We start from the raw sequence: 230,686 nt of genomic DNA, 5'->3' as shown, positions 1-230,686 counted from the left end.
GTGAAATTTCATTTTCTAGCAGGAATGATTCATGGTGCAATCCATATGACTGCAATCACAGAGAAAGCCAAAGCTATATACGATAAGATTGATTTATAGGTGATTTTGATCATCGTGAAAAAAGGAAATCGCATGATTTCCTTTTTTGCTATTTCAAAAGTATCTGAATGTTTATAAAAACAGAACTGATATACGCATTAAAAAGACTAACCTAATTCAGCCAATATTTTATCTAGTGTAGCATTCTGCTGCTGCCATTTTGGCTGTTTATCTTTGTCGACAATTAAAGCGCGAACACCTTCAAGAATATCGCCATGTTCAAACCAGATATCCTGTAAATTTCGTTCCAGCTGCATACATTGTTGTAATGACAATCCCCGTCCCAAGTATTGCAGTCTTAAACTGGTTTTTTTCGCCACCCAAGAACGTTGTTGCAAAGTGCTTAAGACTTTGCTTGCCCATGCTTGATGCTGTTGATCTTTTTCATTTTCAAGACTTTTTTCAATATCTTGCAAATTTTCAAAGCCAAAATGCTTACGAATGTTCTCGACCGATGCACTGAGTTCACTTTCTACAGGGCGGGTAATAAATTTAGAAATTATCTGTTCAATATTGTCTTTGCTTAAATTGCTTGATTGGCTCAGCGCATCAAGTAAGTCATTAAATTGTTGGCTAGGAACATGATAATCAATCAAATCTAAATATAAGGCATCACTGCTACTGATTTGGTCACCTGTGGTTGCCAGATAGACCCCAATATCATCTAAACGTGACAAGAAGTGCGTTGCTGCAACATCAGGAAAGAAACCAATCGCTGTTTCAGGCATGGCAAAACGTGATTTTTCACTGCTAACAATAATATGACAGGCTTGTGCCAGACCAAAACCGCCACCTAATACATAACCATCTAACAATACCACAACAGGTTTTTTAGATGCGCGAATGCTATTCAACATGTCATATTCAGCGATAAAATAGCTTTTATGGCCGTCTGTACCATTTTGATAACAATCATAAAGATAACGAATATCACCACCAGCACAAAATGCTTTTGGGCTATTGGATTTGATCAATATTGCTTGAATGCCAGCATCATTTTGCCAAGTTTCAACTTGTATACGGATACCATTGATCATATCCAAAGTCAGTGCATTCAGGCTGGACACTCGATCTAAGGTAATCACACCCAGAGCTGCGTTCTGTTCGATAATTAAATGATTTTCAGTATTCATCCGATCTTCATCCTGTTATTGATTTTTAAAGTTGGCTTGGCGTTTATCAACAAAGGCTTGCATGCCTTCTTTTTGATCCAAAGTAGCAAAAATTGAATGAAAGGTTCGTCGTTCAAAACGTAAACCTTCCGCCAAACTCACTTCAAAGGCACGATTAATTGATTCTTTGATCATCATTGTCGCCACCAATGATTTTTCAGCAATTTTTTCAGCAGCACTTAAAGTCTGGGTTAAAAGCTCTTCGGGGCTAAACACACGGGCAACTAAACCACTCAGTTCTGCCTCAATTGCCCCCATTTGTCGAGCGGTTAAACACATTTCCATCGCTTTGGCTTTACCTATGGCAAGGGTTAAACGCTGCGTACCCCCAATGCCTGGAATCACGCCTAAAGTGACTTCAGGTAAGCCAAATTTGGCATTATCCGCACAGTAAATAAAATCACACATCAGTGCCAACTCACAACCACCACCCAAGGCATAACCACTGACAGCTGCGATTAAGGGTTTACGGCGTTGCGCAATTCGATCGGCAAGATTAAAAAAATCATCAAAATAAATATTGGGAAAGTTCAATCCCGCCATTTCTTTAATATCAGCACCTGCTGCAAAGGCTTTTTCTGAACCAGTCAGCACCATACAACCAATATCCTGATCTTTTTCTAAATCATCTAAAGCTAAATTTACTTCTTGGATTAATTTTGAATTTAATGCGTTTAAAGCCTTTGGGCGATTGAGTGTAATTAAGCCTACGCCTTTGTGTTTTTCCAGTAAAATGGTTTCAAATTGCATATTCATTTCCTTATCTGTTTTATCTTATCATCTGATACACAGCGATTAACTCTATTTATAAACTTCGCGCAATCACCAAACGCTGGATGTCACTGGTGCCTTCATAGATTTGACAAATACGTGCATCACGATAAATCCGTTCAATTGGAAAATCTTTTAAATAACCATAGCCGCCGAAGACCTGTAAAGCTGCTGAACAGACTCGCTCTGCCATCTCTGAGGAAAATAATTTTGCCATAGAGGCTTCATTGAGACAGGGCTTGCCTGCTTCTTTTAGGCGTGCAGCATGATGGACCAATTGACGAGCTGCTTCGATTTCTGTTGCCATACTGGCCAAACGAAAAGCGATTGCCTGATGTTCAAAAATCGGTTTTCCAAAAGTAATCCGTTCTTTGGCATATTTGCTGGCTTCTTCTAAGGCAGCACGTGCCAAACCCACCGCTTGCGCAGCAATACCAATACGACCGCCTTCCAGATTAGACAGTGCTATTTTAAGCCCTTCACCTTCTTGACCTAACATTAAGCTTTTGTGTACACGCACATCAGTCAATGCAATTTGACAGGTATCTGAAGCATGCAATCCCAGTTTTTCTTCAGTCCGAATCACTTCATAGCCCGCAGTTTCCCGTGGCACAATAAAGGCACTGATACCTTTTTTACCAGCACTTGGATCGGTCACTGCAAATACAATAATTACACCAGCATTATTTCCTGAAGTAATAAATTGTTTTGCACCGTTAATAATCCAATCCTCACCATCTTTGACAGCTCGGGTTTTCAGTGCTGCTGCATCAGAACCAGTATGCGGTTCGGTCAATGCGAAAGCACCGATCATTTCACCTTGTGCCAAAGGCATTAAATATTTTTGTTTTTGTTCTTCATTACCAAATTTAGCAATCGGAACACAACCGACTGAATTATGCACACTCATAATGGTAGAGGTTGCGCCATCGGCCACCGCAATTTCTTCAAGTGCAAGGACATAGGCTAAGTTTCCAGTATCTGAACCACCCCATTGCTCTGAAATCAGCATCCCCATAAATCCCAATTGCCCCATTTGTGACAAGGTCTCTTTGGGGAAAATGCTGTGTTTATCCCATTCTGCTGCATTTGGTTTAATTTGTTCTTGGGCGAAACTTTTCGCCATGTCCTGAATCAATAAATGTTCTTCAGTAAATTGCATTTCATATTCCTTAGCATCATTTAACATCCTACATTCGGCAAGTTTAGTTTGTGTAGGATGATCCTTACTGGCTTTATACACTTAATTGTTGTTTAGCAATTTCTTGATTTCGTAATAAAAAGCGTTGAATCTTGCCACTTGGGGTCTTGGGTAGTTCAGTAACAAATTCAACTTGTCTTGGATAAGCATGGGCAGACAGACGTTTTTTGACAAATTGCCCAAGTTGTTCAGCCAATTCCTCAGATGGTGTTTTATTTTCTGCCAAAATCACAAAAGCTTTAACGATTTCTGTTCGCTCTGGATCGGGGACTCCAACAACAGCAGCTTCAATCACTGCCTCATGTTCAAGTAATGCACTTTCTACATCAAAAGGTCCAATACGATATCCAGAGGTGGTAATCACATCATCACTACGTCCAACAAAGCTCATACTCCCATCTGCATGTAATTCAGCAGTATCACCAGTCAAATAATAATTTTTGATAAATGGTGATTTACGACTTTCTTTATAACCACCAAACCACATCATCGGTGATTGACTGATATCTACCGCTAAAATTCCAGCGGTATCGGCAGGCAACTCTTTCCCTTGATCATCCACCACAGCAACACGATAACCTGGGCTGGCAAAACCAGCAGCGCCTGCACGGACGTCGTGGCTTAAACCGTGATGATTGCACACCACCATGCCCACCTCTGTCTGTCCATAATGATCAAAAATAGGCGCATCAAGCACTTGTTTAAACCAACGAAAAACTTCAGGATTTAAAGGTTCACCAGCACTACTCACAACCCGGAATTTACCTTTTAGTTGTGCCATTTGAGTGGGATCCGCGGCCATCATCATCCGATATGCTGTAGGTGCACCTGCCAAATTATTAATTTTATAATCATCAATAATTTGACACAAACTGTCTATGCTAAAACCACCTTCATAAAACAAAGTGGCATGGCCTAACAATAATGGTCCTGTGATACCGTAATATAAACCGTACGCCCAACCTGGATCAGCAATATTCCAAAATGCATCATCTGCGCGTAAGCCGATCGCATCTTTCATATAGTTGCCAAAAGCAATTAAGGCTTTGAGTGGAACTTCTAAAGGTTTTGCAGGCCCCGTGGTGCCCGAGGTAAACATCAGTAAAAATGGATCTTGAATGCTTTGCATGACCAGATCACATTGCTCAGCATGTTGATTGAGTTCTTTCCAAAAATCTAAATCGTCTTGTTGTACAGCATGACCCTGTTGATCAGCGACAGTCATAATTTGTGGACACTGTGCAACTTCATCCAGTTTGCTACGATTGCCGATATCGGTCACAACCAATTTGCTTTTTGCCAGTTGAACTCGATGTTCAATCGCCTTTGGGCCAAATGCAGTAAATAGCGGTTGATAAACTGCACCAATTCGCCAAGCAGCAAGAATCACCACCAATAATTCGGGAGTTCTTGGTAATAAACCCGAAATACGATCACCAGCTTGAATACCCTGTGACTTTAAAAAATTGGCAAACTGACTCGACCATTTTTTCAGTTGAGCAAAGGTATATTGCTCTTTACGGCCATCTTTACCTTGCCAATATAGGGCAACTTTTTCGCGATCTGCTTCCGCATGTCGGTCACAGCATTCATAACAGGCATTCAGTTGATCGACTGAACCTGAGAGCATTTCTTTAACCGCACCATCTAAATTAAATGTTTTAGCAACATCCTGATAATTCAACATATTATATACTCCGGCCTGGATTTATTGTTATTCATGACACGAGTGAATCTATTGGTTTTTCACCACCCATTGGTGGTGAAATTGACTATGCTTCGATTGATGATTAAGTTTCTTTAGGCAAATATTGCTGAATGATGCTGGAAAAATCGAGTTGAGCATTACCTTGCATACACAGTTGTTGATAAAGCTGCTGTACCAAACCACCTAAAAGCAAAGGTTGTTTGACTTGGCCTGCGGCTTCAACAGCCAAACCCAAATCTTTAAGCATCAGTTGAGAGGCAAAGCCATCACTATAACCACGTCCAGCAGGTGCATTTGCAGAAATACCCGGCCATGGGTTACACACTTCCGAGCTCCAGCAACGACCACTTGAACTATTGATTACGCCTGCTAATGCTTGTGCATCGATACCGAGTTTTGCCCCTAGCGCCATGCCTTCAGCCACTGCGGCCATTGAAATGCCTAAAATGAGATTATTGCAAATTTTAGCAATTTGTCCTGCACCCACTTCACCACAGTGCACGATGTTCTTACCCATTGGTGCAAGCACAGATTTGACTTGTTCAAAGGCTTTATCATCAGTTCCTACCATAAAGGTTAGCGTACCTGCTTGGGCCCCGATCGTGCCACCTGAAACAGGTGCATCACAAATTTGAATTCCTTGCTTTGCACCAATTGCAGCAATGTCTTTAATGGTTTGTGGATCAATGGTACTGCTGTCGATACATAAGCTGCCTTGTTTAAGCACAGCAAGTACCCCATTTTCACCCAAATACACCTCTTTAACATGCTTTGCGGCTGGCAGCATGGTGATTACGACATCTGCATTTTCTGCTGCTTTCTGTGGACTATTACAGGCAATTCCGCCTGCTTCGGTGAAATGTGCGATTGCAACATCACTTAAATCAAAGCCATAAACCGTCAAGCCTGCTTTGAGTAAATTATGGGCCATTTTACCGCCCATATTGCCTAAACCAATAAATGCAATATTCATCCTTGAACTCCTATATTAACGCAAGCTGATGGTGGTATTCACTTCACCTTTTTCTTGTGTGTCTTCGAACCAACGACTGGTAATGGTTTTGGTTTGAGTATAGAACTGTACTGCTTGTTTACCATAAGGCCCTAAGTCCCCTAATTTTGAACCTCTTGACCCTGTAAAGCTAAAGAATGGAACCGGCACAGGAATTGGAATATTGATACCAACTTGGCCGATATCAATAGTGCTTTGGAAAGTACGCGCTGTTGCACCACTTTGAGTAAATAAGCCCACACCATTTCCGAACGGATTGGCATTGACCAATTCAATGGCTTGTTCAAGCGTATCAACATGAATAATGGCTAATACAGGGCCAAAAATTTCTTCAGTATAGATACGCATATCGGTGCTGACTTGATTGAATATGGTTGCACCAACAAAATTGCCATTTTCGTAGCCTTGGACTCGTACGCCTCGACCATCAAGTAAGAGTTGTGCACCTTGTGCAATGCCGCTATTAATCAAATCTATAACGCGAGCTTTGGCACGGGGTGAGATCACGGGACCAATATCTGTTTGCGGTTCATGCCCAGCATTGACTTTCAGTGTTTTGGCTTTTTCAACCAATTCATCCACCCAGTTTTTAGTTTCACCGACCATGACAGCAACAGACAATGCCATACAACGTTGTCCGGCCGCACCAAATGCAGCACCAACTAAAGCATTTAAGGTTTGTTCTTTATTGGCATCTGGCATGACCACGACATGGTTTTTTGCACCCATCATCGATTGCACACGCTTACCATGCTGACCCGCTAAGTTATAGACATGCGTTCCTACTGCTGTCGAACCTACAAATGAAATGGCTTTAATGTCTGGATGCGTACATAGGCGATCTACCACTTGTTTGCCACCATGTACCACATTAAGTACACCAGCAGGTACACCTGCTTGTAATGCCAATTCAACCAGCATCATGGTCGATAGTGGATCTTGTTCAGACGGTTTAAGTACAAAGGTATTGCCGCAAACAATCGCCATTGGAAACATCCACAATGGGATCATGGCAGGAAAATTAAACGGGGTAATTCCAGCACATACACCCAATGGTTGTTGCAAGGTATAAGTATCTACACCACGAGCTACACCTTCAGTATATTCACCCATTTGCAAGGTGCCAATCGAGCAAGCATGTTCAACCACCTCTAAACCACGTTGGATATCACCTTCTGCATCAGCCAAGGTTTTACCTTGTTCTGCGGTCAAAACACGGGCGATATCTTTCATATTGTCACGAATCAAATCTTGCAGTTTCAGAATGATACGCATACGGGCTTGAATTGGTGTAAAACGCCAAGTTTTAAATGCTTCTTGTGCAGCAGCAATTGCAGCATCAACTTCGTCTAGAGTTGCCATTGGGACACGACCAAGCACCTCTTGGGTCGCTGGATTTAGAATGTCTTGCCATTCAGTAGTATTTGATTCGGTAAATTTTCCATTAATTAACAATTTAGCCGTCGTCGAATGAATATTTGACATTGTGTTCATAACCTCTCCATAGGCAATATTTTTTGTTGTTACATTTTTAGAAAATAGCCAAAAGCAGTATTTTCATCAGTGCTGTTTCAAATCAAACTAACAAAGAAAATATAGATGACCAATAGAAATTAACGCACAATGAATGTGCAAATATGCACAAGGATGTCATACACAATGAAAGTCGATTGGGATCACCTACAGTTTTTTTTAGTTTTAGCGCGTGCCAAGACGTTAACCAATGCAGCTCGTATTATTGGGGTCGAACACAGTACCGTGTCTAGACGGATACAGGCGCTAGAATTAGCTTTAGGAACGCCGTTGTTTAGACGCGAAGCCACAGGCTATGAACTGACTATGGATGGCTTGGCACTGGTGCCCCGTGTTGAGCAAATGGAACAAGCATTCTTGCAAATTGAAAAGCCCAACTTACCGTTACAAGGACATGTGCGAATTGGCACACCTGAGGGTTTTGGAACAGCATTTTTAGCCCAGCTATTGGCAGAACTGTCTAAACAATACCCTTTACTGACGATTGATCTTATCCCCGTTCCAAAAATGATTAAACTGTCGCATCGTGAAGCTGATATTGTGATTTCCATTGATCGTCCTAAGTCAGGACCTTATATCATTACCCGTTTAACCGATTATTGTCTTAAAATTTATGGCAGTAAAAGCTATTTAGAAAGTACCCAAGCGATTAAAAAACTTGAAGATTTAAAAAACCATCAGTTTGTAAACTATATTGACGATTTAATTTATAGCCCTGAACTGTATTGTTTAGAACGTCTGCCCTTACAGCTCAATGCGAATTTTAGAAGTAGCAGTATTTTGGCCCAACAAGTTGCTGTGAGTGCAGGTGCTGGATTGGCAATTTTGCCGAAGTTTTTGGCAGAAAATAAGCCAGAACTTAAACAGGTGTTACAAGACGAAGTTCGTTTTATTCATACCTTCTGGATGCTAACTTTAGTCGATTTACAGCATGAACCGCGTATTAAATTGGTTTGGGATTTTTTAAGAACACAAGCTGATAAATATCAAAATTTATTGATGGATTAGTCATTCACTTATTCATAAGAGATATTAGGGATAGCCCATTTCATCATCAGTATAAACTTAATCCTTTGATTGAGTGATTTTTTAAATATTGTATTATTTTTAAAAATAAAAAACCCAAGATGAATCTTGGGTATTTCACTTATGTTCTAAAGTAAAATGCGTTTAACTTGCTAAGCCAACAGCTTTAGCACGTGCCTTATGTAACTTCTTATAGCTGTCAATAAGTCTTAAATGACGATCAAGTCCTTCAAGCTGCATACTGGTTTCAGTCAAACCATAAAAACGCATACTGCCGTCTAGAGAACCAATAACTGCATCCATTCGTTCATCACCAAACATACGACGGAAATTCGCTTCATAGTCATCTAAATCCATGTCGTCATCTAGTTCAACTTCAAGCATTACATTCATACACTGGTAGAACAAGCCGCGTTCTACAGTATTGGTATTGTATTGCAGGAATTGTTCAACTAAATCTTTGGCTTCTTCAAACTGTTGTAAAGCAAGATAAATCAACAGTTTTAACTCAAGAATGGTCAGTTGTCCCCACACAGTATTATCATCAAATTCAATCCCAATTAAAGTTACGATATCGGTGTAATCATCCACTTCAACTTCTTCTAGACGTTCAACTAAGGCTTCAAGTTGCTCATCATCCAAACGATGAAGATTTAAAATATCTTCACGGAATAACAATGCTTTGTTGGTATTGTCCCAAATTAAATCTTCAACCAAATAAATTTCAGAATAATCAGGCACAATGATACGGCAAGCTGTCGCGCCTAAGTGCTCATAGACTGCCATATAGACTTCTTTGCCCATTTCCTCAAGAATGTTTAGCATGGTCTTTACTTCTTCAGCATTGGCATTTTCACCTGCACTGCTAAAATCCCACTCAACAAAGTCATGGTCTGATTTTGCACTAAAGAAACGCCAAGATACCACACCACTTGAATCGATAAAATGTTCAACAAAATTATTCGGTTCAGTCACCGCATTACTGCTAAAGGTTGGTTTAGGTAAATCATTTAAACCTTCAAAACTACGACCTTGTAATAACTCGGTTAAGCTACGCTCTAAAGCAACTTCAAGCTTAGGATGTGCACCAAACGATGCAAAAACGCCGCCTGTACGTGGGTTCATCAGTGTGACACACATCACTGGAAATTCACCGCCTAACGATGCATCTTTAACCAAGACTGGAAAGCCTTGTTCTTCTAGGCCTTTAATGCCCTCAACAATACGCGGGTATTTTGCTAAAACGTCTTTTGGCACATCTGGAAGTGTAATTTCTCCCTCTAAAATTTCACGTTTAACCGCACGTTCAAAAATTTCAGATAAACACTGTACTTGAGCTTCGGCTAAGGTATTTCCTGCACTCATACCATTGCTTAGATATAAGTTTTCAATCAAATTTGATGGGAAATATACAACTTCTTGATCTGATTGGCGTACAAACGGTAATGAACAAATCCCACGCTCAGTATTACCTGAGTTGGTGTCATATAAATGCGTACCTAACAATTCATTGTCTGGGTTATATACCTCTAATGTATATTCATCCAATATTTCTTTAGGTAGCGCTCCATTTGGTCCTGGTTTAAACCATTTTTCATCTGGATAATGTACAAACTCAGCATTGGCAATGTCTTGACCCCAAAACTGGTCGTTATAGAAGAAATTACAATTTAAACGCTCAATGAACTCGCCTAATGCCGAAGCCAAAGCACTTTCTTTGGTTGAACCTTTACCATTGGTGAAACACATTGGAGATTGCGCATCACGAATATGTAATGACCATACATTTGGAACAATATTTCGCCATGAGGCAATTTCAATTTTCATTCCCAAACCTGCCAGAATCTCTGACATATTGGCAATAGTTTGCTCTAAAGGTAGATCTTTACCTTCAATATAAGTTGAGCTTTCTTGTGCTAAGTTTGGCATGAGCAATGCTTGTGCATCTGCATCAATACTTTCAACTTCTTCAATAACAAATTCAGGACCTGTTTGGATGACTTTTTTAACGGTGCAACGGTCGATCGAACGCAAAATACCTTGACGATCTTTATCCGAAATATCCGCAGGTAGTTCAACCTGAATTTTAAAAATTTGTTTATAGCGGTTTTCAGGATCGACAATATTGTTTTGAGATAAACGAATATTATCTGTCGGGATATCACGAGCTGCACAATATACTTTGACAAAGTAAGCAGCACACAAAGCAGATGATGCAAGAAAATAATCGAAAGGACCTGGCGCAGAGCCATCACCTTTATAGCGAATGGGTTGATCAGCAATTACTGTAAAGTCATCGAACTTGGCTTCTTGTCGAAGATTGTCGAGGTAATTGACTTTGATTTCCATGTGGGCACCTAAATATTCTTATGTGTTGGCATGGACACATAAAATTTAAATATTGAAAAATAAGCCGAATCACGGAGAAGAAATTGACTTAAAAATGAACCAACCGCAACTGAGGTCAGTAATAATGGACGCTATTATAGAATTATTTTACAGAATTGATAACTTTAGAATGGAAAGATTGAAAATACTTTAAACAAAAAGCCATTTCTAGAAATGGCTTTGTTGATTAAAAATTTTTACAGCCGCTCTTAAAGCACCGGAATGATCGAAGGAAGCATGTCATGAATGGTCTTACCATTACAGGTATCGCCAATCGCAGACATTTTCCATGCGCCATTGTGGCGATAAACTTTAGCGATAATCAAGGCAGTATAATTGCCTTTTGCTGAAAGGTTATATTTTGCAATTTCAGTATTGGTATTTGAGTCAACTAAACGACAAAAAGCATTTTCAACTTTTTCAAAAGTTTGACCGCGGAAACTACTAATTGTAAAAACCAGTGCTTTGACTTGCGGTGGAATTTTGGTTAGATCAACATGGATCACTTCATCATCGCCATCACCGGCACCTGTACGATTATCCCCTGAATGCCAAATACTGCCATCCTTACTTTTTAATTGACCGAACCATACTGCATCAAGCGGTTGGTTGTTTTCATCAAAAATAATGACTGAAGCATCAAGATCGATTGAATCACCACCACCGCCACCAAAAAGACCACCTAAAAATCCGCCACTCTTCGCCACATCCCAGCCTGCACCAAGATAAATTTTGGTCAAAGATGAACCATCACCTTTTTCTAAAGAGATTTTTTGACCTTTTACTAAACTAATACTCATGTGTTTCCCTCATAGATTTAATTGTTTCTATTTAAATTTAAAGCTGAAGATAACCAGGTGAGGTAGCTCTTGCGATTTCGGGAACAAATAATGACTTTGCCATTGCCCCTAAACTTAAGCACCATACCTTCACCACTGGTAAAACTGTTTAAAAGATTTCCAACAATTCCGCGGTTTTGTGAACTTGGCATACCAATGTTGTAACTTAAAGACGAATCCCATGCCACAACATGGCCATTATCAATGGTGGTTTCTCCGTTCTGGGTACTGACATCGACTTCCATCAAGGTACCACAGCCTGAAATACACAGTTGTCCTTGTCCAGATGATTCCATCACCACAAAACCACCTGTATCACCAAAGAATCCACCACCTAAATTTGCTTGAATCTTGGCTTTGACATTGACATGTTCTGTTGCTGCAACAAAAGCCCCATCAGATAAAGTGTATTGCTGAGGTCCTATGTTAAGAATTTGCATATCACCATCTATGTTTGGAGAAAGCAAACACTGTCCATGACCAAATAATGCTTTGATTTCTTGCTGAAACAGTGATTCACCTGTGGTAAATCTACGCATAAATGATTGAAATAATCCGCCGCGTAAATTTCCTGCCAATTCTAAATTTTGCTCAATCATGACCATTGCATCAGATTCACAAAATATTTTTTCTCCCTGTACCAAATCGACCAATAGAAATGGTTCTGGACTGCCTACAAGTTCAAATTTAGCCATCGATTGCCCTCACTTTATCGAATAATGTTTTTATTTTTCGCTTCTTTTAACCACAGTGGAAATTCCTGAAGCAGTGCATCATACAGTTGTGCTTCAGGCATACTTTGAATATTGCTCATTTCAAAAAAATTGCAATTATCTACTACTCGCCCATCCATCGTATCGAGTTGTTCCAACACACCATAGTTACGGCCGCCGATACCCACGAACTGCCAAAAAATAGGAAAACTGGATGCATTTTTAAGAATATTTTTAATCTTTTTACTTTCACTGACCCCGCCATCTGAAACAAATACCACGTATACCGGTAAATGAGATGGATTTTCTTGGGTAAAATATTGGATCACGGCTTCAAGTACAGCGGGTTCATTATTGTAACGTGCACCAGCTTTCCACTTTGGATGACCGCCTTGATCTGTATTGACAAAATTTTCTAAGTTGTTCAAGGTTACATCGCTTAATCGCAATGATTTTTCTGCAAATGCCCAGCACTCAAAACTGCCATCATCATCAAAATTGACTGCCAAGGGCATAATTCGGTCAAGTACTTTTTGCACATCACCTTTTATATACTGTTGGTGCATTGAACCTGAATAATCTAGCACTAAAGCGACACGAGCTTTTACATCGAGTAAATTGTTTTTTTCTAAACTTATTAAAGACTTTTTAGTAATATCTACCAAATGTGGAGCTGCATTTTGGATTTTATCCAGTACCACTTTCTTTTTCAGATCGATTGTTGATGGTGTATTGCTTGTCGATGGGTTTACTGTTGATGGAGCAGCTGCTGTACTTTCTTCAACTTCTCCCCCAAAGTGCTCAACCAAAGCCTTTAAGCCACCATTAAAACCTTGACCAATTGCAGCGATACGCCAAGCATCACTTTTAAAGTAAATCTCAGTCAGCATCACAGCTTTTTCTTGGCTAAAATTAGAACCATTTAAAAGATAACTCGCAAGCACCTGCCCTTGTTGATTACATAACTCGACCAGAATCGATTGTATATTGTGGATTTGAGACTGCTCATTGGATAAAGTGGCACAGATCACAAAACGTGATGTTCGCGCTGTATCTATCTTGTTTAAATCAAAGGCAAAACTATGCATGTTGCCTTGAAGCTGATATTGAACTTCGCCTTTCGGAGTCTGTGGCTGATTATAGAAAGTCATATAATCATCATGGAAAAGTTTATCGTTTGGCGCAATACCAAAACTAGAAATATCGATTTCAAAAGGTGCTTGAACCTGTACACGTAGTTTAAACTGTGTCTCTGTCTGCAACAATTGGTGAAGTGCCAGTTTTTGTCCAGTGATGAATTGCATTGTTGTTCTCTATTTAGTACTTGAAAATAATTTTTACTGTGTTCATAAATGAACCGATTTAAACCGAATCACTTTCAAGTACTAAAAGATAAATCTTTTAGTACAGATTTTAAAAATTAAACTGCAACACCATAACTTGCAGCCAAAGCACCTAAGCCGCCGTTAAAGCCTTGGCCGACTGCTTTAAATTTCCACTCACCGCTATGACGGTATAACTCACCAAAAATCATGGCAACTTCTGTACTACCGTCTTCAGATAAGTCAAAACGTGCAAGTTCTTCTGCATTGTTATCCTGATTGATTACACGGATATAAGCTTTGTCCACCATACCGAAGTTTTGACCATTTTGTTGGCCTTCATGAATGGTTACAGCAAAAACAATTTTTGCGACATCAGCAGGTACTTTAGCTAGATCAACTGAAATTGTTTCGTCATCACCATCACCGTCACCTGTACGGTTATCACCGTTATGATTAACAGAACCACAAGGAGAGGTTTTTTGGTTAAAGAAGATGAAGTCGCCATCTAAACGAACTTTGCCATTTTCACCAGTCAGAAAAGCAACCGCATCCAAGTCAAATGCTTTACCATCTGTCACACGAGGATTCCAGCCTAAACCTAAGTCTACTTTATTCATTGTAGGCGCTGTTTTAGACAGGTTGATGTTACCGCCTTTTGATAAATTAATAGCCATTTTTAATTTCCTTTTTCAGTTGTTTCAAGAGATTGTTTTTTACTATATGAAATTGATGAGATTACTGCCCAAACAATAAATGCGACACCAATCAAGCCTGTTACGACTTCAGGTATATGTAAGCCTGTTCCACTTGCAAGCATGATGAATGCAAGTGCACCAATCGCATAATGCGCGCCATGTTCTAAGTAAACATAAGCATCAAGCGTACCTTTTTCTACAAGGTAAACCGTCATAGAACGCACGAAGATTGCACCGATTGCCAAGCCCAGCATAATAATTACCACATCACTGGTAATTGCAAAAGCACCGATTACACCATCGAAACTAAAAGACGCATCAAGTACTTCAAGATACAAGAAGCCACCGATACCGCCTTTGATGATTGTACCTGTGACTGGTGCACCATTATTTGAAGTTGTTTGTTCAGTTGCTTCTTGTTCATCATCATGTGAACCGCCTTCAAGCAAGTGTCCGATCACCTGAACACCGACATAAACCACAATTCCCCAGATCCCTGCCATAGTTACAACAAGACGAGAAGTTTCAGGTACAAAATTAGCCATAACCAATAATGCACATAATGAAATAAACACTGAAATCGCTTGAATATTGCCTAGATCAGCGAGTTTTGACTCCAACCAATGGAACCAATGCTCATCTTTTTCATCATCAAATAAAAAGTTAAGAAAAACTAAGAGCAAGAACATACCACCGAACGCTGCAATTTCAGCATGGTGTGCCATGAGCTTTTCAGAGTAGGTTTTTGGATCGTTCAGCGCAAGTTTTGCAACCTCTATCATGCCCATGTCTGCAGTGACGCCAACAATGAGTAATGGAAAGATTAAACGCATACCAAATACAGCGATAACAATACCGACTGTTAAAAATAAGGTTCGCCAGAAATGATTCCAGTGTTTAAGTACCGAAGCATTTACTACAGCATTATCAAACGATAAAGAAACTTCCATCACTGCAAGAATTGCAGTAATTGCCAATGCCTTGAACATGGTCATTAGGCCGGCTTGGGGACCATGTGTAAAACCCCAATACGCAGAAATTGCTAGACAAATGATGGTAAAAAGAATCGAAAAGCGAAAATGTTTCATCCATTGAACTCTTATATTAGATGCTTATTCCGAACTGTTGACACATTGCGCTTAAACCGCCAGCATAACCTTGTCCTACAGCTCTAAATTTCCACTCACCATTGTGGCGATATAATTCACCAAAAATCATGGCTGTTTCTGTTGAATAATCTTCATTCAAATCGAAACGAACAATTTCAGTATTGCTTTGATCATTTACCACGCGAATAAACGCATTTTGAACTTGACCAAAATTTTGACCGCGACTTTCACCTTCATGAATGGTGACTGTAATTGCAATTTTTTGAACATCTGCAGGTACTTGTGCGAGATTAATGCGAACTGCTTCATCATCACCATCACCCGCACCTGTACGGTTATCACCTGTATGTTCAACAGAACCTTCAGGTGAACGTGTTTGGTTATAGAAAATGAAATCGTGTTCACCACGAACTTTACCATTTTCGCTCAATAAAAATGCCGAAGCATCTAAGTCAAAATCTGTTCCGTCGGTTGCACGCGCATCCCAACCTAAGCCAACCAAAACTTGGTTTAAACTTGGGTCAGTTTTGCTTAAAGATAAGTTGCCACCTTTGTTTAATGAAATTGCCATTTATATTTCCTCTACTTTATTGCAGTGTGCATTCATTGTTTAAATACATGCAGTCAATTAATTTTTAGAACCATGTGTCCATCGGAACCCAAAACCATAATGTTCATCTAAATATTTTTGATCTTTAAAATAACGAACTTCTCGGTTGGCTTGTATAGTGCCATTGTTATTCTTTAATTCTACAATAGAACATGTTGTCAATTGATTACCATCCGTCAAATGAACTTCAATTTCAGGTTGGTCTGGGATCTTAATGGTGACCACACCATCTGTTGCAGCCCATTGCGCAGCACCCTGATAAATATAAGCATAAATCACAATGCGTTCAATTTGATCCCATTGATTACCATTGATATGTAGATTTTCACCTTGTACAGATGAACCTGTACGATCATCGCCATCAAGCTGAATAAATGGTTTGACCTCAAAACGGCCAAAACGATTACCCAGCGGTTGTACTAAATCAATTTCACCATTTTTAAGTTGCACCATCGCGCCAAGGTCTAGATCTATTGCACTTGAACCCGATAGTTTCTGAAAAAATGATTGGGATTTGGGCTGGCTTTTATTCCAGTTTAAATTGACTGAAATTTTTCCAAAACCATTGCCTTTCTTGGTTAAATTGATGGTTGAATTGTTTTTATCCAGTCGAATTTTAGAAAGATTAATATTTGAATTTGAATTTGTAGGTGTAGGTGTAGGTGTAGGTGTAGGTGTAGGTGTAGGTGTAGGTGTAGGTGTAGGTGTAGGTGTAGGTGTAGTATTTTTCACTTCATCGGCAATCACAACACCAAAGTTTTCAGCCAATGGCTTTAACCCACCATTAAATCCTTGACCAACAAAGCGGAATTTCCATTGGCTGTTATGTAAATAAATCTCTGCAAGGATTAAGGCTTTTTCAGTTCTATTCCGAGTATCCAAATGTGCAGTCGCAATACGCTGTTGCGCTGCATAAAGCTCAATATCAATCGGAACAATATTTCCAATGGTGTTTGGTTCATTGATCGTGACACAAATAGCGATTTTTTGAATTTGTGCATCTAAAAGTGCAGTATTGATTTTTAATTTGGTGAGATTTGGGTTCTTAGATGATGATTCTAGCAAAACCACACTTTGATTGGGGGTTTGACGTTGTCCATAAAAAATCATGTCCTGATCACCACGCACTTTAAGCGTGCCTTGGGCCAGTAAATATGCTGTAACATCTAATTCAATGTCAGATGAAAAACCTGTTTTTATACAAATTTCAATATCCTGAGCAGGTATTTGAATATTTCCACCAGCAACCAGCTGCATAAATCCTCCACTTTATAGGTATATTATCGCTTTTTGATAAAATGAATTTAAAATCATGCGTTATTCAAATGAAGTTTTTAAATTAACTTTCTTTATAAAAAACAAATAAAAATAGATATGCTATGTTTTACCATAAAAATTCCTAATCTCAAGTGTTTCAGTGTTTTTTTTCTTTATGTTTCATTACTTTTACAAAATATTAAAATTAAATATTGTATCACTATGGGGAATTGTTATATTTTCCAGCGCATCAGATAGTCGCTTTAAAAACTTCGTTATTCTTTATAAAAATTTGAGATTAAATTACCCGTGCTACAGCAATATAAAATTTGGATCGCCGAGTGTTATTCCTGTCAAAATGATATGATTCAATTACTGAAAAGTTCGAGTATATCAAAACAACTGACTATATTTTGTTCTCACAGCCGTAACCGTCCCGAACTTGCCTTAAGTGCTGATGTTTATCTTCAGCAACCTGCTATTTCAAAGAGCGCTGAATGGTTATTAGAACAATGTATTGAACATAATATTCAACTGCTTTTCTGTGGAAAACACAGCCAACATATTGAGCCGTTTAGAGCTCAATTTGAACAACATGCTATTCAGTTGATTACTGGTACACTCAGCTCAGAACAGCATGAGTTGATGAACAATAAATACCAATTTACCTTACATTGTGAAGCGCAAAATTTATCTGTCATTCCAGCGTTATTAGCCAATTCCACAGAAACGCTGAAAAAATCCATTGGAACATTACAGCTACAACATAGTGAGATCTGCGCTAAGCCTGTTTATGGGGTTTATGGTGCCGGCTTTGTCCGCTTACAGAATCATGTATCGTACTTTAAAAACTTTAGCTCACCGACCAAATGTAATACTCAGCAATTTATAGAGGCATATAGTCAGCAGGAAGAGCCTGTTGAATATCTGATTATGCCTTATTTGGCTGGGCAAGAATGTTCAGTTGATATTGCTTGTAGTCAAGGAAAGATCATTGCTCAAGTAACCAGAATTAAACATGTTTATTTTCAAGAGTGTTTTTTGCAACATCCTTGTCATCAAATTTGTATAGATTTAGTCGATTATTTTCAATGTGATGGACTAATTAATATCCAATTTAAACAAGATGAAAGCTTGCAATGGCATATTCTTGAGATCAATCCACGCCCTGCTGGTGGTTTTGCTTATACACAACATACGGGAGTCAATTTGATTGCTGAACTGATTGCTGAAAAATTAAATTTGAATTTAGTTCGAGCACCACACCAATCGCCTGTAAAAGCTTTACCGATTGCCCATAGTATAAAATTGGATTTGTAAGATAGATGAAGCATATAGATTTAAGTCGTGGGCGAATCAGTGTTCAAGTTAACCAACAACATAGCCATTGGGCTTTAGATGATTTATTAGATTTTGCAGAAAGAATTAATCCTAAAAGAGCATTTTTATTTGTTTCCAAAGTATTGGGGAAACATATCCCTGTCGCACCCTCTGTCATGCAGCGCAGTTATAGCGATTTAGCCAGTTTAGTACCTACAGACTTGGCTGGGCCAATCTGTGTCATTGGTATGGCCGAAACAGCAGTCGGTTTGGGTGCTGGGGTTTATCGTGAATTAAAAAAACAACATGGCAAAAATGCGATTTTCTTAACGACAACACGACACCCTGTATCGACTTTACCCACGCTGGGGCTTTTTCTAGAAGAACATAGCCATGCTCAGGATCAGTTTATTCTAAGTAGTCATGATTTAGCCAAACATCAGCAAGTGATTGATTCAAAGACTTTGATTTTAGTTGATGATGAAATTTCAACAGGAAAAACCTTTAAAAATCTGATCAACAGCTTAACCAATTCCGGCTTGCAGCAAGTTGAACGCGTGATCTTGGTCACGTTGGTGAACTGGGCTGAGCACAGTCTTGCAACGGATGAGCTTGATATCCCTGTGGAAGTGGTTTCATTATTGCAAGGGAATTGGCAGTGGCAAGCGAATCAGCACAATATTCAGATTAATATGCCCAATGTCAGCTCCACTGAGCAACAGGCACAGAAAATTATTGCACCAAATAATTGGGGACGTGAGCCAGGTTATTTAGAATGTACGCCATGGGAACATATTCACATTAATCATCCAGACGAAAAAATACTTGTACTGGGTTCAGGTGAGTTTAGTTGGATCCCTTTTCTTATTGCAGAACAGTTGGAACAACAAGGTGCTGAAACTTACTTTAGTTCAACAACACGTTCACCGATCATGCAAGGACATGCGATAAAAAGTATTTGCCAGTTTCATGATAATTATGGGTTAAATATCCAAAACTTTGCTTATAACGTAAAACATCAAGAATTTGATCGGGTGCTTTTGGTGATTGAAACACACCAAGATAGCGTAGACCCAAGCTTGTTTGAACAAATTAAAAATTTGGAAGTGATCAGTTATGAACCCTAAACCTTTAGTCTTTGTCGACTTGGATGACACTTTATTTCAAACTTATCGAAAACAGCAACCGACTCCACAACATCAAATGGTGACTACAGATGTTTCAGGACAACCGCTTTCATATATGAGTCCAAAACAGCAGTCTTTTTTGAATTGGTTGCTTGAATCTGCTGAGGTTGTGCCTGTAACTGCTCGCTCAGTTGAAGGCTTTAAACGTGTACAAATCCCTTTTAAATATGGTGCGATTTGTTCCCATGGTGGCACGATTCTGGATCAAAATTTAGCTGTGGATACTGACTGGTTTGATCTTCAAAAACAACATGAAATTCAACTCAATGGCATACTGACTGACTTGCCAGAAGCTTTGCATGACTATGCCAAAGATTTGGGTGCAGTAAGAACTTGGACTTTAGTTGAAAATGAACTGAGTATTTATTCTGTTGCAAAGCAAAAACAAGCTGGTGCTTTATTTTTAGATCAGCTTGTTGAGAAATTACCTCAACCGCTACTGGAACAGTGCTATATCCATATCAATGGCAATAATCTGGCGATTATTCCACATCATGTCAGCAAACAAAGCGCGGTTGAGTTTTATATTCAGAAACATGATCCGCAACGAGAACGTATTATTTTAGGTTGGGGCGATAGTCTATCAGATGCTGGATTCCTCAGCTGTTGCGACTGGTTTGGAATGCCGAAAAGCAGTCAGTTGGATAAGTTTCTCAATACGCATTTAAGCCATGATTTTGACACTAAAGGATATTTAGGTCATGTCTAATTCATTGATCACCCCACTCAATCCAATATTGAACGAACTTGGCTTTCACGGTTCATATCGTCCCGAAGATGTCACTTTTTTGATGAAGATTGATGATATTCAACCCACTGCAGTTGAAGAAAAAGAATATCTGATCCAGTCAGGAAAAATGCACTATTCACAAATGATCAGTGCTGAACATCCGCCAACGGATGAACAGATGCAACATTATCAGCATGCCTTTGAACAAGGTGCACGGCGTCTTGCCGAAGAAGTTCAAAAAATTGGCAACAGTTTGATGCAACGTTTTCCCAAACAAGAGATTGTTTTGGTGAGCTTGGTTCGCGCTGGTGTTCCTTTAGGTGTCTTACTCAAGCATTACCTTGAAAAGCATCAGTCTTGTTATCACTATGGTATTAGTATCATTCGTGATCGAGGTGTTGACTTTGCTGCACTGCAAGCAATTATTGAACAACATGGTGCTGAGAATATCGTTTTTGTAGATGGCTGGACAGGTAAAGGCGCGATATGCAAAGAACTCACAAAAAATCTACAAGACATTCCTGAGCTCTTTGATGAAAATTGGCAGATCCCGCGTTTAGTTACCCTATCTGATTTGGGTGGTTATTCTTGGTTAAGTGCCAGCACAGATGATTGGTTGATTCCATTTGGAATATTGGGTTCTGTGATCTCTGGATTGACTTCTCGGACGATTCTAAAAGAAACGATTGAACAGCAAGATGCCCGTAAAAATTGCTATCAGACACAAAAATGGCACAGTTGTTTAATCTATGATCAGCTAAAACCTTATGACCTTTCTGTCAATTTTGTTGAGCAAATACGACTGTTGATTGAACAAAATCCAACTGATAAACAGGTGAGCTGGAACAATCAAATTCGTTTAGCACAACAGCAGCAATGTGCAGAAACGATTGAATGGATTGCAGCACAATATGCGATTCAAAATATTAACCATATAAAACCCAGTATTGCTGAAGCAACCCGTGCAGTTTTAAGACGCGTACCTGAACGAATCTTATTGAAAGATGAATCTAACCCTCATGTACAATTATTATTGCACTTTGCACGTGAGCGAAATATTCCAGTCGATATTCTGGGAACAAAATTAGGTCCTTATCACGCAGCAACATTGATAAAAAAAGTAGAGAAGAAAAAATGAAGCCACTTTTACACGCCATTGAACTTGGCGCGACCATGTATATTCCTGCAACACATGAACAATTGTGGGAAGTTACCCAAGGAATTAAATTTCCTCAGATTAAATCAATTGCGGTATGTCTTGAAGATGCTGTACTTGAATCAGATGTTCAAACGGCGATGGTGAATTTAAAACTTTTATTGCAAAGACGACTGGATGAACCCAGTTTAAAAGCCCCTGCCATCTTTATCCGTCCAAGAAATATGGAAATGGCGAAGCACATTGTCGACTGGGATCTAAATCAAACATTTAATGGTATGATTTTGCCTAAGTTTAATGTATTTAATCTAAAAAATTGGATGAATGTATTACCTGCCAATTTGCAATATATGCCGACACTTGAAACCAAAGAAATCTTTGATGTTGCGCACAATATTGAACTTTACCAAGCTCTTAAATATGACTTTCATAAAACATTATGTTTAAGAATTGGTGGCAATGACCTCTTATCCTGTTTAAATCTGCGTAGACCCAAAAATACTACGATTTATCAAACACCTGTGGGTATTCTGATTTCACAATTGGCGGGATTATTTATTCCCAATGGCTTTCAGCTGAGTTCACCCGTGTGTGAACATTTTGAAAATACACAGCTATTGATGCAAGAGCTGGAACAAGACATGAATAACGGCATTTATACCAAAACAGCAATTCATCCTGCTCAAATTGGTCATATTCATCATGCGTTACAAGTTCAGCCTGAAGATTTCCATGAAGCTCAATTAATCTTAGCACACGATGCTAAGAGTGTATTTAAAAGTCATGGTTCAATGATCGAACCTGCCACCCATAAAAATTGGGCTGAAATGATTTTACTCAGATATAAAACTTTTGGTTTGGTCAAATCCTCTTGTTCAACACACGACAAAATATTGGTGGTATAGGCCTTGTTTAGAGGTTGAAGCATCGCATTATGCTTCAACCATTTGTACCACAGCTAAACGACCGCCATCTTGTTTAGAAAATAAAATTTGAACACCATCTTTTAACTCAATTTTACCACCAATCGGGATCTGCGTTTTATTGGCAACATCGGTAAGATCAGGCATATCTTCATTGACCAACCACCACACATCATTATGTAAAACAAAATACCCTTTTCGCTTGGTCTGTTCTGCGGTTAAGCGTTCATTCGGTGCAATCATATTATTGGTATGCCATGCGTAAATAGATTGGCCTGTCCACACCATTAAACGATGATTATCGGGTCTAAAATTACCTTGCTGCCGTGCTGAGTATAAATTGAGAATAGGTAATTTACCTTTAAACGGCGTATGGCAAAATGGACACTCAGGTTGAGTGGAGTTATCAAAGACATACCACTTTTGACCACAACGGTGATTATGACAAGGCTGAATCAAATCCACTGTTTTAACCAAAGCTGTTTCCCAATCATTGGCTGAGGGACGCTTGGCAGGATCATGTAACCCCTCGACAAAGCTTTTCATAAATAACTCAGACAAATACGGTCCAGTCACTGTAAATGGTACTTTTGCAGGATCACCCCACGGCTGCTGACTGACTTTAAGTTGAGTCGGTTTTACCTGATTACTATGATCTGTTGGGTGTTCAATAAACAGCGCTTTTTCACCCATTCCCAGCGTTTCATCCTTTTGCGGATCATTCATATCATGAATTTTTCCACCACGTAACGGATGTCGATAGAGCAAATACATATAAATCAATACCGCCAAAGCATGTTTATCTGTCGCAATACTGGGTAAATAACGATCAGGATTGTCTTTGGATAAATGACTAGTGCGTACCACTTCTGGCGCAATAAAATCAGGAGTACCGACAACGTCCGGTGGGTATTTTCCAGGTACTACCAAACCATCAACGTCGATAACGCTGGCACTCCCAGAAACAGGATCGACCAAAATATTTTTATAAGATAAATCTGAATGGGCCAAACCCGCAGCATGCATACGGCGTACTGCGCGGGAAATCAGAATTCCTATTTTAAGGTAATTTAGCCAAGTACCTTTTTCTTTGTCGTCGAGAAATCTGTTTTGGTTGTTTGCACTTGCAAACCATTTCCCTTCTTTTTCTTTGCCTTTGATTTGCAGAAAATCATTATTTTTTGAACCATATTCAAAGAAAAATTGTTTTCTATAGGTTGGGGCGGTAATCCCAAGCAAATTATTATATTCAACTAAACCATCGGGCCAACAGAAAATATTCTTCCAATAATCCCCACCAATCCCATTAAAAATACTTTGCCATTTATTGCCTACAATTTCTTTTAAACGATCTTTTTGCTGCTCAAAGGTGGCTTTAGATTCATAAAACTTATTCTTTTCTTTACTGAAAAAGCACACCACATAACTACGATCAGGTGAAAAATATACATCTTTCATTGCACCTGAACCGATAATTTCATCTACAAATTCTATTTCACGTCCATCAACGGTGGTACATTTAATAATTTTTGCTGACATACTTGCCACCTTACACTATATTCTTCAAATACTTAGATATTATTTATACACATATTGTTGAATGCTTATTCCATAATACAGCCATGGTACGATCATCATGATGCCCAGCTGTAAAGAAATGCATCCATTCCAACAATGCAGTATCAGCTGCCTCATTCTGTAGCAACGGATCCAGTTCACGGTATAAATTTTGCCATTTATCAAAATTGGATAAGCCAGAATCTGTTTCAAATTTTGGATCTGAAATACCATCTGTCATCAACATAATCGCATGGGTATCTTTAAAGCAGCCTATTTTTAAACGGTTTGGAAATTCTGTTGCAATACTCAGATCTAGAAACTTGGTCTGTCCTGCATATTCACCACTATCTGGAACATTCATCAGACGTACATTGTCCTCGCTATATACTGCGATTGCACCGTCTCCCACTGAGAATGCACTGATAAAGGTTTTGTCAGCTAATTTACATACGACCGCAACCAGCAATGTGGTTGAAAAATCTTTAGTATTTGCCCCAATCTGCTCTGCTTGTAATTTGATTTGGTTAATAATTGACTTATAAATTTCATAATACACATGATGAAACTGCTCATTTAACTTTTTGGCAACTGCAACAGTTTCATCATCCTGACTGCCCACTTGCCACTTTTCTAAATCAGCAATCAGGCTTTTAACCGTGTGTGGGGTCAAATAGTTTTTAAACTCATTTTCAACAATCTCTACCGCAATTCGAGAGCCTTCTCTGGAGTATTGCGCACTGCCTGCACCATCTGCCACAGTCAAGACCGACCAAGGTGTATTGTCGATTAAAGTAATGGAAAAATCGTCATCTCTAAATAAGCCTGCGTGTTCATGTGAACGGCCACGACGACTTGCAGCGATAATTTTATAGTCCACCGTATCAATCAAAGCTTGATCCAAATGTGGCTTGCTAAATTTTTGCCCAGACTCAGGTTCAATGACTTTCCATAAACTGCGTGGGTCTGCAATGACATTCAACCGACACTGGGCGGAGCGTGTTTCTCCATCAGCAACAAACTGAAAAGAAAATTCGATTGAATCTGCGTGTTGTGGTTCACCATGAATACGTTGTGTGGTTTCATCGAAATAAAAGCTGCTATCTGGAAATTTAAAGCTTTCAGATTTGAATGTTAATTGATTGACATCATGTTGAGAAATCACTGAAATTTGAGATTGATAGTGTTGTCCAACTCGGGCATTTTCAACCTGAAATTTAATGTCTTCATATTTACTTCGTCTAAACACAGATTCGATCTCTAATCTATTCTTCTCAGTTTCAGAAGATATTATTTCAGGGGTTGAGTTTATATTTTCAGAATCAATTGTCGGCTTGTTTTCTAAATTGGGTTCAATTGTAGGGGCTGATGCTTGCTCGACTTGATCTGCAACAACTTGCTGTTCAACTTGTAGGATCGGTGCCAGTTGCAATGTTGTGTGAAGATCTAAAGTGACATTTTGCGTTTCGGAAATTGCTCCAACTGAGTTGGTGTTTTCAGATGATATATGGAGTTGATCCACATTGACTAAAGCATCATCACAATTTTGTTGAATATTTTCATCAAGCTTGACTTGGTCATCAACTCTAGCGTGTTGATTGGTTTCTGTTTGCAGATTAAGACCAACTTGCTCTTGAACATTCTTTTGTACAGTGGCTTGAGTTGTATTCGAGCTTATAGTTTCATGCTGAGACTGTGCAACAGATGCGTTATCCAATAAATCAGCTTCATGAATATTGCTCAAACGCGGTGCAGCTATCTTCACTTTTTCCAATTCATTGATGAGTTTTGAAAGTTGTTTGAGATTTTGCGGATCACTTAATAGAAATTGTGAAAATGTCTCACTGAAATCAGCGGGATTTTGTTCCAAAATCTGCTTTAATTTGCATACATCACTGTCCATTTTACCCTCTACCCATTTTCTATTCTATTTGCTTGGTCACTTGGTCACTCACCAATCACGATGCATTTAAGCGTTAAGCGATATAGATTTTTAATATTGTTCAATGCAGCAATGCTTTAATAATGTATCAACACATCAACCGAATAAAGCCTAACCTTGCCCACGGGTTAAATCAAAATCTCCATCACCAGACGAGAAACTGATTTGTCGACGACACCACGGGCAAACCACAGATTCCCGATAGCCGTCATAACACATCAAATTACCGCATCCACATACCGCAAAAGCGGTCTCAGAAAAACAATGTGGACATTCAGGGAAACCATCGAGTTCAGCCGTATTAATCTGCTTATTTGATGCATTATGATCTGACCAAGTAAAATACTCCTCAGATATCGCACTACAGGTATCTAACTTAAAATTATAGATATTGATATTTAAATCAGCTGGACCTTTATATTGTAAGTTACGTATATATTTGATGATATAAGGTTTATTCATCTTTTGGCAGCGACCCACAAATATCGCACAATGATCATCGGCTTTATTTTTTTGCAGGGATAATGCATCTTTTGCCAAGCGCATATAACGCTCATCAATCGGCAACAGGTCATCTTTTTGTTGATGGCTACCAATACTGATACTTTGTGAGACCACAGAGGCTGTGATCCACTTACACAAACCTTTGACATATTCTTGATTGATCTGATCAATTGAAATGGTATTTTCAGTGATCTTACTTAGCACAGAAAAATCAACATCTGCACCTAGACCGATGGCGACGACTGTTGCTTTATGCGCATATTTGGCATTCCAGCGTTGAATTGCCTGATCATATTCATCGGTTGGGCGTCCATCGGTAAATATATAGACCATTGGCTTCCAGTCGCCTTTGACTTCACTGGTGGTTTTCATCACATAACGATCAATTTCCTGACCCAAATGATCTAAAGCTTTACCCAAATGTGTCCCACCACCCAAGGGCAAATTAAAATGATTAAAGGCAAATAACTCAGTTAAAGGCACCAATGTTCTGACAATCCCTGCATATGCAATCACTGAAACATATACAGTTTCAAGTGCATAAGGATCTTTTCTTAAACTGCTTAAAATAAATTCCACACCCTCTTGAACTGATTCAAGCGGTTGCCCGACCATTGATTCAGAACAATCAAGAACAAAAAATACCGGTAAACGGCGCATAACTTCACCTACATTATTTTTATCATATTATTCAAATACCTAAATCAAAAAGATAAGCGCTGATCTGTTTGATTTAGCATTTTTATCGTCACGTAATATTCAGTTATAAAACCAGCTGAATTTCGGCGGGTGGTGGTGGTAAAGAAATTGAATCGGATACTCCTGCACTACTGCTACCAGCAACCACACTTGCAGAAACCCACTTAAAGAAGCTGGCAAAACTATTTGAGTCCATGGTGTCTAACACAACCACTTGATCCGTTAGTTGTAGCAAAGATTCAGTTTTCGCTTTTGGCCCTGCAGCACAAGCGACAATCGTGGCAAAGTTAAGCTGTTTAATTGTAGGAACGATTTGCTGATAAGCATAGACATCTGAGGGTGAACCATCTGTCATCAAGAACAATAACGGGCGCCAATCGCCTTTAACATCATTGCTACTTTTCTGTACATTCTGTTGTACTTCCTGTGCCAGTAATTCCAATGCTGCACCCATAAATGTTGCTCCCACATTGGGTACATCTAGATCTGGAATTTGAACTTGATCCAAAGGGGTAAGCGGTAAATAAACTTTTGCTTTAATATCAAAAGTGATCACACTTAAATACACGCTTTCAAGCGCATAAGGATCTTGCCTTAATGCACTGAGCATCGACTGCAAGCCAACATTCACCGAGTGAATTGGCTCACCACGCATAGAGCCAGATGTATCTAATAAAATATATACAGGTAAACGGCGCATTATATTCTCATTTTTTAACTATATTTTTTTAACCATTCCACGAAATTATCCGCGGGTGATGCATTACCGACCGCATTAAATTTCCAACCACTATTTTCTCTGACCAGTTCAGCAAATAATAATGAACGTTGTTGATCATATTGACCGATACCCGATAAATCAAAACGCACCATTTCTTTGCCAGTACCATCGACAGCACGAATAAAGGCATTTTTAACCTGACCAAAATGCTGATTATTTTTTGCACCATTATAAATTTGCACAATAAAAACAATCTTTTGATATTCAGCTGCCAAGCTATTTAATTTGACAATAATTTGTTCATCATCGCCGTCACCTGCACCCGTACGGTTATCTCCAGTCAGCCAGATTTGCCCTGAACGATGTTTTAAATTATTAAAAAAGATAACATCACTATTTTCGAGTGTGGCTTGACCTGCGGCATTCCAACCCAGATCTTTTACTTTTCCACTGGCATCACATAAAAATGCCACCACATCTAGATCGTGTTCTTCACTCTTAGCGCCTGAAAATAATCCGCCTAAAAAGCCTTTCTTTTGCTCAGTGATATCCCAACCGAGTCCAATCGTCACTCGTTCTAAATCATGTTTAGATTTTTCAAGGCTGAGTCCTTGACCTTTCGCTAATGTAATTGCCATGCTATTTTCCTTTATTTTTATAGAACCACATTCACTTCAGGTGGTGGTGGTGGAAGATCATTTAAGCCTGTGACTTCTTTTTGACCAGCATCTACTTTTTGGCTACCTGTAGAAATACTTGCAGAAACCCATTTAAAGAAGGCTTTAATGGTATTTGAATCTGCGGTTGCAAGTTCTACCACAACTTCTGTAATTTGTTTGAGAATACTGCTATCTGCATTATGTCCCGCTGCACAAGCAATAATCATCCCAGTCTTGGCTTGTTTTAGTTTTACAAAACCTTTGGTCCAATCATCCGTTGGTGCACCATCTGTCATAATAAAAACTAAGGGTTTCCAGTCACCACGGGTATCAGGTGTGGTTTTTTGCACTTCCTGATCAATTTTATCTGCCAGTAATCCAAGTGCTTCGCCCAACTGTGTAGTCCCCGTTGCCTGTAATTGAGGGGGTTGAAACATCGCAATTTCAGTTAAGGGAATCAGTTGTTTGGCTTGAGTATCAAAAGTAATAATAGATAAATAGGCTGTTTCAAGCGCATAAGGATCTTGTCTGAGTGAGGAAACCAGTATTTCAACACCATTTTTAACGGCTTCAATCGGTTCACCATGCATCGAACCTGAGGTATCTAATAATAAATATACGGGTAATCTTCTCATTTGTTTATCTCTGTTTAATGTCTCGTTAATTTTTAATCTTTATGCATATGTTTATATAAAAAATTGAACTAAAAACAAAGCTTTTTTATCATTTTTAATACCTAATTTTTTATCCAAATATCAAATTTTGCTTAAATCCGCTGTTTTTTAATTGAACTTATCCTGACATATTATTTGTTTTATGCTGGGTGATATTTTAAAAATAATCGCAGAATTCTAAGCTATAATTGTTTCATTACTTACCTTAATCTGAATCCTCAGATTTTAAAGCCCAATATGTCAAAAAATCTCGCAACCCTGATTGGTTTAAGTGCCATTTTACAATGGTCTTCCATTGTCGGTTTATTGAAAAAAATTAGTTTTAGTTTGGGCGCTGAGTTGGCTGTGCTGCTGATGTATACGCTGAGCACGTGTATTTTATTAATATTTTTTAAAATCCCAAATTTAAAATTAATTTCAAAAAAATATCTGATTTTTTCTACCTTATTGTTTGTTATTTATGAATTATGTTTTTCTTATGCCATTGCACTGGCACAAACCGCCCAACAAGCCATAGAAGTCAGTCTGGTCAATTACCTCTGGCCGGGCTTAACTGTTGCGATGCTGATCCTCTTTAAAGAAATTAAATTTAATGTCTTTGTTATTGTCGGTTTAGCCATCAGCTTAAGTGGGATTATTTTGATTCAAACCGGGCAAGGTGCTTTAACTTGGTCTAATATTTTATCCAATATTCTTGAAAATCCAATCAGTTATATTTTGGCATTTGTTGGGGCAACGCTGTGGTCCTTATATTGTGTCATTACCAAAAAATATAGTGATGGGCATAATCCAATTTCATTTTTCTTTGTAGCGATCAGTATTGTATTGTGGAGTAAATACCTGTGGTCAAATGGATTGAGTTTAAATGCAATTCCAGAAGTTGAACTTACAACAATAGGATTATTAGGCATTGTTTCAGTGGTGATGGCCTTGGGCTATGCCGCTTGGAATATTGGCATTATCAAAGGCAATATTACGATTTTGGTGACTTTATCTTATTTTAGTCCAGTTATCTCAACTTTGATTTCAATGTTTATCTTACAAACCAATCTACCAACAGAGTTTTGGTATGGCGTGATCTTGGTGACTTCAGGCTCTTTAGTGTGTTGGATTTCGACAAATTGGCATCAATTAAAAGACAAACTATTCAGTGCTTTAAATTAAATGCTTGCTGATCAGCAAGCATTTTAAATAAATACCATCTAAGCAATCATTCAACAGCTTAAGTTGCATTTGATCCATATTGAATGATCAACTCAGTGAATGGCCCCACTACTTTAGATTCTGTTTAGGGGCCATAAATCGCTTAACTTGTTTGCCTAGAGTTATCTGTAAGTTTAACCAGACAAATAACCTTCACGTTTAAGATCCGCCGTGGTACTCAGAATCGCTTTACGTAAAGTTGTCACGATAAAGTCTACATGTTGTTTATTTAAAATTAAGGGTGGCGACATGATATTCATATGGCCAACTGGACGAATGATTAACCCATCTTTCTGGCAATAATCTGCAATTCGAGAACCTACATTGACTGAACTTGGGAAAAGTTCCTTGGTTTTCTTATTGGCTAAGTTTTCAATACACATCATAAATTTCTTACCACGAACCTCCCCGACAATGTCTAAGTCAACCAATGTGTGTAATTGATCTTCAAAATATTGACCTACATCATTGACATGTTGCAGTAAATTTTCACGCTCGATAATTTCAATATTTTTTAGTGCCGCTGCACAAGAAACAGGATGACCTGAATAGGTAAATCCATGGGTAAATAACGCACCATCCGCCTGAGGCTTACCAATCACTTTTGCGATATCATCAGATATAATCGTTGCACCTAAGGGTAAGTAACCTGAAGATAAGCCTTTGGCACAAGTAATAATATCTGGAACGATATCAAACTCTGATTCTGAAGCAAAAAAGTGCCCTAAGCGCCCAAACGCAGTCACAACTTCATCAGACACATATAAAACCCCATATTTATGACATACTTCAAGGGCTTTTTTATGATATCCCGGCGGAGGTACGATAACACCGCCAGCACCCATGATCGGTTCTGCAAAAAACGCAGCGACATTTTCTGGACCCAATTCCAAAATTTTATTTTCTAACTCTTGTACCTTTTCATTGCAGAACGCTTCTAAGCTTTGACCTTCCGCTCTACGGTATGGATTTGGGCATGAAATCTGGTGGACCAATTCACGATCAATATCAAAACCGATATGATCAAACTCAACCCCTGTTAATGACATACTGATATAGGTACTGCCATGATAACCATCTTTGCGCGAGATTAATTTTTTCTTGCTTGGTTGACCAAGTTGATTGAAATAAAAGTGAATGAGTCGTACCGCAGTATCATTGGCAACTGAACCTCCGCAACCAAACAGTACATGATTCAAATTTCCAGGCGCTAATTCAGCCAGTTTTGCAGATAATTTTGCAGCGGGGATCGAAGTATGGTGACCAAATGCAGAATAATAAGGAATTTGCATAATTTGTTCTGAAATAGCATCAGCAATTTCTTGCCGCCCATAACCGACATTGACGCACCATAAACCACCAATACCATCCAAATATTTATTGCCTTCAGCATCAAAAACATAACACCCTTCACCGTGTGCAAGAATCATGGCGCCTTCATCTTTAAAGGTTGCAAAGTCAGTCCATGGATGAATATGGTGATCTTTATCTTTTTTCCAAACTTCTGTAATTTCTGTTGTTGATAACTGCTTCATAAGATAACTCCTTGTTAAAATTCTGCTTTTATTTGGTCAAACTTTCGATGGATTCTGGTTGAAAGAGTTGTCTTTTCATCACCAATTTGATCCAAAGAATACTGATGATTGTGGTAAAACCAATCACGATTCCGACCCAGGTAAATATTTTGACTCTCAAATCTGGGGTAGGTACAGCATAGAAAATCGTAAGTACCATCCCGATAATGCCAATGATTTGCAGGAATGGATAAAATGGTGCTTTATAAGGTCTTGCCATCAGTGGGTAGCGTTTACGCAATACAATCACGTTGATATGTGCAATCACATAAGCGATCAACCAAGAGATACATGCTGCTGTTAACAGAACTTTAATCACATCGGTTTCACTCTGTGAAAACAACATCGGTATCATGATGATGACGGCAACAAATACAACGCCCACCCAAGGCACATTATTTTTCTGATTGACTCGGGCAAAAATTGATAACACTTGTTTATTGCTCGCCATGCCCTGCAACATACGTGGTAAGGCAGCTAAAGTCGCATTTAAGGTACTTAAGGTGGCAAATAGAGCACCAATCGCAATAAAGAGTAAGCCTGTGGGGCCAAATACCGCCGTTGCATATTCAATATGTGGAGTCAAAGAATTAACCAAGTGCTCTTGGGGTAAGAAATACAGTGCACCAACGCCATATAAAGAAATGGTGATAAAAATCGTAGTTAAACCGATATACATCGATCTTGGGATATTTTTACTTGGATTTTTGGATTCTTCGATCATCGGAACAACAAACTCGACGCCAACAAATCCCCAAAAAGCCAACGCAACCAGAGCCACAGTATTTGTATCAAAAGTAATTGTATAATCAACTACTTGAGTATGCGGATAAACCCAACCGCTGATCGCAAATATACCGAGTAAAAGTAATAAAACCACCATGACAAAAGCCACGGTATTTTGAACTTTGGAGAAGATATCAATTTTCAGCAGATTTAAACCCACTGAAATAAATAAAATCAAAAAGCCAATGCCAAAATAGGGAACATCCAGCTTAAATATTTTTTTGATCACATCATCGATTAAAATCAGTTCTGCTGAAACAGCAAACATTGCCACCAAAATATAACCGCAAAATACCGAAAGCATCGCGGGTAAATGCCCTGTTGCGACTAGACTATAATCACTGATACTGCCACTTTTAGGGATTAATAATGCCAACTCTGCAAAAGAGGTCGCATAGCTCAGCGCTAAAAAGAATCCGATAATCAGCGGAATAAAGAAACTTATTCCGCTTAAGCCAAATCCTTGCAAAATAATCACCATCACACCTTGCGATAGCACTAAACCAACTGCGATGGCGATTAGGTTAAACAAAGTTAACTGTTTCTCACTCGCTTTTTTTACTTGATGGACTAAACGACTTCCTTGCTTATTTTTTGTCATGTGCTCCTCCCTCCTAGAGTGGGCATTAAACCTTGAAACTTAAGACTTATTTCATGCCGTTTTTTCTTCTTTATTGATTAGATTTCTTTGCCTTTTATCTTGATACTTTAGATATTGACGTTGAATATCAATGTGGCCTGCCACGCGTTTTGCATCATGCCAAACGCCCCAAATAAAGCTTGAACCGCGACCAGACAGATAAGGAAGTCCAATAAAATAAATCCCCGGTTCTGTTGAAACACCAAGCTTATGGTTAGGACGACCATTTGCATCAAAAGCATTGACTTCCAACCAGCTATGATCAAACCCAAAGCCAGATGCCCAAATGATTGAAGTGATCCCTGCTTGGGCTAAATTAAGCTCTAAGATAGGTTGTCGAATACATTCAGCATCATCTAAAACAATCCGAGCTTCTGGTTCCTCAGGTAAATCTATACCGGTACGCTGAACATAGGCATCCGCAGCATCTAAAAACTCAAAATACGCTTTATCACCGTCGGCCAATGACTGTTGCAAATCATTTTGAAAACGAACCCGCTCAGCTTCAAATTGCATTGTCATCCCCAGTAAAGTGATGCCTTGTTGTGCTAGACGTCTAAAATCAATGGAATGCCCACCATGAGCACCACTTACAGCCAAACCTTTCAACGGTCCTGTATCTGTTTTTATGCTATCCCATCCGCCCAACACTCCGAGCCACCAAACATTATCGCGTTGACGATAAACACGTGGTGGACGTTCATGTGCCCCGACAGACAAATAGACTTTTTTACCAGCACGATTTAACTCATCTGCGATTTGAATTCCAGAAGAACCAGCACCCACCACTAAAACAGCACCTTCGGGGATTTGTTGTGGATTTTTATATTGGTCTGAATGGATTTGGTATAAATCCGTTTGCTGAGGTGCAATCGAAGGAATAATGGCTTTTTGGAAAGGTCCTGTTGCTACAACAACACGTTGTGCTGTTAAAGTGCCTTTTGAGGTTTCAACAATAAAACCCGCAGCTTGCGCATTTGCTTGGACCTTTTTAACTTCAACATTACTATAAATCGGTGCATTAAAGCGCTTGGCATATTTTTCAAAGTATTCAGCAACTTGGTCATGATGTACAAAACTATCTGGATCAAGATCAAATTCCATATTGGGAAAGCGATCGTGCCAACAAGGTCCATTCGCCACCAAAGAATCCCAACGGCGTGTACGCCAAGCTTCTGCAATACGGTTTTTTTCTAATACCACATGTGGAATTTTGAGTTCTGTAAGGTGCTCACTCATCGCAACTCCAGCTTGGCCAGCACCAACCACAACGGTATCTATTTCTAATTTATTTAAACTCATCTTTTTTTCCTTATCAGATCGAGTAACTTGCTTCCAACAACAACTCTTTTGTTGAATAGACATTTACCAACTACTGCCAATCACACTTGTTTGGCTGTATATGTTTGCTGCAGATTTCATGTTCAAAAAATGAAATATCAAAGCTGCACAAAACATGATTTAAGAAAAATATAGGGAGCCGAGCAGCAAAGCGAAAATAGAATATCCAAAACAAATGCATCAAAAAACCTGAACCCATATACTAAATATATGAAATTAATAGAAAATATATACCAGGCTATAATTCTTTTTATTACTACGGAAAAAGTAAATTACTAGAAAGGAAAACACAAATTGTGAGTGCTCACGAAGTAAGCATACTAGAGAAACATGATAATTAACTGAGGATTGAGCTGTGAAACATACCCGCATTCGAACATTTAATACCAAGAAAACTTATCCAGAGCAGAATTTAGATAATGACCTATGCCAAGCTGTGGTTGCACGTGGACGAACTGTTTTTCTTCGCGGTCAAATTGGACAAAATCTGGATACATCGGAAAGTGTGGCGATAGGTGATGTCAAAGGTCAGACCGAACAGGCGATGTATAACATTGACATGTTACTCAAAGAAGCTGGGGGAGAATTGGCTGATATTTGTAAAATTACCATATATATCGTTGATCCACGCTTCCGTGAAGATGTCTATGGTGTTGTCGGTAAATGGCTTAAAGGGGTTTACCCTGTCTCAACGGGTATCGTTGTCTCCGCTTTAGCACGTCCAGAATGGCTTGTCGAAGTTGATGCAATTGCCGTTATTCCAGACTAAAAATCATCAAGATGTGAGGGAAATATGACATTTTCAATTATTGCGAGATGTAGTGAAACAGGACAATTCGGTGCAGCGATTAGTTCATCCTCTCCAGCCGTTGCATCAAGATGTATACGTGCCAAAGCTGGGATTGGTGTTGCAGCAAGCCAGAATATAACTGATCCTCAATTGGCCAGCATTTTACTTGAAATGACCAAATATAATATATCGCCTAAAAATGCGATTACAGAATTAACTAAAAATACCGATTTTATTGAATACCGCCAATTAACTTTACTTGACGCGGTGAATGAGCCTTTTGCCTTTAGTGGAGAAAATAGCTTAGGAATTTATACACAACATATAGGGAAACATGCCGTATGTGCAGGTAATTTACTTGCAAATGAGAATGTTACTCATGTTATGCTCAAACACTTCGAACAAAGTAAAGGCGCTTTAGCTGAGCGTTTACTTTATGCATTAGACGCTGGAAAACAGGCTGGTGGAGAAGCAGGAGCAGTACATTCTGCTGGTCTTTTGGTTGTTGACAAATTGGAATGGCCGATTGTTGACTTACGCGTGGACTGGTCAGATCAACCCATTTCCGACCTTATCGCACTATGGCAGATATATGAACCGCAAATTGATGATTATGTTTTAAGAGCTTTAAACCCGATCAATGCTCGCAGCTATGGTGTTCCAGGAAATGAATAAATTTTTCGAGGGTATACAATGGAGGTGTATCCAAAGTGTTAAATCGAATTTCTTTAAGACAAATGGAATACTTTGTTGCAACAGCTGAATGTGGCAGCATCATTATTGCTTCGGAGAAGATACATGTATCCTCTCCGTCTATTTCTGCCGCAATCGCACATATTGAATCAGAATTACAAACCCAATTATTTATTCGCCAACATGCCAAAGGCTTAATCCTCAACACTGTTGGTAAAAGTGTGATGTTGGAATGTAAGAAGATCTTAAATCAAGCTTCAAGTTTATATTCCCTTGCGGCAGAATTTTCTGGTTCCATACGTGGGCCATTAAAAGTAGGCTGCTTCCTTGCTTTTACCCCGATGATCTATGCCGATATCATCAATGGATTTTCCAACTTATATAAGCAAGTTTCTTTAGACCTTTACGAAGATGATCAACAAGCACTTCTAAATGCACTTATACGTAATGATATTGATCTAGCTTTAACTTACGATCTCAATATTGATGAAAATATTATTCATTTTGAAGCTTTAACGAAATTGCCGCCTCATGTATTGGTCAGTGAGGAGCACCCTTTAGCAATATTGCCTGTTGTAAGCTTAGAAGAACTTTCACAGTACCCGATGATTCTTTTAGACATGCCCTTTAGCAATGAATATTTCTTATCATTATTTAGAGCTCAAAATCTTACGCCCAATGTTGTGCGTTCTTCAAAAAATATCGATGTCGTTCGTTCAATGGTTGCCAATAATATTGGCTACACGATTTTGAATGTTCGCCCGAAAAACACCTATAGCCTTGATGGTAAACGTCTGGTCCGTATTCGTATTGCGCATGAACATCGCCCGATGTATATCGGCATTGCGACACCGAAAAATGTACCCAAAAATATTGTTGTAGAAGCGTTCATTAGTCGTTGTAAAAGCTTTATCTCCGATCATTTTATTTCGGGTATGAGTTCGCCGCATTTCTACGATCCCTATATAAAAGCCCAAACACAAAAGGATTCCTCAGATGTCTAATCTGTCGAGTATTCAACTACTTAAAAAACTTGTTGCATTTGATACAACGTCCTACAAAAGTAATTTAGAACTAATCATGTTCGTTAAGAATTTACTTGAACCTGCGGGAATCAGTATCACTTTAAATTTTAATCCAGAGCAGACCAAAGCCAACTTATTGGCAAGTATTGGTCCTAAAGACCAAGCTGGAATATTGCTGTCTGGGCATACCGATGTGGTTCCAGTTGAAGGACAAGCGTGGAGTAGCGAACCTTTCCAAGCCCTAATCAAAGACGATAAAATTTTTGGTCGTGGTACTGCTGATATGAAAGGTTTTATCGCCTGCGCGATACATGCCATGTTAAAAGCAGCACAAATGCCTGAATTGGCTAAGCCTCTACACCTTTGCCTTTCCTATGATGAAGAAATTGGCTGTATTGGTGTACGCGGAATCCTTGGCCTACTCTCTGAATTAATTCTTCAACCAGAGCTTTGTGTGATTGGTGAACCTACCAATATGAATATTGCCACAGGCCATAAAGGCAAAGCAGTATTTAAAGCAATTTGTCGTGGACAAGAAGGTCACTCCGCTTTAGCCCCGTTATATGTCAATGCGATTTATTGTGCTCAAAATGTTGTTGAGGCCATTACCACGACACAAAAACAGATTGCAGAAGGTCCAATTGTCGATATGGACTACGATGTGCCTTATACCACTGTACATGTCGGGAAAATACAAGGCGGTAAAGCTTTAAATATCGTTCCCAATGAATGTGTTCTAGATTATGAGATTCGTAATGTTGCAGAACAGAATACGGAGTCAATTCAAGCGAAAATTTTTGAATATATCGAGCAAAGCCCTTATGCAAAATTTGTCAGTTTTCAAGAAATCAACCAATACCCTGGACTGAATACTTCAACCACTATTCAAGCAGTCAAATTTTTACAAAACCTCCTTGATCCAGCAACCGAACTACAGAAGATTTCATTTGGTACAGAAGGAGGATTATTTCATCAACAATTAAATTCTGCGGTATTGGTTTGTGGTCCTGGTTCTATTCAAGTTGCGCACAAACCTGATGAATATATTGAAATCTCGCAGATGCAACAATGTGATGCATTTTTTGAACGTTTGCTCAATCATATTAAGCGTTAAGACGTGACTGTGGATTTAAAAAGTTAGTTAAAAAAAATAAGTAACGCTTTTAATTTGTTTTTTCTAAACCCAAGGCTTGTATAAAACAAATTCACAAAATTGGCGAAAAATAATACGGTTAAACCTACTCTATCGCTAAAATTTTAAGGAAGATGAATGAAACTAAAACAGGATTGGCTAGAACAACGCGCGCAGATAACACTGCCAAGTTGTGCCTTTATCGCCGGACAATTTATAAATACCACGCAGACCTATAAAGTATCAAATCCAGCCACCGCTGAGTTTTTAGTCGATATGTCAGCATGTGATGCCAATGACGTTGATCAAGCTGTTCAACATGCGAGAAGGACCTTTAACAATGGTGTCTGGTCTCGGTTAGCACCGCGTGAACGTAAGCAAATACTCAAAAAACTTGCTGAACTTATTCGTGAAAATGCTGAAGAGCTTGCCTTACTCGAAACCCTCAATGTAGGTAAACCGATTCAGGATTCACTGCATATTGATATTCCAGGTGCAGCATCTTGTTTTGAATGGTATGCAGAAAGTATTGATAAAATTTATGATGAAATTGCCCCCACAAGTGTAGATCATCTGGCCTTAGTCAGTCGTGAACCTGTAGGTGTTGTCGCAGCAGTGGTCCCGTGGAACTTTCCGCTTGATTTGGCAAGTTGGAAACTTGCACCTGCCTTAGCAACTGGAAATTGTGTTGTATTAAAACCTGCAGAGCAATCGCCCTTTACTGCATTAAAACTTGCTGAATTCGCAAAACAAGCTGGGATTCCAGATGGTGTATTGCAAGTGGTTACTGGCTTAGGACATATCACAGGTCAAGCACTTGGACGCCATCCAGATGTCGATTGTTTAGTCTTTACTGGATCGACCGAAACTGCAAAAAAGTTTTTGGCTTATTCTGCTGAATCGAATATGAAACCCGTTTGGCCAGAAACAGGTGGGAAAAGTGCCAATATAATTTTTGCTGATGCTGATTTAGATAAAGCTGTCGATAAAGCGATTTTTGGTGCTTTTTATAATCAAGGTGAAGTGTGTTCGGCAAATTCACGGATTTTATTAGAAAAAAGCATTTCACAACAATTTATAGATAAATTTATAGCCAAAGCCAAAACACTTAAGATTGGAGATCCTCTAGATCCCAATACCACGATGGGCTGTTTAATTGATCATCAACATGCGGATAATGTCAGAGCTGCTATTGATCAAGCCAAGGCTCAAGGTGCGCAGTCTCATATTATTCCGTTAAATTTAGATGCTGCTTTAGATCCAGCAACCTATGTAGCACCAACCATTCTAATCGGTGTCAATCCTGATTTTAAAATCTTCCATGACGAAGTTTTTGGTCCTGTAGTTTCAATCACAACTTTTGAAACCCAAGATGAAGCGATTGAACTTGCTAATGACTCAATTTATGGATTAGCTGCCTCAATTTGGACCAAAGATATTCAGAAAGCAATTCTTCTGTCTAAACAGCTTTTAGTCGGCACAGTCTCTATTAATACAGTAGATGCTTTAGATGTCAGTACACCATTTGGAGGATATAAACAGTCTGGTTATGGGCGTGATTTATCTTTACATGCAATTGATAAATTTACACAGTTAAAAACCACATGGATTCAACTGTAATTGTACAAAATGGTTTAGATTGGCTGAGTTAAAATTGTAAACCCGAAAGAGCACTCAATCAGTCAAAAAGAAAGGTTGAAAGTGCTCCTGATGATATAAGGAAAATTTACACAATATAGCGTTTGCTTAACCCCCATTCTGCCAATATTCGACGGTAAGTTGTAGATGAACGATCTGCTTCAAAATGTGCTTCCATTGTAATATCTAATGGAAGCTCTTCTGGTTTTTGACTCTCTACCATGTCCTGATCCTCTGCAAAAATTTGTGCATTAAAATCGTAAACTGCCTGCAAATCGCCTGTGGTATCAAAATTACGGGTGAGTGGTACAAATAATCGAGTTTTGTTATGTGATACAGGACAACAGGCATTTAAAATTTTCAATATACCCTCGCGTGGAAATTCAACCTTTAACACCGCTGAAAATGGTGGGTAAACATCAAAAATTCGTTTCCATAAAAAACCCTCTGGTGCCAGATGCTGTAAGCCATGCGGGTAGTTGCTCACATTACTGACATATTCAGTATGTAAACCATAGTCTGTACGCTCGGTGGTGTATTTGGGTACGACAGGATTTTCAGCATCAGCAAAAGACTGCTGATGTACCCAAGCAAAATGTGCGACATCAATAAAGCCTTCCAATTGCCGCCCGCTTGAACCCGCAATGTCAACAAATGGTGGCAGTATGGGCTGATGCTCAGGATCATCCCAAGTGTCCAATATTGGAAAGTTTGCATGGCTTGCATCACGACTAAATAAACTTGTCCAAACCAAACCATATTTTAAAACTACAGGAAATTTGGTGAGACTAAAGCGCTCTGAGATATTTGTCAGGTCTGGCTGCGCTGGAATTTTTGTACATTGACCTGCTGTGTTGTAATGCAATCCATGGTAGGGACAAACAATCTCTTCACCTTGCACCCAACCTTTGCTGAGTGGTACACCACGGTGCGGGCAAATATCACGCACCAACTGAATCGCACCACTTGCCGTTTGATAAAGCGCCATTTTCACATCGAGGAGTTGTACTTGTTGTGGGTCTGTTGTGACATCTTGCACACGTGCGACAGGATACCAATGCTGAGCAAGTATTTCCCAGTCTTTAGGTTCAAAACCACTACATTGTGGCTGACTAAACAAGTTCAGAACTGGAATTGCATTCATACAAAACTCACAGAATATATATTTAATGTCATGATCTTATGCTGTGATTTCAGCATAACGGTCAGCTAAAATCATGGCTGAGTTTTACATTACGAATTTTGTCTAATTCTGTCTATTAGAATGTTTTACTTATCTCATTCTAAAAAATAGAACACCTATCTGAAAATTATTTTTAGAAAAAACTCATCATTGGCATAAAAATCGCTTAGTGATCTGTGATTTTAGTGAGTTTCAAATTTCCTTGATTTTCATTGCTTAGGAATAAGTCCGTGAAATATAAATAATGGACAGCCCATATGCCTGTGAATACAACATTTTCACGATTTTCTGATTATTTTATTGCGGTTGCCAAGACAGGCAGCTTAAGAAAAGCAGCAGATCAACTTTATATTTCAGTATCAGCGGTACATCGTCAAATCGCACTTGCTGAGGAAGAGTTTGGCATTGATCTGTTTGAACGTTTACCCAGTGGTTTAAAACTGACACTTGCTGGAGAGTTACTCTATGCGGATTTGATTAAGTGGCAAAAAGAATTTCAATTAACCCGTAATCGGTTTGATGAAATCCAAGGGCTTTCTCGGGGAACAATTGACTGCGGATTGATTTCCGCACTTAGTGATGGCTTTGTTTTAGATTCAATTCAATATATGTATGACAACTACCCTTGGATTAATTTTAATTTTCATATCCAAGATAGTGAAACTGTGTCAAATATGATTATGGACGCTGAAATTGACTTTGGAATTTTATTAAACCCGAAAGGCCATCATCAATTAGAGGTTTTATCTTTTGTCGAAATCCCAATCGGTTTTGTTTTACCTAAAGATCATCCTTTAACAAAAAAGGAGAAAGTTTATTTGTCAGATAGTGTCAACGATAAACACTTAATTCCTGGTGCACCGTTAATTATTCATGATTATGTGCAGACCTTGTATAAGCACCATAAATTTAGCCCACAGCAGCACTTAGATTGTAATGACATTCGAATGATTATGTCATTAATTCAAAAGAATTTAGGCATTGGTTTATTGTCATTTATTGATGCATATCCATATTTAGAACGTGACGAACTTGTTTTTAAGCCGATTCGAGAAAAGGGTTTATATCCATTAACACTGGCTTTATGTGTTGCGCCAAAACGACAACTTTCACGTGTATCGCAAATTATGATTAAGCATCTTATTGAACAAATCGAAGCATTTAAGCTCAAGCTGATCCCTTATCAATAATCAGCTTTAGCTATGTTGTATGAACAATAACCCTTAAGCAACAAAGCAATGACGTGTGGCTGAGTGATGACTAGCAATAACTCCCTAAACATATATATGAATCAAAAACGTTAGATTTCCAATGCTGAATTTAGATTCAGTAATTTAAATTCAGCATCGACCTAGCAACATTTAATCTAAAGGATTACCAATAATATTACTGATAATGCCACGCATAATATGTGGGCCTTGTTCTTGACGTAAGTCTTGATACCACGCTTCGGTCACAGCTTCATCTTTCATATGGGTCACATCACAACGCTTACGTGCACGTAATACTAACTCATTGGCACGCTCATTACGTTTATTTTGATAACGTTTTAACGCATCCTCTAAGCCTAATGTATTGATTTGCAAAGCGCGTGCTAAGTAAATTGCATCTTCCATGGCTTGGCAACCGCCCTGACCAATATCAGGTGTGGTACTGTGAGCCGCATCCCCCATAATCACCACTCGCCCTTTATAAAACTGGGTAAAAGGTTCAATATCATGAATTTCTACTCGATTGGTTTTTTGCTCATCAATCGCTTCAATTAAGTTTTGAACGGGCTGGCACCAGTTCTTAAAATATTGTTTAAAGAGTGTTTTATATTGGGCCTTACTGTTTTCTAAACCTACAGGTAATGGCACATCAAAGAAGAAGTAAAAACGTTGGTCTGCCACTGGCATAAGCGAAACACGTTTTCCCTCTCCAACAAAGGTTGTCCATTGATCGGCTTGGGCAAACTTATCTGAAATTTCGACTAAGCCATTCCAATTGACATAACCTGCATAACGACGTTCAACCTGTTCACCCAGTACATATTGGCGGGTCAGTGAATGTGTTCCATCAGCACCAATTAACAATGCTGTGGTGACTTCACTGCCATCTGCAAACTGAACTTTTATGTGTTGATCTACTTGTTCTAGTGCAACCATTTTTTTCCCAAGATGAATATCGTCACGGCCAAATTCATCCATCAACATGTTTTGTAAATCTGCGCGGGAAACTGGATAAGGCCGTTGCCCGACCTCTTCAATCAAAGGCATTAAACTAAACTGGGTCATGTGCTCACCAGTTAGGCCATCGATATAGGCTAAATGATCCATTTGACCACCAAGTTTGGAAACTTGATCCGTTAAGCCTAAATAATTTAAACACTTAACACCATTTGACCATAAAGAAATAGCAGCACCTACAGCTAGAATTTGTTCAGTTTGTTCATAGATGGTGACCGAATGTCCGAATTTTTTTAGTGCAATACCTGCGGTTAATCCCCCCATACCTGCACCGATAATAGTAATCTCCATCTATTTCTCCTCTGTCTGTTTCTTTAACACTTATGACTAAAATGCTAAAAACGTGCCATTTATATAAAAATCACAACATTCCTTAAGCAAAGTTGGCATAGGCTATGCATGATGAGGACGGTAAGATATTGTTTTTATGAGTGCTTATTGAACTTTAAGTGCTGATATCAATCAATAAACTGATATGAATCGTAATATGAATGGTAAATAAATATGGCAACTTTACTTGCACCAAGTTTTGAGCTTCCTGCACATTTGCAACAATACAGCAATTTGGCAGATCCCCGAATTGGTACAAAAGTACTTGAATGTTCAGATGATTTTTTTGCAGAAGCACAACGAATGTTGCAATTTAATCCACCCATTTTTGTAGAAGATAAATTTGATGATCACGGCAAATGGATGGATGGATGGGAAACCCGCCGTAAACGCCATGCAGGCTATGACTGGGCAATTGTTAAATTAGGTGTTGCTGGAAAAATTACAGCATTTGATATTGATACCACTTTTTTTACGGGGAATTACCCTGCTTCTGCTTCAATTGAAGCCTGTTATGCACCAAATGGGGACTTAAGCAATGCACTATGGCAGCCCATTCTAGATAATTCTGTTCTTGGCCCCAGCCAACATCATATTTTTGACATTAAAAACTCAGCAGTCTTTACCCATGTACGCTTAAATATTTTTCCTGATGGTGGTATTGCACGTTTTCGCGTCTATGGTGAAGTGCAAATACAGATCCAAGATCGCCAACGTACATTAAATTTACTGGCACTTGAAAATGGTGGACGCGTGATTGCCTATAGTGATGCACACTTTGGCCATCCTCGTAATTTGATCAATCCGAATCGTGGGATCAATATGGGTGATGGTTGGGAAACCAAACGCCGCCGTGCACCTGGATTTGACTGGTGTATTTTGGCCCTAGGTCAAAGTGGTGTAATTGAAAAAATTGAAATTGATACCGCACATTTCAAAGGCAATTTCCCCGCTCAAGTATCGATTCAGGCGATATATATTGAAAATGCGACTGATCCACAATTGATTCCACAAAGTATGTTTTGGCCATTTCTACTCAATGCTCAGGATATGCAAATGGATCATATTCATGATTATGTAGCAGACATTTTAAACCATGAAAAAATTTCACATATTCGTGTCAATATGATTCCAGACGGTGGCATTAGCCGTATCCGATTATGGGGTAAAATTGCAGAGTGATTTTATGAAATATATCCAAATTCAGCCATTAACTGCTGAAGCTTTTGCAGCATTTGGTGAGGTCATTGCCTGTGCTGGCAATGACTTTTTCCATATCAATGGCACGCATACGGAACGCTATCATGCTTTATCTTTGGCTCAAGCGGCTAATGCTGAAGTCGGGTTGAGTATTTTTCGTAATATTCAAAAAACCCAAGTGCCTTGCGAAATTCAAATGCTTGAACGCCATCCAATCGGTTCACAGGCATTTATCCCGATGCAAGGTCAATCCTTCTTGGTTGTTGTTGCAGCGGCTTTAGATCAAGATCAACCTGATCTTGATCATATTTATGCCTTTATAAGCAATGGCCAACAGGCTGTAAACTATCGTGCAGGCACTTGGCATCATCCGTTATTAACGCTTGAAGCACCCAGCGACTTTGCTGTAATCGATCGGATTGGTGAGGGTCACAATTGTGATGTTTTTCAATTTAATGAAAATATTGTCCTGACCTTATAATCACCATTTCATAACAGCAAATAAAAAATGCATGGATCAAAACATTCACACTAAAAGTGCTGAGAAGTACTGAGATAAGATTTTACCCTATGTTGTTAAAAAACCAGTGCAGCATTATTCAGTGTTGCGCTGGTTTGGAAAAATGATCTTAAGCTTATCTCAATCCTATTCATGCATTTAAAAATATGATCAGATAAAGCTCATTTAAAAATGATATTTAATTAAGGCACTGACATTATTTTCATCTTTACCAGAAATTCCATATTTATTATTCCAAACGGAATATTCAACACCTAAATACAATTTCGTATCTGGTGAAATATGTTTACCCGCATTCCATTTCCATTGGGTGGTCCAGTTTAACTCACTGGCATGATCATCTTCAGCGGTTGACCAATCAAGAAAACCATCAACAAGAAAATCTTCTGATGCAATTTTAAAAGGCACACCAAAAACAAAAGTCAGCTGATAATCATCATTTGTGTTCTTGTAATTGTCTGCTTTATAAAAGTTTAATTGTGCATATTGGAAATATGGAATCGCCAAATCTACCCCGATCCCATACAGATAATTGTTAAACCCTTCACCGCCTTCCCATGTTGTGGCAATGAGAACGTCTTTGATTGGCCCTGCTTCCAACTTATGCCCTGAAATCGCGCCTAAGCTCAATCGTGGTGAAACTTCAAAATAGGTCTCATTGCCTGAAACATCATTATTGGTACGATCCGCAAATGCAAAGAAGTCCCCATATTTTAATTTGGCTGCATATTCAAAAGTAATGGTCGATTGATCATCTTCCCGAGCAATTAATTCATAATTTTTTCCATATAATCCAGTAATGCTAAAGTCTTGCCAAATAGGCGCAGCATGGGTGCTAAAAGCGGTGCAAACGAAAGTTGAAAGCGCAGCAAATTGTGTTAATTTCATTGTATAAATTCCCCATCAGAAATAGCGGTAAACACCTGCGTGAATAAGCAAAAACAAAGCCAATTTTTTACACTTGGTCAAAATTTCATAAAAAAAGCCCAAATCAATGGGCTTTAAAATCATGATGATAAAATCTAATTCTATAAAAGCTAGCTACCACGATATGTGGAATAAGCAAAAGGGCTGATTAATAAAGGAATATGATAATGTTGTGCAATATCAAGAACTGAAAAATGAATCACAACTTTTGGGAAAAACGTTGCTAAGGCTAAACGGTCAAAATATTCAGCAGTATAAAAAACCAAACTATAATCCCCTGTTTTAATTCCACTTAAATTAAAATCTGCAACCCGTCCATCTTCATTGGTCCTTGATTCTGCAACAATATTGTCTTGGCTATCCAATAATTTTATCAGAACATTTACGGCAGGCTTGCCAAGATGCGTGTCTAAGATATGGGTACTGATCATGTTATTTCCTTTCTAAACATTATTTTAATGTAATCAATCATTTAAGCTTTCATTTTCACTCAGTTCATGATTGAGTCTTAACATTGCAATTTCACCAAGTTGTTGTTTAACAATACGCTGTTCTGTTTCAGGATCATTTAATAAACGATATTTCAGTGCTTGTAGAATTTCAGTCTGATCTAAGCCCATAGCACGAATTAAAAAAATATGACCAAATTTCTTTTCATAAGCAATATTGCCTTGCAATAAAGCATGTTGTGTTTCAGTGCTCTGTTTTATTGCTGATTGCTCTTGATGAGAAAATGCTTGCTCTTTTTCACTCAGCACTGCCTGAGCCTTTTTTTCACCGATCCGTGGGTGTGTCGCTAATGCATTTGCAATTTCTAACCATGTCCAAGTTGAGGCTTGTGCTTTTGCAAAATCCATCAACGCTTGAGTGTTGACAAATGGACGTTGTGACAAAATTTCATCTGACCAACGTTGAATGTGCACACAATGCTTAAGCAAGGTTGTAAGCTCTTCTGATGATGCTTGATTAAATTCTTCTATTTTCACGAATAATACCTATGCTTGAGTTCGCTAAAATTTTCAAACACTTTTATATAAACTTTGCTGCGCGCTTTACTGCATTCAATTAAAAATAAAGTGCTTACCTTAAAAGCCACATCCTCATAGCGACAATTATGCGGCTGGATGGTGTTTAAACCAATGTTCAGCGATATCACCGCGACGACAGATCCAGACTTTTTCATGTGCCTGTATATAATCTAAAAAACGCTGTAATGCTTTAAAACGACCGGGACGTCCCAGAATACGACAATGCATTCCAATCGATAGCATTTTCGGCTCATTTTCACCTTCTGCATAAAGCACATCAAAGGCATCTTTTAAATATTGGTAAAATTGCTCGCCACTGTTAAAACCAGCAGGCGCGCAGAACTTCATATCATTACTTTCTAAAGTATATGGAATGATCAGGTGCGGGCGGCTTTGGCCTTGTAAATTGGTTAAGCTTGTCCAAAATGGCAAATCATCACCATAGTAATCGCAGTCATATTTGATCTGTGGAAATTCAGCCAATAATTTACGAGTATTTGGGCTATCTCGCCCTGTATACCAACCCATTGGTTTAGTGCCAAATAAGGTTTCTTGAATACTGATTGCTTGATCAATATGCTGACGTTCCGTTTCAATATCTATATTTTGGTAATTTAGCCAACGCTGTCCATGTGAAACCACATCGTAATGAGCTTGTTGAATGGCTTCCACAATATATGGATTACGTGCCAGCGCCATACCCACTCCAAATATGGTCATGGGTAAGTTACGCTTTTTAAACTCATGATGAATACGCCAGAATCCTGCACGAGCGCCATATTCATACATCGAATCCATCGACATATGCTTGTCAGGAAAACTTGCTGCTCCCACGATATCAGATAAAAACTGCTCAGAACCGGCATCACCATGTTCGATATGGTTTTCAGCACCTTCTTCATAGTTAAGAACAAACTGTACCGCTATTTGGGCTTGATTTGGCCATGCTACTTTGGGTACTTCACCGTGATAGCCAATGAGATCTCGTGAATAGGGAGTATTTTGGATTTGGTCTATTAAGTCTTGCCCACGTAAATAAGTTTTATTCACTCAAACCGCCTTTAAACTTTTCAATCACCATTTTTTAGTGTGAATGATCAAGCAGTTTTTATGCCAATCTCACTCATGCTTTAGTCAACGGGTTGGAAAGTTAACTGCACCTGATGACTTTTTCCCTTGAAAATATAGTGGTGTTTTCCAATTTGAAAACTTTGATTAGGTTGAAGAGCACTTTCCTGCTGAGTACGTACAATCATCGTATTATTTTCATCCGATTCTTTTAACAAGAATTGATAAATTTTATCCGTCATCTCTGCATCTAATAATTTATGCTGGATTCTATTTTGTAGATATTGATCTAAACGTTTTGTATAAAGTTCTATAAGTTTTTTATCACCAGAACTAAAAATGCGATCAAAATTATTTAAAGAAGTCACCTCTTTATTTACTGAGCTTAATCCTGTGGTTTTAATTGCACTCACTTCAAATTGATCAGTACGTTCAAAAACCAGATTCAGACTTTCGAGATTGTCTGAAAAATTTGCATCTTGTTGTGAATATTGTTCATAGATATCACGAAAAAGTTTTTGATATTCATAGGATATAGACGCGTAATCATACAGGTTAAAGTATTGCACCTTACTTACATCAGCTAAGTATTCAGCACATTTTTTCCCACATTGTTGTTTTTGTTGTTGACTGATTGCATTGGTCACTAAGTACTGTGTATAAAATTGATGCGCATCATCTAGATATTGAATCTTATGCGTCCATTTATATTTCACCAAACTTGCATCACCTGCTGCAAGGTAAGTTTCATATCTCAGGATTTTTCTCTCTTTTGGTAAATCTTTCTCCCATAAGTCACGATATTGATTTAAAATTTTAACGCCCGATATGGTGAAATCAGAAGCCGCTAAAGCACAATTTTTATCGTCTAAATAACCCAAAAAATCTGAAACAAAAATAACATCCATCGAATACACATCTATTTTTTCAGAATTTGAACGATTTAAAAATTTATGCAACATGTTAAGAGGCATATAGCTTTCAAGCCCCTTACATTGTGTTTCAAGAGGTTGCGCAAATTGAGTTAAATCTGACTTTAAAGCCACAATATCTGCATATGTAGATACAGGTATAAACATAAAAACCGTCAATAGAGCAATTTTTCTTATTATAAAATTCATGCTGTTAATCTCATTTTATTTAAAAATAAAAAACTCTGTATTGTCTAATTGATGATTTAACAATGCATAACGAAAATCACGCATTAATTGTGATGATAATTCTCGCTTTTGCTCAACCAGCATTTTCAATAACTGTAAAAACTGACCATGACTAAATACCAGTAAATGATCATGTTGATAGTGTACTTTTAATGAATCCAAGTGTGAAATAAAGTCCGTAACGCGTTGATAAAAATTGGCAAAAGATTCAGCACCTTCACTTGTCACTAGATTCACATCTGCTTGGTTCCAATAATCATCAACCCAAGGTTTTCGTTCTTGTAAAGTGGTATTTTTGCATCGCATATCGGATAAGTAAGAAAACTCCTGAATATCCAAAACTTGAGGTGTAATCTGATCTCGTAATAAAATTGGTTCAGCTGTTAGACGTGTACGGAGGAATGGAGAGATAAAAATCTGCTTTGCTGGTGGTAGAACATCAACAAGTTTTTGCGCCTGTTCATGTCCATATTCGGTTAAGGGAATACTTGCATGTGACTCAGTTTTACCGTTTACATTACCTAAACTTTGCGCATGACGAATTAAATAAATACTCATAAAATTCTCTTACCTCACCTTTATTTTGAAAATAATCAATAATTTTTAGTCAATCAATTTACAACTCATATTTCAATCATCATTTTTGAAGATTAATCATCCAGAATTTTGGTTAGAAAAATTTATCGGCTCCATAATTAGTTTTAACTTATTGTCTGAAACTATAAAACTATAAATGTGCTGACCTAATTGATAACTTGTTACACTTTTGCTTTTAGTCTCATGTGTACCTAGATATTCAACCTTTGTGTACAAGTATCTGCTTTCTTTGCTTAAAATCTCATATATATTTTCTATCATGCGATCATCAAGAAGATTGTTTTCAATACGATATTTTATATAAGCATCTAGTTTTGCATAGAAAATATTTTTAATGTTTCGGTCATCAATTTTAAAAATGAATTTAAAGTTTTCAATTGATGCAACTTCGAAGGGGAAAGAATTTAAACCTGTTTTTTTTATATATTTGATTTCAAAATCATTAGTTAAATCAAATATTTCTTGAAGTTGTGTGATCTGCTGTTCTGTTTTTTTAAAATTTTTATAATGATGTTGAAATAGATCATGATATGCCATTAAAATACCCACATAATGAAGAGGAAGATAAAATCCATGATCTTCTTTTAGATATACATAATCTTTACATAACTCTCCACATCGGCTTTTCTCATTTTTTGAAATAATATTTCTATTTAAATAAATATTAAAATTTTCTTGAGCTTGTTGTAATTTTTGGTTATCCATCGTCCAAGAATACTCAATTAAATTAGCATAACCTGCTTGCCTATAAACTTCATTATCCAACATTCTCTCTATATCATATTTATATTTAAAATATTTTTCTTTAATTGAAATACCATTAGCTGAAAATTTACTTGCTGCCAAAGCACAATTTTTATCTTTTATAAAAAGTAAAAAATCTGAATTAAATATAAACATAAGATCATATACATGAATATCACTTCCTTTTGAGTCATTTAAGAAGTTATTCAAATTTTTTATTGGTCTATAATCATCTTCATTTTTACATGCTATTAATAAATCTTGGCTTATTAAATTTAATTCAGACCGCACATCAGCATACGCAAATTTATTCATCCCTATAAAAGCAATAAAAATTGCTATTTTTAATACTCTAATCATCAAATTGGCCCTTATATTTTTCTCTTTTTTGATATTTTAAAAATCATCTTCATTTTCAAAAGGCTTCTTTCATCAGCTCTTTTTTAAATCATAAATTAACATAAAAGCCCCCTCATCCTAGCCTTCTCCCCCAAGGGAGAAGGAACCTTCTATAGCTATATGATTCACTTCAGATGAGCATTTTTTAATTTAGCAAAGAGCTTTAAAATTATGAGTTAAATAAGAGTTTCTCTACTGCTCTTCGGTTTACTAAACCTTGTACTGTTTTGCCACCTGCTTTGATCCAAACATCAAATTGATGACTGGCAGCTTGATAATCAGAGGCATTCAATAATTTTAATAAAGTTGAGTTTTTAAAAGCACCGATACCAATGTTATAGCTCAATGAAACCAACGCATCAAACTGATTTTGATTTAACGGCACATTTACAGCAGCACTTACTGCTTGTTCAAAACGCCTAAGGTCATATTGCATATAGTTTTTTGCTTGTTCAATGGTACAAGTATCACCATACTGAACAGCTTTTCCATGCGGGTAAATCGTCGTTCCATAACCGATGGTACACACACCAACACCATCATCATAGGCTTTAAGCTCTAATCCCTCAAAACCACAAATCAAATTCACACCTTGAGGACTTACATGAGTAATTTGATCTTGTGCAAAGCCAATCTCAGCATCTGTATCCACGGCCACTGCAATGTCTGAACCAGAATAAGCTTGATGATGTTTATTCAATGGTTTTGAAAATAACTTGGAAAAAAATTTAGACCAAAATTGCGTCATCAATAAAACTCAAAAAAAAAAGAAAAAGGTTATATCGCTGTACCTATACCACCCAATATTAAACATAGCTTTTTGAATAAATAAAGTTGTCTTTGGTTGCATTGGGTATAGATCTATTGATTTTAAATAGAAAAACTCCGCTCTTATCATAAGAAAGGAGTTTTATCTTCTTGTTGCTGTTGATATACATAGAATTAAAACAAGAAATAACGCTGTGCCATTGGTAATACTTCAGCAGCTTCACAAGTTAGATGTACACCATCTGCACGAACTTCATAGGTTTCAGGATGCACATCCATCACAGGACAATAGTTATTATGTTTCATGTCTTGCTTAGTGATGTTTCTGGTATTTTTACAAGGTGAAATTAACTTCTTTAATTGTAATTTTTCAGCAACACCAAGTTCAATTGCGGCCTGTGACAAGAAAGTAATACAGGTATTATGTACGCCTCTTGGATATGCCCCAAACATTGGACGGTAATGTACCGGCTGAGGTGTTGGAATTGAGGCATTAATATCCCCCATTGGCGCTGCCGCAATCATACCACCTTTAATGATCATCGATGGTTTTACTCCAAAAAACGCAGGTTTCCACAACACCAAATCAGCAAGTTTCCCTTCTTCTATAGAACCAATTTCATGGCTTAAACCATGAGTAATGGCGGGATTTATTGTATATTTTGCAATATAACGCTTCACCCGATTATTATCATGGTACTGATTATCACCTTCTAATGGCCCACGTTGCACTTTCATTTTATGCGCTGTTTGCCAAGTACGTAAAATCACCTCACCCACACGCCCCATTGCTTGAGAGTCAGAAGACATCATTGAAATTGCGCCGAGATCTTGCAAAATATCTTCTGCTGCAATCGTTTCGCGACGAATACGACTCTCAGCAAATGCGACATCTTCAGCTATCGCTGGATCTAAATGGTGGCAGACCATGAGCATGTCTAAGTGTTCATCAATGGTATTGATGGTATATGGACGGGTTGGATTGGTTGAAGATGGTAAAACATTTGCCTGACCAATGGCTTTTAAAATATCAGGTGCATGACCACCACCCGCACCCTCAGTATGATAAGTGTGAATAGTACGATTTTTAAATGCCCCCAGTGTTTCTTCAAGGAAACCACTTTCATTTAAAGTATCAGTATGAATCGCAACTTGTACATCATATTCATCTGCCACAGTTAGACAATTATCAATTGCAGCAGGGGTAGAACCCCAATCTTCATGCAATTTCAGCCCCACCACACCCGCTTTAATCTGCTCCGCAATCGGTTCAGGTTGACTCAAATTACCTTTGCCCAATAAGCCAATATTCATAGGTAAATCATCAATGGCTTGCAGCATGGTTGAAATATGCCATGGCCCCGGTGTTACTGTTGTTGCCGATGTTCCTGCAGCAGGACCAGTACCACCACCAATCATGGTCGTTGTCCCCGACATTAACGCTGTTTCAACTTGTTGGGGGCAAATCCAGTGAATATGGGTATCTATTCCACCTGCTGTAAGTATTTGCCCTTCACCTGCAATCACCTCAGTTGCCGCACCCAGTGGAATGGTAATATCGGGTTGAATATCTGGATTGCCGGCTTTACCTATTTTCCAAATTCGCCCATTTTTTAATCCCACATCGGCTTTAATAATTCCCCACCAATCGACAATCAATGCGTTGGTAATCACCGTATCTGCAACATCTGCTGCAAGTAATTGAGATTGTCCCATCCCATCGCGAATAACTTTGCCACCACCAAATTTAACTTCTTCACCATAGGTCGTGAGGTCTTGTTCAACTTCTATAAAAAGTTCGGTATCTGCTAAACGTACTCGATCCCCAACGGTAGGACCAAACATTTCAGCATAAGCTCGACGTGACATTTTCATTTTGATTATCCTTTTAGTCCAACTTACCCATCACACGCCCTGCGAAACCATAGACTTCACGTTTTCCGACCAGTGCAACGATTTCTACATCACGTCGCTGCCCCGGTTCAAACCGAACCGCTGTACCAGCCGCAATATTTAAACGAAAACCTTTGGCACGTTCACGATCAAATTGCAAAGCATCGTTGGCTTCATAAAAATGAAAATGTGAACCCACTTGAATCGGTCGATCACCTATATTTGACACTGAAATTTTCAGTACGTCACGACCGACATTCATTTCAATATCACAATCAGGTGTAATAATTTCACCAGGGATCATATGCTTATCCTAATTTTGAAGAAGTGTTCTATACAATCGGTTGATGGACTGTGACGAGCTTCGAGCCATCTGGAAAAGTAGCCTCTACTTGCACTTCGGCAATCATCTCAGGCACACCCTCCATCACATCATCACGACTGAGTAAGGTAGTGCCAAAATGCATCAACTCACTGACAGTCATTCCATCTCGCGCACCTTCAAGCAGTGCTGCGGAAATAAATGCAATAGATTCAGGATAATTGAGTTTTAATCCACGTGCTTTGCGACGTTCTGCAACCAAACCCGCTGTAAAAATCAGCAGTTTGTCTTTTTCAGTAGGATTGAGTTCCATATGTATTTCCTAAAGTTCTCACATTTTTTTATGCAAAATATGTGCTCAGTTTTAAATTAAACACGCAGATTTTATTTCTAAAAGGTGATCTTTAAATGAATCAAGTTCGCCAAATGCGTGGAAATGCTTCATCCAAATCAAACCAATATCGCCTTAATCTGGCGCGAATTGCTGCAAAAGCATCATGACAATGTCGAACATCATCGCCTAAAAAACGTGCACTGATGACATCCCCCAATAAGGTTAACCTTACAGGCATATCCATTCGCATCATCAACTCACGAATTAAATCGATATGTGCCTCAAAATAAATGTTTGCTCGAAATTTTTCGGGAGGAACTGCCCATAAACTCCCCATAACGGCATGATTATTCATGCCTAGACAAGAACTTAGCCAACGATCATTGCCTTTAAAACTCAGTGTGTCTGCCACCAGTAACTGCTGATTTCGCCATAATTTAAAATGACTGTGATAAGCACCAGATTGAAATTTTTCATCTCGAGCTTGACGACCAATTACCAACATATCCCAACCTATAAAGCTTGCTGTCTGATCAAGCTGAATCAAGGTTTCTGAGTGAGCATTGGCACCATCAAATAACATGGTTTCTTGAGGAAGCCATTCAAATACAGCATTGTGTTTAACTGAGATATGGATATGTTGATAAGCTTGTTTGCCATTGGTTCGATACCATTTACCAGCACCTGGGGTTGTGACTAAGGCATGGGCAGCATCATCTACACTGATCTCAAATGTTAAATGATCGCCACCTGCAATACCCGCAGGCGGATGGACAATAATCGCATGACAAATTCCAGTTTTTTCTGGCCACAGCATCTTTTGCACACGTACAGGTCCAAAATGTCTACGATGCGCCAATATCGTTCGCTCAGTTTGAGCCTGAAAACCCAATTCGAGTTTGGCATACCAAAGGCGCTGATCAGGAAGATATTCCACTAAACTTATCATGGCCGCCTTTATAAATTGATATTCGCAATTAAGCGCTTAAACATTAAGCCAAACCAATAACCGCAACGATTGCAGCCAAAGTACCAATAATTTTCTTGCCATATGGAACGTACTTTTTGATAAAAGCACCAATGCCTAATCCACCCGCATAGATCAATGTCATTGCTGTCACCATACCTAAAATCAGTAAGCTGGCATGACCTGATTGGCCTAATTCAGCGCCATGTGCAACACCGTGAAAACTTGCCAATAGAACTGCTGTAATAGGTAAAACTTGATTTGATTTTGTCCAAAGTGCTATAGCCAATAAAACCAATGACGCAATAATGCCGTACTCAGCAACTGCTGCTGGAATAAATCCTTGGCTACCGATCATAAAGCCAATCACCATCGCTACAGCTAATCCAATCAAGCCGAAAAGCTTCCAGCGTTGATTTGCCGTCCACATCAATACACCAAATGCGATTGCCATCATCAAATGATCTAAACCTGTAAATGGATGAATAAAGCCTGCCCAAAAACCGGTATGGTGATCATGTCCAGGGTGAGCTAAAGCCAATACAGGTAAATATGCAGCACATGCCATCAGACTGTGTTTTAAAAAACGCATTCAAATTCTCCTTTGATTATTTTTCAATTCAAATAATTACAATTATTTTTAATATCGCGAATAAGCTTTAATCTCTACGCTAGCTAAGCTTTAAATAAACCTTGTTTTTCAATAAACTCAATAATTTGCTTTAAACCATCTTGAGTTTTCATATTTGAAAATAGAAAAGGTTTGTCACCACGCATGCGTTTTGCATCTTGATCCATTACATCGAGATTTGCACCGACCATTGGGGCTAAATCTGTTTTGTTTATAATCAATAAATCCGACTTGGTAATGCCGGGACCACCTTTACGTGGGATCTTTTCACCACCCGCAACATCAATCACATAAAGGGTTAAATCAGATAATTCGGGACTAAAGGTAGCGGCTAGATTATCTCCACCACTTTCGATAATAATCAGCTCTAAACCATCAAATTTTTCACAAAGATCATCAATTGCAGCCAAGTTAATTGAAGCATCTTCACGAATTGCAGTATGTGGACAACCACCTGTCTCAACACCAACAATACGTTCTGGTGACATCGCTTCATGACGAGTTAAAAAATTAGAATCTTCTTTGGTATAGATATCGTTGGTCACAACCGCCATATTATATTTGTTGCGTAAAGCAAGGCATAAATTCAAGGTTAATGCTGTTTTACCTGAACCAACAGGACCACCTATTCCAACACGTAAAGGGCTACGTTCTGTCATCATTTTTTCCTTTTCTATGCTTCATTCTCAATAAAAAATAGCGAATGAAACGTGTCATTTATGATCTGAATAATCGTGAATATAAAGTTTCATGCGACATACTTAACATCGCATAATTGGGCAAAGCACTACTTAACTCATCATCTTCTAAGGCCAAGGCACGCACTACGGCTTGAGGAATTAAGCCATGTAAGTGCCACAAAATTCTTTGACCGCTCATTTGCCCTAAAGGGACAGTTTTAACCGCACCTAGCACTTGGTTCTCTAAAACAGTAAAGCTATATGCCGTCAGTACATCCACCAGATTAAGTTTTAATGTCCCACATAAATGTGCGTAAACTGGTACAAAACCAAACTGCTTTTTAATCTCAGGTTGCTGTTTTAAAACATCACGAATCCAAGCATTCATAGAAAATGCCAACTGCTGAGATTCAGCCCGTAATTCTTTCGACTCACGGCTCGCTTTATAAAAGTTAGCCCAATTTAAAAATTCAGCTTCGTCTAAATAATGTTGCATCAGACGTTTTAAAACGGGGAGTTCAAACCTAACCAGCAACATTTCCAGCACTTCTTCAAAATAAGCAATACTGCTTGCTTCATCATGAATCAAACCCTGATCAATCGCACTTTCTACCCCTTGCGAATAGCAATATGCACCGATGGGTAAGGCTGTCGATGACAGGGTCAATAGACTTAATAGTTGAGATGCGTTAGTGATGGACATGATGTAAAGCCTTAATCGGGCTTAAACGATGATCATGCTGATGTTGTGCATATGCCCCACTTTCAGGTTCAAATGGATGTTCAACTTCATCTACTGTCAGCCCTAAACCTTGAATCATTTCTGCAAGGACATGATCAGGTTCAAAATAAAGTGCTGTTGGAGTAAGCATTAATGGGACATGGCGATTTCCCAGATGATATGCAGCTTTAAGTAAGTCAAAACTATGCAGTGCCGAAACTTGCATTAATTTTTCAGCTTTGGCATCTACACGTAACACTTCACCTTGTTCAGTTGCAATATAAGAACCACTACGCAAAATGCCTGTACGTGGTAAATCCGCACCAATATCGCGCCCATTATTTAAAGTTGCACGAAAACGGCTCTTTTGCCGAGTATCAAAAGTCAATTCAATACTTTCAGCCTCAATGTTTGACTCTATATGGTCTAGACGTTGCGTATAAATTTTCATACTGATCCACTTATCTATGGCACTTGATTTAAAATGTTCCAAATTGATGCCAAAATTTTATTCATAAATATCGGTTTGCATTAAATTAAAGCATTTATCATGCCAGTTTTTAGAATCGTAAGAATTCAAAATGCATCATATTTAGAACGCTAGCCTAAAACCTGAGATCAAATTTACATGAGCGAGATTTCAATAAAAAATCAGGACAATTAAACGTTACAAAATAAAACCATAATAAAATTATGTGTATTTCACAAAAGCTTGAAATAACACACTTTTGATCAACTAAAATTCTCATCGACAATTTGCGACTAACAGCGCAATGTGTTATCAATGAATAAATAATCAGACAAAAAAGGGAGAAACTTATAATGGCTTATCAACACATACTGCTTGCTGTAGATGACTCTCCTATTTCTTATGCTGCACTTGAACATGCAGAGAAAATTGCACTTGCTTTTAACTGTAAAATTACTGTGATGAGTGTGATCGCAGTTGATCCTTTTAAAGGCGTCGATTTTTATAAAATAGCGCCTGCTGTAACTCAATATTTATTTGAAGCTGAAAAAAATGCTTTAGCACGTTTAAAAGATATTCAAGAAACTTTAGTTCACCATGGTGTAACGACAGTAGATACCAAAGTGGTGCGTGAAGTTCCTCCTGCTACTGGAATTTTAGATGTTGCAGATGAACTCAATGTGGACCTTATTGTGATGGGTTCCCATGGACGTACTGGTCTGAAGAAATTCTTCTTAGGGAGTGTTGCACAAGAAGTGTTGTCTATTTCTCCACTGCCTGTGTTGATTATTAAATCTACCCAAGAAGAAGCTTAATTTTTATTTGAAATGTTAATTAAAAAGGTGTGATTATGACTTATCAAAATATTCTTGTCCCAGTTGACGGTTCTGACATTTCTTTTTCTGCATTAAAACATGCTGCTGCGATTGCAAAAGCCTTTGGAAGTAAAGTCACTGCGATCAGTGTCGTTGCTGAAGACCCTTTTGCTGCTGCTGATTTTTACTATTCGCCAGATATGTTAAAAGATTACATTCAAGAAGCAATTAAAAATGCGGAAGAAGGTTTGAGCAAAGCCAAACAATTGGCTGAACAGCAAGGTGTTCAAATTGATACACAAGTCGTGAGAGACTCGGTTGCAGCTGAAACCATCATTAAAACTGCTGAATCATTACATACAGATTTAATTATCATGGGATCACATGGGCGTAAAGGCTTCCAAAAGTTTTTCTTAGGCAGCTTTGCGCAAGATGTACTGGGTCAAACCAAACTCCCTGTATTGATTGTCAAACAGTGATTGATTAAATTACCAAATAAATAAAACCCAGTTTAGCTGGGTTTTATTTATGCAATGTCCATATCAGAGATAACTTGGGAAACTATTAAACTGCGATAACTTTGACTAAAATGGTTTGAGATTCTTCAAAATCATCAAAAATTTGCTTACGGCTAAGTTCTTTGGACTTTACTTTAAAATTATGATTTTGATAGTGAATGATCTCAGGTATTTGATCAAAATAATTTCCTTCGGCTTCAATACTTTCTTCAAATAAGGCTGTGCCAAGCTGATATTCTCTACTTTTTAAGACAACATACTTAACAGTCGTTTTCATCATTCGCACTCCATTTTCATATGCACTTTATTTTTATTTATATCACTTTTTGACGCATTTGAAATATAAAAATTCATCATATTGCATAGTAATTCTACAATTGGCCTAAAAAAGGAAAACCCACCTGTTGAGAAGTGGGTTGACTGCATATTTACAGACTTTACGCTGATTATTCTTTTAACTTTCTGTGGTTGTTATTTGATGCTTATTCTTGGTTTTTGTTGTTTGTGCCGTCATTATGGCAAATAAATATGACAAGCTTATTTCAACTCAGCGTTCTTTTGATTAATTTTGTCTCTGATAAACCATGTAGAGCTAACATCATGATTTATATTTAAAAATATTAAAAAAAATAATTAAATTCACGACTCGATATGCTTATTTTTTATTTGGTTTTCTTGCAAATTTTCTCAATTCACTTATAGTTAAATTATTGAATATAAATAATTAATTTAGAGTCATACTAATGCTTTTAAAACAATGTTGTGATCTGCTTGAAAGAAAGAATTTAACAGTCGCATTTATTGAAAGTGCAAGTTCTGGTTATTTATCCAGCCAATTTTCGATCTATAAAAATAGTGGTGCAGATATTTTATTAGGTGGCTTAGTCAGTTACGACCCTTCTATTAAAATTTCAATTTTACAGATAGATCCATCCCTCATCGAAAAATATAGCGCTGAATCAGTTGAAGTCACTAAAGCGATGGCAATTCAAGGGAAAAAGCTCTTTAGCGCTGCAGATATCGTTGTCAGTTGTACCGGCTTACTTAAACCTGGTGGTAGTGCTAGTATTGAAAAACCAGAAGGTACATTTTTTATCTCAATCCATTATCAAAACACATTGTCGAATTTTAAATATTTTATTGAAGGTGAGCCGTTGACTCGTTTAAATCAATTAACTGAAAATGTAGCAAAGGAAATATTAAAAATCTTAAATTTTGTTTAAGATTTATGCTATGCCTTAACTGAAATACAAATTACTGAAATATTTAATTCACTTTTTAACTAAAAAGCGGTAAATTTTACATAGATTATCAACATATCAATAACACAAATGAACTTATTAGGAAGCGGTATGAAACTTCAATTTGCGATAATTTCTTCTTTAGCATGTTTAACTTTGGCGGGTTGTGCTGGCTCTTATCCAGAAAGAGTTGTTACAAAAGGCCCTTTAATCTGTGAAGCAAATGAAGTTTGCCCTGAACTTTCTATGCGTTGGAAAGATGAAGTCCGTGATGGCTTTAAAATCACAGCAGAAATTAACAATCCAACAAAATATGATATTACCCAATTTGTCTTCTTAGTGGATGGTCAGCCATATACATATTCAACCATTAACACGACACAATACGCGGGTACAGTTTCATCAAACTCGATTAATGTTCCTGTCAGCTTTCTTAACTCATTCCGTAATGGTAAAGAAATCTCACTTAAATTGGTAACCAACCAGGGTGATGTTGAACGTTCAATCTTAAAGGCAGATGGTCAACAGTCTTCTGCGTACCTGACTTTCTTAAAGGGTTATACAGGTCAAATTGTTACTCAATAAGACTGAGCAACATAGATATAAAAAAACCAGACAAAATGTCTGGTTTTTTTAACTCAAAATCTTTAACTTAAAATAATGAATCCAAGATCATTCAGCTAAATTTGTTGAGCAACAACTATTAAGTAAAAAACAAATCATTTGAAATTTACTCTAATAATTAAAGGTATTTCAAAACCCCAATACCCTCTCTTATCTCAAATATATTTGCTATTTAGGTTCAATTGGGGCAAATGGTGCAACCACATCAGCATTTTGTGCACGGTGACGCATAAAGTGATCCATCAATACGATGGCAAGCATGGCTTCAGCAATAGGTGTAGCACGCACACCTACACATGGATCATGACGACCTTTTGTGAGTACATCTGTATCTTCACGATCTAGATTAATGGATTTCCCTGGTGTGGTAATACTTGCGGTTGGTTTTAACGCAATCGCTACACGTATGGTTTGGCCTGAAGAAATACCACCGAGAATACCACCAGCATGATTGGCTAAAAACCCATCTGTGCTAAGTTCATCGCGCGTTTCATGACCAAATTGTTCTGCAACTGCAAAACCATCACCAATTTCAACACCTTTCACCGCATTGATTGACATCATGGCATGGGCAATATCAGCATCTAAACGATCAAATACTGGTTCACCCCAACCTACAGGTACTTTTTCGGCAAGGATCTCAAGCTTTGCACCACAACTGGTCCCCTGTTCACGTAATGATGTCACCAGCGCTTCAAAACGTGGAACTGCATTGACATCACCACAGAAAAACGGATTATTCGGGACTTCATTCCAATCTAAAGCTTGTGCTTTTTCTGTACCAATTTGCGTCACATGCCCACGAATCACAATCGCAAATTTCTCAAAAAGAAATTTCTTTGCAATCGCACCCGCTGCCACACGCATCGCCGTTTCACGTGCACTTGAACGACCACCACCACGATAATCACGGAAACCATACTTTTGCGTATAGGTGTAATCTGCATGACCTGGACGGAAAGTTTGCGCAATATTGCCATAATCTTTAGATTTTTGATCTGTATTACGGATCAATAAACCAATTGAAGTTCCTGTCGTTTTACCTTCAAAAACTCCAGAAATGATCTCAACCTCATCTGGCTCTTTACGCTGAGTGGCAAACTTAGACGTTCCCGGTTTACGACGATCTAAATCAATTTGTAAATCTTCAGCAGATAATTCAAGACCCGGTGGCACACCATCAACAATTGCCATCAAGCCTACGCCGTGAGATTCACCACAAGTCGTTACACGGAAGAGTTGTCCAATACTGTTGCCTGCCATGCTTACGACTCCTTAAGCTTGAATAGATTGAATAAATAAATCACGGAATGTACGACATTGTTCAGCAGTCAAAGCAAAAATACCTGTACCGCCTTTTTGGAACTGTAACCAGTAAAAATCAATCGTATTAAAATTCTGTTTCATTGCCCATTCTGAGTTACCTACTTCAATCACGATTAAACCGTCTTCAGTTAAATAATCAGCAGCTTGAGCCAACATTTTTCGAACTAAATCCAAACCATCTTGACCCGCAGCTAAAGCAAGTTCAGGTTCATGATGGAATTCATCTGGAAGATCAGCCATATCTTCAGCATCCACATACGGTGGATTTGAAACGATCAAATCATATTGATTTTCAGCTGGAATTTTGGCAAACAAATCAGACTCAAGCAAAGCCACCTGATATTGCTTATTGTGATGCTCCGCATTAATAGAAGCCACTTCTAATGCTTCTTTAGAAATATCAGTCGCATCTACTTCTGAATCAGGGAATGCATATGCCAACGCGATCGCAATACAACCGGAACCTGTACACATATCTAAGATACGCTGTGGTGTTTTTGGATTTGGGTTTTCAGGTAAATTATTCACGCCTGCACGCGTTTGCCCATTTTCATCTAAACAATAAGGTGCAAAACGGTTTTCGATCAATTCAGCAATCGGTGAACGAGGAATTAACACACGCTCATCGACATAGAATGGCTTACCAAAGAAATAAGAGAGGTTAAGTAAATAAGAGGTTGGAATTCTTTCATTTACACGACGTTCGAGTAAATTTAAAAACTCAGCTTTTTCACTTGGCAATAATTTTGAATCTAAAATTTCAGCATCCGCCTTCCATTCCAAAGAAAGCGTTTGTAAAACCAAGGCAGAACTTTCTGCGAAATAATCTTCTGTACCTTGACCCAAATGTGCATCGTATTGACGTAAAGCTGTAACCCCAAAACGAATAAAATCACGAATTGTTGATAGGTTTTCAGCAGCTTCCTGTAAATGTTCAGGGCTAATAGTCGGTCGATCCACTTAAGGTTTCTCCAAGGTCATATTTTTAAACGCCTTATGATACCTTGTTTTGCATGACATTTATAATGCTTTACGACAATTTACTTAGCAATTATTTTATAGCGCAATAAAGCATTATAAACGATAGCTTTGTTTCTCTAACATATTGGCTCTATTGACTGTTTGTTTGAGGGCACAATTGTAATACTTCATTTTATAATCATCAGAAACTGATTTATTCGACTCACCACACTGCTGATCTCGAAGTTTAAACCATTGTTTCTGATATTTCTTTTGAGCTTTCTGTTGCTTGTCTGTATACAGATCCAACGTCTGTTTAAATAATGATTTCAAACGATCATCTTGCTTACTCAACTCAGTTTTCATGCAGCTGGCAAGTGTTGCCGAGCTTGAACCTGCCGAATTCATACAGCTTAAATAATCTGAGCTATAACCGATCGCCTGCGTGTGCATCGGCAATAATACAACTAAACTGATACCCCAATACTTTAAATACATTCAATTCCCCTATCCCAAAATCATTATTTTAATCCAAAGAACTCAGGCACTGATTAGCAACAATCCCCTATGCAAAAGAGTGTAAAAGATTTGAAACTAAATACAATCATTGCAGATAAATTATTGTTAAAACTTGATTTAAAGCAATCACCACTGTGAAAAATCTCGCCGGCTATTGACTGATTGATGTGACTACACCATTTTTTAATGAAATTAAGCCTAGTTCTGGATAATACCAAAGCTCGTCTTTACCTCTATTTGAGCTAAACGAACGTTTCTTTTCAGGAGCTCCCCAACGGGTCGTTTTAATCACTTGATCTCCAGACATTCCGACTTTCGGCTCACGTGTGGATTTCCATTGTTCATATTTTTGACTAATCAGTTAACGATTTTTGAGAGTAATTGATATTATTTTTAGCCACTGTACCAGCACAAGGTTTACCTTGATATACGGTATTTCCTTTATATACACAGGTATAAACTTCAGCTAAAGTCGTAGGGATATAAAATAAAAGCCAAAGTCCTAAAATTTGTTTCACAATGCACCTAATTTTTTAGATTTATTTTCAAGCCTATTATTGTATATTTTTAAAACAAATCAATGTGCTTGGTTGTAAAATATAAACTTATTTGTGGCAAAATTGCTGAGATTGAGCGCTTAACTTGAAATTGGGTCATTTCACCTTTATATATACAACAAGTTTTTAAATATTTATGAATTTAGTCAATTTATGAGCTACAAACATAATAACCTCATGGCAATGCGTCAGTCATGGTGGGATGATGAATCCACTCCAAATGTTAAAATTGAAAAGCAATTTTTTCAACAAACACTCACTGAACAAGGTGTTTACGAAGCGCCTTCTCTAGACGATGTAAAATATTTTTTCTTTAGCTTGCCCAGCATTATCATTGTTAGGGGCTATGCGCTTGGCTTTACCAATCAAAGTGTTAAAGATCTGATCATCAATTACATTGCTTCAAATAAGCAAGGTTTAATACTCCGGAAAGAGCTTAAAATCCAATTTAGAATGTAAATTTTAATATTGCTTAGGCTATTTTGATGGAATTAATTTAATTCCCCCATTCAGCGAATTGAACTGTTTAAATACAGTCATTCCATGTAATATTCCTTACAATTAGTCATCTTTTTATCTTTTCGAATCTCTTATAAAGGATTTTATCTTCATGTCAGATCAGAACGAAAAGCTCAAACAGTTAAAAACCTCATCAATGGATCGTCGCTTATCAATTGCAAAAGCGTCATTATTGGCAGGTACACGCTGGGCAGCTTCAAGTGCGAGTTCAATCTTTTCAAGTGAAGAAGAAAAAGAAAAAAAACGTAAACAAGCTATGAAAGAACAAGCCAATTACCTTGTTCAAGAAATTGGCAAGCTAAAAGGCTCAATTGTTAAAATCGGTCAAATGATGGCGCTTTATGGCGAGCATTTTTTACCTGAAGAAATTACTCAAGCATTAAACACCCTCAATAATCAAACAGTTGCCCTTGCATGGCCTGCGATTAAAGAGCAACTGGTCAGCCAATTGGGTTCAAAACTCAACGATCTCACCATTGATCATGAGCCGATTGGTACGGCTTCGCTGGCTCAGGTTCACCGCGCAACACGTAAGTCAGATGGATTAGAGCTAGTTCTTAAAATCCAATATCCAGGTGTAGCCGATGCCATAGACTCAGATATGAGCCTATTTCGAAATATGCTTAAATTGACACGTATGGTGCCACAAACCCGTGAGTTCGATCAGTGGTTTGATGAAGTACGTGAAATGATGCATCGTGAAGTTGATTATAAAGTTGAAGCGGCAACAACCCGTCGTTTTGGCCAGCGACTTAAAGAAGATCCACGTTATGGCGTACCACAAATTATTGATGACTATTGTACCAATCAAGTCCTGTGTATGACCTTTGAACGTGGTGTACCCATCAACAGCCCTGTCATGCTGTCTTTACCACAAGAGCGACGTAATCTTTTAGGTGAAGCATCACTTGAAATCGCAGTTCGTGAATTGTTTGAATGGGGCGAAATGCAAACCGACCCTAACTTTGGCAATTACCTTGTTCGTTTGGGCAATGGTGAAGAAATAAAAGATAAAATTATTTTGTTAGATTTTGGCGCTATACGCCAGTTTGATGACCAATTACTTCGCGTTGCTTGTAATTTAATCAAAGCGGGTTATAACCACGATGCTGAAGCAATGGTTAATGCGATGTCGGGCTATGAGTTCTTTGATGCAATGCCTTTAAGCATTAAACCCGATATGGCAAAAGTATTTTTATTGGCAACAGAAGCATTTAGTACACCTTTAAATAATCCAGATTTACCTGCTGGGGTGATGGATCAACATAACCGCTATGACTGGAAAAAAAGCCAGCTACATAGCCGTGTGATGCAACGTGCTTCAAAATCAATGGCTTCACGTTATTTCAGTATTCCACCAAAAGAATTTATGTTTATCAGTCGTAAATTTATTGGTGCTTATACATTTATGACGGTGATTGAAGCAAAGACCAATGTCCGTAAAATGATTGTACCTTTTGTTTAATCTTTTTAGTTTTCATAAAGGCTAAACGAGATTGTAAAAGTTTTAAAAATGTCACTTTTACCAATACCCAACAAATGTTGGGTTTTTTTATTTTTAAATAAACAATAAAAATCAAAATATTAATAACAAATATCTCATTCACTCTACCACTCATCTAAGGTCAATCACTTTGTCAGCTTTGACATAGTTTTTTATTTTTATGCATGTCAGGATTGTTGTATACCGACACTAAAATACAGGGACTTCGGCATGACCAATATGGTAAATAAAGCTCAAGGTTTGGGTTTAAATCTAATTACAAAAATTGCAGGTAGTGATTTACTTGATCAGTTTAAATTGCGCAAATTTATCGAAAGATCACTTTATCAAGGTTCTAAAGCCGGTTTTAAAACCTTAAGTGCAACACAAAAAGCATTTAAATCAGATTCAAATGTAACCAAACAACGTCTACCCAATCAGCAAAAGTCCCTATTTGATCTGAGTTTGACTGAAGAACAGCAAATGACAGTGGATGCTATGGATCAATTTGCTTCCGAAGTACTTTATCAGTTGGCCCATCAAGCGGATCACGACGAAAAGTTTCCAGCTGAACTTTGGCAACACAGTACCGATTTAGGACTAAATTACTATGCACTGCCTGAAGCTTTAGGCGGTGTTGCATCTGAAAAAAATATTGTGAGTAATATTTTAATTGCTGAACGCTTGGCTAAAGGTGATTTCTCACTTGCTGCAGGTTTGCTCTCTACTTTTAGTGTCATCAATGCAATCACGCAATGGGGTTCTGAAAAAGTTCAATCTGTTTATTTAGCAAATTTTGCCAATGATACTGATATTCAAGCCACTTTTGCGGTGCAAGAAGCAACCCCTGCATTTAATCCCTTACGCTTAAAAACCAAAGCGACTGCCAACAATGGACAATTCAGCATTACTGGAGAAAAAACCTTAGTGCTATTGGGTGCAACAGCAGATTTATTCCTTGTTAGTGCAGACTTTAAGGGTCAAGCGGACGTTTTCGTTGTAAAGCGAGATCCAAGTATTACAGTGAAAAAATCACCGGCAATGGGTTTAAAAGCAACTGAAACGGTAACTTTGAAATTTGACAATACCCCTGCCCAACGTCTAGGTGACGACGATTTTAATTACCCTGCATTTTTAGATTTAGGCAATCTAATGTGGTGTGCAATGGCTGTTGGTAGCTGTGAAGCGGTTAAAGATTACAGTATCAAATATGCCAATGAACGTACTGCATTTGGTGAACCTATCTCACACCGTCAAAGTGTGGCATTTATGATCGCAGATATGGCGATTGAAATTGATGCAATGCGTATGCTGATTTTAAATGCTGCCAGTCTTGCAGAAGCAGGACAACCCTTCCATAGAGAAGCGTATTTAGCCCGTCTACTTTGTGCAGAAAAATCTATGAAAATTGGTACAGATGGTGTGCAAATTTTAGGTGGACATGGTTTTACTAAGGAACATCCGGCTGAGCGTTGGTATCGCGACTTACGTGCAACTGCCGTTCTACATTCTGGCTTACACGCTTAACTTAGAAGATAAAGGATAAAAATCATGAATTTACAAAATCCAAAAAAATTCCAAATGCTTTTAGATCAAGCACACGAAACTGCATTGAATGTTTTACGCCCAATTTCTCGTAAATACGACAAAGCAGAACATGCCTATCCTAAAGAACTCGATATGCTGGCTTCTTTACTGGATGGTATGAACGACGGTGGTGATGGGCTCAATGCAGGCGCTGCAATTAATAAACGTGGCGATATCGACAGTAATAATAAAAATGGCACCAATATGTCGACTGCCTTGGGTGTAATCGAAATGTGTTATGGCGATACAGGCCTATTGCTGACCATGCCCCGTCAAGGGCTGGGCAATTCTGCGATTGCGGCAGTCGCCAATGATGAACAGCTTGAGCGTTTTAAGGGGACATGGGCTGCAATGGCCATCACTGAACCTGGTTGTGGTTCTGACTCTGCTGCGATTCGCACAACCGCAACCAAAGATGGTGATGATTACATTCTGAACGGTGAAAAAATATTTGTCACCTCTGGGGAACGTGCTGACTCAGTCGTGGTTTGGGCAACTTTAGATAAGAAATTGGGCCGTGCTGCAATTAAATCTTTTGTTGTACCTAAAGGTACACCCGGCATGAAAGTTGAACGCCTTGAACATAAACTTGGTATTAAGGCATCCGATACAGCGGCAATTAGTTTTATTGACTGTCGTGTCCCTGGAGCAAACTTACTCGGCAATGCAGAAATTGATGTAGCCAAAGGTTTTGCAGGCGTGATGGAAACCTTTGATAATACCCGTCCACTTGTTGCAGCCATGGCAGTGGGCTGTGCCAAAGCGTCTTTAGAACGGATTAAAGACATCTTTAAAGATGAACTAGATCCCGATTATGCAACTCCATATTTGCAAACATCTAATTTGGCTGCACAAATCTATCGGATGGAGGCAGAATGGGAAGCTGCACGCTTACTCACCATAAAAGCCACATGGATGGCAGATAACAAAAAACCAAACTCTCGTGAGGCCTCTATCGCCAAAGCTAAAGCTGGACGTATTTGTAATGAAATCACTTTAAAATGTGTAGAGCTGGCTGCCAGTGTGGGTTATAACGAAGATGAATTGTTAGAAAAATGGGCGCGTGATTCAAAAATTCTAGATATTTTTGAGGGAACGCAACAGATTCAACAGCTGATTATTGCCCGTCGAGAATTGGGTAAATCTTCAAGTGAATTAAAATAGTGTTGCAGCAAAACCTGTAAATTTACTTATTTATCACTATTCAATTGCTAAAGTTTTGATCAGTTGAATTTTTAGCTGATCACAAAAGGTAGAATTTTTGTTATAAAAATTCTACCTTTTTTATTTTCATTTACTTATGTACCAAATTAGAACGATACAAATACAAGATAATCCGTCGATCGCACAAGTCATTCGTGAAGTATCTAAAGAATTTGGCTTAGCACCTGAATCAGGCTTTGCTGTAGCCGACCCGATCCTGGATGATTTATATCAGGTATATGCTCAACCCAATGCTCAATATTGGGTCATTGAGGATGCAAATGGTCACGTTGTTGGTGGCGGAGGTCTTTCACCATTACAAGGTGATGCAACTGTTTTAGAGATTCAAAAGATGTATTTTTTGCCTGAACTTCGTGGTTTAGGATTTGCTAAGAAAATTTTGGAAAAGTGTTTTGAATTTGCACAACAACAAGGCTTTCAGTCTTGTTATTTAGAAACCACTCAAGATCTCTGGCAAGCCATTAAACTCTATGAGAAGTTAGGTTTTGAGCATTTATCACAACCTAAAGGTAATACCGGTCATAGTCATGTTTGTGAAGTTTGGATGCTTAAAACATTGCTTTAACGCGTCATAAGCTTGCTCAATTCACTTTGGTCGTATTTTCATTACTTTCAGGACATTACACAATGTTATTATGGTCTAAATCACTCGAAATTTTGAGTGATATTTCAATACGACTTAAAAAAATGGATGATTGGTAAAACAGTCATTGAAATTGCTTAATGGTGATTTACAATGAAAAAGTTTAGATAATTTAATTTTTATGCGTAAAACATCATCATTTATGAGTATTGTGTGAAATTAAGGGAATGTATAAACAATGTTGTATTTGGAAGATTTAAATATTGGTGATCATTTTAAAAGTCGTGAGTACGAAATGACTTTGGATGAGGTTTTAGAGTTTGCACATAAGTATGATCCGCAAGTTTTCCATACTGATGCTGAAAAAGCCAAAGATCACCCGATTTTTAAAGGACTTGCTGCAAGTGGATGGCATACGTCTGCAGTCACCATGCGTCTTTGGACAGAATGCTTCCCTGTTGCTTATGGCTTAATTGGTTCAGAATCAAGTTTAAGATGGCCAAAACCCACGCGTGTGGGAGATAAAATACATGTTGATGTCGAAATTGTATCTATCCAGCCCTCTAAAACCAAAAATGATCGTGCAATTGTGACCTATGTAACACAAGCAAAAAATCAAGATGATGATGTATTGCTGATTTCAACCACTAAAATTGTGGTATTTAAACGCAATTTTGATGCACATTAATCCTAAATTTGTCTTACAATATTTAAGGGTTTTTCCATATCATGACAATATGATTAAACAAGTAAAAACAATGTTCAGAGCAATGGAAAGCACATGAAAACAGTCTCAGCTCGCCAAGATCAGGGAATTCCTGGTGTTTATGGACTATTATTATTAGATATTGTTTCTCGTTGGGGATATAGCGCAGAAACACTGTTCGCACCCTTTAATTTTACCAGCGAACAGTTAGCAGATCCTGAGTGTCGGATTCCGACACCACTTGCCAATGAATTGATTAAACACGCATTAAAACTTACAGGTGAAAGCACCTTAGGCTTTCATCTTGGTACACAAATGCGTATTTCAATCCATGGCTTTATTGGTTATGCCATCATGACAGCACACGATATTACCGATGCGCTTGTCTTAGCCAACCGCTTTATCCAGTTGCGTATGCCCTTTCTACAATTGTATTTTTCTACTTTTGGTGAAAAAGCCACACTTCAATTGCAATGTGATATCGAAATCGAACCTTTGCGCACAGAAATTGTGATGGGGCTAACCTTTGGTATTATGACCATGGCAAAAGCTTTGACTGGTATTGATTATTTGCATGGCGATATCGACTTTGATTTTCCCAAGCCTGATGGTTTTGACAAATACATCGAGAAACTGGCAAAGCAATACAATATGCGTTTTGAACAGCCACATCTCATTGCAAGTTTTGACAAATCCTACTTGGGCTTAAAAATGGTCAATGCTGACCCGATTGCCAGTCAAATTGCAATTAATCAATGTGAAGCAGAACTTTCAGCTTTGGGTGAAAGACGCCGCTTGGCGATGCGTGTACGTGATATCTTGACTCATTCGGAACAGCATTATTTAAGTATTGAAAATGTTGCAGATCGTCTGCATATGTCAGACCGTACATTAAAGCGTCAGTTGGCTGCCGAAGGTACTTCTTTCTCTACACTGGTAGATGAAGTACGTTATCGCCATGCTACATCGTTACTTTCCCGTACTGACTATACACTGGAACAAATTGCAGATGAACTCGGTTATAGTGATGTTGCAAACTTTAGTCGTGCATTTAAACGCTGGAGTGGCCGTAGCCCAAGCAGTTGGCGCAAAGACCCATACTTATAATGTGATTTATCACGATTATTTGTTTCGATGAATAAGTTTATCAGTATCTCTGCTTTCTGTTTTGTTTAAAAAACCTGTATAACTCGTGCCAAAAATAAATTGATTAATGGAGTCATTATGAATCATCCTTCAGATTTGAAATATGCAGCTACACATGAATGGGTAAAAATTGAAGGTGATCTTGTGATTACTGGTATTTCAGACCATGCTCAAGATGCTTTAGGCGACTTAGTCTACGTTGAAGCGCCTGAAGTAGGTAGCCATGTGGTTGCTGGCGCTCAGGCTGGTGTAGTTGAATCCGTTAAAACAGCATCTGACATTCATGCGCCTGTTTCTGGTGAAGTTGTAGAAGTGAATACTGCCCTTGAAGATGACCCAGATTTTGTTAATGACGACCCGTATGGCAAAGGCTGGATTTATAAAATTAAACCAAACAATATTGTAGATGTTGAAAAGTTACTCAGCAATAGTGAATATGAAGCTGGGCTTTAAGTTTTAAAAGCTTCATTAAAAAGACCAGAATGTTCTGGTCTTTTTGTTTTCCAAATTTTAATTACTTAATTTGTTATTTCCTTAAGTCTAATCTAGTTAGTACTGGATACTCTCTAAAACAACCATTTGCCCAGCCACTAATCATCGTCTGTGCATGGAAAGCTGAAAGTAGTGCTGCATACATTTCTTTAAACATGTAATGATTCTTTTGTAAGACTACTGCATTTGATACGGCACAGCCTTCCCCAGTTGCAACTGGGCTCTTTAATTCAATAACAAGTACATTCCAATAATCATGGATTGTGATTGCACTAATTTTTGTGTTATAGAAACCACTATTTGCAAATACAGAACTGCAAAATAGTAGATTAAAGCAGAATGCTATGATTATTTTTTTCATTCTTTTACCGTCCAAATAAAAATATTAATTTAGAACCTAACTATTTTTTAATAAAACCAATATTTCAAAATCCACTACATACATATTAATAAAAAATTAATTATTTTAATAGTTTATCCAATGGATATTGATTGGTAATATCAATTTCATCTAATTCGACTCTTATTTTATCAAAATCAAAATATACATTGAGATAACTATCTTTAAAACCCGATATCTCAATCAACTTACTTGCACTGGAATAATAAAATTTTATCTTAGATTTAGAAGGTATATCGTAAATCAATATCCATGGCTCAATTACCAAGACAATATTACCCTTGGAATTGTTTGTGTAAGAAAAAACATTATATTCCATAATAATCACCCTAAGCCTATTCTTAAAAATTATATTAACTACGTGTTCAATATTCACTTTTTAAAAGTACTAGAACTTTGTTTAATTGTTGAGTAATTTGACTTTCATCATATATTCACCACCTCCAGGTCTATATGATGCTAAAAATAAAATTGTTTCAGTAATTAATTCATCTTTAATAATTAAATTTTCCAAAAGAACTTCAATCTCTTGAGTGTTCTTAAGTGAGATATCATCTTTGTTAACAAACTTTTCAATTTTATCAATTAATTGATTGTAATCCATATTACTTAACCCACGAATTAACAAATACAGGAATCCAATTTCTAGCCACTTTTATTTGATCTTCTTAAATTATTTTTTTAATATTGACTCAATAAACGGTAAAAGCACTAAAAAAAATAAAATAAAAACAGAAGAATAATTAATTTTTTTTACCACCCCCCTGTCTTCAACGTAAGAAAAATAATCACACACAACCACCCATAATATTTTTAAAAAAATAGAAAAAAATATGCTAGTCCAAATTAAAATTCCAGTTACCCAATCATTCTCAACCCTTATAATATATTGACTATATACATAGATAGATACAGGGAATAATAATATTAAAAAAATAATTATTGATATTAGCATATTCAATATACTGAAAATTCGATTCATTTATCTTAAACCTTGCTTGTAAAGATATTCTGCTAATTGTAGCCCCCGTTGATGACCCTATTTGATTATTAGGTTCATAACAAAAGCAGTATGCATTATTTCATTTATGGTAGTACTGTCCTCAATGAGGGATAAACCATTATTCTTGTATTGAATAGATCTTAATTATTCGTAATCAAAATTTTTTCAATACATGGCAACAATTTATTAATTAATTTACAATATGCTTTTATATTCGCATATACCCTAATTTTAGCTTCTTCATAGGATGCATTTTTATATTCAACGCTATATTTCCTGAATAGCGACTCTGATAAAAGTGCTGATAACTCAGGTGGGTATAAAGAATGACTTTCATTTTCAATTGAAAAAATCAAACCAAAATAAAAAATCCCATAACTTCCTAGCAATTTATTAACATCTAATATATCATTTGGTTCTATGAGTATTTTAAAATAGTAATCCCCAACTTTCTTAAATGCATAAATATCATTATCTTTAATTTCTATCTCAAATTCTAAAAGTTCATTTTTAAATATTCTGTATAAGTAATTTCTCCACCCTAAAGTATTAAAAATACCATCATAAGCCATAGCTATATTTTTGTACTTTTTACCTTTAATTTTATTTATATCATAATCAGTTATAATTAAATTAAAATTACAATCCTTTACAAAATCTAAATATTCATATTCAATACTCAACAACCAGTTTTTATGCCTCAAAGAAAACTCTCTATCGCTCTGTATTTCTAAATTATTAATTTCATTTTTATCCAGCCCTAATTGACCAAATACCCCTTTAGATGATTTATTAAAAAAATCTTCATAAAACCAAAAATTATAACTTTCTTTCATTAACTTTTTGTAAAACTTCTCCTTATAATTTTTAAATAATAAGTAAAAATTTAAATAACTAAAATTAAACTCATCTTCTATACTAATAGAGTCTATAAATTCAGAAAAACACTGTAATAATTCCTTATGATAACTAATAAAATTTTCTTGAATTTTCTCTTTTAAATTATTCATATATTATCCTATTAATAAGTGTAAATTAAATAATTAATCAATTTCAAAGGAACCTTATTCCACCTACATAGTTTAGAATAAAATATAAAGTTACTTTATCTCTATATTCCTTATTAAATAATTAAAATTTAAATTATGGATGTATTTTACTCCTTCTTATATATTCTTGATCTATCTTATCAATTTTTATTTCAGTAGGTATGTAATTATAAAACTCTTCAATTTTCCAGTTACATGTTTCCAATCTTTCTCTCAAATCAATTGGTAATTCACTAATTCTCAAACTAAGCAACACCATTTTCTTCTCAGATAATATTCTTATTTTTGACAATGCACATGGTGGTTCACCAATAAAATAAACTTTTCCATCATTGAAAATTGATAATATATCTTTTACATTTTTATACTCCATGCTACTATATAAAAAATTATTATTATTTTTCATTAACCCACATCCACTTAATATAATAGATAAAAATATTAATATGAGATACATACCAAACACCATTTACTTTATCTTCTTCAAGATTAAATTTATAATTGGTAAAAAAAATAAAAACAAAGAAACAAAAAAACATAATAATTAATAAATTCAACATACCTCTTCGAAATAAATATTTCATTTCTAAAAAATATTATTTTTATAATAAATGAAAATAAATAAACAAGACAAGTTAAAATTAAGAAAATCCAAATAATCACTCCTAAAAACCAATCATTTTCAAGTTTTAAAATAAACTGACTTTTAATATAGCAATATAAAGGATATTTTATTAAGATAAAGCTAGTGTAGATTTAAAAAAATCTACACTAGCAAATACTATCTTCTTCTTCATCTAAATTTTTCCTATTAAAGTACTCTGTTAGATAACCTTAGAACTAAAAAATAAATCTGAAATTTTCAGTTAAGAAAAAGATCATATTATCTTAAGCCTTGTCTATAAAGATATCCTGCTAATTGCAGTCTCTTTTGATGAGCTTTCTTGATTATTAGGCTCATAATAAAATTAACTACTTAAATAAAACCATAATTCACAAACCAATTTTCTGATTTTTTTATTAGTTCATCCGATTTAAAATCTTGAAATTTATATTTTTTTAGTACCTGTGATAACTCTACTAAAAGCGTTTTACAAATTTGAGTGATTCTTTGTTCGAATGCCATATTATTAAATAGATCATAATCCAACATAATATCCATGTACAAGACTTTTTCTTTTTTTGATAATCGTAATCGTTTTTTAAAAACAATTTCAGGTTTACGACACATTAATATAATTACTATTCCATTTAAATCACTACCATAACTCTCAGATGTAATATATTTATTAAATCCATTTGAAGTAATTTGTTGCTTTGCTATTAAAATTCCTGATTCAGAGTCAGTATCAGATAGTAATTGAAATTTAAACATGCTTTTTATACCCGACCATTACTTTAACTTATAACTTTAGATAAATTATTCTTTATAGTGGTTCAACCAAGCTATCATTAATATAATATATCCACTTTATATTACCTCTAGGTAACCAAATAACAACAGTTTTTTGTCCATTAAATCAGAATGAATTGTAGTAATTTCCTCCAAAGACTCGCGTACAACTTTAATTATATCTTAAGGTTTTAATAAAAACTCATGGGCAAGAGGCTCAACAATTACAGTAATTTAAAATGTAGATTCATTCATAAAATCAATATTAATTGTCTTCATTACCATTTATCCAAAATTCATTGTATGAATCTCATTATGAGTAAGATATCATTACTTATCCTTAAATATCATATTCTAACCACTCAGCCATATCATCAATAACGTGCTTAAGCCATTCCCAAAATGAATTAAATGATTTCAATATAGTATATCCATCATTTGTCCATCCTTGTATGAGATCTACACCTAATACCTCTCCTTCTAAATTATAGACAAAGCATGCTAATTCATCATTATCTTGCCTTTTTGCGAAAGCTATTCTGTTAAAACAATCAGTAGTGCCCCACTTATCGTTTAAATTAAATTGATGTTCTTTTGGCAAATACAACCATGGCTGTAATGCACCAAATGTTTCATACGAAATCAAATTTCTCTCTAACAACCAATAATAACCTTTTGGAAAATTAATCTTCATCATTTTTCCCTCTTTAAATTACCTTATCCAATAACTTATCTGTAATTGGTAAAAAAAAAGAATATATAAACAACAAAACTATAATAATTAACAAATTTTATGTATTTTTTCAAAATAAATAACTTACCCCTTAAAAATACTACTTTAATTAAATAAGAGAGCAGATCAATAAGCCCAGTCAAAATAAAAAATCCAAATCACCAACCCTAAAACCCAGTCATTTTCAAGTTTTAAAAAAATTGACTATCAATATAACAATATAAAGTGTATGTAATGAATAGAATAGCAAGTATGGAGCTAAAAAATCTATACTTGTGTATACTCTACCTTTCATGTAGAGATCTCTTATGGTAGCGCCCTCTTAGATAATTTTTGGATTAAAATCTATCATAAATCATAGGCTAAAAATCCTTTTCCATTTTTAAATAAAAATATTAATAATTTTCCAGTTGAAAAAAATTCTATACTTATTAAATAAATATGATCCAATAAATTATTTCACATAAAATTAATTATAGTATTTATCTATCTTAATTAGGTATATATTCTTCCCAAATATTATACAACTCAATTAAACACTGCTCATCTTTCTCGCCAATTAAGTTCATAGTTTGTACTATTAGCATATAGATGGGATTGAAAGTAACTTTACCAAAACCTTTTATAACTGGCTGCCCATAATCAATACTTTTTTTATTAGTAGTAAATAGCCCCCAACTTAATTTGGAGTGATTTTTAACATAAACTTCTCCAAAATACATTCCTATATCAAATGCAATAGAATAAGTTTTATCTGTAGGAATAAAACTATTAACATCTACAGGATATCGACTAATATCCTGTAATTGTTTATATTCATTAATAGTTCTTTCTCTAACCTCAATTTCTTGACTAAACCATTTTCCTAGTAAAGATAAAGAAGAAGGTTCATAATTTGCTCGCCAATTTTCGAAACCATAGGATAGATTAACTAGACTTTCTAATTTCTGTACCCTTATTGGTATATTTTCTAAAAACCAATCATAATAGTTTTTTAATTCTACTTTAGTCATATCTTTAAAATTTAAAGAAAATGGTGGATTAACAAAATCATATATCATTTATAGTGCTCCACAATCTTAATTCCAGCTTTATTTAGTGCTTCTCGTAAAGGCTGTGACGGCCCTCTAGTATAACCTGATGGGCTTTCAAAAAAATTCCACCTAACTTCTGTCACCTGCTTCGATTTTAGTAAATAAGCATCTTTATTAATCTGCTTTTGGATACTACTTGTTAATGTTGTATACCCAACTTTCGATTCATTAGCAATCGTACCAACTAACTGATCAACATACCTCCCGCCTGTTGGTGTCTTGTAATAAATTTGAGAAGTTCCCCCAAGCATCTTCAAATAATTTTCACCAATCACACCTGTTGATCCGATTTTTGAATAACTATTTGTCCATCCAAATATCCGTCCTGCATCATCTGTAAAACTTAAGGTAGGCAATCGTGTTAATAATTTAAAACTTGATCCTAGAATCACTAACTCAACTCCCCCACTTAGTGTCGCAACATCATTTGGCATATTCCAGGCTAACCGATCAGTAAATTCGCCACCTGATGCAGAATAAAAACTTTTGCCATTTTCAACCCATTTCCCATTTATTACCTCAGCCCACGTCCCACTTAAATCACTAAAAGTATAAGTATCATTCATTCCATATTGATAACGATTGGTCTGTCCATGACCTTTCATAATAAAAGTCACAGGATCAGGCTGATAAAATCTTCCTAATACTGGGTTATAGTGACGTTGCTTTAAATAAACCAAATCATCAGCATCTTGAACCCCACCAACAAAAGCATTGGGATTCTTTAAATTGCTTGGTTTCTTATATTGCAGTTGTTGACCAAAAGGCGCGTATTGATAAGACTGACTGACCACGCCCTGTTCATTGATCACTTTTAAGGTTGAACCATCAAAGTTCTGGACATGATATTGAATCCGATCCTTAGCCAGCGTGAGCTGACTAAGAACGAGGAAGAGACTTAATACAATCAATTGAGCTGTTATCAACCAGATCTTATTTGGCTGCATATTGTTATTTTTCATTAGGTCTTTCATTTTTGTTTTCATGATTTATCCCCTTAGTCATCTTCCAAGATCATATCTAAGATTGCAGGCAACCATGCTGCCATATCTTCATCAGGATCAGGCTCACTTGGTTGAATCAGCGGGTCTAAAACACCTTTCGCACCCAATAATTTGTATTCATAACCATCTTTATGACCATCACCATCTGAGTCAGGATTATTTGGATCAGAACCGATAAAGCGTTCGATATAATCAGGTAAACCATCATCATCACTGTCCACATAACTCTCTAACAAGCTATTGATACCAAACTCGGCTCCTTCAAAATCATTCATCAAATCAAAGCCTTTACTGTTGGCATCTGGATAACGTTCTAAAGTTGCAACTAATTTCCCAGTAACATAAACATAGGCTTTGCTATAACCTGATTGATGGTTAATGTCATAAACCAGATTACCTGCTGAATCATAAATATAGTCAGTAATACCATCATCACGAACTGCACGAACACGCAAACCATCTGTATTGTAGATATAACTTTCATTACCATTTTTACTGATACGGTAATAAGCATCATAATCTAAGGCACGGATACCATCATTAGTGACATTCCCCATCGCATCATAGCTAAAGTTATATGCTGAACCACTAACATTAGCTAAGCGTGATGTGCCATTCACATAGTTATAAGTGTAGGAAGCAGGCGCAACGATTTGACTCTTAGAAGTAATATTGACTGAACTAATATCATCATTGTTATATAAATACTGATAACGTGCCTGATCAAGTTCAACCTGTTTCATCAAGCCTGTACCAAAACGGTCAATTGTGGCGTTATAGGTCGCACCACAATGATCACTCATTCTATTGATACGATTTAATGCATCATAACCATATCCAATATTCAGTACACATTTATTCAAACTGTTAGAACTTACGCCTGTAGGCAAGCCATTGTTTGAGTACGAATATGTCCAAGCTACATCAGCATTTGCTTGTACAGATGTAAGTTGACTCAATATATTGTAGTTAAGCCCTTGAATCACACTAGGTATTGAATAAACTTCACCCAAAGCATTTTGATCTAACAAATTCACAGATTTGCCATTTGGATAAATAATCGAAACCACTTGGTTTAGATTGTTATAACCAAATGTGGTGGTATAACCATAATTAGCATTATTGGAATTAATATTTTGTGTCAGTGTTACAACACGACCAAAACCATCACGACCATAGCCTTGCGAAGTATTGGCATTATTGGTTGAATTTAAACGCCCTGCTAAGCTATACCCATAATTGGTGGTTATACCACGCCAAGCACGAGAACGAATCAAATCATTAATTGGATAATATTCAATTGTTTCAACTGAACCATCTTGATGGCTAATGGTCTTAATTCGTCCAGTCGCATCATAACCATAACTCTTTTGACCATTAATACTATTGTCTTTTTCAGTCGCCAATGTGCCATTACTGTTATAACTATAGCTTTGTGTTGAAGCGCCTGAAGTTGCAATTGTTGGTTTTAACAGACCTAAATTATATTCAGTTGAGGTTGTGAATGCCGAACCATCACCGCCTTTACGACTGACCAGTGTTTTTAGATTTGCACTAAAATCACCAACAGCCAAATAATCAGTTTCAGTGACACCATAAGCATCTGTTGTTAATGCAATAGCACCGTTACGCCCACCACATGATTGATAGCAGTAGTTTACGGATACGCCATTATCAATTACAGTTTTTGGTCGGTCAAAGACATCATAACTTGTAGAAATCCCCTCACTTGTACCACCAGCAGATGGATTTGAACTAAAGATTACATTTCCAAAAGCATCATATTTACTTGAATTTACAACCGTCTTATTTGATGTATTTGCAGCAGAATAAATCAGTAAACCATCACCATTATATTTTTCAGTTTTGTTATAACTTGCACCATTTTGCATGGTTCTTACAATGTTTAAACCATTGTAATCAATAATTGTATAGCTTAAACCAATAACTGGTGTTTCGATTTTTAAACGACCTGCATCGTCATATTGGTTTTGTGAACGAACACCATCTGCATCAGTATGGAAAATAATATTACCAAAGTCATCGATCACATTGGTTTCTAGGCCACCATTGGCTAAACGAATATTGGCGGGTACACCTTTTTTATAGGCAGAGTATTGAGTAATTTGTTGACCATTACCCACATCAACTTCCATTGGTAAACCAGTATGTTTATCTCCAGCAACATAATCGGAGAAACAACTTGCAAATTTTGACCAAGCAAAATCAGCTAGGTTACCTAAGCATGAACTAAATGAAACAGTTTCATATTTAAAGTTGGTGATACGTCCTTCTTTACTTTCTGTTTTGATCGCACCTTGAACATCATATTCAATAGATTGTGTTGTATACCCAGCTGATGTCTTTTGACGAGGTAAACCTGTAATCCAAGGCAAATTACCATCATTGACTGAAGCATTTGCAGGGTCAGCATTAAAATAAGCAATACTAACACTTGGTAATGAAGTTGAACTTGTACCTTTTAGACCTGTAGATTCAATCGTTTGAGCATTACCATATTGGTCAAAATCTCGATAAGTTGTACCATAAGCACCGTAATGATTAACTGTTTTTTTAGACATTCGAACCAGTAAAACATCTTCATTATCAGCATAGTTGCCATTGGTTGTTTTTGGTTTTTGACCAATAAGATTTAATGTCACCCATTCATAAACTTCTGTACGAGCATCAATCGTTACCTTTTTAAGTAATCCATGTAAGAAGCTTTCTGCAATCCCACCTTCGTAAGCATTCATCACATAAGCATATGCCTTTGTCAGACCTGTAGTTACATCCTTGGTTGTTACTGTTGTAGTTTGTTCTTTAGCATCTTTATCACGGCTATATGCGTAGCTAATTTGCAATGGATTGACATCAGCACCTGAATAACCCGAAGTGCTAACTTTATAGGATTTAGTTTCAGTAAATCCTGGGCGAGATTCATTAATTAGAGAATATGTCCAACTTACTGATTTTGTATTGACTAAACCATTTGAAGAACTCTTATAATATTTAATACCAGTTAAATCACTGTAGAACCAGAGAAAATCTTGCGTAGTCATACTCGTCGATGCTGGTGTAGCATTACCAACAATTCGATAAGGACCACCATAACTATAATTTATAGCATCTCCTGTAATATAACCCGCTGTTTGTAAATAGATAAATGCAGAATTGTTGTCATGAAAATCGCCTATAGTGCCGCCTGTTGGTATTGTGTCGGTCAATTTATAATTTGAAAGATTTTTTTGGCTTGTGTAGTTATAAGAAGTCCATTCCTTATAACCTCCATTGATATACCTAAGAATTTTCTTAAGGGTTATATCTCCTGAAATATTATCAAATTGGCTTTCATCAGTATTCTCAGACCCATTTCTGCTTTTTACATAATTAAGCACAAGCTCAGGAGCATTTTCATTAACAATTTTTCCATCAAGCAGATGCTGTACTGACTTTAGAAAAAACTTATTTGTATAATTAAAATTATTGTAAATCAAAGTATTGGTTTTTTTATTAAAATAATTAAGCTGATAAGCTTCATTAAATTGATTTTCTATTTTTGAAGCGTAGATTGACACACGCCCTGGAATATATTGACTTCCAAAGAATGAAGTGAATCCAGTTTGGTTTTCTCGGTTATCGCTTGGAAAATGATAAGTAGTACCATTGTTTGATCTTACAACAAAATCTTTTCCAGAATTTGTACAGCTAATATACCAATTATCTTGAGAAATATATTTTGCAGATTGAGGGTATCCAGCAACACCTGTTTTAATAGGATAGAAAGTTATATTTTTTTGACCTGGTAAATATAAACTTATTGGCCTTTTTCTTGAATCTACATCACTAGTCGTATTAAAAGTTGAAGTTGATGTATAAAATTCATTTACTTTAGTTTTCCTTGCCTTATATATATTATTATAGTAGACATAAGCAAGAATATTATTAGTTACCATATTACCAACTAATCCATCACTATAGGGTCCTCCACGGCTATTCGTTAATTTTAGATTATCAATTGTCTTATCTTCTAAATAACGATCAAAATTCGACCCTTTTAATTCCACATAAGAAACTATATTTGGGAACCAAGGCTCTCTGTATTCAATATGCTCAATATAAGCAATTGGTGTAAAAACACTATTATTATATAAGTTAAAAACAGCTTGTTTATGGTTCATTCTTTGAATAAAAGCTTGATCTTCACTCATCGAAAAATTAATATTCTTTTGAAACTCTGAAATTACTTTATTTAACAGTGCATCTTTCGCTGCTTGTGCTTTATTTTTATCATTAATCACATTAGTTGGGGTATTAGATAAGCTTAAAATTACTGATGTTAAACTAATAATTGAATTTAATATTTTAATAGATGCATCAATACTTACTTGGTTAATATAACTTTTTTCTAGAACATTTTTAAAACTTGTATCTAATAAAGCCGCACTGTAACTTGGCCTTCCTGAACTATTATTAGTTGCATCACCATTTGCTTCACATATACCAGCGCCACTATCACCTTGGAGTTTAGTTGAAGGTCCCGTCATCATCACCAATCTTGGTGACTCTAGCTCCCAGTTCCCCATAGAGCGAAAACCATTATTTACCTTTCCATAAGAACGAGACAAGGTGAAATTCAGTCCTCTCTCGCCTTTTAAAGTGACTTCAGGTACATCATAAACAAGGTTACCACTCATTAAATCGACATAACCATTGGGTGTTTTTTCTTGTCCTGTATCGCCTACACTTTGATCTGATGGAAAAGATGTCATTGCAACAGACCAGTCTATAGGACCTGCATAAAGCATTGAACTCAATAGACTTAAAACAAAACTTAGTATTATTTTCATTAGTAGTATCCTTATTTTTATCATCTAAATATTTTTAATTAATTTTTTCTTATAGACACTATACTTATATCTTCTCCGTCACCCCAGCGATTACATGTATTAGCTCCTTCTATAAAAACTAATTTATTACTTGCTTGAGCCATCATCAACATTGCCAACTATCTTTTTCCTGCTGGACTATTTTCATTTTTTATAACGAAATAAACATTAGTAGCGCAATTTGGTCTATTAGCAGTTCGTTCTCCTTCTAGAATTACCCAAATTAATCCATCTTCATCTCTTACATGAAGCCTTGAAACTTTTCCAAGATGATCACTTGCGAAAGCACTTCCAATAGGAATCAATTGAAATATCAAAAAAACATAGAACAATACTTTTTTCATTTTTAACCTGTTTACTTTTTTTCATAAGTCATATATAAAAAATACATATTTTTAAGAAAAAATACAAGTTCAACACAAAATATTCACAATTCATCATAAGAGTGGAGAAAAATGTTAAGAAAAATCACAATTGTTCTTATTTTAATGACAGCAAATACTTCTTTATTTGCGGATGAGAATGTATCTAACAGAAAAATTATTGATATTGGATGCCACACATGGGATGACACTTGTTTTGTATCCTTATCAGGTGCTCCATTTGGAGCTAATGAAAATTGTACTTATAAACCTATTAATGAATTTCGATTTTCAAGCTCAACTACAAATGGAAAAAGAACGTATGCATCTTTACTTTCTGCTTTTCTTGCAAAAAAAACTGTTGATATTTATATAAGTGGTTGTGGCCCAGGTGGATGGCCAACTCTTGCATATTTTCATATCCGTTGAAAAATAGAGGCTGATAATGAAAAAAATTATTGTTTTAATAGTTAGTTTATTTTTCTGCAATATCTCTTTTGCTCAGGTAGATTGTGGCCCTTATAAAGTAATGCAAATTCAAACACAAGATACAGATTTATTAGCACTACTTAAATCTCAAAACGGTCGAGAATCTTGGAAACAGATTGGCTCATGGTCAAAACCATCAACGAAGCCATACTTAGGTATCTTAATGCAAGCTTATGCAATGAAAAAGAATATAACTTTGCGTTATATACAGGACAATTATAATTGTGAAGAAACTGATTATGTAACCGTACCATGGATGCTAAGAATTTCTTAGTTTAAAAGGAACACTCAACATGATTAAAAAAGTTATATTCGTATCTACTTTGATTTTACCAATGACTTCAATTTCATTTGCTGGCGAGACTGTCTCCAACAGAAAAATAACGGATATAGGATGTCATTTAACTGATGGTACATGTTATGTAACATTATCTGGTGAGCCATTCGGTGCATACGAAAATTGCCCCAGCAAAATAACAAATGTATTCAGATTTAATAGCACTACAGTTCACGGACGTAGAGCTTATGCTAGCTTTTATGGTGCATTCTTAGCAAAAAAAAATGTAGAAGTTTATATAGATGGTTGCTATGAAACTGGTAGTCCAACAATTACCTACTACCATGTAAAATAAATTTTAATGAGGGCTAGGTGATGAGAAAATTTTTATTATTATCAATATTATTGAGCCAATCAGTTTTTGCTGCCGATATTATGTGTACAGGAAAAGTAAGTGGTGTATCAATAAATCCACGTTCTGGTGCTCTTTTTGCCAATACTGTAGGAAGCTTGAACAGCCCTTTATTATGTAGTACATCAGCAACTTGGAATGAAATCTCTCCAGCGAATTGCAGTAAATTATTCGCTGTATTACTTACTGCTCAAATTACAAAGAAATCTGTAACTTTATATTTTTCTGGAGTTCAGAGTTGTTCAGATTTTAGACCATGGATTTTAGCTCAAGGGTTTTATCATTATATTTTAAATGATTAATTGACTATCGATAGATTCTAAAATTTAACAATAATTTTTAAATCAAGGAAATACAGCAATGAAGATAATATTATTACTGGCAATTCTACTTACCCAGCAAGTTTTTGCAGCTGAAACATATGTGTCTGGAAGAGTTTCTGATATTACAAGTACCACTGATGGATTGTTAGTCCGTTTAGAAACTAGAGAGGTTCCAAGAATTTGCGAAAATAGAAATCCTTGGGGTTACTTAATCATCCCACAAGCCAGAAAAACAATTCTAGCAGCATTCTTAATGAATTGGGCTAGAAAAAAACCTCAAGTAACTCTATATGCCGATGAAAATCAAGGAAGTGCGTCTTTTTGCACCATTAAACAAATTGACCATCAAAGTTAAAAATTAATTTCCATATTAAAGTTATTTTATTAACTGATGTTACGCAACAACTCTAAAGTCATACTTGTACCTCGAATAAAGTGGCTACGCGAAAACGTCATCCGCAATTGTCTGAGGTAGGACTACTGCTAATTTATAAAGTATCTGCGATACTTAGAATATTTTGACAGAAGTGGTCGAGTTCTGCGGATGACAATGGTTTTGCCTACTTTTGCCGAAACAAAAGTAGGTCGAACCGAAGGTTATTCTCTAAATTTAAACTTTTGATGAAAGACTCCGCCGCGTAAGTCTATATTTTCACCATAGATAAATTTAATTCATACCAAATGCGTAACATCAGTTATTAAGTTCTTTTTTGCTTAATCAACTTAATATAAATTTCGATACAAACTAAATTTGAAGCTTTTTCAATAAGTAAGTTTACTCGGTTTTTTTTTACTAGTCAAAAAAAGACTGTTCAATTACTGCTTATATAGCTACTAGATTAACATATTGCTAATCTAGTACAGCCTTTATAAAAATAAATTACACACTGTATTTACGCCGAAAACGCTAAAGTCTTTTCAGAAAGCTGCTCCGCAACATCCAACAACAATTGCTCAGTCTTATTCCAACCCAAACAACCATCAGTAACAGATTGACCATAAGTCATATCACAAGAGATTTTTTGATTACCATCTACCAAATGACTTTCTAGCATTACACCACGTACATGGGTCACATGTCTTTCTTCAATAATTTGCTGCAAAACCAACGGTTGCTTTAAAGGATCTTTACTGCTGTTACCGTGACTACAATCAATCAGCAATGCGGGTAATTTCCCTTGATGCTGCTGGCGGATCTGCTGAATCGATTCTGCATCATAGTTTGTGCCCTTATTTGAACCACGTAAAATGATGTGTGCTAAAGGATTACCATGACTATGTACAATACAAGGTAATCCCTTTTGACCCATAGCAAGAAATTGATGAGGATGACTTGCAGATTGAATTGCATCTAAAGCGATTTGAATCGAGCCATCTGTACCATTTTTAAAACCAATACTAAAAGGCATATGGCTTGAAATCTCACGATGAATTTGTGATTCGCTGGTACGTGCACCAATTGCCCCCCAAGCCAATAAATCATCAAAATATGCGGTTGCCATAGGGCTTAGAATTTCGCTGGCGATTGGCAAGCCTTTTTCAATAATTTGTAAATACAATTGGCGTGATTTTTCTAAACCCAATTGCATATTGGCAGACCCATCTAAATTTGGATCGTATAAAAATCCTTTCCAGCCTACTGTTGTACGTGGCTTTTCAATATATGCACGCATCACTAGAAAGATCTGATCTGACAATTTTTCTTGTAATTGTATTAAGCGATCTGCGTATTCCAATGCGGATTTTTCATCATGAATAGAACATGGGCCAGTAATCACCAGCAGACGATCATCTGTACCATCGAGAATATTTTCAATTGTTTGGCGTTGCTCGGCGATCTGTAAAGCGAGCGTATGTTTTAATGCAAATTTTTCTTTTAACTCATAAGGCAAACTGAGTTGAGTTTCTATGGTTTGATTTTGTTGTAAAGCAATATTTAGTGCATTCATGATGTATTCCTTAGGACTCTACAAAGTCCGAACTTTTATTTGAGCGTATGGGATCTATTCAAATGGGCGATCAGGTTTTTCACTTGACCAAAGTAAGTCCAATAAAAGTTGCTAAAGTATACGTAGTTAAATTTCATCATGACATTCTCCAAAATCTTCACACTTAATTGATTCAAAATATTTTTAACATTCAGATATAAAAAAACCTGATCGGTGTTGCCGATCAGGTATTAACTTTGATGGGCAACCAATTCATTGCCCGAACGACTTCAGGCAATTATCTAAAGAATTGCCAGAAATAATAAGAAGTAGCGATTACAGGTTGCTTTTTCATCTTTATGTCGTTCATAAAAATCTATATTGAATTTACAATACCTGTAGTCTGTAGACTTTTCAAGCCCTTTTTTAAAGTTTTTCTATATTTTATGTATGGAATACAAATGATTGAGTTAAGGCACAATTTAACCCAATCATTGTGGTTAATCCCAAGCCCCTTACTGCAACATTTCTTGCACTTGTTCTGCACAAATTGCTTGGCTAAATAAGAAACCTTGGCCAAATTTACAGCCCACGGCTCTTAAATTTTCCAGCTGCTGAATCGTTTCAATCCCTTCTGCAATAATATCTAAAGAGAGAATTGGGCCTAATTTTGCAATACCTTCCACGATCGCTTTAATTGACTTTTCTTCATGCATACGATTTACAAAGTTGTAGTCAATTTTTAAACTATCTACAGGGTAATCACGAATATGCGTCATCGATGAATGCCCTGTTCCAAAATCATCTAAGGCAATTCGGACACCTTCTTGTTTAAGTTTTTTCAATGCACGGATAACATATTCATAGCCACGATCAGCCAAAACATGTTCAGTAATCTCGACTTCAACAAGATGATGTGGAATAGCATACTGGGTCAAGCGCTTTAATAAAATTTCCGCATAATTATCCCGCATAAACTCTACAGGTGAAGCGTTGATTGAAATCGGTACAACGTTAAAACCTTGCTTGATCCAATGAGAAATATCTGTAAATATTTTATCGTGCATGGTTTCGCTGATTTTGGTCGCTAACTCAAAATCATTAAATGCTTCAGCAACTGTTGCGGGTAAATAAACATTGCCCTCTACATCACGCCATCTGAGTAATGCTTCAAAACCAATAATTGAGCAATCATCCAGTTTCACTTTAGGTTGGTAAAATGGTTCAACTTGATTGTTACGGATAATTTGACGTGCTGTATTTAATTGTTTGGCTTTACTTTGGGCAATTTCAAACATGTCTACACCAAACATACGAATACCGCCACGACCCCGTTCTTTAAGGTCATTTAAAGCAGCATCTGCACATTTCAACAATCCTGAACCATCTTTGGCATCATGCGGATAAATTGAACCACCGATACTCATGCCACCATTCAACAATTTACCGCTATAAGTAATAGGCGCATCAAGTTGTTGTAATAATTTTTTGGAAACAGCCTCGATCTGTTCATGACTTTCAACATGGTCAATCACCACTGCAAACTCATCACCACCAAGTCTTGAGATATAGGCATTCTCATCTAAACAATGCGCGAGACGTTTAGACAAGACCTTAAGCAAATGATCACCAGCAGAATGACCTAATGTGTCATTGATATGCTTAAAATGATCTAAGTCAATCAGTAATAATCCAATTTTGCTTCGGTTCTCTCTGGCTTTAGAGATTGATGCCTTTAATCTTCTTTTAAATGCACGACGATTCATCAAACTCGTCATTTCATCAAATTCACAGATCACTCTGAGTTTTTCTTCTGCAATACGTTGTTTGGTTATATCTCGTGAAACACATAAAATACTGGTGGTTTGACCATTTTCATTAACAACAGGGGTTAAGATATTGTCCCAATACATGGTTAGATTACCAAAGATACTTTTACCTGCAAATCTAGCATTTTTCCCTTTTGCCGCTTCTTTAATGGCTTTTTTACCCTGCTCACGAACTTCTGGTGGCAATAGTCCGAGCCATTCCATACCAAAAGTTTTTACTTTTTCTTGTCCAAGCAGTGCAATACAGCCAGATTTATTCATATGTGACACATAACCATCTGGTGTAATAATTTTGATACAGTCGACACTTACATCAAGCATGTCTGTATTGGCTTTTAACGACTCGCTGGTTTCGCGTAATAACGTTGCACGATCATGGATATTGGTACAGGTTATGGTCCAATCATAAAACTGTTGTTTATAAACCGTACTTTGAGCAATCAGTAAAAACCATTGATAGTCGCCGTTCACATGGCGAATACGACATTCTTTTTCAAAACGTTGACCGGTTTTTTGCGCGGTTATCCAAATATTATAGATATGTTCTGCATCATCAGGATGTAAGCATTTAATCCAATCGGAATCGCAAATATTATGTGTATCTACACCAATAAATTCTTTTAATGGGGTATTACAATAGCCAATCCCCAATTTTGTCACCCAAATAAGGTGCGGTATCAGATCTAAAACTTCTTTGACTTCATTCAAAATTTGTGCAGATCGAGGAGTTATAGACTTTGGAAATGAACCCACCTGATTCAAACTCGAATGCAAAGGTAAATAAATGCCTGCCATAAAATAATCCTATCTATCAACGCAAAAATTAAGATAAACCAATGTTCAAACTTATATGTATTTTAAATAACCACAGATTCTTGTATAACCCAAGTGTCGAGTCGTTATTTTTTTAAAAAAACCATGTGATATAAGTCACACTTTAACCAATAAGTTTAAATTGTATACAATAACGTTTATAAAATCTATTCTTTTAAGTTTTCAGGTATGTTTCAAATTTATGACAAACCTATGTTTGTTTAAATTATCCTTAAATATCAACTTGATAAATAAATTTTATCTTTTGTAATATCAGCAACCCTGCTCCCTCTTTTGGTTTTTTCTAGAGAAACTTAATTCCATGTTTCGATTCTAAACTTATTAACAACAACCTTAACAATAATTGTAAAAAAATCAACTAATGAATGGTTTTTAATCATCTTAAATATGTATTATTCTAAAAAACTAAATAAACATCCATTATTAATAAATCGAATGTTGTTGAATAAAAATTGAAATCATTATCATTTAATAAGTAAATTTTACTCCAAGCAATTTAATTAAAATAATTTAAAGGTAATTTTAAATAACGAACACCATTCATTTCAGGCTCAGGAAATTTACCAGCGTTCATATTAATTTGAATAGCTGGAAGGATCAGTTTCGGCATAGACAATGTAGCATCACGTTGTTCCCGCATAGCAATAAAGGCTTGTTTAGTCACTCCTATATGGATGTGGATGTTTTCTTCACGTTGGGTCTTGATGTCTGTTTGACAATGAAAATCTTGGCGTGATTCTGACAAGTAATCATGGCATAAATACAACCGAGTATGCTCGGGTAAGTTAAAAATTTTCATTACAGAATCATAAAGTTGTGCCGCACTGCCCTTTGGAAAATCACAACGCGCTGTGCCATAATCAGGCATAAATAAAGTATCACCTACAAAGGCTGCATCACCAATCACATAGGTCAAACAAGCTGGAGTATGACCAGGTGTAGGGAGATTATATGCCTCTAACTCGCCAATTTTAAAAATTTCATGATCCTTAAATAAATAATCAAATGAATGCTGTGCTTTTAAAGCCTCATAATCAAGATGATAAATTTGACTAAAAATATCTTGAACAGTCACAATTTTTTCACTCATGGCGATTTGACCGCCTAAATGTGCTTTTAAATATTGCGAAGCTGTTAAATGATCTGCATGTACATGTGTTTCAAGAATCCACTGCACTGTAAAATGATGCTTTTGAATATACTCAATAATATGGTCTACATGTGTTGTCGATGTTGTTGCAGATGCCGCATCATAATCCAATACACTGTCAATAATGGCACAGTATTGAGTTGCAGGATCAACCACCACATAACTAAAGGTATTACTGGCTTCATCAAAAAAATCTTGTACAAATGGATTCATAAAAAATTATGCTCCTGTCACTTTGCGATGAATCAATACGCCAAATAGCATGGCAACAATAAAATATAGGGCTTGATAATGACCTAAACCAATCAATGTAAATGCTGGTGCTGGACAAATTCCAGCAATTCCCCAACCTATACCAAAAATGAAAGCGCCTGCAACTAACTTTGTATCGAGTTGGGTATTTTTTGGTAATTCGATCACTTCATTAAACACAGTCACGGGTTTGCGTATCGCTTTTTGAAAAGGAATAAATGCGACTAAAATTGCGCCGATCATCACAAAAGCCAGACTTGGATCCCACTGCCCGAATATATCTAAGAAACCGATGACTTTTGCTGGATTCGACATACCCGAAAGCATTAATCCTACAGAAAATAGCCCGCCAAAGATAAATGCAAAGATATTTTTCATGATTATGCTCCAATCATATGGCGCATCACATAAACAGTGATAAATCCAGCCAGCATAAAGGTACAGGTTGCGACAATTGAGCGTTTAGACAAACGACTTATCCCACAAATTCCATGACCACTGGTACAGCCTGATCCTAATCGTGTACCAAGGCCAACCAATAGACCTGCGATGACAAGTAAAATTGGGCTTGTCGTTAGCATCACGATTTCAGGATTAAAAATCTGTCCATAGATAAATGGTGTGCTGAATAAGCCCAATAAAAACCACAAAGCAGGTGTTTTAAAAATTCTGTGTGGATTGAGGACTTGTGCAATTAGACCACTTACCCCAGCAACACGACCATTTACAAATAAGTAGCCAACTACAGCCAGCCCAAGTAGAACTCCACCCAAAAAGGCGAGTATAAAATCATGCATTGCTTTAAACCCATACAATATATGTTTTTATAATATATAATTATTTAAATTAATCAACCTCATCTTCAGATAATGATATATAGAAATATGCAAATCAAAGGCATAACTGCAAATATAATACCTATATGCTTTGCTAGAGAATTGCACAGCTTATTTTTTAGTTTTGATTTAAATCACTGAATGGCTTTAATCATATTTATTAATAATAATCAAAAACTTATAATTTATTTTGATTTTTAATGCTTTGCCAATAGACTTCTTTCATCAGTCCTTTTTAAAACGATAAATCAAGATAAAATCCCCTTCATGCTAGCCTTACTCCAAAGTAAGAAGGAACTTTCAATATTAATATATTTCACTCAACATGATCTTTTTTGCTTTATAAAACAGATCTAATCATCAGATTAATTAAATTCATTCAATACTTTGTCTACAAACCATTTAGGGAAATACTCTACAACAGGATTTAGTTTTAGCACTTCAGCCTTTTCGATCTCTGCAATAAAAGCTGCTTTTTCACCGTGACTTGAATTATCAAAAATATATGCACGATCTGAAGCTTCAATTGCCAGCATCAATAAATCTAAACTGCGATAATAGCGCTCACAGATTTTCTGCACAGGTACAGCATGACCACCTGTAGCGACCCGATATTGCACACGTCCAATATTAATTTTTGGGTCAACAGTTGCCACATAGTACAGATACGTTTTAAAGCCTTGTTTCTGTGCTTCACGTAGAAACTCAACTTTGCTGATATGCGACATAACAGTTTCAAAAGTGAAACTTATTTTTAACCTTAAAAATTCCATCCGAATAAAATCGATAATGCGTGCGCAAAGATAGGAGTCGATTTCATCCTGGTCAAATACAATGAGTCCATCAACAATTTGTGGTTTTAACGATAATAGCGGAACAACTTGCTCATTCTTTTTACGCTTTTTTTGTTTTAAAAATTTGAGTAGCGCTACGTTTGATAAATCATGATGATAATCATCTAAGCACAAACTTTGAGTCGCAGATAATTGTTTCTCAAGCTCATCTGCATTTAAATATGCCCCAATCTGATGGGGTGCTAAATAGTCTTTAATTGTGCTTTTACCTGATCCATTTGGACCAGCAAACATTCTTATTCTCGGCTGTCGCATATAAAGTTATGCCATCACCTCTTGTTTCTTTTTACGTTTTAACACACTGTGTTTAAGCTTGGGAACCACATAGGCAGAAGATAAATCTTCAACAACTTTGATCACACCATTGTGTTGTTGTACCAGCTGTTGATCTTTTACATAAGTGATTGTAGCGTTTGACTGACTTGCATGATTAAATGCCGCACTAAACGCATTTATAGCAAGCACTGGAATTGTTGCTTCCTCACGTAATGTCGTCTTCATTGCTGTAAATGTCGTCATGTCAAATATCCTCAGCTTGATTTTTAGCTGTAGTTACATCTTAACATATCACTTATTTTTGTCTATTTATTCAACTGTAAGCAGAGGAAATCTAGTTCTGTAGAAAGTTAAAACAGAATGTGAAGATATATTCACAAAATTGATTTAGAAATTCATCAAAAAACATATGCTAAAAGCCATACGACAAGCCCTGACACAGTTATACTGTGCTAAATAATGGATGGAAGCTACCGATGTCTAGTGATCTTGAAATTGATGTAATGCGTGAATCAGCTGCATCAGTCGTGACTATTTTAAAATCTTTAGCCAATACAGATCGCTTACTAATTTTATGCCATCTTGCTCAAGAAGAGTTAAATGTTTCGCAAATAGAAGAAAAAACTCAGATTAATCAACCGACGCTTTCTCAACAATTGATGATGTTACGTAAAAGTGATGTTGTTTCAACACGTCGTGATGGGAAGCAAATTTATTATTCTATTAAAGATCAAAAACTGACGGTGGTATTAACAACCTTATATGATTTGTATTGCCCGCAGGTTTAATACACATCTTAGCATCTAGATAAATTTAAAATAAAAACAAACAATTCATTATATAAGTTAGCTGTCGCTATTTTTCTTAGCATTTTTTCTGCATAATATATATGAAAATATGCTAATGAAGTTCCAATGGCTGCTCCTAAAGTTCAACTCAGTAAAATACTCCCTGCATGGCAATGGCTGCAAGACTATAATGTCCCTAAATTTAGGGCTGATCTACTTGCTGCTTTAATCGTCATTGCAATGCTTGTACCACAAGGTATGGCTTATGCCATGGTTGCTGGGTTACCTCCAGTGACAGGCTTATATGCCAGTATTTTACCCATGATCATCTATGCCATTGTTGGTGGTAGTCCAACGCTTTCTATTGGTCCTGTTGCACTGATTTCCATGATGACCTTTGCTACACTTGAGCCTCTCTATGAGGTGGGTTCACCTGTATATATTCAAGCAGCATGTTTATTGGCACTTCTCGTCGGCATACTTTCAAGTTTACTGGGAATTTTTAGATTTGGATTTTTAATCCGTTTAATCAGCCATCCTGTGATTAAGAGTTTTATCATCGCATCCGCAGTATTGATTGCACTCAGCCAAGTTAAATTTATGCTCGATGTACCCTTAAAATCTGGCAATATTATCGAGTTTATTCAAAGCCTATGGCTATACATTAGCTTTACCAGTATTGAGACTTTGATTTTTGGTGTCTGTGCCATTCTGTTTTTGATTTACATCCCGGTTTTTTTTAAATCTAAGTTATGCCAATCTTTTGCACATTCTCTTCAATTCTGGGTGAAAGCACTGCCCTTGGTTCTTGTGTTTATTTCGATTGGGTTAATACATTTCCTGCATATAGACCAATTTGGTATCAAAACCGTAGGTGAGATTCCTTCGGGATTTCCACCAATTGCCATGCCTTACTGGCGTTGGGATTTGGTGATCCAGCTTTTACCCGGTGCAGCCATGATTACCATGGTGAGTTTTGTCGAATCTATTTCTATTGCACAGACCACAGCGTTTCAGCAACGTAGTGAGCTCAATAGTAATCAAGAGCTGATTGCACTGGGTTTAGCCAACTTTAGCGCAGGTGTCACGTCAGCATTTCCTGTGACTGGCAGTTTATCACGTACAGTGGTTAATGCAGATGCAGGCGCAAAAACGCCTATGGCTGGTGTTTTATCTTCAATTTTTATCGTGATTGTGAGTTTATATTTTACTGGTTTATTTAAAGAGCTTCCTTTGGCGATTCTCGCTGTCACCATTATGGTCTCAATTTGGAAATTGGTTGATTTTAAACCCTTCATTGAAACATGGCGTTATTCCAAAGCCGATGGGATTGCCATGTGGGTCACATTCTTTGGGGTGTTGTGTATCGATATTTCAACAGGTTTGATTATTGGTATTGTTTCTACATTTTTATTGCTGTTATGGCGTATTAGCCGCCCCCATATTGCCGTCATTGGCTTAGTTGAAGGCACGCAACATTTCCGCAATATTTCAAGACATGATGTTTTGACCAGTACCAATATTGTGTCTATTCGTATAGATGAAAATCTAAGTTTTTTAAATGCCAATACTTTAAAAGAATTTATCATTTTAGAAGTCAGCAAACATCCAGAGCTACATCATGTGGTGATCAATTGCTCAAGTATTAGTAATATAGATGCAAGTGCTTTAGAAACTTTGGAAGAAATCAACAGTGATTTAAATAAATTAAAAATTCAAATGCATCTCACGGAAGTCAAAGGTCCAGTCATGGATCGTTTAAAACAGTCCAATTTAATTCGGCAGCTCAGTGGAAATATTTATTTAACGCATTACCAAGCAATGCATCAATTGGATGCTCAAACTTTTAGTTAAATAATCGTTTAAATTATCAACATTTTTTATTATGATTGCTGAAAAAGCTATATATTTTTTAATATCTTAATTTTTATGGCGAAATTGTATTATTTAAGTTTTCGCTTTTAGGTATAGAATACGCGGCTTGTTCATCGATTTTAGACCAGTTTAGGCATAAAGGTTCAACATGTTTGCTGTCCTAGCACGTTTAAGTTTAGTTACTCGTATTCTTATTGCCATTATTCTTGGTTTTATAGTTGCGTATCTATTCCCCAATTCAGCCCAATATTTCATTATTTTAGGCGAGCTTTTTATTAAAGCATTAAAATCCATTGCACCAATTCTTGTATTTGTCTTGGTTCTCTCATCTATTGCTAACTTTAAAGTTGGTGAAGGCGCGAGCAACTTAAAACCAATTCTTGGATTATATGCAATTGGAATGTTACTGGCTGCTATTAGTGCAATTACGATAAGCACAATGTTTCCAAGTACTTTGGTTTTTGCACATGCAAGCGAAGTGACTTTACAGCCACCAGGTAGCGTAGCAGAAGTATTAAAAAATCTACTCCTTAGTTTTATTACCAATCCAATAACAGCCTTACATGAAGCGAATTTCATTGGCATTTTAGCTTGGGCTGTAGGCTTAGGTGCAGCACTTCGTCACGGTTCAGAAACCACTCAACAAGTGATTACAGATGTTGCGGATGCAATTAATGCCATCATTCGTGTAGTGATTGCATTTGCTCCTGTAGGGATTTTTGGCTTAGTTGTTGCTACATTTGCACAAGCAGGTTTAGAAACCTTAAAAAACTACGCGCACTTAATTGCTGTACTTATTGGTACCATGCTTTTTGTAGCCCTCGTCATCAATCCATTGATTGTTGGTTTTGTGATGCGTAAAAACCCATATCCTTTGGTTTTAAAATGCTTAAGAGAAAGTGGAATCACTGCATTCTTTACCCGTAGTTCTGCGGCAAATATTCCAGTAAACCTTGACTTGGCAAAACGCTTAGGGGTAAATGACACCACTGCTAACGTTGCAATCCCATTAGGTGCAACAATTAATATGGCAGGTGCAGCGGTAACAATTACCGTGCTCACCCTTGCTGCTGTGCATACACTTGGTATTCAAGTTGATATCGTCACTATGGTGATCTTATCTGTGGTTTCTGTGGTAACAGCTTGTGGTGCGTCTGGTGTTGCTGGTGGTTCTTTGTTGTTAATTCCTGTGGCTTGTGGTTTATTTGGTATTCCTTCAGAAATCTCAATGCAAGTGATTGCAATTGGTATGGTGATTAGTGTGCTTCAAGACTCAACAGAAACAGCATTGAATTCCTCGACTGATGTCTTATTTACAGCAGCAGTTGATCTTTCTAAAAAGTAATATACAAGGTATATGAATAAAAAGAAGGAATTATGCCTCTACAGTATTTGCCCGTTTGGATTCAACTAGGTGCATTTATGCTTGCAGTCAATGCAGGCATAATTAATGTGCTTGGTTTGATTACCGTCCTTCATCAATCCATCTCTCATATGACGGGCAATGCCAGTTTATTTGCGCAAGCATTAATTCATCAACAATATGATCATGTACTTTACCTTTTCTTGGTCATGCTCAGCTATGTGATTGGATCAAGTTATAGTGGCTTTATTTTAGGCAATAGCAATTTTAAACTTGGTCGTAGATATGGTGTTCCACTCAGCCTTGTCAGTGTGTTTATTTTGCTTTGCTGGTTATTTATTCCTTATTATCCAAAATATGCTTTACTCTGGGCAAGTACCGCAATGGGAATGCAAAATGCCATGGTCAGCCACTATAAAGGCACAATTATCCGCACTACACATCTTTCAGGGGTTTTAACCGATCTTGGTTTGGCTTTAGGCTATCTTTTTCGGGGACTCGGTATTGAAAAGCGCCGTGTCACATTGCATTTTTTGATTCTTTGCGGATTTATTCTGGGTGGGCTGATTGCCAGTATCGTGTATCCTTATTTACAATTAAATTCATTCCTTATCCCTGCTGGATTAAGTTTAATACTCAGCTTAACGTATTGGTTTATTTATTTTCGGCATGGTTCGAAACACATTTAATGGTTGGTTATTGTTATGGTCAAAAACGCATTGCAAGCACAGTTACTCAAAGCTGGCTTAGTGGATAATAAAAAAGCAAAGAAATTGTCAAAGCAGGCACAGCATGAGCAACGTACAGGTCAGAGTAATGAAGCTGAGCTTAAAGCTAAAATTGAACAAGACAAACAAGAGAAAATCAGTAAAGACCAAGCGCTGAATCAAGAGAAACAACGCATTTTAGATGAAAAAGCCTTAAAAGCTTCAATTATACAAATGATTGGTCAACATAAAATCAAAGATACAGATGGCGATGCGGTCTATCAGTTTATTGATGGTTCGGTTAAGAAAATCTATATCAATCAGCAAGTTTATAATGCCCTAGTTTCAGGCAGTTTGGTGATCGCACATGACAATAATGATGCCTATGCAATTTTGCCTAAAGCTTTGGGTGAACGTATCAATGAAAAAATGACTGGATTTATTATTGTCAATAATTCTGAGAAGAATGAACAAGTGACAGATGAAGAAGATCCTTATGCTGCTTATGTTATTCCAGATGACTTGATGTGGTAATCCCCTGTTCTATTTTTCAGTTTATATTTTTAGAAATTTCATCAGCCTAATGCTTCAATCATTAGGCTTTTTTTTGATTTAAATAAAATAAATTCAGCATTAAATTTTTTTTATCCATGCCCTTTTCCTCAAAATTTCTACATAATTGTGCGCTAATCTTACGCGAAATTACATAAATGGAACGATGCAACATGCACCGTACAAAACTTTACTGGGGTACATTGAGTACTTTAAGCCTTGCTATATTCGCCATCACCTCTGCAAGCCTTGCAAATGATGAAACGACAGCTACAAATAAAACTACTGAAGCGACTCAACTTAAAGAAAATGAATCACCAAAACAATTAAAAACCTTAGTTTTTGCAGCGGAACAAACGCCTGCTAAAGATCCTGATATCAGTGCTGTCGCTAAAACCATTGTGACACGTGAAGAAATGCTGCAATTCGGCGATCAATCGGTCAATGATGCTTTAAGACGTGCAGCAGGTTTTCAAATGCCAACACCTGGACAAGGACCACGTGGATCAAGCGGTTCTGGCAGCATGCGTTTTCGTGGTGGTGGCGCACCAGTATTTTTGATTAATGGCGAAGCCGTACAAGGTGGACCACGTGGTGGAATGTCTATTGTTGACTCAATTACGCCTGAAATGATTGAACGAATTGAAATCACCAAACAGCCTAGTGTAGCTCAAGCCTCAGTTGCCTCATCCGCAGTGATCAATATCATTTTAAAAGAACCCTTAGACGATGCTCGAATCAGTGGCAATGTTAAATTAGGATATGGCATCACCCAATCGGATCAAAAAGAAGAACAGCGTAAAAATATCAGTGTACAAGCAGATGGGCGTGATGGTGCATGGATTTACAGTGTTTCAGCCAATCAAATGTGGAATGACAGCAAATCAAGCACAGAAATCGAAAATATAAATGGTACACGCCAACAAATACGCACTACCAATCGTACAAATACCATGTTTGCACCACGTGTTGAATATCAAATTGATGATCAACAAAAACTGGTTTCAGAAATTTTTTATCGTAAGAATGAAAGTGATGGCTCTAGCAGTAATCAAGTTCAAAATGATCAGAATGACAGTATTCGTTTAAACACCCGATATGAGCGTAAAGATAAAGGTGACTCAGACAAAGTCCGCTTGTCTATCGAAAAACAAAATGAAACTGAATCCACTCGTTCCAATCAATATAGTTCTTATATTGATGAAACTGTGAATGAATACGGCTTAGCGTATGATGGGGTACGCAAGTTTGATGAAAGCAAACAAGTAAAATTTGGACTTGATGCGCGTGCCAATGAATTAGCAAGCAATATTGCTGATACATTAGATGAGCAACGTTATGCACTTTATTTAGAAAGCAGTTGGAAGTTTACAAAACACCAAACCCTTACCTTGGGTGCACGTCAGGAATGGTTAGAGCGTTCAGGTTTGGTTGAATATAGTGATCAAAACCTAAGCCCTGTACTTGCACATCGTTTTGACTTTAGCGATCAATGGTCTTTGCAAACCAATATTAGTCGCGCCTTTAAAAGTCCAAATAGTAACAATCTCATGCCAACTGTTTCCGTTTCAACAGATGCTGATGCAGGCTCTATCAATAACCCAGACCGTGGCGGTAATCCCAATCTTCTACCTGAAAAGATCACCGCACTGGAAACGACTTTGGGCTATAACACTACTGCAGGTGGCGTAAATATTACGGCTTTTCATCGAGATATTGATGACTATATCGAAAAAGTGATTCGTCAAGAAGGCACACGCTTTGTTGAACGTCCGTATAACCAAGATCAAGCAACAACCTATGGTGTCGAAGTTTCTGGTCGCTATGCCTTAAAACAAACTGATAATGGTCATTCATTTATGCTGAATGGACAATTATCGACAGTACGCGCCAAAATCGAAGACTCAGACCACAATACACGTTTAGCCAGCGATGTTGCCCCTTATACAGCAAGTACAGGCGTTTCATACAATTACCAGCCTTGGCAATTGGCAAGCAGTATTAATCTAAGCTACACGCCAGAATTTACCCGCGCTTTAGACAATCTTCCCTATGATCGTACAAGCAACAAACGTGTAAATGTTGATATTAGTGCGACAAAACGCTTCCCTAAAGGCTGGGCAACGACACTGACTGCTCGTAATATTTTGAGTACAGATTATAAAGAGCGCTTAAATAATCAAAGTGATGGTGCTTTATATGAAGCTCGGGTCAATGATGCTATTCCAAGTTTCTTGTTCAGTGTAGAGAAAAAATTCTAATCTTGATTAGTATAGATGTATATAAATCTAAATCTTATCAATTATTTACTGATAAATAATGAGTAGATAAACGTAAATAAGTGATCAATTTAAAAACCGAAATTTAAAAACTTCGGTTTTTTCTTAATCTGATTAAATATAAAAACCACAAATGATAAAACAGAGTAAACAGACGGTTTCTGCGATTTCTATACTGGCACCAATGGTGTCACCCGTAATGCCATCGATTCGTTGAATAAACTTATAGCGTAGATAAATCAAGGTCAAAATAAAAATCGTCGCGGTCACTAAACCAACCCAGACAAAATAACCCGCACCCAATAAACTGATACCAAAAATGATCATTGCCCAAGTTTTAGGGATATATTGAGCAATCGACCAGCCTAAACCCTTTTCACGAACATATTCAGTGGTCAGAAATAAAAATAATGGTGTTAAACGCCCTAAAATAGGAAATAAAATCAAAGCAGTATAGTGTTGTTCTTGTAATAACACATACAGTGCAGACCATTTAATCAAACAGATAACAATTAAACTCAGCACACCAAACGGTCCACATGCTGGGTCTTTCATAATTCTTAAGGTATTTTCTTTATCACCAAAGCCACCGACCCAAGCATCCGCAGTATCCGCTAAACCATCTAAATGTAAGCCACCCGTGAGCAAAATCCAGATGACCAGAATAATGGTACTGAGTAAAACTACAGGCAAAACATGTAGAAAACTGGCAACGGCAAACAGAACCAAACCAATCAAAAGCCCAATCACTGGATAAAATAGCAGTGACTGACCATTTTGTTTTGGCGAAGGCATATTTTTTAAATAAACAGGGAAAATCGTTAAAAATTGCAATGCAATAAAAAATGGGGTCATTTATTGCTCTCCAATAACTCTAACTGCATGGTTTCGCTGTCCAACATAAAGCGATTTAATTGCCCAAGCTCAGCAGACATTTTTAAAATATCATCAAGAGATTGTTGTAGCGCCATACATTTTAAAAGTTTGATCACACCGCCATGCGTCACAATCAAAGCTGTTTGGCTTTGTGTAACCAGCATCTGCTCTTTGATCGCTTGTAATGCTTGCTTAATTCGATACTGAAAATCTAAATATCTTTCAGCATTTGGTGGAGTATAACGTGTCGGAGATTGCCAAAAATTTTCCAATAACTCAGGCGTTTTTGCATAAATCTGCTGTGTTGAAATACCTTCCCAATCACCGAAATGAATTTCTTGTAATCGATGATCTTGCATCAGTGGTATTTGAACTTGTTCAGAAAGTCTCTGTGCAAATGAGAAACAGCGCTTTAAAGGCGAGCTAAACATAAAATCCCATTGTGTTTGCACAGAGGATTGATCATAGGAAATGGTCTGGTGCATTTGTTGCCAGCCCAATTCTGTCAATTCATCATCAGTCGAACCACGCAAAGTATGATTCAGCGTAGTTTCCCCGTGACGTAATAGATCAATCCTCAGTTTCATGCATATGCTCTTTTTGAATTATGAATAAATTTAAACTTTCTCGCCAATCACCGCAGCTTCTGCAAAGGTGGCCATATTGTTATGTAAACTACATGCCAGCTTAATCACACCTAAAGCAGCACCCGCACCACTACCTTCCCCCAAACGTAAATTAAGCTTTAATATTGCTTCAGCATTCAATTCTTGTAATAGGCGTTGGTGCCCATATTCAGCAGACTGATGACCGAACAACATCCATTGTCGAACTTCTGGATTGAGTCGTACCGCGACTAATGCCGCTACTGAACTAATAAAACCATCGACAATTACAGCTATCCCGAGTTGAGCACAGCGAATATAAGCTCCTGTCATTGCAGCAATTTCTAAGCCACCTACAGCACACAAAGCTTTAAATGCATCATTTTCAACATAATTTTTATGTAATTCAAGTGAATGCTGAATGATATTTTTTTTATGAATCAACTGATCAGCACGAATCCCCGTGCCTACACCTGTCAGTTGCTCAGCGGGTTCATTTAATAAGAAACATGCAATCGCAGAAGCTGAACAGGTATTGCCAATCCCCATTTCTCCAGCAATGTAAATTGAAGCACCCTGTGCAATGGCTTTTTCTACACTTTCGTGACCTAGTGCCATGGCTTGCTGACATTGTTGCTCAGTCATTGCCACTTGTTGAGCAAAATTGGCAGTCCCTTGAGCGATACTATGACGTTCAACGCCTTGATATTGGTAAGCCTCACCCACTGTGCCACAATCAATGACTTGTAAAGTTGCGGCATATTCTTTAGCAATTACACTGATACACGCGCCACCCGTTGCAAAGTTTTGTAGCATTTGACGCGTTACTGCTTGCGGATATGCTGAAATATTTTCAGCCATTACCCCATGATCACCTGCAAAAATTGCAATCCAAGGTTTATCTACATTGGGTTTTGAGTTACTTTGCAAAGCAGCCAATTGCACGGCGACATTTTCCAAAACAGACAGTGAGCCTGTTGGCTTGGTCAATTGTAATTGACGTTCTTCAGCCTGTTGTTTTGTTTCTGCGTTTGGCACTTTACATGCTTCTAACCACCAATTCATTGTTGCTCTCCATCTCGTATTTTAAAAATTCATTGTTAATCGTTAAAATGCTCAAGTTTATATGATAAAAATCACAATATTTATCCTTTTAATAACATCGGAAAACCTGCGACGCAAAACACTACTTTATCAGCTATTTGACCTAATAGTTGATGTAAACGTCCTGATTCATCAACAAATTTTCGGGTTATTTCACCCATTGGTATAACACCTAGTCCTGTTTCATTGCTGACTAAAACAATTTTAGACTTTAATGTAGGTAGAATTTTTAGCAATTTTTCACATTCGATTCGCTGAAGATTTGAGTCATCATGCATCAATAAATTACTCATCCATAGGGTTAGACAATCCACCAAAATCACTTGTTCTTGTTGATCTATTTGTTTTAAACAATCTACTAGGTAAATTGGTTCTTCAATCAGCCGCCATTCATTAGGTCGTTGTGACTGATGGTGTGAAATACGTTGTCGCATTTCATCATCCCACGCTTGGGCAGTAGCAATATAAATAACCTCTAGATTTGAGTCTTTTGCGATCTGTTCAGCTAATTTACTTTTGCCTGAGCGCGCGCCACCTAGGATTAATTGCAACATAAATTTGACTCCCAAGATCCATCTGTTTTTTTCGGATTGAGTATAAGCTGATGTAACGCGGCTAAAGGCCCCTGTAAGACTTGTGCCTGATATATACCAAAATTAAGCTGCTCAATACTAATTTCAAAACTTTTTTGATCAATCTTTTCAATAGCTTTAAATATTTGTTGGGCTTTAAATTCTGCTGAATACAAACCCAAGGTGATATGCGGGCAATAATCTAAAGCAGCAATTTCTTGGCTTGGATAGGATAATAATTGTCGAATATTGCTTAGGCTATTTTCATGATCTTGAATTTCTATAAATAAAGCACTGCTAAAACTATTTATTTTTCCAGTTGTTAATTTAAAACTGTTTAACTGGTTTTGGGTTAAAGTTTTAAGCTGCTGTTGAAATTTACTTTGGATAAAATCATCATCAAATTGAATTTTATCTTCTGTTAGAAAGCCACAAATATACAATGTGATATGAAATTGCCGTGTATTGGGGTGCAATAAATAGTTTGAGAATTTTTCTGTTAAATCGCTTAAATATGCCAATAATTCAGGATGATGAATTTCGATATACCATAAGGCGTAGTGTTTTCTCCCTTTGTGCCACTCGGGATAATCATGTGTCTCAGTTGGAGTTGTTAAACTTTGAGAACCTAAAAACACATCAAATTCACATTAATTTTAATGCTTCTATTAAAGCATGTAATCATCATGTTTAAATCTTGAATTGACTGAGTGTTGTTCAATTGAAAATGAATTTTATTCAGTCAGATTTTATGATTGCCTGATAAAAATCCAACATAGATTCAAAGTAGTAATCTGCTCTCGCCAGCATGGTCTGATTTGGCGCTTTAATATCCTCAATCAAAATCGTTACTCCCCCGGCCAAATGTGCTGAAGTAATTCCATTTTCAGAATCTTCAATCATCAAACAGTGTTGCGGATTTAGATTTAATAAGGTGCAGGCTTTATTAAAAATTTCTGGGTGTGGTTTGCCTTGTATCACCTCATCACCACAGACCAACAAGGTAAAATAATGATCAATTTCTGCAAGTTTTAAATATTTTTCAGCAATTTTTCGGGTGCTAGATGTGGCTACAGCCAATAGGATATTTTGAGATTGCGAATAAGCTAATATTTCTAAAATTCCAGCTTTTACTGGTACGCCTTGCGACAAAATCATCTCAAGTTCAATTTGTTCAGCACGCTGCCGAATTTGTTGGTAAGGGATATCTTGACCATAGAATTTTTGTGCTAAGTGTTCTGAGTTTAACGCATTGAGCCCTAAACATTGCATCAAATAATCTAAACTGAATTCAACACCGATGACTTCCAAAGACGCTTGTTTTAACACATCAAACCTAAGCCGTTCAGTGTCCAGCATCGTACCGTCCATATCAAAAATAGCAGCTTGAATCGTATGTTGCTGGAATTTCACAGTGTTCCTTTTATTAGCCGATTAAAAGGGAGAAACCAGTTCACCCTCAAATTTTATAGCAATCTATTGAATACTATAACATTGTTTCAACTTTAAATAATCATAATAATAGCTATTTGCTTTATAGCGGGCATAATCACAATCTTTTTTAAAAGCAATCTCTTTTTCGTTATAGAGCATTTTTAACAAAGTTTGCCCTTGCGAATTTTGATAAATATCCCACTGTAAGTTTGCTGCCATCGGTGAGATATCTTCGCCACGCCATGCACTATTTGAATAATTAAACGTCTGCGTCAATGGCACAGATTGCATCATCCCCTTTAGCTCTAAGCTGGTTGCTAAAGGGATAATGATTTCAGCATGAGCAAACCTTAATACAGCAGCATTCTTTTGTGTGTTGCTCATAACATCATCAACTTGTTTAAATAAATCCTGCTTGAGTGACTTGGCAATATCTGTTGTCACAGCTTTGCCTGTATCAAAGCTTGGACCCTTACTATAGAAATCATTGGCATCGTTATATTGCGCATAGAACTTAGCCGCTTCGGTTGGCATATATTTTTTAAAGTTTGTCGCACCAAGCTCGTCTTGCATTCCGCCAGTAATTGAATACAACTCGTACAGATAAGCAGCAGCATCTACTGCGCTGGCAATGGTATTTTTCCCCTTTCCTTTTTCAATAATCTGTTCACCTTTAGGACTTGTTACAGTGAATGATCCTGAATTACTAAAGCTATAGCCTGTTTGACCAATTTTTTGAATAAACGCTGTTTTAAAAATTGGGCTTAATACTTCTGTTGCGATTTTTTTCGCATTAGAATCTTCACTCAACGTTTTTATTTTTTGTTTTAAGTCTGGATCATTCTCTTCAAAGTCTTGATATTTTAAGCTAGCCGCATAGACTGTTTTATCTAAATCCGTTTTAACATTGGTCAAATCGTCTTGCGCATTTAAACTATGAAAATACAGATGAAAGCGATTTACCCCACCATCGACAATACTTGGTACGGCGTTACTATTTAAACTTTGATAGCTTGCTGGTGTAATTGCAGTCTTTAAACTTGGTTGCTGTTTCAACAATTCATTGGTAAAAAATTTAGCACTGTCCACCGCTCGATCCACACCCGAGCTAACGATCTGTACAGATTTACCTTGTTGACTGGCTTGATTAAACAATTGTGGTAAACGTTGTAATAAGCGATCTGCAATACCCTGATGCTCTTTAATACCTACAGAAGTTTCGTTGCCATAGCCATATTGGCGTATACCTTCCACCCCATAACCCAATAAAATATTGGCTTTCATCATGGCTTCTAAATCAGCACCCAATTGTTCACCCAATGGTGTTAAAGCATTTTCCTGTTTTGCTTTTAACCACATATTGTATAAAGCTAAATCATATTTAATACTTGATAAACCTCGCGAACCATGTCGCGCGACTAACTCTGTAAAAACTGGGCGATAACCTGTAGGCATTGCTTCATAGCTGCTTAATTTCTGTTGCGGTTGATACGGTTGTTTGGTCTGTAAATATAGCGATGCATCAGCTTTAGGTGGCGCTACAACAGCTGAATTATCATCATGATCATTATTGCAGGCTGTTAAAAATAGTCCTGAAGCAAAACAAATGATTAGCGAATGTTTAATTTTAAATGGTTTCATCATTGAAATGTCATATTTGGTTTAATGCAGGCAAACTAATCAAAGAACATGACACTGGTATGACCATCCTCTATTGATTCCATTTAAAAACAACAAAATAAAAAGACAGCATTAAGAAAATACTAACCAGTAAATAATATGGGAAGATAATGTTAAGTTGGTACAGCCCTGTGCTCATTAATGGCGCAACAATCAAACTGAGCGCTTGTGCCATGGTACATAAAGCAGCAATTTTAGTTTGCAAATTTATCGAAACTGATTGTGATGCACCTGTTGTAAATGCAGGCATTAAACATGCCACAGCGATACCATAAAAAACATAAGCCAACTGAAAAATCACGATCTGCTGCGTATAGATTGACAAGATCAGCCCAACCAGCATTGTGCTTAATCCAACCATTAAAAGCTGTGTTAAAGACCATTTTAGCCATTTAGAAATCGCAATTTGCATCAAAACCGATACAATCCCCACAATCAACAAGCATTGGGAAAAATAGAGGGCGCTTTGCTGAATGTTAAATTGAAATTTATCTTGAATATAAAAACCTGCAGTTAAATTCAGGGTAATAATCGCGATATACAAACTAAATCCAAGGATCAACCAAATCATTGATTTTTTTAGATCATCCTCACTCAGACATACCAATTTCGAATGATTAGAATCTTGCTGTGAAATCTCTTTTTGTAAAAGTGCGTCTTGAACATGCTCTTCTACAGCTAACTGATGGATTAAATCCCTATGATTTGGATCATGACTTGTTGTTTGTTGCTGCTGAGCATTTTCCACTTTGTGTTGATATAAACCTACAATCAGCATACTCATGACAGCCAAAAGCAATACGGCGAGCCACAAAGGAATCAATATTCCCCAAATAATAAGTAATGTGGTTAAAAATGGCCCTAAAATTAATCCTCCACTGTTTAAGGCACCAAAGGTTGCCATCTTCTGACTACGTATCGTTTCATCTAAATATCGCGTCATCACATAACTTTGTAATGCGATTTGCGGCATTGCCATAAAAAAGCCAATACTGCTTCGTGTAAGCAATAATAAAGCGAAAAGTAGCCCAATTGGCATGCTATACATTAGCCCATAACTTATTACCCCTGAAAATAGTCCCCAAGTTATGCTCATTCCAATAAAACCGATACTCAATAAATAATAATGATTTTGAAATTTGGTTTTTTTAGAAATCCACATTGCAGTCAGACTCATTAGCAATGCGCTGGCAGAGACCATCAAACCAGCTTGAAGCTCTGAGATTTTTAATAGACGAATAAGAGGTGCAAGTAAAGGTAAAATCATGGATAAGCTGATCCCATTGAGCAGCGTTGCCATCATCCAAATATAATTATTTTTATCCATTTTAATCTCTTAGAATATCAGTCTTGGCCTGATCACGAAAATTTATTGAATCTTATTAAGCGCTACTCCTTATATCTCATCTAGATATTGCTAAATAAAAAAGCCTCTTTCATCATGTAAAAGAGACTTATCATTGATTAATACTTCAGTGTATAAGTTAAACCATAGGTACGACCTTGCGCAGCCAAACTTGAAATAGCACCATAGGTTGGCGCAACTGCTTGGCTAAATACTGATTTATAATCTGTATTCCATACATTATAAACGCCAAAGCCTAATCTGCCTGGGCCTGCTTTTGCACTGGTGATCACATCCATAATCGCAAACCCCTTAATCTCTGCGGGTTTTCGGCTACTGCGGTCTTTTAATGGATTGACATAGTCTTTAGCGGCTTTATCTGTACCTCCAATCGCTAAAGTCTGTACGCGTAAATTGATATCATCTGCAAATTGCCATTCTGAAAATAGTGTGCCTTTCAGTGGGGCAACCCGTACAGCATCTAACTCTTGCCAATCACCTAAAATATTTTTAAATTGACCTCGTGTATAAGCAATGGTTACTCCCATATTCCACATATCTGAAATTGTATATTTTACATTGGCTTCCAAACCATAAATACGTTCATCGGTATCAATCACTTCAATATTAAAATTTGGGGCAGCGTTAAACCTTACAGATTTATCAGAATCATTATAAAAAGCAGTCAGCCCTAGATTGAGTCCATTTTGCTCTTGTAAACGCCAGCCGAATTCATAATTATTCACTTTAACTGGATCAATATTATTACTGGTCACAACAAAACTTGCTGGAACATCACGCAACATCCGTTGCACATCTGGAATACTAAAACCTTGAGAAAAATTAGCAAAAATTTGTTGCGTATCGCTTAAGTGATAAACCCCACCCAAATTAAATAAAGTCGCATTATGTTTAACTTCTCCACCTTTTAAACTTTTCGCCGTATAGCTAGGATCGAAGTCAGCGACAATACTTTCAGGGTACGGGGTAGAATCACTGACATCACTATTAATTCGTTCGTGACGCACGCCTGCCTGTATATTTATACGATCCGTAACTGCATAATTCGCTTGAACAAATGCACCAAGTTTTGCCACTTGAACATCTGGTCCCATTGCATAGATTTTTGTCGCTTTATGATTTAAACCATTACTTGCAATAAAGCTATTGGTATCATACATTTGCCCTTCTTGACCATTTTTCTCATTTTCAAAATCTAAACCGTAACTTAGCCCTAAAGCCCGATCTGCAATTTTAAAATCTTTCTGTAAGGCTAAACGTGATCCCCAAATATTAATATCGGTATTGGACTGCATTACAACAGGAATGCGTCCGTCAGGTAATTCCGGATGTAGTAAATTTACTGCGGTTGGAAACCATCTTGCCTGCTCTTTACGGTAATAAGCTTCCAAGGTTAAACTTTGCCCCAATACATCATTATGGTTATATTGAGCATGTGTTGACCAGCGTTTTGTTCTAGGTTGGTCTTCAAGTTGTAAGCCTTTCAATGCTTTTAAACTGGGTGTAGCCCCTCTAAATAAAACAGCTAAACCCTGACCATAATCAGGTCCATAATCACTGTCTTGTTCATCATTATAATATTGTGCGCCAACAGTTAAGTGCTGTTGATCTGAAATGTCCCAAGTGAGTTGTCCATTGACATCAAGGGTTTGGGTATCTTGACGATCTGTTTGCGCAACTTCAGGTCCAATACGATCGCCACGACTGTCTTGAATTTCACCACGTTTGGCATAACCAACACCCAAATTACCTTTGATGCGATCTTGGTTAAACGAAACATTTTGTGAAGCTTCATAAGCCAACGCATCGCCTTTAAAATTATTACCTGAAGTCAGCCCCAGTTTAGTTTCAAAACTTAAAGCTTCGTCACCGCCTTTTTTAGTAATGATATTGATAATACCGCCAGTTGCACCTGAGCCATAAATACTCGTTGCCCCAGACACAACTTCTATTCTGTCAATCATTGAAGGTAGAATGCTATTGAGCTGACGCGATCCATCCCGTGAACCTGTTTGTGGTATCCCATCAATCATATATTGCACCACACGGCCACGCATGCTCATACCATAGTTAGAGGTTGTACCGGTATTTGGCGTGAGTGAAGGAACCAATAGCCCTAAAATATCTGCTATGTTTTTACCCGCATTGGCTTGTTTTTCAATTTCGCTACGCTCAATGCGATAGACGGTCCCTGCGATGTCTGAAATACTTTTTGCAGAACGTGTTGCCGTGACCACGATAGGCGCTAGGCTTTTTACCTCTGCCCCAGTATTTTCAACTTTTTGAGTCGTAGGCTCTTGTGCATAGATCTGTGTCGCAATAGCCAAACTTAAACACGTCAGTTGTATTTGAATTGATGTTCTTTTCATGATTTATCCCTTACAACATCTCTGATCTTAGAGTTTTTTGTGATTTGGAAATAATGAGTTGTGAGAGAATCAAACTCACTACAGATGCAATAGCTAAAACAATATAAAAATTTCCATAACCTAATAATTTGGCCAGAAAACCTGAGCCAGCCCCACCAATAAAATAGATCAGCAATTCAAAACACACCAAAATTGTAAAGTCGGTCCCTGCTTGCGCTTTTGAGCTACTCTGCATGAAATATGCATATAAAGAAGTCATTGCGATATAACGAATTGCAAGGAATGCAATAACAAAAACCCCCAGCAAAAGCTGCCACTGATTTAGCCATCCGAACAGAATAGCGATTCCTAAGAGTCCATATATCAGTGTTCTCACCCAGCCAGCCCATAGCAGTAATTGGGTCGCCTTTCGCTTTTTGAGCAGCAATGCAGCAGAAACGGCTGCAAGCAATCCAACACCAGCCCCTACCACAGACATCAACACACCAATTTGTGAAAGTGACCATTTTTGATCAATCAGCATTGGATTGAGCATTGCCATTGCGGGGGCTTCTACAAAGCGATAACAAACAATTAAAAGTAATGCCCAACGAATTTCAGGTCGTTTAAATGCTCGAATTAAACTCGGAGGTTGTTTAATCATGTGTTCTGTGGTTTTTTCTTGTATTTGAAAAACTGCAAACATCGTCAAAGCGGTTAAGCTTGCTAAACAGATAAGTGCTGTTTGCCATCCATAATATTGATATAGCCAAAGTGTTGCAGCACCACCGAGCATACTGCCAAGTGCAACGCCAATGCTTTGCGCCATACTGCCAAAGCGGTAATCTTGTTGTGAAAACGCTTCAACAGTATATCCATCAATGGCAATATCTTGGGTAGCTGCAAAACTGGATATCCATAAACCAATAACGACAAAGACCAGCAGCCCATAAGAAAACTGAGTCAAAGCAAGTGCAATAATCCCTAAAACCAAAGCAATTTGAGTGAACAGTAGCCACGTTTTACGTTTACCTAATCTTTTAATATAAAAACGGTCAATAAGCGGTGCCCAAAAGAATTTGAATGCCCATGGAATATAAAGCAGTGACAATAGCCCAATCCAGCGTAGATCTACCCCTTGGTGCCTTAAAATCGCAGGCAATGCCACATTATAAAAATACAAAGGCAAGGCATGGGCCAAATATAAAACAACCACAACACCTAAGCTAAGTACGGAAATCTGTTGAGTGACAGATTGTTTGGTTAAATTACTTATGCGTTGCATAATAGCCACCTCTGTACAGCCCATTGCAATGCATCAGCGCGATCTAATGTCACATAATAAGGAACTTGCCATGCAACATGTAGCGCAGGTGTATTGAGTCGTTCTTGATCGGCTTGATCTAACGCGATCCGTACTAAACCTACACAGTACTTAAAAAAATTGGCTTTATTTTCTTTATACCAATTGGCTTGAATTTGACGGTATTCTTGTGGAAATGTCGTACCTGCTACACTTCTCACCACCAAAACAAAATTTTGTTGCTGACATAGAAATGTTTCAACTTCAGCCAACCAGAACTGAAACTCAACGATTGAGACATCTTTGGAAAAGATCATCTCTTTGATCTGAATATGTATAGATTGATAACTCATAGGACAAATTCAACTTACTGGGTTTTGTATTTGTTTTTTTGTGCTAAATATTGCTGAGATTGGATTAAATATTCACCAAATTTTTGGTAAAAAGTATCTCTAAAACAATAATATAACACCGCATTTTTCTCAGGCATTGTAAGCGTGCCCTGAGCTTCATAGCACATTTCATCGACAACCGCGGCATATGGTTTAACTGTTGAATCAGGTTCGCCTACGATTTTCAAAGAGGCTGCATGTTCAAAAATATAAAAAATGACTAAACGCGCGACTGCCCGAAGATAACCTTTTCCAAGTACCGATTTTTCACCAAATAGAAAATGCCAACCTAAATCTAGTTCATGAGCAGAATAATAACGACTTAACCGATCTCGCTTACCTTCATAGATTTCTGTATACCCCACATCGTTTCCATCCATACCCACAATGAATAAACGATGATGATCATCAGCCAACTGTTTTTCAAAATAGACCTTAAGTTCGAGTTCAGATTTATTCAGTTGCCATTGTGGAATCACATGCGGTTCATGCATCCATTTATGTAATAAAGCCATATCATCAGGGTATTCCACTTGACGTAAATAAAACTGATTGCCATTCTCATAATATTCATAAAAATCTGGTAATTGCTGTGATAAAGTTTTCATCACTTTCACCTTTATTGTATTTGTTAGATTATTGAGCTTTTGACTCGTGTTAAATCTAGGTGCTACGCAGATAGATACACACTCTGCTCGGGCACGGTTTATCATGCAGGAGCAGGTGAAAATTGTGCTGTCCAATTTTTTAAAGTCTCTGGGCTTACAGGGTTTGCAATCAAATCTAGAACTACAGGTACTGGGCGTTCTGCTTCATCGTTATAACTGGTGGTAAATAGACGAACACGATTTAAGCAAACCTTATTGTATTGATTTCTAAATATCGCAAACTTTTCAATTCTTGCTGAAAACTCTGGATGTTGCTGATGAAACTCAGCAATCACATTCGATACGGTTTGCCAAAATTCAATCTCATGATATTGTGGAAAGTCCTGTAGAAATACATTACAGATATAGCGGTAATGCACCATAAATAAGCCAGTAAAAATAAAATGACTGAGGTCATGTGCTGAATGCCTCAATAAAATTTTAGCTTCATCAGGAAGATCCGCCAGCTCAGGAAAATCTTCATCGACAAGATTCATATCATCGATAAAGTCTTTGAGCACCATGGCCTTAGGCACCCCATTTTCATGAATTAACATGGTATTTTCACCATGTGGTGAAAATGCAAGTCCGTATTTATAAAGGCAAATCAGGAGCGGCTGAATACTGACGGTGATGAATTGTTTGAGCCAATCTAATGGTGCTAATGCTGAAGCTTGAATAAGCACAGTTAAAATGGAAAGCCCCTGAATATCACGATGTAATAAGGCAGCTTGTGATAAAACCTGCTGATGATATTCAACAAATGGATCTACGCTCTCACGCCATAAACAGCCAAATAACTCTTTGAATTGATAAGGTGCACCTTCAATGTGATCATAACAAGGTTGCTGAATGGTCAAAGTTGCAATCTCGCCTAAAAACACCACACCCGTTTTTTGTAAATCCACATCTTGTTTTAAAATATTTTTTAACCACGCTGTAACAGCAGGTGCAGCTAAATTTCTCTGAGTAGGCAATCCACGATAAACAGCGGTATTTAAAATACTCACTGGTAGTTTAATGTAATGACGTTGTGCATCTGATGTGTTACATAAAGTGCGAATTGACTGCATTGGTACATAATTATCCTGTCCAATTTTAAGTTCGACAATTTTTTGATCTACAATTTCATTGGCATAAGTTGGCACAATCCATTGGTGCCATTGCCAAGCATGTACAGGAACTAAATAATAATCCTCTGAATTTAAAGCAAGGTTTTGCATTTTTTCGCGAAATTCTAGCAATTCCTGCTCGCCAAACTCATGGCAATATAATTGCCCTGCATACCATTCAGTGGTAGAACGAAACTCTGCCAAATCTCGATGCACAGCCAGCCATAACACTTTGACTCTAGGTAAAATCTCAGGCGCTGAGTTCAAATAATCATCATAACCAAAACCCATTCGGCCCTTACTCATAATTAACCAAGGATGACCGCGCAACATCGCTTCGATTTGATAATGCGGTGCAGTCAATGCTGCTGCACTTGTTAGTCGATTTTCATCCAGTACATGAGCTTCGGCCAACCATGTATTGTTCATCTCTTTAATCAAATAGGCTTTGGTAAAGGGTTTAACCCCAACCTGATTGGAAAAAGCGGCAATAAATTGATGTAAATTCCAAGCGGGCATTCTGGTATCCAAATTTAAATCACGTACTGAACCTTCTTGAATCTGCCAATGACCCAATAAGTATTGTTGTGCATTAAACTGATAAATTCGGTCATCCAATGTCAATTGAAATACATCATTATCCAAGCTTTCAGCCTGAATAATTTCTTCATATAAAAACTCAGCGATTGCCATTTCAATCAAGCGTTGGCCTGCACTTCGCCATTGGTTCTGATTAATTTGTAACTGTGCAAAACTCATAAGCTGTTCTCAGTATTCGAATATTGTTGATGGTTTTGTTGATGCTGAGAATGTTGTGTATTGAGGCTTTGGGCTTTAAAATTCACATTTTTAACCAAATCTTCAACATGCTGAGCATGCACATGATGTTGTGTTGTGATGTTTTTCTGGATCACTTGGACTTGCGGATTTTGCAAAGGATCAAAATGTTGGAAACATTGTGGGGCTGTTGCTAAGTCATACAGTGCATAACCTATGAGTTGATTTGCAATTGTTGCCGCACGATAAGCGCCTAAACCCAAATCAGGGGTGACAACACCATGACTATACATATCCATGTTCTGAACAAAAATTTCACCAATGCCAGCATATTCGACAGCATAATTTGCTGAAATATTCCAATGTCCTTGTGGATTGGTTTTAATCCAGGGCTTCAGTTGCTTTAGAAATTTAAATTCAGGACAGCGATAGCCTGTAGCACAGATCACATAATCACTGTCTAGACTGAACTGATTTAATGTCACCCGATCTTGAAAAATCAGTCTAATTTTCCCCTGTTCCGTTAAAACAGCATCAATTAGGTTGGACTGACTGTGTAAATGCGTCGCTAAATCATTTCCAGCAAGATGTCGATGGTAAAGTTTCTTATATATTTCACGAATGGTTTGCGCACTGATTCCTTTATATAAAAGTGACTGTTTACTCAGTTGTAAATCTTTATTGAGGTCATCAAAGCAATGAAAATGTTGACTATAGTCTGGACTAAAATGTTCTAAAGCTAATGGTGTATATTCCATAGGGAAGAAACCATTGGCTCGAGTCAGCCAATTGAGATTGAATTTTGGTTGAGACACCTGATCAAATTGATATTGACGATCGAATAAATCTAAAAAGATTTCTGCCGCAGATTGCCCTGATCCCAGTACCACAACATTGCCTTGTAAATTTTTTGGCTGATGTTCTAAATAATGTGCTGAATGTTTACATCGCTCAGGATAGCTTTGAATCAATGTCTGCATGCATTGTGGGATATAAGGCACATTTCTCGCACCCAATACAATGTTTCGACAGCTATAGCGTTGATGAATTCCTCCCTGTATAACTAAAACTTCAAAGCCATAGTATTTGGGTACAATTTCTGTGACCACAGATAAATATTGAATATGTTCAATTTGTTCTGCAACCCATTGACAATAATGATTATATTCCTTACGAGGGATATGTGGCTGTTCTAAAAAATAGAACTTATAGAGTCGCTGTTGCGCTTTTAAATAATTTAGAAAACTAAATGGGCTGGTCGGATCTACCATAGAGACCAAATCAGCCATAAAAGGCACTTGCAACATACTATTTGGAAGCTGCATTCCTGCATGCCAATCAAACTGGGCTTGTTTTTCAAAAAACAAATATTTTAGCTTTGATTTTTGTTGTAACAAACTTGCTAAACTTAAGTTAAACGGTCCTAAACCCACAGCAATAAAATCAAGCATAAATTGCATCCTTCCGTTTTAGACATAAAGGATTTGGCAACTGAATATAAATTGATTGCTGTTCTACTGGCGCAATCAGTTCATCCAGCTCATATAAACGCGTGAGTAAATTCCCTTTATATGGCAAAGTTGGTTGATACAATAAGCCTTGTAATAAACTGCTGTCAGAATACTGTACATATAATTCCATCAATTTATCTTGTAATAGATCAATGAGTTGCTGTTCAGAAACACTACCTGTTGCACCAATTGCGTTGATCATGCCAAATAAAGTATTACCAAAAAAATAATAACTGAACCGTTCATCAACCAAAGATTTGTGACCAACAGCCTGCGCTTTCCCATCAAGCTCAGGGAATTCTTTTAATATTTCATTGGCATATTCTTCGATATAGAAAAAACCCTGATTGTCCCTGAGCCATAAATTCTTAGGATACGCATTTTCCAACTCTACCAATACATTCTGCTGATGTGACTCAAATGCCATCCCATAGTGATGATACAAATACATCAAGGGAACTAAGCTGATCTCTAAAAATCGCTCAAACCAATTTAAAGCAATTTTTTCAATACTTAGTTGCGGTTCTGCCTGTGCAATTTGTTCAAATAAATGATCAAAGCGATTTAAATTTTTTGCTGGATGATCTTGGCATAAGGAGGCAATACATGACACTTGCTGATGTCGATCAAATGGCTGATCTCTAAAAATGCAAATGGTTTCATTGACAATTGTTCCATCGATGATTAACGCAGTCCATGCGGGGTCATTTATTGCTTTCAATGTAGGACAAGATTTTAAAATCGACTGACCTATTCGCCCCTGCCAAAGTTGACGCGTGATTTCTCCACGATGACATTCTTTGGCTAAATTGACTCGGATGGAATTGGTAATCATCACGGATAGTGACGGTTTCACCATCCAAGGTGCTGAATAGCTGACCAATGTTCTGACGGATGTTGTTGCGGAAAAATGCCAAGCCTTTTCACCAAAATCAATCAGTTTTTTCTTAGCTTTTAATTCTTTATACCAGTCTTTAGTCTGTAAATAACGTGCTTGCCATGGATGCAATGTCAATAATTTATAGCTTGAATGTGTATGAATTAAATCTAATTCTGCTTCGCTCAAATACCATTGCATATGCTTTATGAGTTGGCTAGTAATTGGCTGATCTGATGTCGCACTTTCTGCCAGATATTCTGGTGCAACTAACCAGTAATACAGTTGTGTTTGACCCTTATGTTCTGGTGAGAACTTTAACCAATCTTCATGAACGAAACCTGTGCGGCTCTTAGGCGCTGGATGCATACTATGCCCAAGAATCAGTGCTTGCTCTGTCTGAATGAAATCTTGTTTGGCTTGAATTAATTGGTCAAAATCATATTGACGCTGCTTTAAAAACTCAGCTAAAGCATCTCGACTTTGTATCCATTTTTCAACCAATGATGCTGAATCTAAGGATTCAACAGCGTTTCGTACCAGTTCTTCCAGAAGTAAGCACACAATTGCAATTGGACTAAACCTTTGCACTTGTCCTTTATTAAAAATCTGTGGCAGTTTTTCTATTCGATGCCGCCCTACAAGACTCGTATATGCAAGTGGTACAAATAATTGGGATTGGATGGATTCCAGTGGAATCATTAACAACGTCAAGCCTTGGCTAAACGCAAGTTGAGTAGAGTTTTGCTGATACTTTTCTAGTAAAATTCTACCCCCAGTTTCTTGTGAGTATGCATTGATTAGGTGCTGCATCGCCAATCGGCTGGCAAGCTCTTTCATCTGACCATATCCTCTGTACAAGACTTTTTACTGCACTAAAAAGATCTAGAAATTTGATTTATGTTTTTCTTGGATCGTGTAGCTCTGCTTAACACAAAATAATGATAATCATTCTCATTTGTTAATGCAATTTTATACACTGCTTCTTTGTATAGATTTAACACTATGATTCTGTGAATATTTATGATGAATTGGTCTTTTTCTTATCGTTTATCTGTTAAAATTTTCAATTGTAATAAATGATAATATTCTCATTTAGAATTGAGAAATTTCATCGAAATTTCCATTTTAAGGGATTATTTAACAAATTTCATTGATCTATAAATTAACTAGTAGATTTTAATCTATAGCTTATTTATTGATTTATTGTGATATTTTTATGGGAAAATAAAAAATAGATTTAACAGCATACGGGAATTGTATCCTTTTTTTAAAATCATAACTCCTCTTTACCAGTTTTGCTGTTTTTTAGTATTTCTTCAGTGTAGTAACGTTTATTCAGAATGTAGTTTTGCTTGGGTAATCTCGTGAATACTTCACTTGAAAGCTTCATTATTCTTAATTTTATTGGGATTTGTACTTACGTGGTGTCGAAGTTAATCGATTAGAGCTTGAACAAAAGTCAAATGCGTACCCTTTTTATACTGCAACAATTATCATTAAAAATAGTATTAATGTAATAAACTCAAGAAAAACAATATAAAATATTGATTTTTTAAAATAAAAATCAAATAATTTTATCTGAGAAGCATAAGGTGTATTATCTTAATTTTAGATACAAAACTGAGCTATAGATTTTTATGTTGGAACATAGCGATATTAATTTACCGATTATTATTATTGGCGCTGGGATAGCAGGAATCGCATGCGCTAAAAAATTACAAGAAAATGGTAAAAAAGTTACCATACTCGAAGCGAGGTCTCGCATAGGTGGGCGCATAGATTCATTGCAATCTGATGCTAATGTTTTTGATTTAGGTGCATCATGGATTCATGGCGTTGAAGGTAATCCTATCTGGGAAATTACCCAAGAGAATCATATAGCAACAACTGTATTTAACTATGACAAATCGCAATATTTTCATGAAAATGGCTTGTTATTTTCTGACAAAGAAGTCCATGAATTTGAATCTTATGTAGAAGAAATAGAAAAGCAACTTTCTCAAACACAAACGCTATCGGCCCTCAACGCGACTGAAGAAATAATTTCTTCTTTACATTATTCAGGTAATACATTTTCAGAAGATTATCTTAAAAAATTATTATTTAACTTTTTCAACCGAATAGCAAATGATCCATTTGCGACCAATCTTGAGCTACTTTTATCGAATTATAAAAATTACGAAGGTTATTTTGAAGGCGATGAAGTTATTTTTCCCAATGGTTATGCTCAAGTTATAGACGTGCTTTCAAAAAAAATAGACATTCAATTCAATATAGATGTAAAAAAAATCATCTGTGAAAATGATTATGTAAAAATCATTGATTCCAATGATAATTTTTACATAGGTTCCCGCGTAGTGGTTACTGTCCCACTCGGAATCTTAAAGAAAAACCATATAGCATTTTATCCAGCATTACCTCATCACTATGCGCAATCTATTCAAGATATTGGATTTGGATCCTTCAATAAAGTATTTTTCGAATTAGAACAACCACTCTCTTTTAGATCAAAAATGCCGATAGACAAGATAAGTGATTTCTATTGGAATGAGCTTGGCTGTTTTAATATCCTAGACTTATCTGGAATTTATAAAAAACCAATTTATTTAATGCTGTTTGGAGGAAAGCAATCTGAGTTTATCGATAATTCAGCGGATCATGAAATATCAAACTTTATTTTTAGTAGCTTGCAAAAACAATTCAACAATATTCCCCATACACCTAAAAAACTCATCGTGACACGTTGGGGCTCCGACCCTTATAGTTATGGTTCTTTTAGTTTTCCCTCACTAAAGCACTCTGAAGATATTGTTAAAGTACTGCATCAACCAATTCAAGAAAGAATCTTCTTCTCTGGCGAACATTGTAGCTTGAAATATGCGGGTACTGTTCATGGCGCATATTTAAATGGCGATGAAACAGCTCAAAAAATATTAGCTGAAATACCACTTATTTAAGCCTAATCTCAGCCATGAAAAAACCTCCCTAGGGAGGTTTTTATAATGTTGTCTAGTGTTAGGCGCATTGATAATAGACTTCTTTCATAAGTCCTTTTTAAAACCATTAATCAACATAAAAGTACCCTCATCCTAGCCTTCTCCCAAAGGGAGAAGGAACTTTCAATACCAATATGATTCACTCCACATGATCATTTTTTGATTTATGAAAGATCTTTAATGTTATTGGCTATTTTTTGCTCAAAACACTTATAAATTAAAGCGCCAATCACAGCACCAACAATTGGTGCAACCCAGAAAAGCCATAATTGACTCAGTGCAGCTGTTTCAGCAAAGAAAGCCACTGCTGTACTACGTGCAGGATTGACCGAAGTATTGGTGACAGGAATACTGATTAAATGGATCAAAGTTAATGCCAAACCAATAGCAATAGGCGCAAAACCTGCTGGTGCACGTTTATCTGTAGAACCGAGAATTACAATTAAGAAAATAGCAGTTAAGACAATCTCAATTAATAATGCAGAAACCAAAGAATATTTTCCAGGCGATAAATCACCAAAACCATTTGTTGCAAATCCGCCCGTACCAGTGAACCCTACTTGACCTTGTACAATCAAATACAATATAAATGCCGCGAAAATACCACCTACGACTTGAGCGATAATGTATGGTGCTAAGTCTTTTGCATTAAAACGACCACCAACCCATAAACCTATACTTACTGCGGGATTGAAATGTCCACCTGAAATATGACCTAATGCGTAAGCACCAGTCAGTACAGTGAGACCAAACGCGAGTGCAACACCGACAAAACCGATACCCAATTCTGGAAAAGCTGCAGCAAGTACTGCACTACCACACCCTCCAAAGACCAGCCAAAATGTTCCAATAAATTCTGCAAAATATTTATTCATATTCATTACTTTTCTGTTCAATAAATCCAACCGGAATTTAGCAAAACAAGTCACACTTTAAAACAAAAATATGAATTATTTTACAAAAAACATAAGTAATTGATGAAATGACTAAATTTATAATTTTTATAGAACAAACCCTTCGATTGAAGGGCTTGTTAGACAAATTAAAATTCCAATTCAGAGGGGGAAGAAGGAATGATTTAATAAATCTATTCCTAATTATTAACATGTATATGGATTTATACAATCTTATTTAATAGAACACAGCATTCTAAAAATTTGAAGATAAATCAAAAAGCCCATCTGCGGGTGAACTCTTTAGCCGATTTATGGCAAAGAACTACTTATGATTAAAAAGCTGATCTGTTATCTTTTGATCAACTTTACTTCGATGTCCATTGTCAAAATATCGATCTACATGGCATCGTTTTGTATTTGTATCGCAGAATACTCCATTTGAGAAAGTAAATGCAGAACGATCAAAATCACCTTGTGAGAAAACTTTATTCGCTTTTTGGGTTCCTAAATATTGAGCCGTAAGTGATTTTGATACACCTTTCTTATTTACACAAATATATTGATCACAAATCACACCTTTTTAAGGTGAAACTAAACTTGTGCTGGTTTTAGCAATCGTTGGAAAACTGATGATTAAACAAGCGTAGCTGATGATATTCAATAATCCTTTAGAAATTTTCACTTTTAAACCTGCAAAACAATACAAAAAAATAAAGGAAAATTATAAGATTAATTAGATTTAAGATATACAAAAATTATGTTTAAACCTATATAAGAAAACACGTTAGGCTTCTTTTATAAGACATTTTTAAAATGATAAATCAACATAAAAGCCCCTCATCCTCGCCTTCTTTCAAAGTGAGAAGGCGATTTCAATAGCAATATGAATCACTCATTATAAACATTCATTCAGTTTAGAAATAATCTAGAGATATTATGATTAACAGCAGAATTATCGATAAAATCAAATAAGTATTGATATTATTAAAGCTCTTAAGATAATTTAACATTCGTCATTTCCCATAAGAATTTAATAAAATACTATATGGTTGACGGATTGATAAAAGACTAGGAAAAGAAAAGCAGACAAAAAAATACCATCGATAATAAAATTGGTTAAAAATGTTGCACGATGAAATTTAAATAAACTTGTAAAGCTAATAAATTAACAATTTTATATTCAAAAAAACTTAAATCACAAGTTAAGCTAATAAACAGCTTTAGCTATTTTAAATAAGTTCATTTTAAAAACCAAAATTTAGATTTATTGGCTATATAAAACTTTAAATCAGTAGTTCCACTAACTTTTTTCACTTATTTATTTAAAAATTAGCAACTTAAAAATACAGCTAAGTTTTTTTAGATATTGCTTGAAGTTAATTCAATTCATCAAGTTTTAAAAAATAATTCCTTTTGTCAGGCATATCGTTTTTTAAATGCTTTAAAAATATTTTAGCAGTTTCCTCAGATACATCCTCTCTTAGGCAACGTTCAACAAAAGATATATCTACAAATTCATCTGCTAATCCAGCACGACCAAGATCTAAAAAGTAAATTTCACCAGATTTATCTATAAAAATATTACTATCCGTGATATCGCCATGAGAAAAAACCAATCTTTCTTCAACACGAGTCTCATTTAACTCATTCCAAAGACTTATGTAAGTTTTATGGTCTCCCCATAATTCAGCCTCAAAATCATCTTGATCTATCTCGTCAAGGAGTTGGTTATCAATAAAAAATTTTGACTCTTTTAACCGATGATCAATGCTTGAAATAAATGGGCAATCAATAATAGCAACTGCATTTAACTGATTGAGTGTCTCCTTATAGATAGCAAGCAATTCTTGCTCTGTTAAAAAAAGCGCTGAAATTGGTTTTGCATTGATCGCTTTAGTGATCATGAATTCAAACTGCTCATCCTGAAAAGTCATGATGAGTTCAGGCACCTTTAATTTATCAGAGAGCCAACTCAACATTTTCGCTTCACGAGAGACACTGTATGTGGTCTCTGTATATAAAGTGCTAGATCGCTTAAGAAAAAAAGTTTCATTATTTCGATTAAAAGAATAAACATCCGATGGCGACTGACCAATTTTATTTGGCTCTAAAACGCTGTTTCCAATAAATTGTTGAATAATATTAGGCAATTCCATCAAGTTTTCCTTTTATTCAGCATTAAAAACCTCGCAAATGCGAGGCCTAGTAAATAGATGATCTTAATTAGGTTCACTGTAGCAAAAATATGGCTTATTCCCTATAGAGGGTCAATGCTTCAAACTTTTGTCATTACCTCTCAATTGCATAAATAGCGCTAGGCTTAAGGAAAATGGGTTGCTGTATTTCTCTGTCTCAAATCTCAAGAATAAGCTAGAGCAGAATATTAGACAGCAGCAAGACCTCAGGATGCAGACAAATCGCGGAGTAGTTGCTCCAAATCCTGTTCGCCTACTTTTGTTTGAGCACCTGCCTGCAAGCCGCCACGAATGAGTTTTTCAGCAGCCGGACGCGCAAACAGACCAGCCCATGCCTTGTGCTCTCGAAGGAAGTCTTCACTTAAATCCGCTGGTGGGATTGCTTTCTTTGCAGCGGCGATGACCCCTTCAGGTAAAGCTGCAATATTTGTGGCGATGCGATGAACAAAAGCGTCTAACTCATTTGCCGGAAGCGCACGATTTACCCAACCATATCGTTCGGCTAGCAAAGCTTCAATAAGGTCAGCACCAAGAATTACCTCTAATGCACGCCCCCGTGTCATACGCTGTGAAAGATATTGAGTACCACCACCGCCAGGAATAATCCCCATCAATGCCTCACATTGGGCGAGACCAGCGCGCCCAATAGCAGCAAATGCCATGTCCACTGCTGCCACAAATTCAGCACCGCCACCACGCGCCAAGCCTTCGAGCTTAACAATTGTCACTTGCGGCTGTGCCTGAATCATCTCTCCCAAAGCCTGAAATGGATTCAATCCATTAGGTACATCTTTTGCGAACTGGTCAAAAGCGTTTGGCTCATCAATTAAGGTCATGTCTACATGAGCGATGAAAAACTCAGGATCGGCGCTTTGGAACACGATTACACGTGTTTGTGGGTCATCACGTACCTGAGTGAGAAAAGCTCGAATATCACTCATCAATGCAACATCCAATACATTAACTGGTGGATTGTTAATGCTGACAGTCGCCACACCTCGATCATGCTCAATGTGAAGTGTGGAATAAGTTGGAATGGTCATCATATACCCTTGATTTTAGCTGTGTGCAATCATGGTATCTTATGTATACTTAGTGTCAATTACGCACCTTAAGCATCCTAAGTATCTTGGAGCATACCTATGAACCCTGATCACGATCCAATCTACCGTGCCGACTGCCCAAGCCGTGCCATTCTCGATCAAATCGCAGATAAATGGTCAATGCTGGTTTTGATGGTGTTACATGAACCACGCCGCTTCAACGCCATCAAACGGCGTCTTGATGGTATTACCCAACGTGTATTGACACAGACACTTCGCAAGTTAGAACGCAATGGTATGCTGACACGCACCGTTATAGATGGGAAAACGCTAGGGGTGGAATATGCCTTGACGCCACTTGGTCAATCACTCAAATTGCCTTTTAACGCGCTCTACGACTGGACCGTCGAGAATATGGATACCATTCAGGTGTGCCAATCTCACTATGACCAATCTGATGATATTATTCGCACAGCTACCACCCAGCAATCAGGCATAACACTGAAATAACGTGTGTAGTCGCTAGCTAAAAATATGAGAACTTGGCTTGCTCGTCCAAAATCTGATGAATATGGAAAAGATTATTTAGGTTTTAAAACTACCACCTGTTTTGCTTACTTAATTTTGTTCCACTTTCATCTATACAATAAAAACCACCGCAAAGGTGGTTCATATCTTGAATTAATGACTGTAATCTTTGTCTTTAATTTTCAGTTCTATTGCCTTAGTGGAGTCAATATTTTTGTGACTAATATAGTGAATAACAGTTTTTTTTAAATTTAACGCTAAAAACACATCTCATTCATCAACAATATCAACAAAATTTGCACCCAACACCTTGGCTAAATTTTGAGGTTTCACCCCAATGTCTAAACCACGTTTACCACCACTAACATACATCATTGCTAATGCTGTTGCGCTAGCATCAATCACCGTTTTTAAACGCTTTTTTTGACCTACAGGACTGATTCCACCGACTAAATATCCAGTTAAACGCTCTGCATCTTTAGGATCAGCCATATGTAGTTTTTTACAAGCAAAGGCACTCGCCACTTTCTTTAAATTTAATTGATGATTTACAGGAAGTATCGCAACAAAATAGTTTTTATCATCTGTCACCATCAACGTTTTAAACACTTCTTCAACATTTAAGCCTAATTTTTCAGCAGCCTCTAAGCCAAAACTTTTTGCATTTACATCATGTTCATATTCATGAATTGAAAATTCAATTTTATTTGATTTTAAAACTTTGCAAGCAGGTGTCATAGAATAAACAAGATCAAAATTAAGAAGACTTTTGAATTATATGACTATTTATATAAATTTTAAAATAACAATACAAATTTAAATGGTGAAAATTAATACTTGTAAAATCATGGATAACTTGATTAAAATCCTGTCATATACCTTATATTACTAGAACAATGCCATCAATCTATCAATTAAAACCAGCATTTCAAAACTTACTGCGCCCTTTTGTTCAAAAGCTTTTTAATATCGGAATCACGGCAAATCAAGTCACCTTGTTAGCGATGTTTATATCGCTCGGTTTAAGTTTTTTTCTATACCAGTATTATCTGAATCATGCTGTAAATGGGTGGTTATTGCTCTTTCCCTTGTGGATGTTGCTACGAATGGCTTTTAACGCCATCGATGGAATGCTTGCTCGTGAATTTAAACAACAATCCAACTTAGGTGCATTTTACAATGAATTGTGTGATGTTATTTCGGACACAACCCTCTATCTATGCTTGATTGCTTTTGGCTTTATCAGTGCAAAATTACTGTTATTGATTGCTTTCCTTGCAATTCTAAGTGAATACACTGGTGTAATGGCGCCACTGATTGGGCAAGAACGTCGTTATGATGGCCCAATGGGAAAAAGTGACCGTGCATTTTGGTTTAGTTTAATCACAGTCATGATTGTCACCGTGCCATTATTCACTACAAATTTACAACTTCTCGGCTTAATCTGTAATGGCATACTCATTTTAATTGGTCTGCTGCTTAGTTTAACCATCTATAACCGAATTAAAAATAGCTTAAAAACAGCTTTATAAAACAGTTTCATATTTAGGGTAAATTCGTATGTATAACAACAGTCATCACACCTTTAAGAGTCATGATGGAACAGAATTGTTTTATCAACATTGGGCAACCAACTCACCAAGAGAAACAAAAAAAGCCATTCTTCTATTTCATCGCGGACATGAACATTCAGGACGTATGGCGCATTTGGTCAAGGAACTCAATTTAAGTGATTTTGATTTCTTTGCATGGGATGCCCGCGGTCACGGCGATTCCCCTGGTGAACGTGGTGATGCACCTAGCTTCTCTGCATGTGTAAAAGATATTCAATATTTTGTCCAACATATTGAAGAAAACTATGGTATCGACGCCAAGAATATTGCTGTGGTTGCACAAAGTGTAGGTGCGGTATTAGCCGCAACATGGGTACATGATTATGCGCCTAAAATTCGCGCCTTGTGTCTCGCTTCCCCTGCTTTTGATATTAAGCTTTATGTGCCATTTGCCGAGCCTAGTTTAAGAGTTATGGAAAAAATTCGCGGTAATTTTTTCATCCAAAGTTATGTTAAAGCCAAAATGCTGACCCATGATGAAGAACGTGCCCAAAGCTATGATACCGATCCTAAAATTGCTAAAGCCATTTCGGTGAGAATGTTGCTTGGGCTCTATGATGCTTCTAAGCGAATTGTTGCCGATTCACAAAACATCTTTTTACCAACTCAAGTGTTATGCTCAGGTTCAGATTTTGTGGTTTTTCAAAAACCGCAACGTGAGTTTTACCAAAAGCTTCCGCATCCTAAAAAAGAATTACATATTTTAGATGGCTTCTTTCACGATACTTTAGGTGAAAAAGATCGCCATATAGCAACAGAGAAAATACGCCGATTTATCCAGCAATGTTTTGCGGTTGAATATCAAGCTCCAGACGTTTTAAATGCGGACAAAATTGGTCCAAGTTGCGCTATAGCAGAAGATCTCAGTTCGCCATTACCCGCTAAATCAATTAAAAATGCATTTTGGGAAATCACCAAAAAGAATCTAAAAATTGGTAGCCATTTATCTAAAGGCTTAAAAATTGGTGAAGACACAGGCTATGACTCTGGAAGTACTTTAGATTTTGTCTATCGTAACCAATCTGAAAGTAGCAATCCTATTGGCAAAATCATTGACCGCCAGTATTTAAATGCGATTGGTTGGCGTGGAATCCGTGTTCGTAAACAAAACATTGAACATTTGGTTCAGAAATATGCAGATATTCTGATTAAAAAACGCAAACCATTGAAAATCATGGATATTGCATCTGGTCATGGACGTTATATTTTAGATGCTGTGGTTCAATTACCAAAACGACCAGATTCAATCTTATTGCGTGATTATAGCGATATCAATGTACAAGCTGGTCAGCAAATGATTGCAGCACGTGGACTGAATGACATTGCTGAATTTGTTCAAGCAGATGCATTTGATACACAGTCTTTGGCCTCTGTTAAACCAAAACCATCACTTGCTGTAGTTTCTGGTTTATATGAGTTATTTGCAGACAATGATTTGCTACGTCAATCACTTGAAGGCTTAAGTAAAGCAATCCTTAAAGATGGTTATTTGATTTATACCGGTCAAATTTGGCACCCACAGCAAGAATTTATTGCGCGTGCACTAACCTCACATCGTGAAGGTGATGCATGGGTAATGCGTTTACGCTCACAAGCGGAAATGGATGCACTTGTTGAAGCTGCTGGCTTTAAAAAGGTCGACCAATGTATTGATGAGTTTGGAATATTTACCGTCTCAGTCGCACAGAAACTTTGACACCATGTAATCAAGTTAGGATCAATCAAATGTGCAAGGATGCACACTTAACTTAGAAATGGATTAAAGAATATGTACACACTTGAAGATATGCGTAGATTTCCACTTTGGCCTAAAAACCAATTCCGTCTGAATTATGATGTAGATTTTGATGGTGATAATTATGAATGGCGTGAGTGTGTAACACATATTTTAAATGTATTAGAAAAAATTTATCCTATTAAGGTCATTTCAGAACCGCCTTTCGAACCATATGAAGATTTTATTGAACTTACATATTTAATTGGCGATGAAAAAATAACTATAGGAAATGATTTTGCATTTTCTACAATTTGGATTCAAGCAGATAGCGTAGAATTAGCTTTGGAAATTAAAAATATCCTTTCTCAAGAGGTTCCTCTACCTAAAGAAAGACTTTTAAAACCAAATCATTCGATAACTGAAATGAATACTCTATCTGATTCTGAATCACATATTACGGATAGAGAGATTGTTTCTGATTATTCTAAAAATCTCCAACCTTATCAACCTAATAAAATTTTTATGAGCAATAATCTAATCAAAGAAACAGGGACTTGGAAATGGGGCATACTTTGTTTAGTTTTTCTTGCGCCTTTCTTTTTCCTCACTTATGGCTTTGCAAATCAATATGCATCAGGTCTGAGTGATGTTCCAAGTATTGTCTTTGCTTGGGAAAAGCATATTCCACTTTGGGCTTGGACAATTGTACCGTATTGGTCAATTGACCTGTTTTACGGCCTCTCCTTATTACTTTGTTGGAACAAATTTGAGCTTAAACAACAAGCGCTTAGGCTATTTTTAGCGCAAGTCATTTCGATTAGTTGCTTCTTACTGTTTCCTTTAAAGTTTAGTTTTGAACGTCCACCTTTAGATGGTTTTTTCGGTCTATGGTTTGATATCCTCATGGGCTTTGATAAGCCCTTTAATCAAGCGCCCTCATTACATATTGTTTTGCTGATTATCCTTTGGGATTTCTATCGTCGCCATGTATTTGGGGCATGGAAACATGTGGTCGATTTTTGGTGTGTGCTGATTGGAATCTCTGTACTCACGACATGGCAGCATCATTTTATTGACCTTCCCACTGGAATACTGGTTGGCGCTTTATGCTTATGGTTATTTCCAATTTCAGTAAAATCCCCATTTAGAAAAGATGGACTGCAACTGTTAACAGCAAAGCATTTAAAGCTTGGTAGTTATTACCTTTGTGGCTCAGTGATTTTCTTTATCTTAGCATACGAGTTTAGACCTTGGGGATTGTGGCTAATTTACCCCGCTGTGAGTCTATTTATCGTTGCACATAGCTATAGTTTTGTACGTCCACATTTTTTTCAAAAACAAGAAAATGGTAAAATGACGGTTGCTGCGCAAATACTGCTTGCGCCTTATTTAATCTTTGCTTGGCTTAATAGTCGTATTTGGACCAAAAAGCATCCCGAAGATTCTTTTATCATTCAACATGAACTTAAAAAAATCTATATTGGAAGAATTCCAGTACAACAAGATCACCACCAATACAATGCAATATTTGATTGTGTTGCTGAGTTACCCCTAAATCATGCAACGGCATATCAGCAATATCTCAGTCTAGATTTGATTCCATTACAAGCCAATCAGCTTGAGTTTGCCGTAGCACGATTAAATGATTTGATGTCGAAGCTTGAACACAGCTCTACCCAAAATATTCTGATTTTTTGTGCCTTAGGTTATTCAAGAAGTAGCGCTGTACTCACTGCTTGGCTGATTCAACAAAACCAAGATGCCAATATTGATGAAATGGTAAGCATTATTCGTAAAGCTCGCCCTTGGGTGGTATTAAAACAAGCCCAACTGGAAGAATTAGAAATTTACCATCTAAAACTGAAAGGTTTAGCGCCATGAAAATGAATTTTTATGTGGTTGCGCAACTGTTATCAGCAACCACAGCTATATTGCTTTCAGGTTATTTGGCTTTTGCGTTATCTATTTTTGCCATCCTGTTCAAAGGCTGGCAATCCATTGAGTTTTGGACGTTCATTGTCATTACATTGTTATTATCTGGGTTTCATCACTATCTCTCATTTCGAGTTAAGTTTGATACTCAACTCATTAAAATGATTGCACGAGAATCACAAACTGAATCTATTGAAAACTTAACCCTGCAATTTGATCAAACCCTAGTGAGTATGAAATTGATGTCCGCATCTAAAGCAGAACGTGATTGGTCACAGCGTTTTGCAGGATGCTTTAAACTTTTAAAACTTCAAATTGCTTTATTATTGATACAATATCTGGTTTTAATAATTTTGATTTCTAGAGTTATTTAAAGCTATTTTAACCTCAACTGATACAGTTTTAGCTGCTATATTCAATTGGTATCGTATGATGGTTTGAATCGTCTTAAATCAAGGAAATTCTCAGCTTCTCAGCAGTGAAGATCTTGAAATGCTATAAAATTCTTCTATGATTCAAAAAAAAGAAATGATAAATTTATAAAAGGAGACCAAGCTTTTTACTTTTTATTCAAAACTAAGGTTGGTTATATTTTTATTTTAGTCACTTAAAAAGTAGAATTTTGTACTTTAATCACCCTATTATACAGCTTGCCCCACAATAAAATGCTTCAATATCAATCGGCTTAGAGAATGAATCAACTACCTGAACAACGTTCCGAACAAGATAAAGAGTCATACAATAAACCGTCTTTAGAGCAAAAGACTCAACACTTAGATTCATCTAATGGAAATTTAGCATCACACTCTATTGCTCGCTTTATCGCATTTTTGACACGCCGTGGCGCACGACTCTTAACTGGTGCTCGTAGCTTGTGGGTTGGTTGTCAGCCTGAGATGAAACAACGTATTTACTATGCCAATCACAATAGTCATATCGACTTTATCTTATTGTGGTCCTCACTTCCCAAACTGATGCGTCGTAAAACTAAACCTGTTGCTGCTTCAGATTATTGGCTGAAAGATGGCTTTAGACAATTTTTAATTAAAGACACCTTTAATGGTGTTACCATTCAACGTAATCGCGAAGATAATGCAGACCCTTTACAACCTGTGAAAGACGCTCTTGCTCAGGGTTATTCCATTATTTTTTTTCCTGAAGGTACTCGAAATCTTGATGATGATCTTGAGCTATTGCCTTTTAAAAGTGGCCTCTATAACTTACATAAACAATTTCCTGAGATTGAGATTGTCCCTGTTTGGATTTCAAATCTAAGACGTGTCATGCCAAAAGGTTCTTTTGTTCCTTTGCCTTTACTGTCTACCGTATGCTTTGGCTTTCCTTTAGAACAACATTTAGAAATGGATAAAGCCACATTTATAGATTATGCACAGAAGCAGCTATTACAATTAAAAGAGGTTGAGAATCAATGATTTTAGATAATCTAAATAAAACCTATCTTTTATTTGGTATTTTTGCGGGAATTTTAGTTTTTGCATCTAGCGTGGGCTTTATTCTCAAGCAAAAAGCTGGGCAAAAACCCTCATCAGTGATTGATAATTTAAACGCACGAATCAATGCTTGGTGGGTGATGTTGATCGTCATTGGCGCAGCAATCCTATTGGGTCAAACTGCATTTATTATCTTATTTGGGATTATTTCCCTGTTTGCTCTACGAGAATTTACCAGTCTATTGCCGACACGGCGTGGTGATTATTTCCCTTTACTTATCGCCTTTTATTTTGTTATTCCCTATCAATATTATTTGATCTATATCGACTGGTACGGCTTATATTCAATTTTTATTCCACTTTATGTATTTTTACTGATTCCAATAGCCAGTCTAAAACAAGAAGATACCAAACACTTCCTTGAACGTAGTTCTAAAATTCAATGGGGACTCATGGTCTGTGTTTTCTGTATTTCCCATGTTCCTGCATTACTCAATTTAAAACTAAATGGTTTTAAAGGTGAACCGATTTGGTTAGCAATCTGGCTGATTATGGTTGTTCAAGCATCCGATGTTTTGCAATATGTCTGTGGTAAGCTTTTTGGAAAGCACAAGGTTGCACCGGTCTTGTCACCATCAAAAACAGTTGAAGGCTTAGTGGGTGGTATTGTTTTAGCCACAGCTTTAGGTGTTGCTATGGCATGGCTTACTCCATTTAGCTATCTACAAGCTGCATTGATAGGACTGGTTGTGTGTATCTTTGGCTTTTTCGGTGGTTTGGTAATGTCTGCCATCAAACGTGACCGTGGTGTCAAAGATTGGGGACAGTTGATTCATGGTCATGGTGGAATGTTAGATCGGATTGATTCTATCTGCTTTTCTGCACCCATCTTCTTTCATATTTTAAGATATTGGTGGAGTTAGTGAATAAACATGATTGTGAGAGATATAGATGAATTACAAAATAATATTTACAATGCTCTGTGTAGGTTTTGGTCTGCAAGGGTGCAGTTTATTTAATCAGTCTGAATGTAATAATCAACAAGTGACTGATCGTGTAAAAAAACTCTACTCAAGTCAGGTAAATATCAATTTTGGATCAAAATTAAATCAACTTACTCAACAATTTAATCCAAATGCAAACACAACAACAAAAACCATACCTTCTATAGAAGGAATCACTTTAACTAAAATAAAGCGATTAAATCTGGAAAAATTACAGGCTGATAAAGACAATCAGGATTCACAAAATCTAATCGATTTGATTACTGATCGCTTTGAAGGTGCGCAATATATTTGCCAAGGTGTAATTCAACAAGAGATTAGCACCAATGTACTTGCTGATATGACCAAAGAACTTTCAGGTGAAAACTCAAATGTGATTGAAGGAAATAAATTAAATATTCCAGTAATTTATGCTCTGTACCAGCACAATGGAAATCAACAATTTGAAGTCCAATATACTGCTCAGAATCCATTGCATTTAATGTTGGCAATAATGTTACAGAAAAAACAAGCAAAAATGACGAAATAACGCCTAAATAGCAAGCAACCAGAAGCTTAAGATACAAATCACGAATAAATCTACCAATTTTCATAGATTGACAGGTTTAAATCAGCTACTTAACATCAGGGCAATCTTGGATACATAGCATTGGTTTTATTTTGAATTTTCAGTATCAGTTAAAAATAATTTTTACAGTGGGCTTAACACTTGCGATCACAGCATGTTCGTCTTTGGGTGGTGGCTCTGTGCAAAAACGTGCTGCTAAACTTTCGACTGGAATCCAAAAAGCCTATTCTGTCTCTCCCGATGTTGCCAATCGTGTATCCCCAATGATTGTACAAAGTGCGGATCAGTATGATGTAGATCCTTTACTGATTGCAGCGACCATACGTCAAGAATCAAGCTATCGGAGTTATGTCACCTCTCCATCTGGTGCTGTTGGGCTTACCCAGATCATGCCGCGTTATTGGCAACAAGCCTGCCCTGGTGATTTGTTTGATGAATATACCAATGTGCGCTGTGGCACCATGATCTTGGCTAAATACAATCAAAGTGCAGGAAGCTGGAAAAAAGCTTTAGCCTACTACAATGTTGGACCCACAAATTACCAATCAAACCGTAAAATGAAACGTCAAGGTAAACGATACGCGAAACAAGTCAAACAACATGAAAAACAGTTAAAGTCTTCTTTATAGAGATTTAAGAATAGAAACTGAATATCAATAAAATAAACCCACTCTTGCAGATACTTGAGCGGGTTTATTTTTTAGTCTATGACAATAATACACAGCATAGATATAGACGATTTAATTTAAACTTAATCTGCTGAAATATCTTCAAACAAAACGGAAGACAAATAACGTTCACCCGCATCTGGAAGAATCACCACAATGGTTTTACCTGCATTTTCAGGACGAGCAGCTAATTGTGCTGCAGCAGCTAAAGCCGCACCACTAGAAATACCGACAAAAATACCTTCTTGAGTGGCACTTTGACGGGCAAAATCAATCGCTTCTTGGTTGTCGATAGCAATAACTTCATCAACTAAATCTAAATCCAAGTTTTTCGGAATAAAGTTTGCACCAATCCCTTGGATCTTATGTGGCCCAGGCGTTAAAGTTTCACCACGTTTGGTTTGTCCAATAATTGGTGAATCTGCGGGTTCTACAGCAACGGAGTAAATCGCTTGCTGCTTGACCTTTTCAAAATAACTTGAAATACCTGAAATGGTACCGCCAGTTCCGACACCAGCAACAAGGATATCGACTTTACCACCAGTGGCTGCCCAAATTTCCGGACCAGTTGTTGTCTCATGTATTTTAGGATTGGCTGGGTTTTCAAATTGTTGCGGTAAATAATATGTTTCAGGTTGTTCAGTTGCTAAACGTACTGCCTCATCAACTGCGCCTTTCATACCTTTTGCGGGCTCAGTTAAAATTAAATTTGCACCCAACGCTTTTAATACTTTACGGCGCTCTATACTCATACTTGCTGGCATAGTTAAAGTGATGGCATAACCTTTTGCCGCTGCTACAAATGCCAATGCAATACCAGTATTCCCGCTGGTTGGTTCTACAATATGCATGCCTTTTTTCAAAAGCCCCTTCGCCTCTGCATCTGCAATAAGTGCAGCACCAATTCGATCTTTAACAGAAAAAGCAGGATTACGACTTTCAATTTTTGCTAAGACCGTTGCGCCACCTGTAATAAGACGATTGATACGAATAAGTGGTGTATTCCCAATTGCCTCAGCATTATTAGAATAAACAGCAATACCTAAGTTTTCAGTTGCTGGAAAATTTGGATCTGTAGACATGACCTTTCCTTGAATTTAAATGAATTTATATTAATCTATCATAATGCTTTTCTATGAAACTTTGATATTGAGTAACTGAATTTAATTATACCAATATCGAAATAGTTTATTGATAAAAATCATAAGTTTAGTTTTTAGGCAAAGTGTTTGACCGATTTGTCGTCAAATCAAACTATATATTTGTATATTATTTCAAGCATAATAACGATATGACTCATATTTAGAGAATATTATGGCAAGCAATGCTTATCAAAAATTTTATCGTCAATTTACAAAAAAAATCTTAGATAAAATCGTCAGCCCACAAGTTTTAGGCGATACAAAAACTCTTGAAAATACAGTTAATGATCCAAACACAGCTAATTTTCCGATTTGCTATGTCATTCAAGATGACTCAACTTCAAATAAAGTCTTGATCGACAATGAAACAGAAAAAAGAAAACTCAGCCCTGCTTTTGCGCCACTTAATCTAGGGGCAGATTATCAGGAAGATGATCGTTTTATCACTTTAGAACCAACCAAAAGCAATGCTTCTGCATACTACCCAGATAAAATTATTCGCTTAGTCGAATATTTATTGAAACATCCTGAGCAAGATGTGCTTTTAGTACCAACAACGATTTTATGGGGACGTGCACCAGAGAATGAAGATAGCTGGTATAAAGCATTGATGACCGATGCTTGGGCTAAACCAACGGGCATTAAACAAGCACTCAACATTACCCTGTATGGCCGTAATAATTATATTGAATTCCATCAAGCAGTTTCTTTACGCCAGTTAATTAACTCAGCCATTGAACTCACACCCAATTTTTCACCAGCACACTATGTGGTGACTGAGCTCAATAAACAATTTAATGGCTATAAAGAAGCAATTCTTGGTCCTGATATTTCAGATCGTCGCAATGTGATTAACAAACTCATGCTGAGTGATGCGGTCAAAGAAGCCATTCTCAATGAAAGCATTCATAAAAAAATCAGCATCAATGAAGCCGAAGCACTCGCGCATAAATACCTCGATGAAATCGTTTCTGATTTTTCTTATTCGACCTTACGCTTTGCTGAAATTGCTTTAACTAAATTGTGGACCCAGCTCTATGACGGTATCGAAGTACATAATTTCGATACGGTTCGTGAACTTGCCAAAGATTATGAAATTGTCTATACCCCTTGTCATCGTAGCCACATTGACTATTTGTTATTGTCTTATGTGATTTATAACCGTGGCTTGATGGTTCCCCATATTGCAGCAGGCATTAATTTAAATATGCCTGTGGTTGGGCAACTGATGCGTGGTGCAGGTGCATACTTTATTCGACGTAGCTTTAATGGTAATGCGCTTTATACCGCTGTCTTTAAAGAATATATCTACAGTATGCTCAATCGAAATACACCGATGGAATACTTTATTGAAGGTGGTCGTTCTCGTACTGGACTTTTATTGCCGCCTAAAAAAGGGATGCTCGCAATGACCATCCAAAGTTATTTGCGTGGGAATAGTAAACCGATTGCCTTTATTCCGACTTACTTTGGATATGAAAAACTGATCGAAGGCAGTTCATACATAAAAGAGCTGGGTGGGCAGAAAAAACAAGCTGAATCACTATTTGGACTACTTAAATCTATTCAAAAAATTGAAAAAGTCTTTGGTGTTGTCCATGTCAATTTAGGTGAACCGGTTTTCCTTGAAGAGATCTTAAAAAAGAACAATGCTCCACAACGTGTTGCTTTGCATGAAGAGATACCTGAGTCTGTTAAAGCCACGGTCAATGATGTTGCATTTGATATTTTGGAAAATATCAATAAAGCCGTGGTGATTAATCCTATTAGTTTGATTTCTCTGGTCTTGTTAAATGCACCAACGCATGCTTTGGCAGAGCGTGAAGTATTGGTACGTTTAGAACAATTCCGTAATCTACTCAAACAGCATCGTTATGATGAGCGTATGCAAATCACTGAGCTTTCCAACACAGAAATCATTCAATATGCCATGAAGCTTAAACAAGTTGAATTGATTGAGCATGATAATGAACGTTGGGTGAAAGTCAGTGATATACAGGTGGGCCTGCTTAAGTATTTCAGTAATAACATTCTGCACACGTTTATACTGCCAGCACTCATTGCTAAAGTATTGCGCGTTGAAACAGAGCAGCAGCTGTTTGAGATTTCAAAATCTGATTTATATACCCAAGTCATCGAACAATACCCACTTATTCAAAAAGCCTTCTTTTTAAAATGGGATGAATCTGAGATTGAGAGTGAAATCACACAAATTGTTGATTATTTTGTTGCTGAGAAATTAATCACACTTGAAGCAGATCAAAGCATTAAGATTTCAAATGCAGATCCTAAAATTCGTTTACTTTCAGCCTTTGCTCATTTGTATGATGTCAATGTTGTGAAAGAACCTGAAAAAGAAAGCAAAGAGAAATAATCTTTTAAGCTTTGACGGTGATCCGCAATAAAAAAGTTCCTTCAACCATTTGGATAAGGAACTTTTTTTATAAGCGTATATAGCTCATAGAAATATGACTAATTGATTTACTTTAAAGCAAAAAATGATTTTTAGTTATTACTTAGACGTTTTTCTTAGTCCGTTTTAAATGCAATAAAACCATGATAATTCAATACTTGAGCAAAGTTTTCCACACGCTTAAAACCTGCTTGCAAATACAAAGCGCTCATTTCATCAACAGAAATTAAAGCAAAATCTTGTTCAATACGATCTGCCATAAGTTGCGCCTGTTTTTCTGTTAATCCTGTTGCTAAACTCAGATTTTTTAAAGCTTGTAATTGTTTGGCATTCGAAATTTCCATCAATTCATAACTTAAACATAGACCAGTACTGCTTAGGTGATTTGCAATATCTTTTAAAAATTGTGCTTTTGCATCAACTGGAACAAAATGTGAAACCAAGATAGCCAAAACCACATCAAAATTCTCATCGACTTGTTTAAGAACAGATGTATCACCTTGCACAAACTGAATTCGAGAACAAAGCCCTAAATCTGCTATATGTTGTTTGGCTTTATCAATCATATTTGCTGCAGGATCGATTGCTGTAAAATTCCAATGAGGAAATTGCTCAGCCAAATATTGCAGTTCATAACCTGTACCACATCCCACAACTAAAATCTTCGCTTGAGTCGATACATAGCTCTTTAATACAGCATGGACTTGTAAATGTATCAGTTCATAACCGGGAATTAATTTACGAATATGTACATCATATCCTTCAACTACAACTGGATTATTAAAGTCCTTTGCCATTTCTTTAAGCCTTGCAATGATGATTAATATTATTCCTGAGGATGTTTGACTTTCACTGCTTGTAAACAAAAATCAGCGATTTGTTTTACAAAATACTCTTTATAACTTTTATCAAAACGCTTGGTCTTGGCGATACTTAAAGGTTCAATCACAACAAAAGTCATTGCACCCACGATGCACAATGCGGTGGTGTTTAGATCCTCAAAAATAAACTCGCCTGAATGACGTCCTTCGATCAAAATTTTTATAATACTTTCTTTAATCAATTGCTTACTTTGAAAACGTTCTAACTCAAATTGAGGATCGACAGGTTCAAATAATAAAGAATAAGACAGTCGAGGGCTGTTCATTGCCCTTTTTACAAAGGTTGTAACGGCGCGATCTAGTTTTTCTAGCGCGCTGAGTTGGGTATGTGCAATATCATTGAGAATATTGACTTCGATATGAATCGCCGCATTTAAAACTTCAATCAGTACCTGATTTTTATTTTCAAAATAACGGTAGACCAGACCACTTGATACGCCTGCCCGATCCGCAATCGCTTGAATTTGTGCATCTTTAAATCCTCCTTGTGCAACCAGTTCTCGTGCAGACAATAAAATCATCTCGCGGTTCTGTTGCATTTTCTCTTCCATGACAGAGGATCTTTTATAGTTCATAGCGATACGTAAATTCCATTCCAAATAAACTGGCAGCGAATAGTTTACCCTGTTGGTACTACAAGGTAATTCAGATTAAATACTAATAAATTTTGCAGCAATAAGCTATCTACCCAGATCGCTTCATTCAATATTTAATAAATCATTGATCAACTTAGTTATCTTGTTGAGGTTATTTTGTACTATTGCTGATCTATCAATTCCTGATCAATCAAAGCAGTCATTTTAAATTAATTCGGTTGGAAAATAATCTTTTTTAAATCAGCGATTGATCCTTCAATATTCATCAATGATCTAAGGCAACTTCTTAAGACAATGCACATATGAATTGTCCGATAATCCCCCCTTAAATTGGTCATTACACCCCTTTATTAAATCCAGTAAAAATGATTCACTAAAATCATAAAGCTTTCAGATAAAACTTAAATAAACTAATAGCTTAACTTCTATTATTCACTATAGTTTTGTCTGAATTTTATATGCGAAATAAAAAAAACATTCAAGGAAAGAAAAGCATGAAAACTCAATCACTCATTCTCAGTATCCTCAGCATTTTACCCACTGCTTATACTCATGCAGCCGCGATGGATCAATCTGGTCAATCGATACTGGCGTTTCTTGAAGACAAGAATTATTTCGAAGCCGGTATTGCCACAGTTGACCCGAAAGTATCAGGTAAAGTTCGAAATCGACCTGATTTAATCAATGCAGGCAGCAATGATTTGAGTACAGGTGATATGGCACAATCATATCAATACTATAATGCAGCATTAAAACTGCAAATTGCGCCAAAAGTTTCCTTTGGGCTCATCTATGATCAACCTTATGGTGCTGCAATCGAATATCCTTTACGTAGCAATAATACCTTCTCTGATACTGAAATCAGTATGAAAGGTACCCTTGCGGATGTTGATACTCAAAATATTGCGATGCTATTTGGTTTTCAGCCAGATGCTCATTTTAACCTCTACGGCGGTGGCGTATACCAGACAGTCAAAGGCAAAGTGTCTTTACGTGGTAATTCGATGAGTGTGTTTAATGGCTATGATGCTAACTTTAAACAAGATAGTGCTGTTGGATGGCTTGCTGGTGCTGCTTTTCAGATTCCTGAAATTGCTTTAAAGGCAGCCGTGACTTATCGTTCTAAAATTAAGCACAAAATAGATGCTCAAGAAACCATTTTTGGACAACCTTTAGCATTCACTCCTGATAAAGATACAGAAATCAACACGCCACAATCGGTAAATTTAGATTTTCAAACAGGTGTTTATAAAGATACGCTGGCATATTTAAATGCGCGTTGGGTAAATTGGAAAGATTTTAAAATCCGTCCAACACAGTTTGGCGCACTCACTGAACTGGCAACAGCTGAGTTAAGCCAAGGCCTATATGCTGGTGGATTTAATCTGGATGACTATCAGAAAGACCAATACAGCATCACTGTTGGTTTAGGACATCAATTTACACAAAAATGGGCTGCGTCGGCTGATGTTTCATGGGATTCTGGTACTGGAAATCCTGCTTCTGTATTGAATCCTACCAAAGGCGGTTGGGGCTTAGGGTTGGGTGTTCAATACAACCCTGCTGACAATTACTTTATCGCAGGAGGCATCAAATATATTTGGATTGGTGATGCCACAGCACAAGATGGTACCTATTACATTCCGGTACCTGGTGCTTCAGAAATTGCCCAACAAGGCGATTATCGAGACAACAATGCCATAGGCTATGGTTTAAAAATAGGTTACCGTTTCTAATGCTCAATGCATGATCTTGTTAAAATTATTTTTTAGCGTAGACTTCATTCTAGTGTATATACTTGAGAATGAAGTCTTTTTCTTTTTATTCAAAGACAAATTCATTTTTTCGTCATTTGTATACGCTATAAATTTTAATGATCAATATGAATAAACCTCAGTAAAAAACCAACTTAAATTAAAGGATCAGAATATGAAATTATTACGTTTAATTCCAATTCTCGCTTTAGGCACTATCTTAACCGCATGTGGTGGTATGCCAAAGGAATGTGAAGAATCTTGGAAGCATATGGAAGACTTGGCAAAACAAAGTGGCATTCCTGAAGATTCACTAAAAGAACAGAAGAAAGCCTTTGAAGAAGAAATTAAAAAGTTATCTAAAGATGATGCTATTCAAGCCTGTAAAGCGCAGTCTTCAATCATTGGTATGGTTAAGTAATTTATCCTTGATCTACAAAAAATGGATGCTTCTATTTGCAGGCATCCATTTTGATTTAACCTATAAATCATAAGCAAAACTTTAATTTTTACATTTTAATCGTCACAATTTTTTGCTTCACTATAAATAAACATTGGGCCTAAATCATAAGTCTGATCATTCCTTTTCACTTGTGGAATGAATGCACTTGAAATTGAACCATCTAAATATAAAGCTTGATCTGTTTTAAGCTGCGTCTTAAAAATATCAGCAAAATTATAAAAATTAATTTTTCCACGACTTATCACAAAATACAGTTGATTATTTTTAATTCCCACCCCATTGCGAACTTTTAATGAATCTGAGTTTTTAACGAAAATTGGATTGATCTCACCATTGATCAATAACATTGGACCAGATTGTGTAGCATAGCGAGCTTTAAAATTAGATTTAAGATATTGCTCTGTGGTTTTAATCACAGCTTGCTTATTGTTCCAAGCAACCACACCATTGGGTTGTATAAAAAAATTACCGAATTTGTTTTTTTGTTGGTTTAATTCTATCTGTTGTTTACCTTGTTCAATGTACAAGCCTACTGGTGCAAAATTAGGGTGATACATTCCTGCATTCATGGCAAAACTGATCTGGCATTTTTTACGCTCTTTTTGCACAGCTGCGAACTTTTTATAGATTTGCCCTTGTTGGTTTTTTAAAAATAGTTGTAGCTGATCTAGATCATCGATACGAACAGCATCTGCGATCACCTTCTTGTTTTTGATTATTTTGATATAGTCAGTATTGGCATTGACTTGAAAGGAAAGTGCACTCAATCCCATCATGCTTATCAGCGCATATACCCCAGTTTTCAAATTCATAACATCCCCATTCAAAGTGTTATATTTTATCGTGTGATCTATTGAATAATGAAGGCTAATTAGCACTTTTAATGCATTTTTTTACTTAATTATCACTTTAAGGGCTATCAAATTCATTTTGCATGGTTATAATCAAACTATCCTTTCAATTAAATACATGTGTACACTTTATTTGAACTGAGTGGAATATGCAGACAAAACAAATAGCTAAATACCCTTTAGGTGCGCATTTAATCGTCAAACATTTTGGCTATAGCCATCATGGAATCTATGCTGGAAAAGGTCGTGTTATACATTATTCTGGGCTGGCACATTTTGTAAAAAAACGCCCAATCGAAATCACTTCACTTGAAAAATTTTCACATGGTAAAGTGATCCGTGTCCGTTACTATGATCAACCTAAGTTTTCTGGTCGTCATGTAGTTCGACGTATGCGTACACGCATGAACGAAAACAGCTATCATTTGATTATCAATAATTGTGAACATCTGTGTAGTTGGGCAATTACAGGGGTTGAAAGTAGCCCTCAAGTGGTAAAAATGATGAACCGTTTAACCACGATTGGCTATATCAGTTCAATCATGACCTATATGAATGGCTTATTTTTAACAGTTGCAACCACCTGTTTTGCTTTGGTTTTATATATAAAAATGAAACTCAGGGCTCAGTCAAAATTAAAACTTCCAACCTATTTATCACTTAAAGAACAACAGCCTAAAAAGTAAAATACTCAACTAGGTTGTTCACATGACGTTAAGCAAAGCCCTGATTTTAAATCACCATTAAAATGGTGGAAATTTGTCTTCAACCAATTTGAGTTCTAATCCGTGTTCCAAATAAGCTTTTAAACCATCCAGCACTGTGGTGAATCCCCCAGTTGCATCTATAATAAATTGAATCAGTTCAGAGCCTTGCAACGAAATATCGTAATTTCTAATTTTTAAATAGGTGTGCTCGGGGCTGATTTCTTCAAATATAAAATCTACCGATGTTTTGGGTTCACCCCAAGTAATTTGAATCAATTTATTTTCAATAATGTTAAATACCATAACCTTTGAGCTGACTTGATACTTATCCCAACTCCATTGCACAATTTTGCCTTCTTTTAGGGGTCCTGTAGAACGACTAAACCAGAATTTTGAAGTAATTTCAGGGTCAATAAATGCATTAAAAACCGCAGAGACGGGTTTACGAATTAACATTTGAGTTTCAATGGTTGGATTCATTCTTATTACTCTTCTAAGCTTATATAGAACTATATGGATAACAAAGTGATACTGATAACATAAGTGCTATGTAATCAGTATCATGTTTTTGTTAACAAATTTAACGAATTAGTTTTGAATAAGTGATGATTCAACAATGCTCTGATAGCGCTCTGAAAATTGACCATTCCAATACGGGTAATATGGATATGCTGGATGAACCGCACTGACTTGATTTAAACGCTGTAATTGTGAATCCGTAAGCACTAGATCTTTTGCGATTAGATTATCTTGCAGTTGTTGTCGATTTCGAGCACCAATCAGTACAGTAGACACTGTAGCTCGTGTTAACAGCCATTTTAAAGCAATTTGTGGGACTGAATATCCCGTGTCTAATGCAATCTGTTTTAATGCGTCTATCACTTGATAGAGATATTCTTCGTTTACAGGTGGCGCAAATTGTGCTGTTTCATGTAAGCGACTATTTTCAGGCAAAGGATGATCACGATCAAACTTACCTGTCAAACGTCCCCATCCCAAAGGACTCCACACAACAGCACCTATATGCTGATCATGATTTAAAGGCATCAGTTCCCATTCATAATCCCGACCTATCAATGAATAATACACCTGATGTGCCACTATTTTTTCATAACCATAACGATCTGCAATCGACTGCGCCTTCATCAATTGCCAGCCTGAAAAATTAGATGCCCCGATATAACGAACTTTTCCACTTCGGACCAATTCATCTAAAGTTTTCATAAGCTGATCTAGCGAAGTAAAGCTATCAAACTGATGTAACTGTAAAACATCGATATAGTCTGTATTTAAGCGTTTTAACGATTGTTCTACTGCATGAATTAAATAATGACGACTCAATCCGACCTGATTCACTTGCTGATTGGTACGAAGCGCAACTTTAGTTGAAATAATCGCATTGTGCCGATAAGGCGCTAATGCAATTCCAAGCATTTTTTCAGATTCACCGCCTGAATACACATCGGCAGTATCAAAGAAATTAATTCCTGCATCTATACATGTGGTAATCATTTGATTGGCTTCTTTCTGCCCTGCTTGTCCCCATGCAGAAAATAGAGGACCTTTTCCTCCAAAGGTTCCAGCACCGAATCCCAACTCAGATACTTTTAAACCAGAATTGCCTAAAAAATTATATTTCATGATCATTCACCTTGATTGAATAATGTGTTTCATCACAAAATAACAACTTGGTATTATTTTAAAAATCAGGATAATGAGGAATTACTTTTTCGATTTTATGGAAAATGAATACACAAGACTTCCAATTCTTCTTACGTGTCGCAGATTTAGGTTCAATCAGCCAAGCGGCAAAAGAAGCCAATATTGCAGTTTCAGTGGCAAGTCAACGAGTGCAAAGGCTTGAAAATCAGCTCAGTCTTAAACTCTTTTATCGTACGACACGGAAACTAAGTCTGACCGAAGAAGCCAAAATATTGATTGAGCAAGGACGACCACTTCTCGATAATTTCCAGACATTAACCGAAAATTTAAAGCTTCAAGATCAAAAACTTTCAGGAAGCATCAATATCACAGCTTCCGCAACCTTTGGTACACAGATACTGGTTCAGGTTATTGCTGAGTTTTTAAAACAACACCCTGAATTATTAATCAATTTAGATTTAAATGACCAAAATGTAGATCTTATTACCAAAGGTATGGATCTTGCGATTCGCATTGGCAAACTACAAGATTCTTCTTTCATCGCAAAACCATTATCTATCAATAAACGCTTACTTTGTGCTGCACCTGAATATCTCGCTAAATTTGGTATCCCCAAACGTTTAGAAGATTTACAACAACATCGTTGTATCGTGCAGCGTCATCAACAAGGCATCAGCAATACATGGAACTTTCTGGATCACAGTAACCAAAATAGAAGATTAGATATCCAGGTAAATGGCTATTTTATTACCAACTCAGGCGAAGGGATTCGTCAGGCATCTTTGGCAGGGCTCGGCATATCCAATCACTCGCTTTGGCATGTCAAAAACGATTTAGATTCAGGAGAACTGGTTCATGTGCTTCCTGATTTAAGGGTAGAACCCACTGCTATTTATGCTGTTATTCCAGATAAAAAATTAATCTCTGATAAAGTAAAAGTTTTTATTGAGTATTTACAGGATTACTTTAAAGAATTCTAATGATGATTTGGCTAACGTTATCTGTTATTCCAGATGACAAACATAATCTACAACTTCGCTGGATTGCAGACTAAAACGGCTATTTGCAGGAACAGTAAAAGACTCTCCAGAACTGTAAACTTCCATTTCTTCTTGATCTGCTATCCGAACCAAGCATTTTCCAGAGACAATCTCAATGCGCTCAGTCACATGAGTTTCAAAAGTTAAAGGTTTCTCTGTGGGTAAAATTACCCCCAATGTTTTCTTCGAACCATCTTTGCATTCGATAAGATAACTGATTGATCGCCCTTTATAATGAATATTAGGTTTAATATGGACCGTAACAAAATCAAATTGGGAAGACATATATTTGTCCTGATTATTATTTGTGCATTTACTATATCGCTTTTCTATAGCATTCCTCAATCAATTTTCAATAGCATAAAAAAAACCTAGCCGAAGCTAGGTCTTAAATCATGATTTTATTCAGGATTGAATAAAATTATTTACCCGGTTTAAAGCTATCTTTCAAATCTAAGACACGGTTAAACACAGGTTTATCTGCTGTATGATCATATTGATCCGCAACAAAATAACCCTCACGCTCAAACTGGAACCGATCTTCTGATTGCGCTTGAGCCAAAGCAGGCTCGATCACCGCTTGAAGTACCGTTAAAGATTCTGGATTTAAATTTGCCAAGAAATCATCATCTGCATCTGGTGCAGCTTCGGTGAATAAACGATCGTAAACACGAACCTCAGCAGGAATCCCTTTCGACGCAGAAACCCAATGAACAACACCTTTCACTTTACGACCTTCTGGGTTTTTACCTAAAGTTTCAGGATCAATTGAACATTTCAACTCGATCACTTCGCCATTGGCATCTTTAATCACTTCATCACACTTGATCACATAAGCATGACGTAAACGTACTTCACCCTCAGGAACTAAACGTTTAAAACCTTTTGGTGGAACTTCTTCAAAGTCTTTACGATCAATAAAGATTTCAGAGGTTAAAGGAATAATACGATCGCCCATATCTACATTTGGATGACGTGCATGGCTTAAATCCAAATCTGCTGGCAAGTTGGTCAAAGTCACTTTTAATGGATTTAAAACAGCCATACCACGTGCTGCTGTATTTTCAAGAGATTGACGAATACAGAACTCAAGCATAGCCACATCAACGATACCATCTGTTTTAGACACGCCTACACGCTTACAGAACTCACGTAACCCTTCAGGGGTAAAACCACGACGACGCATGCCCACCACAGTTGGCATCCGTGGATCATCCCAGCCATGAACATAGTTACCTTCTACCAATTTACGTAATTTACGTTTAGAGGTAATCGTATAATCTATATTTAAACGGCTAGATTCATACTGACGTGGAACTGATTGTGAATGTACTTTCTCAACCACCCAATCATAAAATGGGCGATGGTCTTGAAACTCTAAGGTACATAATGAATGGGTAATCCCTTCAATCGCATCTGACAATGGATGAGCATAGTCATACATTGGGTACATTTTCCATTTATCACCAGTTTGGTGATGTTCTGAATGAAGTACACGATATAGAATTGGATCACGCATATGTACATTTGGTGAGGTCATATCAATTTTGGCACGTAATACTGCTTCACCCTCAGCCAATTCACCATTGTTCATTTTTTCAAAACGAGCAAGATTTTCTTCAATAGATGCATCACGATAAGGTGAGTTTTTACCTGGCTCGACAAAATTACCACGGTTAATTCTAATTTCTTCTGGGCTTTGTAGATCTACATAAGCATCGCCCTGTTTGATCAACTGAACTGCCCAAGTATGTAATTGGTCAAAATAGCTTGATGCATAGCGAGGTTCGCCATTCCACTCAAAACCTAACCATTTTACGTCATTGGCAATACCATCAACATATTCTTGTTCTTCAGCATCTGGGTTGGTGTCATCAAAACGCAAGTTACACAAACCATCGTATTCTTGAGCGATGCCAAAATTTAAGCAAATAGCCTTTACATGACCAATATGGAGATAACCATTTGGCTCAGGTGGAAAACGTGTAACAACTTTTTGTGTACGGCCCGCTGCCAAATCCTCTGTAATGACTTGGCGTACAAAATCTAAGCCCGCTTGTTGTTCTTGCTGCGCATTATCGACAGGGCTTGGACTATTTGTCGGGTTTTTTGGCAGTTCTGAAACAACATCATTTGGCTTCATAGTTGATAAATCACTTCTAAAAGTTAAAATTGAATATAGAAAATGTGATTTTATCCTTTTTTAACAAAAGAATTTCACATTTTTACTTGCTATGTAGTTTACAGTTTGCTTATGCTTCTCTCAACCAAAAACCCATGACATTTTTAGTCATGATTAGGAGATTATAGAATGAGTTTTCCTCAAGTCGAATTAAACACCAACAAAGGACGCATTGTTCTTGAACTTAACTCTGAAAAAGCACCAAAAACTGTTGCTAACTTTTTAGAATATGTTCGTGATGGTTTTTATGATGGCGTAATCTTCCATCGTGTTATTGACGGTTTCATGATCCAAGGCGGTGGCATGGATGAAAACTTCAAAGAAAAAACCACACGTGATTCAATTGAAAATGAAGCGGACAATGGTTTAAGCAATGACGAAGGTACGATTGCGATGGCACGTACTCAAGCACCTCACTCTGCTTCTGCACAATTCTTTATCAACGTAAAAAACAACTCTTTCCTTAACCATACAGGTAAAACTGCTCAAGGTTGGGGTTATGCAGTATTTGGTAAAGTGACTGAAGGCTTAGACATCGTTGAAGCAATCAAAGGTGTTCGCACGGGTAACCGTGGTTATCATGCTGATGTTCCTTTAGAAAACATTGTGATTGAATCTGCAAAAATTATCTCTGAATAATTTATAAATCCTCCCGAAGCTGACTTTTAAATAAAGGAATACTGTTCCCTTTACAAAGCAAGCTTGGGAGGAGTTATTAAATAGGAAAAATAAGTGACCTATCTGTTTATCGCTGATTTACATTTGTCACCAGAACACCCTCGACTGGTTCGAGGGTTTTTTGATTTATTAGAACACTATAAATATCAAAATACGCAACTGTTTATTCTCGGTGACTGGTTTAATGCTTGGATTGGGGATGATTATACTGCGCCTTGGTTAGATGAAATTATTGAGCATCTAAAACAATTTTCCTTGCAAGCTGGTAATCAAATTTATTTTCAAGTGGGTAACCGTGATTTTGCCTTAGGGCAAACATTTTTAAATCAGTTTAATGGAAAATTACTTCCTGAATTTTATACATTTAACATTGGTAATAAAAAATTTCGTCTTGAACATGGCGATGCTTTATGTACCGATGATATTTCTTATCAACGATTTAAAAAAATTATTCGCAATCCGATTGTATTGGGACTTTTAAAAAGCACCCCACTTGGTTTTAGACAAAAACTTGCCAATGGTTTTCGTAAAAAAAGCCGTGAATCTCAACAAAATAAATCCTATGAAATTATGGATGTTAACCAGCAAGCTGTTGAAAAAGCAGTTAATAATGTCGATCTGTTGGTTCATGGTCACACCCATCGCCCTGAAATTCATGATGTAAATGGTAAAGCTAGAATTGTTTTAGGGGATTGGCGTGAAAAAACATCTGAAGCAATGATTTTAGAAGTGGATGAAATAGGAAAATGGCAATTTATAAAATGGCGAATCCGTTAAAATCTATATAACCTTGCATATTATTTTTCAATAAAACACTTTATTTTTTCAGTATTAATAATATTTTCAATAAAATTTTGAATATTTTTTAAATTTACTTTGTCAATCACAACTAAATTTTCTTCAAAAAAATAATTATATTCACTTAAATCATCTTTAATCGTTTGCTCTAGACGAACAGGATCATAAAAAGTAAAAAAATAACTTTTTTCTGAAATATCGATCATCACTATTAACCAACCTTTCTTTTCATATTCCCATTCGTAATCATGAAAATCTTGCGGTAAATGAATATAATATGCCGTCATGTTTCCCTCTCCAATTTTTAATTATCATCTTGTTATACAATCACTTTTATCGATTTAATATTTATTTCAAACTAGCATTTCAATTTTTTTAACTTTCTCAATTTTGCATATTTATTGCACAAAATTTTATAATTCATGACAATTCTATTCGCTATAAACTCACATAATAAGAATATAATAAATTTTATTTTCAAATATTTCTATTAGGTTTAAAGATGGACTTATTAACCGTTTCAAAAACACGTTACACCACAAAAGCTTATGATTCTTCTAAAAAGATTCCTCAAGCACAATTTGCACGTTTACTTGAAATCCTGCGTTTAACCCCATCGTCAATCAATATCCAGCCTTGGCATTTTTTTATTGCTGACAATGATGCAGCTAAACAACGTATTGCTAAAGCCTTAGTCGGAAAATATAGCTATAACGCACCAAAGGTTTTAGATTCATCACATATGATTTTATTCTGTACCAAAGCAGATATTACAGAACAGCACCTGAGTAATTTACTTCAGCAGGATGATCTCAGTGGCCGCTTTAAAGATGACAAGGCTAAGCAAGGTCAAAAAGACAGTCGTACAGGCTATGTCTCTTATTATCGCAATGAAAAAGGTGATATTCAGCGCTGGGCGGAAAATCAAACCTTTATCGCACTGGGTCAAATGCTATTAGCTGCAGGTATTGAAGGTATCGATGCAACGCCAATCGGTGGTTTTGACGAAGATATTCTGACTGAAGAATTAGGCTTAATTGAAAAGAATTTGGTCCCGTCTGTGATTATGACACTCGGTTATCGTAGTGATACTGACTTTAATGCAAAATTGCCCAAGTCTCGTTTAACCCAAGAAGAAGTCTTTACTCGTCTATAACGTTTAAAGTGCTTGCTTCCACTCAATAAGTGCTGTGGGGCACATCACGTCCCTCAGCATTGAATCATAAGCATATTTTGTTAAGAGAAATCACTTTCACAGGCATCCATAAATTCATTGATTAATGCACTTGGATTGGCTCTTTTGGTCCACGAAATGGGTTCTTCATAATATTCAAGCTCATGAATAATGACTGGAAGATTTTTCCCAAATGTATCTTGAAGAATATTTTCAGAAAATAATTGCTGAACCATTTTGATTATTTGTGTAATAAACAATTGAGCAAACTGCTCGCCTTTTTCTAAAAGTTCATTAAATAGTGCATCATCTTCTTGTTCAGCATATTCCATCTGTTTTTGAGAATAATAAAATGGTGTTTGCTCAAACCATTGTGCCAAAAGCTGATCATTCTCTCCACCAATATCCCAAGACGGTTCTTGTAACCAATAGGCATAATTCCATTTCGCTTCAGCTTGACTCGAAGCTTCAGAAATTTGCGACTCAAACTGTTCAATGGTATTAAAGTTCAGCTCAACTTTGGGAAAACAAGGTTCATCATCATCACAATAATAGTACAAGGCCAAGGCGTACACATCGTGATAATTTTGTCCAATATATTGAATCGATTCAACTAACTTTACATAGCTCGTTTCATGCCAGTGCTTTTGAGTTGTTGATTCTATATTCATAACACACCTAATTATTTTTACCAGCACTCTGATGAATATGGACATTCACCAGAGTGCAAATACCAAAGTATTGCCTATATGATTAAATCGGATGCGAGCTTGCAATTTCCTGGCTAATCATCACAGCTGTTGCAGCAGACAACGTCCAGCCTAAATGTCCATGCCCTGTATTATAAAATACCCGTTCACGTTTTCCACGTTTTACCACAGGCATCATATTCGGCATCATCGGACGTAAACCCGCCCACGGGATACAATGCTCGGTTGAAATATCGAAATTCTTATTAACCCAATCTGTTAAAGGTTGGATACGATCTGAGCGGATATCTCGATTATAGCCATTAAATTCAGCGGTTCCTGCAATACGTAAACGATTAGCACCTAATCGTGACGTGACGATTTTCGCACTTTCATCGAGCAAGCTGACCCAAGGTGCGCCATTGATACTTTTTTCATCATCCAATTGTACGGTGATTGAATAGCCTTTTACAGGATAAACATTCACACGATCGCCCAATTGATTGGCCAATTGATAACTGCCAACACCGCCACAAATCACCACGGCATCTGCACTGAGTTGTTCGATTGCTACTGAGCTGCCTTCCATGTTTTCAACACTTGAGTGGTATTTAATATTCACCCCGTTGGCTGTGTGCTCTACATCAACAACTTCCATACCAAATAAATATTTTACCCCATATTTTTCAGTGGCTTTGGCAAGTCCAGTAGTAAATTTATGGATATCACCAGTTGCATCACCTGGGCAATAAAAACCACCATAGTATTCACCCATTAAACTCGGTTCGATGGATTTAATTTCTTCATTGGTCACTGCATGGCGTTCTAGACCACCTTTACATAGCAATTCATTTACACTAGTTGCAACTTTATAATCATATTCCGAATGATAGAAATGCAAGATACCTCGTTTTTCTAAGTCAAAATCAATGCCTTCTTGTTCAGCAATATTAAATAGCCTTTGACGTGCTAAAAGTGCCATTTTCACTGTATTTTGAGTATTTTCTTCATAGTGTTTGATGTTGCCAAGAAATTCAACCAGCCATGCATACTTGTGCAAATCAAAAGACGGATTGAGCAATAATGGTGCATTTTTTTTTGCCATCCATTTGATGCCTTTTAACACGGTGGATTTTTGATTCCACACTTCAGCATTACACGCAGACAATTGTCCACCATTGGCAAATGATGTTTCCATAGCAGGAAATAAATGTTTATCAATAACAGTAACTTGATAACCTAATTGAGCAAGTTCATAGGCAGAGGTAACACCTGTAATACCAGAACCGATAATGACGACATGACACATACGCACACTCCGTTGAAATGCAATATTTTTTTATTACATTGTCAATGTATGCCCCATCTGTCATGTGTACCTGAGAGCTTCGATAAAAACCTAAACTATTTAGGCCTTACCATCCCCTTCGGTGAGTCATTTCTTTTTTGTTTTCAATAGAATGACTTCTCTCCAGAGGTTTTACAATGATTACAGTCCTTTTGCCTGAGAGTTTCCGGGGTCGTTGCTCCTTCGGCGAGTCCGCAAGAGACTTCTCTCCTGCAATCATCTTTCCTTGTATTAGCAATTAATATGCCATGAATTTGTTCGAATACAAGTAAAATTGTTTAATTATTCTCTAATTTTTAAATCAAGTTCTTCAAATAGGTTTGGAAATAACTTGATCACCGATTCTCGCGTTGTTGTTGCTTGATTCAAATCAGCGCCATACTTTATCAATAATTGAAAAAGCTGTCGGACATCTTCCAAAGTTGCAACTGACAATTGATGCTGATCAAACCGTCTATTTTCAACATCTAAACAAGCTCTATGCAGCACTGTATTACCTTTACTGTCTTGAGAATTTACATCAGCACCTTTTTCAATCATTATTTCTAATAACATAAGTACAGCATCAAAATTTTCTTTCTTCCCACGAATTTCCATTTGACTTTTTTTAATTTTATCCCACGGATCAATTGGATACTCAAAGCGAGCCAATGCCACAATTGCCATCACAGCATCATGTAATACAGGCATATTCCAAGTATTAACTTCCGATTGATCCATATAATTAACATCTGCGCCATGTTCAATAAAAAATCTCACAGCCCATATGTTGAAGGTTTTAAATGCAACTTGTAATGGAGATAAACCATCATCTTTCTTCGGAGGTGCTTTAGCAACACAATTGACCAATTCAGGCTTTTTCTCAATCAGTCGTTGAATATTTTCAATTTCCCTATTTCTAATGGCTGTAAACAACGCTTTCATTGTTATTTTCCTATTTAATCATGCTTTAAAATAAGATTAATGGTTTTTATATGTTCCAAATCATCAGGATATAACTCAACATTGCGCATACTATGATTTTGTCGATTAGATATCCCGATTTGTTCATCCTGATAAAATTCTTGATTCATCCTTAACCCATTCACGATACAATTTGCAATGTAATCTTGTTGTCCTTGAAATGACGGAATGTTATTTAATCTTTTTGATATTTGAATTCTAACGTCTAAAGTCTGTTGAGGTTCAACACCCAGCATTGCTAACAATAGTAAGAAATGCTGATCATTCAATTGAAAACTCAAAAGCTCTTCTAGCGTAAAAAACCATGCTTCAAAGTGCCCACCCAGATTGCCTATATATAGATCATTGAGATAATAATTGATCTGCTCTTGAGCAAACTGGATATCTACCCGAATATCTGCACTAATTGAAAATTGATAATTTCGAATGCTATTATTTTCACTGGGTAGAAATGATTGATACCACGTGGCTAATTCTTTGTTATATGGGTCTAAGCCAACAGCTTCCTGAATCGCCTCATCTAAATTCAGCTCTTTTTCTTCATCAAAACCACGAAATAAAAGCAGAAACCAATGCCAAAAATGCACATTGGAAAATGAAATTTCCTGTTCTGCGACTTGGTGATTTTGATTCATATCGCCTTAACAATCATCTTAGTGATTCACTGAGTCATATCGGAACACATTCAAATCATCATATTCAATTTGTGGTGTGGTTCCAGAAATAATATCGGATAATAATTTTGCTGAACCACAAGACATAGTCCAGCCCAAAGTTCCATGCCCCGTATTGGTATATAGATTTTGATACCTTGTTTTACCAACAATCGGTGTGCCATCTGGCGTGGCTGGTCTTAAACCCGTCCAGAAATGTGCATCTGATATGTCACTTGCATTTGGAAATAGTTGTTGTAAAACCATAAGCAAAGTGTCTTCACGGCTAGATTTTAAAGAGCGATCAAAACCATTAATTTCAGCCATACCCCCTACACGAATTCGATCATCAAAACGGGTTAAGGCAATTTTATAAGACTCATCTAGGATTGTAGAAACAGGTGATAGTGCCGGATCAACAATTTTGGTGGTGATCGAATAGCCTTTTAATGGGTATACAGGAGCATCTATCTCCAATTGTTTGAGCATTTCATGACTATAACTGCCCAATGCCATGACATAAGCATCTCCCTTGATTTTGCTACCATCTTTCAAGTGAATCGCGGTAATCCGTTCAGGATCTTTTTCTATTGATTCGATTACCGTATTAAATAAAAAATTGACCCCTTGTTTGGCTGCAAGTTCTGCCAACTCTGTTGTGAATTTTTGGCAATCGCCTGTCTGGTCATTGGGTAAACGCAAACCACCAACAAAATCGACTGTTGCGTGGGCTAAAGCAGGTTCAGCCTTGATGACCCCAGCTTTATCCAGCAACTCAAAGGGTACACCTTCATGTTTTAAAACTTCGGTATCTTTGCCTGCCACATCCAATTGATGTTGTTTACGAAAAAGTTGTAATGTGCCTAGTTGACGTTCATCAAAATGAATCTTGGTCTCTGCACGTAACTCATCCAAACAGTCACGGCTATATTCAGAAATTCGTACCATTCGCTCTTTATTGATCTGATAACGATTGATATTACATTCAGCTAACATGCGCACCATCCACTGATACTGATGCATATCGCCTGTTAGCTTAATCGCCAATGGTGAATGTGGTTGAAACATCCATTTAAACGCTTTTAGTGGAATACCTGGTGCAGCCCAAGGTGATGCATAACCCGGAGAAATCTGCCCTGCATTGGCAAAACTGGTTTCTAAAGCCACATTGGGTTGTCGATCAATCACAGTGACTTCATGACCTGCTTGTTTTAGATAGTAGGCGGATGTTGTACCAATAACACCTGCCCCCATGATGATGATATGCATACTGAACCGAACCTTATACGAATTAATCGTCTTATAATAAAAATGATGTAGTTAGAGAAATAATTTATATGACTATTTTAATTTAGCACTTAGAACAGATTTAGCAATACCGATTTGATGTTGAAATGTCAGCTTTAACTCAACTTTAAATAGATAATTCATTCACAATATCACATGATTTTTAAACCATCAGAAAGCTATATAATCGATTTAATTTTAAGAAAAATAGTTTGTGTTTATGTTTGATACTATCCTTCTCTTAAAAGAGAGAAGGAATAGCTTTAGTTTGAGAAATTATAAATTGTGAAGATTTTATTTATGCGTATGGATAGACATAACAATACCAAAACTCGCCAATAACGCAATCACGGCTGATCCACCATAACTCATCAACGGTAATGGATCACCAGTCACAGGTAAAATCCCACTAACCATACCAGAGTTTACAAATACATAGAAAAACAAGGATAAACCAATCGTACCTGCCAATAAACGACCATAGTTATGGAAGCTGCTTAAGCTAATCATCATACATCTTAAAATCATTGCAGTGTAAAGTGCAAATAAGAAGAACACCCCAATAAAACCAAATTCTTCTGCATAGGTCGACATAATAAAATCAGTATGATGTTCAGGTAAATAGCCCAACTGAGACTGTGTTCCTTCTAAGAATCCACGCCCTGTCATTCCGCCTGAACCAATCGCAATTTTAGATTGGATAATGTTCCATCCTGCCCCAAGTGCATCTGACTCAGGATCAAATAAGGTCATAATCCTTTTCTTTTGATAAGCATGTAATACAAAAGTCCAAATTAAAGGGAAAGCCAATGCCAATGCCGCTAAAGTCCCAAGAATTAAAGTCCACGACATACCACTTAAAAACAGAGCAAACACACCACCAATCACGATACCAATCGCCAAGTCTGGCTGTAATAATGCCAGTACGAAAGGCACCATCATGATGATCAATGCAATCACAATGTGTTTAAATTTAGGCGGCAACGGGTTACGTGCAAAATACCATGCCATCATCAATGGCATGGCAAACTTCATAAATTCACTGGGTTGCATACTGCCAATCCCTGGAATGGTCAGCCAGCGCTTTGCGCCTAATCGAACATCACCGACCAATAAAACCAGAATCAACAACAAAATTGCGAACAAATAAAACCAAGGACTAATCGCTTGATATACTTTCGGTGGAATTTGTGCACAAATAAAAAGCAAAACAAAACCAACACCGAAACTCACGGCTTGTCGAATGACCATAGACATATCTTCAGAAGATGCGCTATAGACCATCAATAAACCCAAAATCGCATTGATAATTAAAAAGCCCAATAACCAAGGATCAAGGTGTAGTTTGTCCCACCTTGAAACTTTTTGATTAATACTTAAACCATCTCTGACTGATTGACGTAAAAACTTATACTGTGGCGATGGTGTCATGAATACAAATCTTAAACCTAGTTTAATCTGGTCAAATTATAGAGATAAATAGCGGTTGAGAAAATCAATCAATGCATAATTATTTTTTATTTTCATTGTTTTTACTTCTGTGATTGCAAAATTAACTTGGCTAACTCCAAATCGTCTGGATAGGTAATTTTTATATTGTCAGAACGCCCCATCACCACTTTGACAGGTTCATTGATATATTCCAATGCACTCGCCTCATCTGTAATGACAATATTATTCGCTAAAGCTGCTTCGATTGCAGTTTTAAGCTTTGAAAAGGTAGAAATTTGTGGTGTCTGTGCTTGCCACAATTGATCACGACTGACTGTTTTATTGATATCCTGCTGATTTTCAACGCACTTCAAAGTATCTCTTACAGGAATTGCAAGAATTGCACTGCTGTTCAGGTTTATTGCGGTATCGACTAAGTTTTCAAGACATTGCTGTGTCACACAAGGACGCGCAGCATCATGTACAAAAACCAAATCATCGGCTTGCGCAAATTGTTCTAAATAACGCAACGCATTTAAAACCGAATCAACACGTTCTGCACCACCCAAACAAAAATGGCTCAAATGTTTATTTTTTAATGGCAATGTTTGCGCATAATGGTCTTGCTCACCAACAGCGAGTACATAACCCGCAAGCGGTAAATCGTTTAGACGCGCTATGGTATGCGCTAACACTGTTTGATTTTGGATGACTTGGTATTGTTTAAGTTCGGTTTTTGAAAAACGACGACCTGAGCCAGCCGCAGGAACAATTGCCCAAATTTTACGGTTGTTCTGGCGCAGGTTCGTTGTCATCTTCATTGGTTCTTAAATCTACACTTGGATCGGTATAAATAGGTTTGTAATGGGTACTAATGGTACTCATCTGTACAAAAGTTTCATGTGGCTTAACTAGACCGAGGTCTAAACGTGCATGTTCTTCTATGGCTTCAGCACCATTTTTTAGATCATACACTTCGGCAGCAAGAATTCGGTTGCGTTCTTTTAACTCAGCATTGACTTCAGCTTGCTGTTCAATTTGCTCTAGTAAAGCTTGATGAGGGAAATGACCACCCTCACCGAACCAAAAGCGATATTGTAATACCACAACGATTAAAATCGCGAGTACTGCAATCACTTTACTTGAAGTTGTTTTAAAGACTTCTAACATGGATTTGCGTCTTGAGTAACAGCATTAAATTAAGATGCTAATATACATCAAATATTTTGTATGAAGAACACTAAACTATGCGAAAACTGCAAAACTAGAACAAAATAACTTTTCTTTCTTTATAAAAAATAAGTGGGTGATCAATAATCTACTTTGTAATTAAAAAACTAAAAATTATCTTTATGCTAAAAACTCACATATCGCGATATTATTTATTATAAATTTTCTTTTTCAATAAACTAAGTTAATTAAATTCTTACCTTAAATTTTATTATCAATCAATTACATAATATTAAATTTCTCTTAAAACATACTATTCATGATTATTTTTTAGCGTATAAAAAAGCCATTCCCTATATCAAATAAAAGAATGGCTTTTTTTAATTTAAATCAATAAAAGATATTAATTTAAACCTTTAAACTCAGCTTTACCGCGATAAGCAGCATGAGTCAATTCTTCAATACGAAGCAATTGGTTATATTTTGCAACACGGTCAGAACGGCAAAGCGAACCAGTCTTGATTTGACCTGCTGCTGTACCCACTGCAAGATCCGCAATTGTAGAATCTTCAGTTTCACCTGAACGGTGTGAAATCACAGTGCTATAACCATTCGCTTTAGCAAGATAGATTGCATCTAAAGTTTCAGACAAAGTACCGATTTGGTTGTATTTGATTAAGATAGAGTTACCTACTTTCTCATCAATACCACGTTGTAAAATCTTAGGGTTTGTAACGAACAAATCGTCACCGACCAATTGGATTTTATCACCAAGGATAGAAGTCAAGTAGCTCCAACCTTCCCAGTCAGACTCATCCAAACCATCTTCAATTGAGATAATTGGATATTGTTTAGCAAGACCAGCAAGATAGTCAGCAAATTGGTTGCTTGTGAATGCTTTGTTACCTTCACCTGCAAGAATATATTGACCATTTTTGTAGAATTCTGAAGATGCACAATCAAGCGCAAGCATAATATCAGAACCTGCTTTATAACCAGTTGTTTCAATTGCAGAAAGAATAACAGTAATTGCTTCTTCATTTGAACGTAAGTTAGGTGCAAAACCACCTTCATCACCAACTGCAGTATTTAAACCTTGTTTTTTCAATACAGATTTTAAAGCATGGAAAATTTCAGCACCAGCACGTAAAGATTCAGCAAAAGATGTGAAACCTACAGGCTCAATCATGAATTCTTGAATATCAACAGTGTTATCCGCATGTGCGCCACCGTTCAAGATGTTCATCATTGGAACAGGCATAGACAAAGTTGTTTGACCACGAAGATCTGCAATGTATTGGAACAATTCAGTTTTCTTCTCAACAGCAGCCGCACGTGCAGCCGCTAAAGATACAGCCAATGTTGCGTTTGCACCTAATTTTTCTTTGTTTTCAGTGCCATCAAGCGCAATCATTTTGTCATCAAGCGCTTTTTGTTCAAATACGTTTTGACCTTTTAATAAGTCTTTGATTTGACCATTTACGTTTTGAACTGCAGTGCGAACACCTTTACCCAAGTAACGTGATTGATCACCGTCACGAAGTTCTAAAGCTTCACGAGAACCAGTTGAAGCACCAGATGGTGCACATGCACGGCCAACAACGCCAGAGTCTAGGATTACGTCTGCTTCGATGGTTGGGTTACCACGAGAGTCCAAAATTTCACGTGCACGAATGTCAACGATTTGGCTCATGAATAATTCCTCAGTTGATTAAAAATAAGATGCTTTCTAAGCGCATCAATGTGTATCTAACTTTTTGAAACCTTTAACTAAGGTATCCAATTCTTTTAACTGCGCTAAAAACGGCTCAAGCTGTGACATACGTAATGCACAAGGACCATCACATTTTGCATTTTCAGGGTCTGGATGACTTTCTAAAAATAAACCTGCAAGCCCTGTTGCCATACCCGCACGTGCTAAGGTCGTGATTTGCGCACGACGACCGCCTGCTGAATCAGCACGACCGCCCGGTGTTTGCAATGCATGTGTAACATCAAAAAATACCGGCACATTCATTTCTTTCATGATATCGAAACCCAGCATGTCAACAACTAAGTTGTTATAGCCAAATGACGTACCACGTTCACACAAAATGAGCTTGTTATTACCCGCTTCTAAACATTTGTTTAGAATATGGCTCATTTCACGAGGAGAAAGGAATTGTGCTTTTTTGATGTTGATAATGGCTTGAGTTTTCGCCATTGCTTCAACCAAATCAGTCTGACGACTGAGAAATGCAGGAAGCTGGATAATGTCAGCAACTTCAGCGACAGCTGCAGCTTGGTGAGGTTCATGAACATCGGTAATAATCGGAACATTAAAATGCTTTTTAATGTCGCCTAACCATTCGATGCCTTTTTCCAAACCAGGGCCACGGAACGAATGTAAGCTTGAACGATTGGCTTTATCGAAACTGGCTTTAAAGACATACGGTATCTCTAAACGAGTACAGATATCGACATACGTTTCTGCAATTTCAAAAGCCAAGTCTTTCGACTCAAGTACGTTCATGCCGCCGAATAATACAAATGGCAAGTGATTTGCCATTTGTATATCGCCTAAACGTACAATTTCTTGTGGTTTTAATTGTGACATTTAAACTTCCTAGTTTAAGTTCTTACATACTTACTTGCTGTTTTGGTGCTGCTTTTTAGCGGCATCGATAAAACTCGCAAATAATGGATGTCCATCACGTGGTGAACTTGTAAATTCCGGGTGGAATTGTACAGCAATAAACCAAGGATGTTCAGGAATTTCTACAGTTTCAACAAGATGTTGCGCTGTAGAATAACCCGAAATTTTCATACCTGCCTGTTCAATTGCAGGAATAAAACGATCATTCATTTCATAACGGTGACGATGACGTTCAGTAATTTCAGCTTTGCCGTAAACTTCACGTGTTTTAGTGCCTTCAACCAATTCTGATTTTTGTGCACCTAAACGCATTGTGCCACCAAGGTTTGACTCAGTACTACGATGCTGGATTTCACCACGTTCATCTAACCATTCAGTAATTAAACCAATCAATGGGAATTTTGTTGAACGATTAAACTCTGTAGAAGTCGCTTCTGGCATAGCAGCAACATGACGAGCAAATTCAATCACGGCCAATTGCATACCTAAACAAATACCCAAGAAAGGTACTTTGTTTTCACGGGCATATTGAATTGCCTGCATTTTGCCTTCAGTACCACGCTCACCAAAACCGCCAGGAACCAAGATTGCATCGATACCTTTTAATACTTCTGCAGGATTTTGGCTTTCAAGCTCTTCAGCATTGATATAGTCAATTTGAACTTTGACCCGATTTTGAATACCCGCATGTAAAAGTGCTTCATTGACAGACTTATATGCATCTGGCAATTCAACATATTTACCCACCATCGCTACACGAACTGTGTACTCTGGATTCAATAATGCTTCAACCACATGATCCCAATCCGAAAGATCGGCTTCAGGTAAGCTGTCATAACCAAAACGTTCACAGATTAAATCATCAACGTTTTGTTCATAGAATGTACGTGGGATTTGATAAATTGAACGTGCATCTTTACACACCACAACGGCACGCGCTTCAACGTTTGTAAAGAGTGCAATTTTACGGGTGGTATCTGCGTCAACATCATGTTCAGTACGACAAATCAGAATGTCTGGTTGAATACCAATCGACAATAATTCTTTAACAGAATGTTGAGTTGGTTTGGTTTTAAGTTCAGCAGCAGACTTGATATAAGGTAATAAAGTCAAATGCATCAACATGGTACGTTTATGACCAAGCTCAACCATCAACTGACGTACAGATTCCATGAATGGGAGAGATTCAATGTCACCTACTGTGCCACCGATTTCCACAATGGCAACGTCATAACCTTCGCCTGCGCGAAGAACACGTTCTTTAATATTATCCGTAATATGTGGAATAACTTGTACTGTACCGCCGAGATAATCACCACGACGTTCTTTATTTAAAACGTCTTGATAAACACGACCTGATGTAAAGTTATTTAATTTGGTCATTTTGGCACGACGTAAGAAACGCTCGTAATAACCCAAATCTAAGTCAGTTTCAGCACCATCTTCTGTGACAAATACTTCACCGTGCTGGAATGGGCTCATAGTCCCAGGATCGACATTAATGTATGGATCCATTTTGACCATGGTTACTTTTAAACCACGGGCTTCTAAAAGTGCAGCAACTGAAGCAGCTGAAATACCTTTACCTAGTGATGATACAACACCACCAGTTACGAATATAAAATGGGTCATTAAGTTTCTCGTACAATGGAGCCTAAATTGGCCTACAATGTTGTGCGATTTTACTTTACCTTGTACCAAGAAAGCAAAGTCAATTCACATCAATTCATAGAACAATAAACAATTGGCTATTCTATCAGCATTTCCAATAAAAAATTAGCACTTGATAAGGTGATTTTTAAATATCATTTTGCTGTTATACTAAGTAACATCTCTTTAATACGTTTTGTTTTGAGTCATTATGAATAAGAAATTTTTAATTTGTGGTGCAATTGCGACAGCGCTTTTGGTATCTGCTTGTGTAAAAAAAGAAGAGCCTAAAGAAGCTGAGCCAGAGAAAGTTGAAACTGCTCAACCTGCGACTTCTGAACCGACACAGTTTGAAAGCTTACCAAGTGTTGAGCAGAATAATGCACAACAAGTCGAAATTCCGGCACATGTAGAAGTTGAACGCACAGAAACAGCAAATACAACCACTGAAATTCGCCGTGAACCAACGCATGAAGCCCATGCAACTATGCCAAGTGCGCAAGCGGAAAATAAACCTGCTGCGACTGAGGCGAAGCCTGCAAAAGCAGAGTCAGTAAAAACTGAAACTGCACAAACCAAAACACCAGCACCAAAAGCAAGCTCTGGTTCAGCACAATCTGAAGATGATGCTGTTGCCGCTGCTATCGCTGCTGCTACACCAGCTTTGAAAAACTAAGATTTTGCATCGCTAAAAAAAGGGAAATTAAAATTTCCCTTTTTTTATAACTCCGTATAAGTATTCAGTTGCATATGCCATATGAAACTTAATTTCTTATGACAAGTCATGAATGAGTTTGATTGTACCTGTAGCTTTTAAAAACTAAGCCGCATGCTGCTTTGGCTGAACCATATTATGAACAGCAAGTACATCTGCTAAAATTTCATCTGAAAGTAATCCCTCAGCTTTGATCAAAGCCAAAACACTCTGCCCAGATTCATTTGCCATCTTTGCAATTCGTGTGGTGGTTTCATAACCTAAATATGGGTTTAGCACGGTAATGATACCAATTGAGTTGTCCACTAAATGCTGACAATGCGCTGCATTGGCACGGATATTTTGAATGCATTTTTCATTCAGCATTTGCATCGCTTTGCCTAATAACTCAATAGATTCAAATAGTTTAAGCGCAATTAATGGTTCAAACGCATTTAATTGTAGTTGACCACCTTCTGCAGCCAAAGTAATTGCTAAATCATTTGCAATAATTTGATAGCACGCCAAATTCATCGCTTCAGGAATTACTGGATTTACTTTTCCTGGCATGATTGAACTACCGGGCTGACGTGGTTCCAATTGTATCTCACCTATACCAGTACGCGGTCCACTCGATAACAAACGTAAATCATTAGAGATTTTAGACAACTTGGTTGCAGTACGTTTGAGTAAACTTGATAAAAGTACAAAGTCACCCATATCTGTAGTCGCTTCAATCAAATCAGGCGAGCTTGAAATGTTTTTACCCGTGATTTCTGATAAAGCTTGAATCGCATTTAAGCGATACTCAACCTCGGTATTAATCCCCGTACCGATTGCTGTCCCACCTAAATTAATCACACTGAGTGAATCGGGCATAATATGATTTAACTTTTGCAAATCATTTTGTAAGGTATGTGCAAAAGCACTAAATTCTTGCCCTAAAGTCATCGGTACCGCATCTTGTAACTGAGTACGTCCCATTTTCAAGATATCAGAGAACTCTTCAGCTTTGCGACTGAGGCTTTCAATTAGTTTTTGAAACGGTACGTTGAGATGATCCAATGCAAATAATAGACCTATTTTTATTGCACTTGGGTATACATCATTGGTCGATTGAGACATATTTACATCATTATTAGGATGTAGATATTGATATTCGCCTTTTGCATGACCAAGAAACTCTAATCCAATGTTTGCAATAACTTCATTTGCATTCATATTTGTAGAAGTTCCTGCCCCACCCTGAATCATATCAATAGGGAATTGATTATGGTATGAACCATTTATTAATTGCTGACATGAATGCTGAATCGCTTTATATTTATTTTCTTCAATTTTATTTAATTTAAAATTAGCCTCTACACAAGCAGACTTCACCATAGCAAGTGCTTGAATAAAAATAGGAAAATGACTTAATTTATGCGCACTTAGGTTAAAGTTCTCAACCGCTCTTAATGTTTGTACACCGTAATAGCAATGAAATGGGACTTCTTTCATTCCCAATAAATCTTTCTCAGTTCTCGTTTTAATTTCAATGTTCATTTGCAATGTAACTCTACGAAGATAATCAATTCATCTTAGGTGAAACAATCTAAACTTGACCAATGTAAAAAAATATATCTGTATGCATTTTTTGCATATCACTTGTTATACTTTGCTTGAGTTAAATATTTATTGGTGATTGAACATGACGCTTGAAATTCGGTGGATAGAGGATCTTCTTGCATTAGACCAAGAAAAATCCATTTCTAAAGCTGCAGCTATACGTCATGTCACTCAATCGGCTTTTACACGTAGAATACAAAATATTGAAGAGTCGTTAGGGTTTCAAATTTTAAAGCGTTATAGTAAAAACATTGATTTTACAGATGCTGGTCAAGTCTTGCTTTCAACAGCAAAAAACATTCAGAACCAAATGGATACAACAATAAAGTATTTAGAGAAAAATATTAAGGATAATGAACTCTCAATTAAATTTGCAGTATCACACTCACTCATCACGCAGTTTTTTCCCAAATTTATTCAAAAACTATACTCAGACTATAATGATCTAAAGTTAGAAATTATTGCTGCAAATCTGCAACAAGGCATACATTTATTAAAAGAAGGTTCTTGTGATTTTCTCATTTGTTATTGTGATCAACTCACTTTACAACAATTGGATCTCACACTTTTTACTTATCATAAAATTGTAAATATGCAAATTGTGCCAGTTACAGCAAGCAAAAATGGATTACCTAAATACCAACTTAATCAAACCTTCCCCCTTTTGGCCTATAGTAAACAAGCCTATCTGAGAAAATGTGTAGATAAAATTATAGAAAGTAAACTCAATTACCGAACATTATATGAAACAGATAATGCCAGTGACTTAAAAGCCTTGGCTTTACAGGGTTTAGGTGTAGCCTGGCTACCTCGCTTACTGATTGAAGAAGAAATAAATGAAAATAAATTAAAAATACTTGATGGTTATAGTTTTTTTCAAGATATTTATATCGTTCGTAGCAATATTATTTACTCACAAAAGATAAATTTTGTTTGGAATTATTTAGCGCTTAAATAGGTCTTTATTTTAAAAATTTATTTTTAATATTTACTTTGACCTAACAACTGAGGATCAATCCCCCCAGTTGAACAATTAAAACTGACAGATCTAATGATAATAGTTTGATCTGTCAGTTTTTTTAACTTAAATAAATATTTATTGATACTGCGTATCATCATGAATACTGTCTTAAAAAATCAGCCATTAAACGCGAAGCCCAAGATTTGGTATTAAGACCTTCATAAAAACCACAATGACTGCCCTTTTTGGTTGTCACCACCACAACATTATCCATATTTTGAATGGTTTCTTTAAACGGTTCTAAATTCTTGATTGAACATACAGGATCATCTTCTGAGTTTAGAATCATTAATGGAATTTTAACATTTTCAAATACATAAATTGGATTGGTGGCTTTTGAATAGCTTTCATAATCTGAAAATCCAGCCATTTCAAAATATTCAGTCTGAAACTCTTGTAAGGTTTTCGTTTGTAAAACATTTTGTACAGAATGTAATGGTGTCCAGGTTTGTTCATAAGGCTTAATAAATGCCTTAAACAATTTTTTGGTCATGACTTTGGTGTAGAAAGGATGGACATTTTGAAATCCAAGCTCAGTATCATAACCAGGGCACATGGCAAAAGCCGCTTTAAAAGGTGTATCTAGGCCTTGTTCGCCAAGATAACGCACAAGTAGGCCTGTACCAGCGGAAGAACCAACTGCATAAAGATCAGATTGTGGAAATAGGTTTTGAATCGAAGCCAATTGCTCTTTTAAGTCAGAGGTTGAACCAAAAATCGACATTAGTGGAACAGGCATAGGTAAGCCCGCATGCCCACGGCGTAGACATAATGCAATACGCCATCCTGTATATTCATGTAGATCTTTGACCAATTCACGCATACTGTCAGGTGTACCTGTAATCGTATGCATAATAACAATGGTTGGGGTTTCTTGTGGTAAATCGTAGCCATACCAAGCAATTGCCGTGACCCCACCATCTTGCATGGTCAGCTGATCAATTCGATCATAGTCTAGCTTAATGGATTTTTTCTTAATTAAATCAAAATATAACAGGTGAGCATGGGTATTGCTGAGCCATGGTGTAGGACGATATTTATCCTGTAGTTGAGGGAGTTTCTTGATAATCTCAGACATTTTTCCTTGCTGATTAAAATACAGCTTTGGTAATTCAGCACCTGTCACTTGATCCAATAAATCTTGGCTAATCTCAGTAAACTTATGTAATACAGACATTTTCCACCTCAACTCTTTTATCACTCATCATCATTTTAAAAATTAAGAAATTTTTCACGCTTAATTTTATTTATTGCAGTATATACGTAATTAGGCTTTAGGTATAAAGCTGGCCATACGTTGCCCCATTTGAGCTGCCAATGCTTCCAAACCACTTTTTGGTCGAATCATCACTTCAAAATCAACAATTTGACCTTGTTCATTAAAACGAATCATATCAATCCCTTTTAATTTTTTTTCACCCACATTGGCAGAAAATTCTAAAACTACACTTTGCTCATCTTCTGTAAAAAATTCTCGATGATATGTAAAGTTTTCAAAAATTTGAATCACATTGCTTAAAATGAAAAAGACCACTTGCTTACCTTCATAGGGGGTATAAGCCACAGGTGAACGAAAGACCACATCGTCTGCCAGTAATTCATTTAAAAGACTCATGTCTCGACTTTCCAGCATGTTGTGCCATTTTTGAATTGCAGGTTTGGTATTTGTATAGCTCATTTTTATATCCCTTTGATTTGAAATACTTTGAATTTATGTCCATCATTTTTAAAGATCATTCATAAAATCCCTTCTCTCGCAGCATGCTTCGCACTACACATGGCTTAAAGAGAAGGAGTTCAAACAGCGTTAATCCTTTTAAATCACAGCTGCCAATTCAGCGCCTTGGCGAATTGCACGCTTCGCATCTAACTCACCCGCTTCTTTCGCACCACCAATCAAATGTACAGATTTTCCATCAGCTTGGAGTTGATCAAACATTGCTGTATAGGGTTCTTGGCCCGCACAAATCACCACATTATCGACATCTAAAATCATGGTTTTTTCGCCAACTGTAATATGTAAGCCCTGATCATCAATCTTGTCGTAACTTGCACCAGGAATCATATTGACATGGCGATGTTTTAAACCAGTACGATGAATCCAACCTGTTGTTTTACCTAAACCAGCGCCAACAGATTTGGCTTTACGTTGCAGTAAATAGATTTCACGAGGAGATTGTTCGATCTCAGGTTGTTTCAAACCACCCACATGTTCATAGGATGTATCAATTCCCCATTCATCATAGAATTTTTGTGGATTTAAGCTGCCACTCTCGCCTTCATGGGAAAGATATTCAGCAGTATCAAAACCAATACCGCCTGCACCAATAATTGCTACTTTCTTACCGACAGGTTTACGCTCACGTAAAACCTCGATATATGACAAAACTTTTGGATGATCGATACCTTCAATATTTAAATGACGAGGCGTTACACCTGTAGCCACCACAACATCATCAAAGTCACCTGTCGCTAATTCTTCATAGCTTGCAGTGTGGTTAAGTACCAGTTTGATATTCGGTTGTAATTCAATTTTACGTTTAAAATAACGTAAAGTTTCATAGAACTCTTCTTTGCCAGGAATGGTTTTTGCAATATTAAACTGACCACCAATCTGATTAGATGCTTCAAAGATTGTGACTTTGTGTCCACGATCAGCTGCATATGTTGCAAAACTAAGTCCTGCTGGCCCTGCCCCAATCACAGCAATATTTTTAGCTACTGGCGATTCTTTAAAAATAAGTTCAGTTTCATAACATGCACGTGGATTGACCAAACACGTTGCAATTTTCATTGAAAAAATATGATCTAAGCAAGCTTGGTTACAACCGATACAGGTATTGATTTCATCAGCACGGCCTTGTTCAGCCTTCAATACAAAATGCGAATCTGCAAGCATTGGGCGCGCCATCGAAATAATATCAGCATCGCCTTGAGCCAAGACATGCTCAGCCATTTCAGGCGTATTGATACGGTTCGAGGTAATTAAAGGAACTTTGACGGAACCTTTTAATTTTTTAGTCACCCAAGTAAATGCGGCACGCGGTACTTTGGTGGCAATGGTTGGAATACGTGCTTCATGCCAGCCAATTCCAGTATTGATAATGGTTGCACCAGCTTTTTCAATTTCTTTCGCAAGTTGAATCACTTCTTCAAGTGTAGAGCCACCTTCAACCAAATCCAGCATAGATAAACGATAGATAATGATGAAGTTTTCGCCGACTTCCTGACGTGTTCTTCTGACAATTTCAATTGGGAAACGGATACGATTTTCATAACTCCCACCCCATTCATCATCACGGTGATTGGTACGTGCAGCAATAAACTCATTAATCAGATAACCTTCTGATCCCATGATTTCCACACCATCATAACCTGCGATTTGTGACAATTTTGCACAGTTGGCAAAGTCTGCAATGGTTTGATGAACTTCTGCTGAAGTTAAAGCATGCGGTTTAGTTGGATTGATTGGCGCTTGTATCGCGGATGGTGCAACATTCTCAGGCTGATAAGAGTAACGACCTGTATGTAAAATTTGCAGTGCAATTTTACCGCCAGCATCATGCACAGCTTTGGTAATGACCTTATGTTTTTCTGCTTCTTCTAAATGATCCAGTTTTGAACCACCAAAGAATGTTACTCCATGATCATTGGGCGAGATACCACCCGTCACAATTAAGCCAACGCCACCTGCTGCACGTTCTGCATAAAATGCAGCCATACGTTCATATCCACCTTGAACTTCTTCTAGTCCAACATGCATTGAACCCATCAATACACGGTTTTTTAATGTGGTAAAGCCTAAATCTAAAGGCGCAAGTAAATGCGGATAATTAGACATGTGAACTCCCTTGGCGTGCTCTCGCTAGCTATCAATCTGTTAAATGACACTTCATATCTGTTTAATGCAACAAGTTGCATAGTGTGAGTATTTATAATCGAGATTTGATTTTTATGCAACATGTTGCATAATGACTTTATATTCATTTTGTTGATGTGATATTACACAATGTCATTAGCCCATGTTTTATTGACCAGTCTGATAGAGAAGCCAAGTACAGGTTTTGAATTGGCGCGACGCTTTGACCGATCTATGGGATTCTTCTGGAATGCAACGCATCAACAAATCTACCGTGAACTTAACGGTATGCAAAAGAAAGGCTGGATTTCCACCCTTGAAGATCAGTCTGATCATGGCAGAAAAAAAACCTATCAAGTTGAGCAACTTGGACGAGTGGAACTGGCAGACTGGATGGTTAAACAAGGCCAACCTGCCCAGCTTCGTGAAGAAATTATGGTTCGCTTACGAGCAGAAGCACAATTTGGTGGAAATACTGTTTTACCTGAACTTGAGCGTCATTTAGAATTACATCGTGAAAATTTAAAACTATACCGCCAGATTTTTTCCAAAGATTTTGAACAAATCGAGCAACTGGATCGAACTTTATATATTCACAAAATGATTTTACAATTAGGTATAGACTTAGAAATGGGCTGGATCAATTGGCTCGACCAAGTCATTCCACAGCTTAAAGCGTTTGAGAATAAAGAGAATTCATAGGAAACTGCATGCCACACTATACAATGCCAGATGGCGAAAAATTATTTGTTCGTGAAATTGGTCAGGGGGAACCTGTACTGGTTCTGTCTGGTTTAGGTATGCATAGTTGGCAATGGCTTCCCTTTTTACTGCCTAATATTAAACATTATAAATTTTATATCCCAGATTGGCGCGGATTTGGTGGCTCTAGAACCTGTAAGATCCCTCAAGAAATCGATGCGATTAGCAACCATTGGCGTGATCTTGAAAGCTTAATTGACCAGTTAAATTTAGATCATTTTATTCTTATGGGTTATTCCATGGGAGCAACCACTGCCATGCATGGGATGCAATATGGCAATTTGGCTGAAAAACTCAAAGCTTATCTACACATTGATCAAACCCCTAAAATTCCAACGGATGAAACATGGGAATTTGGTTTATTTGGGAAAAAGTATTTTAAAATTAAAAGATTGCTAAAAGACTTCTCTGATTTTTTACATCAATATTCAAACTATCGTTTTGTTGATGAATTACCAATTGAACCACGAACTGAACTGATTCAAATTTGGTTAAATTTTATTAAAATTCAAGGCAGTAATAAATTAAGCCCATTTATGTTTAATTTGGCGCTTAAACATCCTCAATTACAAAAACATTTATTACCTATCCGTCGAATGGATTATTTAACTTGGTATATCGATAATTATCTAAACCATGATGAAGATTATCGTCAGGCAATTTCACAATTGGAATGTCCAACTACATTTTTTATTGGGGAAAAATCATCACTCTATCCTGCTGAAGGTCAAATGCAAATTTCTGACAGTTTGGCCAATGCGAAAAATATTATTTTTAAACGTTCAGGGCATACGCCGCTTATTACGGAGCCCGTAAAATTTAGCCAAGCAATCCGTTTATTTTTAAAAGAATCCGCTTAATTTAAACGAATAACGAACAATATAAAAAACCTTGTTTAAATCAAATTAAAAGAGGTTTTTTATCAAATTACTCATGTTATCTTTAAAAAACGCTTTTAAAGTCGTTATTTAATACCAATCCATATATTGATCATCATATAAATTAAACAGCTTTATACATTATTGAACCATACATGGTCATTCTATCGTGAGGCGACATGGATGTCGCCGTTGGGTGGGGGTACAGGACGTACCTCTCACCCAACAGAGGATTTTTGTCCCTTTTCATCCCTGCAAAGGGAGGCATCGCCTACGCAAATATAATTAAACTTTAAATGCAAGGTATGGCTGTACAAACTTTATCACCATATGAATTAACGTTTATAGAATAGTGTAAATTTCATATTTTTTTTAAAGACTTCACCTCATTTTAATATCCTCTAAAACTCTACTTTCGCAAGAAGACTAAATAGAAGTATTTATCAAAAATTATAGATCGCAACCGCATTAAAACGATTATCCTCACCTGTATCCTGTCCATTTGGCGCTGCAACAAAGGCTTTACGCTCACCATAAACATATTCCAGACCAAAACTTAACGGTTTTTTCGGGCTATAAAATACATTGGCCCAAGCTTGCCAAAGTGTTTTATTAGCTTTGGTCGGATCACTCAAATATCGAATATAATCCTGATTTTCATCTGCTTTCATATAGCCATATCCCAATGTTCCTCGCCATTGTGAGTTAAACTGTTGCGTCAGCCCCACAGTGATTGAGTCAAATTGATTCAGCGCCATGATATTTTTATTGGCATCTATAGCAAAGCCTTGGTTCGTCCATGACACTAAAATGGAATCACCTTTAACATGATAATAATCTGCTTTAAATGTGGTTTTTGCAGAAATATCGTATTTTGCTCCAAGTCCAATACCCCAAGCGAGTTCATTATCAGCAACAGTCCTCTTTTCACTAACCATGCCTCGCAAACTCAATGCACCTGTCCGATCAGCAAATGATTGATTTAGTCGAGTTGATAAAACCGGGATCCGCATATTCGATAAGGCATCTTTGGAATCTTCCAAAGCCGTTACCAGCTGTGTTTCTGCATTAAATTTATGGGTATAACGAATTTGTGCATCTCGTTTAACAGCGCCCCCCACATAACCCAAAGCATCAATTGTTTCTGGCATATAATCGGGAACTGCAAAGTTAGACCATGTTTGACCAATCAACCATTGACCATAATTAAAATAGGCATGGCGAATTCTAAGTCCATCATTCGCACCCAAGAAATCAACTTCTATTTTTCCTGAAATATCTTTGTCAGCAGTTTTAAAATCTAAACCTAAACGAGTCGCGGCAAGTGTTGATTTTAATTGATCACTACTTTCATTATGGCCTTTAAGCGGTACGCTATTGATCTGATTATACAGTCGATCGGCACTTCCACCTTCCGACTGATACAATAGATCCGCACGGATATTCCCATATAGTGTTACTTCTGCACCTGCTTTTGTTCGTGCAAAGCTTTGATCTTTTGCCTGCGATACAACCTGTGCCGCTTTAACATTATTTTCCAATGCCACAATTTGCTTATTTTGCATGTGTTGCTGTTGTTCAATCATTGAACGTAATTGTTTAACTTCATTACGTAACTGTTCAACTTCTGTCATCGAATCTGCATGCGCCATATTTAGGCTAAGTAATCCCATTGACACCAAAATGATGTTGTAGTTAAATTTTTTCATTGTAGAAAGCATCCTATTCTCTACGATTGATTATTTTGAACCAGCCTTAATCCTCATGATTCAGGCTGAAATACCAAGTCAGTTTGTGCGTGAGTTTGGTTTACGAGCTTAGTTAATTGTATTTCCAACAATCTTTTGTTGAGTTGTTGGTGCTTCGGCCGTTTGAGTTTTTTCCACTGAAGCATTTAAATTCACAAAGAATATTGCCAGTGCTGCAATAAATCCTGGGACAGCGATAACAAGAAAATTCATTTGGTGAGGTAACTCTAGAGTCAGCAATGCACCTGTTAAGACTGGTCCAACAATGGCACCAATTCGTCCAATGCCTGACGCCCACCCCATACCTGTAGAACGTACTGTTGCTGGATAAAATTGTGCAACAAAGGTATAGAGTAAAATTTGTGAACCAATGGTTGCTGCACCAGCAATTGCAATCAAGGTATAGAGAATGAATTGTGGGCTTTTAAAACCAAGGAAAATGAGCGCAATCGCACCAACCGTAAACATGATGGTCAATACGGGTTTAATATGAAATTTATCCGCCAAAGCACCACCACCAATTGCACCAACCATGCCACCAATATTTAATGCAAATAAGAAGATCATACTTGCACCCAGTGAATAGCCTGCTTGGATCATTAATTTAGGCAACCAACTTCCGAGTGCATAAACCATTAATAAACACATAAAGAAAGCAATCCAGAACATTACTGTGCTTGATCGACGGCCTTGCTGAAACAATGCACGTAACGGTGCTTCATCACCAGCGGTGACTTCATTTAATTCAAATTGAGTCGAGGAATGGATCTGTTGCTGCGGTGCAATTTTCTGTACCACTTCTCGCACTTGATCCGTTTTGCCTTGGTGAGTTAGAAACATCAATGATTCAGGTAAAAACTTCCAAATAAGGGGTAAAGCTAAGAATGGGATAATCGCGATATAAAACATGATTTTCCAACCATAATCGACCACCAGCCAAGCACCCAGCAAGGCAGATGTCATACCACCAATGGCATAGCCACTAAACATAACAGCGACCAGTGTGCTACGTATACGTTTAGGCGCATACTCAGTCATTAAAGCCACCACGTTCGGCATCACACCACCAATACCAAGTCCTGCTAAAAATCTGAGAATCCCAAATTCAACGGGTGTTGATGCAAATGCACCGAGAAAAGTAAATCCACTAAAAATAGCCACACAAATCATGATGGTTTTTTTACGGCCCAACTTATCAGACAGTGTTCCAAAACTCATTGCACCAAACATCATGCCAAAAAGTGCTGTACTGGCTAGCAAGCCTGCTTGTACAGCAGTTAATCCCCACTCTTGCATCAATAAAGGTAAAGCTACGCCATAAATAACCAGATCATAACCATCAAAAATAATAATTAATAAACACCACAATAGAACCCCCCAATGAAAAGGGGTGAATTTTGCTTCATCCACGATGCGATTAATATTTAGTTTACTCGTTTGCACTTTTGCCTCCTGCGGTGAAACGCTACGAAATTTTTTCAAACAATGAGGCAGCTGTTATTTTTTGTCCAAAACCGATTGAATATATATCCATACCTTAAAAGTCGGTTTAATATTTTTTATTGAATAAACAAGGGATTAAAAAGAATTAATAAAGAAATCGGGCTTTATATTTTCAATGATTTATTTTTTATTTTAATGATTATCTCGATATTTTTAGAGTATTAGAACAAATCAATCGACTTTTTCTGATTTTTCAATATGTTACTTTTCACGCAAAATAACATCTATAAATGACTTTTCATTCAATGATTGAACTGAATAGGCTTCTATCTTAAGTCCTTTTTTAAATCATAAATCAACATAAAAGCACCCTCATCCTAGCCTTCTCCCAAAGGGAGAAGGAACTTTCAATGCTAATTTATTAACAATATATGCGCATTTTTTGATTGATGACAGCGGTTTAATAGATGGTCGTAAAGCTCGCACGATCATATTGAAAACCTTCTAAATCATAAACCTGATAAATACAATCAAATAAAGACCGAATATTTTCACTTTCATCCATACAACGTATTGCCATAAAAATTGGGCTTTTTGCAGAGCTATCTAACAATGGGATATAGATTAAATTCGGCAATTGAATGGTTTTTGCACTCTCGGGCACAATACATACCCCTTCACCTGCAGCAACCAATCCCAAAGCCAGTTGAATTTCTCGAACTTCTTTTAGATTCTTAGGATCTAGACCATGCTCGGAAAACAGATGACGTACTTGAGTGGAAAAATTGGGCTTAGGGTGACTTGGGTAAAGGAATAAGTTCTCATCTTCAATATCGGCAAAATAAGTGCCTTTAGAATCTGTAGCAAGATGATGACTGATATGGACAGCCAACATTAACGGCTCCTCTCGTAACAAAACTCGCCTAATGGCAGGATCAGAAATTCTTAAACGTCCAAATCCAACATCAATACGCCCTTCTTTAAGCGCCTGAATTTGATCTTTGGTACTCATTTCAATCAGCTCAATTTTTAAATGCGGCTGTTGTTGACGGAACATATAAACGATTTTGGGTAATAAACCATACAATAAAGAACCCACAAACCCCATTGTTACGGTTTTTTCGATCAAGCCAATTCGCTTGGTCATGGACTTTACTTCTTCGGCATTAGACAAAAGTTTAACAGCGTGTTGATAAAAAAATTGCCCCGCTTCTGTGGTTTTTAACGGACGGCTTCCACGTTCAAAAAGCGCGATACCCAATTCACCTTCAAGGTTTTGAATCTGTCTGCTCAGTGGAGGCTGAGCAATATAAAGCTTTTCTGCTGCTTTGGTAAAACTTTGTTCTTCTACAACAGCAACAAAATAGCGCAAATGCCTGAGTTCCATCTCAAACTCCATACCTTTATGATATAAAAAAATGCAAATTTGATCTTAGACAGCGATCATCCATTCTTTTAAGGTATATCAAAAGCAAGATGTAAAGCAAGACTGTAAAACTTTTGATATTCACAGCCAGCCAAAGAATCTCATTCTGTTAGCCCAATGAATCACTTTTATCAGTTCAAGCTTTAAATCTCGCACATGAAGAACATGGAAAGTGGGCAGCAAAGTTTCAAACGATTTTTTTCGTATGCAATGCCAAACCACGCATACTGCAGGAGATCTAGTATGAACCGTCAAGAAATCGATACTTTGGTCAAACAAATGAATGTAGACACTGCAACAGGTGCAGTCGATACACGTGTACAACAAGTAGTGGTACGTTTATTAGCTGACTTGTTTCAAGCCATTGAAGATTTAGACATTTCACAAAGTGAATTATGGAAAGGCCTAGAATATTTTACTGATGCAGGTCAAGCCAATGAACTTGGTCTTTTAGCAGCGGGTTTAGGTTTGGAACATTATTTGGATTTACGTGCTGATGAAGCAGATGCAAAAGCAGGTATCACAGGTGGCACACCACGCACCATTGAAGGCCCATTATATGTCGCTGGTGCGCCTGAGTCCGTCGGCTTTTCTCGCATGGACGATGGTTCAGAGAGCGATAAAATCGACACCCTATTTATTGAAGGTACAGTAACTGACACAGATGGCAATCTTATCCCAAATGCTAAAGTTGAAATTTGGCATGCCAACAGTTTAGGTAATTACTCTTTCTTTGATAAATCACAGTCAGATTTTAATCTACGCCGTAGCATATTGACTGATAGCAATGGTCAGTATGTTGCACAAACAACTATGCCCGTTGGCTATGGCTGTCCACCACAAGGGACAACTCAGTTTGTACTGAACAAATTAGGCCGCCATGGTAACCGCCCATCTCATGTGCATTATTTCGTATCTGCACCCGGCTATCGCAAATTAACCACACAATTCAACATCGAAGGTGATCAATACCTTTGGGATGATTTTGCCTTTGCAACACGTGATGGCTTAGTGGCAACAGCTATTGATATCAGTGATGAAGCTGAAATTGCCCGTCGTGGTCTCAACAAACCATTTAAACGCATTTCATTCAATGTAGCACTGGTAAAAGAACAACCTAAAGCACCATCTACAGAAGTAGATCGTCGTCGCGCAAGCGCTTAAACCCACACGCACGGAACCGAAATGTTTGCACTATTGCAGCACTTCGGGGACTTCCTCTCATTGGAAAGTCGGAGAACCCATATGCCACGTATTCCTGTTATAAATACCAGCCATCTTGATCGAATTGACGAACTTTTAGTCGATAATTTTGAAACGGGTGAATTTAAACTTCATCGTTCTGTTTTCACAGATCAAGCCCTTTTTGACCTAGAAATGAAATACATCTTTGAAGGCAACTGGGTTTACTTGGCACATGAAAGCCAAATTCCAAATAACAACGATTATTACACCACCACTATGGGGCGTCAGCCCATTATGATTGCACGTAATCGCAATGGTGAATTAAATGCCATGATCAATGCGTGTTCACACCGTGGCGCACAGCTTTGTCGGCATAAGCGTGGTAATAAAGCGACTTATACATGCCCATTCCATGGATGGACATTTAATAACTCTGGAAAACTACTCAAAGTTAAAGATCCAAGCGATGCTGGTTATTCAGACTGCTTCAATAAAGAAGGTTCACACGATCTGAAAAAAGTAGCTCGTTTTGAAAGCTATAAAGGTTTCTTATTTGCCAGTTTAAATCCAGATGTACCAAGTTTAGAAGAATTTTTAGGTGAAACAACCAAAATCATTGACATGATTGTTGATCAATCTGAGCAAGGTTTAGAAGTTTTACGTGGTGCTTCAACCTATACCTATGAAGGTAACTGGAAACTGACTGCTGAAAATGGTGCAGATGGTTATCACGTTTCAGCTGTACATTGGAACTATGCAGCGACCACACAGCAACGTAAAGAAAAACAGCAAGAAAATGACAATGTACGTGCAATGAGTGCAGGTGCTTGGGGCAAACAAGGTGGCGGCTCATACGGTTTTGAGCATGGACATATGCTGTTATGGACTCAATGGGCAAACCCTGAAGATCGTCCTAATTATCCAAAAGCTGATGAGTACACTGAAAAATTCGGTGCCCCAATGTCGAAATGGATGATCGAACGTTCACGTAACTTATGCCTTTATCCAAATGTCTATTTCATGGATCAATTTGGTTCACAAATTCGTGTATTGCGTCCAATTTCAGTCAATAAAACTGAAGTGACGATTTACTGTATTGCACCTGTAGGTGAAAGTCCTGAAGCGCGTACACGACGTATTCGCCAATACGAAGATTTCTTTAATGCTTCGGGCATGGCAACCCCTGATGACCTTGAAGAATTCCGTGCCTGTCAAGCGGGTTATGCTGGTATTGAGCTTGAATGGAATGACATGTGTCGTGGGTCAAAACACTGGATTCAAGGACCTGATGATGCGGCCAATGAAATTGGCTTAAAACCTAAACTGAGTGGTATTAAAACAGAAGATGAAGGCTTATATCTTGCCCAACATCAATACTGGTTAGAAATGATGAAACATGCCATTCAATCTGAAAAAAATCTTGCTCAACAAGAAACATCTCAGCAAGGAGCAACAGCATGAATGCAACAGCAAACATCGATCAAGTTTCTTTAGAAAATATTGCGCAATTTCTCTACCGCGAAGCACGTTTTTTAGATGATGAACAATGGGATCAATGGCTCGCCTGCTACTCACCCTCGGCATGTTTTTGGATGCCTGCTTGGGATGATGATGATCGTTTGACCGAAGATCCTCAGTCTGAAATTTCTTTGATTTATTACCCTGACCGTCAAGGTTTGGAAGACCGTGTTTTTCGGATTAAAACTGAACGTTCTTCAGCAACCATGCCTGATACACGCACTTGCCACAATATTAGCAATATTGAAATTATCGAAAGAGATGGTGACAAAGTCACAGTCCGCTTTAACTGGAATACACTGAGCTTTCGTTACAAAAACAGTTATAGCTACTTTGGTATGTCTCGTTATGTCATCGACTTTTCTGCTACACAACCACAAATTCTGAATAAATATGTGGTGCTAAAAAATGACTACATCAACCAAGTCATCGATATTTACCACCTCTAATTTTTATCTCGAATTGTGTAAACAAAAATATGAGGTGTTTGCTTTAGCCAAATGGAAAGTTGGCTAAAGCACTCAAAAGTTTTAAAGATTTTTATAGGATTTTCAGCCATGTCAAACCACAATGTTGCTCTTCAATTTGAAGATGGCGTAACGCGTTTTATCTCAGTTACACAAGGTGAAACTTTATCTGATGCAGCATATCGCCAGAAAATCAATATTCCTTTAGATTGCCGTGATGGTGCTTGCGGTACATGTCGTGCTTTTTGTGAATCTGGTTCGTTTGACATGCCTGAAGAAAGTTATATTGAGGATGCTTTAACACCAGAAGAAGCTGAACAAGGCTATATCTTGGCCTGCCAATGTAGACCTACTTCTGATGCCGTATTTCAGATTCAAGCTTCATCTGAAGTATGCAAAACCGAAATTCATGCATTTCAAGGTACATTATCTCGTGTTGAAAAGCTCTCTGATTCCACCATCACTTTTGATATTCAATTAGATGAAGGCCAACCCGATATTCATTTTCTTGCAGGTCAGTATGTCAATGTGGCAATTCCACAGACCACTGAAACGCGTTCTTATTCATTCAGTTCAAAACCCGGAAATCGCTTAACAGGCTTTGTGGTACGTAATGTTCCAAATGGAAAGATGAGTGACTTTTTAAGTGCAAATGCCAAAGCGGGCGACAAAATGACCTTTACTGGTCCATTTGGAAGTTTTTACCTTCGTAATGTAGTTCGCCCTGTCGTTATGTTGGCAGGCGGTACAGGTATTGCACCATTTATGTCGATGTTACAAGTGCTTGAAGACAAAGGCTCACAACACCCTGTGCGCTTAGTATTTGGAGTAACCAATGATTTTGACCTTGTAGCACTTGAAAAGCTCAATGAACTGCAAAATAAACTGCCATGGTTTGAATACCGTACAGTCGTTGCACATGCTGAATCAACACATGAACGCAAAGGTTATGTGACAGGTCATATTGACAATGACTGGCTAAATGGCGGTGACGTCGATGTTTATTTATGTGGTCCTGTTCCTATGGTTGAAGCTGTTCGAGGCTGGTTGGATACTGAAGGGATTAAACCTGCAAACTTCTTATTTGAGAAATTCTCTGCAAACTAAAATCGTACTGTTCAGGAGCTGAGAAGAATGTCAGATCGCCAAAGATTTAAAAACAAAGTTGTCATTGTTACTGGTGCCGCACAAGGTATTGGTCGTGGTGTCGCCCTACAAGTGGCAGCGGAAGGTGCGCATGTGGTTATGGCTGACCGTTCAGAATATGTCGAAGACGTGCTTGTTGAAATTAACAAAAATGGCGGTGATGCAATCACCGTCAATGCAGATCTGGAAACTTTAGCGGGTGCTCAAGCTGTCGTTGCTAAAGCTATTGAACGCTATAAGCGTGTTGATATTTTGATTAACAATGTCGGCGGTGCAATTTGGATGAAACCGTTTCAAACGTTTTCTGAAGAAGAAATCATCAAAGAAGTGCATCGCTCACTATTTCCAACCTTATGGTGTTGTCGAGCAGTCCTGCCCGAAATGATCAAAAATCAGAAAGGTACCATTGTTAATGTATCTTCTATTGCAACATGTGGAATTCATCGAGTGCCCTATTCAGCCTCCAAAGGTGGTGTAAATGGTCTAACCACAGCACTTGCATTTGAACATGCCAAAGATGGTATTCGGGTTAATGCTGTTGCGACTGGCGGTACAGAAGCACCTCCACGTAAAGTCCCTCGTAATACTATGGCATTGACCGAAAATGAAAAACAATGGATGCAAGATGTGGTAGATCAAACCATTGATCGCACTTTTATGGGCCGTTATGGTTCGATTCAGGAACAAGTCAATGCAATATTATTTCTTGCGTCTGATGAATCCTCTTATATGACAGGTACTATTGTTCCTGTAGGTGGTGGTGATCAGGGTTAAAACTGTTCTCCTTTTTATGTAGCAGGATCATTGAAATTCAATGCATGGAGGCTTTGCCCAATGGCATCCCTGTTCAAAACGTTAAAACAAGATTGGTCTTTGTCAGCGACAGTTGCAGGATTTTTAGCTGTACTGATTTCTTATGCAGGGCCAATGATCATTTTTTTTCAGGCCGCTCAACAAGCCAATGTTTCCTCAACCATGATGGCATCATGGATCTGGGGGAGCTCTATTGGCGCGGCAATCACTGGAATCATTTTATCCATTAAGTTTAAAACGCCGATTATTACCGCATGGTCAGCACCGGGAACGGCGCTCTTGGTGGCTTTATTTCCGCATATTTCTCTGAATGAAGTTGTTGCAGCCTATATTACTTCTGCAATCATTATTTTTATCATTGGGATTACTGGTTCTTTTGACAAACTTTTAAAATGGATACCACAAGGGCTGGCAGCAGGAATGATGGCTGGAATTCTGTTCCAGTTTGGTTTAGGTCTGTTTAAAGCTACTGACACAATGCCCTATGTCGTTTTTGGTATGCTGATCTGCTTTTTACTAGCAAAACGCTTTTCACCTCGCTATGCCATAATTTGGGTATTATTTTCAGGTATTGCACTCAGTTTTATCTTTGGAAAAATCAATCCAGTACCAATGGATTTTTCATTGGCAGTTCCTGTTCTGATCAGTCCAGAATGGACCTGGTCTTCTACATTGAATCTTGCAATTCCACTTACAATTGTCAGTTTAACGGGTCAGTTCTTGCCTGGTATGGCAATTCTCAAACTGAATCATTACGATACACCTGCTAAACCGATTTTAAGCATAGCCAGTATCACCTCTATTGCTGTAGCGTTTACTGGTGGAATCACGATTGTGTTAGCAGCGATTACTGCTGCACTTTGCACGGGTAAAGATTCGCATGAATTGAAAGAAAAACGCTATATCGCAGGTATTGCCAATGGCATCTTCTATATTTTAGGGGGATTATTTGCAGGCAGTTTGGTGATGCTATTTAGCATACTTCCCAAAGAGTTGATTGCAGCACTTGCTGGATTGGCCTTACTCGGAGCAATTACCACCAATCTTGGTATTGCAATGAAAGATGAAACACAACGAGATGCTGCCATCATTACTTTTCTTGCCACTGTATCAGGTATGCATTTTTTAGGATTTAGTTCGGTTTTCTGGGGAATTTGTATTGGCATGATCGCACACTTGATTTTAACTCGACAACAATCAAAGGCTGCCATTCCAACTCCAGTACAAGACTCACCGCAAAGTCAATAAACCAGCATACTCACTTAATAATCAGTATAAAATCCCATGCAGTTCGATGGGATTTTTCTATCATGACATATTATGGAATATAACCAAGTTTCACTTTATGAAAGCGCCATTTCTTGCGGTTAAATCTTAAAATATTTCACTGTAGTTTATTAGTGATTTCTAAATACCAAATCGTTTCACCCCAATCACTATTTTCAATTTTTGGAAAAATTTCTCCTTGTTCAAAATAACGAGATTGAGATTTGTTTGCTGGACTCCACCAATATCCTGATCTTGGGCAACTTTGGCTTGATAAGGCCTTTATATTTTCAACATCCAAAGAATTATCTGAACCACCTTCATCAGCAATTCTTTCAATTAATATCCAATTCACTTCAGCATACAATGTTTCATATGTGTCTGGATCCACCCCGATTGGTACTACACTTCCCCACCCTCTATCCTCTTCTTTGCTTGAAGCTATAAACTCAATCCACTTCTGGTCTTCTTTGCAAATATAAATCCCTGTCGTTTTTACTTTCTCATTAGATTTAACGGTTATTTCAAAATTTATCCGATATATTGGATAAGAGTTTGGTAAATCAACATCAATTCCTTGAAATATAGCTGCTTCTGGAAATTCGGCTTCAAGAAAACCTATATCCCAATTTTTTGGGTAAGAATTTCTAATAATTGAGGCATATCGATTTGTAATTGAATAATAATCCCAACATTGTCGTACTTTATCGTTAGGTAGATCATCCATCCAATGTGGAGAAAATTCACTTAGCCCCTTGTCATTCGAACGAATTTCCCCCACACAATTTAGATAAGTAAAATCACCTGATTTTATTTTTATATAAGCAAATTCTATCCGATCCATCGTGGACCTAAAATTTGGTAAAACTGTACCGCCCCAATTAATATCTGCCCGTTCAGGTAAAGGAAAATCTCTTAAGTCATAAGGAGGGTTATGCATATATATTTCAAATAATTCTTCTAAACCATCTAAAAATTGACGATGATTATTACGTACAATTTCAAAAAAATGCAAAGCACTAAATTGTTCAAGTAAATAGGCTTCTTTCGGACTAAATGTATAAAAACTGCTTGGATTTGGTTTTTTGTCCCTCAACTGCAAATATACTTTCGCACAATCATTTTTAATCTCTGGTTTTTTAGTACAAAGCTCTTCACTTTCCCAAAAAGCAATAAGACTAAGAGAATAATGTTTTTTAAATAATTCTTCATAAACCACAATCAGGAGCACCCCGATTATTGGTAGGATAATCATCAGTAATACATAGTTTTTACTTAACCAAAAATAAATACCTAATCTTAAAATTAACCCTGTGCTCAATCCACCATAAAGATATGATGAGTAAATTTGAAGTTTTTGAAAGTTAAAGTAATAACATACTCGATATAAGCAGAGAGTGATTAAGCTAAAAACTAATATTGTGAGTACACTAAAGTGAGAAAAACTAAGTAATCCCACTAAGAAACAGATAAAACTAATCATGAGTTTTATCCTTCAGATTTTAAATTATGAATACGCTGAATATTATAATAGTGCATCATCACTTCCGATTAGTTACTTCAAAATTAAGCATAATTATCATATGTAATTCTTTAATATTTTATTCTAATTAAGAAGTAAACCATCTTTTTATAGATGGTTTTACTAGCTCAAAATTTTACTTTTCACCATCAAAATACCAATATACTTCACCCCAATCAGTTTCTGATAATGTTGGTAATATTTCACCTTGTGTGAAGTAAGGTCGTGTATCAGGTTGAGCGGGAGTCGTCCAATAACCAGTTTTGGAACATTTCTCTCCACCTTTTACTTTAATTCGTTCAATTATTATTTCAGCTGTTGGATTCTCAGCTTGTTTTCTAGCAAAATCAACCAAGTCTTTTGGGTAGAACTGATGTTCTCGATAGATTGTATCATCGATATTTAATAACCATGTTACTGCAGCAGCTTCCCATGACCAATAACCATAATAACTTCGCCCTGATCTTAGATCAGTTTCAGGATGTTGTTCATAATAGGGTTCACGACGACTAGCATCGTACCAATCTTCTAAATATTGCAACATAAGTTCAGGACGTTTACCCTCTTCTGCGTCAAAGACCTTGATTAATTTACGATAAGGTAAATGTCGCCTTGCTTCAGTTGGTGGAACGCCTCTATCAGAAATAAAAGGGGCAACTAAATGCTCAATTAAGCCATCTTTTTCTTGTCCTTCTGGCACAGCCTCTGTGTAATCTATAATTGGTATTACGCGACCCATTTGATCTGCATAACCAGTCAATAAACCAAAACAAATCAAACGCAATGCTATATACCAATAATCCTCTGTATTTAAAGCAATATGCCATACAAATCGCCCATCAGCATCAGGACTCAAATTATAGAGATGACTTGTTTCTGCGTATTCTTCAGTCCAATGAAGTAAATAAGGATAAAGTTCTTTTATAAAATCTATGTCACCCCCAGCTGAATATTGCAAAGAAATTAAGTCTAAAGTATCTATAATTCGTCTTCTACCAGCTGCAATATATCCACCAAATTTAGAATCATTTTTATAATTGCTAAAACCATCTGTAACGGAATAAATTCCATTTACAAATGTATCAAATCTTTTATGATACATTCTTTGTTCAAGCAAACTATCCCTAAACAGGTTTGTATCTTTTATTTCTAAATTTAACCATTTTTGCCAATCTATTGTTTGATCATTCACTGTTATTGACATTATTTTATCGCTCCAACATGTCATTTGGTAAAACAAATTCTAATTTAATGCCATGTGCAGTTACAGTTCTAGTGCATTTAGGTTTATTCAGTCCTTTACATTTTTCATGATGGTCAAATTTATCACCTGTAATAGTAACCAAGCTTCTATCATAGGGGCACCTTATAGCAACAGATCTACCTAGCTTCTTTTCTGCTGACACTTTAAATTGTACTCGTTCCCATGCTTCGATATCATCAAGCAGATTATCGTGTGCTGATACTATTTTTGATGAACCAATTTTTCGAGAAATCCACAAATGTGACATCTGAACACCATCACTTACTGTAGTGCCTACAGTGTTCTTAACTTTATAATCTTGATCTGTAGACATATAAACATCTAACCCCATTTTTAACGCCATCATTGCGGCTTTGGGTGTCATTAATGCTCTATGACTTAGAGCATTAGTAGCTTTACTGTCTGTTACACGATACTTATGCCCCAATCTTGAGCTATGCCAAACATGATCTATACCATTGTGACCATCATCATGATATTCATAAAGCACGCCATCATGATTGATTTTAGTTCGACTCTTCATACGTCTTACATAGTAGTAATCCGTGATATGCTCACCACCTGAACCCAACTCCTTATTTGATCTTTTTCTTCTTTTCAATTGCTTTCGGCGATTTGAAGTATTTTTCCTACCTGGGCTTACTCTATTACCACCTGTATTTTTAGGTACACTCCCATTTTGTGGTGTTTTAGGTGCTGGTTTTTCATTCGGTTTTCTTGAACTTTTAGGTGCTGGCTTTGATGGTGTTTTTGCCTTTGGAGTTGGGGTAGGAGTTGCAGGTGTTTTAGCCTGTGCTACTGGTGTAGGTGCTGGCGTTTTTGTAACAATTGGAGCTTTTGCAGTGGTATTTGGATAAGGGGTTGCAATTGCTTTTGCATGAGCAGCTTGCATTTCTTTCATCACCATCTCAATTTTTTGATTGGCAACTCTTTTCATTTGATTTAATTGGGTCACTAAGGTCTTTAATCTTGCATTACCCAATACCGCCCGAGTCATCCAACTGTCAAAAACATCAATTAAACCATCAATCATTTTGTTACTTGTATTTTGTAATTCTTTTGTGTAAGCATTCCAATTTAAATTCCTGAACCATTTATCTACATTCCCTCGCATAGTCTTACTTGGGATTGCATCTAAAATTGCGCCCATCGCTTTACCTGAGCGTAATTGCTTAAAAACAATTTTTAAGCCATCACCAGCTACAGGAACAAAAGCTACTAGGTTAAATACCAAATCAAACCAATTATCTTTATCTTCTGGCTTTTCAGCAATTTTTATGACCGAAACGATAACATTCCCGACATCGACCCCTTGGCCTACAAAAGGAATACAACCAATCACCACTGCAACAATGATTTGTGCAGGACTTGAACCACTTCCATCAAGCACACCTTTGATCCATTGAGCTGCTGACTGTTCACCTTTAGCAGTGACTCTTACAGTTTGTGAGGTTGCTTTCGCTACAGCAGTATTCATTTTTCATCTCCTAGTTCTAATCTAGAAGTTGAATCATTGGTTAATAATATTTCTTCTAAATCATCAGCTATTTCGTCATTGTGATTATTTTCTTGCCCTAGTAATTGTTCTTCATAATCACCAACATGATCATCATACTCAATAGTATCCCCATTAATCATACTTTCAATTTCATCAGGAAAATAATCATCCAACAATGCATCTAATTCTTGTTGATTGTATTGTTCTATTAGTTGTTCTGCTTCAGTTATGCTCATCACTTTTTTATCTTTAAATGGATTATCTACTTTCTCTTTATCAGGCTTTGCCTCAACACTACTAAAACCATAATAAACTTTAGGCTGTATTTTATCGCCTGGGATAGTGACCTTGGCATATCCATCAGCATCCAATATACCTTCTAGAGAAGAACCATCAGAAAAAATAAGATTAAAAGGCGCCTGTGCCACGGGTTTTAAATCCTCATAAACATATTTTAGTTCCAATTCCTTTGGCAATACGTTAATTGTAGGTAAGACAGGTACGATTGCAGATAAATTGTTACCTCCTTTCAAAACATGCTGCCCCGCCTTACTCTCAAACAAACCGCCTGTAGTGGCAAACACACCTGAACCATTGATTTTTAATTCTGAGGTATCTGCAATTAATCTAATCTCTTTAGGACTGGTAATATAGATTGCATCTTCAGTTGAAATGATTTGAATCCCTTTACGTGCAATCAAATCAGCCCCATCTCCTTGAGCTTGTATTTCAACCTTGCCTTTACCTGCATAGAATCTGGCACCTTCCTGTGCTGCAAACAAACTGATTTTACTTTGTGCATGAGCTAATAAATTCTTTTGAGTACTAAGGTTAATACTATCGCCTGCACTGTGACTAATTTGACCATCTGCTGAAAGATGTACATCTTCATTGCTTGCAAGGGCGATTGAATCGGGTGAAGTCAAAATCATCAAAGCTTGTTTAAATGCTTTTGCCTTAGTTTCACTTTGCTGTTCGATTTGTTCAATAAACTGCTTAAGATCATCTAGAATTTCTAAAGGGTCAGTTTGTTGATTTTTAGCGACTTCACTTAACGCTTTTGAATTATTCAAACCAGATTCAAGTTGTGATTTTGTCTCTTGTGCATCAAGATGATGACCACTTGCTGAATCTTGCGAATAGGTAGAAAGCAATAAGCCTTGTTTAGCTCTAAGGGCTCCCCACTGATCAGTACGCAATTCAAAGCCTTCACCACGCCCCTCGCTAGTGTCAGTTTCTTTAGGATGACTGAGATTACCTAAATTCAGCTGGCTTGCTGAATGACTACTTTGCAGTTGGACGCTGATTTGTCCTGTACTATCATCAAATCTCAGTTGGTTGTAGCCACTCCCTTTATATTCCTTACTTTTTATCCCTGCTAATTTTTTAGTATCTGGCAATTTGCCTTTATGATCAAATTTGGTGGGATGACGTTGTGCTTCATGAATTCGCCCCACGACATACGGTCGATCGATATTGCCATCAAAGAAATTAATGACCACAATTTCTCCAATACGAGGCAAGAATCGTACACCATAGCCTTCTCCTGCCCAAGGCGTCAGTACATCGACCCAAGCCGAATCTGTATCATTGTTATTTGAACCTGCACCGCCATCATGGGTGTGGTCTTCATTTCGAGTGAACAAGAAGCGTACTTTGATACGTCCCCATTCATCGACATGAATTTCCTCGCCCTCCATCCCGACAACTTTTGCTCGTTGTGGATGTGTGGTAGGTCGTTGTTGCAGTGGGTTATATTCAGGAACGACATCGATGCTTCGACGTTGCAATACAAGCTGATTGGCTTGACGTTCATCTTTGTTATTGGTGATGATATTGTTCAATTGCCAATGACTTTGTTTAAGTAATGCTGTCACTTGATCATTCAGGTCTTTAGGCAAGTTGTTCTGATTATAGAATGTCTTTGAGGTGATCAAAAATTCTTTGTCAGCACCTGAATGCTGATCTATTTCAGGATGTTCATTAAATTCATACCAATACCCCACATATGCATCTCTTACTGTAGAAATAGCAGTAAATTTTTTGGCTTGTAGATCGAAATATTTACTCAAGTTTTCATTGAGCTTTTCAATTTGGACATGACCAGATTTGGTTACACCATCTTCACCTTTTAAGTCCTGTATCCATGCAGGACTGACATGAAATGCCTGTTCTAAAGCTAAACTTGCCACATTCTGATTGTCTGAATGCTTATGCTTGCTAAGAACTGAACCTGCACCTTCTTCTTGTTCTAAAGCATCCGCTTGCCATCTTTGTACATGTACAGCCGTAGGCTGAATGGAACGTAAACCAGTAAATGCCGTTATGCTATCTTGTCTTTCTACAGCACTGCTACGGTGAAAATGGATACTACGGCGATCTAGTGCTTTGTATTGCGCATTATGATCGATTAGGCGTAGTTTCTGTGGTTGAATCTGCTCTGAAGAACTAGAAACTTTGTGCTGTGCTTCATCGACTAAGAAACTTATCCCTTCAGAAGCCAACAACCGTTGAATGAAGTCAAAATCGAGCTCATTGCTCTGCATGATGAATGGTCGGACATCATAGTCTTTGGTTAAACCAGTTTTATCCAAAGTCAGGCTTGAGGCAAATAATGGACTTCGTTCTCGCCATTCTTGAAATAGAACCTCCACAACTTGAACAACAGATTTATTCATAAACACTCTGGAATTTCTACGATATTTCCAAAGCGCTGTGGGATCTTCTACTGTAAGACGATAAATTGTAAGGGAACCGTCACTGGCACCTACATCGGCTTTGGTTACGATCCCTGAAATTCGATTCAGCTCAGATTTGTCATTAACAACGTCTACAGCCACTTGGCTACCAATAAAGCTTTTTAGAGCAATGCTTGCTGATGTAGATAGACAAGTTAATTGTAGGCTAAGGCCTAAGTTAAGTGTATGTGTCCCATCAATACGTTGCAGGAATACTTGATCATTTAAAGATGAATTTGAAAATAAAACATGGATCGCTCGTTTTTGCGCGCTAAGTCCCAGTTGCTCTAAGGCAGTGTAAATATTGTTAGACATAGTTTATTATTTAATTTTAGAATGTGATGAATTATACTAAAAATCTTAGTCAAGTGTCTAGACAGGCTTGTCTACAGCTCCTTTTAAAACGACAAATTGTGTCTCATTTTGTTTCAACTTGTTAAGTCAATTATGCCGATAATCAATCTGCCCTTTGTTAATTTGAAAATATTCTTGTATTTTCTTTCTCTCTAATTTGTCTCATTCGAATTGATGTGATTTCACCCAATCGTAATTAGATACTTTTTCTCAACATAATACCGAATACTTTTCGAGGGGTCTTTTAGGGTCTGTTGACAATTCGTCTACGTTTGCGACTACGTGTGTTTTTTAGGCGATACTAGGCGCGAAATACGAAATTTAGTTATTCTAAATGAGTAGTTCGTAACAACGTAGCGGCAAAAAACACGCTAGTCCCGAAGGGTTGTGGCTAAAATTATCTCAGCCTACGTTATGAAACTCGAAAATAGTCTCGCTATTCTCTTCGTTTCATGCCTTGCCTGCTCAATTTTAGTCTACAACGCAAGCCATTTATGAAATGTCAACAGACCCTATTTAACTTAAATCATAAGCAAATCTATCTAAAACCCAGTTTGAGAATTAATTATTTTTTTCATTTTTAGAATATGCAATTAACCAATAAATTCTCATATTACGCAAATTAAAACAAGATCATTCGTGCATTAATTTATAGATATAGCTGTATTAAGCTGTGTATTTTTTGTACCAATACCGTATTTGTATAATCTTTTAATCTTAAAATCAAAATGCAAAATCCAAACAGTTTGAAATGCAAAAAATTTGATTTTTCACATTTTTAAGACATAAAAACCGTAGCAGCATAATAAGGATATTTTATGACTGAAACACATATTTATCAGCCACATGAAAAACGTAATCGTGTCATGGCTATCGTTGGGGCTGCTTCTGGTAACTTGGTGGAATGGTTTGATTTCTATATTTATGCAGCATTCGCAACCTATTTCACCCACGCATTAACTGCTCCAGATATGGATGACTCCACAAAAGCGATTTATGTATGGGGCGTCTTTGCTGCTAGTTTTTTCATGCGGCCCATAGGCAGTTGGCTCTTTGGCTGGATTGGTGATACCTATGGACGTAAAAAATCCATGATCATTTCTATTACCTTAATGGCGATCAGTTCATTTTTATTTGCAGCACTCCCAACTTATGATCAAGTCGGTATGGCAGCACCATTTCTATTATTGGCTGTACGTCTGTTACAAGGACTTTCAGTAGGTGGTGAGTATGGTACAGTTGCAACCTATATGAGTGAAGTTGCTTTAAAAGGTCAACGCAGTTTTTATTCCTCTTTTCAGTACGTGACACTGTCGGGTGGACAACTTTTAGCAAGCCTTTTAGGCGTGATTATGTTGGCCCTTATGTCTAAAGAACAATTAATGGACGGTGGCTGGCGTATTCCATTTGTTATTGGTGGTGTCGTTGCCATTCTTTCATTCTTTGCGCGTCGACATTTAAAAGAAACCTTATCTGAAGATGATAGTGCAAAAGAGGGTTCAGGCAGTTTAAAAGAATTACTCAGTAAGAACTGGAATACTTTCCTACTGGTTGTTGGTTATACCTCTGCAGGTTCATTGTGTTTTTATATCATCACAGTATATTCAAAAACCTATATCACCAGCCTTGGTTTTGCCGACAAAACGGTCGGCTATATGATGACCATTGCCCTATTTGTGTTTATGTGTGTACAACCATTGTTTGGGATGCTAGCAGATCGAATCGGTCGTCGTGCTTCAATGATGCTCTTTAGTAGCAGCTGTGCCATTTTTATCTATCCTGTCATGGTCATTGCGATGCCGTACTTTAGTGGTTCAGCTTTTATCGTGACATTATTACTGATCTTCTTAATGATGTTACTCAGTTTCTATACTTCAATTAGTGGTTTAGTTAAAGCAGAAATGTTCCCGCCACATATTCGAGCCTTGGGAGTTGGTTTTGCTTATGCAGTCGGTAATGCAATCTTTGGTGGTTCTGCTCCAGCTGTTGCATTAAAGTTAAAAGATCTCGGTCATGAGAATAGCTTCTTTGTTTACGTGATTGTCATGCTGATTATTTGTCTTTTCTGTAGTATGCAACTCCCTAAACAGCCAAAATATTTACACCATGATCATTAAGCTCAGTATTTTAAGGTCTGTTTTTACAGACCTTTTCTTTTAATACATGTCTTTTGTTGTAAAATATCCGTGTATATACAATAAAGTCTTATTAAATCTTGAGGAAAAGATGAAAAAAATATTGTTTGTTCTTACCTGTATTTCAATCAGTCATTTTGCCTATGCTAAAACACAAAACTATATACTAACCAATGGCGGTGGTGTTGATGACAATGGTTTGCTGTTAAAAAATACCCAAGGTAAAACCATTTACGCATATTGCAATCAAAAGTGCGGACAATGGTTTGACCATGATGAAGAAACAGGCGGTCAAATTTTAAAAAAGGAATATATTGAAAAAAGGGCCAAGCAGATATTCAATTTGAAAAAAATGCAGATCGAGTTGCTGGTCCTAGTGCAGATGAATCTTTTTACTTCATTAAACAAATCAAATTTATTGAATAATTTAAAAATAAATCATGACATTAGAATCCGCTCCCCCTTCTAAATGTCATGCGCTTTATGCCCTTATTTTGATACTCTAAATTGAGAGGGATCAAATCCTTAGACTTTATGTGTTAATAATAAATCAATAGAAATCAACTAAATTAAAACATCTTGGCGTCCAGGTATGTCTGAAGCAGTAATATTGGTAATTGTTTGGTTATACTTTTTGATACTGCGCTTGGTATTTCCCATGATTTCATATAAAACCTCTTTGACAAGGTCATGCTCTGGATCTTGTAGATAAGCCGCCTGACACCACTTAACTGCTTCAGCATAGTCATAATAATGAGGTCGATTTTTAAGATCAAAATGTAGTCTTGCTATCGCACACATTGCAGCAATATGGCGTTTATGTGCTTTTGTTTTTAAAACTGCAATCATTTGCTCTGCAATTTCAGGATAATAGCTAAAATTAAATAAGCGCGTGACATAAATATCAATCAGATCATTCAGCAAATCAGAATTAATATAACGATGATCTTGTTGCGACTTCTCTAAGCCTAATCGGCTCTGTTCAAAATACCCTAAGCTCTTTTTTAAATATTCTTTAGGTTGAGATTGGTTTTCATCCATACTTAAATTTAGATAGTGTATGCCCATATTATACATGGCAATATAATGACCTTGGTCTGCTGCTTTTTTTGCATAATACAGTTCTTGATTCACATCATATAAAGGATGTTCAGCCAAAGAATGAATATAACCCGCGCTAAAGCAACAATATACAAAACCTAAATCTGCACCTTGATGTAATAAATCAATGATAAAAATATAGCCGTGATCATCATCAAAATTGTTTGCGACACGGAAAAAACAACAGCAGCGCCCTTCAGGATAAGCTTTTGGTGCTTCCAATAATTTTGCCTGTTCATACCAAGATTGAGCAACCAATGGATTTTTTTCAACACTAGACCAACCATGTTGACATAGAAAACCATAAAGAACCGCAGCACTGGCAAGACGCTTCCGATTGGACAATGCAATTCGGCCTAGAAAATCTGAATCTTGAGCATTATGTCGCCAAAAATAAATTGCTCGATCAAGCTCATACTCATCAAATACAGGATAATCTGCAGCATTTTGATAACAAGATAAAATTCTTGGATCATTTTCATCTAACAGATAATAGAAATATGCCAATTTTAAATAGATGACTGCTCGATTACGTTCCGTTAAGGGGCGTTTTAAGATTGTTTGGGCTTTTTGGATATATTTTTTTATTTCAAGTGTCTGATCTTTATCAAAACTTGTATCAAGCGTATCAAACCACACGATATAATTTAATTCACTTTTTTCGATTTCGCTAAAATGTTGACACCAATCCGACTGAGCAAAATCTATAATGGCCTGATGATCGTGTCCCCATCGTGGCAAGAGATACCAACAATAATCTCTTACTGCAAGCAAGCCAAAACCTGATTCTTCTATAAATATTTTTAACCAAAAAGCGGCATGTGCTTGAGGTAAATCAATTTCTTCTTTCAAATTTAGATATTTTTGTAAAAGTTGAGGCACATCTTGGGGTAAATCAATTTTTAAATCTTGATTTAAGCCACTTTTTTGCGCCATTGCTTGGGCTGAAGGTTTTATTTTATGGACTAAATTTGAAGGATATCGACGCTTAAGTATCCACTCTGCAAACCATTCAGGTTCATCCAAGTGAACTGCCGAATTTAATAAATGCAGTGCAATTGTCCATGTCTCCGCACTAAATGCAAAAGCTTGCATTGCAGAAGCATACAATTGCTTTTGCGCCTCTCTTGCACAATCCCACATTTCATCTGTAACATTGCTTGACCATTCTTGCCCACGATATTCAGCTGCCCAAAAAGCCCAATAACGCACACGAACAATATAAGGGAAAAAGCTTTCTGGAAAAGCCAAATGCCATTCATTGATATGTTTTAATGCTGTGATGCCGTGATTTAAGAATATGTCATTAAACATTTGTTTGGGCTGATCAAACCATTCATTTTCCCAAAGCTGCGGCAATTTATGACTTCGACTTTGCCATAACACATTGAAAAAATTTTCCAATTCTGCATAGTTTTTATTTTCCAATAAACCTTGCGGACAATGGATATCTTTACGAAATACTTCATGGGTATATTCAGATTTAATCATCATTCAGCTACTTTGTTTTTATTATGGGTTGAGAATAAATCAATATTCCATGAATAAAGTGACCAATTATTGGGATATATGGATTGATATAAGTGTAAGTCTTGCTTTGCAGAGCGATCATAATTTTCAAAATCTGAATGTTTAAACATCAAATACAGCTCACGCCCTGCGACATATTTCTCGCCCATATCCTGCCAGCTAGAACAACAGTCTTGAATAATCTTCGATGAAGCAACAATATATTGCCATGCATCATATTCCTGTAATTCATAGAACTGCACCAATAACCGTATAGTCAATATTTTTTGAATATGGCTAAACACCAAAATATCTCTTAAATAACTTGCAGTACCAAATTCACTACTTGAATAAAGATTTTCTAATTGAGCGATTTGAAAATATTGATTTAAAAAATAACGAATCTGTTTCTCTTTAGAGCCTACTTTTTTCTGTTTGATATTTAACAATTGATTTAAATGTTTTTTATATATTTCTGGATGCTGTTCAAAATGCGCTAAAGTTAAGCTATCCACCTGATACCATTGAATATGATTACGAAAATAAATCAGATCACCAGTTGCAAGCATCCATTGCTTACGATTGTCCTGCTTTAAATTTAACAAAACCCAAGGCAAGGCAATGATATAGACGATAATTTTAATCATCCAACCCAGCAATGGAATCTTGCTTAATTCATATAAAGTCTGAATCAACCAGAAATAAGGCTTAAAGATCACGCTCCACAGCGATTTGTTTGACTTTGCTTGACTTAACTCAACCTTTAAATCAAATTTTTTCTCAGTTTGCTGTTGATTTGTATAAGCAACGATCTCTTCTATATATTTTTCTGATGGGTGCCTGATATGTTCTGGACGATTTAGTCCCAGCAAAAGATGCTGAATCACATGGGTTTGATGATCATATTGTTCCAATAAATGTTGATTTTTCATCAATAACGTTTCAATTTTACAAGGATCATCCAATTCATGAAAATAGAAATACAAGGCTTGATTGGCATGATCCGTTGAACCCTCATTTATCTCAGGTTCATAGACGATCCCCATGCTTAAACAATCTGGGTTATGATTATTATTTGGTAGAATATGATTTAAAAATAATAAGACATCATCTGCATATTTTTTAACTGGTGCTTGATTCTGCTTACCTTTAATCTGCTCAATACACCACACTTCACCATCCCATTCTAAACTGATGGTAACATGTGGCTTATTGCTTGAATCCCTTAAGCTAAAATAACGAAATATTCCCTGCTCTTTTTGCGTTACATAGTATTCACCATAGCCTTCTTTCAATTCAATCAGGTTGCTAAACTGCCCTAAACAGTGCTGCATATAACGTGATTCAAATGCCATTTCCTTACGCAACAACATTCCTGTTGCCGTAATTTCAATAAACTTGCCTGTATTTACAGTTAAAACTTCATCAATTGCCTGCTCACTGCTGTCCCATTGTCCTTTTTCTAAACGCTTTTTCATTGCTTCATGATCTTTATGCCAAGCGTCTAACACTTGCTCATAGGTCATTTTCATGAATTTGCCTTTTAAATTGCTTTTTAAACGCGAATTAAAAAACTCTAAAATGGGCTTTTCCAGCTCCAATATCTGTTCATGTAAAGGATCAACATACAACATCTGATGTTCTGGCTGTTGTTCAAGCTTGTTCAAAAACCATGTAGGAATAGGCTGCGGAAGTTGACAAATTTTCCAAGCAGAAACCGAATTTACATAAAAAACTGGATTGAATTGTTTAATCACATATTCAAAGAATTTTTTTTCAAACCACTGAGTAATTTCTGGATCATCTTTCCGGCGTTGACTACGCTCTACAATTGTTTTTTTAACTTCAGGGGCATTGACAATATCACGTGTTTCCATGCTGTTCCAATTTAACTTATTTCTAGTACATTTGATTTTTATAAAAAATATTCGAAATGATCGAAGTATGACTTGCTGTTATTTTATAACAAATTAATTCTAAGAAAATACGTTTCACTCATATTTCACAATATTTATGTTAGGATTTTAAAAATTTTAATTGTTTATCCTATGAAAAAAATTGTAGTTTTCTCAGGTGCAGGAATGAGTGCAGAAAGTGGAATCAGCACTTTCCGAGATAGTAATGGCTTATGGGAGAATTATGATATTCAAGAGGTGGCTACACCTGAAGCTTGGCGGCGTAACCCTGCCTTGGTGCAACGTTTTTACAATGAACGACGTCAACATATTCTCAATGCTCAGCCCAATCAAGCACACGATATCATTGCTCAACTCGAACAACATTTTGATGTCATTGTAATTACTCAAAATATTGATGATCTGCATGAACGTGCAGGAAGCCAACAGGTTATTCATTTACATGGCAATATCCGCCTTGCTAAAAGTTCTAAACCCAATGCGCAGTACACAAATGAGTTTTATCCTATAGATGGTTGGCAATTGGACCTAGAACAACATAAATGTCCTGAAGGGTTTCCACTTCGACCTCATGTAGTTTGGTTTGGTGAAGCGGTTCCTGCGTATGAAGAAGCAGTACAGATGATCCGTGATGCTGATATTTTTATTGTTATTGGCTCGACATTGACCGTCTACCCTGTGGCAGGTTTGATTCACGAGATTCCAGAATACAGTGATGCCTATTATATTGATCCACAAGCCAGTTATGAGCGTGTTCCCCAACAATACCAATGTTTAAAAATGAGTGCGACTGAAGGGATGCAACAGCTTTTTGAAAAACTGACAACACATTAAAAAACCAGTGCAATTGCACTGGTTTAAAAATTACAGCATAGCGCTAAGTAAAATCATGCATTGTCGTCTGTAGAATTCATCTGATCTTTTTTCACATCTTTAGAAGGTTTAGTCGATAATGAATCATTAAATAATTTATTCATTATAGGCTTAATCACTCGATAAATAATCAAGCCAAGAAATACCAGTAAATAAAGTGGCCAAATGGTGACTAAAATAACCAATAAATCCAAAATAAATTGCCAGCCATATTGAATACCTTCCCAAGCACGCTTCCAAAAACTATCACCGTTTAAGCGTGCCACAGCAGCAACATCAACATCCAGACTTTCTCTCACCATTGCAGGTTGCTTAATGGCAATACTAATCGTGCTAAAACGCACCCGATCTTGAACTTCAAGTTGGGTTAAACGGGAAATTTCATTCAGCTGTGATTGTTTTGTATCACTAGGTACAGTTTGAGTTTGTCCAATTTTTTCTTCTAAAAGCTTTAACTCAAACCGCTTTGCAGAATATTGTTGTTGATTTAAAAAGTACATCAATGGCAATAACTGATTGACATATACCGCAGCTTTATCACTCGGTACTCTGACAATGATCTCCGCATACGGATCAACTTTTTCAAAAACTCGGATTTTACCATCCGCAATTTTTTGTGTTTTTACATCGAGTACATCAAAACTGATATTTTTCTGCTCTATAAAGCCACCCGCTTGAAAAGTGAGCTTATCAATTTCTAAAGCAGTTTTAACCACATCTTTGGCGGTAAAATTAACCTGAGCTTCACGCACCATACGACGTGCTTTTTCTGCTTGACTGACATCGGTACTTAAAATAGTTTCAGGTTTTTGTTCAGTCACAGGTGTGGTATCAACAGAATTTTCAGTAGCTTGCTCAGCACTTTTTTCTGCAGCATCAGCCGCTTGTGCAGCATCCTGAGCAACAACTTGTGCATCTTGAGCAGACGCCGAACTTTCAGCAGCTTCTTCCGTTTTTTTCGCGCATCCAGAAAGAAGTACCAAGCTTAAGGCGAGAATTAAATGTTTATTATTCATAGATTATTGACTTTTGTTGGTGATTTTAAATTTTGTTGAATTATAAAGAAACTTTACTTTTTTTACCATGCATAAAAATACAGCACCGAAATGCTGTATCTATCAGCGTTTTTTACACGGATCAACAAGTGTAATTCAAACAATTAGCCTGCTTTACCGATTTCTTCATATGGCTGTACTGCAATTTCTGAAATCATATTTTCAAAAGAGAAAATTTCATCTAGACGTTCTTGGCTCAATAAACCTTGTTCAAGTACAACCTCTTGAATGGTTTTATTTTCAGCAATACATTGCTTCCCAATTTCATCACACTTCGCATGACCTAAAATTGGATCAAGTAAGGTAATAATTCCAACACTACGCATCACAGCATCAAAACAGGTTTTTTCATTGGCAACCACACCTTGAATACACTTCTCATCCAAGGTTTGAATCGCATTGATCAGTAACTCAATTGATTCATTCATGGTAAGCGCAATCACAGGCTCCATCACATTTAACTGTAATTGGCCTGCTTCTGCTGCAAAGGTAATGGTTAAATCATTACCAATCACTTTAAATGCAATTTGATTGACGACTTCGGGAATCACAGGATTGACTTTCGCTGGCATGATCGATGAACCAGCTTGTAATTCAGGTAAGCGAATTTCCCATAAACCTGTTCTTGGGCCAGAACTTAATAGACGTAAGTCATTACAGATTTTAGAGAGTTTTACAGCTAAACGTTTTAAGGTGCTTGAAAGGATAATAAATACACCGCAGTCACTGGTCGCTTCAACATAATCTTCTGCACCAATTAAGTTTAAACCTGTTAAGGCTTTTAAATTTTCATTGACCTGCGCAGCATAACCATGTGGCGTATTTACCCCTGTACCAATCGCAGTAGCGCCTAAATTAATTTCTAATAAAAGTTCACGGGTTTTTTTAATTAAACGAACATCTTCTTTGAGTAATGTCGCGAAGGCATGAAACTCTTGTCCTAATGTCATTGGGACAGCATCTTGTAACTGTGTTCGTCCCATTTTTAACACATACTGAAACTCAGCAGATTTTAATGTCAGTGAACTAATCAAATTATTAATTTTTTCAAATAACAAATCCAGTGAATAGTAAGTTGCTAAACGTAATGCGGTGGGATAGACATCATTGGTCGATTGAGATTTATTGACATGGTCATTTGGATGGATGATGTCATAACGTCCTTTCGCATAACCTAAAGACTCTAACGCGATATTGGCAATGACTTCATTGGTATTCATATTAATCGATGTACCCGCACCACCTTGGTATACATCTGATGGAAATGCATCTTTCCAATTTTGCGGATTTTCAATCAGTTGATCACTTGCTTTTTGAATCGCTACACTGATTTCTTCAGAGATCTTATTAAATTGCAAATTGGTTTGTGCCGAGGCCTTTTTGACCTGAGCCAAAGCGCGGATAAAAAAGCTTTGCTCACCGACGGTATGTTTAGAAATATTAAAATTTTCTAAAGCTCGGATTGTATGAATACCATAATAACTGTTTATAGGAACTTCTTTACTTCCCAATAAATCTTTTTCTATTCTTGTAACTTCAGGTTGAACCGTTTCCATGTGATCTGCTCATTATATATTTATGCACTATAGTTGTGCAGTTACAATAATATTCCTTCTCATCTGCTTTTGTACTAGCAAAATATGTCATTTCGATAAACAATTTTATGGAATTATCAATTAAACGTTAACAATGTAACTTTGCGTAAAGTATAATCCCACAGTCTCTAAACACTCCCAGTAGAATTTTTTTGGATATAAATTGCTGATTTTTTGCATTTGTATCTAAAGTTACAATCGGATACATAAATCTTGCACAATCACCTTATAAAAATCACAGCGATATTTTTTAGTTGTGTGAAAGAATTCGCTCGTGAAACTTATGCGATAAAAAATAAAACTTGGAGATTTACTCCACAAGGACTGAATTAAATATGGACTCACTCAACCCTACAGTTGTCACGTTTATCTTTTATATCATTGCAATGGTTTGTATTGGCTTATATGCCTATAGAAAAACCACAGATTTCTCAGATTATATTTTGGGAGGTCGAAGTTTAGGGAGTTTTGTCACTGCACTTTCAGCAGGTGCATCGGATATGAGTGGCTGGCTACTCATGGGACTCCCAGGTGCAATTTACCTGACTGGATTATCTGAATCATGGATCGCAATCGGGCTCATTATTGGTGCTTGGCTCAACTGGTACTTGGTCGCAGGCCGTTTACGTGTCCATACTGAAATACAAAATAATGCATTAACATTACCAGATTATTTCACCAGCCGTTTTGGTGATAAAAAGAAAGTGATCCGTATCATTTCTGCGCTGGTCATTTTAATCTTCTTTGGTATTTACTGTGCTTCAGGCATGGTGGCAGGTGCACGTTTATTTGAAAGTATTTTTGCTATGAACTACACCACTGCTCTTTGGGTCAGTGCGATTGCAACCATCAGTTATGTGTGTATTGGTGGGTTCCTTGCGATCAGTTGGACAGATACATTTCAAGCGGGCTTGATGATTTTTGCATTACTGTTGGCACCGATTATGACTTTCTTGGCAGTCGGTGATTTACAACATGTCAATCAATTGATTGAAACTGCACGTCCACATGCAGCAAATATGTTCCAAGGGGTCAGTTTTATCGCCATCATTTCATCAATGGCATGGGGCTTAGGCTATTTTGGACAACCGCATATTCTAGTCCGTTTTATGGCAGCAGATTCAGTGAAAACCATTCCTAATGCTCGTCGTATTGGTATGGCGTGGATGATTCTATGTTTAGCGGGCGCTGTTGCTGTAGGTTATGTTGGTATTGCTTATTTCCAAGCACATCCTGATATTCCGTCAGCTGCAATTGTGGCAAAAAATCCAGAAACAGTGTTTATGGAATTAACCAAAATCTTATTTAATCCATGGGTTGCTGGTGTTGTTTTAGCCGCTATTTTAGCCGCTGTCATGAGCACCTTAAGCTGTCAGCTTTTGGTATGCTCAAGCACATTGACTGAAGATTTATATAAATCTTTTCTTCGCAAAAAAGCCTCACAAAATGAGTTGGTTTGGGTCGGTCGTTTAATGGTTTTAGCCATTTCAGTACTCGCGATCATTTTGGCATTTAACCCAGAAAGCAAGGTACTTGGTCTAGTGGCGTATGCATGGGCTGGTTTTGGTGCTGCATTTGGTCCACTTATTTTATTGTCTGTGTTTTGGAAACGTATGACTTTAAATGGCGCATTGATCGGTATCATTGTCGGTGCTGTAACGGTAATTGTTTGGAAAAACACCATGGCGCATACTGGTTTATATGAAATCGTGCCAGGCTTTGTGCTTTCTTTCATCAGCATCATTGTGGTCAGTTTAATGGACAAAGCCCCTGAAAAAGAAGTAATTGATCGTTTTGAAAATGCTGAGCAAATTTATAACCGTGAAATGAAAAATATGTAAATTCAAATGTTTGAATAAATCATTAGAGTTAGGGGCATTCATGCCCCTTTTCTATTTCTTTACTTTCGCTTTAAAATTTAAATGTAATTGTGAACTGTCTTTAATCACTTCCATCACTGGATAACTACGCGTTTCCTTTACCCCAGGCAATTGCCACAGGACCTGCCCTGAAATACGACGAAACTCCTCCATATCTGCACACCGAATTTTCACTAAAAAATCAAAACCACCACTAATCATATGACATGCCATAATTTCTGGATATTGTACGATTGCATCTGAAAAAGCATCCAAAGCATTGGGTGTAGTTTTGTCTAAAAGAATCTCAACAAATACCACAAAATTAGCGCCTAACATTTTAGGATTTAGTTTTGCTTCATAGCCCAAAATAAATCCTTCCCCTGTCAATTTCTGCACCCGAGCAAGCGCGGCTGTTGGGGATAAATTAACTTTTTCAGCCAACTTAATATTGGAAATCTTTCCATCTTTTTGCAAAATATCCAAAATCCGAATATCTATACGATCCAAGCTTAAATAAGCACTTTCCATAGAATAATTCTCTAAATATTATTCAAATTATAGTGAGTTATTCACTAAATATTCTGTAATCATAAATTATATAAACCCAACTGCTCAACAAAAATATTTGCTAGTCACAGGACGTTGACAATGAATATGGATTCGCCTCAAGTTTTAAATGCAAACCTACTTCCAAGTTTGGATTACATTACCGAATTTAAAGACAAAACTGATTTTGAAGAAGAAATCAATCATGCGTGGCGTCGTACTGAATCGGAATGCGTTGAAAACTTACTTGAGCACAGTCAAATTTCTGAAGAAATGAATCAGAAAATTTATGACATTGCATTTAACTTAGCGCATAGCTTACGTGACCGTAAAAGTTCGTCAGGCAAAGCAGGTATCGTACAGGGTCTGCTGCAAGAGTTTTCATTGTCTTCACAAGAAGGCATCGCATTGATGTGCTTGGCTGAAGCCTTGTTACGTATCCCTGATAGTGCGACCCGAGACTTATTGATTCGCGATAAAATTAATCAAGGTAACTGGAAAGATCATTTAGGCCAAAGTAATCTCATGTTTGTCAATGCTGCTGCATGGGGACTCATGCTGACAGGCAAACTGATGGAAACACCTAAACAAACCAGCCTTTCGGGGATCCTCACTTCGCTCTTAGCACGTACGGGTAAAGGCATCATCCGTAAAGCAGTTGATGCAGCAATGCGTATGATGGGTGAACAGTTTGTTACTGGTGAAACCATTGAAGAGGCTTTGGACAATGCCAAAACTCTTGAAGACAAAGGTTTCCGTTATTCTTATGACATGCTTGGTGAAGCAGCACTGACTGAACACGATGCAGATCGCTATTTCGAAGACTATACACAAGCGATTCATGCCATAGGTAAAGCGTCTGAAGGTAAAGATGTTTATACCGGCCCTGGAATTTCAATTAAACTTTCGGCTTTACATCCACGTTATCAACGTTCTCAAACCGAACGTGTGCATCATGAACTTTATCCTCGTATTTTAAATTTAGCACTTTTAGCTAAGACCTATGATATTGGTCTCAATATTGATGCTGAAGAAGCGGATCGTTTAGAGCTGTCTTTAGAATTACTTGAGCGTTTATGCTTTGAGCCACAACTGGCAAACTGGAAAGGTATAGGCTTTGTGATCCAAGCCTATCAAAAGCGTTGTTTCTATGTGGTGGATTATATTATTGATCTGGCAAAACGTAGTCAAAAACGTTTAATGATTCGTCTGGTCAAAGGTGCTTACTGGGACAGTGAAATCAAAAAAGCACAAATTGACGGTATGTCTGACTACCCAGTCTTTACCCGTAAAGTGCATACAGATTTGTCTTATATTGCTTGTGCAAAAAAACTATTGGCTGCGCCTGATCAGGTGTATCCGCAATTTGCAACACATAATGCGCAAACACTTGCCACTATTTATGAGTTAGCAGATCCACAAAAATATTATCTTGGTCAATATGAATTCCAATGCTTACATGGCATGGGTGAACCACTTTATGAACAAGTGGTAGGCAAGGTTTCAGATCAGAAATTAGGGATTCCATGTCGTATTTATGCGCCTGTCGGTAATCACGAAACCTTATTGGCCTATCTGGTTCGACGTTTATTGGAAAATGGTGCGAATACCTCATTTGTTAACCGTATTGCAGATAAAAATATTAAAATTGAAGACTTGATTGAAAACCCAGTTCAAGAGATTTTACATACTGCAGAAAAAGAGCACGCAGTCGGGTTTAAACACCCTGCTATTCCGCTTCCTCATGATTTATATCAAGGCATACGCCAAAACTCTCAAGGTTTAGACTTAGCTGATGACAGTAAATTACAAGATTTAAATCAAACTGTTCAACACTATTTAAAACACCAGTGGAACAGTTATAGCCTTGTCGATCAGCTTGATTTACAAGACTTAGCTGAAATAAATTCGCAAGAAATCCGTAATCCAGCTGATCATTCAGATCTAGTTGGTTATGTGATCGAAGCAGAAACAGCACAAGTCGATTTGGCCTTAGATAACGCTCATCAAGCTTTTGAAAATTGGAAAAATGCATCTCAAGATTTTCGTGCAGAGTTATTGCTCAAAGCTGCTACGATTATGGAATCGCGTATTCAGGAACTGATGGTTTTACTGTGCCGTGAAAGTGGTAAAACTTATAGTAATGGTATTGCTGAAGTACGTGAAGCCGTTGATTTCCTTAGATACTATGCAGCACAAATGCAAAGCATTGAGGATAATGGCACACTCAGCCCATTGGGTACAATTTTATGTATCAGCCCTTGGAACTTCCCGCTTGCAATTTTTACTGGACAAATTTCAGCAGCACTTGTTGCAGGAAATACCGTAATTGCTAAACCTGCTGAACAAACCCCATTAATTGCAGCACAAGCAATTCAAATCTTATGGGAAGCAGGAGTTCCAAAATCAGTAGTACAATTACTTCCTGGTCGTGGTGAAACAGTTGGGGCAAAACTCAGCCAAGATGAACGTATTCAAGGCATTATGTTCACAGGTTCCACTGAAGTTGCTAAGATTTTACAAAAAACCGTAGCACAACGCCTGAGTCCAACAGGTCAACCGATTCCTTTGATTGCTGAAACGGGTGGCCAAAATGCGATGATCGTAGATTCTTCTGCGCTGACAGAACAAGTCGTAATTGATGCAGTAAATTCAGCATTTGATAGCGCTGGTCAACGTTGTTCTGCCCTCCGTGTATTGTGCGTTCAAGAAGACAATGCAGCAACCTTGATTAAGATGCTTAAAGGTGCCATGCAACAGCTCAACATTGGACAACCTATTTTGCTTAAAACAGATATAGGTCCAGTGATTGATGGTGAAGCGCAACAGAATATTGAAAAACATATCGAAATGATGCGGAGCAAAGGCTATGCAATACATCAACTTGCTTATGAAACACCAACATCTGATCTAAATGCAGGCACATTTATTGTCCCGACAGTGATTGAGCTTCCAAATCTGAATGATTTAAAACGTGAAGTTTTTGGACCTGTATTGCATGTCATTACCTATAAATATGGTGAATTAAAGCAATTGTTAGAACATATCAATGCAAAAGGATATGGCCTAACCATGGGTTTACATACACGTATCGATGAAACTATTCAAACCACCATTGAACATGCGGAAGTGGGTAACTTATATATTAACCGTAACATTGTAGGTGCCGTTGTAGGCGTACAACCTTTTGGTGGTGAAGGTTTATCAGGAACAGGACCTAAAGCTGGCGGTCCGATTTATTTATATAAATTGATGCAGCATACAGCGCTACCTAATCGCCCTTTTGGTACTGTAAAAAATATCTCTGAACAGCTCAATTTAAAGCCATCTGAAATTCAAACAGAGTTTCACACTTGGGCAAAACAGCACTATGCGCAATGGGCTATGCATCAGTATCAATCACCGATTGCTTTATATGAACTTCCGGGTCCAACAGGTGAATTGAATCAATACCATGTTGTATCACGTCATCGGATATTGGCAATCGCAGCGCAAGAACAGGCTTTACTGAATCAGTTTAATGCAATTTTGTCTCTCAATGCACAAGTCTGTATTTTAAGTGACGATGCGATTGCTTTAAAAATGATTCAAAGTATGCCAAAAGCGTTGCAACAAAAATTTTCGATGATCAATGATGTGGCTGTTGGAGAGTTTGATGCAGTTTTACATCAAGGTGCTGGTCTAAAAGAATTACAAACTCTGATTGCGCAACGTGAAGGTGCAATTGTTGGCATAACTCATTTAGCGGATGCCAATACAATTATTCCACTTGCACCATTACTCATTGAGCGTGCGATCAGTATCAATACTGCGGCTGCAGGCGGAAATGCAAGTTTAATGACTTTAGGCAGTGAATAAATCATAAAGCAATGATTTAACCAAGTTTAAAGAATGTTTTCCATTCCAAGCCAATATCATTTGGCTTGGTTTTTTTATTTTGGATTTTTATTTTGATCTGTAGCTATTGGTTTTGCTTACAAAGCAGAGCAAATGAATCACTATTCAGGATAAGTCCTTAACAACAATTCCTGTTTAATTTCCTCATAATCATCCTGCATTTTTGGGGAGAGGCTTTGAACAAACCATGCCCCATCGGCTGCATAACGTAATATTTTTAATGTGGCAGAATCATCCGTTTCAGCATGTTGAGACAATCGCCGTGTCAGCCATTGATCCCACTTCTCACTATAAGATTTATCTGTCATCAATGTCATGCTTAAAGCACTCCATACCGTGTTGACACCAAATGAAGGACTTAAGGTGACATCAATATATGCACGTGTAAAACAGCCATAAGTAACTGGATCTTTTTCAATTGCCAGACTAACTTGCTGGTCCAATTTTTGGATTAACTCTTCCAACATGGCCTCAATCAGAACTTGTTTATTGGCAAAATGATGAAATACACCACCTTTAGTTACACCTGAACGCGTTGCAATACTTTGAATAGATACGCCATTTACACCATGTTCAGCAACTAAACTCATCGTGTTAGCTAAAATTAATTTTTTAACACCTTCAGGATCTTTTTTACGTTGATAAGCATTTTCTACAATTTTATCCATACTCAAATCTTACCTGCTTCGTGCTTTTATCAATGCCCTGCTGATGTTGAAAATAAGTTAATCACCAATACACCTGAAATAATTAATCCAATGCCTGCAATTGCTGCAAAGTCTAAGCTTTGTTTGAAAATGAAGTAACCCACCAAAGCAGTGAGGATAATACCGACACCAGCCCAAATTGCATAAGCAATACCCAATGGAATTGTTTTAATCACGTGAGAAAGTAAATAAAAAGAAATCACATAAAAAAATACCACCAGTAAACTCGGTACTAACTTTGTGAAGCCTTGCGATTTCACTAAGAATGTTGAACCTGTTACTTCAGCGATGATAGCGACCGCCAACAAACTATAGGCAAAAACAATAGAATTCATAAATTCATCAAAAGATACCATTTGGTTGGTATGTTATATAAATTCAATTTTTAATACAATCTATAACTATACGAAATCTCACGCATTAAATTTGATGAATAAAAAGCAACATCACTTTGATAAAAACTATTTTTATAAAAAAAGACGAGTTATCAATATGATACTCGCCTCTTTTCTTCAATTTTCTACTTAATCAGGTTGGGTGAATAAAGTAGAAAAATGAAATTATAAACAACAAGGCAATTATCGCCAAAATTAAATACGTGTTTACCGTGTTGAAACTCTTTATAAAGTTTAAAATTTCCATTATTTTTCGTCACAGAATAAACCAGCATTTATTCTAATATATTTTGTCACAATTTGTAAGATCATTAAGCCTGATTAAATTAAAAAACACTTAAAAATTGAGTCTAAACGTCTACTTTTACAGCATGAATAGATATTAAAAAGATTCATTATAAATGATAAATATTCTCATATAGTTGTTTTTATTAAGTTATTCTGTAGCTTTTGATAACAATATCACAATAATCAGACCACCACTCCATTGATTAGAAAGTATTAACACTCATTAGATTATCTTAATAAAATATGTTTTTAATGTTTTAAACACATGATAAAAAAATCAAAAAAATGAAACATTTAGATACACCATCCAAAAAATGTGAATAAAAAACAAAGGATTTATCGGGATTTGTTACAAGTTGTGTTTAACAATAAGAGCACATATCAATGTTTTATATGTACTAAATTTTGATTTTAACAGGCAAAAGTGATCACTATAGGATCAAGTAAGTGTTTAAAAGATATATTACTTTTTCTCATGCAATATGATAAAAAAATTTACACTCATTCCTTGAGTTGTAAATTTTAAAAATTGTTATTCTATTTATTAAAAGGCTTATTTCACCTCAAAATGGTGTTTTTCTGTGACCAATTTAATTTTTATATCTTTGTAGTAGCGAACCATTGTGTTGTTTGAATCTTTCTTGAGTGCGTCTGCAAATTTATCTTCATTCATTAACTTAGCATAAGTTTTATAGCCAATTTCTAAAGTTGATGCTTTCTTACTTGATTCTTGAAATTCATCTATACGCTTGTTGATTTGCTTTACACTGATTTCCATCTTTCATTTCTCACTACAATTTTATTTTTTATAACATGCTTTTATGACAATTCAGTTTAAATCATTATTTTTTGAGTTTATTTTGAATCAACATTTTTCTTCAAAAACAAAATAGTTTGATCAAATGTTTGCTGACTCGCCTTTTTGCCCAAGAAAAATTGATATTCATGGACCAACCATTCTTTTGATTCAGGGTAGAAAACAGCTTGAATAGGGATTTGCTTTTCTTGCAACGCTTTTACAAAAGGAATGGACTGTGTATTTGTCAGAAAATCTTTATTACCCCCACTGATAAAAACAGGTGGATAGTTTTTGGTAAGATGTTGTATAGGTGATAAACGTTTTAAATATTCAGGATTGTCTTTTTGATTACCTGTATAAGCTTGGACAAGATTATTTACCCCCCATTCAATCAGTTTGATTTCATCTGGTGCTGTATTGATAAAGGCGTTCATATCATAAATTCCGCAATGTAGAATTAAACCCTTAAGTTGTGAAGTTTGAATCGAGGCTGTAAATCCAGATTCTATGGCGAAATTTGGATTAGTGAGAAGCGCTGCATAATGACTGGCTAAATTGGCCCCAGCCGAATCCCCTGCTAAAAATAATTGATCAGCATCTATATGGTATTGTTTTGCATTTTGCTGGATAAATCGCAGTGCGTTATTGATTTGATACAACTGCGTTGGATAAATTGCTTGCGGTGCAAATTGGTATTGCACAGAAACAACATTATAACCTTGTGCTGCAAGCAACTTAAAATATCCTCTTGCATTATCTTTAGCACCTGAAATCCAACCACCGCCATGAATCCAGATCACTGTTGGGCGTTTTCCAACGTGTTGAATATCTTTTGCTTGATAGAGATCTAAACTTAGTTTTGGCTGTTCTTGGTATGCAATGTTATTGCTAACAATGACATTCTCTGGTGCATATTTATCCATCAGATAGCGTTGAAAATGTGTTGAAGTATCAAATGCCTTGGCAATAATTTTGTTATTTTTTTGCACATTTTGGCAAGCAGATAATGTGAATAGCGAAAGTGTACAAATAAGAATTTTCAGTTTATGCATTTTGACCTCAAAATGTTCAATCATTGTGATTTTCACATTATCGATACATTCAATTGTGGGCCTAATATAGCTTAAAAAATGAATTCCTTTTCTTTTAATTTCAATGCAAAAAATAACTAAAAAATTTTAATTTATATTTGTGCAATTTGTTGATGTAGACTTTGCAAAAATAAATCCGCTTCAGCTTTGGTCTGGCACTTTTTAAGATATAGGCCATTGGCATTTTGATTGTGCGGTGTATATTCTATACTTATAGAAAAATTTTGCGTAATCATATTCTTAGATACATGTATCGCGATAATATGCAGTGAATTTAGGTAAAAACCATCTTCTATTTTAACCAGCATTTTAAGCCTCAAACTTTATAACACAGAGAGAGTAATACAAAAAAGCCCATCTTTTGATGAGCTTATTGTTTAAATATTTTAAACTTAATCATACTTCAATTTAGCCAATATTTAAAATTTTTGGTTGTTTATTATGTAACAAAAGGAATATCCTCTAAGAATTTTCTTGAACAATACAATAAAAAAATCTAACACATCATCAAAATTCAGCTTTAGATTGTCCGACATTTTTTCAATTGATCAAAATACTTTGATGTTAGATTGGCTAAATCGTGATACTTATCACATTTCATAATAAAAGTTATTTTGTCTAAATCTCTTTTATGGAGGTTGTTAATATGAATTATTTGATTATTTTAAATTCCTCACAAGTACATCATTTAGATGAAGTCCATAAGCTCATCTGTGACTATGATGCTTCAATTCGGGTGAACCCCTCCACTTGGCTGATCAACACAAGCTATGAAGCCAACATCATTCGCCAACATTTAGCGAGTATTATTAGCATTCATGACTCTCTGTTAGTCTTTAAGATTGATGGTGAACATTCATTTACCAACGATTTGGATTTAAATGACTGGATGGAGGATATAAATAGTAAAAGTATGATTCGTGTCTAAAGCTCACTCTGCTAAATTGCCATAACCAAGTCTTAAATAAACATGATTCTTCATGTTTTAAGAGTTTTAGCATTGATGTCGGATATCGAAAGCCACGATAACAAACGGTTCAGTATCGTTTGAAAGCATAAATAGATAAATTGCAGGAAAACAATCCACACTGATAAAGACGAATAAATTATAGTTTTTTATTATTTCAAAGATAATGATGAATCCTTGAAAGCAGATTATACGACCTTACTTTCAAGGATATTTAATTAAGCAGCTCTAGTTTTACTTAGCGTCTTCAACAAACTCTTTAAAGTCAGCTTTACGTATTTTGGCATGGATCCCCTTGGTCTTATCGACCACTTGCGATACTTCAAAATCAGTAGCAGCACTCAGATATGCATAAGCAATCGCTTCATCAATACCATATTCTTGATTTAAAAACCGAATTGCTTCACGTGTAGATTTTTTCATTGCTTCGTCTAAATCTTCGTCTAATCCTGGTGTGATCCAAAATTCAGCATTTTCTGCTAATGGCTGTACGATTTCTTTACCCGGGATTTTATCTTTGCCTGTTTTTAATAAAGTGAATTTGAGTGTTGCTCTTGCTGAAGCTTCTAATGCAGTTAGAGCAACTTCGCCATCACCTTGGGCAAAATGACTATCACCTGTATAGAACAATGCACCCGGCACTTGTACTGGATAATATGCAGTTGATCCAGCACCTAACTCATTAATATCAATATTACCGCCATACATCGCTGGTGGTACTGAATGAACTGGTTGTGATGTATTCGGTGCGACCCCCATAATGCCCATAAACGGGCTTAGCGGGAAACGAATCGATTTACCTGATTGTGTTTTTAGTACCCCCTCATATTCACCCTAGGTATTTTTTTCTATTGGGGTAAAGACTGAAACATTTCCATATCGCTCAGGATGTTCAGCCGAAGCATTTTCTTGTTGTGGTCTTTTAGGAAATTCGCCCACTAAAGCACCTTTACCATGACGATTTGAAATGACGCCATAGGGAACACGAGGCTCTACTTTAATGACTTCTACTTTTAAAATATCACCGGCTTGTGCGCCTTGAATTTCAATTGGGCCAGTCACAATATGAGGTCCATCTTTATTAAAATCATGTTTTAGAGAAGATTTTGTAATATTTTTTGCTTCATCTAAAATGTATTCATCTTTCACCCCTTTTGATTTAAAGAATTTTTCCGCATCCCGCCCTTGATCTTCAAGTAAACCTTCATGTGAAACTGTATCGAAAGTCACAACACTTCCCGATGGAACAGAAATCACAGGCTTAGCATCTTTATTCGGTAAGTAGCCCCAAGTAATGGTGTTTAAAGTCGAGGGTACGTAATAATTGCCTTTGTATTCACCGTCTTTTAGTTGAACTGGCTTATTGGATAATTGCTTAAGAACATTAAAACTTTCAGCATGAACGACTGAAGTACTGATAGCACTGAAAATAAACAGTGAAAGAACCGTGTGCTTAAACATAAAAATACCTTTAATAATTGAAAAATAAAAATATTGCAAAGGTGTTTTCAGCAAATTTCATGCCACGGTAAAATTACTTTAATCTATTCATTTCAATAGATATTGCGCCAATTGTTTACAATTAGTCGGTCTATTCAAGTGCATAAATAATGAAATGCCCGTAAATATCTTATTTTTGAATGGGTTTTAAAGTACTTAATTTTAATGTGTACAGTTTTCTCTCAACCTATTCGGCTTCTTTCATAAGTCCTTTTAGGGCGATAAGCCAGCAAACTCCCCCTCATCCTAGCCTTCTCTCAAAGGGAGTAAAAACTTTTAACACCAATATAATTCACTCATTACGATATTTTTTGATTGATGAACTACGAATAAAAAACCCCACCAAATGGTGGGGCTATTTACATCATAATTCTATTTAACTTCTTTTACTGTAAAAGATTTATCTTTAGCAAGTTCAATGGTTCCTTCATCGCCTTTAGAATGAATTGAAACACCATTGTCACCTTCTAAACGCATACCGCTTCCAGCAGGTACTTCTTTCAATGAATAATTATTTCCATCGCTATCCGTTAATGTCGCTGTAACAAAATTATCACTGGTCTTAAGTGTAAATTGTTTCTTATCAGCAGTTTCATACTTCACCGTTTTTTCAGCCGACTCATTTGTATCAACAGCAACGGCACTACTACTTACCTCATTATCAGGAGATGTCGCTTTATCTTTGTCTTTTGCACTACACCCAGCAACAAAAACAACAGCTAAAAAAGATGAAATTAATAATAATTTTTTCATGTTTAATCTCGAATAAATATGGAAGTTAAGTTCTAACATAGCGCTTTAGAGCAATCCAACCACTTATTTCGAATAACTACTTGTTGCATACACAAATTATAACAATCACTTAGAACCTTATACATTTTAAGCTTGAATTTTGTTTTAATTTAAATATTTAGTTTTATTTTTTGATCAATGAATAAGATGTATTAAGCCTAGATAAGTGCTGTCATTGCTGATTAGAACGAGACGGCTTTATATCATTAAAGAAAATTACTACGCTATCTTAGCTTATGCCTACAGTATGATTTGTTATAGAGAAAGCCTAAAAATTACTTGAATTAGATATAAAAAATCCAAATAAAACTTTGCTTTAAAATTAATAACTCCCCCACTTTTCGATATCTTTTAATTGTGAAATAGAGCCTAAAGAATCAAAGATCTATCTATAAAATATTTGTCTAATCTCAAACAAGACTTTATCTTTACAATAAAAAAGACGCTTTAAGCGTCTTAGCATAAACACGATTTCGCCAATCCATTATATCAATCAGCCCACTGTATCAGTGGGCGTTGGGTTAACTGTCCTTATCGACTGAATGTGGCGTTGTTGTTTGATCTTGCTTTTGTGTATCTGTATCTCTTTTTTGACACGCTGTTAAGCCGATCAACATAGCTAAACTTAAAATTGAAAAGATTTTCATACTTCGCTCAGTTTTGCTTAAAAAATATACAATATCAAAGTATAGACTTCTTGATGTGTATTTTATGAAACTTACGTAACATTTCGAACAGCCTTAGCAAAATTTTAAATCTGTATAAATGACAAATTATATACACTCACCAACAATGCTTACATTTAAAAAGTCTGCTCAGATTATTAAGATATTTTCTAATTTTCAGAATCATAGAAACATGCTTGGTTTTCTCTTTAAAAATCCATTTAATTCGCCAAAATTTAGTCACTTCGCCTTAATATTAGCCAGAATTTCGATCGGTTTATTTTTCTTTACAACGGGTTATAACAAATTATTTGTAGAGAAAAATCAACAAATCATGTTGGAAACGATTGTTTCGGCAGGTATACCTTTTCCAGAAGTGACAGCTATCATTGTTTCTTTATTTGAATTTGTATTCGGGCTATTGCTAACCATAGGATTATTTACTCAGTTAACCAGCCTTATATTGATCTTTATTTGCTTTGTTGCACTCGTAACCGTTGGTATTTATACAATTCCACCAGGCCTTAATTTGATCACTTGGATAAGCTGGTTTTTCTATATTCATGATTTGCTTTATATTTTCATTTTACTTTTTATTTTTACAAACAAGCCAGATTCTTTCACTCTAGATAAACTTTTTTTCAAAAAATACTTTTAGAAAATAGCCACTTTTTGGGGAAGTGGGTTATTAAAATAATATATCAGTTGATTATGATGTATGAGAATTTATCTTTAAATGAAATTTTAAAGTTTACTTATCTAAACAAGCATCTTCAATCAACTTACTGTCCTGTGGAAATTTAGTTACAGTTCTATAAGTTTCAATAAGATCTGCATTGTAATCATAATATCCTGTATACAAGAAAATTTTTCTAACTTCGCAGTCGTGATAACCAATCATTTTGATATAATTTTGAAGCTCATATTCCCTACCAAATATTATTCTAGTAACAATCACTTTATATTTAGGTTGATCTAAATCTGTTTCTCGTTCTGCGATTAATTTATCATTTTCAGGATACCGAGTATGATCACGATCAAAATATTCTTTGAATTTCTCTATATTTAATTTTTTATCAAAAATTGGCATTATTGGAGCTGCATAACAAAGCTGTGATATCCATAAAAGAAATAAAAAAAGGATTTTTTTCATAATTTATAATTTTTTGAATGCTCTATAAAAGAAGTTTAGCTTATATAAAATTAAAGCCCATCCATTGATGAGCCTTTCAGCTATTTGGTTTGTTTCGGGTCAATTTTATAACAATCGGTTCGCATCTTCGGTGAGAGTGTATTGCTGTTAAGCATACTCATCCCATTCTGACTCTGATATCTAAAGCGATCATAATCACTCATTGTTGATGTAATGTTACTGACATCTGCTCCATATCCCATACAATGCGCATGATTACTTTCTAAATCATAACTGGTACAAGATACCAAGAAAAAAAAGCTAATAAATATTAATGATTTCACTTGTGTTTTTACTTTAAAGACTAAAAAATACTTTGGTTTAAGTAGATGTCGATAACGCCCGTCTACATCATAAAAATATGCCATATCCGATGTATAAGATCAATATATCTTCACCGTCTTGAGTCACCATGTTATATACTATTTTAGATAAATTTACCGTAATTACCTTTGTATGTCTGACTTACAGCTTTCCTTAAGCGAATACCTTGCAACTGTTCAAGAAGTTATACGTGTAACTTTTGATGAAGCAATATGGGTAAAAGCTGAGATTAGAAGTCTAAGCATCAAGGGCGGCCACTACTACTTAGAACTTGCAGAAAAGGAAGAAGATTCAGATAAAGTCATTGCCAGTTGTAAGGCAACAATCTGGAAATTCTCTGCTGCCAAAATGGTATTAAAGTTTGAACGAGAAAGTGGTGTTGAACTCTCTCGTGATCTCAATGTACTGATTAAAGTGAAAGCTGTATTTAGTCCCCAATACGGTTTTTCAGTCAATATTGAAGCAATAGATTCAAGTTATACCCTAGGTGATATCGCACGGCGTTATCAACAAATTTTAGAAAGACTGACTAGCGAAGGTCTACTCAATAAAAATAAATTACTGCCTGCCCCATTTGATATTCAAAATGTGCTCGTCATTGCTCCTGAAAATGCTGCTGGCTTGGGTGACTTTAAGAAAGATGCTGATGCTCTCGATCAAGCTGGGGTTTGTCATTTTGTCTATCATTCAGCAACGTTTCAGGGGAACACTGCAGCGACAAGTATTTCTGAAGCTTTAGCAAATGCATTACGACAATGGGCTAAAGACCTCAATACACCACCAGATCTTATTGTGATTATTCGTGGTGGAGGTGCAGTCAATGATCTGGCCTATCTCAATGACTACAATCTCGCTGCACTACTTTGCAAACGCTCTGTTCCGATCTGGGTAGGTATAGGCCATGAAAAAGATAGAACCATTTTAGATGAAGTGGCAAACCGTTCTTTTGATACACCAAGTAAAGTGATTGGAGGTATTCGAAATCTAATCGTAGAGCGCACCCAAGACGTGCTAGATTCTCTACATAAGATTAAACTGTTATCTCAGCATCAAATTACTGCTTATCAAAGCCAGAATGATCAGTACATCAAAGTCATTAAAACGCTTTCTCAAGGGCAGATCAATGAGGCAAATAAAAGCTTAGATTTGATGAAAGGTACTGTTCAGTATTTGGCACAGCAACTGATTAAATTGGCATCCAATCAAGTTGAATCACTCATGCGTGAAACGCTTTTGCAAAATCCACGTCATGTGATGGCCAAAGGTTATGCTATTGTCCGTAGTGATGGTAAAGCCATTCGTTCTATTCAACAAATTTCAACTGATCACATCCAAGTAGAGTTATTGGATGGTACGATTAACGCAAATGTGACACAGGTATTAAGCAATGGCTAAACAAGATTTAACATTTAAAGAAGGTTATGACGTTCTAAAGAAAAATGCTGAACTATTAGAATCTCAAGAAGAACCTGATATTGATAATTTGATGAAGATTGTGGAAGAGTCCATGTCTGCATATAAAGCCTGTAAGTCACGTGTAGATGCGGTGCAACAGGCTCTAAATGAAACTTTTAAAGAATAGATAGATAATCAATCTAAATGTTCAATAACTTTATAACTTCTAAACATGCTATTTCTCCTATAAAAATAAGAGAAATAGCATTACAAATATAATTAAATAAAAAATTATTATTAATTAAACACTTAGCATACTATTTAAGGTTTCACTAACATTTTTTGATTTCACTTGAGATTTTAATCCTTCAAGTGCGGCTTTTACTTCACTTCGTTGTGGTTCAGCTAATGTATACCAGCGTGTAAGGACTTGAAGTAAACGAGAGCCAACAATTGGATTCTTTTCATCCAAATACTTCGCCAAATCTACAAAATGCTGAACACCAAAACTCCATGCGTTAACAGGATTGGCATTTAAACCACCGCTTACCGAACGAATACGGTTAGGTGTACCTAAATCATAATCAGCATGTGAAGTTAAATACTGAATCGTTTCAGCCGTTGCTTTCGGATGCGCTGCTTGAATCATAAACCATTGATCTAATGACAATGCTTCATCTTTAAAGCGCTTATAGAAGTCCTCTAAGGCTGCTTTTGCTTGTGGTGCATCATTCCATACCAATACTTTAAGTGCCCCAAGTCGCTCAGACATATTCACAGAATTTTCATACTGTGCATAAGCCAAATCAAATACTGCGGTATCCCCCTGACGCGCCATAAAACTCAACATGATATTTTTTAGAGCACGGACACCCATTGCTTGTGAAAATTCATTTTGTGAATCTGGATCAAGTGATAAATACGTTTCTTTAACAAAGTCACCCAAGACTTTTGCTAATTGATTCAACAAGGCTTCACGTGCTTCATTTACAATCAAAGGATTATAATCTTGGTCGATACGACTACCCAAATAACCTTCACTTGGGACATCAAATAAGCGTGACGCCAATAGCGGGTCTTTTTCAATTACACTTGGTAAGGTCTGTTTAATTGCATCTACATAAATTTGAGCATCATGACCATTAAGCAAAATACGCTCAAGCAAAGTCTGTGTTGCTTGCCACTGGTTAAAACCATTGGTTTCATATTGCAATAAGAATGCAAGTTCTTCATCTGAATAGTTAAATTCAAGATTTACTGGGGCTGAGAAATTACGTAATAAAGATGCTACAGGCTTTTCGGTCACGCCTGTAAATTCAATGCTTGCTTCGGTTTGATCAAACAAATACACCCCATCTTTTACCCCATTTTCAAATAAAGACTCAGAATGCAAGGTGTACTGCTCACCTGTTTCTGCATTAAACAATGCTAAAGCCACAGGAATAGGTACAGCTTTTAAGTTTGGATATTTAGGATGGGGTTTTAAACTTTGTTTAAAGCTTAAACGATAAGTTTGAGTACTCGCATCATATTCACCTTTCGCTTCAAGCTTTGGTGTTCCTGGTTGGTTATACCAGATTAAAAATGCAGATAAATCGACACCTGAACCCGCAGTTAAGGCTGCAACCCAATCTTCAACAGTAACCGCTTGGCCATCATGACGTTGGAAATATTCATCGGTACCTTTACGGAATTTTTCTTTGCCCAATAATGTTGACATCATGCGGTTAATTTCCGCACCTTTCTCATACACTGTCGCAGTATAGAAATTGTTGATTTCTACAAAATGATCTGGACGTGGAGGATGCGATAATGGGCCTGCATCTTCTGGGAATTGATGCGCTTTAAGCACCGCAACATCGTCGATACGTTGTACTGCTGCTGATTGTAAATCTTCTGAAAAAGACTGATCACGAAAAACCGTTAAGCCTTCTTTTAAACACAATTGGAACCAATCACGGCAAGTAATACGGTTACCTGTCCAGTTATGGAAATATTCATGTGCAATCACAGACTGTACACGCATGATTGCGGCATCAGTGGTATATTCTTCATCAGCAAGCACACATGATGTATTGAAAATATTTAAGCCTTTATTTTCCATTGCGCCCATATTGAACTGACTGGTTGCCACAATCATATAATTGTCTAGATCGTATGCACGTCCATAATGTTCTTCATCCCAACGCATAGAATGCTTTAATGCTTCCATCGCAATATGACATTTTGGGATATCTTTTTCTTCTGCATAGATTTCTAAGGCTACATCACGACCTTCTGAAGTGGTATAACGGTCTTTTAAAACCGCTAAATCACCAATCACACAGGCAAATAAATAGGCTGGTTTTTTAGTTGGATCTTCCCAAATGGTATAATGGCGCTCATCACCAGTTTTACCCGCTTCAATCAAGTTACCATTTGCCAAAAGCACAGGATATTTGTTATCGGCTTCTACACGAGTGGTAAACACAGATAAGACATCTGGACGGTCAGGATAGAACGTAATTTTACGGAAACCTTCTGGCTCATTTTGAGTGACAAATAAATCACTCCCCGCAAGATATAATCCTTCGAGTTGTGTATTGGTTTCAGGATGAATGACCACAGATGTTTCAACGATGGCTTCATCTGGCGCATTGGCAATCACCAATTGCTCAGAATCAAGCCTATACTCACTTTGGGTAAGCTGCTTACCATTAATGAAAATTGACTTAAGCTCAAGATCGCGTCCAAGCAATACCATATCTCCTGCTGCTTGGCGTTTCATGACTAATTTGCTGTTTACATTGGTATGGTCATCATAAACTTGAATATCGAGATTGATTGAATCTACAACATATGAAGGTTTTTGATAATCTTTTAAATATATAGTTTGATCTGCTTCAACTACTGGGTTTGCCGCGATATTCATATGATGTCCTAATCCTATTGTTGAGCTTCGACTTGTTATCGTGAGCTTGATCATCAATCAAATTTCACAAAGTGTCTGTTCTGTACTGTTGATTAATTTCTATATGGGTCTAGTTGAAATTAATTTCAATTGTTGGAATGCAAAAAACGTGCGAGATGGCCTATATTTATACAACAATTTATCCTGTAAATTAGAAATGATGCTTATGAAAATTAATGCAATAAAAACCAAACAAGATTTTTTAACATTTTTAGATAATCTCAAACAAGATCATCTTGAAAATATTCAACAATGGGAAAATAAAGATCTGCAAAGTTTTTTAGTAGCAATACACAATTGGGTGGAGGATATGGAAGGTTTTTATGCAAATACTCAGCAGCCACAACCAGAGCACATCCCATGGAAAATTTTTGCAGATATTTTAATGGCTGGAAAAATCTATGAATAATAACAAGAAAAACTTTGAGGAAAATATATGAAATCGCTTAGGCTATTTATAACGGTAATGTGTCTTCTCCCTTTGCCTGTTTATGCAAAGCAAACTACCCAATATTTTTGCTTTAAGGAAAGTCAAAACAATGTAGACAAATTGTCAACAGACCCGCACCTTCTGCTTATTTCTGAGGAAGAATTTCCAAAAGTCAAAACAGTTCAATATTATCCTTATATGAAAAAAATCTCGTTAAAATTTACCCACTATGATGCTGTTGATACAGCACAAGGTAGACCAAGTGAATTTCACGATTTCTATAAAGAAATAATCAACCAGATAGAAACAGGAACTTATGAAATCGTTTATCAAGGTGCTGTGCTTTACAATATCAATTACACTAGCAAAAAAACCAAGAAAATGACCCAATTCGACAGACTCTATCATGGCGATGAACAAATTTTTCAAAAACTTAAGCAAAATGGGGTTGAATGTTTTTAACGGTATTTTTACAAAGAAAAACTTAGAATAATGCCTTCTTTATCTGAAATTATGGATAATGGCTGTAAATGAATCAAAGATATGGAATTATGAAGTTGCGAACCTTGCTCAGTGTATGTGGTTTTACTTTATTGAGTCTAAGTACCATCAGCCACGCAAACCCTGAGTTTCTCCCCCCAGATCAAGCTTTTCAATTCTCTGCTGAATCAATTTCAGAAAATAAAGCACAATTGAAATGGACAGTTGCACCTCACTATTACCTTTATCATGATCAGTTTAAAGTAACAGTCAACAATAAAGCTGTACCTTTAAACCTCCCAAAAGGTCATATCAAAGATGATCCAACCTTTGGGAAAACTGAAGTTCATTATGAAAATGTGACTACACAAATTCAGGTCAAACCAAATTCACAATATTTAGTGATGTATCAGGGTTGTTCTGCGGATGGCTTATGTTATCCATTACAAAGAAAAACCATTGCAACTGATGCAGATGGCTTATTACCACAAAGCAATACATCGTCTAAGCGCCTATTCAATAATAATTCAAATAGCTCATTACTCAACCAGCCTGATACTGCCCCAGCTCAAGATAAAAAGCTCAAAGAAAACACTGAAACTAAAGCCAATTCAACTGTTGAAAAACCAGTTCCAAACAAAGCATTGGATGATCAAACCACTCAGCTTGGACAAAAAACTGCCAATGAAGCAGACAAAACTGCAAATCCAATTGATCTCAACGCTTCTGCTGCAAGCAGCAATGCAATTACAGATACGGAAAATTCTGCTGATTTAAATAGCAATACGGACACTAAAGACAATACATCGTCATTACAATGGAATGATGATCAATCATTCTTTAAACTATTGTCTAAAGATTCTCTATTTCTAAATTTATTGGTGTTTTTCGGTTTAGGTATTTTACTGGCGTTTTTACCTTGCTCGCTGCCACTTATTCCAATTCTCTCTGGCATCATCATTCAGCGCGCGAAAGGTTATAAAGCTGTTGTGATTGCCTTGTGCTTTGTGGTGAGTATGGCGGTGGTTTACGCCATTATGGGGATTGTGGTTGCTGAAATTGGTTATAGCTTTCAACGTTGGTTCCAAAGCCCCTGGATCGTTTCATTATTTGCAGTTTTATTTGTTGTGTTAGCTTTAAATTTATTTGGTTTATATCAATTAAACTTACCGCAATTCATCACCAATAAATTAAGTCATCTGCAAAATAATCAAAAAGCTGGGACAGTGCTCGGTGCTGTAGTTATGGGTGCATTATCAGCACTTATTGTTGGCCCTTGTATGAGTGCCCCACTTGCTGGCGCATTATTATTTGTTTCACAAACTCAAAGTGCTGTATTAGGTGGTTTGTACTTATTTATTCTCGGTCTAGGTATCGGTTTACCTTTATTTATCGCCAGTGTATTTGGTTCTAAATTATTACCAAAACCAGGTAAATGGATGGATCGGATTAAAGTCAGTTTTGGCTTTATTATGCTGATGGTTGCATTGTACTTTATTCGCCCTATGCTACCTTCGACTGTGTATGCTGCAATTTTTGCCTTGCTGTGTATCGCATTGGCAATCTATCTCTTTATTGCTCTACGTGACAGTGAAAAAACGGTTAATAAAGTTATTCTTGCCATTATCGCAATAGCCAGTTTAATAGCTGGTTTTTGGAATATTCAACAAAGTTATTCTGCTTATCAAATTCAACATAGCCAAACAGAACATTTAGTTTGGAACAAAGTGACCACCGCTGAACAATTGGAACAGGCTTTGGTCAATGCCAAACAGCAAGGCAAACCGATGATTATTGATGTCTATGCGGACTGGTGTGTGGCGTGTCAACCGATTGAAAAAGAGGTATTCCCACGTACCGATGTACAAGAGGCATTGAAAAACTTCACCCTCATCCAATTAGACTTAACCGAATACAACGCCTCACAAGACATCATTTTAAAACAACGTGAAATTTTAGGTCCGCCAACCATGCTGTTTTTAAATAGCAATGCACAAGAAATCCGTGAATTGCGCTTTACAGGTACCTTCTCAGCGCCACAACTTATTCAACAAACTGAAAAAATACACACAGGACGTTAAGAACTCTCCATGATCACTGCACAAGCAATTCATTTAGGACCGATTATGTTGCCATGGGGATTAACCATCCTCATGCTTGCGATACTGATGAGTGTGGTAATTGGAAAGTTTAGCTTTCAATATTTTGCTATTTCAAATTTACAATGGTCTGTGTTTAAAGACTCGATTTGGTCTGCATTCTTGGTTGGCTTGTTATCTGCACGACTTGGTTTTGTCTTACTCAATTTAGATGTTTATTTAGAGCATCCAATTGAAATTTTGAAGATTCAAGATAAAGGTTTTCATCTTTATGTGGGAATTGCATGTGCTGGGCTATGGATAGTTTGGAAAAATCGATCTCTAAAGAAAAGCTTTATTGCACTATTCTTTGCAGCTTTTGCCCTGTTTTTCATTTCAGGTCAATATTTCTATCAACAGGTACAACTGCAATACCAACAATTTCCTCAAGTTAATTTAGTGAATCTTCAGCAAGAGCATGTTGAGTTGACTCAATTCCTCGGCAAACCCACAGTAATTAATCTTTGGGCCAGTTGGTGTCCACCATGCAGACGTGAAATGCCTGTGTTAAATGATGCTCAACAAAGATATCCCAATGTGCAATTTGTCTTTATTAATCAGAATGAAGATGCCAAAACTGTGCAAACGTATTTGCAACAACACAAACTTAATTTGCATTGGGTTCTACTGGACTTTGACGGTGTAACGGCACAAAAAATGGGAATGTTTGGCTTACCCAGCACCTTATTTTTTAATGCACAAGGCAAATTAATCGATACACATATGGGGGAACTTACCCATGCTGCACTTCACCAAAAAGTTCAAAGGATAGTTTCGGAATAATCTATTTCATTGGCATTGATTAAAGAATTATTGCTTTTAACCTTAGGAGTCATCTTGATGATTGATTTAAAAACACTCGGTATTTATTCGCTTGGTTTGGTGTTAAGTGGCTCTTTGTTTGCTGCTGATGCAAATTTCCTCAAAAATAAATTGGAAAAAGAAGGTTATAACTTTGTTAAGCAAATAGATGCACCCGAGGGTTTAGAAGGTTGGACGGGCTATAAAGATGAATATCCATCGACAATCTTTATTTCAAAAGATCAAAAGCACTATATCGTTGGTGACCTATTTAATGCTTCAGGAAAAAATTTAACAGAAGAAGCGATTAACACCCATGTTAAAGGTGCAGTATTAGATGAAATTTGGAAAAGCCTAGAAAAATCAAGTTGGATTCAAGACGGCGATAGCAATGCGCCAAAAGTCGTTTATGTATTTAATGACCCAAACTGCCCCTACTGTCATACTTTTTGGCAACAAGCACGTCCCTATGTAGACTCAGGAAAAGTTCAATTACGTCATATTATGGTTGGAGTCATTCGTCCAAGCAGTAAAGGACAAGCCGCAACGATTTTAAACAATGCCAATCCTGCAGAAATTTTCAAACAATACAATTTAAGCAACGGTAAGAATAAATTGGTAGAAATGAAGAGTATTCCTAAGGCGTTATCTGAAAAGTTAGATGAAAATACCAAACTCATGGATAAATACGGTTTTTATGCTACTCCCGCAATGGTATGGAAAGATGCAAAAGGTGAAATTCAAAGCCAGCAAGGCGCACCGAAAGACATTAAAAAGTTATTTGATTAAGCGATGATAAAAATGAGTGATTAAAACCCACTCATTTTTGATTAGGGTGTTTTGTATATTTAAAATAAATTGAGTGACATGCAACTTTACACTTCAAACCCTAAACCTTTGTTTCAATTGAAATTTATCGTGGTTTTATTTTTGAGAGATCATTTAACAATTCCATAAGCTGCTGGATTTTCTCTGCACCATATTGTGTTTGAATATCTGTATAGCTTTCTTCCATTTTCACCGCTTGCGTCTCAAAGTATCTTTTACCTTCATCACTCAACTGAATCAAACTGACCCGTTGATCATGTAGGTCTTTTCGTTTCTTAATCAGATTTTGATCAAGCATACGATTTAAAATCCCCGTTAAACTGGGTCTTAAAATACATGCCAAATCAGCCAAGTGATTATTTTCAAGTTCATCATATTGATAAAGTACAGAAATCACACGCCATTGCTGCTCAGTCAAACCCATTTCATTTAAAATCGGTCTAAAATGCATCATTGTAGCTTCTCGCGCTTGTAACAAAGCTAAAGTCAGAGATGGCGGTAGACGAATCGGTTTCATAAAAATCCTTTAAATAAAAGTTTATATAGAGATTAATCACTTGATTAATTAAAGAATTTCTTCAATACATATATTGCAATAACCTCACGATTTAACTGATGAGTGAATTCATACAAATCCATATTCTCTTGACTACAAAATGATAATAAAAAATTTATACTGCTCATGCGAACAATCTTACAGTAACAACATCTGCCCAAAATGAAAATATTGTAGCAATGCTTCTTTCATAGAATAAAAAATCATCAACAAAATGAATGACTCACTTTATTTATATGATTGTAGTATATAACAAAATTTTCAGCTTTTGTTCAAGTGCTTCGGCCTGTTTGGCTTTATGCACGATCTTGAATTGCCCTTTTCTTCTTCTTTTTAAAATTCTGCGCAAAAACGAATGCTGGTTGATTTGTCTGTTTCTTTTTGAGTGGTTATTTTTCTTTTTAATCTTCTTGCTATCTTTTTCCGATATTCAGGCAAATAAAATGCATTAAAAAACTCGCAATTAAGCGAGTTTAGGGTGCGTCAATCATACGATTGACGCTTAAAGCCACACAAAATACAGACCAGGGAAAATCAAATCTTGTACTGCTTTAATGCGTCTATTATTGATCATTTTTTTAAAAACAACTTATCATTTTCAGCCAATTAAATATCATTTTCTGACTAAAATAAGGCTTAAATGACATTTTGTTTATTTCTTAATCGAACAAAATCGCTCAAGCGTCATTCCTGACTGCTCAATACTTTGCTTTTGTCGATCTAAAAAATTATTGGCGATCATCAACATCATGTTGGCCGTATTCAGTTCTAAATTTTCTATCGAAATCCTAGCAATCGCTTGATAAGCATCTAAACGTGAACAAAATGCTTTATGCTGTTCAATCGCAGTGATCGTGCTATGCGCTTCATCCAAGATATGTTTAGTTTCATTGACTTGATCAGTATAGGTTTGAATACGTTGGTCATACTGTTCTTGGGTGAGTTTTTGCGTGGATGGTTCAGCAAAACTTTGCGTGCTCAATCCACTACTCAGAACAATACTGCAGAGGGTCAAAGTAAATCTATAGATCATGCTTTAGCAAACCTTTTATTTATAAAATATCTGCTTTCCATACATCTTCGTATTCATCAGCATCTATCATAAATCTAAAGCCTTGTTCCAAAGCCAGATAAGGGATCGCATCAGGAAAAACCTCTTCAAGCTCTTTTACACTAATCACATCAAAAAAATCTTCACCCTCTTCCAACTCACCACCATAAATAAACCATGACACATTTTCAGCATCAGGCTGTTTACGTAAACCCACGATCGGTTCTTTACTTAAGGTTTGCTTAGCGATAGCCACGAGATCCGTTTCATTGACTTTGATATATCGAGAGTCAAATTCTTCACACACTAATTTCTGTTCTTCTACAAAATCTTGCAACATGTACATTTCCGAACGATTGGATTTTGTCAAATTGTAAGCCGACAGTTTGACAATCACAATCAATTCACCAAAAGAATCTTGCATCACGCGTTTATTTTGTTAAACTTGATTGTGTTACATTTTCAAGGTGAATCGTGATGCCGCCAAATTTGACTCCACCATCGAAGTTAAGTGATCGCTCTGTAAGGGAAAATTTTAAGACAATCAATTCTCTTCTTTCTATTATCGAGCCTATTTCAAAGCAAGATTTACGTACAATTGAATTTCGTAGCAACATCAGTATCCCCTATCCTTTGGAAACCGTTGCAGCAGGCTTTCCATCACCCGCTCAAGACTATACAGAAAAGAAAATTGATTTAAATGAACACTTAATTCATAACCCTATTGCAACCTTTATGTTAAAAGTTAACTCCTTATCAATGAAAAATGCAGGTATTGAAATTGGAGATGAAATTTTAATTGACCGTAGCCTAGAGGCTGAACACGGCGATGTTGTTTTGGCATTAATCAACAATGAATTTACAGTCAAACGCTTTATGCAAGTTAAAGTATCTACAGGAATTTATGATATTTGGCTCAAAGCAGAAAATCCTGATTTTCCAGATATTCACCCACACAGTGAAGAACAAATTATGATTTGGGGTGTCGTTACTTGTATTCTTAAAAAATTAAAATGATCATTGAACGTCATAGCCTTTGTTTGTGCTACTCATCTTCAAGCTTCATTTGCGATACCCACGTGGCAACCAAGAATCACTAAAAATAGGTTAAAAAATAATTGTTATGATTGAATCATTAAGACGTCTGGCACTCTCTCATCAAGGCCTAATTTCACCTGCTTCCTTTGGTACAGGATTATCTGGAACACGCCATGCGATTGAACATCTTGGCTATGTTCAGATTGATACAATTTCTGTAGTAGAACGTGCCCACCACCATATTTTATGGAGCCGTGTTCCAGATTATCAGCAAAGCCACTTAAATCAACTGGTCAAACAGCAGCATATTTTTGAATATTGGTTTCATGCAGCATCCTATTTACCAATGCAAGATTATCGCTATGCACTTCCTCATATGACATCGATTAGAAATGGTGAGCATCGTTATTTTAATCGCGGTGATCAAGCTTTTATGAATGAGATTCTGGCTCGGGCGAAAGCTGAAGGCAGTATTCGATTACGCAACATTGAACAAGGCAATAAGCAAAATTCAGGGGGCTGGTGGAACTCAAGTTTAGCGCGTCGTTCAATTGAGCAATTGTTTATGCAAGGCGATTTGATGATTTCTGAACGTAATGGTATGGAAAAAGTCTATCAACTGACCGAATATTGTATCCCAAGTCATCTTGATCTGAGTGTTCCTACACTAGAGGAATATGCCCGCTACTTGTTCAATACCACGCTCCGCGCACATGGCGTGTTTGCATGGAAGCAATTGTTGCATTTAAAAGTTGGGCAAAAGATTCGTGAGGCAATGCGTGACATCGTCAATGAACAATTAGATGCGGGCGTGATCACCACTTTAGCTCAATTAGGCAGTAGTGACAAAGAGAGTCAAAATCTTTATATCCAAACCGATGCCTTAGAGCAGATCCCCAATATTGAGTTAAAAGTCAAAATTCTCTCTCCTTTTGACAATCTGGTGATACATCGTGACCGTTTAAATACCCTGTTTAAATTTGATTATCGGTTGGAATGTTATGTGACGCCACCTAAACGTGTATTTGGATATTTTTGTTTACCTATTTTATATGGGGATCAAATTGTGGGACGTATCGATTGCAAAGCACATCGGGCAAAAAATCAATTTGAAGTCATCAGCCTACATCTTGAACCACAGCATCTCAATCATACTATTGCGGACCCAGCACATTTCTTTAGCGCACTAAACACTGAAATACACCATTTTGCCCAATTTAATCAATGTATAAATATAAATGAAGGTCTTCATAAAATTTTTGATCAAAGCAATAAACGATTCAAGTGATCAGCAGCGTAAGCTTAAAATCAAGAAACTTAAAAATGAAGAAGCTTAAAATTCAAAATAGCTAAAATGACAAAACGCCTAAGTTGAGGCGTTTTGTCATTTAGAAGCTACGATTAAGATGAGTTCAAAGCCCTATTTTTGCTGAGGCTTGTGTTGGCTTTGCTGATTTTGTTGAGCCTGTTGGTTGGATTGTTGCTTTTGCTGGTTTTGTTGATTTGATTGTTGATCTTGCTGACTGTGTTGCTTCTGCTGCTGATTAGATTGGTTGGGTTGACCTTGTTGGTCATTCTGCTGATTCTGTTGCTGATTCTGTTGAGAGTTATGTTGTTGATTAGCCATTTTCATATCCATCCTTTTCAATATTGGGATATGCCGTACAAATCGACGACAACTGTTAATTTAGCCCTCTCAGTTTTCTATACAAGGATTGAGATGTTTCATTTTTCGACATTGTAAGCTGCAATTTAAGATATACCTTTTAAAAGAACCACTTCTCTATTTGCTCTTTTTACCTAAATTACTTAAACCACCACGAAGCTCAACAGTGCTTAGTCAATTTTGTATCTCACCACACCGATTATTTAATCATCCAGCCCAAAGGATGAACAAATCCACACTAGATTTGATTTGAATTTATTTTAAACATCTTTTAATATTTCACTTGAATTTGTAACTTTTTCAAGACAGCCCATGAGCGAACAAATTTTTGCTTTGATCGACATTAACAATTGTTATGTCAGTTGTGAACGCGTATTTAACCCCAGTTTAAATAATAAGCCAGTTGTCGTATTAAGTAATGGGGTTGTGTCGTTTCGCGAAGCAATGAAGCCAAGGCGTTAAATATAGATATGGCAATCCCTTGGCATGAAGTTGAACAACAAGCTAAAAAAGCTGGCGTACTCGCCTTTTCAAGTAACTATGCTTTATATGGTGATTTCTCAGATCGTTTTTTTAAAATTTTAAAGATTTTTTTTAAAGATGAGGATTTGGAAGCCTACTCTATTGATGAATGTTTTATCAATCTCAGCTCTTACCAAGACTTATTCGATCTACAGGATTATTGTAGAAAACTCATCAAAACCATCCAAAAATGGCTTGGTCTGCCCTGTTGCATTGGTATTGGCTATAGTAAAACCCAAGCCTTATACAGAATATATTAATTTAGTAAAATATATTTTTAATTCAAAAAGATATATATAGATTACTAACATATATTTTTTTGTAATCCTGTAAGTATTTGATCAAATTCCACCAGATAAGCAGATTGATTCTGTCTATACCGATGAAGCTTATCTTACGAAATACTGCAGAAAAATTAATTTCAGATCGACAGCAACATGCAGTCATTCCACCAAAAAATGCAAATTCATGGAAGGTTAAATCTAAGGTCTATACAGAGAAATGAATTATTAAAAACGGTCAAATACATAGATAGAGGAATTTGTAAAAACCGGCTGGCTATCATCACTGAAACTTGGTGAAACCATGATGTATTGCATCAAATTATTGAGCGATGAACTGAGTGTAAGGAATTTTCAAAACCAAGTATAAATGTTTTATAATTTAAAATGAAGACATGGTCAACGTTCTTGAGGAGATTATGAAAAGCCCCATCTAAAGATGGCTATATGTGTCTAAAATTTTTGGTGGTATCCCCCCGCACTTTAGGTTTGATTGGCTTTGTTGCACAAAGATTTATAATTTGAAGCATCCCCCAACTCACTCAAATTTAAGTTACAACTCGGGTATGAGGACGACCTAACTCTGTAAATCTATTAAATACGGCCACACGTGCATGAATCTCATTGACTTGGCTTTGAAAGTTTCTTGAATGTAGTCGATCGCCTAATAATTTGATGCAATGCATCTTGGTTTCGACCAAACTCCGCTGATGATAGCCTGACCATTTTTTCCATAGTGTCCTACCTAAAAGTTTAACTGTTTGAAGTAATTCATTTCGCTCTTGCGAATGAACTTTTTTATCTTTCCAAGGTTTAGCATTTTTTCTGGGTGGGATTACTGCATGAGCTTGCCGATCGGAAATCACTTCTCGACATTGTTTCGTATCATAAGCTCCATCAGTATAAACGGAATCGATTGGTTCATCTGGTGGAATCTGATTAAGTAAATCACCGAGTACCTGAGAATCACTGAC

General features: G+C 36.8%; 218 protein-coding genes, 4 pseudogenes and 1 riboswitch (1 of these 223 cut by a window edge). Of the genes and pseudogenes, 85 read left to right on the top strand and 137 right to left on the bottom strand.

Annotated elements, in window-relative coordinates; genetic code table 11:
* On the top strand, positions 1-99 hold the final stretch of the coding sequence (locus FY049_RS06620) for an alpha/beta hydrolase (protein ID WP_327857171.1). The gene continues 813 nt to the left of window position 1, outside the view; 99 of the gene's 912 nt are visible here — the last part of the coding sequence; the start codon falls outside the window, past its left edge; it ends in the stop codon at positions 97-99.
* A 107-nt stretch (positions 100-206) separates the two neighbouring features.
* On the opposite strand, the gene FY049_RS06615 is transcribed toward FY049_RS06620, so the two are convergent.
* From FY049_RS06615 to FY049_RS06590, 6 genes are all read right to left on the bottom strand, one after another.
* Positions 207-1,232 carry an enoyl-CoA hydratase/isomerase family protein gene (locus FY049_RS06615; RefSeq protein ID WP_327857172.1) on the bottom strand — a complete coding sequence of 342 codons (1,026 nt, stop codon included), beginning with the start codon at positions 1,230-1,232 and terminating at the stop codon, positions 207-209.
* 15 nt (positions 1,233-1,247) lie between these two features.
* Positions 1,248-2,021 carry an enoyl-CoA hydratase gene (locus FY049_RS06610; protein WP_105712607.1) on the bottom strand — a complete coding sequence of 258 codons (774 nt, stop codon included), beginning with the start codon at positions 2,019-2,021 and terminating at the stop codon, positions 1,248-1,250.
* 55 nt (positions 2,022-2,076) lie between these two features.
* Positions 2,077-3,204, bottom strand: coding sequence for an acyl-CoA dehydrogenase family protein (locus FY049_RS06605; protein ID WP_446083394.1), 1,128 nt, complete (start codon positions 3,202-3,204; stop codon positions 2,077-2,079).
* Between the two features lie 73 nt (positions 3,205-3,277).
* Positions 3,278-4,930, bottom strand: a complete 1,653-nt coding sequence (locus FY049_RS06600; RefSeq protein WP_327857173.1) for an AMP-binding protein — start codon at positions 4,928-4,930, stop codon at positions 3,278-3,280.
* Between the two features lie 103 nt (positions 4,931-5,033).
* Positions 5,034-5,924, bottom strand: a complete 891-nt coding sequence (gene mmsB / locus FY049_RS06595; protein ID WP_224963495.1) for a 3-hydroxyisobutyrate dehydrogenase — start codon at positions 5,922-5,924, stop codon at positions 5,034-5,036.
* 15 nt (positions 5,925-5,939) lie between these two features.
* Positions 5,940-7,457 carry a CoA-acylating methylmalonate-semialdehyde dehydrogenase gene (locus FY049_RS06590; protein ID WP_446083393.1) on the bottom strand — a complete coding sequence of 506 codons (1,518 nt, stop codon included), beginning with the start codon at positions 7,455-7,457 and terminating at the stop codon, positions 5,940-5,942.
* A gap of 165 nt (positions 7,458-7,622) precedes the next feature.
* On the opposite strand from FY049_RS06590, the gene FY049_RS06585 reads away from it, so the two are divergent.
* The gene (locus FY049_RS06585; RefSeq protein ID WP_327857175.1) at positions 7,623-8,504 is read left to right on the top strand and encodes a LysR family transcriptional regulator; all 882 of its coding nucleotides are present in this window, start codon (positions 7,623-7,625) and stop codon (positions 8,502-8,504) included.
* Positions 8,505-8,666: 162 nt separating this feature from the next.
* On the opposite strand, the gene FY049_RS06580 is transcribed toward FY049_RS06585, so the two are convergent.
* The 8 genes from FY049_RS06580 to FY049_RS06545 form a co-directional block, all read right to left on the bottom strand.
* Positions 8,667-10,871 (bottom strand): OsmC domain/YcaO domain-containing protein, encoded by a 2,205-nt coding sequence (locus tag FY049_RS06580; RefSeq protein ID WP_446083392.1) that lies wholly within the window; start codon positions 10,869-10,871, stop codon positions 8,667-8,669.
* A 248-nt stretch (positions 10,872-11,119) separates the two neighbouring features.
* Positions 11,120-11,710, bottom strand: a complete 591-nt coding sequence (locus FY049_RS06575; protein WP_004720371.1) for a TerD family protein — start codon at positions 11,708-11,710, stop codon at positions 11,120-11,122.
* Positions 11,711-11,727: 17 nt separating this feature from the next.
* Positions 11,728-12,444, bottom strand: a complete 717-nt coding sequence (locus FY049_RS06570; RefSeq protein ID WP_446083391.1) for a TIGR00266 family protein — start codon at positions 12,442-12,444, stop codon at positions 11,728-11,730.
* A gap of 14 nt (positions 12,445-12,458) precedes the next feature.
* Positions 12,459-13,766, bottom strand: coding sequence for a vWA domain-containing protein (locus FY049_RS06565; protein WP_105712603.1), 1,308 nt, complete (start codon positions 13,764-13,766; stop codon positions 12,459-12,461).
* Between the two features lie 116 nt (positions 13,767-13,882).
* Positions 13,883-14,461, bottom strand: coding sequence for a TerD family protein (locus FY049_RS06560; RefSeq protein WP_004720368.1), 579 nt, complete (start codon positions 14,459-14,461; stop codon positions 13,883-13,885).
* 2 nt (positions 14,462-14,463) lie between these two features.
* Complete coding sequence (locus tag FY049_RS06555) at positions 14,464-15,570, bottom strand: DUF475 domain-containing protein (protein ID WP_004720367.1); 1,107 nt, start codon at positions 15,568-15,570, stop codon at positions 14,464-14,466.
* Between the two features lie 16 nt (positions 15,571-15,586).
* Positions 15,587-16,162, bottom strand: coding sequence for a TerD family protein (locus tag FY049_RS06550; RefSeq protein ID WP_004720366.1), 576 nt, complete (start codon positions 16,160-16,162; stop codon positions 15,587-15,589).
* Positions 16,163-16,219: 57 nt separating this feature from the next.
* Positions 16,220-17,458 carry a TerD family protein gene (locus FY049_RS06545; protein WP_446083390.1) on the bottom strand — a complete coding sequence of 413 codons (1,239 nt, stop codon included), beginning with the start codon at positions 17,456-17,458 and terminating at the stop codon, positions 16,220-16,222.
* 363 nt (positions 17,459-17,821) lie between these two features.
* Here FY049_RS06545 and FY049_RS06540 point away from each other — a divergent pair, with 363 nt between their 5' ends.
* The 5 genes from FY049_RS06540 to FY049_RS06520 are packed head-to-tail and all read left to right on the top strand — an operon-like array spanning position 17,822 to position 22,756.
* On the top strand, positions 17,822-18,778 hold the full coding sequence (locus FY049_RS06540) for an ATP-grasp domain-containing protein (protein WP_154130011.1): 957 nt from the start codon (positions 17,822-17,824) through the stop codon (positions 18,776-18,778).
* Positions 18,779-18,783: 5 nt separating this feature from the next.
* Complete coding sequence (locus FY049_RS06535) at positions 18,784-19,905, top strand: phosphoribosyltransferase domain-containing protein (RefSeq protein ID WP_151957857.1); 1,122 nt, start codon at positions 18,784-18,786, stop codon at positions 19,903-19,905.
* Entirely contained in the window at positions 19,895-20,674 is a 780-nt protein-coding gene (locus FY049_RS06530; RefSeq protein ID WP_151957858.1) for an HAD family hydrolase, read from the top strand. The genes FY049_RS06535 and FY049_RS06530 overlap by 11 nt, the downstream gene beginning before the upstream one ends.
* A complete protein-coding gene (locus FY049_RS06525; RefSeq protein ID WP_446083389.1) occupies positions 20,667-21,833 on the top strand; it encodes a cysteine protease StiP family protein in 1,167 nt (388 codons plus the stop codon). Before FY049_RS06530 ends, FY049_RS06525 begins: the two co-directional genes overlap by 8 nt.
* Entirely contained in the window at positions 21,830-22,756 is a 927-nt protein-coding gene (locus tag FY049_RS06520) for an HpcH/HpaI aldolase/citrate lyase family protein (protein WP_056511232.1), read from the top strand. Before FY049_RS06525 ends, FY049_RS06520 begins: the two co-directional genes overlap by 4 nt.
* A gap of 27 nt (positions 22,757-22,783) precedes the next feature.
* Here FY049_RS06520 and FY049_RS06515 read toward each other — a convergent pair whose 3' ends face one another.
* The 6 genes from FY049_RS06515 to FY049_RS06490 form a co-directional block, all read right to left on the bottom strand.
* The gene (locus tag FY049_RS06515) at positions 22,784-24,313 is read right to left on the bottom strand and encodes a helix-hairpin-helix domain-containing protein (RefSeq protein ID WP_154130014.1); all 1,530 of its coding nucleotides are present in this window, start codon (positions 24,311-24,313) and stop codon (positions 22,784-22,786) included.
* 43 nt (positions 24,314-24,356) lie between these two features.
* A complete protein-coding gene (locus FY049_RS06510) occupies positions 24,357-26,234 on the bottom strand; it encodes a PP2C family serine/threonine-protein phosphatase (protein WP_446083388.1) in 1,878 nt (625 codons plus the stop codon).
* 150 nt (positions 26,235-26,384) lie between these two features.
* Entirely contained in the window at positions 26,385-27,437 is a 1,053-nt protein-coding gene (locus FY049_RS06505; protein WP_034613144.1) for a TerY-C metal binding domain-containing protein, read from the bottom strand.
* A 103-nt stretch (positions 27,438-27,540) separates the two neighbouring features.
* Positions 27,541-28,176, bottom strand: a complete 636-nt coding sequence (locus tag FY049_RS06500; RefSeq protein WP_224963506.1) for a vWA domain-containing protein — start codon at positions 28,174-28,176, stop codon at positions 27,541-27,543.
* Between the two features lie 14 nt (positions 28,177-28,190).
* Positions 28,191-28,835 carry a TerD family protein gene (locus FY049_RS06495; RefSeq protein WP_224963507.1) on the bottom strand — a complete coding sequence of 215 codons (645 nt, stop codon included), beginning with the start codon at positions 28,833-28,835 and terminating at the stop codon, positions 28,191-28,193.
* A gap of 17 nt (positions 28,836-28,852) precedes the next feature.
* Positions 28,853-29,491 carry a vWA domain-containing protein gene (locus tag FY049_RS06490; RefSeq protein WP_224963508.1) on the bottom strand — a complete coding sequence of 213 codons (639 nt, stop codon included), beginning with the start codon at positions 29,489-29,491 and terminating at the stop codon, positions 28,853-28,855.
* Positions 29,492-29,767: 276 nt separating this feature from the next.
* Here FY049_RS06490 and yddG point away from each other — a divergent pair, with 276 nt between their 5' ends.
* Complete coding sequence (gene yddG / locus FY049_RS06485) at positions 29,768-30,694, top strand: aromatic amino acid DMT transporter YddG (RefSeq protein ID WP_224963509.1); 927 nt, start codon at positions 29,768-29,770, stop codon at positions 30,692-30,694.
* A 173-nt stretch (positions 30,695-30,867) separates the two neighbouring features.
* Here yddG and FY049_RS06480 read toward each other — a convergent pair whose 3' ends face one another.
* From FY049_RS06480 to FY049_RS06470, 3 genes are read right to left on the bottom strand one after another with little or no spacing between them, the layout of a single operon-like run.
* A complete protein-coding gene (locus FY049_RS06480) occupies positions 30,868-32,268 on the bottom strand; it encodes an aminotransferase (protein ID WP_034613153.1) in 1,401 nt (466 codons plus the stop codon).
* Between the two features lie 28 nt (positions 32,269-32,296).
* On the bottom strand, positions 32,297-33,694 hold the full coding sequence (locus tag FY049_RS06475; RefSeq protein ID WP_446083387.1) for an APC family permease: 1,398 nt from the start codon (positions 33,692-33,694) through the stop codon (positions 32,297-32,299).
* 51 nt (positions 33,695-33,745) lie between these two features.
* Positions 33,746-35,035 carry a flavin-containing monooxygenase gene (locus FY049_RS06470; RefSeq protein WP_327857183.1) on the bottom strand — a complete coding sequence of 430 codons (1,290 nt, stop codon included), beginning with the start codon at positions 35,033-35,035 and terminating at the stop codon, positions 33,746-33,748.
* 394 nt (positions 35,036-35,429) lie between these two features.
* On the opposite strand from FY049_RS06470, the gene FY049_RS06465 reads away from it, so the two are divergent.
* From FY049_RS06465 to FY049_RS06445, 5 genes are all read left to right on the top strand, one after another.
* On the top strand, positions 35,430-35,843 hold the full coding sequence (locus FY049_RS06465) for a RidA family protein (RefSeq protein WP_056511249.1): 414 nt from the start codon (positions 35,430-35,432) through the stop codon (positions 35,841-35,843).
* 24 nt (positions 35,844-35,867) lie between these two features.
* The gene (locus tag FY049_RS06460; RefSeq protein WP_327857184.1) at positions 35,868-36,539 is read left to right on the top strand and encodes a DUF1028 domain-containing protein; all 672 of its coding nucleotides are present in this window, start codon (positions 35,868-35,870) and stop codon (positions 36,537-36,539) included.
* A gap of 35 nt (positions 36,540-36,574) precedes the next feature.
* A complete protein-coding gene (locus FY049_RS06455) occupies positions 36,575-37,561 on the top strand; it encodes a LysR family transcriptional regulator (protein ID WP_446083386.1) in 987 nt (328 codons plus the stop codon).
* Positions 37,554-38,696: an acetylornithine deacetylase gene (argE, locus tag FY049_RS06450; RefSeq protein WP_446083385.1), complete on the top strand. Its 1,143-nt coding sequence runs from the start codon at positions 37,554-37,556 to the stop codon at positions 38,694-38,696. Before FY049_RS06455 ends, argE begins: the two co-directional genes overlap by 8 nt.
* A gap of 156 nt (positions 38,697-38,852) precedes the next feature.
* Complete coding sequence (locus FY049_RS06445; RefSeq protein ID WP_446083384.1) at positions 38,853-40,334, top strand: aldehyde dehydrogenase; 1,482 nt, start codon at positions 38,853-38,855, stop codon at positions 40,332-40,334.
* Between the two features lie 106 nt (positions 40,335-40,440).
* Here FY049_RS06445 and FY049_RS06440 read toward each other — a convergent pair whose 3' ends face one another.
* Entirely contained in the window at positions 40,441-41,496 is a 1,056-nt protein-coding gene (locus FY049_RS06440) for an aromatic ring-hydroxylating oxygenase subunit alpha (RefSeq protein ID WP_105712589.1), read from the bottom strand.
* Between the two features lie 296 nt (positions 41,497-41,792).
* On the opposite strand from FY049_RS06440, the gene FY049_RS06435 reads away from it, so the two are divergent.
* On the top strand, positions 41,793-42,725 hold the full coding sequence (locus FY049_RS06435) for a LysR family transcriptional regulator (RefSeq protein WP_327857187.1): 933 nt from the start codon (positions 41,793-41,795) through the stop codon (positions 42,723-42,725).
* A 171-nt stretch (positions 42,726-42,896) separates the two neighbouring features.
* Here the strand turns inward: FY049_RS06435 and hpxO are convergent, their stop codons facing one another.
* Positions 42,897-44,054, bottom strand: a complete 1,158-nt coding sequence (gene hpxO / locus FY049_RS06430; protein WP_105712588.1) for an FAD-dependent urate hydroxylase HpxO — start codon at positions 44,052-44,054, stop codon at positions 42,897-42,899.
* A 213-nt stretch (positions 44,055-44,267) separates the two neighbouring features.
* Between hpxO and alc the strand changes: the two genes are divergently transcribed.
* Positions 44,268-45,275, top strand: coding sequence for an allantoicase (gene alc / locus FY049_RS06425; protein WP_327857188.1), 1,008 nt, complete (start codon positions 44,268-44,270; stop codon positions 45,273-45,275).
* 4 nt (positions 45,276-45,279) lie between these two features.
* Positions 45,280-45,774, top strand: coding sequence for an ureidoglycolate lyase (locus FY049_RS06420; protein ID WP_154130023.1), 495 nt, complete (start codon positions 45,280-45,282; stop codon positions 45,772-45,774).
* A gap of 204 nt (positions 45,775-45,978) precedes the next feature.
* Here FY049_RS06420 and FY049_RS06415 read toward each other — a convergent pair whose 3' ends face one another.
* The 16 genes from FY049_RS06415 to ureE all read right to left on the bottom strand — a co-directional run bounded on the left by FY049_RS06415 (position 45,979) and on the right by ureE (position 58,503).
* Positions 45,979-46,701 (bottom strand): outer membrane protein OmpK, encoded by a 723-nt coding sequence (locus FY049_RS06415; RefSeq protein ID WP_105712585.1) that lies wholly within the window; start codon positions 46,699-46,701, stop codon positions 45,979-45,981.
* Between the two features lie 149 nt (positions 46,702-46,850).
* Positions 46,851-47,171, bottom strand: a complete 321-nt coding sequence (gene uraH, locus FY049_RS06410; RefSeq protein WP_056511282.1) for a hydroxyisourate hydrolase — start codon at positions 47,169-47,171, stop codon at positions 46,851-46,853.
* A 33-nt stretch (positions 47,172-47,204) separates the two neighbouring features.
* The gene (gene uraD, locus FY049_RS06405; RefSeq protein ID WP_327857189.1) at positions 47,205-47,726 is read right to left on the bottom strand and encodes a 2-oxo-4-hydroxy-4-carboxy-5-ureidoimidazoline decarboxylase; all 522 of its coding nucleotides are present in this window, start codon (positions 47,724-47,726) and stop codon (positions 47,205-47,207) included.
* A 126-nt stretch (positions 47,727-47,852) separates the two neighbouring features.
* On the bottom strand, positions 47,853-48,818 hold the full coding sequence (gene puuE, locus FY049_RS06400) for an allantoinase PuuE (protein WP_327857190.1): 966 nt from the start codon (positions 48,816-48,818) through the stop codon (positions 47,853-47,855).
* An 80-nt stretch (positions 48,819-48,898) separates the two neighbouring features.
* Positions 48,899-49,915, bottom strand: a complete 1,017-nt coding sequence (locus tag FY049_RS06395) for a hypothetical protein (protein WP_327857191.1) — start codon at positions 49,913-49,915, stop codon at positions 48,899-48,901.
* A gap of 57 nt (positions 49,916-49,972) precedes the next feature.
* Positions 49,973-50,554, bottom strand: a complete 582-nt coding sequence (locus FY049_RS06390) for a histidine phosphatase family protein (RefSeq protein WP_327857192.1) — start codon at positions 50,552-50,554, stop codon at positions 49,973-49,975.
* Positions 50,555-50,650: 96 nt separating this feature from the next.
* Positions 50,651-51,697: a hypothetical protein gene (locus tag FY049_RS06385; protein ID WP_446083383.1), complete on the bottom strand. Its 1,047-nt coding sequence runs from the start codon at positions 51,695-51,697 to the stop codon at positions 50,651-50,653.
* A gap of 208 nt (positions 51,698-51,905) precedes the next feature.
* The gene (locus FY049_RS06380; RefSeq protein WP_446083382.1) at positions 51,906-52,484 is read right to left on the bottom strand and encodes a lysozyme; all 579 of its coding nucleotides are present in this window, start codon (positions 52,482-52,484) and stop codon (positions 51,906-51,908) included.
* A gap of 194 nt (positions 52,485-52,678) precedes the next feature.
* The gene (gene ureC / locus FY049_RS06375) at positions 52,679-54,379 is read right to left on the bottom strand and encodes an urease subunit alpha (RefSeq protein WP_056511298.1); all 1,701 of its coding nucleotides are present in this window, start codon (positions 54,377-54,379) and stop codon (positions 52,679-52,681) included.
* Between the two features lie 13 nt (positions 54,380-54,392).
* Positions 54,393-54,701, bottom strand: coding sequence for an urease subunit beta (locus tag FY049_RS06370; protein WP_004720299.1), 309 nt, complete (start codon positions 54,699-54,701; stop codon positions 54,393-54,395).
* Between the two features lie 28 nt (positions 54,702-54,729).
* A complete protein-coding gene (ureA, locus tag FY049_RS06365) occupies positions 54,730-55,032 on the bottom strand; it encodes an urease subunit gamma (protein ID WP_004720298.1) in 303 nt (100 codons plus the stop codon).
* A 100-nt stretch (positions 55,033-55,132) separates the two neighbouring features.
* Positions 55,133-56,002: an urease accessory protein UreD gene (locus tag FY049_RS06360; RefSeq protein ID WP_446083381.1), complete on the bottom strand. Its 870-nt coding sequence runs from the start codon at positions 56,000-56,002 to the stop codon at positions 55,133-55,135.
* A gap of 43 nt (positions 56,003-56,045) precedes the next feature.
* On the bottom strand, positions 56,046-56,612 hold the full coding sequence (locus FY049_RS06355; protein WP_056511304.1) for a HupE/UreJ family protein: 567 nt from the start codon (positions 56,610-56,612) through the stop codon (positions 56,046-56,048).
* Positions 56,613-56,695: 83 nt separating this feature from the next.
* Positions 56,696-57,310 carry an urease accessory protein UreG gene (gene ureG / locus FY049_RS06350; RefSeq protein ID WP_004720292.1) on the bottom strand — a complete coding sequence of 205 codons (615 nt, stop codon included), beginning with the start codon at positions 57,308-57,310 and terminating at the stop codon, positions 56,696-56,698.
* Positions 57,311-57,368: 58 nt separating this feature from the next.
* A complete protein-coding gene (locus FY049_RS06345; RefSeq protein ID WP_004720290.1) occupies positions 57,369-58,034 on the bottom strand; it encodes an urease accessory protein UreF in 666 nt (221 codons plus the stop codon).
* Positions 58,021-58,503, bottom strand: coding sequence for an urease accessory protein UreE (ureE, locus tag FY049_RS06340; RefSeq protein WP_004720288.1), 483 nt, complete (start codon positions 58,501-58,503; stop codon positions 58,021-58,023). Before ureE ends, FY049_RS06345 begins: the two co-directional genes overlap by 14 nt.
* A 371-nt stretch (positions 58,504-58,874) precedes the next feature.
* Here ureE and FY049_RS06335 point away from each other — a divergent pair, with 371 nt between their 5' ends.
* Together FY049_RS06335 and FY049_RS06330 are read left to right on the top strand one after the other, a co-directional pair.
* Positions 58,875-59,336, top strand: a complete 462-nt coding sequence (locus FY049_RS06335) for a universal stress protein (RefSeq protein WP_056511305.1) — start codon at positions 58,875-58,877, stop codon at positions 59,334-59,336.
* Positions 59,337-59,371: 35 nt separating this feature from the next.
* A complete protein-coding gene (locus FY049_RS06330) occupies positions 59,372-59,815 on the top strand; it encodes a universal stress protein (RefSeq protein WP_004720284.1) in 444 nt (147 codons plus the stop codon).
* A gap of 85 nt (positions 59,816-59,900) precedes the next feature.
* Here FY049_RS06330 and FY049_RS06325 read toward each other — a convergent pair whose 3' ends face one another.
* Entirely contained in the window at positions 59,901-60,131 is a 231-nt protein-coding gene (locus FY049_RS06325) for a hypothetical protein (RefSeq protein WP_035372252.1), read from the bottom strand.
* A gap of 466 nt (positions 60,132-60,597) precedes the next feature.
* On the opposite strand from FY049_RS06325, the gene FY049_RS06320 reads away from it, so the two are divergent.
* Both FY049_RS06320 and FY049_RS06315 read left to right on the top strand, forming a co-directional pair.
* Entirely contained in the window at positions 60,598-61,077 is a 480-nt protein-coding gene (locus tag FY049_RS06320; RefSeq protein WP_056511309.1) for a CinA family protein, read from the top strand.
* Positions 61,078-61,206: 129 nt separating this feature from the next.
* On the top strand, positions 61,207-61,680 hold the full coding sequence (locus tag FY049_RS06315) for a hypothetical protein (RefSeq protein ID WP_327857195.1): 474 nt from the start codon (positions 61,207-61,209) through the stop codon (positions 61,678-61,680).
* A gap of 207 nt (positions 61,681-61,887) precedes the next feature.
* Here FY049_RS06315 and aroC read toward each other — a convergent pair whose 3' ends face one another.
* The 5 genes from aroC to FY049_RS06290 form a co-directional block, all read right to left on the bottom strand.
* Positions 61,888-62,982 carry a chorismate synthase gene (gene aroC / locus FY049_RS06310; protein WP_327857196.1) on the bottom strand — a complete coding sequence of 365 codons (1,095 nt, stop codon included), beginning with the start codon at positions 62,980-62,982 and terminating at the stop codon, positions 61,888-61,890.
* A 12-nt stretch (positions 62,983-62,994) separates the two neighbouring features.
* Entirely contained in the window at positions 62,995-64,005 is a 1,011-nt protein-coding gene (prmB, locus tag FY049_RS06305; protein WP_004720275.1) for a 50S ribosomal protein L3 N(5)-glutamine methyltransferase, read from the bottom strand.
* 114 nt (positions 64,006-64,119) lie between these two features.
* Entirely contained in the window at positions 64,120-64,503 is a 384-nt protein-coding gene (locus FY049_RS06300; RefSeq protein WP_262781298.1) for a lysozyme inhibitor LprI family protein, read from the bottom strand.
* Positions 64,504-64,675: 172 nt separating this feature from the next.
* The gene (locus FY049_RS06295; RefSeq protein ID WP_262781300.1) at positions 64,676-64,816 is read right to left on the bottom strand and encodes a hypothetical protein; all 141 of its coding nucleotides are present in this window, start codon (positions 64,814-64,816) and stop codon (positions 64,676-64,678) included.
* Positions 64,817-64,877: 61 nt separating this feature from the next.
* Complete coding sequence (locus FY049_RS06290; RefSeq protein ID WP_262781302.1) at positions 64,878-65,042, bottom strand: DUF4124 domain-containing protein; 165 nt, start codon at positions 65,040-65,042, stop codon at positions 64,878-64,880.
* 192 nt (positions 65,043-65,234) lie between these two features.
* Between FY049_RS06290 and FY049_RS06285 the strand changes: the two genes are divergently transcribed.
* The 8 genes from FY049_RS06285 to gcvH all read left to right on the top strand — a co-directional run bounded on the left by FY049_RS06285 (position 65,235) and on the right by gcvH (position 72,782).
* Positions 65,235-65,540, top strand: a complete 306-nt coding sequence (locus FY049_RS06285; RefSeq protein WP_262781304.1) for a hypothetical protein — start codon at positions 65,235-65,237, stop codon at positions 65,538-65,540.
* A gap of 151 nt (positions 65,541-65,691) precedes the next feature.
* The gene (locus tag FY049_RS06280) at positions 65,692-67,065 is read left to right on the top strand and encodes an ABC1 kinase family protein (RefSeq protein WP_004720267.1); all 1,374 of its coding nucleotides are present in this window, start codon (positions 65,692-65,694) and stop codon (positions 67,063-67,065) included.
* A gap of 258 nt (positions 67,066-67,323) precedes the next feature.
* Complete coding sequence (locus tag FY049_RS06275; RefSeq protein WP_446083496.1) at positions 67,324-68,610, top strand: acyl-CoA dehydrogenase family protein; 1,287 nt, start codon at positions 67,324-67,326, stop codon at positions 68,608-68,610.
* Between the two features lie 24 nt (positions 68,611-68,634).
* On the top strand, positions 68,635-69,834 hold the full coding sequence (locus FY049_RS06270) for an acyl-CoA dehydrogenase family protein (RefSeq protein WP_004720264.1): 1,200 nt from the start codon (positions 68,635-68,637) through the stop codon (positions 69,832-69,834).
* A 136-nt stretch (positions 69,835-69,970) separates the two neighbouring features.
* Positions 69,971-70,459, top strand: a complete 489-nt coding sequence (locus FY049_RS06265) for a GNAT family N-acetyltransferase (RefSeq protein ID WP_004720262.1) — start codon at positions 69,971-69,973, stop codon at positions 70,457-70,459.
* 256 nt (positions 70,460-70,715) lie between these two features.
* Entirely contained in the window at positions 70,716-71,165 is a 450-nt protein-coding gene (locus tag FY049_RS06260; protein WP_004720258.1) for a MaoC family dehydratase, read from the top strand.
* Between the two features lie 93 nt (positions 71,166-71,258).
* On the top strand, positions 71,259-72,290 hold the full coding sequence (locus tag FY049_RS06255) for an AraC family transcriptional regulator (protein ID WP_004720255.1): 1,032 nt from the start codon (positions 71,259-71,261) through the stop codon (positions 72,288-72,290).
* A 117-nt stretch (positions 72,291-72,407) separates the two neighbouring features.
* On the top strand, positions 72,408-72,782 hold the full coding sequence (gene gcvH, locus FY049_RS06250; RefSeq protein WP_446083380.1) for a glycine cleavage system protein GcvH: 375 nt from the start codon (positions 72,408-72,410) through the stop codon (positions 72,780-72,782).
* Positions 72,783-72,855: 73 nt separating this feature from the next.
* On the opposite strand, the gene FY049_RS06245 is transcribed toward gcvH, so the two are convergent.
* The 11 genes from FY049_RS06245 to FY049_RS06195 all read right to left on the bottom strand — a co-directional run bounded on the left by FY049_RS06245 (position 72,856) and on the right by FY049_RS06195 (position 84,730).
* Positions 72,856-73,182 carry a hypothetical protein gene (locus tag FY049_RS06245; protein WP_209826106.1) on the bottom strand — a complete coding sequence of 109 codons (327 nt, stop codon included), beginning with the start codon at positions 73,180-73,182 and terminating at the stop codon, positions 72,856-72,858.
* Between the two features lie 100 nt (positions 73,183-73,282).
* On the bottom strand, positions 73,283-73,540 hold the full coding sequence (locus tag FY049_RS06240) for a hypothetical protein (RefSeq protein ID WP_446083379.1): 258 nt from the start codon (positions 73,538-73,540) through the stop codon (positions 73,283-73,285).
* An 81-nt stretch (positions 73,541-73,621) separates the two neighbouring features.
* Positions 73,622-73,825, bottom strand: a complete 204-nt coding sequence (locus tag FY049_RS06235) for a hypothetical protein (protein WP_446083378.1) — start codon at positions 73,823-73,825, stop codon at positions 73,622-73,624.
* A 539-nt stretch (positions 73,826-74,364) separates the two neighbouring features.
* On the bottom strand, positions 74,365-75,234 hold the full coding sequence (locus FY049_RS06230) for a hypothetical protein (protein WP_446083377.1): 870 nt from the start codon (positions 75,232-75,234) through the stop codon (positions 74,365-74,367).
* A 133-nt stretch (positions 75,235-75,367) separates the two neighbouring features.
* Positions 75,368-75,679, bottom strand: coding sequence for a hypothetical protein (locus tag FY049_RS06225; protein ID WP_446083376.1), 312 nt, complete (start codon positions 75,677-75,679; stop codon positions 75,368-75,370).
* A gap of 570 nt (positions 75,680-76,249) precedes the next feature.
* Positions 76,250-76,648, bottom strand: coding sequence for a hypothetical protein (locus tag FY049_RS06220; RefSeq protein WP_446083375.1), 399 nt, complete (start codon positions 76,646-76,648; stop codon positions 76,250-76,252).
* Between the two features lie 358 nt (positions 76,649-77,006).
* Entirely contained in the window at positions 77,007-77,363 is a 357-nt protein-coding gene (locus FY049_RS06215) for a hypothetical protein (RefSeq protein ID WP_446083374.1), read from the bottom strand.
* A gap of 527 nt (positions 77,364-77,890) precedes the next feature.
* On the bottom strand, positions 77,891-78,460 hold the full coding sequence (locus FY049_RS06210; protein ID WP_224963535.1) for a hypothetical protein: 570 nt from the start codon (positions 78,458-78,460) through the stop codon (positions 77,891-77,893).
* Positions 78,457-79,479 carry an RHS repeat domain-containing protein gene (locus tag FY049_RS06205; RefSeq protein ID WP_446083373.1) on the bottom strand — a complete coding sequence of 341 codons (1,023 nt, stop codon included), beginning with the start codon at positions 79,477-79,479 and terminating at the stop codon, positions 78,457-78,459. The genes FY049_RS06210 and FY049_RS06205 overlap by 4 nt, the downstream gene beginning before the upstream one ends.
* A gap of 11 nt (positions 79,480-79,490) precedes the next feature.
* Positions 79,491-84,347 (bottom strand): RHS repeat protein, encoded by a 4,857-nt coding sequence (locus FY049_RS06200; protein ID WP_446083372.1) that lies wholly within the window; start codon positions 84,345-84,347, stop codon positions 79,491-79,493.
* Positions 84,348-84,505: 158 nt separating this feature from the next.
* Positions 84,506-84,730, bottom strand: a complete 225-nt coding sequence (locus FY049_RS06195; protein ID WP_446083371.1) for a hypothetical protein — start codon at positions 84,728-84,730, stop codon at positions 84,506-84,508.
* Between the two features lie 111 nt (positions 84,731-84,841).
* Here FY049_RS06195 and FY049_RS06190 point away from each other — a divergent pair, with 111 nt between their 5' ends.
* Genes FY049_RS06190 through FY049_RS06170 form a run of 5 tightly spaced genes read left to right on the top strand, consistent with a single transcriptional unit; the run spans position 84,842 to position 86,604 of the window.
* On the top strand, positions 84,842-85,177 hold the full coding sequence (locus tag FY049_RS06190; protein ID WP_096734200.1) for a hypothetical protein: 336 nt from the start codon (positions 84,842-84,844) through the stop codon (positions 85,175-85,177).
* 16 nt (positions 85,178-85,193) lie between these two features.
* Positions 85,194-85,511, top strand: a complete 318-nt coding sequence (locus tag FY049_RS06185; RefSeq protein WP_224963539.1) for a hypothetical protein — start codon at positions 85,194-85,196, stop codon at positions 85,509-85,511.
* A 19-nt stretch (positions 85,512-85,530) separates the two neighbouring features.
* Positions 85,531-85,869, top strand: a complete 339-nt coding sequence (locus FY049_RS06180) for a hypothetical protein (protein ID WP_224963540.1) — start codon at positions 85,531-85,533, stop codon at positions 85,867-85,869.
* Between the two features lie 20 nt (positions 85,870-85,889).
* Positions 85,890-86,228: a hypothetical protein gene (locus tag FY049_RS06175; protein ID WP_446083370.1), complete on the top strand. Its 339-nt coding sequence runs from the start codon at positions 85,890-85,892 to the stop codon at positions 86,226-86,228.
* 58 nt (positions 86,229-86,286) lie between these two features.
* Positions 86,287-86,604, top strand: coding sequence for an ABC transporter ATP-binding protein (locus FY049_RS06170; protein WP_446083369.1), 318 nt, complete (start codon positions 86,287-86,289; stop codon positions 86,602-86,604).
* A 538-nt stretch (positions 86,605-87,142) separates the two neighbouring features.
* Here the strand turns inward: FY049_RS06170 and FY049_RS06165 are convergent.
* The 7 genes from FY049_RS06165 to FY049_RS06135 all read right to left on the bottom strand — a co-directional run bounded on the left by FY049_RS06165 (position 87,143) and on the right by FY049_RS06135 (position 94,451).
* Complete coding sequence (locus FY049_RS06165; protein WP_446083368.1) at positions 87,143-88,198, bottom strand: 3-deoxy-7-phosphoheptulonate synthase; 1,056 nt, start codon at positions 88,196-88,198, stop codon at positions 87,143-87,145.
* Between the two features lie 494 nt (positions 88,199-88,692).
* Complete coding sequence (locus tag FY049_RS06160; protein WP_224963544.1) at positions 88,693-90,801, bottom strand: sensor domain-containing protein; 2,109 nt, start codon at positions 90,799-90,801, stop codon at positions 88,693-88,695.
* A 535-nt stretch (positions 90,802-91,336) separates the two neighbouring features.
* Positions 91,337-92,203 carry an MBL fold metallo-hydrolase gene (locus FY049_RS06155; protein WP_224963545.1) on the bottom strand — a complete coding sequence of 289 codons (867 nt, stop codon included), beginning with the start codon at positions 92,201-92,203 and terminating at the stop codon, positions 91,337-91,339.
* A gap of 6 nt (positions 92,204-92,209) precedes the next feature.
* Entirely contained in the window at positions 92,210-92,620 is a 411-nt protein-coding gene (locus FY049_RS06150; protein ID WP_224963546.1) for a DUF6691 family protein, read from the bottom strand.
* Positions 92,621-92,622: 2 nt separating this feature from the next.
* Positions 92,623-93,039: a YeeE/YedE family protein gene (locus tag FY049_RS06145; RefSeq protein ID WP_224963547.1), complete on the bottom strand. Its 417-nt coding sequence runs from the start codon at positions 93,037-93,039 to the stop codon at positions 92,623-92,625.
* Positions 93,040-93,443: 404 nt separating this feature from the next.
* On the bottom strand, positions 93,444-94,187 hold the full coding sequence (locus tag FY049_RS06140) for a zeta toxin (RefSeq protein WP_224963548.1): 744 nt from the start codon (positions 94,185-94,187) through the stop codon (positions 93,444-93,446).
* Positions 94,188-94,193: 6 nt separating this feature from the next.
* Positions 94,194-94,451 carry a hypothetical protein gene (locus tag FY049_RS06135; RefSeq protein WP_056511387.1) on the bottom strand — a complete coding sequence of 86 codons (258 nt, stop codon included), beginning with the start codon at positions 94,449-94,451 and terminating at the stop codon, positions 94,194-94,196.
* Between the two features lie 233 nt (positions 94,452-94,684).
* Here FY049_RS06135 and FY049_RS06130 point away from each other — a divergent pair, with 233 nt between their 5' ends.
* The 6 genes from FY049_RS06130 (at position 94,685) to FY049_RS06105 (ending at position 101,754) form a co-directional block, all read left to right on the top strand.
* Complete coding sequence (locus tag FY049_RS06130; protein WP_004720219.1) at positions 94,685-94,996, top strand: ArsR/SmtB family transcription factor; 312 nt, start codon at positions 94,685-94,687, stop codon at positions 94,994-94,996.
* Between the two features lie 126 nt (positions 94,997-95,122).
* Positions 95,123-96,850, top strand: coding sequence for a SulP family inorganic anion transporter (locus FY049_RS06125; protein WP_327857210.1), 1,728 nt, complete (start codon positions 95,123-95,125; stop codon positions 96,848-96,850).
* Positions 96,851-97,019: 169 nt separating this feature from the next.
* Complete coding sequence (gene sstT, locus FY049_RS06120) at positions 97,020-98,216, top strand: serine/threonine transporter SstT (RefSeq protein ID WP_056511392.1); 1,197 nt, start codon at positions 97,020-97,022, stop codon at positions 98,214-98,216.
* A gap of 32 nt (positions 98,217-98,248) precedes the next feature.
* Positions 98,249-98,923: a YoaK family protein gene (locus FY049_RS06115; RefSeq protein ID WP_004720212.1), complete on the top strand. Its 675-nt coding sequence runs from the start codon at positions 98,249-98,251 to the stop codon at positions 98,921-98,923.
* 15 nt (positions 98,924-98,938) lie between these two features.
* Entirely contained in the window at positions 98,939-99,475 is a 537-nt protein-coding gene (locus tag FY049_RS06110) for a DUF2058 domain-containing protein (RefSeq protein ID WP_004720210.1), read from the top strand.
* 191 nt (positions 99,476-99,666) lie between these two features.
* A complete protein-coding gene (locus FY049_RS06105) occupies positions 99,667-101,754 on the top strand; it encodes a TonB-dependent receptor plug domain-containing protein (RefSeq protein WP_327857212.1) in 2,088 nt (695 codons plus the stop codon).
* A 132-nt stretch (positions 101,755-101,886) separates the two neighbouring features.
* Here the strand turns inward: FY049_RS06105 and FY049_RS06100 are convergent, their stop codons facing one another.
* The 15 genes from FY049_RS06100 to FY049_RS06030 all read right to left on the bottom strand — a co-directional run bounded on the left by FY049_RS06100 (position 101,887) and on the right by FY049_RS06030 (position 119,216).
* Positions 101,887-102,627, bottom strand: a complete 741-nt coding sequence (locus tag FY049_RS06100; protein ID WP_034616781.1) for an adenosylcobinamide-GDP ribazoletransferase — start codon at positions 102,625-102,627, stop codon at positions 101,887-101,889.
* Positions 102,624-103,235 (bottom strand): histidine phosphatase family protein, encoded by a 612-nt coding sequence (locus FY049_RS06095; protein ID WP_224963551.1) that lies wholly within the window; start codon positions 103,233-103,235, stop codon positions 102,624-102,626. Before FY049_RS06095 ends, FY049_RS06100 begins: the two co-directional genes overlap by 4 nt.
* Before the next feature lie 30 nt (positions 103,236-103,265).
* Complete coding sequence (gene cobT / locus FY049_RS06090; protein WP_327857213.1) at positions 103,266-104,318, bottom strand: nicotinate-nucleotide--dimethylbenzimidazole phosphoribosyltransferase; 1,053 nt, start codon at positions 104,316-104,318, stop codon at positions 103,266-103,268.
* Between the two features lie 80 nt (positions 104,319-104,398).
* Entirely contained in the window at positions 104,399-104,911 is a 513-nt protein-coding gene (cobU, locus tag FY049_RS06085) for a bifunctional adenosylcobinamide kinase/adenosylcobinamide-phosphate guanylyltransferase (RefSeq protein WP_327857214.1), read from the bottom strand.
* Positions 104,899-105,567: a 2'-5' RNA ligase family protein gene (locus FY049_RS06080; RefSeq protein ID WP_446083367.1), complete on the bottom strand. Its 669-nt coding sequence runs from the start codon at positions 105,565-105,567 to the stop codon at positions 104,899-104,901. The genes cobU and FY049_RS06080 overlap by 13 nt, the downstream gene beginning before the upstream one ends.
* A 100-nt stretch (positions 105,568-105,667) precedes the next feature.
* Positions 105,668-106,342 (bottom strand): HAD family hydrolase, encoded by a 675-nt coding sequence (locus FY049_RS06075; RefSeq protein WP_412676220.1) that lies wholly within the window; start codon positions 106,340-106,342, stop codon positions 105,668-105,670.
* Positions 106,343-106,405: 63 nt separating this feature from the next.
* Positions 106,406-108,004 carry a histidine-type phosphatase gene (locus tag FY049_RS06070; RefSeq protein ID WP_446083495.1) on the bottom strand — a complete coding sequence of 533 codons (1,599 nt, stop codon included), beginning with the start codon at positions 108,002-108,004 and terminating at the stop codon, positions 106,406-106,408.
* 70 nt (positions 108,005-108,074) lie between these two features.
* On the bottom strand, positions 108,075-109,370 hold the full coding sequence (locus FY049_RS06065; RefSeq protein WP_446083366.1) for an MFS transporter: 1,296 nt from the start codon (positions 109,368-109,370) through the stop codon (positions 108,075-108,077).
* Between the two features lie 137 nt (positions 109,371-109,507).
* Positions 109,508-111,778: a TonB-dependent receptor gene (locus tag FY049_RS06060; protein WP_446083365.1), complete on the bottom strand. Its 2,271-nt coding sequence runs from the start codon at positions 111,776-111,778 to the stop codon at positions 109,508-109,510.
* A 10-nt stretch (positions 111,779-111,788) separates the two neighbouring features.
* Positions 111,789-113,042 (bottom strand): MFS transporter, encoded by a 1,254-nt coding sequence (locus tag FY049_RS06055; RefSeq protein ID WP_335955913.1) that lies wholly within the window; start codon positions 113,040-113,042, stop codon positions 111,789-111,791.
* A complete protein-coding gene (locus tag FY049_RS06050; protein WP_446083364.1) occupies positions 113,030-113,413 on the bottom strand; it encodes a hypothetical protein in 384 nt (127 codons plus the stop codon). The genes FY049_RS06055 and FY049_RS06050 overlap by 13 nt, the downstream gene beginning before the upstream one ends.
* 14 nt (positions 113,414-113,427) lie before the next feature.
* Positions 113,428-114,060 (bottom strand): GNAT family N-acetyltransferase, encoded by a 633-nt coding sequence (locus FY049_RS06045; protein ID WP_056511423.1) that lies wholly within the window; start codon positions 114,058-114,060, stop codon positions 113,428-113,430.
* Positions 114,061-114,161: 101 nt separating this feature from the next.
* Positions 114,162-115,970, bottom strand: a complete 1,809-nt coding sequence (locus tag FY049_RS06040; RefSeq protein ID WP_446083363.1) for an IucA/IucC family protein — start codon at positions 115,968-115,970, stop codon at positions 114,162-114,164.
* The gene (locus FY049_RS06035; protein WP_446083362.1) at positions 115,967-117,439 is read right to left on the bottom strand and encodes a lysine N(6)-hydroxylase/L-ornithine N(5)-oxygenase family protein; all 1,473 of its coding nucleotides are present in this window, start codon (positions 117,437-117,439) and stop codon (positions 115,967-115,969) included. Before FY049_RS06035 ends, FY049_RS06040 begins: the two co-directional genes overlap by 4 nt.
* Positions 117,432-119,216: an IucA/IucC family protein gene (locus FY049_RS06030; protein WP_262781340.1), complete on the bottom strand. Its 1,785-nt coding sequence runs from the start codon at positions 119,214-119,216 to the stop codon at positions 117,432-117,434. Before FY049_RS06030 ends, FY049_RS06035 begins: the two co-directional genes overlap by 8 nt.
* 800 nt (positions 119,217-120,016) lie before the next feature.
* Here FY049_RS06030 and FY049_RS06025 point away from each other — a divergent pair.
* Positions 120,017-121,336 (top strand): NAD(P)/FAD-dependent oxidoreductase, encoded by a 1,320-nt coding sequence (locus FY049_RS06025; protein WP_446083361.1) that lies wholly within the window; start codon positions 120,017-120,019, stop codon positions 121,334-121,336.
* A gap of 203 nt (positions 121,337-121,539) precedes the next feature.
* Here FY049_RS06025 and aqpZ read toward each other — a convergent pair whose 3' ends face one another.
* The 4 genes and pseudogenes from aqpZ to FY049_RS06005 form a co-directional block, all read right to left on the bottom strand.
* On the bottom strand, positions 121,540-122,250 hold the full coding sequence (aqpZ, locus tag FY049_RS06020; protein ID WP_446083360.1) for an aquaporin Z: 711 nt from the start codon (positions 122,248-122,250) through the stop codon (positions 121,540-121,542).
* Positions 122,251-122,593: 343 nt separating this feature from the next.
* Positions 122,594-122,905 (bottom strand): annotated as a pseudogene (locus FY049_RS06015) (YcgJ family protein).
* A 742-nt stretch (positions 122,906-123,647) separates the two neighbouring features.
* A complete protein-coding gene (locus FY049_RS06010) occupies positions 123,648-124,427 on the bottom strand; it encodes an APH(3')-VI family aminoglycoside O-phosphotransferase (protein WP_000422632.1) in 780 nt (259 codons plus the stop codon).
* A 245-nt stretch (positions 124,428-124,672) separates the two neighbouring features.
* The gene (locus FY049_RS06005) at positions 124,673-125,461 is read right to left on the bottom strand and encodes an enoyl-CoA hydratase/isomerase family protein (protein WP_446083359.1); all 789 of its coding nucleotides are present in this window, start codon (positions 125,459-125,461) and stop codon (positions 124,673-124,675) included.
* A gap of 147 nt (positions 125,462-125,608) precedes the next feature.
* Between FY049_RS06005 and FY049_RS06000 the strand changes: the two genes are divergently transcribed.
* Positions 125,609-126,019 (top strand): winged helix-turn-helix transcriptional regulator, encoded by a 411-nt coding sequence (locus tag FY049_RS06000; RefSeq protein WP_056511441.1) that lies wholly within the window; start codon positions 125,609-125,611, stop codon positions 126,017-126,019.
* Positions 126,020-126,307: 288 nt separating this feature from the next.
* Here FY049_RS06000 and ybaK read toward each other — a convergent pair whose 3' ends face one another.
* Positions 126,308-126,775, bottom strand: coding sequence for a Cys-tRNA(Pro) deacylase (gene ybaK / locus FY049_RS05995; RefSeq protein ID WP_056511444.1), 468 nt, complete (start codon positions 126,773-126,775; stop codon positions 126,308-126,310).
* A gap of 158 nt (positions 126,776-126,933) precedes the next feature.
* Between ybaK and FY049_RS05990 the strand changes: the two genes are divergently transcribed.
* The 8 genes from FY049_RS05990 to FY049_RS05955 all read left to right on the top strand — a co-directional run bounded on the left by FY049_RS05990 (position 126,934) and on the right by FY049_RS05955 (position 134,951).
* Positions 126,934-127,569 (top strand): CDP-alcohol phosphatidyltransferase family protein, encoded by a 636-nt coding sequence (locus tag FY049_RS05990; protein WP_224963593.1) that lies wholly within the window; start codon positions 126,934-126,936, stop codon positions 127,567-127,569.
* 28 nt (positions 127,570-127,597) lie between these two features.
* Positions 127,598-129,346, top strand: a complete 1,749-nt coding sequence (locus FY049_RS05985; RefSeq protein WP_446083358.1) for a bifunctional alpha/beta hydrolase/class I SAM-dependent methyltransferase — start codon at positions 127,598-127,600, stop codon at positions 129,344-129,346.
* A gap of 543 nt (positions 129,347-129,889) precedes the next feature.
* Positions 129,890-131,248 (top strand): phosphatase PAP2/dual specificity phosphatase family protein, encoded by a 1,359-nt coding sequence (locus tag FY049_RS05980; protein ID WP_446083494.1) that lies wholly within the window; start codon positions 129,890-129,892, stop codon positions 131,246-131,248.
* Positions 131,245-131,673 (top strand): hypothetical protein, encoded by a 429-nt coding sequence (locus FY049_RS05975; RefSeq protein ID WP_446083357.1) that lies wholly within the window; start codon positions 131,245-131,247, stop codon positions 131,671-131,673. Before FY049_RS05980 ends, FY049_RS05975 begins: the two co-directional genes overlap by 4 nt.
* Positions 131,674-131,991: 318 nt before the next feature.
* Positions 131,992-132,732 carry a lysophospholipid acyltransferase family protein gene (locus FY049_RS05970; protein ID WP_004821804.1) on the top strand — a complete coding sequence of 247 codons (741 nt, stop codon included), beginning with the start codon at positions 131,992-131,994 and terminating at the stop codon, positions 132,730-132,732.
* Positions 132,729-133,673, top strand: coding sequence for a phosphatidate cytidylyltransferase (locus FY049_RS05965; protein ID WP_004719987.1), 945 nt, complete (start codon positions 132,729-132,731; stop codon positions 133,671-133,673). Before FY049_RS05970 ends, FY049_RS05965 begins: the two co-directional genes overlap by 4 nt.
* Positions 133,674-133,701: 28 nt before the next feature.
* On the top strand, positions 133,702-134,283 hold the full coding sequence (locus tag FY049_RS05960; protein WP_056511459.1) for a hypothetical protein: 582 nt from the start codon (positions 133,702-133,704) through the stop codon (positions 134,281-134,283).
* A 131-nt stretch (positions 134,284-134,414) separates the two neighbouring features.
* Complete coding sequence (locus FY049_RS05955) at positions 134,415-134,951, top strand: lytic transglycosylase domain-containing protein (protein ID WP_446083356.1); 537 nt, start codon at positions 134,415-134,417, stop codon at positions 134,949-134,951.
* Between the two features lie 122 nt (positions 134,952-135,073).
* Here FY049_RS05955 and cysK read toward each other — a convergent pair whose 3' ends face one another.
* Positions 135,074-136,072, bottom strand: a complete 999-nt coding sequence (gene cysK / locus FY049_RS05950; protein WP_154130056.1) for a cysteine synthase A — start codon at positions 136,070-136,072, stop codon at positions 135,074-135,076.
* Between the two features lie 232 nt (positions 136,073-136,304).
* Here cysK and plsB point away from each other — a divergent pair, with 232 nt between their 5' ends.
* Entirely contained in the window at positions 136,305-138,506 is a 2,202-nt protein-coding gene (gene plsB, locus FY049_RS05945) for a glycerol-3-phosphate 1-O-acyltransferase PlsB (protein ID WP_446083355.1), read from the top strand.
* A 155-nt stretch (positions 138,507-138,661) separates the two neighbouring features.
* Here the strand turns inward: plsB and FY049_RS05940 are convergent, their stop codons facing one another.
* Both FY049_RS05940 and FY049_RS05935 read right to left on the bottom strand, forming a co-directional pair.
* Positions 138,662-139,342, bottom strand: a complete 681-nt coding sequence (locus tag FY049_RS05940; RefSeq protein ID WP_056511471.1) for a class I SAM-dependent methyltransferase — start codon at positions 139,340-139,342, stop codon at positions 138,662-138,664.
* 29 nt (positions 139,343-139,371) lie between these two features.
* Positions 139,372-140,001, bottom strand: coding sequence for a TetR/AcrR family transcriptional regulator (locus FY049_RS05935; RefSeq protein ID WP_262781362.1), 630 nt, complete (start codon positions 139,999-140,001; stop codon positions 139,372-139,374).
* Between the two features lie 515 nt (positions 140,002-140,516).
* On the opposite strand from FY049_RS05935, the gene FY049_RS05930 reads away from it, so the two are divergent.
* Both FY049_RS05930 and FY049_RS05925 read left to right on the top strand, forming a co-directional pair.
* A complete protein-coding gene (locus FY049_RS05930; protein ID WP_056511476.1) occupies positions 140,517-141,758 on the top strand; it encodes an OmpP1/FadL family transporter in 1,242 nt (413 codons plus the stop codon).
* Positions 141,759-141,951: 193 nt separating this feature from the next.
* Positions 141,952-142,197 carry a hypothetical protein gene (locus FY049_RS05925; protein ID WP_446083354.1) on the top strand — a complete coding sequence of 82 codons (246 nt, stop codon included), beginning with the start codon at positions 141,952-141,954 and terminating at the stop codon, positions 142,195-142,197.
* A gap of 95 nt (positions 142,198-142,292) precedes the next feature.
* On the opposite strand, the gene FY049_RS05920 is transcribed toward FY049_RS05925, so the two are convergent.
* Positions 142,293-143,051 (bottom strand): phosphodiester glycosidase family protein, encoded by a 759-nt coding sequence (locus FY049_RS05920; protein ID WP_224963599.1) that lies wholly within the window; start codon positions 143,049-143,051, stop codon positions 142,293-142,295.
* Between the two features lie 188 nt (positions 143,052-143,239).
* Here FY049_RS05920 and FY049_RS05915 point away from each other — a divergent pair, with 188 nt between their 5' ends.
* Positions 143,240-143,776, top strand: coding sequence for a lecithin retinol acyltransferase family protein (locus FY049_RS05915; RefSeq protein WP_004821822.1), 537 nt, complete (start codon positions 143,240-143,242; stop codon positions 143,774-143,776).
* 57 nt (positions 143,777-143,833) lie between these two features.
* On the opposite strand, the gene FY049_RS05910 is transcribed toward FY049_RS05915, so the two are convergent.
* A complete protein-coding gene (locus FY049_RS05910; protein WP_056511483.1) occupies positions 143,834-144,277 on the bottom strand; it encodes an SRPBCC domain-containing protein in 444 nt (147 codons plus the stop codon).
* Between the two features lie 108 nt (positions 144,278-144,385).
* Positions 144,386-145,438, bottom strand: coding sequence for an aldo/keto reductase (locus FY049_RS05905; protein WP_446083353.1), 1,053 nt, complete (start codon positions 145,436-145,438; stop codon positions 144,386-144,388).
* A 104-nt stretch (positions 145,439-145,542) separates the two neighbouring features.
* Between FY049_RS05905 and FY049_RS05900 the strand changes: the two genes are divergently transcribed.
* Positions 145,543-146,439 carry a LysR family transcriptional regulator gene (locus FY049_RS05900; RefSeq protein ID WP_224963600.1) on the top strand — a complete coding sequence of 299 codons (897 nt, stop codon included), beginning with the start codon at positions 145,543-145,545 and terminating at the stop codon, positions 146,437-146,439.
* Between the two features lie 24 nt (positions 146,440-146,463).
* On the opposite strand, the gene FY049_RS05895 is transcribed toward FY049_RS05900, so the two are convergent.
* Both FY049_RS05895 and FY049_RS05890 read right to left on the bottom strand, forming a co-directional pair.
* The gene (locus FY049_RS05895) at positions 146,464-146,784 is read right to left on the bottom strand and encodes a pyrimidine/purine nucleoside phosphorylase (protein WP_004719963.1); all 321 of its coding nucleotides are present in this window, start codon (positions 146,782-146,784) and stop codon (positions 146,464-146,466) included.
* A gap of 136 nt (positions 146,785-146,920) precedes the next feature.
* Positions 146,921-148,642, bottom strand: coding sequence for a glutamine--tRNA ligase/YqeY domain fusion protein (locus tag FY049_RS05890; RefSeq protein WP_224963601.1), 1,722 nt, complete (start codon positions 148,640-148,642; stop codon positions 146,921-146,923).
* A 168-nt stretch (positions 148,643-148,810) separates the two neighbouring features.
* On the opposite strand from FY049_RS05890, the gene FY049_RS05885 reads away from it, so the two are divergent.
* Positions 148,811-149,320: a peptidylprolyl isomerase gene (locus FY049_RS05885; RefSeq protein ID WP_004821835.1), complete on the top strand. Its 510-nt coding sequence runs from the start codon at positions 148,811-148,813 to the stop codon at positions 149,318-149,320.
* Positions 149,321-149,413: 93 nt separating this feature from the next.
* Positions 149,414-150,136 (top strand): UDP-2,3-diacylglucosamine diphosphatase, encoded by a 723-nt coding sequence (locus FY049_RS05880; RefSeq protein ID WP_056511498.1) that lies wholly within the window; start codon positions 149,414-149,416, stop codon positions 150,134-150,136.
* Positions 150,137-150,156: 20 nt separating this feature from the next.
* On the opposite strand, the gene FY049_RS05875 is transcribed toward FY049_RS05880, so the two are convergent.
* A complete protein-coding gene (locus FY049_RS05875) occupies positions 150,157-150,444 on the bottom strand; it encodes a hypothetical protein (RefSeq protein ID WP_224963602.1) in 288 nt (95 codons plus the stop codon).
* Positions 150,445-150,659: 215 nt separating this feature from the next.
* Here FY049_RS05875 and nfsB point away from each other — a divergent pair, with 215 nt between their 5' ends.
* Positions 150,660-151,313: an oxygen-insensitive NAD(P)H nitroreductase gene (gene nfsB, locus FY049_RS05870; RefSeq protein WP_224963603.1), complete on the top strand. Its 654-nt coding sequence runs from the start codon at positions 150,660-150,662 to the stop codon at positions 151,311-151,313.
* 80 nt (positions 151,314-151,393) lie between these two features.
* Here the strand turns inward: nfsB and FY049_RS05865 are convergent, their stop codons facing one another.
* The 11 genes from FY049_RS05865 to FY049_RS05815 form a co-directional block, all read right to left on the bottom strand.
* Positions 151,394-152,002, bottom strand: coding sequence for a DUF4303 domain-containing protein (locus FY049_RS05865; protein ID WP_056511508.1), 609 nt, complete (start codon positions 152,000-152,002; stop codon positions 151,394-151,396).
* An 82-nt stretch (positions 152,003-152,084) separates the two neighbouring features.
* Positions 152,085-153,329 carry a D-amino acid dehydrogenase gene (locus tag FY049_RS05860; protein WP_056511511.1) on the bottom strand — a complete coding sequence of 415 codons (1,245 nt, stop codon included), beginning with the start codon at positions 153,327-153,329 and terminating at the stop codon, positions 152,085-152,087.
* A gap of 173 nt (positions 153,330-153,502) precedes the next feature.
* Positions 153,503-153,591, bottom strand: a riboswitch (glycine riboswitch).
* 59 nt (positions 153,592-153,650) lie between these two features.
* Positions 153,651-154,292 (bottom strand): ankyrin repeat domain-containing protein, encoded by a 642-nt coding sequence (locus FY049_RS05855; protein WP_446083352.1) that lies wholly within the window; start codon positions 154,290-154,292, stop codon positions 153,651-153,653.
* 14 nt (positions 154,293-154,306) lie between these two features.
* The gene (locus FY049_RS05850) at positions 154,307-154,966 is read right to left on the bottom strand and encodes an Imm19 family immunity protein (protein ID WP_224963606.1); all 660 of its coding nucleotides are present in this window, start codon (positions 154,964-154,966) and stop codon (positions 154,307-154,309) included.
* 18 nt (positions 154,967-154,984) lie between these two features.
* Positions 154,985-156,253, bottom strand: a complete 1,269-nt coding sequence (locus tag FY049_RS05845; protein WP_151957670.1) for a D-amino acid dehydrogenase — start codon at positions 156,251-156,253, stop codon at positions 154,985-154,987.
* Between the two features lie 312 nt (positions 156,254-156,565).
* Positions 156,566-157,702 (bottom strand): rod shape-determining protein RodA, encoded by a 1,137-nt coding sequence (gene rodA / locus FY049_RS05840; RefSeq protein ID WP_446083351.1) that lies wholly within the window; start codon positions 157,700-157,702, stop codon positions 156,566-156,568.
* A gap of 101 nt (positions 157,703-157,803) precedes the next feature.
* Positions 157,804-158,523, bottom strand: coding sequence for a 2-C-methyl-D-erythritol 4-phosphate cytidylyltransferase (gene ispD / locus FY049_RS05835; RefSeq protein ID WP_446083350.1), 720 nt, complete (start codon positions 158,521-158,523; stop codon positions 157,804-157,806).
* Positions 158,486-158,872 (bottom strand): cell division protein FtsB, encoded by a 387-nt coding sequence (ftsB, locus tag FY049_RS05830; RefSeq protein ID WP_056511523.1) that lies wholly within the window; start codon positions 158,870-158,872, stop codon positions 158,486-158,488. The genes ispD and ftsB overlap by 38 nt, the downstream gene beginning before the upstream one ends.
* 403 nt (positions 158,873-159,275) lie before the next feature.
* Positions 159,276-160,565 (bottom strand): phosphopyruvate hydratase, encoded by a 1,290-nt coding sequence (gene eno, locus FY049_RS05825; protein WP_154130065.1) that lies wholly within the window; start codon positions 160,563-160,565, stop codon positions 159,276-159,278.
* 45 nt (positions 160,566-160,610) lie between these two features.
* Positions 160,611-161,468 (bottom strand): 3-deoxy-8-phosphooctulonate synthase, encoded by an 858-nt coding sequence (kdsA, locus tag FY049_RS05820; RefSeq protein WP_004719923.1) that lies wholly within the window; start codon positions 161,466-161,468, stop codon positions 160,611-160,613.
* A 30-nt stretch (positions 161,469-161,498) separates the two neighbouring features.
* Positions 161,499-163,139, bottom strand: coding sequence for a CTP synthase (locus FY049_RS05815; protein ID WP_004719920.1), 1,641 nt, complete (start codon positions 163,137-163,139; stop codon positions 161,499-161,501).
* Between the two features lie 229 nt (positions 163,140-163,368).
* Between FY049_RS05815 and FY049_RS05810 the strand changes: the two genes are divergently transcribed.
* Positions 163,369-163,833 (top strand): internalin, encoded by a 465-nt coding sequence (locus FY049_RS05810; RefSeq protein WP_166782396.1) that lies wholly within the window; start codon positions 163,369-163,371, stop codon positions 163,831-163,833.
* A 144-nt stretch (positions 163,834-163,977) separates the two neighbouring features.
* Here the strand turns inward: FY049_RS05810 and FY049_RS05805 are convergent, their stop codons facing one another.
* The gene (locus FY049_RS05805) at positions 163,978-165,396 is read right to left on the bottom strand and encodes an aspartate ammonia-lyase (RefSeq protein WP_224963610.1); all 1,419 of its coding nucleotides are present in this window, start codon (positions 165,394-165,396) and stop codon (positions 163,978-163,980) included.
* Between the two features lie 145 nt (positions 165,397-165,541).
* Here FY049_RS05805 and FY049_RS05800 point away from each other — a divergent pair, with 145 nt between their 5' ends.
* Complete coding sequence (locus tag FY049_RS05800) at positions 165,542-166,417, top strand: LysR substrate-binding domain-containing protein (RefSeq protein WP_166782395.1); 876 nt, start codon at positions 165,542-165,544, stop codon at positions 166,415-166,417.
* A 157-nt stretch (positions 166,418-166,574) separates the two neighbouring features.
* On the opposite strand, the gene FY049_RS05795 is transcribed toward FY049_RS05800, so the two are convergent.
* The 3 genes from FY049_RS05795 to FY049_RS05785 all read right to left on the bottom strand — a co-directional run bounded on the left by FY049_RS05795 (position 166,575) and on the right by FY049_RS05785 (position 170,321).
* On the bottom strand, positions 166,575-167,657 hold the full coding sequence (locus FY049_RS05795) for a YheT family hydrolase (RefSeq protein ID WP_262781388.1): 1,083 nt from the start codon (positions 167,655-167,657) through the stop codon (positions 166,575-166,577).
* 90 nt (positions 167,658-167,747) lie between these two features.
* Positions 167,748-168,158 carry a nuclear transport factor 2 family protein gene (locus tag FY049_RS05790; protein WP_105712513.1) on the bottom strand — a complete coding sequence of 137 codons (411 nt, stop codon included), beginning with the start codon at positions 168,156-168,158 and terminating at the stop codon, positions 167,748-167,750.
* A gap of 138 nt (positions 168,159-168,296) precedes the next feature.
* Positions 168,297-170,321, bottom strand: a complete 2,025-nt coding sequence (locus tag FY049_RS05785) for an NADPH-dependent 2,4-dienoyl-CoA reductase (protein WP_004719904.1) — start codon at positions 170,319-170,321, stop codon at positions 168,297-168,299.
* A gap of 168 nt (positions 170,322-170,489) precedes the next feature.
* On the opposite strand from FY049_RS05785, the gene FY049_RS05780 reads away from it, so the two are divergent.
* Together FY049_RS05780 and FY049_RS05775 are read left to right on the top strand one after the other, a co-directional pair.
* Positions 170,490-171,041: a PadR family transcriptional regulator gene (locus FY049_RS05780; protein ID WP_004719902.1), complete on the top strand. Its 552-nt coding sequence runs from the start codon at positions 170,490-170,492 to the stop codon at positions 171,039-171,041.
* 8 nt (positions 171,042-171,049) lie between these two features.
* On the top strand, positions 171,050-171,961 hold the full coding sequence (locus tag FY049_RS05775; RefSeq protein WP_034615279.1) for an alpha/beta fold hydrolase: 912 nt from the start codon (positions 171,050-171,052) through the stop codon (positions 171,959-171,961).
* 461 nt (positions 171,962-172,422) lie between these two features.
* Here the strand turns inward: FY049_RS05775 and FY049_RS05770 are convergent, their stop codons facing one another.
* From FY049_RS05770 to FY049_RS05760, 3 genes are all read right to left on the bottom strand, one after another.
* Positions 172,423-173,688 carry a DcaP family trimeric outer membrane transporter gene (locus tag FY049_RS05770; protein ID WP_446083349.1) on the bottom strand — a complete coding sequence of 422 codons (1,266 nt, stop codon included), beginning with the start codon at positions 173,686-173,688 and terminating at the stop codon, positions 172,423-172,425.
* A 108-nt stretch (positions 173,689-173,796) separates the two neighbouring features.
* Complete coding sequence (locus FY049_RS05765; RefSeq protein WP_446083348.1) at positions 173,797-175,170, bottom strand: aromatic acid/H+ symport family MFS transporter; 1,374 nt, start codon at positions 175,168-175,170, stop codon at positions 173,797-173,799.
* Positions 175,171-175,630: 460 nt separating this feature from the next.
* Positions 175,631-176,557 carry a LysR family transcriptional regulator gene (locus FY049_RS05760; protein WP_004821871.1) on the bottom strand — a complete coding sequence of 309 codons (927 nt, stop codon included), beginning with the start codon at positions 176,555-176,557 and terminating at the stop codon, positions 175,631-175,633.
* Between the two features lie 282 nt (positions 176,558-176,839).
* Between FY049_RS05760 and catA the strand changes: the two genes are divergently transcribed.
* The 6 genes from catA to benE all read left to right on the top strand — a co-directional run bounded on the left by catA (position 176,840) and on the right by benE (position 182,973).
* The gene (gene catA / locus FY049_RS05755) at positions 176,840-177,760 is read left to right on the top strand and encodes a catechol 1,2-dioxygenase (protein WP_270382470.1); all 921 of its coding nucleotides are present in this window, start codon (positions 176,840-176,842) and stop codon (positions 177,758-177,760) included.
* A gap of 81 nt (positions 177,761-177,841) precedes the next feature.
* Positions 177,842-179,242 carry a benzoate 1,2-dioxygenase large subunit gene (gene benA / locus FY049_RS05750; RefSeq protein ID WP_446083493.1) on the top strand — a complete coding sequence of 467 codons (1,401 nt, stop codon included), beginning with the start codon at positions 177,842-177,844 and terminating at the stop codon, positions 179,240-179,242.
* Complete coding sequence (gene benB, locus FY049_RS05745) at positions 179,239-179,748, top strand: benzoate 1,2-dioxygenase small subunit (RefSeq protein ID WP_004821879.1); 510 nt, start codon at positions 179,239-179,241, stop codon at positions 179,746-179,748. Before benA ends, benB begins: the two co-directional genes overlap by 4 nt.
* Positions 179,749-179,856: 108 nt before the next feature.
* Entirely contained in the window at positions 179,857-180,873 is a 1,017-nt protein-coding gene (gene benC, locus FY049_RS05740) for a benzoate 1,2-dioxygenase electron transfer component BenC (RefSeq protein ID WP_151803075.1), read from the top strand.
* 27 nt (positions 180,874-180,900) lie between these two features.
* Positions 180,901-181,686, top strand: coding sequence for a benzoate diol dehydrogenase BenD (gene benD, locus FY049_RS05735; protein WP_446083347.1), 786 nt, complete (start codon positions 180,901-180,903; stop codon positions 181,684-181,686).
* 60 nt (positions 181,687-181,746) lie between these two features.
* Entirely contained in the window at positions 181,747-182,973 is a 1,227-nt protein-coding gene (gene benE, locus FY049_RS05730) for a benzoate/H(+) symporter BenE (RefSeq protein ID WP_154130071.1), read from the top strand.
* 136 nt (positions 182,974-183,109) lie between these two features.
* Here benE and FY049_RS05725 read toward each other — a convergent pair whose 3' ends face one another.
* The 4 genes from FY049_RS05725 to FY049_RS05710 form a co-directional block, all read right to left on the bottom strand.
* Positions 183,110-184,474 (bottom strand): hypothetical protein, encoded by a 1,365-nt coding sequence (locus FY049_RS05725; RefSeq protein WP_446083346.1) that lies wholly within the window; start codon positions 184,472-184,474, stop codon positions 183,110-183,112.
* 175 nt (positions 184,475-184,649) lie between these two features.
* Entirely contained in the window at positions 184,650-185,717 is a 1,068-nt protein-coding gene (locus FY049_RS05720; protein ID WP_446083345.1) for a PoNe immunity protein domain-containing protein, read from the bottom strand.
* Positions 185,718-185,721: 4 nt separating this feature from the next.
* Positions 185,722-187,254, bottom strand: a complete 1,533-nt coding sequence (locus tag FY049_RS05715) for a hypothetical protein (protein WP_446083344.1) — start codon at positions 187,252-187,254, stop codon at positions 185,722-185,724.
* Positions 187,251-190,328, bottom strand: a complete 3,078-nt coding sequence (locus FY049_RS05710; protein ID WP_446083343.1) for a type VI secretion system Vgr family protein — start codon at positions 190,326-190,328, stop codon at positions 187,251-187,253. Before FY049_RS05710 ends, FY049_RS05715 begins: the two co-directional genes overlap by 4 nt.
* Positions 190,329-191,185: 857 nt before the next feature.
* Here FY049_RS05710 and FY049_RS05705 point away from each other — a divergent pair.
* Complete coding sequence (locus FY049_RS05705; protein ID WP_446083342.1) at positions 191,186-192,484, top strand: MFS transporter; 1,299 nt, start codon at positions 191,186-191,188, stop codon at positions 192,482-192,484.
* A 109-nt stretch (positions 192,485-192,593) separates the two neighbouring features.
* Positions 192,594-192,971 carry a hypothetical protein gene (locus FY049_RS05700; RefSeq protein WP_446083341.1) on the top strand — a complete coding sequence of 126 codons (378 nt, stop codon included), beginning with the start codon at positions 192,594-192,596 and terminating at the stop codon, positions 192,969-192,971.
* A gap of 95 nt (positions 192,972-193,066) precedes the next feature.
* On the opposite strand, the gene FY049_RS05695 is transcribed toward FY049_RS05700, so the two are convergent.
* Entirely contained in the window at positions 193,067-195,097 is a 2,031-nt protein-coding gene (locus tag FY049_RS05695) for a DUF4034 domain-containing protein (RefSeq protein WP_446083340.1), read from the bottom strand.
* On the bottom strand, positions 195,094-196,989 hold the full coding sequence (locus FY049_RS05690; protein WP_446083339.1) for a DUF1266 domain-containing protein: 1,896 nt from the start codon (positions 196,987-196,989) through the stop codon (positions 195,094-195,096). The genes FY049_RS05695 and FY049_RS05690 overlap by 4 nt, the downstream gene beginning before the upstream one ends.
* Positions 196,990-197,160: 171 nt before the next feature.
* Between FY049_RS05690 and FY049_RS05685 the strand changes: the two genes are divergently transcribed.
* Positions 197,161-197,862: an SIR2 family NAD-dependent protein deacylase gene (locus FY049_RS05685; protein ID WP_004719877.1), complete on the top strand. Its 702-nt coding sequence runs from the start codon at positions 197,161-197,163 to the stop codon at positions 197,860-197,862.
* Positions 197,863-197,915: 53 nt separating this feature from the next.
* On the opposite strand, the gene FY049_RS05680 is transcribed toward FY049_RS05685, so the two are convergent.
* Together FY049_RS05680 and aspA are read right to left on the bottom strand one after the other, a co-directional pair.
* Positions 197,916-198,917 (bottom strand): hypothetical protein, encoded by a 1,002-nt coding sequence (locus FY049_RS05680; RefSeq protein WP_446083338.1) that lies wholly within the window; start codon positions 198,915-198,917, stop codon positions 197,916-197,918.
* Positions 198,918-199,060: 143 nt separating this feature from the next.
* The gene (aspA, locus tag FY049_RS05675; RefSeq protein ID WP_004821911.1) at positions 199,061-200,512 is read right to left on the bottom strand and encodes an aspartate ammonia-lyase; all 1,452 of its coding nucleotides are present in this window, start codon (positions 200,510-200,512) and stop codon (positions 199,061-199,063) included.
* 374 nt (positions 200,513-200,886) lie between these two features.
* Between aspA and putP the strand changes: the two genes are divergently transcribed.
* Positions 200,887-202,392, top strand: coding sequence for a sodium/proline symporter PutP (gene putP, locus FY049_RS05670; protein WP_004719871.1), 1,506 nt, complete (start codon positions 200,887-200,889; stop codon positions 202,390-202,392).
* A gap of 51 nt (positions 202,393-202,443) precedes the next feature.
* Here the strand turns inward: putP and FY049_RS05665 are convergent, their stop codons facing one another.
* Positions 202,444-202,941: an Lrp/AsnC ligand binding domain-containing protein gene (locus FY049_RS05665; RefSeq protein WP_004821915.1), complete on the bottom strand. Its 498-nt coding sequence runs from the start codon at positions 202,939-202,941 to the stop codon at positions 202,444-202,446.
* Between the two features lie 120 nt (positions 202,942-203,061).
* Here FY049_RS05665 and putA point away from each other — a divergent pair, with 120 nt between their 5' ends.
* The gene (putA, locus tag FY049_RS05660) at positions 203,062-206,817 is read left to right on the top strand and encodes a trifunctional transcriptional regulator/proline dehydrogenase/L-glutamate gamma-semialdehyde dehydrogenase (RefSeq protein ID WP_446083337.1); all 3,756 of its coding nucleotides are present in this window, start codon (positions 203,062-203,064) and stop codon (positions 206,815-206,817) included.
* A 140-nt stretch (positions 206,818-206,957) separates the two neighbouring features.
* On the opposite strand, the gene FY049_RS05655 is transcribed toward putA, so the two are convergent.
* The 5 genes from FY049_RS05655 to FY049_RS05635 all read right to left on the bottom strand — a co-directional run bounded on the left by FY049_RS05655 (position 206,958) and on the right by FY049_RS05635 (position 210,444).
* The gene (locus tag FY049_RS05655) at positions 206,958-207,524 is read right to left on the bottom strand and encodes a TetR/AcrR family transcriptional regulator (protein WP_446083336.1); all 567 of its coding nucleotides are present in this window, start codon (positions 207,522-207,524) and stop codon (positions 206,958-206,960) included.
* A gap of 29 nt (positions 207,525-207,553) precedes the next feature.
* Positions 207,554-207,898, bottom strand: coding sequence for a DMT family transporter (locus FY049_RS05650; protein ID WP_035372365.1), 345 nt, complete (start codon positions 207,896-207,898; stop codon positions 207,554-207,556).
* A 901-nt stretch (positions 207,899-208,799) separates the two neighbouring features.
* Positions 208,800-209,024, bottom strand: a complete 225-nt coding sequence (locus FY049_RS05645; protein WP_446083335.1) for a hypothetical protein — start codon at positions 209,022-209,024, stop codon at positions 208,800-208,802.
* Positions 209,025-209,101: 77 nt separating this feature from the next.
* Entirely contained in the window at positions 209,102-210,097 is a 996-nt protein-coding gene (locus FY049_RS05640; RefSeq protein WP_056511909.1) for an alpha/beta hydrolase, read from the bottom strand.
* Positions 210,098-210,228: 131 nt separating this feature from the next.
* Positions 210,229-210,444: a hypothetical protein gene (locus FY049_RS05635; protein ID WP_056511607.1), complete on the bottom strand. Its 216-nt coding sequence runs from the start codon at positions 210,442-210,444 to the stop codon at positions 210,229-210,231.
* Between the two features lie 338 nt (positions 210,445-210,782).
* On the opposite strand from FY049_RS05635, the gene FY049_RS05630 reads away from it, so the two are divergent.
* Positions 210,783-211,064, top strand: a complete 282-nt coding sequence (locus tag FY049_RS05630; protein WP_004719854.1) for a hypothetical protein — start codon at positions 210,783-210,785, stop codon at positions 211,062-211,064.
* 273 nt (positions 211,065-211,337) lie between these two features.
* Here the strand turns inward: FY049_RS05630 and FY049_RS05625 are convergent.
* The 3 genes and pseudogenes from FY049_RS05625 to FY049_RS05615 all read right to left on the bottom strand — a co-directional run bounded on the left by FY049_RS05625 (position 211,338) and on the right by FY049_RS05615 (position 214,042).
* Positions 211,338-212,564: pseudogene (locus FY049_RS05625) on the bottom strand (acetamidase/formamidase family protein).
* Between the two features lie 411 nt (positions 212,565-212,975).
* On the bottom strand, positions 212,976-213,356 hold the full coding sequence (locus FY049_RS05620; RefSeq protein WP_004719841.1) for an MliC family protein: 381 nt from the start codon (positions 213,354-213,356) through the stop codon (positions 212,976-212,978).
* Positions 213,357-213,916: 560 nt separating this feature from the next.
* Entirely contained in the window at positions 213,917-214,042 is a 126-nt protein-coding gene (locus tag FY049_RS05615) for a hypothetical protein (protein WP_004821939.1), read from the bottom strand.
* Between the two features lie 211 nt (positions 214,043-214,253).
* Here FY049_RS05615 and FY049_RS05610 point away from each other — a divergent pair, with 211 nt between their 5' ends.
* Positions 214,254-214,718 carry a DoxX family protein gene (locus FY049_RS05610; RefSeq protein WP_154131006.1) on the top strand — a complete coding sequence of 155 codons (465 nt, stop codon included), beginning with the start codon at positions 214,254-214,256 and terminating at the stop codon, positions 214,716-214,718.
* Positions 214,719-214,811: 93 nt separating this feature from the next.
* On the opposite strand, the gene FY049_RS05605 is transcribed toward FY049_RS05610, so the two are convergent.
* A complete protein-coding gene (locus tag FY049_RS05605; protein ID WP_446083334.1) occupies positions 214,812-215,213 on the bottom strand; it encodes a hypothetical protein in 402 nt (133 codons plus the stop codon).
* A gap of 80 nt (positions 215,214-215,293) precedes the next feature.
* Positions 215,294-215,620, bottom strand: a complete 327-nt coding sequence (locus FY049_RS05600; RefSeq protein ID WP_446083333.1) for a hypothetical protein — start codon at positions 215,618-215,620, stop codon at positions 215,294-215,296.
* Positions 215,621-215,708: 88 nt separating this feature from the next.
* On the opposite strand from FY049_RS05600, the gene xseA reads away from it, so the two are divergent.
* Positions 215,709-216,971, top strand: a complete 1,263-nt coding sequence (xseA, locus tag FY049_RS05595) for an exodeoxyribonuclease VII large subunit (protein ID WP_446083332.1) — start codon at positions 215,709-215,711, stop codon at positions 216,969-216,971.
* The gene (xseB, locus tag FY049_RS05590) at positions 216,964-217,158 is read left to right on the top strand and encodes an exodeoxyribonuclease VII small subunit (protein ID WP_034615548.1); all 195 of its coding nucleotides are present in this window, start codon (positions 216,964-216,966) and stop codon (positions 217,156-217,158) included. Before xseA ends, xseB begins: the two co-directional genes overlap by 8 nt.
* A 114-nt stretch (positions 217,159-217,272) precedes the next feature.
* On the opposite strand, the gene pepN is transcribed toward xseB, so the two are convergent.
* Positions 217,273-219,882 (bottom strand): aminopeptidase N, encoded by a 2,610-nt coding sequence (gene pepN, locus FY049_RS05585; RefSeq protein ID WP_446083331.1) that lies wholly within the window; start codon positions 219,880-219,882, stop codon positions 217,273-217,275.
* Between the two features lie 205 nt (positions 219,883-220,087).
* On the opposite strand from pepN, the gene FY049_RS05580 reads away from it, so the two are divergent.
* The 5 genes from FY049_RS05580 to dsbG all read left to right on the top strand — a co-directional run bounded on the left by FY049_RS05580 (position 220,088) and on the right by dsbG (position 224,559).
* Positions 220,088-220,330, top strand: a complete 243-nt coding sequence (locus FY049_RS05580) for a DUF7660 family protein (RefSeq protein WP_446083330.1) — start codon at positions 220,088-220,090, stop codon at positions 220,328-220,330.
* Positions 220,331-220,357: 27 nt separating this feature from the next.
* The gene (locus FY049_RS05575) at positions 220,358-220,813 is read left to right on the top strand and encodes a hypothetical protein (RefSeq protein ID WP_262781430.1); all 456 of its coding nucleotides are present in this window, start codon (positions 220,358-220,360) and stop codon (positions 220,811-220,813) included.
* Between the two features lie 68 nt (positions 220,814-220,881).
* A complete protein-coding gene (gene dsbD, locus FY049_RS05570; RefSeq protein ID WP_446083329.1) occupies positions 220,882-222,912 on the top strand; it encodes a protein-disulfide reductase DsbD in 2,031 nt (676 codons plus the stop codon).
* Positions 222,913-222,921: 9 nt separating this feature from the next.
* On the top strand, positions 222,922-223,752 hold the full coding sequence (locus FY049_RS05565; protein WP_446083328.1) for a prolipoprotein diacylglyceryl transferase family protein: 831 nt from the start codon (positions 222,922-222,924) through the stop codon (positions 223,750-223,752).
* A gap of 57 nt (positions 223,753-223,809) precedes the next feature.
* Entirely contained in the window at positions 223,810-224,559 is a 750-nt protein-coding gene (gene dsbG / locus FY049_RS05560; protein WP_234623620.1) for a thiol:disulfide interchange protein DsbG, read from the top strand.
* 124 nt (positions 224,560-224,683) lie between these two features.
* Here the strand turns inward: dsbG and hpaR are convergent, their stop codons facing one another.
* The 3 genes from hpaR to FY049_RS05545 all read right to left on the bottom strand — a co-directional run bounded on the left by hpaR (position 224,684) and on the right by FY049_RS05545 (position 226,545).
* Positions 224,684-225,115, bottom strand: coding sequence for a homoprotocatechuate degradation operon regulator HpaR (gene hpaR / locus FY049_RS05555; RefSeq protein WP_446083327.1), 432 nt, complete (start codon positions 225,113-225,115; stop codon positions 224,684-224,686).
* A 691-nt stretch (positions 225,116-225,806) separates the two neighbouring features.
* The gene (locus FY049_RS05550) at positions 225,807-226,187 is read right to left on the bottom strand and encodes a hypothetical protein (protein WP_166782367.1); all 381 of its coding nucleotides are present in this window, start codon (positions 226,185-226,187) and stop codon (positions 225,807-225,809) included.
* 19 nt (positions 226,188-226,206) lie between these two features.
* The gene (locus FY049_RS05545; protein ID WP_034615602.1) at positions 226,207-226,545 is read right to left on the bottom strand and encodes an immunity protein Imm33 domain-containing protein; all 339 of its coding nucleotides are present in this window, start codon (positions 226,543-226,545) and stop codon (positions 226,207-226,209) included.
* A 137-nt stretch (positions 226,546-226,682) separates the two neighbouring features.
* Between FY049_RS05545 and FY049_RS05540 the strand changes: the two genes are divergently transcribed.
* Together FY049_RS05540 and FY049_RS05535 are read left to right on the top strand one after the other, a co-directional pair.
* The gene (locus FY049_RS05540) at positions 226,683-227,222 is read left to right on the top strand and encodes a LexA family protein (RefSeq protein ID WP_004719801.1); all 540 of its coding nucleotides are present in this window, start codon (positions 226,683-226,685) and stop codon (positions 227,220-227,222) included.
* 106 nt (positions 227,223-227,328) lie between these two features.
* A complete protein-coding gene (locus FY049_RS05535) occupies positions 227,329-228,531 on the top strand; it encodes a winged helix-turn-helix domain-containing protein (protein WP_446083326.1) in 1,203 nt (400 codons plus the stop codon).
* Between the two features lie 132 nt (positions 228,532-228,663).
* On the opposite strand, the gene FY049_RS05530 is transcribed toward FY049_RS05535, so the two are convergent.
* Positions 228,664-228,870, bottom strand: a complete 207-nt coding sequence (locus FY049_RS05530; RefSeq protein ID WP_209826038.1) for a hypothetical protein — start codon at positions 228,868-228,870, stop codon at positions 228,664-228,666.
* Between the two features lie 351 nt (positions 228,871-229,221).
* Here FY049_RS05530 and FY049_RS05525 point away from each other — a divergent pair.
* A pseudogene (locus tag FY049_RS05525) lies at positions 229,222-229,673 on the top strand (Y-family DNA polymerase); the annotation flags it as partial.
* 91 nt (positions 229,674-229,764) lie between these two features.
* A pseudogene (locus FY049_RS05520) lies at positions 229,765-230,079 on the top strand (IS5/IS1182 family transposase); the annotation flags it as partial.
* A 181-nt stretch (positions 230,080-230,260) separates the two neighbouring features.
* On the opposite strand, the gene FY049_RS05515 reads toward FY049_RS05520, so the two are convergent.
* A partial coding sequence (locus FY049_RS05515) for an IS5 family transposase (RefSeq protein WP_446083325.1) occupies positions 230,261-230,686 on the bottom strand: 426 nt, incomplete at its 5' end.

The organism is Acinetobacter sp. 1125_18A (assembly GCF_052824985.1).
Note: the sequence above shows the minus strand (reverse complement) of the source record. Positions and strands in the feature narration are given on the sequence as shown.

Excerpts from the sequence above, each read along its gene's own strand:
- FY049_RS06615 (WP_327857172.1), bottom strand. The coding sequence starts at position 1,232 with ATGAATACTGAAAATCATTTAATTATCGAACAGAACGCAGCTCTGGGT.
- FY049_RS06610 (WP_105712607.1), bottom strand. The coding sequence starts at position 2,021 with ATGCAATTTGAAACCATTTTACTGGAAAAACACAAAGGCGTAGGCTTA.
- FY049_RS06605 (WP_446083394.1), bottom strand. The coding sequence starts at position 3,204 with ATGCAATTTACTGAAGAACATTTATTGATTCAGGACATGGCGAAAAGT.
- FY049_RS06600 (WP_327857173.1), bottom strand. The coding sequence starts at position 4,930 with ATGTTGAATTATCAGGATGTTGCTAAAACATTTAATTTAGATGGTGCG.
- mmsB (WP_224963495.1), bottom strand. The coding sequence starts at position 5,924 with ATGAATATTGCATTTATTGGTTTAGGCAATATGGGCGGTAAAATGGCC.
- FY049_RS06590 (WP_446083393.1), bottom strand. The coding sequence starts at position 7,457 with ATGAACACAATGTCAAATATTCATTCGACGACGGCTAAATTGTTAATT.
- FY049_RS06585 (WP_327857175.1), top strand. The coding sequence starts at position 7,623 with ATGAAAGTCGATTGGGATCACCTACAGTTTTTTTTAGTTTTAGCGCGT.
- FY049_RS06580 (WP_446083392.1), bottom strand. The coding sequence starts at position 10,871 with ATGGAAATCAAAGTCAATTACCTCGACAATCTTCGACAAGAAGCCAAG.
- FY049_RS06575 (WP_004720371.1), bottom strand. The coding sequence starts at position 11,710 with ATGAGTATTAGTTTAGTAAAAGGTCAAAAAATCTCTTTAGAAAAAGGT.
- FY049_RS06570 (WP_446083391.1), bottom strand. The coding sequence starts at position 12,444 with ATGGCTAAATTTGAACTTGTAGGCAGTCCAGAACCATTTCTATTGGTC.
- FY049_RS06565 (WP_105712603.1), bottom strand. The coding sequence starts at position 13,766 with ATGCAATTCATCACTGGACAAAAACTGGCACTTCACCAATTGTTGCAG.
- FY049_RS06560 (WP_004720368.1), bottom strand. The coding sequence starts at position 14,461 with ATGGCTATTAATTTATCAAAAGGCGGTAACATCAACCTGTCTAAAACA.
- FY049_RS06555 (WP_004720367.1), bottom strand. The coding sequence starts at position 15,570 with ATGAAACATTTTCGCTTTTCGATTCTTTTTACCATCATTTGTCTAGCA.
- FY049_RS06550 (WP_004720366.1), bottom strand. The coding sequence starts at position 16,162 with ATGGCAATTTCATTAAACAAAGGTGGCAACTTATCTTTAAGCAAAACT.
- FY049_RS06545 (WP_446083390.1), bottom strand. The coding sequence starts at position 17,458 with ATGCAGCTGGTTGCTGGTGGAAATATTCAAATACCTGCTCAGGATATT.
- FY049_RS06540 (WP_154130011.1), top strand. The coding sequence starts at position 17,822 with ATGATTCAATTACTGAAAAGTTCGAGTATATCAAAACAACTGACTATA.
- FY049_RS06535 (WP_151957857.1), top strand. The coding sequence starts at position 18,784 with ATGAAGCATATAGATTTAAGTCGTGGGCGAATCAGTGTTCAAGTTAAC.
- FY049_RS06530 (WP_151957858.1), top strand. The coding sequence starts at position 19,895 with ATGAACCCTAAACCTTTAGTCTTTGTCGACTTGGATGACACTTTATTT.
- FY049_RS06525 (WP_446083389.1), top strand. The coding sequence starts at position 20,667 with ATGTCTAATTCATTGATCACCCCACTCAATCCAATATTGAACGAACTT.
- FY049_RS06520 (WP_056511232.1), top strand. The coding sequence starts at position 21,830 with ATGAAGCCACTTTTACACGCCATTGAACTTGGCGCGACCATGTATATT.
- FY049_RS06515 (WP_154130014.1), bottom strand. The coding sequence starts at position 24,313 with ATGTCAGCAAAAATTATTAAATGTACCACCGTTGATGGACGTGAAATA.
- FY049_RS06510 (WP_446083388.1), bottom strand. The coding sequence starts at position 26,234 with ATGGACAGTGATGTATGCAAATTAAAGCAGATTTTGGAACAAAATCCC.
- FY049_RS06505 (WP_034613144.1), bottom strand. The coding sequence starts at position 27,437 with ATGCGCCGTTTACCGGTATTTTTTGTTCTTGATTGTTCTGAATCAATG.
- FY049_RS06500 (WP_224963506.1), bottom strand. The coding sequence starts at position 28,176 with ATGCGCCGTTTACCTGTATATATTTTATTAGATACATCTGGCTCTATG.
- FY049_RS06495 (WP_224963507.1), bottom strand. The coding sequence starts at position 28,835 with ATGGCAATTACATTAGCGAAAGGTCAAGGACTCAGCCTTGAAAAATCT.
- FY049_RS06490 (WP_224963508.1), bottom strand. The coding sequence starts at position 29,491 with ATGAGAAGATTACCCGTATATTTATTATTAGATACCTCAGGTTCGATG.
- yddG (WP_224963509.1), top strand. The coding sequence starts at position 29,768 with ATGTCAAAAAATCTCGCAACCCTGATTGGTTTAAGTGCCATTTTACAA.
- FY049_RS06480 (WP_034613153.1), bottom strand. The coding sequence starts at position 32,268 with ATGAAGCAGTTATCAACAACAGAAATTACAGAAGTTTGGAAAAAAGAT.
- FY049_RS06475 (WP_446083387.1), bottom strand. The coding sequence starts at position 33,694 with ATGACAAAAAATAAGCAAGGAAGTCGTTTAGTCCATCAAGTAAAAAAA.
- FY049_RS06470 (WP_327857183.1), bottom strand. The coding sequence starts at position 35,035 with ATGAGTTTAAATAAATTAGAAATAGATACCGTTGTGGTTGGTGCTGGC.
- FY049_RS06460 (WP_327857184.1), top strand. The coding sequence starts at position 35,868 with ATGACATTTTCAATTATTGCGAGATGTAGTGAAACAGGACAATTCGGT.
- argE (WP_446083385.1), top strand. The coding sequence starts at position 37,554 with ATGTCTAATCTGTCGAGTATTCAACTACTTAAAAAACTTGTTGCATTT.
- FY049_RS06445 (WP_446083384.1), top strand. The coding sequence starts at position 38,853 with ATGAAACTAAAACAGGATTGGCTAGAACAACGCGCGCAGATAACACTG.
- FY049_RS06440 (WP_105712589.1), bottom strand. The coding sequence starts at position 41,496 with ATGAATGCAATTCCAGTTCTGAACTTGTTTAGTCAGCCACAATGTAGT.
- FY049_RS06435 (WP_327857187.1), top strand. The coding sequence starts at position 41,793 with ATGCCTGTGAATACAACATTTTCACGATTTTCTGATTATTTTATTGCG.
- hpxO (WP_105712588.1), bottom strand. The coding sequence starts at position 44,054 with ATGGAGATTACTATTATCGGTGCAGGTATGGGGGGATTAACCGCAGGT.
- alc (WP_327857188.1), top strand. The coding sequence starts at position 44,268 with ATGGCAACTTTACTTGCACCAAGTTTTGAGCTTCCTGCACATTTGCAA.
- FY049_RS06420 (WP_154130023.1), top strand. The coding sequence starts at position 45,280 with ATGAAATATATCCAAATTCAGCCATTAACTGCTGAAGCTTTTGCAGCA.
- FY049_RS06415 (WP_105712585.1), bottom strand. The coding sequence starts at position 46,701 with ATGAAATTAACACAATTTGCTGCGCTTTCAACTTTCGTTTGCACCGCT.
- uraH (WP_056511282.1), bottom strand. The coding sequence starts at position 47,171 with ATGATCAGTACCCATATCTTAGACACGCATCTTGGCAAGCCTGCCGTA.
- FY049_RS06395 (WP_327857191.1), bottom strand. The coding sequence starts at position 49,915 with ATGTTTATACCTGTATCTACATATGCAGATATTGTGGCTTTAAAGTCA.
- FY049_RS06390 (WP_327857192.1), bottom strand. The coding sequence starts at position 50,554 with ATGAGTATTTATTTAATTCGTCATGCGCAAAGTTTAGGTAATGTAAAC.
- FY049_RS06385 (WP_446083383.1), bottom strand. The coding sequence starts at position 51,697 with ATGATTAGAGTATTAAAAATAGCAATTTTTATTGCTTTTATAGGGATG.
- FY049_RS06380 (WP_446083382.1), bottom strand. The coding sequence starts at position 52,484 with ATGACGCAATTTTGGTCTAAATTTTTTTCCAAGTTATTTTCAAAACCA.
- ureC (WP_056511298.1), bottom strand. The coding sequence starts at position 54,379 with ATGAAAATGTCACGTCGAGCTTATGCTGAAATGTTTGGTCCTACCGTT.
- FY049_RS06370 (WP_004720299.1), bottom strand. The coding sequence starts at position 54,701 with ATGATCCCTGGTGAAATTATTACACCTGATTGTGATATTGAAATGAAT.
- ureA (WP_004720298.1), bottom strand. The coding sequence starts at position 55,032 with ATGGAACTCAATCCTACTGAAAAAGACAAACTGCTGATTTTTACAGCG.
- FY049_RS06360 (WP_446083381.1), bottom strand. The coding sequence starts at position 56,002 with ATGATAAGTTTAGTGGAATATCTTCCTGATCAGCGCCTTTGGTATGCC.
- FY049_RS06355 (WP_056511304.1), bottom strand. The coding sequence starts at position 56,612 with ATGCGTTTTTTAAAACACAGTCTGATGGCATGTGCTGCATATTTACCT.
- ureG (WP_004720292.1), bottom strand. The coding sequence starts at position 57,310 with ATGACAGAACGTAGCCCTTTACGTGTTGGAATAGGTGGTCCTGTTGGT.
- FY049_RS06345 (WP_004720290.1), bottom strand. The coding sequence starts at position 58,034 with ATGTCCATCACTAACGCATCTCAACTATTAAGTCTATTGACCCTGTCA.
- ureE (WP_004720288.1), bottom strand. The coding sequence starts at position 58,503 with ATGAAAATTTATACGCAACGTCTAGACCATATAGAGTCAAACATTGAG.
- FY049_RS06335 (WP_056511305.1), top strand. The coding sequence starts at position 58,875 with ATGGCTTATCAACACATACTGCTTGCTGTAGATGACTCTCCTATTTCT.
- FY049_RS06330 (WP_004720284.1), top strand. The coding sequence starts at position 59,372 with ATGACTTATCAAAATATTCTTGTCCCAGTTGACGGTTCTGACATTTCT.
- FY049_RS06325 (WP_035372252.1), bottom strand. The coding sequence starts at position 60,131 with ATGAAAACGACTGTTAAGTATGTTGTCTTAAAAAGTAGAGAATATCAG.
- FY049_RS06320 (WP_056511309.1), top strand. The coding sequence starts at position 60,598 with ATGCTTTTAAAACAATGTTGTGATCTGCTTGAAAGAAAGAATTTAACA.
- FY049_RS06315 (WP_327857195.1), top strand. The coding sequence starts at position 61,207 with ATGAAACTTCAATTTGCGATAATTTCTTCTTTAGCATGTTTAACTTTG.
- aroC (WP_327857196.1), bottom strand. The coding sequence starts at position 62,982 with ATGGCAGGCAACAGTATTGGACAACTCTTCCGTGTAACGACTTGTGGT.
- FY049_RS06300 (WP_262781298.1), bottom strand. The coding sequence starts at position 64,503 with ATGTATTTAAAGTATTGGGGTATCAGTTTAGTTGTATTATTGCCGATG.
- FY049_RS06285 (WP_262781304.1), top strand. The coding sequence starts at position 65,235 with ATGAGCTACAAACATAATAACCTCATGGCAATGCGTCAGTCATGGTGG.
- FY049_RS06280 (WP_004720267.1), top strand. The coding sequence starts at position 65,692 with ATGTCAGATCAGAACGAAAAGCTCAAACAGTTAAAAACCTCATCAATG.
- FY049_RS06275 (WP_446083496.1), top strand. The coding sequence starts at position 67,324 with ATGGTAAATAAAGCTCAAGGTTTGGGTTTAAATCTAATTACAAAAATT.
- FY049_RS06270 (WP_004720264.1), top strand. The coding sequence starts at position 68,635 with ATGAATTTACAAAATCCAAAAAAATTCCAAATGCTTTTAGATCAAGCA.
- FY049_RS06265 (WP_004720262.1), top strand. The coding sequence starts at position 69,971 with ATGTACCAAATTAGAACGATACAAATACAAGATAATCCGTCGATCGCA.
- FY049_RS06260 (WP_004720258.1), top strand. The coding sequence starts at position 70,716 with ATGTTGTATTTGGAAGATTTAAATATTGGTGATCATTTTAAAAGTCGT.
- FY049_RS06255 (WP_004720255.1), top strand. The coding sequence starts at position 71,259 with ATGAAAACAGTCTCAGCTCGCCAAGATCAGGGAATTCCTGGTGTTTAT.
- gcvH (WP_446083380.1), top strand. The coding sequence starts at position 72,408 with ATGAATCATCCTTCAGATTTGAAATATGCAGCTACACATGAATGGGTA.
- FY049_RS06245 (WP_209826106.1), bottom strand. The coding sequence starts at position 73,182 with ATGAAAAAAATAATCATAGCATTCTGCTTTAATCTACTATTTTGCAGT.
- FY049_RS06240 (WP_446083379.1), bottom strand. The coding sequence starts at position 73,540 with ATGGAATATAATGTTTTTTCTTACACAAACAATTCCAAGGGTAATATT.
- FY049_RS06235 (WP_446083378.1), bottom strand. The coding sequence starts at position 73,825 with ATGGATTACAATCAATTAATTGATAAAATTGAAAAGTTTGTTAACAAA.
- FY049_RS06230 (WP_446083377.1), bottom strand. The coding sequence starts at position 75,234 with ATGAATAATTTAAAAGAGAAAATTCAAGAAAATTTTATTAGTTATCAT.
- FY049_RS06225 (WP_446083376.1), bottom strand. The coding sequence starts at position 75,679 with ATGAAAAATAATAATAATTTTTTATATAGTAGCATGGAGTATAAAAAT.
- FY049_RS06220 (WP_446083375.1), bottom strand. The coding sequence starts at position 76,648 with ATGTTTAAATTTCAATTACTATCTGATACTGACTCTGAATCAGGAATT.
- FY049_RS06215 (WP_446083374.1), bottom strand. The coding sequence starts at position 77,363 with ATGATGAAGATTAATTTTCCAAAAGGTTATTATTGGTTGTTAGAGAGA.
- FY049_RS06210 (WP_224963535.1), bottom strand. The coding sequence starts at position 78,460 with ATGATATATGATTTTGTTAATCCACCATTTTCTTTAAATTTTAAAGAT.
- FY049_RS06205 (WP_446083373.1), bottom strand. The coding sequence starts at position 79,479 with ATGAAAACAAAAATGAAAGACCTAATGAAAAATAACAATATGCAGCCA.
- FY049_RS06200 (WP_446083372.1), bottom strand. The coding sequence starts at position 84,347 with ATGAAAATAATACTAAGTTTTGTTTTAAGTCTATTGAGTTCAATGCTT.
- FY049_RS06195 (WP_446083371.1), bottom strand. The coding sequence starts at position 84,730 with ATGAAAAAAGTATTGTTCTATGTTTTTTTGATATTTCAATTGATTCCT.
- FY049_RS06190 (WP_096734200.1), top strand. The coding sequence starts at position 84,842 with ATGTTAAGAAAAATCACAATTGTTCTTATTTTAATGACAGCAAATACT.
- FY049_RS06185 (WP_224963539.1), top strand. The coding sequence starts at position 85,194 with ATGAAAAAAATTATTGTTTTAATAGTTAGTTTATTTTTCTGCAATATC.
- FY049_RS06180 (WP_224963540.1), top strand. The coding sequence starts at position 85,531 with ATGATTAAAAAAGTTATATTCGTATCTACTTTGATTTTACCAATGACT.
- FY049_RS06175 (WP_446083370.1), top strand. The coding sequence starts at position 85,890 with ATGAGAAAATTTTTATTATTATCAATATTATTGAGCCAATCAGTTTTT.
- FY049_RS06170 (WP_446083369.1), top strand. The coding sequence starts at position 86,287 with ATGAAGATAATATTATTACTGGCAATTCTACTTACCCAGCAAGTTTTT.
- FY049_RS06165 (WP_446083368.1), bottom strand. The coding sequence starts at position 88,198 with ATGAATGCACTAAATATTGCTTTACAACAAAATCAAACCATAGAAACT.
- FY049_RS06160 (WP_224963544.1), bottom strand. The coding sequence starts at position 90,801 with ATGGCAGGCATTTATTTACCTTTGCATTCGAGTTTGAATCAGGTGGGT.
- FY049_RS06155 (WP_224963545.1), bottom strand. The coding sequence starts at position 92,203 with ATGAATCCATTTGTACAAGATTTTTTTGATGAAGCCAGTAATACCTTT.
- FY049_RS06150 (WP_224963546.1), bottom strand. The coding sequence starts at position 92,620 with ATGAAAAATATCTTTGCATTTATCTTTGGCGGGCTATTTTCTGTAGGA.
- FY049_RS06145 (WP_224963547.1), bottom strand. The coding sequence starts at position 93,039 with ATGCATGATTTTATACTCGCCTTTTTGGGTGGAGTTCTACTTGGGCTG.
- FY049_RS06140 (WP_224963548.1), bottom strand. The coding sequence starts at position 94,187 with ATGCGACAGCCGAGAATAAGAATGTTTGCTGGTCCAAATGGATCAGGT.
- FY049_RS06135 (WP_056511387.1), bottom strand. The coding sequence starts at position 94,451 with ATGACGACATTTACAGCAATGAAGACGACATTACGTGAGGAAGCAACA.
- FY049_RS06130 (WP_004720219.1), top strand. The coding sequence starts at position 94,685 with ATGTCTAGTGATCTTGAAATTGATGTAATGCGTGAATCAGCTGCATCA.
- FY049_RS06125 (WP_327857210.1), top strand. The coding sequence starts at position 95,123 with ATGGCTGCTCCTAAAGTTCAACTCAGTAAAATACTCCCTGCATGGCAA.
- sstT (WP_056511392.1), top strand. The coding sequence starts at position 97,020 with ATGTTTGCTGTCCTAGCACGTTTAAGTTTAGTTACTCGTATTCTTATT.
- FY049_RS06115 (WP_004720212.1), top strand. The coding sequence starts at position 98,249 with ATGCCTCTACAGTATTTGCCCGTTTGGATTCAACTAGGTGCATTTATG.
- FY049_RS06110 (WP_004720210.1), top strand. The coding sequence starts at position 98,939 with ATGGTCAAAAACGCATTGCAAGCACAGTTACTCAAAGCTGGCTTAGTG.
- FY049_RS06105 (WP_327857212.1), top strand. The coding sequence starts at position 99,667 with ATGCACCGTACAAAACTTTACTGGGGTACATTGAGTACTTTAAGCCTT.
- FY049_RS06100 (WP_034616781.1), bottom strand. The coding sequence starts at position 102,627 with ATGACCCCATTTTTTATTGCATTGCAATTTTTAACGATTTTCCCTGTT.
- FY049_RS06095 (WP_224963551.1), bottom strand. The coding sequence starts at position 103,235 with ATGAAACTGAGGATTGATCTATTACGTCACGGGGAAACTACGCTGAAT.
- cobT (WP_327857213.1), bottom strand. The coding sequence starts at position 104,318 with ATGAATTGGTGGTTAGAAGCATGTAAAGTGCCAAACGCAGAAACAAAA.
- cobU (WP_327857214.1), bottom strand. The coding sequence starts at position 104,911 with ATGTTGCAATTAATCCTAGGTGGCGCGCGCTCAGGCAAAAGTAAATTA.
- FY049_RS06070 (WP_446083495.1), bottom strand. The coding sequence starts at position 108,004 with ATGAAACCATTTAAAATTAAACATTCGCTAATCATTTGTTTTGCTTCA.
- FY049_RS06065 (WP_446083366.1), bottom strand. The coding sequence starts at position 109,370 with ATGGATAAAAATAATTATATTTGGATGATGGCAACGCTGCTCAATGGG.
- FY049_RS06060 (WP_446083365.1), bottom strand. The coding sequence starts at position 111,778 with ATGAAAAGAACATCAATTCAAATACAACTGACGTGTTTAAGTTTGGCT.
- FY049_RS06055 (WP_335955913.1), bottom strand. The coding sequence starts at position 113,042 with ATGCAACGCATAAGTAATTTAACCAAACAATCTGTCACTCAACAGATT.
- FY049_RS06050 (WP_446083364.1), bottom strand. The coding sequence starts at position 113,413 with ATGAGTTATCAATCTATACATATTCAGATCAAAGAGATGATCTTTTCC.
- FY049_RS06045 (WP_056511423.1), bottom strand. The coding sequence starts at position 114,060 with ATGAAAACTTTATCACAGCAATTACCAGATTTTTATGAATATTATGAG.
- FY049_RS06040 (WP_446083363.1), bottom strand. The coding sequence starts at position 115,970 with ATGAGTTTTGCACAGTTACAAATTAATCAGAACCAATGGCGAAGTGCA.
- FY049_RS06035 (WP_446083362.1), bottom strand. The coding sequence starts at position 117,439 with ATGCTTGATTTTATTGCTGTGGGTTTAGGACCGTTTAACTTAAGTTTA.
- FY049_RS06030 (WP_262781340.1), bottom strand. The coding sequence starts at position 119,216 with ATGAAAGAGCTTGCCAGCCGATTGGCGATGCAGCACCTAATCAATGCA.
- FY049_RS06025 (WP_446083361.1), top strand. The coding sequence starts at position 120,017 with ATGTTGGAACATAGCGATATTAATTTACCGATTATTATTATTGGCGCT.
- aqpZ (WP_446083360.1), bottom strand. The coding sequence starts at position 122,250 with ATGAATAAATATTTTGCAGAATTTATTGGAACATTTTGGCTGGTCTTT.
- FY049_RS06010 (WP_000422632.1), bottom strand. The coding sequence starts at position 124,427 with ATGGAATTGCCTAATATTATTCAACAATTTATTGGAAACAGCGTTTTA.
- FY049_RS06000 (WP_056511441.1), top strand. The coding sequence starts at position 125,609 with ATGAACCCTGATCACGATCCAATCTACCGTGCCGACTGCCCAAGCCGT.
- ybaK (WP_056511444.1), bottom strand. The coding sequence starts at position 126,775 with ATGACACCTGCTTGCAAAGTTTTAAAATCAAATAAAATTGAATTTTCA.
- FY049_RS05990 (WP_224963593.1), top strand. The coding sequence starts at position 126,934 with ATGCCATCAATCTATCAATTAAAACCAGCATTTCAAAACTTACTGCGC.
- FY049_RS05985 (WP_446083358.1), top strand. The coding sequence starts at position 127,598 with ATGTATAACAACAGTCATCACACCTTTAAGAGTCATGATGGAACAGAA.
- FY049_RS05980 (WP_446083494.1), top strand. The coding sequence starts at position 129,890 with ATGAGCAATAATCTAATCAAAGAAACAGGGACTTGGAAATGGGGCATA.
- FY049_RS05975 (WP_446083357.1), top strand. The coding sequence starts at position 131,245 with ATGAAAATGAATTTTTATGTGGTTGCGCAACTGTTATCAGCAACCACA.
- FY049_RS05970 (WP_004821804.1), top strand. The coding sequence starts at position 131,992 with ATGAATCAACTACCTGAACAACGTTCCGAACAAGATAAAGAGTCATAC.
- FY049_RS05965 (WP_004719987.1), top strand. The coding sequence starts at position 132,729 with ATGATTTTAGATAATCTAAATAAAACCTATCTTTTATTTGGTATTTTT.
- FY049_RS05960 (WP_056511459.1), top strand. The coding sequence starts at position 133,702 with ATGAATTACAAAATAATATTTACAATGCTCTGTGTAGGTTTTGGTCTG.
- cysK (WP_154130056.1), bottom strand. The coding sequence starts at position 136,072 with ATGTCTACAGATCCAAATTTTCCAGCAACTGAAAACTTAGGTATTGCT.
- plsB (WP_446083355.1), top strand. The coding sequence starts at position 136,305 with ATGGCAAGCAATGCTTATCAAAAATTTTATCGTCAATTTACAAAAAAA.
- FY049_RS05940 (WP_056511471.1), bottom strand. The coding sequence starts at position 139,342 with ATGGCAAAGGACTTTAATAATCCAGTTGTAGTTGAAGGATATGATGTA.
- FY049_RS05935 (WP_262781362.1), bottom strand. The coding sequence starts at position 140,001 with ATGAACTATAAAAGATCCTCTGTCATGGAAGAGAAAATGCAACAGAAC.
- FY049_RS05930 (WP_056511476.1), top strand. The coding sequence starts at position 140,517 with ATGAAAACTCAATCACTCATTCTCAGTATCCTCAGCATTTTACCCACT.
- FY049_RS05925 (WP_446083354.1), top strand. The coding sequence starts at position 141,952 with ATGAAATTATTACGTTTAATTCCAATTCTCGCTTTAGGCACTATCTTA.
- FY049_RS05920 (WP_224963599.1), bottom strand. The coding sequence starts at position 143,051 with ATGAATTTGAAAACTGGGGTATATGCGCTGATAAGCATGATGGGATTG.
- FY049_RS05915 (WP_004821822.1), top strand. The coding sequence starts at position 143,240 with ATGCAGACAAAACAAATAGCTAAATACCCTTTAGGTGCGCATTTAATC.
- FY049_RS05910 (WP_056511483.1), bottom strand. The coding sequence starts at position 144,277 with ATGAATCCAACCATTGAAACTCAAATGTTAATTCGTAAACCCGTCTCT.
- FY049_RS05905 (WP_446083353.1), bottom strand. The coding sequence starts at position 145,438 with ATGAAATATAATTTTTTAGGCAATTCTGGTTTAAAAGTATCTGAGTTG.
- FY049_RS05900 (WP_224963600.1), top strand. The coding sequence starts at position 145,543 with ATGAATACACAAGACTTCCAATTCTTCTTACGTGTCGCAGATTTAGGT.
- FY049_RS05895 (WP_004719963.1), bottom strand. The coding sequence starts at position 146,784 with ATGTCTTCCCAATTTGATTTTGTTACGGTCCATATTAAACCTAATATT.
- FY049_RS05890 (WP_224963601.1), bottom strand. The coding sequence starts at position 148,642 with ATGAAGCCAAATGATGTTGTTTCAGAACTGCCAAAAAACCCGACAAAT.
- FY049_RS05885 (WP_004821835.1), top strand. The coding sequence starts at position 148,811 with ATGAGTTTTCCTCAAGTCGAATTAAACACCAACAAAGGACGCATTGTT.
- FY049_RS05875 (WP_224963602.1), bottom strand. The coding sequence starts at position 150,444 with ATGACGGCATATTATATTCATTTACCGCAAGATTTTCATGATTACGAA.
- nfsB (WP_224963603.1), top strand. The coding sequence starts at position 150,660 with ATGGACTTATTAACCGTTTCAAAAACACGTTACACCACAAAAGCTTAT.
- FY049_RS05865 (WP_056511508.1), bottom strand. The coding sequence starts at position 152,002 with ATGAATATAGAATCAACAACTCAAAAGCACTGGCATGAAACGAGCTAT.
- FY049_RS05860 (WP_056511511.1), bottom strand. The coding sequence starts at position 153,329 with ATGTGTCATGTCGTCATTATCGGTTCTGGTATTACAGGTGTTACCTCT.
- FY049_RS05855 (WP_446083352.1), bottom strand. The coding sequence starts at position 154,292 with ATGAAAGCGTTGTTTACAGCCATTAGAAATAGGGAAATTGAAAATATT.
- FY049_RS05850 (WP_224963606.1), bottom strand. The coding sequence starts at position 154,966 with ATGAATCAAAATCACCAAGTCGCAGAACAGGAAATTTCATTTTCCAAT.
- FY049_RS05845 (WP_151957670.1), bottom strand. The coding sequence starts at position 156,253 with ATGCATATCATCATCATGGGGGCAGGTGTTATTGGTACAACATCCGCC.
- rodA (WP_446083351.1), bottom strand. The coding sequence starts at position 157,702 with ATGACACCATCGCCACAGTATAAGTTTTTACGTCAATCAGTCAGAGAT.
- ispD (WP_446083350.1), bottom strand. The coding sequence starts at position 158,523 with ATGAAGATGACAACGAACCTGCGCCAGAACAACCGTAAAATTTGGGCA.
- ftsB (WP_056511523.1), bottom strand. The coding sequence starts at position 158,872 with ATGTTAGAAGTCTTTAAAACAACTTCAAGTAAAGTGATTGCAGTACTC.
- eno (WP_154130065.1), bottom strand. The coding sequence starts at position 160,565 with ATGAGCCAAATCGTTGACATTCGTGCACGTGAAATTTTGGACTCTCGT.
- kdsA (WP_004719923.1), bottom strand. The coding sequence starts at position 161,468 with ATGTCACAATTAAAACCACAAGAAATTGTACGTTTAGGCGATATACAA.
- FY049_RS05815 (WP_004719920.1), bottom strand. The coding sequence starts at position 163,139 with ATGACCCATTTTATATTCGTAACTGGTGGTGTTGTATCATCACTAGGT.
- FY049_RS05810 (WP_166782396.1), top strand. The coding sequence starts at position 163,369 with ATGAATAAGAAATTTTTAATTTGTGGTGCAATTGCGACAGCGCTTTTG.
- FY049_RS05805 (WP_224963610.1), bottom strand. The coding sequence starts at position 165,396 with ATGAACATTGAAATTAAAACGAGAACTGAGAAAGATTTATTGGGAATG.
- FY049_RS05800 (WP_166782395.1), top strand. The coding sequence starts at position 165,542 with ATGACGCTTGAAATTCGGTGGATAGAGGATCTTCTTGCATTAGACCAA.
- FY049_RS05795 (WP_262781388.1), bottom strand. The coding sequence starts at position 167,657 with ATGTCTGTATTACATAAGTTTACTGAGATTAGCCAAGATTTATTGGAT.
- FY049_RS05790 (WP_105712513.1), bottom strand. The coding sequence starts at position 168,158 with ATGAGCTATACAAATACCAAACCTGCAATTCAAAAATGGCACAACATG.
- FY049_RS05785 (WP_004719904.1), bottom strand. The coding sequence starts at position 170,321 with ATGTCTAATTATCCGCATTTACTTGCGCCTTTAGATTTAGGCTTTACC.
- FY049_RS05780 (WP_004719902.1), top strand. The coding sequence starts at position 170,490 with ATGTCATTAGCCCATGTTTTATTGACCAGTCTGATAGAGAAGCCAAGT.
- FY049_RS05775 (WP_034615279.1), top strand. The coding sequence starts at position 171,050 with ATGCCACACTATACAATGCCAGATGGCGAAAAATTATTTGTTCGTGAA.
- FY049_RS05770 (WP_446083349.1), bottom strand. The coding sequence starts at position 173,688 with ATGAAAAAATTTAACTACAACATCATTTTGGTGTCAATGGGATTACTT.
- FY049_RS05760 (WP_004821871.1), bottom strand. The coding sequence starts at position 176,557 with ATGGAACTCAGGCATTTGCGCTATTTTGTTGCTGTTGTAGAAGAACAA.
- catA (WP_270382470.1), top strand. The coding sequence starts at position 176,840 with ATGAACCGTCAAGAAATCGATACTTTGGTCAAACAAATGAATGTAGAC.
- benA (WP_446083493.1), top strand. The coding sequence starts at position 177,842 with ATGCCACGTATTCCTGTTATAAATACCAGCCATCTTGATCGAATTGAC.
- benB (WP_004821879.1), top strand. The coding sequence starts at position 179,239 with ATGAATGCAACAGCAAACATCGATCAAGTTTCTTTAGAAAATATTGCG.
- benC (WP_151803075.1), top strand. The coding sequence starts at position 179,857 with ATGTCAAACCACAATGTTGCTCTTCAATTTGAAGATGGCGTAACGCGT.
- benD (WP_446083347.1), top strand. The coding sequence starts at position 180,901 with ATGTCAGATCGCCAAAGATTTAAAAACAAAGTTGTCATTGTTACTGGT.
- benE (WP_154130071.1), top strand. The coding sequence starts at position 181,747 with ATGGCATCCCTGTTCAAAACGTTAAAACAAGATTGGTCTTTGTCAGCG.
- FY049_RS05725 (WP_446083346.1), bottom strand. The coding sequence starts at position 184,474 with ATGATTAGTTTTATCTGTTTCTTAGTGGGATTACTTAGTTTTTCTCAC.
- FY049_RS05720 (WP_446083345.1), bottom strand. The coding sequence starts at position 185,717 with ATGTCAATAACAGTGAATGATCAAACAATAGATTGGCAAAAATGGTTA.
- FY049_RS05715 (WP_446083344.1), bottom strand. The coding sequence starts at position 187,254 with ATGAATACTGCTGTAGCGAAAGCAACCTCACAAACTGTAAGAGTCACT.
- FY049_RS05710 (WP_446083343.1), bottom strand. The coding sequence starts at position 190,328 with ATGTCTAACAATATTTACACTGCCTTAGAGCAACTGGGACTTAGCGCG.
- FY049_RS05705 (WP_446083342.1), top strand. The coding sequence starts at position 191,186 with ATGACTGAAACACATATTTATCAGCCACATGAAAAACGTAATCGTGTC.
- FY049_RS05700 (WP_446083341.1), top strand. The coding sequence starts at position 192,594 with ATGAAAAAAATATTGTTTGTTCTTACCTGTATTTCAATCAGTCATTTT.
- FY049_RS05695 (WP_446083340.1), bottom strand. The coding sequence starts at position 195,097 with ATGATGATTAAATCTGAATATACCCATGAAGTATTTCGTAAAGATATC.
- FY049_RS05690 (WP_446083339.1), bottom strand. The coding sequence starts at position 196,989 with ATGGAAACACGTGATATTGTCAATGCCCCTGAAGTTAAAAAAACAATT.
- FY049_RS05685 (WP_004719877.1), top strand. The coding sequence starts at position 197,161 with ATGAAAAAAATTGTAGTTTTCTCAGGTGCAGGAATGAGTGCAGAAAGT.
- FY049_RS05680 (WP_446083338.1), bottom strand. The coding sequence starts at position 198,917 with ATGAATAATAAACATTTAATTCTCGCCTTAAGCTTGGTACTTCTTTCT.
- aspA (WP_004821911.1), bottom strand. The coding sequence starts at position 200,512 with ATGGAAACGGTTCAACCTGAAGTTACAAGAATAGAAAAAGATTTATTG.
- putP (WP_004719871.1), top strand. The coding sequence starts at position 200,887 with ATGGACTCACTCAACCCTACAGTTGTCACGTTTATCTTTTATATCATT.
- FY049_RS05665 (WP_004821915.1), bottom strand. The coding sequence starts at position 202,941 with ATGGAAAGTGCTTATTTAAGCTTGGATCGTATAGATATTCGGATTTTG.
- putA (WP_446083337.1), top strand. The coding sequence starts at position 203,062 with ATGAATATGGATTCGCCTCAAGTTTTAAATGCAAACCTACTTCCAAGT.
- FY049_RS05655 (WP_446083336.1), bottom strand. The coding sequence starts at position 207,524 with ATGGATAAAATTGTAGAAAATGCTTATCAACGTAAAAAAGATCCTGAA.
- FY049_RS05650 (WP_035372365.1), bottom strand. The coding sequence starts at position 207,898 with ATGAATTCTATTGTTTTTGCCTATAGTTTGTTGGCGGTCGCTATCATC.
- FY049_RS05645 (WP_446083335.1), bottom strand. The coding sequence starts at position 209,024 with ATGGAAATCAGTGTAAAGCAAATCAACAAGCGTATAGATGAATTTCAA.
- FY049_RS05640 (WP_056511909.1), bottom strand. The coding sequence starts at position 210,097 with ATGCATAAACTGAAAATTCTTATTTGTACACTTTCGCTATTCACATTA.
- FY049_RS05635 (WP_056511607.1), bottom strand. The coding sequence starts at position 210,444 with ATGCTGGTTAAAATAGAAGATGGTTTTTACCTAAATTCACTGCATATT.
- FY049_RS05630 (WP_004719854.1), top strand. The coding sequence starts at position 210,783 with ATGAATTATTTGATTATTTTAAATTCCTCACAAGTACATCATTTAGAT.
- FY049_RS05620 (WP_004719841.1), bottom strand. The coding sequence starts at position 213,356 with ATGAAAAAATTATTATTAATTTCATCTTTTTTAGCTGTTGTTTTTGTT.
- FY049_RS05615 (WP_004821939.1), bottom strand. The coding sequence starts at position 214,042 with ATGAAAATCTTTTCAATTTTAAGTTTAGCTATGTTGATCGGCTTAACA.
- FY049_RS05610 (WP_154131006.1), top strand. The coding sequence starts at position 214,254 with ATGCTTGGTTTTCTCTTTAAAAATCCATTTAATTCGCCAAAATTTAGT.
- FY049_RS05605 (WP_446083334.1), bottom strand. The coding sequence starts at position 215,213 with ATGAAAAAAATCCTTTTTTTATTTCTTTTATGGATATCACAGCTTTGT.
- FY049_RS05600 (WP_446083333.1), bottom strand. The coding sequence starts at position 215,620 with ATGGCATATTTTTATGATGTAGACGGGCGTTATCGACATCTACTTAAA.
- xseA (WP_446083332.1), top strand. The coding sequence starts at position 215,709 with ATGTCTGACTTACAGCTTTCCTTAAGCGAATACCTTGCAACTGTTCAA.
- xseB (WP_034615548.1), top strand. The coding sequence starts at position 216,964 with ATGGCTAAACAAGATTTAACATTTAAAGAAGGTTATGACGTTCTAAAG.
- pepN (WP_446083331.1), bottom strand. The coding sequence starts at position 219,882 with ATGAATATCGCGGCAAACCCAGTAGTTGAAGCAGATCAAACTATATAT.
- FY049_RS05580 (WP_446083330.1), top strand. The coding sequence starts at position 220,088 with ATGAAAATTAATGCAATAAAAACCAAACAAGATTTTTTAACATTTTTA.
- FY049_RS05575 (WP_262781430.1), top strand. The coding sequence starts at position 220,358 with ATGAAATCGCTTAGGCTATTTATAACGGTAATGTGTCTTCTCCCTTTG.
- dsbD (WP_446083329.1), top strand. The coding sequence starts at position 220,882 with ATGAATCAAAGATATGGAATTATGAAGTTGCGAACCTTGCTCAGTGTA.
- FY049_RS05565 (WP_446083328.1), top strand. The coding sequence starts at position 222,922 with ATGATCACTGCACAAGCAATTCATTTAGGACCGATTATGTTGCCATGG.
- dsbG (WP_234623620.1), top strand. The coding sequence starts at position 223,810 with ATGATTGATTTAAAAACACTCGGTATTTATTCGCTTGGTTTGGTGTTA.
- hpaR (WP_446083327.1), bottom strand. The coding sequence starts at position 225,115 with ATGAAACCGATTCGTCTACCGCCATCTCTGACTTTAGCTTTGTTACAA.
- FY049_RS05550 (WP_166782367.1), bottom strand. The coding sequence starts at position 226,187 with ATGATCTATAGATTTACTTTGACCCTCTGCAGTATTGTTCTGAGTAGT.
- FY049_RS05545 (WP_034615602.1), bottom strand. The coding sequence starts at position 226,545 with ATGTTGCAAGATTTTGTAGAAGAACAGAAATTAGTGTGTGAAGAATTT.
- FY049_RS05540 (WP_004719801.1), top strand. The coding sequence starts at position 226,683 with ATGCCGCCAAATTTGACTCCACCATCGAAGTTAAGTGATCGCTCTGTA.
- FY049_RS05535 (WP_446083326.1), top strand. The coding sequence starts at position 227,329 with ATGATTGAATCATTAAGACGTCTGGCACTCTCTCATCAAGGCCTAATT.
- FY049_RS05530 (WP_209826038.1), bottom strand. The coding sequence starts at position 228,870 with ATGGCTAATCAACAACATAACTCTCAACAGAATCAGCAACAGAATCAG.